The organism is Burkholderia sp. COPS (assembly GCF_019425585.1).
Lineage (GTDB): Bacteria > Pseudomonadota > Gammaproteobacteria > Burkholderiales > Burkholderiaceae > Burkholderia > Burkholderia cepacia.
In genome coordinates this window covers 148,100-329,718 of sequence record NZ_WIXR01000016.1, presented here as the reverse complement: position 1 = coordinate 329,718, position 181,619 = coordinate 148,100, and the positions used below count along the sequence as shown (strand labels likewise).

Below are 181,619 nucleotides of genomic sequence, written 5' to 3'. Positions count from 1 at the left end.
CCGCCACCGCCCCTCTCCCCGCCGGGCTCGCCGCCAGCGCCTGTACGAGGAAGTCGCAGGGGTCGCCCTGCGGCAACACCGGCAGCGCCGGAAGCTTCACGGTCGCGGCGCGCGGCCCCGGGAACGGATGCCCGCCCGACTTCACCGCGAACTGCCCCGGTGTCTCGACGATGATGTCGCCGCCCTTCAGCGTGATCCGGTTCGGCCCCTGCTGCAGCACGATCGCATCCTGCGCGAGCACGTCGACGCGCTCGTCGGTCGACGTCACGCGCACGGTCTGGTGCGCGAGAATCTCCATCGTCGACGCGTGCGCCTCGACGCTCACCGGCCCTTCGCCCGCGATCGCCTTGAGCCCGCCCGCCACGCTGTACAGGCTTGCTGCATCGCCCGTCGCCGCGGCCACGGTCGCACCGGCGCCCACGTGCGCATCACCTTGCGACGTCACATGAACATGCTGTGCCGCATACGACACCGCGCTGTCCGGCGTCGTCACCACGATGTTCTCCGGCGACTCCATCAGCACCGCGGGTGTCGCGAATCGCTCGACGGGATCGCCGCCGTCGCGCTGCGTGCCGCTCGGCTTGGTCGCGCTCTGGCCGCCCACGCTCCCCGCATACTTGCCGTCCTGCGCGGGATCGATCGCCTTCAGGAAATCCGTCAGTGCCGCGTTCGCGCTCAGGCCGACTGCCATCGCGCCGGTGGCCGCCCGGTCGAGTTCCTGCGCGGTTTTCTCGGCGTCCTTCAACTGCTCCACGCGTTCGGCGACGTCCATCTGCGTCGACGCACCGAACCGACGCGCGGTACTCGATACCAGCACGCCCGCGCCGGCCCGCACGACGCCCCAGCCCTGCGTCGCCAGTTCGAAACCCTCGCCGCGATAGGCGCCGCGCATCGTGCCCTGCTGGTCGATCAGATAACCCTGCGCGAGGCGCGTGCCGGCAGTCGAATTGTTCAGCTCGTGGCGCAGTTGCCCGGCCGCATCGTCCATCACCCAGCGGCTGCCCGGTTGCCCGTCGAGCGTTTGCGTCTGCAGGCCCGTCAGCGATCCTGAATGATTCGCGTCGCTGCCTTCGCCGGCCGAGAACGGCGGTCGCACGCGGCCGCCGTACACCTGGCCGAGGACGACGGGCGCGTCGATGTTGCCGGACTCGAAGCCGACCACCACCTCCGCCCCCACGCGCGGCGCGAACGCATGGCCGAAATTCGGCCCGGCGGCCTGTTCGGCGACGCGGACCAGGATGCCCGACCGATGGTCGCCCGGCGCATGGCCGGCCGGATTGGAGCGGCTCGCCGTATCGGTCAGCCCGCCAGGCAGCGGCGCGACACCGCGCATCCACGGAAACTGGATGCGGACCTGGTGATCGCGCGTGCTGCTGACGCGGCCGCCCGGCTCGCCGACCACGATCGCGGTCTGCACGCCATGCACCGTCGGCCGGTCGCGATGCGGCGGCACGATCGGCGTGCCTTCCGGCACCGCGACGAAGCGGTTGCGATACAGGCCCTTCTCGAGCTCGCCGCGTCCGAACAGCTGCCCGATCTGCGCGCCGAGATTGTTGACGGCCTCATGCTCGATCGACAGCGGCACGAACCGCACGGGGCCGCTCAGATAATCGTTCAGCGTATGCACCCTGCCGACCTCGAGCGTGCGCGACGATCCGCCGCCACGGTAAACCCGTTTGGCGAGCTGCAGCGCGTCGAGACGCTGCTCGGCGTAACGCTGCGCGTCGCCGCTCGTGTCGAAGCGGCCGGCACGCTGGCCGTCGTAGACCTCCCGCACCGGCAGCAGCGGCGCGTCGGCATCGGCCGGCTGCTGCGCCTGGCCGGCCAGCGCAACGAGCTCGCTGGCTTTCCAGCTCGTCGTCACCACGCGATCGGGCACGAGCTGACGCCGATCGGAGAATTGCGTCATCACGCCGTCCGGATCGCCGACGTCCTGCGCATTGAATGCGATCGCGCTGCCGTCGGGCAGCCGTGCGTGGCGGTCGAACACGACGACCGTATGATCGCCCGAAGGCGCGTTCCCCGTGTCCTGCCCGTGCTCGATGCGAAACGACAACCCGGCTTCCGACAGCTGCCGCAACACGAAATCGAGATCGGTTTCCCGGTACTGGCCGCGCAGGCGGAACGCACGCAGCGGCTCGACTCGCTCGTAGCGCCGATGCGCTTCCGGGTAATCGCCGAACACCTGCTCGCAGATGCCCTCGACGTCGAGATCGACGAAATACAGGCAATTGCGGCGCAGCTGCAGCAGCGCGAGCCACGATTCCATCGTGAGCCGGTAGCGCGTGAACTCGCCGTCGCTCTCCGCATACGCGGCATGCGTGACGTAGCCGTTCCAGCAGCGCTCGCCCGCCGCCGTCGCAAGGCGCAGCCGCACGGCGCTGCCGATCAGCGGCGCCAGATCGAGAAACGGCTCGCTCGACAGCACGTCGATCTCGAACTGGAACGATTCGCTGATCCCTTCACGACCGTGAAAGCGCTCGACCACGAATGCCCCCGGCATCGCGGTATCGATCTGGATATGGCGGGTCGCTTGCCCGTACCCCGTTAATGCGGCAACAAGATCCATGTCGTTTCTCGGCAATCGCGCGCGAATGCGTTTCGCGTCGTCTGGTTCGTATCGAATCGGTTCTGCGGTGCAACGGCGAGCGGCCGCCGCACGCGGGAGACAGTACGCCGCATCATTGCGGGAAGATCCCGTTCATGTTGACCTTGTACTGCAGCATCTTGCGCTGCGCCTCCATTTCTTCCTGCACGCTCGGTACGTGGGGCGCATCCCAGCGCACGCCGTTCACGTAGACGGTGCGCCAGCGCAGGTAACCCCAGACGAACGAAAACTCGCGCCCCGAATCCTGCAACGCGAGACCGCCCGTGACATTGGGATCGGTCAGCACGGCGCTGTCGGTCGGCGCATTCGCGTCCTTGGCCGCGCGTGCCTTCTGCGCGGCCTGCTGCGCGGCGTCGTAGCGCTTCAGGATATCGGCCTGCCGTGCGCTCAGCGGCGAACGCGGTTCGGGCTCCTGCACCGCGCTGACCCCGGGCCCGAGCCCGAGCGCACTCGCGCCCATCACCTGCATGATCTGCGACGGCCCCGGCTGGCCAAGCTGCCGACGCTTCCGCCACGCCGCGTGCTCGCGCTCGTATTCCGCCTGACGGGTTTTCAGCGCCTTGATCTGGTTGTAGTTCCAGACGTCGTCGTCGTCGCCAAGCGGCTTGAACCACGCGCGCGAGTCGTGCATGAAGTTGTCGTACAGCGCGCTGATCGGCGCCTCCGGCGGCCCCATGTTCCAGTCGCCCCGCACCTCGAGCCACTGTTGCCACTTCTCGTCGAGCTGCAACTGGAAAAAATCCTCGGCGCGCTTCGCACTCGCGCGTACCACCGGACCGACGAGCGGAAGCGCGGACTGCAGGCCCTGGACGATCGGCAGCACGGCCGGGGAAATGACGGCTGCCGCCTTCGGGTTCTGCGTGAGCTTCTTGCTGACCGCGTTGCCCGCGTAGCGTCCCACGGTCGGGCCGCCCTGCTTCTCGCACTCGAGCAGGTCGTGCCATTCGAGCCGCAGTTCCTCGTTCGCGCTGTCGAGATCGACGGCATCCTGCGGATACGCGGCCTTGGCGGCGAGGAACGATGGTTGCGTACGCAAGTTGTCGAGGCGCATCTTGCGCCAGCGCAGGTACAGCCCGTAGTGCGCGCGCATCAGCCCCGGCGTGCCGTGCTCCCTGGCGTAGTAGTAGTCCGCGCTCGTTCTCACGTAGGCGGAAAACGCGCGCTTGAGCGCGGGCGAGATCGCGAACGCCGCAGCCGCTTCGGCGGCGACACCGGGCCCGTTGATGTCGAGCGGAACACCGGCCTTGCGCGCTTCGCGATACATGTCGAGCAGCGGTATCTGCGACAGCTTGTCCGCATCGCTCGTGCCACGCCCTTGCTCGCCCGGTCCATAACCGCCGCCGACGTCCGAATGGACGCCCGGATAGACGATCTCCTCGCGCCCGTCGATCGACGCATCGATCAGGTCGAGCGGGAACGATCCGCGCGGCTCGTGTGCTGCGACCATGTGGACGCAGCGGCGGACGGAATACGGCACCCTCATCAGTTCCTTGCGTCCCCAGCCGCCGTGCCCGTCGAACAACGTCGCGGCCGTGCTTTGCGCGATGCCGACCGACGCGACCGTATCGAACAGGCCGAGAAAGTCGTACGACACCGGCACGCCGCACAGGCTGAAATCGGCGTCGAGTGCATCGTTCAGCCAATTCGAGAACGTGCGCGCTTCAGCCGCGCCGCGCGAAAAGCCGAACACATACAGGCGGATGCGCTGCAGTTTCGGCTTGCCCTTGACCAGCAGATCGCCGACGCGCTCCTTCAACTGCGCGCAACGGGCCCGCAACGCGGCGCGCCGCTTGTCGTCCCATGCGCGCATGGTCGCGGTCCAGTTCGCCGTATCGACTTCGCCCTTGAGCTGTGCCCAGATCGTGTCGCGATCCCAGGTGAGTTCGATCCCGTTCTGCTCGGCCGCCATCAGCTTGAGCGCGCCGGCGCTCGAACTGCCTCGCGCGTTGATGTCGCCGAGACTGCCCGGCTTCGGCGGGGTGCCGCCGAGATCGATGCCCTTGAAATTCAGGTCGACGCTGACGGCCTTCGCGAGCGCCTTGTCGCTCTTGCCGAGCGCCGCGGACAGCGAATTGCCGAACGCGTGCGCATGCACGACGTTGTGGATCTGCAGCAGCGCCCAGTTGATGCGCCCCTCGCCGGCCCACCCCGTCGCGGCGCCCGCCGCGGCCTGCAGCCCGACACCCTGGTCGCCGACCTCGTCGACGAAGGGCGTGCCGACGCCCGCCACGTAGATGGCGCTGTGATACTTGTCGCGGGGAAACACGTCGAACAGGCGTGCGACGTTGCTGTGCTTGCCGCCGGCGCGATCGCGATCGGCGTTGTTGCGCGTGCCGTCGAAGAAGATGCCGACGTGCAGCGTCTTGCAGCAGCTCATCCCGTCGTCGTCGTGCAGGCGGCGCATGATCGCGTCCTGCTCCTCCGGGGTGACGACCGCAACGTCGGGCCGGTCAGCGCTCGCGAAGCGGAAACTCATCGCGTGATCCTCTTGTCGGGATTCGGGCACTGCGGATCGCCGTTGCGCAACGTGAAGTGTCCCGGACACGCTTCGGCGGGCGCCTGAAGATTTTCGGGAAAACCGCGGTAGCCGGGCATCCACTGCGACGCATAGACCTTGATTCGATCGTGCGGAAAGAACAGGACCCACAGGAAGCCGTCCGAGAACGCGTCGTAGCGCTCGACCGGCACGACGCGGCTCGCGAGCGCCTTCGGATCCTTCCTGTACAAGTTGTCGTCCCGCCACTGCAGGTTGACGGTCAACCCCGGATGCCATTGCTTCGGTAACGCGACGCAGCAGATGATCGCGCCGCCGCCGCTGCCGACGCGAGCCGGAACCGCCCCGCCCCAGGTGCCGTCGACGTAGAACGCGCCGATCGGAACGTCGGTGTAGTTGAGGGCATTCAGCTTCAAGCCCATCGTGTCGGGCTCGGCCGGCGCGCTCGCCCCCCCCGCCACATCCGACGCCGCAAACGACACATCGGTGGCACGCGAGCATCCTGCCGTCCCCAGCAGGATGGCCATGAACATCAGCAGCCGAGCGGCAAACGTCGTGGAACCGGCATTCAGACTCATTTCTTGATCCTCTTGTCCGACGCCGTCCGGCGCGGATCGCTATCAACAGTGTGCTCCGTCGCATGCCGCGCAGACACGTCCGTGTCGCCGTTCGCATGCGCGCGAACCCGCATTGTTCTATGCGGACGACGCGGCAGGCGCCCGCTCCGTCGCCAGATACCCGGCCGCCGCGAGCGCATCGAGCGCGACCCGCGACGCTGCCGCAGGCGGCCCGTCGTGCCGCGCCCACGCCGCGCTCACGCACGCATGGGCTTGCGACGGCGTTGCGAGCAGCCGGCCGAAACTCTCCGGACGCTGGCGGACATGAAAAAGCAGCGTGTCGATCTTCGCGGCTTGCCGCAGTCGTTCGACCTGGTCCCCGTCGAGCACGTAGGGCTCGCCGCTGCGCCCGGCACCCGCTTCGCCGGCCACCGCTTCGCGTGCGGTGTCGACATCGAGCGCCACGAGCGCCCCGGTGCGATCGAACACATGCCACGCGTCGATGCCGTCCGTGAAGCGGCGACGCTGCGCGGGCGTGAGCGCCTCGAGCCAGGCCGGCAGGCAACGCGTATCGGCGAAACGCACCAGGAACGCTTCGCCGTCGGCCGCCGCGCTTGCCTCCATCTGCCCGCGCAGATGCGCGGCAAGCGCGCCCGTATCGCGCGTACCGCGCAACAGGCTCACCATCGGACGTCCGGACGTCTCGCGCAGCACGGTCCCGAGCATCGCCGCGCGCGCTGCCGCGTCGACAGGCAACGGCGCGAGGCACGGCGAAATCGCCGCCAGGTCGTCGCCGTCGTACACGCCTTCGTACAGCACGACGACGGCATCGTTGCGGTCGACCGCGGGCATCCGGTCACGCAGCGCCGGTGCGAAACCCATGTCGAGCAGCAGATGCCAGCGGCCGCCGGCCGGCGCGTGCTCGAACAGCGCGTTCAGCCGATCCGGCGTGTCGTCGGGATAGCGGTCGATCCAGTCGGTCGGTTCGGTCTTCATGCTCAGATTGCCTTGCCCGCAAGCGCGCTGCCCGACTGCATCGCGTGCAGCAGGCATTCGACGCACACCTTCTCGGGAAACTGCGGCAACGGCGTACTCATTTGATCAGGGCCCACGAAAGCATGCTGCGCGGCATACACGACGAATTTGCCCGGGCAGCCGAACGTGACGTCGCCGCCTTCGATCGTCACATGCGCGCCGCCGCTCACCGCGAGATGCACCGTCTTCTTCGCGGCGATCTCGACATCCGCGCTCGCGGACGCGACCTTCAGGCCGTCGCGCGCACGCAGGCCCAGCACGTCGCGCTGCGCCTGCAGCGTCAGCCCGTCCCTGCCGGAGATCAGGCTCATGCCGACGCCGTCCGCATGGCTCGCGCCGCCCAGCCAGCCGATGCCCTGCCCGCTGTGAATGCGCAGCTGCTGCGCGGCGGCGAGATTGAAGTCGGCACCGCTACCGAGCGACAACGTTTCGCCGGCCGCCCATTGCAGCGCCTGCCCGGCGATCAACCCCTGTCCGCCCCGTGCCTCGATCCCGAGCACCGCGTCGCCCGTATGCGGCAATGCGTTGCCCGTCGATCGCTGCGCGGCATCGGCCGATGCCTGTGCATAGCCGTTCGCGCCGACCGTCGTTGCGAAGCTCTGCGCGAGCGCGTCGAGCGGCGCGGCCTTGCCGTTCAGCGACGACTGGCCCGCCTGCTCCACGCCGCGCTGCGCGGCGAACGGCAGCGTCCCGTGCGTATCGGCAGTCTTGTCGAACCGGCCGACCAGCGCGGCGTGCCGCGCGAGCAGCGCCTGCAGCGCCGAGGCGTCGCCCGCCGGCTGTGCGGCGCCGGAGGGCGCATAACTCGACACCAGCAAGCCGCGCGTCGCACGCATCGCACCGTACGCGTCCGAGCGCAATTCGACGCCCTGGCCGCGAAAACTGCCGAGATAGTTGTCGGACTGATGACGCAGATGGCCGAGGTTCAGTTGTGTCGCCGCATGCGTGGTCGCCATCTGCAGGCGCCCCATGCCGTCGGAATCGTCCGCGACCAGTTGGTTGTGGCCTTGCCCGTCGAACCCCTGGCTCTTGAAGCCCGACAGCGCGCCGGCGTGATTGTGGCGATCCGCGCCGCCGCCGGCGCCGTGCCACGCGGGGCTCAGCCCGTTCGCGAGATTGCCCTGCGCGCTCGGCGCATGGTCGCCCGCCTGCGTGTAGATCGATGCGTCGAGCGGTTTCCCGGCCGCGCCGCCCGGCGAAGGCGACTCACCGCCTTCGCCGCGGCCGTTGAACAGGCCGCCGAGCACGATCGGCCGGTGAATCAGCCCGTGGTGAAACTGCACGAGAACTTCATGGCCGATGCGCGGCACCTGCTGAAGCCCGTGCCCGTCGCTCGCGAGCCGTTGAATCGCGCGCGTCGGATAGGTACCCGTATCGTCTTCCGCCTGCCAGTGGAACCGGATGCGCAAGCGCCCCTGCGCGTCGGCATGCACCGGCCCCGTCGAACCGGGCTGCGCGCTGCCGGTCGGACCGACGACGATCGCCGTCTGCGCGCCCAGCGCCGTCGCAACCGGATTGAGCCGCTGCCCGGTCCCGTCCGCCAGCGTGGGCCGCCAGACTTGCGTACGCGGCACCGCCTCGAACCGGTTCGCGTAACCGCCGGCCTGCGCTTGCCGGAGCACGCGCGGATCGACCTTAGCCGCCGGCAGCGGCCCGAGTTGCCGCTCGATGGCTTCCATGACGGTCGGCGGGAGATTGTTGATCCCGACGTGCTCGACGTGCGTCAGCAGAAAATCCTCGGGCGCCGCGGCACCGCGCACGGCTTGCCAGCCGGCATCGCCGAGCTTCAGCGCACGCCCGGCGCGCGCCGTGCGCAGCGTGCCGTAGCCGGTCCAGAAACATGCGCGCGACACGATCGCGTCGGCCTGGCGCCGGGCCGTGTCTTCCGCGTCGCGCAGGGTATCGAACGCTTCCGGCCCGACGTCGTCGTAGAGCTCGCGCGGGCCGTTCGGCCGGCCGAGATCCGTGCTCGCGGTGGTCGCGCGGTTCGCGCGGTAGTCGCTGCTGATCAGCGTGACACGATCGGCCGTCAGCGACAGCGACTGCCCGATCCCGAGGATCACGTCGTCGGCGTCGCTCGCTGTCCCGCTCGAGCGGCGCGGCACCCCGCCGCGTCGCGCCGACGTCTCGTCCTCGGCCAGTTGCGCGCTGTCGTCGAAGACCAGCATCGCATGCCCGGCGGGCGCGTCCTCGTCCTCGACGAAGCAGAACCCGAGGCCGGCCTCGGCCAGCAGATGCTGCACGAATTCATAGTGCGTATGAGTGCGGTACTGCACGCGATACGCAACCGGCGCCAGCGCGTCGAGACGCCGGCCCGCATCCGGCGTGAGGCGCCACCGCGCGATCCCGGCGTACGGCGCGAACACCGTGTCGAGCACGTCGGCGAGCGTCTGATTCACGAAGGTTCGTTCGTCACGCGCATGCGTGAGCGCCGCGAGCCACGGCACGATCTGGAGATGGTAGCGAGCGAGGCCGGCGTCGTAACCGATGCACTCGGCCTCGGCGACGAGTCCGCTTCGCAGCGTCGTCGTACCGTTCGCGAGCGTAGTGCGGATCGCGACACGCTGCCCGAGCATCGCGTCGAGATCCAGCGCGGGATCCGTCGACAGCGCATCGACGTTCCATTGAAAGAGATCGGAGAGCGATTCACGACCGGTCCAGCGCTCGATTTGAAATGCAGCAAGCGCGCCGGATCCGTCCAGCGAATACAGGCGATTGAATGCGCCGAATAGAGACGCAAATTCCTTGATGACGCTCATGCGATTCCCGCTCTCTCAGGATTTCGACGTTTTTAAGTGCATAGGCTGCGACGAACTCGGGACGATGCACGATTGCCGGCACCGCAATCGCCACGCCGAACCGGCAGGAAACACACGGAATTCCCCTGCAGCACTGCCCGCTACGGGCGCCTGCCCCGCCATCAGGCGGAGCGCAGCCAACTGGCCGGCTGAATGGATGCACCCTTTTTTTGAAGCTTGCTATTTTAAATTACACAGTCAGACTCCGCTACAGGAAAACACCTGACAAAAAAACGCGAAACCTTGACGCGCGGGCTTCACACGCGATAATGGCTGCTTTCAGTTCGACAGCTACCTGACTATCCAGCCGAATCAGGCAATTATTTCCGAAAGGTAATAAATACCTGATTCAGTCGAAATGGATTCGAAAAGCATCGCCGATGACATCCGGGATCGGGAAATCCGGATGCATCGACGACGATCCAGCAAGGAGGCCTATCCGGATGACCCAACCCTTCATCGTCCTTGGTGACAAGCACAGCCATGGCGGCACCGTGACCAGTGCATCGACGCTGTCGTCGGTCGGCGGTCGCGGCATCGCTCGCCGCAACGACACGGTGACGTGTCCGGTACACGGCCCGAATCACATCGTCGACGGCGACGACACGATGATCGTGCAAGGCGAAGGCGTCGCACGCGACGGCTACAAGACGGCCTGCGGCGCCGTGCTGGTCGCAAGCAGAACGGCAGGCAGTGACGGCGGCTGACACACGCGTCGGCAAGTCACGGGGGAATGGAAGGAAATGATCACGGGGTTGCGCAAAACGGCATTCGTCGCCGCGCTATTCGTTGCGGTGTGGGTCGCCGTGTTCGTCTGGTGGAAGACGACCCGACATGCACCGACCACCGGAGACCTCCTGCTGTGCGGGCTCGTGCTGCCGGCGGCGCTCGCCGTTTGCGTGGCATGGTTGCGCCGGGGGCTCGGCCAGCGCCCGGCACCCGCGGCGGCCGCACCGGCGACGTCGTCCGCGTCGAAGGACGCGACGGCCACGCAGGATGCCGAGTCGCACACGTGGTCGGCCCTTGTGCTCGACAGCAGCGTCCGGCTGCCGACGGGTGCGACGACCGCGGAAATCGATGCGGCGGCACGGGAAGAGCACCCCGTCGCGCTTCATCCCGAACTGCAACGCCCGGACGGAACCGGTGTATTCGCCAGCACGGTCGATTCGGTGTCGCCCGACCGGTTCGATGCGAGCCTCCTCGCGCCGGGCGCGCAGGAAACACTTCAGGACGAGCACTGGCGCGGGCTGCTGCTGGCCGCCGATGCACTCGACGAATTGCGCGAGCGGCATGCCGTGCTGTCCGGCGCGAACGCGCCGCCGCTCAGGCTCCATCTGCTGATGCCGGACCGCTGGCAACCGGTCGCCGCCACGCTCGCCGCATGGCTCGATGCGCACACGGCACGCGAAGCCGTCGCGCCGGGCATCGTTCGCGCGCAACTGCGCACGGTCGCCGATCCCGTACAAGCGTGGGCGGTCATCGACGAACTGATCCAGGCGTTGCACCTGCAACCGTCCGCCGATCTGCACGTCGTGCTCGCATTCGACTCCACCGCAAGCCAGGACGCCGTCGACGCGCTGGATCGCGCGGGCCGGCTCTACGGCCGGGATCGGCCGGACGGCGTAACGCCCGGCGAAGGCGCATGCGCGCTGTTGCTCGCTCATCCCGACGCCCCGCATGCGACGCCCGTGCCGTCGCTCCATCGCATCGCTTCCGCGCGCCGCGCGGGTTCCGCCGATCACGGCAAGGCTGATTCGACGACGCTCGGGCAACTGCTCACTGCGGCGAGTACACGCTTGTCGATGCTGCACCCCGACCTGACGGCACCCGGATTCGTCACCGACGCCGATCAGCGCGGCAGTCGTCGCACCGAAGTCGTGACGGTCGGCGAACAGACCTGGGGCGCCGAGGCCGCCGAACGCAGCCGCCACCTCGGGCTCGCCAACGGCGCAAGCGGCGCGGCGCTCGCGCTGGCGGCGCTTGCGGTCGCCGCCGATCGCGCGACGGAGGAGCGCCAAGCGGTATTCGCGGCATCGGTCAGCGATCCGCTCGCACGCGGCGTGATGCTCGTCACCCCCGCGACGACGGCCGACACTGCCGCTTTCGCGCGGCAATCCGGGACGGCCACCGCATAACCGGACACAGCGGCCGAATCCCTCACCCGCGCCGCACCCAGATCACCTTGCCGTCGCGAATGCCGAGGTCGCGTCGCTCCTGGCGATAGTCCATCGTGCCCGGCAGCGATTTGCCGTCGCGCTCGAGCACGCGCCACAGGCAGCCGTCGAGCAGCGCGGCCGCATCGGCCTCGGTTTTTCCGACCAGCGCGTCGTCCGGCGCGGCGTCCGCCTTGCACGCGCTCGCGGCACCCGACGGCGCGGGGTTCATCACCGCGCCGCCGGCGGTGGCGTTGGGGTGCTTCGTGTTCATGTCCGCACATCCTGCAAAGGTTGCGCTCGCAACGAGTGCAACGAGTATCGCGATCGTGTTCTTCATCGGTTTCTCCCTGTCGCGCCCCGGTGTGACGTGTACGGCCTTCGTGCACGGCCCGGCGCCGCATGAATGATCGGTGCCGCGCGCCGCCGACCGTTCCCCGACGAAGGCCGGCCGGCGAATGCCGGCGGTGACGCGATACGGTTCGGCCGTATCGGCGAACCGGGTCGCAAGTCCGGCACGGCGCCGGACCCGCCTGCATGTTACCGCACGCGATTCGCCGCGACGGCTGCAACACCGGCGCCGGCACCGACGCCCGCGCGTGCGGCATGCGCGCGCCCGCAACTCACTCAGAACTTGTAGGTCACGCCCGCGATGCCGTAATAGTTGCTGCGCGACTGGACGATCGGACTGTCACCGTAGCGACCGAGCAAGCGCGTCACGCCACCCGTCGCGAGCACCGACCAGTGCCGCGACAGCGTCCAGTTCCACGCGATCGCCATCGACGCACTGTCGATCCCGCCGCTCGTCGAATACGGCCGGAACCGGCTCGTCATCGACTGTGCGTCGGTCACGCCGTAGAACGTCTGCGTGTAGCGCCCCGAGCCCGCGTGCACGGTTCCCGTCACGATGATCTCGTGCTGCGAGGTCTTGAACACGGGCACCGCGAGATCCATGTGCCCCGACACGCCGCGCGACGTGTGCGTCACCGGTGTGTCGATCGTGACGCTCAGCTCCGCCGCGTTGAAGAGCGTCACGCCCGCGCGTACGCCCACGAGCACCGAGCCCGGAATCCGGCCCATGCCCTTCAGGTAGTCGGAGCCCGGCAGGTCGAAGCGGTTCTCGTCCGCACGACCCGCGTCGTAACTCACGGCCGCCGACACGAACACGCCGTGCGGCAGGTCGAGCCGGTAGCCGGCACCCTCGGTGCTGTCGATGAAGAAGCCGTTACCGAACTTCGCGGAAAGCCCCGGCGCAACGACACCGCGATACTGGTTGCTGCCCGGATAGCGCGGTGCGAAACCACCGCCGAGCGACAGCGAATACTGGTTTTCCGCGTGGGCGGCGGCGGCGAGGGTCAGGCCGGCGAGCGGCATGCAATAGCGGTAGCGGCGAAGTATTGGGCGCACAATATTGAGATAGAAGTGACGGAGCCCGCAGTCTAGGTGCCGCCCCGCGCCGAGACTGTCCTGAATCTTCGGAAAATCTGTGCTCAATTGTGTTCGATTGTTCGAGATTGTCGCCCCGCTCCCCCGGCCTTCGGCGCGCCGGATAGAATTCGCGTGCCGCGCCACGCACCGGCTTGCCGGGGCGTGAGTTGACGCGTGCGTCAAGAGGAGACCATGAACGAAGATCCACTCAAATACCGCGTACTGCTGATCGAAGACGACGACCGCCTGGCGCAGCTCGTCCGCGAATACCTCGACGGCTATGAATTCGCGGTGACGGTCGTGCGGCGCGGCGACCTCGCCGTCGCGGCGGTGCGCGAGCACCAGCCGGCCCTCGTGATACTCGACCTGATGCTGCCGAACCTCGACGGCATGGAAGTCTGCCGGCGCATCCGCGCGTTCACCAACGTCCCCGTGCTGATCCTGACCGCGCGCCTGGACGTCTACGACCAGGTCGCGGGCCTCGAGACGGGCGCCGACGACTACGTGACGAAGCCGATCGAGCCGCGCGTGCTGGTCGCGCGCGCCCGCGCGCTGCTGCGCCGTGCGCAGCCGGCCGCTGCCGACACGCCCGTGGCCGCCCCCGAAGCGCTCGTGTTCGGCGAGCTGGCGATCTCGCCGCCGAACCGCACCGTGACCTGGCGCGGCGAGCCGGTCGACCTCAAGACTGCCGAATTCAACCTGCTGCTGATCCTCGCGCGCGCGGCCGGCACCGTGCTGAGCCGCGACGACATCCTGAAGCAGCTGCGCGGGATCGAGTTCGACGGACTCGACCGCTCGGTCGATTCCGGCATCTCGAAGCTGCGCCGCCGCTTCGAGGATGCGTCGTCGGAGCCGCACAAGATCAAGACGATCTGGGGCCGCGGCTACCTGTTCAGCCCTTCCGCGTGGGACGAATAAATGCTGCGTCCGTTGATCAGGCTGTACCTCGTCGTGATCCTGTTCGTCGCCGCGTCGATCATCTTCGTCCAGCTGTCGTTCGACCGGATCTTCTACGATCGCACCGCGCAGGCGGAGCGGGAGTCGTTGACGACCTACGCGTTCGTGCTCAACGATTACCTCGAACGCCACCCGGGCGAGCAGCGCAAGTTCGCGCTGCGCGAGCTCGCGAAACACGGCAACGAAAGGTTCGACTTCATGCCGATGGCCACCGCCCGCGCGCAATTGAGCGGCGAGCCGCTGCGCGATCTCGATGCCGGCCGAATCTCGATCAGCTACGACCGCAAGGATTACTACATGCCGCTCGCGGATGGTTCGGTACTGCATGCGCGGCCGATCGAAGCATTCAGCCTCGACATCAAGATCTATGCATACATGCTGCTCGCGCTCAGCGCACTGCTCGCGGTGGTGCTGTGGGTTCACTATCACTGGCGCGACCTGCGCAAGCTGCAGGACGCCGCACGCGCATTCGGCTCCGGCACGCTGTCGACGCGCGTGAAGCTGTCGGGCAAGTCGAACATCGACGAACTGTCGCAACAGTTCAACGACATGGCCGAGCGCATCGAGGCGTCGATCAAGCAGCAGCGCGAAATGATGCACGGCATCTCGCACGAACTGAAGACGCCGCTCGCGCGGCTCGAGTTCGGCCTCGCGCTGCTCGCCGAGCCGGATGAAACGGGCCGGATGCGCGAACGCCGCGACGCGCTGCGCCGCGACGTGCGCGAACTCGACGAGCTCGTCACCGAGCTGCTGACGATCGGCCGGCTCGAACAGGGCGCGAGCCAGCTCGCGCCGATGGAAGTCGTCGTCGACGCGTTGATCGACAGCGTCGCCGGCAACGTCTCGAACGATGTCGCCGATCGCGGCATCTCGCTCGACGTATCGACGCTCGGTGCCCCCGCGACCCACGTGTGCGACCCGAAGCTGGTTGCCCGCGCGTTGCTGAACCTGATCCGCAACGGCGCACGCTATGCCTCGCGCACCGTGCTGCTCGCCGCTGCACGCGACGCGTCCGGCGCGCTCGTGCTGAGCGTCGACGACGACGGCCCCGGCATTCCGGCCGCCGAACGCGCCCGCGTATTCGAACCGTTCCAGCGGCTCGACTCCAGCCGCGACCGGCAGACCGGCGGCTTCGGGCTCGGGCTCGCGATCGTGAGACGCGTTGCGCTGGTGCACGGCGGCGACGTGCGGCTCGAGGATTCACCGCTCGGCGGCGCACGCTTCGTGATCACACTGCCCGTGCGGACGCTGCCGGACAACCTGTTCGACGTGCCGGATACCGTCGCGCAGGGCGACGCATCCGGCCGCGGCACGAGCATGGCCGTCCCGCGGCAATGACGCGCGCCGCAGGCGCCCTCGCCTGAGCGCCCGCCGCCGGTGCACACGCGTCGCTCAGCGGCGCCGCAACAGCGCGACGAAGAACAGGCTGCCGAACATCGCGGTCACGATCCCGATCGGCAGATCCTCCGGCGCCGCGAGCGTGCGGGCCGCCACATCGGCCCACACGAGCAGGATCGCGCCGGTCAGCGCGGCAACCGGCAGCAGCCTGCCGTGTTCGGCACCGACGACACGGCGGCACAGATGCGGCGTCACGAGCCCGACGAAGCCGATCGCCCCGCTCACCGCCACCATCGCACCGGTCGCGAACGACGCGACGACGAACACCTCGCGCCGCATCCGCGCGCTCGGCACCCCGAGCGCGGCCGCGGCCACGTCGCCCGACATCAGCGCATTCAGTTCGCGCCGGCGCGCGTACAGCGCGCCGCCGGCAAGCGTCGCGCACACGGCCGGCACCGGCAGCAGATCCCAGCGCGCGAGCCCGACGCCGCCGAGCATCCAGAACAGCACCGACGACGCGGCGCGCTGATCGCCGAGATACAGCAGCAGGTTGCCGAACGCGGCCATCATGAACGACACCGATACGCCCGCGAGCAGCAGCCGGTCGGATTCGAGCCGGCCGCGCCGGTAAGCGAGCGCGATGACGCAGGCCGTCGCCGCGAGCGCGCCGGCGAAGGCGGCAGCCGACAGCGTGAACGGGCCGAATGCCGCACCAGCCAGCACGGTGACCGCGACGGCGCCGAGCATCGCGCCCGCGCTCACGCCGAGCAGGTGCGGATCGGCCAGGCGGTTCGCGGTCGCCGCCTGCAACGCGACGCCCACCGCTGCCAGCGTCGCGCCGACGATCGCGGCGAGCAGCGCGCGCGGCATCCGGATCAGCCAGACGATGCTGTCGTCGCCCGCCGCCGCCGCGAACGCGCCGGCCTCGCCGAACGCCGGCACGATGTGCGCGGCGACGATCCGCACCGCGGCCGGCATCGCGATCGGCGCCGGGCCGAACGCGGCCGATACGACGATCGACACGACCAGCAGCAGCGCGAGCGCCGGCAGCACCGTGCGCATGCCGGGCCGCGACGCACGCACGTGCCCGCTCATCGCGCCGGCCCCGCGAACGCGGCCGGATACAGCGCGCGCGCCAGCGTCTCGACGGCCGCGACGTTCTCGGGGCCCGGTGTCGCCGCATCGTAGGGAATCACGATGAAGCGCCGGTCGCGAATGGCGGCCACGCGCGCGAGCGACGGCTGGCTCAGCAGGAACTGCTGCTTCTGCGCGGCCGTCACGGCCGAATAATCGACGATCACGATCACCTGCGGATCGCGCGCCACCACGCTTTCCCAGCTCACCTGCGTCCAACTGCGCGGCAGGTCGGCCATCACGTTGCGCGCCCCGGCCGCCGTCAGCAGCGCGGTCGGCATCGCGAGCGCGCCGGCCGTCATCGGCTTGTCGGTGCCGCTGTCGTAGACGAACACGCGCAGCGGCGCCGGACGCCCGATCGCGCGCGACACCGCCGCGAGACGCGCGCGCATCGCGGCCACGACCTGCGCGGCGCGCGCGTCGACACCGAAGATCCGGCCGAGATTGCTCAGGTCGCGGAACACGTCGTCGAACGACGCGGCCGTCTGCTTCATCACGTGCGAGCACGATTCGGTCAGCTCGTACGTCCGGATGCCGAACGGCGCGAGGGTCGCCGGCGTCACCGCACCGCCGACATGCATCCCGTAGTTCCAGCCCGCCAGATAGAAGTCGGCACGCGCGGCCGCCAGCACCTCGAGCGACGGATACTGGCTCGCGAGTTCGGGCACACCGCGCAGCGCGTCGCGCACGCGCGCCGTGCCCGTCTTCCAGCCGCCGATGCCGGTGTAGCCGACGAGCCGGTCCTTCAGGCCGAGCACGAGCATCATCTCGGTCAGGTTCACGTCGTTGCTCACCGCGCGCGTCGGCGCGCGGTCGAACGTCACGTCGCGATCGCAACTGCGCACGGTGACGGGATAGGCACCCGCATGCGCGGCCGCGCAGCCGAGCAGGGTCGCGGCAACCAGCCGGCGGAATGCGGACGACGACACAGAATGCAACGCGGAGTGCAGGACGGGAAACGGCATGGCGGTCATTCCGGATGAAGCGGCGTGATGCGCGGCCGGCTCGTGACCGGATGGCGATCGACGAGCGCGACGACGCCGAACACGTCGCGCAGCAGCGCTTCGGTCAGCACGTCGGCCGGCGCGCCCGATGCGACGACCCTGCCGTGCGCGAGCACGTGGAGCCGGTCGCAATACGCGGCCGCGAGATTGAGATCGTGAATCGTGGCGAGCGTCGCGATGCCGAGGCGCCGCACGCGCGCGAGCAGTTCGAGCTGATGGCGCAGGTCGAGATGGTTGGTCGGTTCGTCGAGCAGCAGCAGTTCGGGCTGCTGCGCGAGCGCACGAGCCAGCAGCGCGCGCTGCTTCTCGCCGCCCGACAGCGACGCGAAGCGTTGCGCGCGGCGCTCGACGAGGCCGACGTCGTGCAGTGCGGATTCGACGATCCGGCGATCGTCCGCCGTCTCCGCGTCGAACGGCCGCTTGTGCGGCGTGCGCCCCATGCCGACCAGTTCATCGACCGTCAGCCCGAAATCGTCGGGCGTCTCCTGCTGCAGCACCGCGATGCGCTGCGCGACCGCACGCGGCCGCATGCGCCACACGTCCTGCGCGTCGAGCGCGACACGGCCCGCATCGGGCCGTGCGTAACGGAACACGCAGCGCAGCAGGCTCGTCTTGCCGCTGCCGTTCGGGCCGACCAGCCCGACGAACTCGCCGTCGGCCACGCTCAGCGTCACCGAATCGAGCACGGCGATCGCGCCGCCGGGAGACCAGCTCACGCGTTCGATGTCGAGCATGTGCGCCACGGGAGGCTTGCCGCGCCGCACTAGAAGCGCATCGTCGCGACGAGCTCCGCCGAGCGCGACGGGCCGAGCAGCCATTGCTCGCCGCCGTTCGACGTCGTCACCGCGTACGTGCGGTTCGCGAGATTGCGCAGGTACAGCGCAAGCCCGGTGCGCGCCGTCGGCTGCCAGCGCAGCGACGCATCGAACACCGTGTACGACGGCACCTGTATGCGGTTCGCGTCGTCGCCGTACGTCGCGCCGACGTAACGCATGCCCGCATTCGCCTGCCAGCGCTCGGCAAACGCCCAGCCGAGCCACAGGTTCGCCGTCTGCTGCGGCACGTTGGCCGGCGCATTGCCGGCGCGCGACACCGTCGCGCTGCCGACCTTCTGGCTGAACTCGTCATAACGCGCGCGCAGCAGCGCGACGTTCGCGTCGACCGTCCAGCCGTGAGGCAGCCGCGCGCCGCCCGTCAGCTCGATGCCGCGCGACGATTGCCGGCCGACCTGCTGGCGCAGCGCGGGATTGAACGGATCGGTGCTGAGCAGGTTGCGCTTCGTGATGTCGTACACGGCGAAGGTCCAGTAGGCGCGGCCGTCGAGCAGCGTCTGCTTGACGCCGGCCTCCCACTGTTCGCCGGTGGCGAGCCGGTAGTTCGCCTGCGACGCGGACAGCGTCAACAGCGAGCCGAGCCCTTCCGCGCCCGTCGTGTACTGCGCATACGCGCTGAGCGTCGGCGCGACTTCGAACACGAAGCCCGTGCGCCAGCCGACGTTCGCGAAGCGCTTGTCGAAGCCGGCGCCGGTCGCCGCCTGCTCGCGGCTGAACGCGATGTGGTCGTAGCGCAGGCCGCTCACCCACGCGAGCCGCGGCAGCACGTCGAGCCGGTTCTCGGCGAACACCACCGCCTGCCGTGCCCGCGTGCTGAACTGCGGCACCGTCGGGTCGGGGCTCGTGAACACGCCGGGATCGAAGCCGTGCGCGGGCACCGTCGATTCGCCGCCGTACGGTGAATTGTTGGTACCACTGAACGTGACCTGGCTGAATTCCGTGCCGACGACGAATCGGTTCGCGCGGCCGAACAGCGTGCCGTCGAAGCGTGCGCTCAGCCGATCGCCGATCTGCCGCTGGTGATGGCCGATGTCGAGATAGTCACTGCGCGTGACGAGACCCGTCGCGGTGTCGAGCGCATACGATTCGGCATTGCGCCAGTGACGGTTCGACGTCAGGTAGTAGAGCTGGTTGTCGATCGTCACGCCGGCCGTCGGCCGGTAGCGGGCCGACAGGCGCGTCCACTGGTCGTAGTAGGCAATCGTCGCATCGCCGACGTTGTAGTTGAGCTTGCGCAGCGACGGATCGAGCACGCCGCTCGGTGCCGGCACGCCATGGTAGGTCGCCGGCATCTGGCGGCCGTAGTCGAAGTCGAGCGTCAACGTGAGCTTCGGGCTCACGTCGAATTTCAGCGCGCCGCCGACGGCCGTCGTATGCGTATCGGCCCGCTCGGCGAGGCCGTTCGCGCGTGCATCGCTCGCGTAGAAGCGATATGACAGCCGCGGGCCGACCGCGCCCGTCGTATCGAACGCAAAGCGCTTCGCGCCGTCGGCACCGACGCCGGCCTGAAGCGTCGTCTCGCGCGTGCGCTGCGGCCGCTTCGGCACCACGTTGACGACGCCTCCGATCGCTCCTTCGCCATACAGCACCGACGCCGGGCCGCGCAGCACCTCGATGCGCTCGACCGACCACGTGTCGAACGGAAAGGTGATCGTGCCGGCCGCCGGCATCAGCCGCACGCCGTCGAGCAGCGTCATCACGGATTCCTGCCCGCTGAAACCGCGCACGCTCAAGGCGGTGCCGCCGGTACCGGGCGCCATCGCGCTCGCGAACCCCGCGGTGCGCGTCACCGCGTCGAGCACCGTGCGATCGCCGCGCGCCTCGATCGTGCCGGCCGTGACCGACTCGACGCTTGCCGGCGTATCGAGACTTGCCAGCCCGAGCCGCGAGCCCGTTTCGAGAGGTTGCGTCAGCGGGTCTGCCGGTGCGGATCGCGCGCTGACGTTGATCGCCGGCAGCGCATGGCGGTCGTCGCGTGCCGGTGCGGCCGCTTCCGCGGCAAGCGCGGCGGACGTCGCCATCGCACACCCCACCCAGGTTGCGCAACCATACGCGGCACGCGAGCGCCATCCCCCGTCGTACCGGCGCGAGCCGGCGTGCAGCCGCGCGTCGCGCGCCCGCCTGTGTTTCGTCTTCGTCACTTCGTATCGGTCTTCGTGTGGTTTCGTCGCACGTGGCTTGCCCGACAGCCTCGGACGGCCGTCGATCCAAACGTCGGATGATACGTTATATCAATTTATTCCGTCAGGGTTTTGTCAGGATTCGTGGGTCAGTACGCCCGGCTCGCGGCTGGGACCCGCGACGGGTCGCAGCGGCAGCATCCCTGGATAATTCGGCCGGTACTCCGGCTCACGTGTCGACGACACGACCGCGTCGGCCGCCGGGAAGGCAGTTGCCCGAGGCATGCCGGTTTCGACGCCGCGATGCAAACGCAATCGCAACAGCGCGCCGGCCCTCGTCGACCGGCCACTCGTGCCCATGACGCGCGCCGCGACCGGCCGGCGCAACGTCGCCGCCTAGATCGGAAAACTGAACTGCACCCACAGCTTGTCGCCCTGCGGCCGGTTGCGCACCGCGAACTCGTGCTGGTATTTCACGACCACGCCCGACGCCGGCCCCCACATGTAACGCAGCTGCGGGCCGAGCGCGACCGACTGCCCGCGAAAACCGTTCGACGCGACCTTGATGCCGTCCTGCGTATCGTCGGTGAACTGCTTCAGGAACGTGCCCTGCACGCCGACCTGCACGCGCCGGTCGATCGAATAGCCGACCAGGTAATCGAGCACGGCCACCGCACCCGAGTGGTACCGCGTCGCATGGTTCGGCGAATTCAGCTCCAGCAGCGTGGTCGTCGAGATCTCCCAGTCGCGGCCCGGAAACCAGGTCGTGCTGACGTACGGCAGGAACGCATACGTGTTCAACCCCGTGTTCGCGATCCGGTTCGCCGCATACGCGCCGCTCGGCACCGCGAACGACGGCGAGAAGAACGCGAAGAAGGTCTTCGATGCGTTTGCGTAGTTGATCATGAACGGCTCGAGGATCACGTCACCGAGCGACGTGCGGTTTCCCGTACCACCCGGCGTCGACAGGTGCAGGTGCACGATCGGCACGATTGCGCTGCTCGACAGCGAGAACGGCCCGAACGTCGCGCCCCAGGTGTGGACCACGCGCGGCGTTTCCGCGACGACGCTCAGGTGGAACCCCGGCACCGCGCCGCCGTCCGGCCCGGCAAACCGGTTCGATACCGAGTACAGCGCGTAGTTGAAGTACTGCGTGTTGCCGGGCGGCGGAAGCAGCCCGTTCAGCACGGTGTTGACGCCGAACGGATAGCTGATCTGCCCGTTCTCCGTGGCCGACGCCGGAACCTGCATGGCGCCGGCGATCAGGAATGCCAAGGGTACCCGTCGCAAGGTGAATTTCATGTCGTCTCCAGACCGGATTGTTATCGTGTCATCGCGGGCCGGGCATCGCAGGCCCGGGGAGACGCAATGTAAAGCGCACGACAGCGGCGAAAAAGACGACGTTCAGGAGAACAGTTCTTCGTTACACGGAGAAATGCGCGGCGGCGCGGCGACGACCCGCGATCAGCGGCCGACTTCCTTCCATTTGCGCGCGAGCCCGAGGCGTTCGAAACGCTCGATCAGGAATTCGGTGAAGACACGGATCTTCGCCGGCTGGTGACGGCGGCTCTGGTACGCGATGTTGACGGTGAGCGCCGGCAGTTGCCAGTCGGTGAGCACCGGCACCAGCTTTCCCGCGACGATATCCTCGTGGATGATGTAGAGCGGCTGGATCAGGATGCCGAGCCCGGCAAGCGCCGCCGCGCGGATCACCTGCCCTTCGTTCGCATCGAGCACGCTCTTGATCGTGACCGACTGCTTCTTCGCGCCGCGGCGGAAATGCAGCGCGTACGGATCGTTCGCGAGGTTGTAGACCAGCAACCGGTGGTCGCACAGCGCATCGGGTGTCGCCGGCGCGCCGTGCTTCGCCAGATACCCGGGCGACGCGGCCAGCACGCGCCGTGTCTCGGCGAGCTTGCGCACGGTGATGCCCGAATCCGCTTCATGCTCGCGCGTGCGGATCGCCACGTCGATGCCCGCCTCGATGAAATCCGGGTAGCGGTTCGCCGCGATGATCTGCACGTTCAGGTTCGGGTAGCGCCGGTGAAACTCCGGCAACGCCGGCGCGATATAGATCGACGCGAACGATACGGAAGCGGTCACGCGCAGCGTGCCGGCCGGATTGACGCTCGTTTCGTTGACGGCCGCATCGGCCTCCGACAGCTCCGTCAGGATTGCGACACAGCGCCGGTGGTATTCGTGCCCCGCGTCGGTCAGCCACAGGCGGCGCGTGGTCCGCTCGACGAGCCGCGCCCCCAGCCGCTCCTCCAGCGCATTCAGGCAGCGGCTCGCCGCCGCGCTCGACATGCCGAGCCGCTCGGCGGCCTTCGACAGGCTCCCCAGCTCGGCGACCTGCACGAAAAATTCGATCTGCGTCCACTTGTCCATGCGTTGGATTCTTCCACTTGGCGGAGAACAAAACTCCTCCAAACCATCTTTTTTACGATCCGGGGAGGAATTAATGTTACGTCAACGCGCCATCCAACGACATCAGGAGACAACCCCATGCGCAATCTCAACGAAGACACCATCACGCAGGCCGTGATCGCATCGCTCTCCGGCTGTCGCGACGAGCGGTTGCGCACGGTCATGACCAGTCTCGTCCAGCACCTGCATTCGTTTGCGCGGGAGACCCGGCTCACCGAGGCCGAATGGCAGGCCGCGATCGGCTTCCTGACCGCGGTCGGGCACATCACCGACGACAAGCGCCAGGAATTCATCCTGCTTTCCGACGTGCTCGGGCTGTCGACCCTCGTCACCGCGCAGAACCATGCGAAGCCGGCCGGCTGCACGGAGGCGACCGTATTCGGCCCGTTCTATGTCGACGGCAGCCCCGAGTTCGCGATGTTCGACGACATCGCGAACGGCGCATGCGGCGAGCCCTGTTTCGTCTCCGGCCACGTGCGCAGCATCGACGGCATGCCGGTCGCGCACGCGTCGCTGGAAGTCTGGCAAGCCGACGAGGACGGGCACTACGACGTCCAACTGCCGGCCGACGACGGTTCGGTCACGCATCGCGCGCGCGGCCGGCTGCGCACCGGCGCCGACGGCCGTTACGCGTTCCGCTCGATCCTCGCCGAACCGTATCCGATTCCGCACGACGGCCCCGTCGGCGCCATGCTCGACGCGCTCGGCCGTCATCCGTGGCGCCCCGCGCACCTGCACTTCATGATCGCGGCGCGCGGTTACGAAACGCTGATCACGCACGTGTTTCGCGACGGCGATCGTTATCTCGACTCCGACGCGGTATTCGGCGTACGGTCGACGCTCGTCGCCGACTGGGTGCGGCACGCGCCCGGCATCGCGCCGGACGGTTCGCGGATGGACACGCCGTTCTACACGCTCGATTACGACTTCGTGCTCAATCCCGCCGGGCGCGGAGCATGATCCGGCACGTCGTGATGTGGAACGTCGCAGGCGAAACCGACAGCGAACGCGCGGCGGCACGCGTCAGCGTGAAGCGTGCATTCGAAAGCCTGCGCGGCCGGATTCCAGGCATGACGCACCTCGAGGTCGGCGCGGATTTCAGCGCGGTCGATTACGCGTGCGACCTGATACTCGTCGCCGAATTCGAGTCGCGCGAAGCGCTCGACGGATACACGACGCATCCTGAACACGCACGCGTACGCGACACACTGGCCGGCCTGCGCATCGCGCGCCACCAGGTCGACTACGCAATGGAGTGACGACGACATGAATTTCATTTACCACGCACGCCCCGCACGCGTGATCTTCGGCGCAGGCAGCCTCGACCATCTCGAACGCGAAGTGCTGGAACTGGGCGCGCAGCGTGCGCTCGTGCTCTGCACGCCGGAGCAGCGCGACCTCGCGCAATCCATCGTCGAGCGGCTCGGCGCGCGCGCGGCCGGGTTGTACGATCGCGCGACGATGCATGTGCCGATCGAAATCGCCCGCGATGCGCAGGCGTTCGCCCGGTCGTGCGGTGCGGATTGCGCGATCGCGATCGGCGGCGGCTCGACGATCGGCCTCGGCAAGGCGATCGCGCTCGAAAGCAGCCTGCCTATCCTCGCCATCCCGACGACGTATGCGGGCAGCGAGATGACCCCGATCTACGGCCTGACGGAAGGCGGCATCAAGCGCACGGGCTCCGACGCGCGCGTCCTGCCGAAAACGGTGATCTACGATCCCGCGCTCACCGTCACGCTGCCCGTCGAGCTGTCCGTGACGAGCGGGCTCAATGCGATCGCGCACGCAGCGGAAGGCCTCTACGCTAACAACGCGAACCCGGTGATGAGCCTCGTCGCCGAAGAAGGGATTCGCGCGCTGGCGCGCGGCCTGCCCGGCGTGCGCCGCAACACCGCCGATCTCGGCGCACGCGGCGACGCGCTTTACGGCGCATGGCTGTGCGGGATGGTGCTCGGCAACGTCGGCATGGCGCTGCACCACAAGCTCTGTCATACGCTCGGCGGCAGCTTCAACCTGCCGCACGCACCGACCCATACGGTCGTGCTGCCGCATGCGCTCACGTACAACGCGGCGCACGCGCCGGACGCGATGCAGCGCATCGCCCGCGCGATCGGCACGAACGACGCGGCGCGCGGCCTCTATGCACTGGCGCTCGACAACGGCGCGCCCGTCTCGTTGAAGGCGATCGGCATGCAGGAAGCCGATCTCGATCGCGCGGCCGATCTCGCGGCCGCCAATCCGTACTGGAACCCTCGCCCGATCGAACGCGACGGCCTGCGCGCGCTGCTGCAGGACGCGTTCGACGGCAACCTGCCCGGCACGACCGCGCGCTGAATCGAACACACGACAAACCAACAAACGCCACCATCATGGAGACACCCCACATGAATACCGAATCGAGCGCGCACGGCGACAGCACCGCCGAACACTGCGACGTCGCGATCGTCGGCTACGGCCCGACCGGCCTCGTCGCCGCATCGATGCTGGGCCGCGCCGGCCATCGCGTGATCGTCCTCGAACGCTGGCCGACGCCCTACGGCCTGCCGCGCCTCACGCACATCGACGGCGAAACCGCGCGCATCGTGCAGGCCAGTGCCGACGTCGATCACGCGCTGCGCAACGCGAAGGCAGTCGACACCTATCACTACTGCGACGCGAACGGCGACCTGCTGCTCGAACTGAACTGGACGGGCCGCGCATGCGGCTATCCCGCGCACATCTCGATCTACCAGCCCGACATCGAGGACGCGATCGATGCACGCGCCAGCGCCTTCAGGAACGTGACGATCCTGCGCGGCTGGGAAGTCGATACGCTGCAGCAGGACGACGACGGCGTGACGCTGACCGCGCATCCGTCCCGCTGCGCCCAGGACGCGCAATGGACCGACAGGCCGCGCGTTTTTCGTGCGCGCTACGTGATCGGCGCCGACGGCGCGAACAGCCTCGTGCGCCGCACGCTCGGCATCGAACGCTCCGATTTCGGCTACAACGAACGCTGGCTCAATCTCGATTCGGAAAACAAGCGCGATCTCGGCGACGGCTGCGCGCGCACGACGATCTACTGCGATCCGGCGCGCGCGTACATGCACATGCCGATCGGCACGAAGCGCACGCGTTTCGAGCTGCGCGTGCTGCCGAACGAATCGACGGCCGAATGGGAAACGGAAGAAGCCGGCTGGAAGTGGCTCAACGACCACTACGGCTACGGCCCGGACGACCTGAAGCTGCTGCGGCACGTCGTCTACACGTTCGAGACGCGCATGGCCGAACGCTGGCGCGCGGGCCGCGTGCTGCTCGCGGGCGATGCGGCGCACACGATGATGCCGTACATGGGACAAGGCGCGTGCTCCGGCATGCGCGACGGCATCAACCTCGCTTGGAAACTCGACCTGGTGCTGACCGGGCGCGCGTCCGCCGACCTGCTCGACACCTACGAAGCCGAGCGCCGCCCGCACGTGACGGCGATCACGCAGATGTCGCTGTTTCTCGGGCAGGTCGTCAACGAGGACGATCCGCGCAAGGTCGCCGAACGGGACGCGGCGTTCCGCTCCGGCAACATGCCGCCGATGCCGCCGTTCCCGAAGCTCGGCCACGGCATCGTGCACGCGCAAGCCGACGGCACGCTGCTGCCGACGACGGGCGCACCGGCCCCGCAAGGCCGCGCGAGGCGCGGCGCGGCCGAGGGCCGTTTCGACGACGTGGTCGGCCAGGGTTTCCAGCTCGTCACGCGCGCGCACCCTGCCCGCCATCTCGACGACGCGCAGCGCGCATTCCTCGCGCAGCTCGGCTGTCACGTGGCCGTGCTGGCCGACGACGTGTGCGCGCCGGATGCCGTGGTCGATCTCGACGGCGAGCAGCACGCGTTCATGCACGCGCACGGCATCGCCGCGTATATCAAGCGCCCCGATTTCATCGTGTTCGGTTCGGTAAGCGACCTGCGCGATCTCGGCGCGCTCGTCGACGCGCTGCGCGACACACTGCACTGGTCCGCCGTTTCGAGCGAGCCTGCCGCGGCTTCGGCGGCTTCGGCAGCCGTCACCCACGCATCGTGAAGGAGACCGACGCATGACGACCGAACTGTCACCGTTCGCGCTGTCGCTGCAGCGCGCGATGCCCGTCACGCGCCTGCTCGATTGCGGGATGGACTACGCGGACGCAACCGCGCTGCACGCCCGCACGTCCACCGGCGAACCCTGGGACGTCGCGGCCGAAGCGCTGGCCGACGCGCAGCTCGCGCGCGCCGCGCAGGCGGCGGATGCCGGCCACCGGGTCACGGCCGCCGACGCGCAGGCGATGGCCATCGCGAACCTGCTGTTCGCGCAGATGGCGTTCAACCACGACGTGCCGCGCAAGCGCGCGCTCTATGCGCGGCTCGTCGACGCGTCGCACGGCCTCGCGCGCTGGTCCGACAAGCGCATCGAACGCGTCGAAGCGCCGTTCGGCGATGCGCGCCTGATCGGCTGGCTGGTGCGGCCGCCGGCGGAGCACGTACGCGGCACCGTGATCGTGTTCGGCGGCCAGAGCGGCTGGGGCTTCGCGTACTGGCCGATCGCGCGCGCACTCGCGGCACGCGGCCTCGCCACGCTGCTCGCCGAGGGGCCGGGCCAGGGCGAGACGCGGCTCGAACAGCGGACCTTCGTCGACGTCGACATGAGCGCCGCCTATCGGCGCTTCGTCGATCACGTCGCCGATCATGTGCCCGGGCCGATCGGTATCTGGGGGAACAGCATCGGCGGGTTGTGGGCGGCGTCGACTGCCGCGAGTGACCGACGGATCGCGGCCTGCTGCGTGAACGGCGCGCTCGCGGCGCCGACGCTGCTGCCGTTCCGCACGTTCGTCGAGCAGGCCGCGGCGATGCTCGGCAACGACGATCCCGATGCCGTGGCGGCGAACTTCGCGCGGATGAGTTTCTCGTCCGAACGCGACCGTATCGTGTGTCCGCTGCTGGTGCTGCACGGCGGTGAAGATCCGCTGATCCGGATCGACGATCAACAGCCGTTTCTCGATGCCGCGACGTCCGGCGATGCGACGCTCAAGGTCTGGCCGGACGGCGAGCACACGATCTACAACCACGCATCCGAGCGCACCGCGCTCGTCTGCGACTGGTTCGCCGAGCGGCTGGCGCGGGCGGCAGTGGTGTGAACACGCATGCGGTGCCGGCCGTGCCGACGGTCGACACCGCGCGGGGCATCAGGCATGACGACGTCGCGTCGCCGCTTGCCGCGACGCCGTCGATTTCCACGTGCGTGAAGGCGTACTTCGCCATCCGCTCACGACGGCCGGCCGAACCGGGATACGCGCGCAGTTGCGCAATCATGACCCGCTTCAACTGCCAACCTTGAACGCCGGCAACTGCTGCCCGAGCCGCGCGCCCATTTCCGCACCGAGCGCCTGCAGCGCATTGAACGGCCGGATCATCACTTCGAATTCCACGATCCGCCCTTCTTCGTCGAAGCGGATCATGTCGATCCCCTTCAGCGCCTTGTCGCCGACGCTCGCGGTGAATTCCAGCACCACGCTCAGGCCGTCGTCGGTGACGAACTGGCGGTAATAGACGAAATTCTCGAGGATCGTGATCACCGTGCGTAGCGCCATCAACAGCGCGGGTGCCGGCCCGTACGGCTTGAACGCCATCGGCGAACGGAACACCGCATCCGGGTGAACGATCGATTCGAGTGCACTGAAATCCTTGTTGTCGATCATCGCATGCCACGCGTCGAGCGATTTCGCGACGGCGGGATGAACTTGCAGCGGTGCGTGTGTCATCGAAGTCTCCTGACTCATCGGACGGAAAAGAAACGAATCGGCGTCAAAGCGTCGCGGCCAGCGTCGTGCCCTGGTGAATCGCGCGCTTCGCATCGAGTTCGACGGCCTCGTGTGCGCCGCCGATCAGATGCACGCGGCATCCGGCGGCCTGCAGTTGATCCGCCAGTTCGCGCGACGGCTCCTGCCCCGCGCAGATCACCACGTTGTCCACCGGCAGCGTCTGTTCGACGCCGTCGATCGTCACGTGCAATCCTTCGTCGTCGATGCGACGGTACGTCACCGCCGACGACATGCCGACGCCGCGCGCCTTCAGCGCCGTGCGGTGGATCCACCCGGTGGTCTTGCCGAGCCCGTCGCCGATCTTCGATGCCTTGCGCTGCAGCAGATGCACCTGCCGCGCGGCCGGCTCGGGTTGCGCACGGCCCAGCCCGCCGGCACTCGCATACGATCGATCGACGCCCCATTCGTTGAAGAACCGGTCGGCGTCCACCTGTTCGCCGCCATCGCGATGAACCAGATATTCCGCGACGTCGAAACCGATGCCGCCGGCGCCGACGATCGCGACGCTGCGGCCCACGGCCTTGTCGTCGCGCAGCACGTCGAGATAACCGAGCGTCTTCGGATGCCCGACGCCGTCGATCGGCGGCGTGCGCGGCACGATGCCCGTCGCGATCACCACCTCGTCGAATTCGCCCTGCAGCAGCATCTCGGCGCTCGCGCGCGTATTGACATGCAGCGTGATCCCGCGCAACTCGATCTGCCGGCGGAAGTATCGAAGCGTTTCGTTGAACTCTTCCTTGCCGGGCACCTTCTTCGCGATGTTGAACTGGCCGCCGATCTCGGCACCCGCTTCGTACAGCGTCACCGCGTGGCCGCGCTCGGCCGCCGTGACCGCGAAACCGAGGCCCGCCGGGCCGGCACCGACCACCGCGATGCGCTTGCGCTGCCGTGCGGGGCGGATCACGAGCTCGGTTTCGTGGCAGGCGCGCGGATTCACGAGGCAGGACGTGATCCTGCCGCTGAACGTATGGTCGAGGCACGCCTGGTTGCAGCCGATGCACGTGTTGATTTCGTCCGGGCGCCCTTCCCGCGCCTTGCGCACGAATTCGGCGTCGGCGAGGAATGGCCGCGCCATCGACACCATGTCGCAATAGCCGTCGGCGAGCAGCTGTTCGGCGACGTCCGGCGTGTTGATCCGGTTGGTCGCCACGAGCGGGATGCCGACCTTGCCCATCAATTGCCGCGTGACCCATGCGTACGCGGCGCGCGGCACCTTGGTCGCGATGGTCGGTATGCGCGCCTCGTGCCAGCCGATGCCGGTATTGATGATCGTCGCGCCGGCCGCCTCGATCGCCTGCGCGAGCCGGATCACCTCGTCGAGCGTCGAGCCGCCTTCGACGAGATCGAGCATCGACAGCCGGTAGATGACGATGAAGTTCTTGCCCACCCGCTCGCGCACGCGCCGCACGATCTCGACCGCGAAACGGATGCGATTCTCGTAGGCACCGCCCCACGCGTCGTCGCGATGGTTCGTGCGCGCGGCAATGAACTCGTTGATCAGGTAACCCTCGGACCCCATGATCTCGACACCGTCGTAGCCCGCATGCTGCGCAAGCGCCGCGCATCGGACGAAATCGGCGATCGTCTCGTCGACTTCGTCGCCGCTCAGCGCATGCGGCGTGAACCGGTTGATCGGCGCTTTCAGCGCACTGGGCGCGGCGAGCGCCGGGTGATATGCGTAGCGCCCGAAGTGGAGGATCTGCAGCGCGATCCTGCCGCCCTCCGCATGCACCGCACGCGTCACGACGCGATGGCGTTCGGCTTCCGCTTCGGTCGTCAGCATCGCGCCGCCCGGCGCCGGACGGCCGCGCTCGTTCGGCGCGAAACCACCCGTGACGATCAGGCCGGCTTCGCCTCGCGCGCGCTCCGCATAGAACGCCGCCATTCGCTCGAATCCTTGCGGCGCCTCCTCGAGGCCGACATGCATCGACCCCATCAGTACTCGGTTCCTGAGCGACGTGAAGCCCAGTTCGAGCGGGGTCGTCAAATGCGGATAGCGGGATGCCATCGGGTGTCTCCATTTTTATGCAACAAGTTGCACAGATGGTAGTTCACCGCGTTCGTTTACGCAACAAGTTGCATAAACGCGATCCGCGACTTGTACTGTGGCCCCGATATGGCAAGATGCGGTTCATTCCGCTGCCTCCGCCGATCCGACATGTCCCTGCCTCACGCACTCCTCACCGCGCTCGCCGAACGTCCCGGTTCGGGGTCCGAGCTCGCCGACCGCTTCGATCGCTCGATCGGCTATTTCTGGCAGGCCACGCACCAGCAGATCTACCGCGAACTGGGGCGCCTCGAGGAAACAGGCTGGATCGAATCGCTGCCCGCCGAATCGGGGCGCGGCCGCAAGCGCGCGTACCGGATCCTGCCGGCCGGCAAAAAGGAGCTGCGGCGCTGGATCGCCGAACCGGAAGATCCGACGCCGCTGCGCGAAGCGTTGATGGTGCGCCTGCGCGCGGAAGCGGTGCTCGGGCCGGCCGGCCTCGAGGACGAAATCAGGCGGCGCATCGCGCTTCACCAGGAAAAGCTCGATCTCTATCTGCAAATCGAGGCGCGCGACTTTTCGACGCCCGACGATTCACGCACGAAGCGCCTGCAGCAGCTGGTGCTGCAGGCCGGCATTGCGAACGAGCGGTTCTGGGTCGAATTTTCGCAGCATGCGCTCGACACGCTGCGCCTGCCGAAGGACTGAGCCGGGTTCGCGCGGCGGCCGGCGGCTCGGCTGCACCGGGGTCGCGCCGGCGCACGCTGCCGTCGTGGCGCGCATTGCGCCGCGACGCGCCATACCGTTCACGCGTCCGGCAGAATCACCACCTTGCCCTTCACCTGCCGGTTCGCCATCCGCGCGATCGCGTCGGTCGCGCCGGCCAGCGACACGCGCTCGGTGATCGCGGGCCGCACCTTGCCGGCCGCGAACCATTCGGCCAGCAAGCGCATGTTCGCGACATGCTGCGCCGGGCCGCGGCGCACCGCATCGCCCCAGAACACGCCGAGGATGTCGCGCTCCTTGAGCAGCGCGAGGTTCAGCGCGATCTTCGGAATCTCGCCGGCCGCGAACCCGACGACGAGGAACCGGCCGCGCCACGCGGTCGCGCGCAGCGCCGCCTCGGTGTATGCGCCGCCCACCGGATCGTAGACGACGTCGGCGCCGCGCCCGCCGGTCAGTTCGTCCACGCGGCGGCGCAGGTCTTCGGTCGCATAGTCGATCGTCTCGTCCGCGCCGGCTTCACGGCACAGCGCGAGCTTGTCCGCGCTCGACGCCGCCGCGATCACGCGCGCGCCGAGCGCCTTCGCGATCTCGATCGCGGCGAGCCCGACGCCGCCCGCCGCGCCCAGGACGAGCAGCGTCTCGCCCGCCTGCAATCGCGCACGCTGCTGCAACGCGTGCAGCGACGTGCCGTATGCGAGCACGAGCGCCGCGCCCTGCTCGAACGTCATCCCCGGCGGCAACGGGGCGATCTGGTGCGCATCGGCCACGCACTGCTGCGCGAACCCGCCGTGCCCCGTGAACGCCACCACCGAATCGCCGGGCCCCCATGCGGTAACGCCCTCGCCGACCGCGTCGATCACGCCGGCAAACTCGGCGCCCGGCGAAAACGGCAACGCCGGCTTCACCTGATACAACCCCTGGACGATCAGCGCGTCGGGGAAATTGAGCGACGCGGCCTTCACCTTGACCCGGACCTGGCCGGCCGCCGGTTCGGGAATCGCGACGTCTTCGATGCGCAGGCGGTCGATCGGGCCAAATGCGGTACACAACAGGGCTTTCATGCGCTTCTCTCTCCTTGCGCGGCGTGGCCGCGCATCGATGCGGTTCGCGGGATGGTCCCGCGCGCCCGGTTCACGACGCGTGTGCGACGGCCATACGAACCGGCCTTCGCGATATCGTCAGCATTCCGGAATGTCGGTGCGGCTACGTTCAGAACCACGCGTCGCGCATGTCGAGCGTCGTCGTGTCGACGCTCGACAGCAGATTGAGCTGTGCGTCCACTTTCGGCAACTCCCAGCGGAAGAAGTAGCGGGCGGCCGCACGCTTGCCGTCGTGGAAATCGCCGGCTTGCCCGTGCGCGGCGAGCGTCACGTCGAGCCACAGCCACGCAACGACGAGATGGCCGAACGCTTCCAGATAGACACTCGCGTTCGCGAGCCGCGCCTGCTGATCGCCGATCGCGCCGAGCTGTCGCGTGACGTCGACCAGCCGCGACCAGCGCCGCGCCAGCGCATCGGCCTGCTCCCGCAGGCCGGCATCGAGCGCCAGCGCACGTTCGACGCTCGCGCCGATTCTCCCGTCGAGTGCGCGCAGCAGCGCGCCATCGTCCTGCGCGACCTTGCGGCCCAGCAGGTCGAGCGCCTGGATTCCGTGCGTGCCTTCGTGTATCGGGTTGAGCCGATTGTCGCGATAGAGCCGCTCGACCGCGTAATCGCGCGTGTAGCCGTAGCCGCCGTGCACCTGGATCGCGAGGTCGTTCGCCGCGAGACACCACTGCGACGGCCAGCTTTTCGCGATCGGCGTCAGGATGTCGAGCAGCCGCCCGGCCTGGGCACGCACGGTCGCGTCGTCGTGCGCGCGTGCTTCGTCGACCAGCTTCGCGCAGTACAGGATCAGCGCGAGACCGCCTTCGACATAGGCCTTCTGCGCGAGCAGCATGCGCCGCACGTCCGGATGCTCGACGATCGGCGCCTGCGGCGCGGCTGCATCCTTGCCCGCCGGCCCCAGCGGACGCCCTTGAGGCCGGTTCCGCGCGTAGTCGAGCGCATGCAGATAACCCGTGTAGCCGAGCGCCACCGCGCCCGCGCCGACGCCGATGCGCGCCTCGTTCATCATGTGGAACATGTACGCGAGGCCGTGGTTCGGCTGGCCGACCAGATAACCGATCGCACCCGCCCGCCCTTCCGGCCGGTAGCGCGTGCCTTCGCCGAAGTTCAGCAGGCAGTTGGTGGTGCCGCGGTAGCCCATCTTGTGGTTCAGCCCGGCGAGCGCCACGTCGTTGTGCTCGCCCTGCGCGGCGCCGTCGGTACCGGGCAGGTACTTGGGCACGATGAACAGCGAGATGCCGCGCGTGCCGGGCAGCAGGCGGCCGTGTTCGTCGGGGATCTTCGCAAGCACGAGGTGGACGATGTTCTCCGTCAACTCGTGTTCGCCGCCCGAGATCCACATCTTGTTGCCGGTCAGCCGGTAGCGCGGGCCGAGCGGCGAGTCGCACTCGAAATCCGCGCGCGTCGCGATGTCGGACAGCGACGACCCGGCTTGCGGCTCGGACAGGCACATGGTGCCGAAGTAGCGCCCTTCCAGCTCCGGGCGCGCGAACGCGTCGATCTGCGCGGGAGTGCCATGCGCGACGAGCAGGTTCGCGTTGGCGACGGTCAGGAACGGATAGGCGGCGGTCGCGATGTTCGCGGCCTGGAAGAACAGGAACGACGCGGCTTCGACCAGCTTCGGCAAGCGCATGCCGCCGAGCGCTTCGTCGTGGCCCGCGGCGATCAGGCCGGCGTCCGCGAAGGCGCGCACGGCCGGTTCGACGTCCGGGATCAGCGTCACGCGCTCGCCGTCGAAGTGCGGTTCCTCGCGATCGCCTCGTGCCGCATGCGGCGCGAACAGGTCTTCGGCAATCCGCTCGCTGGTATCGAGCACCGCATCGAAGGTCTCGCGACTGTGCTCCGCGTAGCGCGGCAGCGCGACAAGCGCCTCCGCATCGAGCCAGTCGTACAACAGGAACGCGAGATCGCGTCGCGACATCAACAAGCTCATCGTGCTGCCTCCCGGGGGCCGGCTTCGTCAGCCGAATGAAGGGTTCCGTGATTGCGAATGCTGGCAGGAATTTAGCACGGTCGTTCGCAAACAACAACGACGGATGCGCTAGTCCGCGTACCCCGGATTGCGCCGATCGAGCCGACGCAGCAGCCCGGGCCAGACGAGCGCGCCGGCCCCCATGCCGCGCGTCACCGCGGCGATCTGCTGCTTGATGCCGTCGAGAATCGGCTGTGCGATCGGCAGCAGCGCGGTGCCGCCGGCCTGCGCGCGCACCTGGATCATGCAGGCCGCTTCGAAGAAGTACATCGCGACGAACGCGTCTGCCGGCGTCGCCCCGACGGTCAGCAGGCCGTGGTTGCGCAGCATCAGGTTCGTGTGGGCGCCGAGGTCGCGCACGAGGCGCGCCTTTTCGCCTTCGTTGAGCGCAATGCCCTCGTAGTCGTGATAGCCGAGCGACGCCAGCACGCCGAGCGACTGCTGCGACAGCGGCAGCAACCCGCCCTCCTGTGCCGACACGGCGACGCCGTTGATCGAATGCGTATGCATCACGCACAGCGCGTCGTCGCGGGCCGCGTGCACCGCGCTGTGGATGGTGAAGCCGGCCGGGTTGATCTCGTACGGCGATTCGGACACCTTGCGTCCTTCGAGATCCACCTTCACCAGCGACGATGCCGTGATCTCGTCGAACATCATGCCGTACGGGTTGATCAGGAAATGATGCTCCGGGCCCGGGATGCGCGCGGAAATATGGGTGAACACGAGATCGTCCCAGCCGAACAGCGCGGTGAGGCGGTAAGCCGCCGCCAGGTTGACTCGCGCGTCCCATTCGGTCGGGGAAACTGCCTGCTTCACGCTGATATCGGATGAGGCCACGTCGACACTCCTTGTTCAAGGATGGATGCGTACCGGGCCGCACGATACGGCCCGGCCCGGGGATTGCGTCACCCCGCGCGGGGCTTCGCGAGCTGATCGGCAACCGGCAGGCTGCGGATGCGCGTGCCGGTCGCCGCGAAGATCGCATTGGTCAGCGCGGGCGCGACGGGCGGCAGGCCCGGCTCGCCCACGCCGCCGAGCGGTGTCGCGAAATCGTCGGGCGCGACGAGATGCACGCGGATTTCACCCGGCGCCTCGTTCATTCTCAGCACCTGGAAACCGTTGAAGTTGCTCTGCTCCGGATGGCCGTCCTTGAACGTGATCTCGCCGTGCAGCGCGATGCCGAGCCCCATCACCACTGCCCCCTCGAGCTGCGAGCGTACGCGCTCCGGATTGACCTGCGGCCCGCAGTCGATCGCGATGTCGACCCGCGGCACCGTGATCTTGCCGTCGGCATCGACCTGCACCTCGCACACCGCCGCCGTGTACGACACGAAGCTGCGGTGCGCGGCGATCCCGAGCCCGTGCCCCTTCGGCAGCCCGCGCCCCCAGCCCGCCTCGCGCGCGACCGTCTCGACCACGCGCCGCAGCCGCCCTGTGTCGACCGGATACAGCGCCGGATCCTCGCCGTAGTTCACGTTCTTCACCGTGATGTGCGGCTCGAAACGCCGCGCGGGCCCGATCAGTTCGAGCAGGAAATCCTTCGGGTCGCGACCGGCCGCGTGCGCCAGCTCCGACACGAAACTCTGGATTCCGAACGCATGCGGAATGTTGTAGACCGAGCGGAACCAGCCGATCCGCGTGTGCGCCTGCGCGGCCGGATTCTCGATCCGCACGTTCGGGATCGCGAACGGCAGGTCCGCGATCCCCTGCGCGAGCTCGCCCGGCTGCTCGTGCACGACGCCGGCCCTGAAGGTCGACTGGATCGACGGCGCAACCGTGCGATGCTGCCACGCGACCACTTTCCCCGACGCATCGATCCCGCCGTCGAACGCTTCGAGCGACACGGCATGGAAGTAGTCGTGCGCAAGGTCGTCCTCGCGCGTGAACGTCAGCTTGACGGGCGCACCAACCGCCTTCGACAGCAGCGCCGCCTCCACCACGTAGTCGGGCTTCGACTTGCGGCCGAAACCGCCGCCGAGCAGCGTCACGTTGACCGTCACGCGCTCGCCCGGCAACCCGAGCGCCTTCGCGACCTCGTCGCGCGTGGTCTGCGGCGCCTGCGTACAGGTCCACACTTCGCATCGGCCGTCCGCCACGCGCGCGACGGCCGCGGGCGGCTCCATCGTCGCGTGTGCGAGATGCGGGATGTAGTAGGTCGCACGCACGCGTTTCGCGGCGCCGGCCAGCGCCGCCGCCGCGTCGCCGTCGTTGCGGATCACGTCGCCCGGTTGCGCGGCCGCCGCTTCCAGCGTCTTCCGATACGCGGCCGAGTCGTAGTTCGCATTGGGCCCGTGCTTCCAGTCGATCTTCAGTTGCGCGCGTGCCTGGATCGCCGTCCACGTGTCGCGCGCGACGACGGCCACGCCGCCGAGCGGCTGGAAGCCGGACGGCAGCGGCGTCGACGCGAGCGGCACGACCTTGACGACACCCGGCAGCTTCTCCGCCGCCGACGCGTCGAACGACGCCATCGTGTCCCCGTAGGCCGGCGGGCGCGCGACGACCGCGTACAGCATGCCGTCGAGCCGCGTGTCGATCCCGTAGTGCGCGCGGCCGGCGACGATGTCGCGTCCGTCGATCAACGCCGTTTCGCCCTTGCCGATATAGCGGAATTCGGCTGGCGCTTTCAGCGGCACCGTCGCCGGATCGGGTGCCGGCAACGCGGCCGCTTTCGCCGCCAGTTCGCCGAAGCCGAGCTTGCGTCCGCTCTTCGTGTCGACGACCTCATGCACGGTTGCCTTGACCTGCCGCGCATCGACGCCCCACGCCGCGGCGGCAGCCTGTTCGAGCATCGTGCGCGCCGCCGCGCCCGCGCGGCGCAACGCGGCGAAGCTCTGGCGCAGGCTGCGCGAGCCGTCGGTGTTCTGGTTGCCGTAGCGCGGCTCGTCGCCGACGGCCTGTGCGACCTTCACGCGCGCCCAGTCCGCGCCCAGTTCGTCCGCCACCACGAGCGCGACGCTCGTGCGCACGCCCTGCCCCATCTCGGAGCGGATGCAGGTCACGGTGACCGTGCCGTCGGGTGCGATCGCGACGAACAGGTGCGGATCGTCGCGCAAGCCGTGCGGCATTCCCGCGCCGCCGTATCGCGGATCTGCACTGACGGGCGGCTGGTTCGGCACGGCCGCGCGCACGAGCGACGGCACGCCGAACGCGAGCAGCAACCCGCCGGACGCAAAGCCGAGCAGCAGCGCGCGACGGCTTTCGTTATGGACGGAGAGTTCGGGCGCGCTCACGCGGCACCCCCGCGGCGCACGGCCAGGCGGATCGCCGCGCGTATGCGCGCGTAGGTGCCGCAGCGACAGATGTTGCCGGACATCGCATCGTCGATGTCGGCTTCGGTCGGATGGGGATTCGTCTTCAGCAACGACGCGGCCTGCATGATCTGCCCGGACTGGCAGTAGCCGCACTGCGCGACGTTCAGTTCCTGCCACGCCTGCTGCAGCGGATGGGTCAGATCGGTCGACAGGCCCTCGATCGTCGTCACGCGCTTGCCGGAAGCGGCCGCGACCGGGGTGATGCACGACCGGATCGCGACGCCGTCGACGTGCACGGTGCACGCGCCGCACAGTGCCATCCCGCAACCGAACTTGGTGCCGGTGTGGCCGAGAACATCGCGCAGATACCAGAGCAACGGCATGTCGGGATTGCCGTCGAAGTGCTGCTCGCTACCGTTGACGGTCAGCGTGATCATCGTTCACCTCCTGGTTGCGATGCCCGCTTCGGGCAGGCATCGGGTGGGGATTCGAACGGCGCGGCGCACATTCCGAACAACCAGGCAGGGCGCCGTGTCGTGGGCCGTGTTGCCTGCAGGCACGGCCCGGCGGATGCTGCAAACGATGCGGCGGCCCGGTTGCCTGCGCAACGTGGCAACGAATTCCCGGCCGCTCGCTCGTCCGCATGGATCGCCGATCCGCATTATCGAACCATTTCGGATTTGCCGTCGGATCGGGGGGATTCGGGCGTTTCAGGTAATCGGAGCGGGAAATTTGCCCGGAGATGGCGGGCCGCGACCGGTCACGCTTGCCGGAAAGGCGGGCGGGTGATTCAGGTTTCGATGTTTCGATGCGCGGCCGCAGGCGGTTCGCTCACGTTCTCGCGCGGCGACTGCCCATGTTTCGCCGGGCGCTTCGGTACGGCGGTAGCAAAAACCGGACGACCAGACCCGCCCTGTGCAATCAGCGAACCGAGAAACCGGAAATGATCGAGCGCGCAAACGCAAACGTCCGGCCGGCCTCCCGGCCGGACCGGATCGTCCCGCGATTGCAACGCGTGGTTCGAACGCTAGCGCGCCGCGATGCTCACCGCGACCTCAACGCCTGCAACCCCAGCGTGAGCGCGTTGAACGGCATTTCCGCCGCCCCCAACGAAAAGCTCGTCGCCTTCGTGGGTACGCCCGAATTTCGCATCAGCGCGTGAACGATCCGCTCGCTCGCATGGCCGTCGCCGTACGGATTGCTCGCGCGCGCCATCTCCCCGTAAGCGCTCTCGCTGTCGAACAGACGCGACGCTTCGTACACGATCCGCTCCTGATCGGTACCGACGAGCCGCGCGGTACCGGCCTGGATCGCTTCGGGCCGCTCCGTCGTCTCTCGCGTGACGAGCACCGGCTTGCCCAACGCGGGCCCTTCTTCCTGAATGCCACCCGAATCGGTGATGATGAAATGCGCGCGCGACATCAGGAATACGAACGAAAGATATTCCTGCGGCTCGATCAGGTAGATGTTCGGCATGTGACCGAGCCGGGCGCGCGCCGGCTCCCGCACGTTCGGATTCATGTGCAGCGGATAGACGAACTGCGCGTCGGGATAGCGCTTCGCGAGCGTGCACAGCGCCTCGCAGAAATTCTGGAACGGCTCGCCGAAACTTTCGCGTCGATGGCCCGTGATCAGCACCACGCGCCGCGACGGCTCGAGAAACGGAAACTGTCCGGCGACCTTCTCCGTCAGCGCCGTCGTGCAGTCCAGCATGCGCTTGACCTCGTGCAGCGCGTCGATCACGGTATTGCCGGTCAGCACGACCGCCCCGCCCGGCACGCCCTCGCTGAGCAGGTTGTCGCGTGCCTGCCCGGTCGGCGCGAAATGCCACGACGATACGGCGTCGGTCACGCGGCGGTTCAACTCCTCCGGCCACGGCGACCAGATGTCGCCGCTGCGCAGGCCGGCCTCCACATGGCCGACGGGCAAATAACGGTAGAACGCCGCCAGACTGACCGCGAGCGTGGTCGTCGTATCGCCGTGCACCAGCACGACGTCCGGGCGCAACTCGTCGAAGACGACGCCGATTGCCTGCAGAATGCCGGTCGTCACGTCGGTCAGCGTCTGGCTTTGCCGCATCACGTTGAGATCGTAGTCGGGCTTGATGTCGAACAGCGTCAGCACCTGATCGAGCATTTCGCGGTGCTGCGCGGTCACGCATACCCTGGCGTCGACACCCGCCTGTGCTTTTAATGCACGCACCAGCGGTGCCATCTTGATGGCCTCCGGCCGAGTCCCGAACACAAGCAAAATCTTTTTCATCGTTATCCTCGTTGACCCATATCGCGCTGAATGACCCTGCTCGTGGCGCGAAGCATGTATTCAGACGGCACCTTCCGTACTCGCACGCGATCGACACGCTGCAGTGTCGCGGAGCGAGCGCGCCGCCCTGTCCACGTGGTCTGCGCCACGCGAATCGTCGTACTACCGGCGTCTCGTTGCACTTGATCAGTCACGTCATGAGTCGTTCCTCGCTTGGCCAGGCGTCACGTCCGTTCGTCACGTCCCCTCCACTACAGCAATATTCAAACCAGTCGTACTGCGGCCGTGTCCGGTTCGCACTGCATGCACCGCGCACACGCGACGCACGATGAAATGTTTCACAACTGCTACGTGTGTCGCACCACCGGTCGAGCGCGATACACGCAAAAATCCGGGCAGTTTCATCGCCCCTTCAGCGGCGTCGTCCGACGAATCGCGGACGCGTGTCGCACGTTCGTTTCGCATCGGATCTCGCGGACCTGTCGAAGCGCGTTGCGTTTACTCGATCCGCCACTTTTGTCTGTGCAGCGGGCGGCGCAATCGGCCGCTCGGCCGCGCTCCCGCATGAGGGATTTAACCGACATGCAACGTCCTTCACGTCGCACGAATCGATGCATGCGAAATGTTGCGAATGTGTAACGCTGATCCGAAACGGGGCGGATACATCGGTGCGCGGTCCATGCAGCGCATGCGCCTGCATGAATCGCATCGGCACCCCGGCCGATGCGCACACAACGAACGACACGGCGCGCATCGCCGCGCACAGTCACGCTGCCAGCGCGGCATACGTTCGACAGACAATTCGCTGGACGCATCGCATGTGCGCGCTGCAATCCCGGTCGCACGCGGGCTGATTCTTCAATGAATCAAAATCCGCCGCCGCCGTCCGCGCCGCGCCCCCTGCCTTCGCGCCTGCCCCTTGCTGCGCGCGGCATCGCGGCCGATGGCTCACGCCTTGCTTAATGACAGTCAGGTGTACCTCGAAGCACGCGCCGGACAGCGGACGAACAGGGACGCCCAAGCAACGAAGCCGGGAGGAAACGCGGCGCGTCCGCCGGGAGCGAAAGACCAGCGCTCCCGCGCACCGCACGTGCCGACGTGTCCCGTTGCAATTCGCGATCCGCGAGCCAGGTTCAGGCTCCGATGCAGGGAACTGCCTCGTGGACGCACATCCCGGTACGAGCCTCGGGTTCACCCGCATCACCGTGAACCGAGCCGCAACTTCGACACGCTTGCCGGGCGCGACGCGGCCAACGCCGCGCCCGGCGACGATTGCACAGGACCCCGCGCAGGAGCCCAGCACATGAAACGGCCCGCGCTTTCCCCGACCGCACGCTCGCACGTCGCGGCCACCATCGCGCTGTGCCGCCTGTGGCACGTCGCCTGCTGTCTCGCCGCGTGCGGCTTCGCACTGCACGCGAGCGCCGCCGAACTCCGGCTCGAAGGGCTGTACCAGCGCACCGACGGTGCGATCACCGTGCGCCTGAACGGCGTCGGCATCGATCCGTATTTCGCGGCAAAAGCGCTGCTCGCCGCGTCCGACGCGCAACTCGACGCCCGTCAGGCCGCACTCGCATGGATTGCATGGTTGCTGCCGCGCCAGCGCCCGGATGGCGGCTTCGATCGCTACTGCGTGAAGGACGGCCGCTACCGCTCATGCGCCGAAGCGGAAACCGACGACGCGATGATGGCGACCTGGATCGAATTGCTCGCCCGCTTCGCGCCGCCCGGCGGCTTGCCCACCGCGTGGGAACTCAGCCTGAACCGCGCCGCCATGCATCTGGAGACGCTGCTAGACAAGGCCTCCGGCGTGTATCAGATCTCGTCTTCGCTGCACGTCGCGCTGCTGATGGACAACGTCGAGGTACACAGCGCGTTCCAGGCACTCGAGGCGTACTACGTCCGGCGCGCCGACTACACGCATGCGGGCCCGTGGAGCCTGCGCGCCGACCAGCTTGCCTCCGCGATCCTGAAGGTGTTCTGGCGCGGCACGGCATCCGGTTTTCGCGCCAGCACGCAGCAGGTCAGCGACGCGAGTTTTTATCCGGCGAAGATCGCGCAGATCCTCCCGCTCCTGTCCGGTATTCAGGTTCCCGAACAATCCGGCGAGGCGATCTATGCACGGTGGATTCGGAAGTACGGCAAGAGCTGGCAGCAACTTGCCAACACCGACTACCCGTGGAGCCTGATCGCGCTGGTCGCGGTCAAGATGAACGATTGGAGCACGGTTGCCTGCTGGCAAGCGCGATCGGGGCCATACCGGCACGGCGCGCACTGGAACGTACTGGAGGAGTCGCTTTATCTGGCATTCGAAAGCCGGATGGCCGACCCCGTCATACCCGCTCGATGCGGGCTCACGACGGCGGCGGCAACGGCAACGGCAACCGCATCGCGCTGACGCAACGGCGCGTGCGGTCCATGATGACTAAACGGGAAGGAGACGTGTCATGTGTGGCATCGTCGGCGCAGTCGCGCAACGGGACATCGTCCCGATTCTGATTGAAGGTTTGCGTCGCCTCGAATATCGCGGCTACGATTCATGCGGCGTGGCGACGGTCGTCGACGGCCATGCGCGCCGCGAGCGCAGCGTGTCGCGCGTCGCCGATCTCGACGCGCACGTGCGTACCGCCGGCCTGACCGGCAGCACCGGCATCGCGCACACGCGCTGGGCGACGCACGGCGCGCCGGCCACCTGCAACGCGCATCCGATCTTCTCGCGCGACGAAATCGCGCTCGTGCACAACGGCATCATCGAGAACCACGAAACGTTGCGCAAGCAACTTTCTGACGAACACTACGAATTCGACGGCCAGACCGACACCGAGGTCGTCGCGCACCTGATCCACAGCAAGTATCGCGGCGACCTGCTCGCCGCCGTGCGCGCGGCAACGTCGCAACTTCACGGTGCGTACGCGATTGCGGTGTTCAGCAAGCACGAGCCGCAGCGGCTGATCGGCGCACGGGTCGGCTCGCCGCTCGTCGTCGGCGTGACGGATAACGAATGCTTTCTTGCGTCCGACGCGCTCGCACTCGCCGGCATCACCGACCGCTTCATCTTTCTCGAGGAAGGCGACATCGTCGAGTTGACGCCGGGCGGCGTGCGCATACTCGATCGCGGCGGCGCACCGGTCGAGCGTGCGGTACAGACCATTTCGTCCGCGCAGGCCGCGGTCGAACTCGGGCCGTACCGGCATTTCATGCAGAAGGAGATATTCGAGCAACCGCAGGCCGTGGCCGCGACCATTCCGGATGCGGGGCTGTTCGATCCGGCCATATTCGGCCCCGACGCCGCGCACGCGTTCGAGCAGATCGACAACGTGCTGATTCTCGCGTGCGGCACGAGCCACTATTCCGGCCTGACCGCGCGCCGCTGGCTCGAAACGATCGCGCGCTTGCCGGCCCAGGTCGAGATCGCGAGTGAATACCGTTACAGCGACGCGCTCGCGATGCCGAATACGCTGGTGGTGAGCGTGTCGCAATCGGGCGAGACCGCCGACACGCTCGCCGCGCTGAAGTATGCGCAGGCGCTCGGCCATATCGATACGCTGGCGATCTGCAACGTGCCGACCAGCGCGATGATGCGGCAGGCAGGACTGCGCTTCCTGACGCGGGCCGGCCCGGAAATCGGCGTCGCGTCGACCAAGGCATTCACGACGCAGCTCGTCGCGCTGTTCATTCTCGCCGTCACGCTCGGGCGGCTGCGCGGCTACGTCGACGATGCGCAGCTCGCGCGCTACACGATGCAATTGCGGCGGCTGCCCGGCGCGCTCGAGGAGGTGCTTGGGCTCGAGCCGCAGATCGAGCGCTGGGCGGCGGAATTCTCGCAGCACGAGAATGCGCTGTTCCTCGGGCGCGGGCTGCACTACCCGATCGCGCTCGAAGGTGCGTTGAAGCTAAAGGAGATTTCGTACATCCACGCGGAGGCGTATCCCGCGGGTGAGCTCAAGCACGGGCCGCTCGCGCTCGTGACGCACACGATGCCTGTCGCGACGATCGCGCCGAACGATGCGCTGCTCGAGAAGCTGAAGTCGAACATGCAGGAAGTGCGGGCACGCGGCGGACAGCTTTACGTGTTCGCCGACGCCGATACGCGGATCGACAACAGCGAAGGCGTGTCGGTACTGCGGATGCCGGATTATTACGGGTTGTTGTCGCCGATCCTGCACGTCGTGCCGCTGCAGTTGCTCGCGTATCACGCGGCGTGTTTGCGCGGCGCGGATATCGACAAGCCGAGGAATCTGGCGAAATCGGTTACGGTGGAGTGACGGGAGGTGGGTACCGCGGGCGGACTGGTGAAGGTCTGCAAGTGCCGAGACTGGGCCGCCCTACACGACTCGAACGTGTGACTGTGTTTGGCGACTTCCAGTCTCCCGGACTCAGTCCGGATGAACCATCGATACAACCTGTTGAACCTTCACAGTTGACCGGCGGTATCGTGCGACTGCCGAGAATACGAAGCCGGCGTTGCCATGCAAAAACTCAACTGCGCACCTGCTCGCCCTTTATAAAGGCAATCAGGGCGCGCAGAGCCTGCGAAACATGGCGATGACCCGGATAGTAAAGACACAGCCCCGGAAAAGGCGGACACCAGTCGTCAAGAACGCGTTCGAGCCGCCGGTCACGCAAGGCTTCGATGACGAGGTGGTCGGGAACGAAGGCGATGCCGATGCCATCCACGGCAGCGTCGACCATCAGCGGTTGGTCCGTCAGAGTAAGCGGACCCGAAACATCGATGGTCTCGCTGACGCCGCGTCGCTCGAATTCCCACTGGTAGATCGCCCCGCTCTCGAAGCGAAAGCGAATACAGTCGTGTCGATAAAGATCCTGCGGCGTAATGGGGCGTCCATGTTCAGCGAAATACGCGGGCGACGCGACTGCTGCGAAACGAACGTTGCCCATGAGCGGAACGGCCACCATGTCCTGCGGCACGGCCTCGGCCAGTCGGATGCCCGCGTCGAATCCCGCTGCAACGATATCACCGAGGCGGCCGTCGCTCACGACGTCGAGATGCACGTCCGGATACGACTTCAGGAAGCTTGCCAGGATGGGACGCAGGATGAGGCGGATTGCGCCTTCGCTTGCATTGATGCGCACGGTTCCGCTGGGAGCCACCCGTAGATCGTCGACTTCGCGCATCGCTTCGTCAATGATCGAAACCGCCGGCCGGAGTTTGGCTGCCAGACGCTCGCCGGCCTCGGTAAGCGAGGTGCTGCGAGTCGTTCGATTCAGGAGCCGCACGCCCAGACGGCGCTCGAGCGCTTTTACCGAATGACTGACCGCTGACGGCGTGATCTCGAGTTCGGTCGCTGCTGCGCGAAAGCTTCGTCGTGTTGCAACGGCCAGGAACACGGTGAAAGAGAAAAAATCGACGTTCCTTGATTGGTGAGCAACTCTCATCGTGTCATCAAGCATTGGTGATCTTGTTTTGATACTAGGGGCTCCCTACACTGGGTGCAACCATTTCAGTCAAGGAGCGCAAGATGTCTCGAAAGATATTGATCACGGGTGCCAGTTCAGGTTTTGGTCGTGGTGCGGCAATTGAACTTGCGCGCCTTGGCCACCATGTCGTGGCGACGGCCGAGACGTGGCCGCAGGTTCGCAGCCTGCGTGCGGACGCAGCCGAAGCCGGTGTGGTGCTCGAGGTGATCAAGCTGAATCTGCTCGACGCGATCGACATCGCTCACGCAGGCTCGTTCGATCCCGATGTCCTGGTGCTGAACGCCGGCGTCATGGAAGGCGGATCGATCGTCGACATCCCGATGCAGCGCGTTCGGGAGTCCTTCGAAATCAACGTCTTCGGCCATCTTCAATTGGTACAGGCGATCGTGCCGAAGATGGTGGCACGCAGGTCCGGAAAAGTCGTATGGACCTCGTCGATGGGGGGCATTCTGGTTGTCCCGTTTGTCGGCGCCTACTGCGCGACCAAGCATGCGATCGAGGCCATCGCCGGGTCGATGAAAGCGGAACTCGAACCCTTTGGCGTCAAAGTCGCGACCGTGAATCCAGGCGTTTTCGGTACCGGATTCAACGACACTGGCGCCGAGAGCTACGTGCAGTGGTACGACGCCGATTCCGCCGTTGTGCCGATGCCGGATTTCGGCGACAGCCTGATGAACCAGGCGGACCCCAAGGAGATGATCGACGCCATGGTCGAGATCATTCCGGCCGATACGCATTTGTATCGAACCATGCGCCCGTTAGCGACGATTGACGCTGCGAAGCAGTGGCAAGCGACGGAGTGGACGCAAAATGCCTGAGCTCACGTTGGAGCGGGCGGATCGGATCGTGGCCCAGGGGCGTGCCGCAGCCCAGGACGCGGGCCTCAATGCCGTGTTCGCAATTCTGGATGCGGGTGCGCACCTGGTCACTTTCTCGCGGATGGACGGGGCATGGCTTGCGTCGAATGAACTGTCGATAGCGAAGGCCCGGGCGTCGGTGATGTTCCGGGCGCCGAGCGAAGCGCTCAATGTTCCGTGGCAGGCGGGCCAGCCAGTTCCACACTTCGATCACATCCATGCAGGCGGGCTGTTGCTGATGGCAGGAGGAGTGCCTCTCCTGGATGGCGATGGCCAGCTGATCGGCGCACTCGGCGTGTCCGGCGGTACGCCCGAGCAAGATGCGGCACTCGCTCGGGCTGCGATTGCCCGTGTGCTGGAATAGGCGCGATTCCGATACCCCGGCTACCGCGTCGAATCCGTGGTGACACATCTCGGTTTCGTCGGCAGTGACCTGAGACGTTTCTTGTAGCGATTCGGCAAGTGAGTTCTCTTTTATCCTAGAGGCAAGGAGAACTCGATGAAGAAGCGATTTACCGACGAGCAAATCATCCGCATCTTGCGCGAGGCCGAGAGCCCGGATGAGCCGGTGAAGAATCTATGCAAGCGCTACAACATTTCGGAACAGACGTTCTATCGTTGGCGCAACAAGTTCGGCGGGATGGACGTGGCTGACGCGCGTCGGCTCAAGGAGTTGGAATCGGAGAACGATCGGCTCAAGCGCCTGATCGCCGAGCAGATGCTTGTCATCGACGGCCTGAAGGAGTTCAGCCGAAAAAAATGACCACCCCGACGGGCCGGCGCGAAGCGCTGGAAGTCCTGACTCGGCGGGGGCTCTCGCAACGCAAGGCATGTCGCTACCTGGGACTGAGCCGCCGAGTGGCGACCTATACGCTCAAGCAACCGGAGAAGGATCGGAGTTTGGGCGAGAGGCTGATGGCGGCCGCGCAAGAGGTGCCGCGCTTCGGCTATCGCCGGATGTCGGCTTGGCTGGCGTTGAGCGAATCGCGCGTGCGGCGAATGTGGCGAGCCCTGCAGCTCAACATTCCACGGCGGCGTCCTCGCCGACGTCGTTGCGGCAACGACATACGCCTGCCAGGCGCCACGCAGCCCAATTCGGTTTGGAGCTGTGACTTTGTGCACGATCAACTGGTGGATGGCCGGGCGTTGAAGATGCTATGCGTGATCGATGAATACACCCGCGAGTGCCTGGCGATCGAGGTCGGCGCCAGCCTGCGGTCGCAGGATGTGATTCTGACGCTGTCGCGACTGATGCGGCAGTACGGCAAACCCGCGTTCGTTCGGTCTGACAACGGCGCCGAATTTACCGCTGCCAGGGTCATGCAGCTGGCTGCGGGATGCGGCCATCGGTCCGGCCTTCATCGCGCCCGGCAGTCCGTGGCAAAACGGCTTCGTCGAGAGCTTCAACGGCAAGCTGCGTGACGAATTGCTGAACCGGGAGTGGTTCCGCAGCCGCGCCGAGGCAAGGTGCTCATCGAACGCTGGCGGCAGTTCTACAACGAGCGCCGGCCCCATAGCGCACATCGCTATCAACCTCCTGCAACGGTCCGTCGAGCCTGGCTGGATTCCGAGAATATCGACCCGAGACTCACTGCCTGATTGGCTACAAAATTCCACCGCAGGTCAAGTCGTCGCGATGCCAACACACGCTTCCGCTCGATGGTAGGCGCCATCCGGGCCGCTGGTTTTCTGCCGGATACCCGGCGCCGCTAATGCCATCCAAGAGGCCTTCGAAGGGCTGCCCCGAGATTCACCAGCGCTTCCGACGAGGCTTGCTGCGCGCCTCACCTTCAAAAATACGCCTCCACGGTTACCATGGCGTTGCCGCAACTTCCTGCGGCATAACAAGGAGGCCAAATGCATATCGATGGGTTTTATAAGGTAGATTTCAGTGCGGTACTGAAAGGCGCGACGGGAGTCGTCGTTGTCGAAAACGGGAATGTCCGCGGCGCCGACGATCAGTATCTGTATTCGGGACAGTTGCACGTAGATGGCGATGCAATACAAGTCAAGCTGGCGGTGAAAGCGTATGTTCCGGGCGCAGTCAGCGTATTCAATACGCCCGGTGGCAAGTTCGACCTACTTTTGACCGGAAAGGCGGTCGGTCGCAATCTGCATTTCGAGGGTCCCGCGCCAGCGACGCTGCCCCAAGGGCCGAGAATCGACATCGTCGCTGAACGCTTAGACGACATCTCGCTCGCCTAAAGCTCCCAAATTGCGACGCTGGGATTGATGCATGGCGCCGACTCTGCCATGCTTCTCATAGTCGGCGAGTTGGCGCCGGGTCGCTACGTTTGACGCGCTTCTGCGATGCAAGTACACTTCGCGCCGCGGGGTGGAGCAGTCTGGCAGCTCGTCGGGCTCATAACCCGAAGGTCATAGGTTCAAATCCTATCCCCGCAACCAACATCGAAGCCCGCTATGCGAAAGCAAGCAGGCTTTTGTCTTTTTCGATTCCGATACTTGTTCTTCGTGAAGTTTACTCAGACGTGCGGCGAGTGAAACGCGCCAGCAATTCCTGCGTCTCCTTTTCCGCTATTGCTTCCGCTTTAGCGAAGTGATCATTCATCTCTTTGCTGTACATGGCAGGCTTCTTACCCTTGTCCAGCTGCAGTACTGACAATCTATCAGTAGGCAATACGTGATTGATCAGATACGCATGTATTTGAGATGCTGAATCGTCGGGAGCCTTTACGAGACTAGCTGAGCCCATGAAGCGGATTCCATCGAGCTTTTCAATTGCTTTGCCAAGCTCGCGGTAATCCCCTTGCGGGCTTAGATCGTAGCAGACTATGTACAGCGCCATGAAAGGTCTCCAGTGGTAATGGCGAAGAATCGATTCTAGCGTTAGATCGAGATCGCAATGCACAGCACAGCTACCGCACCTCAGGTGTGACTACTTGCCCCGTATGCCGACACAGACATGACGCACGGACCATTCGTGCTCCAAAGTCAGCACAAGCGGCTGATTCAAAAGCCATTTTCGTGCACCGCATCGAAACAAACCAAACAACGAAAAATTCGTACTGCATTCGTTGGAATGCTTGCTCGGCAAGCCATTGCAGCACGGCGCACAATGCACCGCCTATCCAGAGTCGCAACAACAGCGACGCTCTATCTGATCTAGTGCTGCGAGAACACCGACCTCACTTCATCGGGGGCTTACCGGCAGCTTCTAGCTTTGCATTGAGCGCGGCTCGCCGGGCTTCCACCCGTGCCGGCTGTACGTAATAGAAATCGAACAAATCGGACAAGACCTCGAGATTCCATTCCGCCTCTTCGGCCACGACAGGGAGGATGGTGCCGGTATTGGTATCTTTCATCGGATGCGCTGCGAAGTTGCCGATGTTTCTGATTGCATCGAGACTTTCAGCAACCAGGGCCGGTAAGGTTCCCGAATCGAGCGCCGCTTGAATGGCTGGGGCGAGATCTCGTTGCGCGTAACCGTGCTCCCGTAGCACTGTCTGCAAGCATCGCCGGCTCAATGCTGCCGAGGCTTTCGGACTATCGCTCAAGACGAGGCAGGCTTCGACATAGTCTTCTGCGATATGTGCCGGCACCTGCTGTGGTGGTTTCGGTCTGTTGACCACTCGTGGATAGGCCAAAAACGCAGGTGTTTTTTCATGATGCTGCTGTGAATCTGCGCTGCCAAGGTAAATGACAGGGGCCTCACACGATGGGCACTGCATCGCATAAGCTAGCCAGACTGTATCACCGTTCAGGACGTGAGAATCCTCGTCGTCAAATGCAATGAGGGTTTCCGTTCGCGTATCGTGGACCTCAACGCTGCAGTGCGGACATTTCATGTTCAACGTTCCCCGCGGGCTTCATTGGGCGTTTACCGTGCCCTAAATGGGGTGGCAAGACAAGAACGGCGGCAACCGCCTCTTTTGATGGGTTGAATCGATGAAATTCGATAAAACCCTTGTCAGAAAAGGATGCTTAGCGGACACCACTGAATCCACCTCAGGTTTGCCGACCGTCGGCCGCGGTCGGAGTGACCAAACCGGGTTACATGATGGTTACATGGATTGAATTCGGAAAATGATACTCCGGCATAAATCACTGTAAGTCATTGATTTTGTTGGCCCGCCCTACACGACTCGAACGTGTGACCTACGGCTTAGAAGGCCGTTGCTCTATCCAGCTGAGCTAAGGGCGGTCGGGGAGAAAAGACACGGCCTGCACGAGCCGCATCTGACGCAAGACTTCGAGCACCGGCAAACCCGGCAAACCCACAAACCAGACTCGAAGCCCCGAAACAAAACGGGCCCGGCATGAAGCCGAGCCCGAAATTATACCCGATCATCGCGTCACATCATGCGAGACCGGCCAACGCAGCCTCAAACCGGCTGCGGGTGCAGCATGAACCAGCCGAGGCAGAACACACCGGCGATCACGCAATACACGCCGAACGAAGCCAGCCGGCCACGCCCCTCGAAATAGCGCATCAGGAACCGCACGCTCAGGTACGCGGCGATCGCCGTCAGCACGCCGCCGAGCAGCGCATCGGCGAGCTGGTCGCGCGCATGGAACAGCTTCGGCAGTTCGAGCACGCCCGCCGCGAAGATGATCGGCGTACCGAGCAGGAACGAGAATTCCGCGGCCTTCTCCGCCGTCAGGCCCGCCGCATTGCCGGCGATCATCGTCAGCCCGCTGCGCGAGAAGCCCGGAATCAGCGCGCCGATCTGCGCGAGACCCACGAAGAACGCCTGCTTGAACGTCATCTTTTCGGGCGCCTGATGCGCGCGGCTACGCTGGATGCGATCGCCGAGCCACAGCAGCACGCCGTTCACGATCAGTGCGACTGCGACGATCCGCAGGTCGTGGAACACGCGTTCGATGCGCTTCTCGAGAAGCAGCCCGACGATGCCGGTCGGGATCGTACCGATGATGAGCGCCCACATCAGGTGCCCGTCGTCGTTCTTGCGGCCGCCGAGCTGCGCGAAGAAGCCGCCGATCAGCGCGATCCAGCGCGCGCGGAAATACCACAGCAGCGCCAGCGCGGTGCCGAGGTGCAGCGCAACGAGGAACGGCAGCAGTTGCGGCGCGTGCTTGTCGATGTGCATGCCGAACAGCGCCGGCACGAGCAGCGTATGGCCAAGGCTGCTGACGGGAAAGAGTTCGGTGACGCCCTGCAGGACGCTCAGGAATACCAGAAACCAGAGACTCACGCGTCGGTCCTTTTAATGAAGATTGAGCGGGAAGAGAAGCGGACGACGCCGATGCGCGTCCGAAAAAACGCGCCCCGATTATGCCGAGCCCGGATTACTGCGCCAAGGCATTTGGCGGGATATTGCGGCAATGCACACAAACGCTTGCAACCTGTAAGCGCCCAGAAAGCAAAAAGCCCGCCATTTGCATGGCGGGCCTTTCGATTTCGGCAGGAATTGCCGTCAGCGGCCGAGCTGATAGAAAAATAATACCGTGCTGCCCGTGAACATGCCGAACAGTGCGAGTCCCATTGCCATTGCCAGATCCATGGCCCCCTCCACGAAGTGTCATGACCCGGCAACCTCACCGGTTTAGAGGCATTATCCCGACCGTTGACGGTCTTAAAAACTCGCGATTTCCCGAGAAGGGTTTTCCCCAAGCCGCCACGGCCCGATAATGGAGCGCGCCGTTCCCGTTCACCCGCCCAACCCGATTCGCCATGCCGACCTTCCAGCAACACGACATTCACGAACTTCACGCCGGCCCGTCGCTCGTCCGGGTCGCTCCGCAATTCGGCGGCCGCCTGCTGTCATGGGATGTCGATGGCGAACCGGTCATCTTCTGGCCGGAAACGGCCGACTGGAGCAACCTCGCGCGCGTGCGCGGCGGCAACCCGCTGCTGTTCCCGTTCCTCGGCCGTCACCGCGTCGACGGCGAGCTCGGCCGCTGGCGCGACGCCGCCGGCGTGGTGCGCGACCTGCCGATGCACGGCTTCGCGCGCGACCTGCCGTTCGCCGCGCACCCGTCGGCCGACGGCGCCGCGTTGTCGATGACGCTCGACGCGACCGACGCACTGCGCGCGAGCTACCCGTTCGACTTCCGGTTCGAAACGACCTACCGGCTGGCCGACTCGCACACGCTCGAAGTCGCGCTGACGACGACCAATCGCGGCGACACACCGCTGCCCTACTACGCCGGTCACCATTTCTATTTCGCGCTGCCGCACGGCGAACGCGCGGAAACCACGCTCGAACTGCCGCCCACGCATCGCCGCGCGCAGCAGCCGGACGGTTCGATCAGCCCGCCCGAGCCGGGCGAAGCGCGCTATCGCCTCGACAACCCGGAGATCCTCGACCGCTTCCACTGCCTCGATGGCGTGCCGGCCACGCCGGTGCGCATCGTGATGCCGGGCCGGCGCCGCACGATCGAGATCGCGCTCGACGTGCCGGGCTCGATCCCGTGGTACGCGGTCACGACCTGGACCGAAAAGCCGGATTCCGATTTCTATTGCGTCGAACCGTGGCTCGGCCTGCCGGATGCGATCCACAACGGCCTCGGGCTACGCATGCTCGCGCCGGGCGCGACCGAAACGGCCACGCTGCGGATTCGCGTCCTCCCGCTCGCCGGCTGAGACGTGGGACGAGACGCCTGCCGAACCGGCGCCCGACGGCCCCGGCAACGGCACAAACTGCGGTGCGCGGGTCGAACCCGTTAAAATCGGACGTTTTGTGTTGCCTGCCGCGTCACGAGCGGCAGGGTCTTGCGAGGTTCAATGTTCGGAACAACAACGAAGCGACTCTTCGCAGCCGCCTGCGCCGCCCTGCTCGTCGCGTGCGGCTCCGCGCCCGTCGGCCCCGGGTTCTATCGCGTCGAACGCGGCGATACGCTCTACAAGATCGCGCGCGACAACCGCACGTCGGTATCGAACATCGTGCGCTGGAACCAGATGACGAACCCCGACGCGATCGAAGTCGGCCAGGTGCTGCGTGTCGCGCCGCCGCCCGGCACGACCACCGCATCGACGCCGTCGACCACCGGCACCGGCAGTGCCGGCCGGGCCCGCCCCGCGCCTTCCGCACCGGTTGAATCGGCCGTCAAGCCGGCCACGAGCATCGCGCTGATCTGGCCGGCGGCCGGCAACGTGGTCCGCACGTTCGACGGCTCGAAATCGAAGGGGATCGACATCGCGAACTCGCCGGGCACGCCGGTAGTCGCGGCTGCGCCGGGTGTGGTGGTCTACGCGGGTAACGGGCTGCGCGGCTACGGCAACCTGATCATCCTCAAGCACAACGCCGACTACCTGACCGCCTACGCACACAACCGTGCGCTGCTGGTGAAGGAAGGCCAGTCGGTCACGCAGGGGCAATCGATCGCCGAGATGGGCAACAGCGACAGCGATCGCGTCGCGCTGCATTTCGAATTGCGCTACGGCGGCCGGTCGATCGACCCGTCGCGCTACCTGCCGGCGCGCTGAGCGCCCGACGGACGACACGCGATGCCGGCACGCATCGCGTGTCGTCGCGGTGAAAATCGGGAAAGGTGATGTCAGCGCTTGCGCAGACGTCCGGTGAAACGGCCGGACAACGGATCGACGCGACAGGCGAACGCTACCAGCACGCCGACTCCGATCAGGCTGAACCCCGCAGCTATCAGAAGCAAATCCATGGTCACACACTGATTTTTAGGTGATCTTATGCGTCATTGCGGAATCGTGCACTGAGCCGCAGCAATTGGACGAGTGCGAGGATTCCCTACCCTCAGGCGTCATTGTGGATTCCCCTGCGTGAAACCCTGATGTAATCCGTTCGCCCGACACCACGCCGCCACCCAGGAGACACTGCGATGCTGCCCGCCGCCGACCGCTACGACGACCTGCTCTCCCGCTTCGCGTGGGACGTTCCGGCCCGCTACAACATCGGCGTGGACGTCTGCGACAAATGGGCGGACGGCAGCGGACGCCTCGCGCTGATCCACGAAACGGCGCAAGGCGACGTGTCCCGCATCACGTTCGACGACCTGAGGAATGCCTCTAACCGGCTCGCGAACAGCTTCGTGCGCGCCGGCCTGCGGCGCGGCGACCGCATCGGCATCTTTCTCGCGCAGGGCCCGGAAACGGCCATCGCGCACCTCGCCGCGTACAAGCTCGGCGCCATCGCGGTGCCGCTCTTCACGTTGTTCGGCGTCGACGCGCTCGAATACCGGCTCGCGAACAGCGAGGCGGCCGCGCTCGTTACCGACGCGGCCGGCTACGCGAAAATCGCATCGCTGCGCGCGCAGCTGCCGGCACTGCACACCATCTACTGCATCGGCGACGATGCGCCCGACTCTCCCGGCGTGCTGCGCTACGACGCGGCGCTCGCCGCCGAGACGCCCGACTTCGTGCCGGCCGATACGGCCGCCGACGATCCGGCGCTCATCATCTATACGTCCGGCACGACGGGCAAGCCGAAAGGCGCGCTGCATGCGCATCGCGTGTTGCCGGGCCACCTGCCGGGCGTCGAGATGTCGCAGCAGTGCTTCCCGCGCGACGCGCGCCTGTTCTGGACACCCGCCGACTGGGCATGGATCGGCGGCCTGCTCGACGTGCTGCTGCCGTCGTGGCATCACGGCGTGCCCGTGCTCGCCCGCCGCTTCGAGAAATTCGACGGCGACGCCGCGTTCGCGCTGATGGCCCGGCACGGCGTCACCCACGCGTTCCTGCCGCCCACTGCGCTGAAGCTGATGCGCACCGTCCAGGCACCACGCGAACGCTACGCGCTGTCGCTGAAATCGGTCGCGAGCGGCGGTGAGACGCTCGGCACGGAACTGACGGCCTGGGGACGCGACGCGCTCGGCGTGACGATCAACGAGTTCTACGGGCAAACCGAGTGCAACATGGTGCTGTCGTCTTGCGCGGCGCTGTTCGATGCGCAGCCCGGCGCAATCGGCAAGGCGGTGCCCGGCCATGCGGTCGCGATCGTCGACGCGGACGGCACGCCGCTGCCGCCCGGCGTCGAAGGGCGCATCGCGGTGCGACGCCCCGATCCGGTGATGTTCCTCGAATACTGGCGCAACGCCGACGCGACCCGCGACAAGTTCGCGGGCGACTACCTGCTCACCGGCGATACAGGCATGATCGACGCCGACGGTTTCGTCCGCTTCGTCGGCCGCGACGACGACGTGATCACGAGCGCCGGCTACCGGATCGGCCCGGGCCCGATCGAGGACTGCCTGCTCACGCATCCGGCGGTGCGGATGGCGGCCGTCGTCGGCGTGCCCGACGCGACGCGCACCGAGATCGTCAAGGCGTTCGTCGTGCTGAATCCCGGTCACGCCGGCGACGAAGCGCTCGTTCAGGCACTGCAGGCGCACGTGCGTACGCGCCTCGCCGCCCACGAGTATCCGCGCGCGATCGCATTCGTCGACAGCCTGCCGATGACCGCGACCGGCAAGATCGTGCGCCGCGCGCTGCGCGACGCGTAAGCGGGCCGCCACCCGCGCCGCCCGCCCGGCCGGATGGTTTATAGTGGCGCCACCACGCAGTCTTTCCAAGAAAACGATGTCCTCTGATCACCACGCCGCCGCGGGCGCGTCGCACAGCCCGCTCTACGCCAAACTCCTCGGCGAAACCGCCAAGATCGACTGGTGCGATCTCGAACGCTTCTTCGCGCAGGGCAAGCTGCTGTCCGTTGCGCGCGACCTCGATCTCGTCAGCGTCGCGGAAGCGGTTGCCGACGATGACGCCGAACAGGTCACGCGCTGGCTGTCCGCGGGCCTCGTCGCGCGCATGCCGGCCGAAACCGCCGCCGATTACGCGGCGCGCAACCCGGAGCTGTGGGCAGTCGTCGTCTCGCCGTGGGTCTGCGTGCAGGAACGCGCCTGACGCGTCCCATGTCCGAATCCGCGTTACCGCACGGGGCCGGCACGGGCTCGGCCACCGTCACGCACCGGCGCGTCCTCGCGCTCGCGTTTCCGATCGTCCTGGCGAACCTGACCCAGCCGATCCTCGGCGCCGTCGACACGGCCGTCGCCGGCCACCTCGACGGCACGCAGTATCTCGGCGGCGTCGCGCTCGGCGGGCTGTTCTTCAATTTCGTGTTCTGGGGATTCGGCTTCCTGCGAATGGGGACGACCGGTCTCGTCGCGCAGGCGCACGGTGCCGGTGACGCCGCCGGGATTCGCCTGAACGTGCTGCGCGCGTTGATCGTCGCGTTCGCGCTCGGCGCCGCGGTGCTGGCGCTGCAGGTGCCGCTGCTGTCGTTTGCGCTGTCGGCGCTCGGCGGCAGCGATGCCGTCCGCGCGACGGCACTGTCCTACAGCCACGCACGGATCTGGAGCGCACCGTTCGCGCTCGCGAACTACGTCGTGCTCGGCTACCTGCTCGGTGTGCAGCGCGTGCGGCTCGCGCTCGTCGCGCAGGTGTTCATCAATGCGGTCAACATCGGCGCCGTGCTGCTCTACGTGTATGGCTTCGGCTGGGGCATTGCCGGCATCGGCGCCGCGACGGCCACGGCAGACGCATGCGGCTTCGCGCTCGGCGCATGGATGCTGTGGCGGCTGCGGCCGCGCGGCCTTGCGCCGATCGCGGTACGTGCACTCGCCGACCGCGTCGCACTCAAAAGGCTGATCGCGCTCAATCGCGACATCTTCCTGCGCACGCTGTGCCTGCTCGGCGCATTCGGCTGGTTCGCGCACCTCGGTGCGAAACAGGGCGATGCGACGCTCGCGGCAAACGCGCTGCTGCTGAATTTCCAGACGTTCATGGCGTACGGCCTCGACGGCTTCGCGCATGCGGCCGAGGCACTCGTCGGCGCGGCGGCCGGCGCACGCGACCGCAGTGCCTTCCGGCAGGCCGTGCGCGTCACCCTGCTCTGGTCGGCGCTCGGCGCGCTGCTGTTCGCGCTGGTGTACTGGGCCGCCGGCAGCTGGATCGTCGCGCGCCTGACCGACCAGGCCGAGATCCGCGAGGTTGCGCTGCGCTACCTGCCGTGGGCCGCGATTTCGCCGATCGTGTCGGTCTGGGGCTTCCTGCTCGACGGCGTCTTCATCGGTGCCACGCAAACACAATCGCTGATGCGCGCAATGGTCGCGTCGCTGTCGATCTTCGTTGTCGCCACGCTCGCCGCCGTCGGCACCTTCGGCAATCACGGCCTCTGGTTCGCGCTGCTGCTGTTCATGGCCGCGCGCGGCGCGACGCTGGCGCGCTACCTGCCGGGGCTGTTGCGGCGCATCGGCACCGATACACCCGCGGCCCGCGCCTGACGGGACGCCGAACCGGCCCTGGGCGCCCCAAGCGCCCCTGGGCCGCCTTGAACAGCCGTTACTGCACGGGTTTGGGCGGCGGCGCATCGAGCATCGTCGGCGGCGTCATGTCGGTCGGCACGCCGTGATAGTCGGCCGGATCTTCCGGCGGGTGGCCGCGACGGGCCTGATGAGGATCGCTGGTACAGGCGGCGAGAAAAGCTGCGGCCAGCACGGCCAGCATGAAACGGGTCATCGGGTAGGGCTCCGGAAATCGGCGCGCCCATCGCACGCCGGGACCGCGCCGAGTCTAGCGGAAATCCTGCTTCGGAGTCGCGCCGCGCATGTCCTACTATGTACGCATGGCGCTGTGCCGTGGAAAGGAGGCTGCCATGTCGTCTGAGGAAATTGCCGGCCTGATCGGCCTGTTCATCGGCCTGATGGTGTTCGTCGCCCTGTCGTTCTTCGAGTCGCGCGAATACAAGCGCAGCCATGGCGGCGAAGGGTTCGTCCATCACTGGATGGCCGAACACCACCTGCTCGACTGGCGGCGCAAGCACTAAGCGCGCCGCTGCCGTCCGGCCCGCCCCCGGGCCGTTCGCGAACGTGCCGTCCCTCGGCACGCCGGTGGTCGCGTATCGCCGAAATTAACGGGGCCCGATTCACACACGTTGATCAGATGGGCGAACGCCATCGCGCGGCTCATGCCGCGCGACGGCGTTCGCATGCACGCGCCCGAACCAGCAGGCGGGCGCGACGCGATTCAGACGGCTCAGCCCAGGAAGTGGCGGGCGTAGCGCGCGTTGATGTCGGACAGACGGAACAGCGTCAGGAAATCCGCGCAGTTGAAGTCGGGATCCCAGGCCGGCGCACCGCAGATCTTCGCGCCGAGACGCAGGTAACCCTTGATCAGCGGCGGCGGTGCCACGACGGTGCCCGTCTGCAATTCGTCGACCGGCAGGGCCGTATGCGGGAACGCACGATACTCGGGCGCCGTCAGCGAACCTGCCGACAGCGACTGGTACAGGTTCGCCGCGTAGTGACCGCCGTCGGCCATCGACACGCTCGCGCAGCCGAGCATCGTCTCGTAGCCGTTCTGCATCATGTACGTGCCGAGACCGCCCCACAGCGCCATGATGACGGCGCCGCTGCGGTAGTCGCTGTGCACGCACGAGCGGCCGACCTCGACCATCTTGCCGCGCAGATGCGTGAGGCGCGACAGGTCGAATTCGCCTTCGGCGTACAGGCGGCCGACACGCGCCGCCTGGTGCGGCGGCAGCACGCGATACGTGCCGACGACCTTCAGGGTGTCGAGATCGCGAACCAGCAGGTGGTCGCAGTACGCATCGAACGGATCGACGTCGAGACCGGAGGGGCCGCTGACCTGCGCGCCCATCTCTTCGGCGAACACGCTGTAACGCAGGCGCTGGGCTTCGCGCAATTCGTCTTCCGTACGCGCCCACGCGGCGCGCAGGCGATACTCCGATGTGACGGTTTCAGCAGCGCGCGGCAGGAGGCGCCGCGACGTGTCGAGGGGCAGCGAGGCAAAAGGGAGCGTAGGCGTCGGCAGTTCTCGCATTAGGCTTTCCTGATCGTAAGGAATAGGACGACATGCCCGCCAATGTAGTAATCGGCCGTGACCGTTATGTGGCACGACCGTGTCCTTTCAATGACGTGTCGCCGAATTGACTTTAGCAGAAAGCTTGCGAAACCGTATGACGAAACCCTTCAAAGCGCTTCAGGCGGGCCTCACACCAGGTCGGGCGTCAATACCGCCCGCAGCACGGCCTGCCGGCTGCCGTCGCGCGTGCGGCTCGCGAGCCACACGATTCCGCCCTTCTTGACGCTCCAGCTGTCGTCGCCGCCGGCGATCAGTCGCGCGGCGACACTGCCGAGCGTCGGCTGGTGGCCGACGATCACGACCGTCGGCGCGATGCCGTCCGGCCAGCCGGCCGCCGCCAGCACGTCGTCGACGCTGCCGCCCGGCGCGAGTGCATCGACCGTCCGGTACTGGTCGGTCAGCGCCTCGACGGTCTGCACGGTGCGGGCCGCCGGGCTCGCGAGGATCACGGTGTTCGTCTCGAGCCGGCCACGCAGCCACTTGGCCATCGCCTGTGCGTCCTTGCGGCCGCGGACGGTCAACTGCCGCGCGAGATCGCTCGTCGCGTAGTCTTCGGCTTCGGCGTGGCGCCACAGGATCAGGTTCATCATGATGTTCTCCTTGCTTCGGCGAGCGGCCCCGCGCCCATGCGTGCGGGCCGGCCGATTACCGTGCGAATTGTCGCAAATTGCGGCTCGTTCGCTGCCGCGGCATTTACCCGCATATAGGGATTGACCGGATCAGCCATTCAAAGATAGAATCTTTGGCTCGTCGGAGCGTAGCGCAGCCTGGTAGCGCATCTGATTTGGGATCAGAGGGTCGAAGGTTCGAATCCTTTCGCTCCGACCACCGGAATCAAGGGGTTACAACACCTAGTGTTGTAACCCCTTTTCCATTTATGGCCCGTGAAAGATCCCGGGCAACCGCCGCATATCGCGCCACGTAGTCACTCGATCCGCACGAGATCACGCGTCGCGACCGGCAGTCGATCGACCGGTGCGCTTTCGGTCAGCCGCCCTTCGGAATATCGATAAACCAGATACTTCCCGTCCGTCTCGCCGCCTTCGTTGGGGATGATCACCCACATCGCCCGACGCCCCGAATACAGCCACCGCGGAAGCGCCTTCTCCGCGAAATTGATCCGCTCTTCGACATGCGTGACCGGATTCAGCCGGATCGCGACGCCCTTCAGGTAAGGCGATCCGTAGTTCAGTACGAAGACGAGGGTCCTGCCGACGCACCTCGACAACGCAATCCTGCCCACGAAATCGGTCTCCGGCATGTCAAGGAACGCACGCCCGGTCTCGTGCCCCCGCCGCACGAACAGTGCATCGCCGTCCAACCCATGCGAGCGGGCCTCGAGCGCAATGCGACTCCCGTCCGCCAGCGGACAGGAAAGCACCTGACGCAGGACACCGGCCTCGTCGATTCCCGGCGTCGCGCCGAACGTCGCTGTCGCCACCGATAAAAGACCGACGGCAAGCGCTCTCAATCGACCATTACCGGTCAGTTGCGTCGCCAATCGACTCATTGAGGTGCCGCATCGCGGGTTATCCACTTCGGTACGCTCGCACGAATCACCTTTTCCAGGAACAAACCGGCACAACAACAGGGTCAACTCGAACCCGTAGCGGTACCATTATCAGCGCCCCATTGCCAGACCGGAGTTTCGTCAACCATGCCGACATCCCTGTCGTCCCTGCAGCTGCCCGAAGGCCTCGGCACCATCGGGAATCTGGCTGTCGAGTTCGTCGAGGATGAACGGAAAACGTACGAGATGTGGATGCTCGAAACGGACCTCCCTTTCGACGAAGCTGTGTCGCGGTTGTCGGCCTTCGTGAAGCGCCATTTCGGCGGCGACGAGCAGGCTTCGTCCGCCGACCGCTTCGGCTTCCGCAGTTGGGCGGCTTCCTGGTCCCGCGAGAGACAGGAGATCTCGGCCCAGCTCACCGGCACCGACGGCGGCAGCTCGGGTTACCTGCGCAATGCGTACCACGCGTGAATGAACCCACTTGCCGCCCCCCGACACCATCCGAACCTCGCATGACAGCCTCCTCGACTGATCGCCCGGCAAAACCGGCGATGAATATCGCGACCGTCATCGCCATGATCATCGGCGCCGCCGTACTCGCTTTCTGCGTCGTGCAGGCCTACCGGACGACGGTCTTCCTTTCGCATGCCTCTCGAGCGCCCGGTGTAGTCGTCAAGTCGAGCGGACACCCGACCATACGCTTCGAAACAGCCCTGGGCCAGCGCATCGAGTTCGTGCAGAACGGCGGCATGGACGGTCCGCCCGGAACCGTCGTGCAGGTCGCGTACGACCCTGCCGCGCCCGCGGAAACGGCCCGGGCCGCCACGTTCCTCGCGATATGGGGCGGTGTGCTGTGGGGATTGCCGGCAGGCCTCGGCTTTCTGGTCCTGCCGCTGTTCGGCGCACGGTTCGTGCTCACCGGACGGTACGGGAACGCGATAAGCCATTGAGCGGCGACGCACGGATTCATGCGATGCCCGGGCATTCGCGGCAAGTCCGGACGCTTTCATCGTCGGTCACGCTTGCAAAGGTCACGAATCGAACGAGGTGGGCCGGCCTCGCTGCCGCAACGCGGATACGACACTTCCGGGAACACGCGATAATGCGCGTGAACAACCTGCATCCGCGCATGACAAACAACATTCTCAAGACCGCCCTGTGCGCATCGCTGCTCGCGCTTGCGACCGCCGGCACCGCATCGGCCAAGGCACTCGACGACGCGCTCGACTGCCACTCGACCGGGCACAAGTTCGTCGCGCCGCTGCTCGCCGCCGGCGATATCCAGTCGGAGCCGATGCACGTCGAATCGAACTCGGTCAACGCATTCCGCACGAGCCACTCGCTGACCGCATACGGCTTCGGCGTCTACGTCGTGCTCGGCTACCAGGCGAACGACCCGATCTTCCGCACCGGCGACGGCACGCCGATCGGCGACTGGGCCTATGGCGTCGTGGTGCGCGGCACGAAAAGCGCGGTGGAGGAAGCCGTGCGCAAGGCCGGCAGCGACGCGACCGTCAGGCAGGCGTTTCCGTTCCTGACCGCGATCGTCTGCTCGTCGGACTGAGCGACCGTCAGGACGCTCATGCGGCAATCCTGAGGGCGGGCAACCTGCCGCCCGGCCCTGCCCCGCTGTCGGCCTTTTACGCGCCCGTATACACCACGCGATACGGGATTCCGACCTTCTCCCATTCCGCCGCCTCCTGACTGAGGCTGTAGTCGGTCAACGGGTTCTGCTCGACCCACGCGCTCGGCAGGCGCACTTCATACCCGCCCTTCTTCATCTGCGAGACGGAAATGTCGGGCAACCCCGCGTCGGTTCGGCGCCGGCACAGCAGCGCCGCGAGCCGCAGGCAGAACAGCAGCGGCCACTCGACTTCGCGTGCCTGCGACAGCTTGCCGAGCTTGCCCGCGTGACCGAGCACGAGCGCGGCGAGCCGCGCCTGGTCGGTGCGCGAAAAACCCGGCATGTCCGCGTTGCTCGCGATATAGGCCGAATGCTTGTGATACGCGCTATGCGAGATCGACAGGCCGATCTCGTGCAACGCGGCCGCCCAGCCGAGGAACATCCGTCCTTCCTCGCGCGCTTCGTCGTCGGCTTCCTCGAGTTCGTCGTAGAAACGCCCCGCCAGCGCGCCGATCCGCTCGGCCTGCGCACGATCGACACCGTAGCGGCGCGTAAAGCCCTCGACGGTCACCGCGCGCATGTCCTCGTGCTGCGTCCGGCCGAGCAGGTCGTACAGCACCCCGAGGCGCAGCGCGCCGTCGGTCGTATCGACGTAGTCGACGCCAAGCTCCTCGAACACCGCGAGCATGATCGCGAGGCCGCCCGCGAGCACCGGTACGCGGTCGGGCTTCAGCGCGATCAGCTTCAGCCGGTTGACGTTCTCCGACTTGATCAGCGCACGCTTCAGGCGCTCGAGGCCGCCGCGCGAAATGCCGTGCGTGATGCCCGGATCGTTGAAGCCGTTCGCCTCGACGAGTTCCGCGAGCGCGCGCGCGGTGCCGGACGAGCCGATCGCCTGGTCCCAGCCGGCCTTCTTGTACTCGCTCGAAATGATCTGGATCTCGCGCTTGGCCGCGAGTTCGGCCTGCCGCATCGTGTATTCGTCGACGTTGCCGGCGGGGAAGAAGGCGCGGCTGTGGCTCACGCAGCCGATATAGAGGCTCTCCATCACGATCGGCGTGTAGTGCGAGCCGATGATGAATTCGGTGGAGCCGCCGCCGATGTCGACGACGAGCCGCTTGCCGGCGCTCGCCGGCACCGAGTGCGCGGCGCCCGCGTAGATCAGGCGCGCTTCTTCACGGCCTGCAATCACTTCGATCGGGAAACCGAGCGCCGCTTCCGCCTCGCCGAGAAACTCGCCCGCGTTCTTCGCGACGCGCAGCGTGTTGGTGGCCACCGCGCGCACATGATCGGGATGGAAATCGCGCAGGCGCTCGCCGAACCGCTTGAGCGCCTCCCAGCCGCGCTCCTGCGACGCGCGATCGAGCATCTTGTCGCTCGACAGGCCTGCGGCCAGCCGGACGGGCTCGCGCAGCGCATCGACGGGATAGATCTGGCTGCCCGCCGGCGTTTCCTCGACACGTCCGACGATCAGCCGGAAGCTGTTCGAGCCGAGATCCACGGCAGCCAGCAAGTGGGGGGTTGTAACCATCAGAAGGGGCTCCGTGCGCGTTCGCCCGCGGCGGCCGGTGCGACAGCCCTGGGCGATCAATCAAAGGCGACATTTTAAGCGTGGAACGCTTGCCGTTGCCACGCTTCACGGGCATGCATACCGCTCGTTTGCATATCGTCGAAACATTTATGGGACGAAACGATTAAAGCGTAGAATTTCCCGATATAAATACATCACTGTCATCAGCACGTCATCGTACCGTGAGAGTTTCCGAGCGTCCTTTCGAATCATCGCCTGAATCACCCCCAACTCTGCCGATGTCCGTCCGTTATCCGCTTCTCAATCGTGAACTCGGCATCCTCGGTTTCAACGAGCGCGTGCTGGCCCAGGCAGCCGATCCGCAAGTCCCGTTGCTCGAGCGGCTCCGCTTCATCTGCATCACCAGCAGCAACCTCGACGAATTCTTCGAAGTCCGCATGGCCGGCCTTCAGGAGCAGATCCGCGACAACCCCGGCGCCCTGACGCCCGACGGGATGTCGTTACAACATGCTTACGATCTCGTGGTCGAACGCGCGCAGCGGCTCGTCCATCGACAGTACACGATGTTGCACGAAACCGTGCTGCCCGCGCTCGAGCAGGAAGGCATCTACTTCCATGCGAGCGACACCTGGAACGACGAGCAGCTCGAATGGGCGCGGCACTACTTCCTCGACGAGCTGCTGCCCGTGCTGACGCCGATCGGCCTCGATCCCGCCCACCCGTTCCCGCGCGTGCTGAACAAGAGCCTGAACTTCGTCGTCGAGCTCGAAGGCCGCGACGCATTCGGCCGCCAGGCCGTGATGGGCATCGTGCAGGCGCCGCGCGCGCTGCCGCGCGTCGTACGCATGCCGCACGCGCTGTCGGGCTTCGAGCACGGCTTCGTGCTGCTGAGCTCGTTCATGCAGCGCTTCGTCGGCGAACTCTTCCCGCAACTCGTCGTGAAGAGCTGCAACCAGTTCCGTATCACGCGCAACAGCGAACTGTTCGTCGACGAAGACGAGATCACGAACCTGCGCGTCGCGCTGCAGGGCGAACTGCCCGCGCGCCACCTCGGCAACGCGGTGCGCCTCGAGGTGTCGGCCGACACGCCGCCGCACATCGTGCGACGCCTGCTCGACGAAAGCGAGCTCGGCGACAAGGATTGCTATCGCGTGGCCGGATCGGTGAACCTCGTGCGGCTGATGCAGATTCCCGATCTCGTCGACCGCCCCGACCTGAAGTTCACGCCGTTCACCGCGTCGACGCCCGCCGCGATCACGAACGCGCCGACGATGTTTGACGCGATCGACAACGGCGACATCCTGCTGCACCACCCGTACGAGAGCTTCCAGCCGGTGCTCGAACTGCTGCAGCAGGCCGCGAAGGACCCGAGCGTCGTCGCGATCAAGCAGACGATCTACCGCACCGGCACCGATTCGCCGCTGATGGACGCGCTGATGGAAGCCGCGCGCAACGGCAAGGAAGTGACCGTCGTCGTCGAACTGCTCGCGCGCTTCGACGAGGAAACCAACATCAACTGGGCGTCGCAGCTCGAGGCCGTCGGCGCGCATGTCGTGTACGGCGTGGTCGGCCACAAGTGCCACGCGAAGATGATGCTGATCGTGCGGCGCGTCGTGCAGGGCGGCAAGGCGTCGCTGCGCCGCTACGTGCACCTCGGCACCGGCAACTACCACCCGCGCACGGCACGCCTCTACACCGACTTCGGGCTGATGACGGCCGACCAGAAGATCTGCGAGGACGTCCATCACGTGTTCCAGCAACTGACCGGCATCGGCGGCGAACTCACGCTGCACGAGCTGTGGCAGTCTCCGTTCACGCTGCATCCGCGCATCATCGACTCGATCCGCGCGGAGATCGACAATGCGCGTGCCGGCAAGCGCGCGCGCGTCGTCGCGAAGATGAACGCGTTGCTGGAACCGACGGTGATCGCGGCGCTGTACGAAGCGTCGCAGGCCGGCGTCAAGGTCGACCTGATCGTGCGCGGTGTCTGCGCGCTGAAGCCCGGCGTGCCGGGGCTGTCGGAAAACATCACCGTGCGCTCGATCGTCGGCCGCTTCCTCGAGCACCACCGGATCTACTATTTCCACGCGAACGGTGCCGAGGACGTCTATCTGTCGAGCGCCGACTGGATGGACCGCAACCTGTTCCGCCGCGTCGAAGTCGCGTTCCCGATCCGCGATCGCAAGCTCAAGCGGCGCGTGATCGCCGAAGGCCTGTCCGTGTGCCTTGGCGACAACCAGTCGGCATGGCAGATGCACAGCGACGGCCACTACCGCCGGCGCCGCGCCGGCAAGACGATCCGCAACGCGCAACTCGGGCTGCTCGCGAAGTTCTGCTCGTGAACCGGCAACGCGGCGCGAGTTGCACGCCGCGTCGCCAACGAATAAGCGCAGCCCGCGGGCTGCGCTTTTTCGTTGCGGATCCGGCATGCCGCCGCTCGCCGGACGAGCGACGGATACCGTTACGCGATCATGCCTCGTACGTGGCCGGCCGGATCGCGATGACGCGCGAACCCGGGAACCGCGCAGTGAACGTGCTGCCGCGCCCTTCCTCGCTCTGCACGTACAGGTGTGCGTCGTGCCGCTGCAGCACGTGCTTGACGATCGCGAGCCCGAGCCCCGTGCCGCCCGTGTCGCGCGAACGGCTACGGTCGACGCGATAGAAGCGTTCGGTGAGCCGCGGCAGGTCGGCGGCCGGAATGCCGAAGCCGCTGTCCGTGACGGAAAACACGCCTTGCGCGCCTTCGCGCCGCCACGTCACGACGATCTTCCCGCCTTCCGGCGTATAGCGGATTGCGTTCGTGACGAGGTTCGCGAATGCGCTGAACAGCTCCGTCTGCGCGCCGGTGACGCCGAGCGTCTCGTCGATCGAGAACGCGATGTCGTGATGCCCGTTCGACAGCGTCTGCGCATCCTCCTTCAGGTGATCGAACACGGCGCGCATGTCGATCGCGCGATCGACCGGCGGCTTGCTCTCGCCCTCCAGCTTCGCGAGCACCAGCAGGTCGGTCACGATGTGCCGCATCCGCGATGCCTGCTGCTCCATCATCTCGAGATAGCGCGCGCGGTCTTCCTCGTTCAGCGGCAGCTCGCGCATCGTCTCGAGAAAGCCCGACAGCACGGTGAGCGGCGTCTTCAGTTCGTGCGACACGTTCGCGACGAAGTCGCGCCGCATCGCGTCGGTCCGCTCAAGCTCGGTGATGTCCTGCGTGAGCAGCAGCTTGCGGTTCTCGCCGTACGGAAACACCTGCACTTCCAGCACGTTCTGCCGCGAGTCGCCCATGCCGCGCATCACGAGCGTCTCATCGTAATGCTGCGCGTTCAGGTAGCGGACGAAATCGGGATGGCGTACCAGGTTGGTGATGTGCTGGCGCAGGTCGCGCTTCGCATCCAGGCCGAAATGGACCTCGGCGATCGCATTGCACCACTCGATCTGGTCGTGATCGTCGAGCATCGCGACGCCGTTCGGCGACGCCTGGATCGCCTGGATGAAGCGCGAATGCTGCTGCTCGACCTGCCGCACCTGCGCATGCCACTGCTTCGCGAGCTTGTGCAGACGATAGTAGATCTCGCCCCAGATGCCCGGCGCGCTCGGCACTTCACCGTAGACCGGCGCATCGAGCAGCCGCCACAGACGCTGCGTGTGAAAGGTACTGAAAAAGCCCTGCGCAACCAGCATCACGACCACGAACACGAGGCCCGCGGTCGGGCCGGCGAACACGCCGACCAATACGCCGATCAGCACGAGCAGCACGAGCGACACCAGAAAGCGCGCCCAGATGATGTTCATGATTCAGCGTCCGAAAGAATGAACGGCTTGCCGTGGCACACGGCAGGCCCGGATACGTTACGCGTGCTTGGCGAGCCGGTAGCCGCTGCCGCGCACGGTCTCGATCATCGCATCGCAACCGGCCGGTTTCAAGGCCGCGCGCAATCGTTTGATGTGCACGTCGACGGTGCGCTCCTCGACGAACACGTGGTCGCCCCACACCTGGTCGAGCAGTTGCGTGCGACTGTGCACGCGCTCCGGATGCGTCATGAAGAAATGCAGCAGGCGGAACTCGGTCGGGCCGAGATCGAGCTTGATCTCGCTACCTTCCGCATGCGCGGCGACGCGGTGCGTGGCCGGGTCGAGGCGCAGCCCGTTGATCGACACGACGTCCTCGGTCAGCTGCGGCGCACGGCGGCGCAGCACGGCCTTGATCCGCGCCATCAGTTCCTTCGGCGAGAACGGCTTCGTCACGTAGTCGTCCGCGCCGATTTCGAGGCCGAGCACCTTGTCCTGCTCGTCGCCGCGGGCGGTGAGCATGATGATCGGGATGTGTTTGGTCCGTTCGTTGTTGCGCAGGTCGCGCGCGAACGCGATGCCGGATTTGCCCGGCAGCATCCAGTCGAGCAGCACGAGATCGGGCAGCACGTCGCTGATCAGGTTCTGCGCCTGTTCGGCGTTGTACGCACGAATCGGGCAGTGACCGGCGTGCTGGAGATTCACCGAGATCAGTTCGGAAATCGCGGGCTCATCTTCAACGACGAGAATGTTGCTGGGCATCGGCACCTCTTTTTTCCCTGTACGGAGTCGATTAACTGTTGGCTTCGCGATCGAGCGTGTCGCGCGGCTGATGCCGCACGTCCGTGCCCTTCACGATGTAGATGATGAATTCGGCGATGTTCTTCGCGTGGTCGCCGATCCGCTCGATCGCCTTCGCAATGAACAGGTATTCGAGGCCGACCGAGATCGTGCGCGGATCTTCCTGCATGTACGACACGAGCTTGCGCACGAACGCACGGAATTCCTGGTCGATCTCCTTGTCGTCCTTGACGATCTGCGCGGCGGCCACCGTATCGAGACGCGCGAACGCGTCGAGCGCGCGGCGCAGGATCGTCACGGCCATCTCGCCCGACACCTTGATCTCGGCGATGTTGACCGTGCGCGCAGCCGGCTCGTCGACCAGGCGGCGTACGCGCTTCGCGATCTTCTCGGCCTCGTCGCCGGCGCGCTCGAGGTTCGTAATCGTTTTCGAAATCGACATCAAAAGGCGCAGGTCCCGCGCGGCAGGCTGTCTCCGCGCGATGATGTTGCCGCACTCCTGGTCGATGTCGACTTCCATCGCGTTCAGCGTTTCCTCGGCCGCGATCACCTTCTCGGCCGTATCGCGATCGAACTCGTTCAGTGCGTGCATCGCGCCGACGATCTGCGACTCGACGAGCCCGCCCATTTCCAGCACTTTCGACGACACGGCATTGAGGTCCGCGTCGAACTGGCTCGACAGATGTTTATCCGACATGGCTGTTGTTCTCCGTCATCAGCCGAAACGGCCGGTGATGTAGTCTTCCGTTTCCTTGCGCACCGGCTTGATGAAGATCTTTTCGGTCTCGCCGAATTCGATCAGCTCGCCCAGGTACATGTAGGCCGTGTAATCCGAGCAGCGCGCTGCCTGCTGCATGTTGTGCGTGACGATCACGACCGTGTAGTCGCTCTTCAGCTCCGCGATCAGCTCCTCGATGCGGCCCGTCGAGATCGGGTCGAGCGCCGAGCACGGTTCGTCGAGCAGCAGCACTTCCGGACGGATCGCGATGCCGCGCGCGATGCACAGACGCTGCTGCTGGCCGCCCGAGAGGCCGTAGCCGCTCTGGCTCAGCTTGTCCTTCACTTCGTTCCACAGCGCGGCCTTCGTGAGCGCCCACTCGACGCGGTCGTCCATTTCCGAGCGCGTGAGCTTTTCGAACATCTTCACGCCGAACGCGATATTGTCGTAGATCGACATCGGGAACGGGGTCGGCTTCTGGAACACCATGCCGATACGTGCGCGCAGCAGCGAGATGTCGCGCTTCGTCGTCAGCAGGTTCTCGCCGTCCATCAGGATTTCGCCTTCGGCGCGCTGCTCCGGATAGAGCGCGAACATCTTGTTGAACGTGCGCAGCAGCGTCGACTTGCCGCAGCCCGACGGGCCGATGAACGCCGTCACCTTCCCTTCGGGAATGCGCAGGTTGATGTTCTTCAGCGCGTGGAACTTGTTGTAGAAGAAGTTGAGGTTGTTGACCTCGATCTTCGCGTTCAGCGGCGCGAGCGGGCGATCGTTCGCCGCGTCATGCGTGCCGGCCGGCGCAGCGGTGCGCTCGACGGGATTCAGGTGGCTCTCTGCCATATTCATCGGATTGCTCCGCCGTTACTTTTTCGAGAAGATCGAGCGCGCCAGGACGTTGAGTCCGAGCACCCCGAGCGTAATCAGGAACACGCCCGCCCATGCGAGCGACTGCCACTCCGCGAACGGGCTCATCGCGAACTTGTAGATCGTGACGGGCAGGTTCGCCATCGGCTGGCTCATGTCCCACGAGAAGAACTGGTTCGACAGTGCGGTGAACAGCAACGGCGCCGTTTCGCCGGCAATCCGCGCGACCGCGAGCAGCACGCCCGTCACGATCCCGCCGACCGATGCGCGCAGCGTGATCTTCAGCACCATGCGCCACTTCGGCGTACCGAGCGCGAAGGCCGCTTCGCGCAGCGCGTTCGGCACGAGCTTCAGCATGTTCTCCGTCGTGCGGATCACGATCGGAATCTGCAGCAGCGCAAGCGCGATCACGCCGGCCCAGCCCGAGAAGCGCCCCGACTTCGCGACGACGATCGCATACACGAACAGGCCGATGACGATCGACGGCGCCGACAGCAGGATGTCGTTGATGAAGCGGATCGTGCTCGCCAGCAGGTTCTTCTGGCCGTACTCGGCGAGATAGACGCCTGCGAGGATGCCGATCGGCGTGCCGACCAGCGTGCCGAAACCGCACAGCAGCAGGCTGCCGACGATCGCGTTCGCGAGACCGCCGCCTTCCGTGTTCGGCGCCGGCGTCGATTCGGTGAACAGTTGCAGCGACAGGCCGCCGACGCCGAGATGCACCGTCGTGTAGAGAATCCACACGAGCCACAGCAGCCCGAAGGCCATCGCGCCGAGCGACGCGGTGAGCGCGATCGCGTTGACGGCCTTGCGCTTGCGCTGCAGGCGGTTGCGCATCGCGTCGAGCGCGGCGCCGTCCGGCCCCGGGAAATTCATGATGGGCTCGCTCATTTCTTGCCCTCTCCCTTCTCGAGACGAAGCAGCAGCAGTTTGGAGATGGACAGCACGATGAACGTGATCACGAACAGGATCAGGCCGAGTTCCATCAGCGCGGATGTGTGCAGGCCCGGCTGCGCTTCCGCGAATTCGTTCGCGAGCGCCGACGTGATGCTGTTGCCCGGCGCGAACAGCGACACGCTGTCGAGCAGGTTCGTGTTGCCGATCACGAAGGTCACGGCCATCGTTTCGCCGAGCGCGCGGCCGAGGCCGAGCATCACGCCGCCGATCACGCCGGTCTTCGTGTAGGGCAGCACCACCTTCCACATCACTTCCCAGGTCGTGCAGCCGATCCCGTAGGCCGACTCCTTCAGCAGCACCGGCGTGACTTCGAACACGTCACGCATCACCGATGCGATGTACGGGATGATCATGATCGCGAGGATCACGCCGGCTGCAAGGATGCCGATACCGATCGGCGGGCCGGCAGTCAGCGGGCCGAGCACCCAGACGTCCTTGAACAGGCGGCCGATCGGCTTCTGGAAGTATTCGGCGAAGATCGGCGCGAACACGAGCAGGCCCCACATGCCGTACACGATCGACGGAATCGCGGCGAGCAGCTCGATGGCGATACCGAGCGGGCGGCGCAGCCACACGGGCGACAGCTCGGTGAGGAACAGCGCGATGCCGAAGCTGACGGGCACCGCGATGACGAGCGCGATGACCGACGTCACGATCGTGCCGTAGATCGGCACGAGCGCGCCGTAGATGTCCGAGTTGGGATCCCACTCGGATTGCCACAGGAAGCCGAGGCCGAACTTCTGGATGGTCGGCATCGACGCAATGATCAGGGAAACGATGATCCCGCCCAGCAGCAGCAGGGTCACGATCGCGGCGAGCCGAGCAAGGCCGCCGAACAGGACATCCCCGAGACGGCTCGGCGCGCGCTGCTGCGCACTATCGGGCGACCGGGAGGACGTGTAAGAAATATCAGACATGGGTGCCTGCTTTTGATTGCCGGGCGCCGTAACGCCCGGCTTTACCGCACACACTGCCCGACCGGCACGGCCGGGCAGCGAACCGCTGCAATGCTTACTCGGCGGCGACCGGCTTGCCCGAAGCGTCCGTCACCTTGACCTTCCACTGCTTGCGGATTTCCGCTTCGACTGCCGGCGGCAGCGAGATGTAGTCGAGGCTGTCAGCAGCCTTCTCGCCGTTCTTGAACGCCCAGCTGAAGAACTTCAGCGTTTCCGCGCCCTGCTCCGGCTTTTCCTGCTTCGCGTGCAGCAGCACGAACGTCGCGCCGACGACCGGCCATGCTTCCTTGCCCGGCTGGTTCGTCAGGATCTGGTAGAACGACTTCGACCAGTTCGCGCCTGCGGCAGCGGCCTTGAACGTTTCGGTCTTCGGTTCGACCACCGTGCCCGTCGAGTTCTTCAGGGCCGTGTAGACCATGTTGTTCTTCTTCGCGTACGCCCACTCGACGTAGCCGATCGCGCCCGGCAGGCGCTGCACGAAGGCCGCGACGCCGTCGTTGCCCTTGCCGCCCGTGCCCGTCGGCCAGTTGACCGTCGTGCCTTCGCCGATCTTCGACTTCCACTCGTCGTTGACCTTCGACAGGTAGTTCGTCCAGATGAAGCTCGTGCCCGAGCCGTCAGCGCGGCGGACCACGGCGATGTCCGTGTCCGGCAGCTTGACCTTCGGGTTCAGCGCGGCGATCGCCGGGTCGTTCCACTTCTTGATCTTGCCGAGGTAGATGTCGCCGAGCACCGGGCCCGACAGCGTCAGTTCGCCGGCCTTCACGCCCGGCACGTTGACGACCGGCACCACGCCGCCGACCACCGTCGGGAACTGGAACAGGCCTTCCTTCGCGAGCTCGTCATCCTTCAGCGGAGCGTCCGAGCCGGCAAAATCGACCGTCTTCGCGATAATCTGCTTCAGGCCGCCCGACGAACCGATACCTTGGTAGTTGACCTTCGCGCCGCCGGTCTGCTGGTAGTCAGCAGCCCATTTCGTATAGATCGGCATCGCGAACGTGCTGCCTGCGCCCGTGATGTCGGCAGCGTGGGCGGCGACGGCGAAAAGCGCGCCAGCCAGGCCGGCAATCGCGGTTTGCATCAATTTCATGAGACCTCCAGTGTGTGAGCGGATGACTACGGCACCGCGAAGGTTAGGGGCTCCTCATGACGGTAATGTGACAATCGATGAAACTGGCGTGACAGTAACATGACTGGTTGAAAGGGAGTAACAGGGTCGGCGCGCGTGGCGCTCAGACGGCGCCGGAGGGGCGATGGGGGCAGGAATTGCCGGCCCGGAAGGGACGGGATGACACCCCGTTTCTCACTGTGCGGCGGGATCGCGGCACCGCGTCGGTGGTACGAAAAGCCTCCGCCGGCAGCTGCCCCGATCTCGGGGTCGGACGTTTTTTCGTCCGGGGCATGCGGCAGGCAATATGCGTTACTTATAGGTATCGCAAACCTTTGCGTCTGACGAAATCGCGGCGCCCCGAAGGCGCCGCATGCCGGTTCAACGGAACGCCGGCGCGCGGGCGTCCGACCGCCCTCGCGCCTGGCCTGCGCGTCAGGCCGTCGCCGCGCGCACCGCGTCGGCGATCGTCTCCGCATGGCGAACCGCGTCGGCCGCTTGCTGCGCTTCGACCATCACGCGCAATACGGGCTCGGTGCCCGATGCGCGGATCAGCACACGGCCGCTGCCGGCGAGCGCGGCTTCGGCTGCGTCGATCGCCGCACGAATCGACGTGCTGCCCTTCCAGTCGGCACCCGGCTTCATCCGCACGTTGATCAGCTTCTGCGGGAACAGCGTGACGCCGTCGAGCATCTGCGCGAGGGTCTGGCCGCTGCGCTTCAGCGCAGCCAGCACGAGCAGCGCCGACACGATGCCGTCGCCGGTCGAGTGGCGATCGAGCGACAGGATGTGGCCCGAGCCTTCCGCGCCGAGTTGCCAGCCGTGCTCGCGCAACTGCTCGAGCACGTAGCGATCCCCGACCGCCGCCCGCACGAACTTCACGCCCGCGCGTTGCAGCGCGACTTCGACGGCGAGATTCGTCATCAGCGTGCCGACCGCACCCTCCACCTTGCCGTCCGTCGCGATCCGGTCCTTCACGAGCACGTAGAGCAGCTCGTCGCCGTTGTACAGGCGACCGGTCGCGTCGACGACCTGCAGGCGATCCGCATCGCCGTCGAGCGCAATGCCGAGATCGGCGTGGTTCGCGCGCACCGCGCGCACCAGCGCGTCCGGCGCGGTCGCGCCGACGCCGTCGTTGATGTTGAAGCCGTTCGGCGCGACGCCGATCGGGATCACGTCCGCGCCGAGTTCGTGAAACACGTGCGGCGCGATCTGGTACGCGGCACCGTGCGCGCAGTCGATCACGAGCTTCAGCCCGCGCAGGTCGAACGCGGCCGGGAACGTGCTCTTGCAGAATTCGATGTAGCGGCCGGCCGCATCGTCGAGGCGGCGCGCCTTGCCGAGACCGTCGGACGATGCGCATTCGAGCGGCTTGTCGAGCCACGCTTCGATCGCGGCTTCGGTGTCGTCCGGCAGCTTGTTGCCGTCAGCGGAGAAGAACTTGATCCCGTTGTCGCGATACGGATTGTGCGATGCGCTGATCACGACGCCCGCCGACAGGCGCAAAGCGCGCGTCAGGTAGGCAACCCCTGGCGTCGGCATCGGGCCGGCCAGCATCACGTCGACACCCGCCGCCGAGAACCCTGCCTCGAGCGCGGCTTCGAGCATGTAACCCGACACGCGCGTGTCCTTGCCGATCAGCACGGTCGGCCGCGAGCCTGCCGCGCCATCGGCCGAGCTGGCCAGTACCTTGCCGGCCGCGTAGCCGAGACGCAACACGAAATCCGGCGTGATGGGTGCCTCGCCCACCGTGCCGCGAATGCCGTCCGTGCCGAAATATCGACGTCCCATAGCGAATCTTCCTCCTTCGTCTTCTGACTTATCGTTGCCGCGCGGCTTCGCGCACGGCATTCCAGATTTTCAACGCATCGACCGTCGCCGCGACATCGTGCACGCGCACGATCGCCGCCCCACGCTCGACCGCGCACAATGCGGCCGCCACGCTCGCCACGACGCGCTCCATCGGCGGCTTGCCGCCGATCACCGCGCCGAGCATCGACTTGCGCGACATGCCCGCGAGTATCGGATACGCGCGCCCGTCGGGCCGCGCGGGCGCCGTTTCCGGCAGTGCGGCCAGGAGTGCATAGTTGTCGTCGACGACCGCCTTGCCGAACCCGAAACCGGGATCGACGCAGATCCGCTCCGGCGCAATCCCCGCGTCGCGCAATGCCTGCGCGCGTGCGGCGAGAAAATCGCGCACGTCGGTCACGATGTCGCCGTAATCGGGTTCGCCGACCTGCATCGTTTGCGGCTCGCCGAGCATGTGCATCGCACACAGCCCGCAATTGCCCTCGCGCACCGCGTCGATCGCGCCCGGCTGCCGGAACCCCCAGATGTCGTTGATCAGGTCGGCGCCTGCGGCCAGTGCCGCGCGCATCACGGCCGGCTTGTAGGTATCGATCGACAGCGGCACGTTCAATGGGCGCAGCGCTTCGACAAGCGGGATCACGCGCGCGAGTTCCTCGTCGAGCGGCACCGGCGGTGCGCCGGGGCGCGTCGATTCGCCGCCGATATCGAGGAGATCGACGCCTTCGGCAATCATCCGCTCGGCCTGGCGCAGCGCATCGTCGCGCGCGAGGAAGCGGCCGCCGTCGGAGAACGAATCGGGCGTGGCGTTGAGAATGCCCATCACGAGCGGGCGCTCGAACGTCAGTTCGAAGCGGCCGCACCGGAGCGGCGCGGGAATTTGGGGGGAAACAGCGGAATCGGACACGGGCAACTGGCGTGAATGAATGCAAAACGGGCCGGTGTGAAGACACACCAGCCCGTGAACGGTGCTAAAGAGCGGAGATTATGCCGCCGGCGACGCAGGCGCCGGCGCGTTGCCGGCCTTCACCTCGGCGCTGCTGCCGCCACCCGACGAATCGCCGCCGACAGCCGGCGAGCTCTTCGGGGAACGCGGCGGACGGCCTTCCATGATGTCGTTGATCTGATCGGCATCGATCGTCTCCCACTCCATCAGCGCGGCGGTCATCGCTTCGACCTTGTCGCGGTTTTCTTCGAGCAGGCGGCGCGCAAGGCCGTACTGTTCGTCGAGCACGCGGCGGATTTCCGAATCGACCTTCTGCTGCGTCGCTTCCGAAATCGTGCGCGTGAAGCCACGGCCGAACGGCGATGCATCGTTTTCGTCGTCGACGTAGACCATCGGCCCGAGCGCATCGGTCATGCCGAAACGGGCGACCATCGCGCGCGCCGTCTGCGTTGCCTTGTTGAAGTCGTCCGACGCACCGGTGCTGACGAGGTTCATGAACAACTCTTCCGCCACCCGGCCACCGAACAGGATCGCGAGGCGGTCCATCAGGTAGTCCTTCGAGTACGTTTCGTTGTCATGCTCCGGCAACTGCCACGTGACACCCAGCGCGCGACCGCGCGGAATGATCGTGACCTTGTGCACGGGGTCGGCCTTCGGCAGCAGCTTCGCGATCACCGCGTGGCCCGACTCGTGATAAGCGGTCGCACGCTTCGCTTCCTCGCGGATCACCGCCGACTTGCGCTCCGGACCCATGAAGATCTTGTCCTTCGCGTCTTCGAAATCCTGCATCTCGACGATGCGCTTGCCACGGCGTGCGGCGAACAGCGCGGCCTCGTTCACGAGGTTCGCGAGATCGGCGCCCGAGAAGCCCGGCGTGCCGCGCGCGATGACTGCCGCATCGACGTCGTTCGCGATCGGTACCTTGCGCAGGTGCACGCGCATGATCTGTTCGCGGCCGCGGATGTCCGGCAGACCGACGTAGACCTGGCGGTCGAAACGGCCCGGACGCAGCAGCGCCTTGTCGAGCACGTCGGAACGGTTGGTTGCGGCGATCACGATCACGCCCGAGTTCGCCTCGAAGCCGTCCATCTCGACGAGCATCTGGTTCAGCGTCTGTTCGCGCTCGTCGTTGCCGCCGCCCATGCCGGCGCCGCGATGACGGCCGACCGCGTCGATTTCGTCGATGAACACAATGCACGGTGCATGCTTCTTCGCCTGCTCGAACATGTCGCGCACACGGGCCGCGCCGACGCCGACGAACATTTCGACGAAGTCCGAACCCGAGATGCTGAAGAACGGCACTTTCGCTTCACCCGCGATTGCGCGGGCCAGCAGCGTCTTGCCGGTACCCGGAGGGCCGACGAGCAGCACGCCGCGCGGAATGCGGCCGCCGAGCTTCTGGAATTTCTGCGGATCGCGCAGGAAGTCGACGAGCTCGGACACTTCTTCCTTCGCTTCGTCGCAGCCCGCGACGTCGGAGAAGTTCACCGCGTTGTTGTTCTCGTCGATCAGCCGCGCGCGGGATTTGCCGAACGAGAACGCGCCGCCTTTGCCGCCTCCCTGCATCTGCCGCATCATGTAGAACCAGAACACGATGATCAGGATCGTCGGCCCGAGGTAGTACAGCGCGGACATCAGCGCATTCGGCTCGTCGTCGGCCTTGCCGCTGACCTGCACGCCGTACTTCATCAGATCGCCAACCATCCAGATGTCGCCGGGCGACACGATCTGGTATTTCTGGCCATCAGCCGGAGTGACGGTGAGGTTGCGCCCCTGAACGATGACGTTCTTGACCTTGCCGTTCTTGGCGTCGTCCATGAACTGCGAATAGGACACGCCTTCCTGGACGCGGGGCTTGTCGAACTGCTTGAACACCGTAAACAGCACCAGTGCGATCACCAGCCACACCGCTGCCTTCGAAAACATATTGTTGTTCAAAGCACCACTCCTTCACTCGTAGACGAGCGCCTACATTTTCCTTGCGGCGCCCCTCGGTCATTCTAATCCAGTCCGACCACCCTCGCCATAAGCATTGACAACCGCCGCGATAGCGCTTCGCTTGTCTGGCAAGGGCCGGAGCCCGTTTGCGGCACCCCGCCGCGCATCAGCGCGGACGTTTCAGATGCCGACCCAAAATGAACGTTTCGGACGATTTGTCGCGGGACGCCTTCGGCTTGCGCGGCGCGACGGTCTTAAACTGCTGTTTGAATTTCTCGACGATCTGGCTGTAGCCGCTGCCGTGGAAACATTTCACGAGCAACGCACCATCCGGCTTCAGATGGTTCTGCGCGAATTCGAGCGCCAGATCGCAGAGATGCTCGATGCGCGCCGCGTCCGCCGAGGCCACGCCGGAGAGGTTGGGGGCCATGTCGGAAATAACAAGGTCCACCGCGCGGCCTTCGAGCAATTCCTCGAGCTGGTGAAGCACGTCATCCTCGCGGAAGTCGCCCTGGAGGAAGTGGACGTCGGCGATCGGCTCCATCGGCAGGATGTCGAGCGCGACGATCGTGCCGTCGATGCCGCCTTCGCGCTCCGCATCGCGCTTCTTGCCCTGCGCGAGCTTGTTGCGGGCATACTGGCTCCAGCTGCCCGGCGTCGCGCCGAGATCGACGATCACCTGGCCCGGACGGATCAGCTTGTCCTGCTCGTCGATTTCCTTCAGCTTGTACGCGGCACGCGCGCGATAGCCCTCCCGCTGCGCCATTTTGACGTACGGGTCGTTGATGTGGTCGTGCAGCCAGTGCTGGTTGAAGCGGTTTTTTGCCATTCGAAAGAGAGATTGCTGCCAATTGCTTCGTGAAGCCGCGCTTTTAGCGGATAATACGCGTCTTCTTCGCGCGGCTGCGGCCCCTTTTCGGGCCCAAGCCGCGATTTTACGTGGTTTCGGCGCACGGCTGACGCGGTAACTACCCGCGATCGCTTTTCAGTCAGCGCGCCCTTATTTAGATTTCGACATTTCCATGCCCGCCCTTTCGCTTTCTCCCGCCGAGCGCTCCGCGCTGCGCTCCCAGGCCCATGCGCTCAAGCCCGTCGTGCTGATCGGCGCCGAAGGGCTGACCGACGCCGTGCTGAAGGAAATCAAGGTGCACCTCGACGCGCACCAACTGATCAAGATCCGTGTGTTCGGCGACGAGCGCGACGAGCGCATCGCGATCTACGACGAGATCTGCGATCGCCTGAGCGCGGCGCCGATCCAGCACATCGGCAAGCTGCTGGTGATCTGGAAACCCGAAGCCGCCGTTGCGGCCCCGGCCCGCGGCCGTCGTGCCGGCACGCTGCCGAGCGCGGCCGAAGCCGTGGACGACAAGAAAGGCCGTGCGCCGCGCACCGTCAAGGTCGTCAAGGTGTCGCCGAACGCGAGCCCCGTGCGCCGTCCGCGGCCGGTCAAGGTCACGGTGCGCGGCAACGAGCGCGTGACGGCGGGCGGTACCGTGAAGCGTGCGAAAAAGCGCCAGGCCAGCACCAAGCGGCCGTTCCAGGACAAGTAAGCATCGGGGCGGCACGGCTGCGCCGTCCCGCCACCCTGCCCGCGGGCCCGGCATCGACCGGGCCTGCGCGGCACACGCGTCAGGCGTCGCGCGCCGGCAGACGCCAGATCAGCATCAGCCCCAGTACGCTCTCGACGAGGTAGAACACGCTCGAGACGCCGTGCAGCATCCCGAAGCGGCTCGCATACGGCGAATTCGCGATATCGGTGCCCGCGTCCATCGCGGCGACCCGCAGCGCGTTCATGAACGGCTGCAGCGCAAAATACCCGACCAGCACACATACGACCATCGCGGCGACGACCCAGCGCACGCGGCGATATTCGCTGCTGCCGCGTCGAACCTGCTGGTTCGACAGCGCGAGCAGCAGCACGCCACATACGACACCGAGGATCGCCTCGATACGGAACAGCTGGGCGGCGACCGAACCGGCGGTCATCCGCTCCAGCGTCTTGAACAGCACGGGCGCGACCGCATACCCGATCGTCAGCAGGCTGCCGACCCACACGGCCGACAGCAGACGGAACACGCGATGCGGCATCGTGTCGCCCCGCTTCAGATGTAGCTGACCGAGATGATTTCGTATTCGCGCACGCCGCTCGGCGCCTGCACGGCCGCGACGTCGCCTTCGGACTTGCCGATCAGCGCACGCGCGATCGGCGAGCTGACCGAGATCAGGCCGTGATCGATATCGGCTTCGTCGTCGCCGACGATCTGGTACTTGACGGTGTCGCCCGACTCGAGATCCTCGAGTTCGACGGTCGATGCGAAAACCACGCGGCCTTCGGCGTCGAGCACGGTCGGGTCGATGACCTGCGCGGCCGACAGCTTCGATTCGATTTCCGCGATACGACCCTCGATGAAGCCCTGCTTTTCCTTCGCGGCATCGTATTCGGCGTTTTCGGACAGGTCGCCCTGTGCGCGGGCCTCCGCGATCGCGTTGATCACGGCCGGCCGCTCGACGGACTTGAGGCGCTGCAATTCATCGCGCAGTTGCTCTGCGCCACGCTTTGTCAACGGAATGGTGCTCATAAACGGCTCAATCGCTAAAAACGGCTATAAAAAAAATCACCGCGATTAAGCGCGTTTCCGATGCACTGGAAACACCGCCTAATCGCGGCACGTGTTGCTTCGACAGGTAACTGACTGCTTAGTTTAGGCGAGCGTGAAGACCTTGTAAATCATAGACTTCCAGATCCTTCAGGTAGCGCAAGCCTTCGACTGCCGCGCGCGCGCCCGACATCGTCGTGTAGTACGTGACCTTGTGCGCCTGCGCGCTCATGCGGATCGAACGCGAATCAGCGATCGCCTGGCGCGTTTCGTCGACCGTCGTGAACACGAGTGCGATCTCGCCGTTCTTGATCATGTCGACGATGTGCGGACGGCCGTCCTTCACCTTGTTCACGACCTTCACCGGCACGCCGGCCGCTTCGATCGCGGCAGCCGTGCCCTTCGTCGCGACGATCGGGTAGCCGAGGTCGTGCAGCATGCGCGCGACTTCGACCGCCTTCGGTTTATCCGCATCCATCACGGTCAGCAGCACCGTGCCCGACTCCGGCAGGCGCGAACCGGCCGCGAGCTGCGACTTGAACAGCGCTTCGCCGAACGTCTGGCCGACGCCCATCACTTCGCCGGTCGAACGCATTTCAGGCCCGAGGACCGGATCGACGGTCGGGAACTTGACGAACGGGAACACCGCTTCCTTCACGCTGAAGTACGGCGGCTCGACTTCCTTCGTCACGCCCTGCTGCGCGAGCTTCTGGCCGACCATCGCGCGCGCCGCGATCTTCGCGAGCGGCAGGCTGGTCGCCTTCGACACGTACGGCACCGTGCGCGATGCGCGCGGGTTCACTTCCAGCACGTAGATGATGTCCTGCTTCGAACCGTCAGCCTGCGGCACCTGCTGGATCGCGAACTGCACGTTCATCAGGCCGACCACGTTCAGCGCCTTCGCCATCGCGCCCGTCTGGCGCTTCAGTTCGGCCACGGTCTCCTTCGACAGCGAGTACGGCGGCAGCGAGCATGCCGAGTCGCCCGAGTGGACGCCCGCCTGCTCGATGTGCTCCATCACGCCGCCGATGAACACGGCTTCGCCGTCGCAGATGCAGTCGACGTCGCACTCGATCGCATCGTTCAGGAAGCGGTCGAGCAGCACCGGCGAATCGTTCGACACCTTCACGGCCTCGCGCATGTAGCGCTCGAGGTCGCGCGGCTCGTGGACGATTTCCATCGCGCGGCCGCCCAGCACGTACGACGGACGCACGACCAGCGGATAGCCGATTTCGTCGGCCAGCGCGAGCGCTTCGTCTTCGGCGCGCGCGGTGCGGTTCGGCGGCTGGCGCAGGCCGAGGTCCTGCAGCAGCTTCTGGAAGCGTTCGCGGTCTTCGGCAGCGTCGATCATGTCCGGCGACGTGCCGACGATCGGCACGCCGTGCGCCTCGAGGTCGAGCGCGAGCTTCAGCGGCGTCTGGCCGCCGTACTGGACGATCACGCCGACCGGCTTTTCCTTGTCGACGATCTCGAGCACGTCTTCGAGCGTCAGCGGCTCGAAGTACAGGCGGTCGGACGTGTCATAGTCGGTCGACACCGTTTCCGGGTTGCAGTTGACCATGATCGTTTCGTAGCCGTCCTCGCGCATCGCGAGCGCCGCGTGCACGCAGCAGTAGTCGAACTCGATGCCCTGGCCGATCCGGTTCGGGCCGCCGCCCAGCACCATGATCTTCTTGTTGGTGGTCGGCTGCGCCTCGCACTCTTCCTCGTAGGTCGAGTACATGTACGCGGTTTTCGTCGCGAACTCGGCCGCGCACGTGTCGACGCGCTTGTAGACCGGACGCACGTTGAGTTCGATGCGGCGCTTGCGGACGTCTTCCGGCGTCGCGCCGAGCAGCTTCGCGAGGCGGCGGTCGGAGAAACCGCTCTGCTTCAGGTAGCGCAGCTCGTCGAACGTCAGCGACGCGAGCGTGCGGCCCGCGAGTGCCTTTTCCTTCAGGATGATCTGCTCGATCTGCTCGAGGAACCACGGGTCGATCGCGGTTTCCGCGAAGATTTCCTCGGCCGTCATGCCGATGCGGAACGCATCACCGACGTACCAGATGCGGTCCGGGCCCGGCTCGTGGATCTCGATCGCGATCTCGTCACGGTTGGTCGACTTCTCGTCGAGGCCGTCGACACCGACTTCGAGGCCGCGCAGCGCCTTCTGGAACGATTCCTGGAACGTACGGCCGATCGCCATCACCTCGCCGACCGACTTCATCTGCGTGGTCAGGCGCGAGTCGGCTTCACGGAACTTCTCGAACGCGAAACGCGGGATCTTCGTGACGACGTAGTCGATGGTCGGCTCGAACGACGCCGGCGTCTGGCCGCCGGTGATTTCGTTCTTCAGCTCGTCGAGCGTGTAGCCGACCGCCAGCTTCGCCGCGACCTTCGCGATCGGGAAGCCCGTTGCCTTCGACGCGAGCGCCGACGAACGCGACACGCGCGGGTTCATTTCGATGACGACCATGCGGCCGTCCTTCGGGTTGATCGAGAACTGCACGTTCGAGCCGCCCGTGTCGACGCCGATCTCGCGCAGCACCGCGAGCGATGCGTTACGCAGGATCTGGTATTCCTTGTCGGTGAGCGTCTGCGCCGGCGCGACCGTGATCGAGTCGCCGGTGTGCACGCCCATCGGGTCGAGGTTCTCGATCGAGCAGACGATGATGCAGTTGTCGGCGCGGTCGCGCACGACTTCCATCTCGTATTCCTTCCAGCCGAGCAGCGACTCTTCGATCAGCAGCTCGCGCGTGGGCGACAGGTCGAGACCGCGCTTGCAGATCTCCTCGAACTCTTCGCGGTTGTATGCGATGCCGCCGCCCGAGCCGCCGAGCGTGAACGACGGACGGATCACGACCGGGTAGCCGCTGCCGCCGGTGCCGGCCATGATCTCGGCGTGCACCTGGGTCGCTTCTTCCATCGAGTGCGCGATGCCCGACTTCGCGGAACCGAGACCGATCTTGGTCATCGCTTCCTTGAACTTCTGGCGGTCTTCCGCCTTGTCGATCGCTTCCGGCGACGCGCCGATCAGCTCGACGCCGAACTTCTCGAGCACGCCGTGGTGGTGCAGGTCGAGCGCGCAGTTCAGCGCGGTCTGGCCGCCCATCGTCGGCAGGATCGCGTCCGGGCGCTCCTTCTCGATGATGCGTGCGACGACTTCCCACGTGATCGGCTCGATGTAGGTCACGTCGGCCGTGTTCGGGTCGGTCATGATCGTCGCCGGGTTGCTGTTGACGAGAACGACCTTGTAGCCCTCCTCACGCAACGCCTTGCAAGCCTGCGCGCCCGAATAGTCGAACTCGCACGCCTGGCCGATGATGATCGGGCCGGCGCCGATGATGAGGATGCTCTTGATGTCTGTGCGTTTTGGCATGGCTTGTGAATTCAATAAGTAATCGTTGTCGTGGGTCGGCCGGCTGCGCTCAGCTCATCGTGGCGAGCGCGAGCTTCACCGAGAAACCGATGAACAGGCCGCCCACGCTGCTCGCCGCGCCTGCTGCAAGCTTGCGGCGGCGGCGGAAGTGCTCGGCGAGCCGCGCACCCGCGAAGATCAGCGTGCTCAGGTACAGGAAGCTCGCGCATTGCGCGATCGCCCCGAGCACGACGAACGACAGCGCGGGATGCGGGAATGCCGGGTCGACGAACTGGATGAAGAACGAGATGAAGAACAGGATCGCCTTCGGATTCAGCAGGCTCACGATCAGCGCCTTGCGGAACGGGCGCTCGCCGTCGACCGCGAGCGGTGCATCGGCCGGCGCATCGGCGCGCGCGCGCAGCTTCTGCCACGCGCTGCGCAGCATGCCGGTGCCGATGTAGAGCAGATACGCGGCGCCGCCGTACTTGACGACGGAGAACAGCAGCGGGTTCGCCTTCAGCAGCGACGCGACGCCGGCGGCGGACAGCACCATCAGCACCGTGTCGCCGACGAACACGCCGCACGCCGCGCGATAGCCGGCCTTCACGCCGCGCTGCGCCGCGAGCGACAGCACGTACATCGAGTTCGGCCCCGGCAGCAGGATGATGAAGATCACGCCGAACACGTAGGTCCAGATATCCGTGATGCCGAGTGCGTGGCCGAACATGATGCGAATCTCCCGTCCTTCGGTTGCGTCGGTTGCGTTAAGCGTTGCGCTGCTTCGCCGCGTCCATCAGCGCGGTGAAGCGGTCGAACAGATAGCCGATGTCGTGCGGGCCGGGCGACGCTTCCGGGTGGCCCTGGAAGCAGAATGCCGGCTTGTCGGTCAGCTCGAAGCCCTGCAGCGTGCCGTCGAACAGCGACACGTGCGTCACGCGCGCGTTGGCCGGCAGCGAATCCGCATCGACCGCGAAGCCGTGGTTCTGCGACGTGATCACCACGCGGCCGTCGCCGAGATCCTTCACCGGGTGGTTCGCGCCGTGGTGGCCCGTCTTCATCTTCAGCGTCTTCGCGCCGACCGCAAGGCCCATGATCTGGTGACCGAGGCAGATGCCGAAGGTCGGCACGCCGCGCTCGATGAACTGCTTCGTGGCCGCGATCGCGTAGTCGCACGGTTCCGGATCGCCGGGGCCGTTCGACAGGAAGATGCCGTCCGGATTCAGCGCGAGCGCATCTTCCGCGCTCGCCTCGGCCGGCAGCACCGTCACGTGGCAGCCGCGTTCCGCGAGCATGCGCAGGATGTTGTACTTGACGCCGAAATCGTACGCGACGACACGGTACTTCGGCGCTTCCTGCATGCCGTAGCCGCCTTCGAGGCGCCATTCGGTCTGCTTCCACTCGAACGGCTTCGTGGTCGACACGACCTTCGCGAGATCCATGCCCGCGAGACCCGGGAACGAGCGCGCGAGTTCGATCGCCTTCGCTTCGTCGTCCGAGCCCGTCAGGATGCAGCCGTTCTGCGCGCCCTTGTCGCGCAGGATGCGGGTCAGCTTGCGGGTGTCGATGCCGGCGATCGCGACGACGCCTTCGTCGCGCAGGTAGTCGCCGAGCGTGCGGTCCATGCGGAAGTTCGATGCGAGCGTGGGCAGATCACGGATGATCAGGCCGGCGGCATGGACTTTCGTGGCTTCGACATCTTCGGCGTTGACGCCGACGTTGCCGATATGCGGATAGGTGAGCGTGACGATCTGGCGCGAGTAGCTCGGGTCAGTCAGGATTTCCTGATAGCCGGTGATCGCGGTATTGAACACGACTTCGCCGATCGTGTGGCCTTCGGCCCCGATCGAATAACCACGAAAGACCGTGCCGTCGGCGAGTGCAAGCAAGGCGGGAGTAAAAGACGGCAACACGGGAGGCTCCTTGGGGAACACCCTGCTGCCGACCTGTTTACCCTGCCGCGCGAGCGCCGCGCTGCGTGGGCGCGCGTGGTCGCTTGCTGGACGCGGCCTGCGTTGTCGTGACGCGAACCCGGCGCGTGGCGCACGAGGCTTCGCGGCATCGCCCGGCAGGCGGCGTGCGGCGGATGAACGGGATGTATGAGGTAGGCGCTAGGGTGCGAGGTTGATCAGCACAAACTTTCAAATTATAGCCTGAAAATGGCCTTATCTTCAATTGATATGGCCGTCCGATCGTGCGTGCGCGACGCGCGACGCGCGACGCGCGGCGACGCGAAGCAGCGCGCTGCGGCCCCGTTTTACGCGGCCGCCCTGCCCCGAGCGTACCGCCGGATCAGTGCACTTGGCCAGCGCCGCGCGCGGGCCATACGTACCAGACCGCGCTCGCGAGCTGCAGTGCGAGCAACACGCCCCATGCGGTGAAGTGCGCGGCGGCCGGATAGCGGCCGTCGACCGCGGGCCAGTGCGACAGCACCGCGCCGACACCGATCTGGAACGCAAAGATCAGCAGGAAGATCACGAGCGTGAGCGTCGTGTTCGCGCGGCCGATCAGATGCGCGGGAAAATGCCCGGCCATCACCGCGTAGGTCAGGATGCCGACGCCGCCGAACATTCCGTATGCGGCCCACAGAACGGCCGGCGGCAACGGCACGCGCGCCACGATCGCAGCCTGCGTCGCGACGAACAACGCCATGCCGATGCCGCAGAACGCGTACACGGACACGCCGCGCCGCTCGAGCACGCGCGCCGCGGCGCCGAAGCCGACGCAGCCGGCCATCATCGCGAAGCCGAGCACCGACACGAGGCGCGCCGCATGCGGCGCATCGAACCCCGCGACATCGCGCAGGTACGGCCCGACCCACAGCGACTGCATCGCGTAGAACACCCCCTGCGTGACGACGGAGAACGACGAGATCTTCCAGAACGCGCGGCTGCCCAGGATATGCCACGTGCCCTTGAACTGGCTGACGAGCCCGCCCTGGTGACGCACCTGCTTCGCCTCCGGCGCGCCCAGGCCGATCGACGCCGCAACGGCCACCGTCAGCACCGCGAGGCCGAAACAGATCGCGCGCCAGCTCGTCCAGCCGAGCAGCCAGGTCAGCGGCGAGCCGACCATCACGCCGCCGAGGCCGCCCACGGCCATCACGAGACCGTTCACGAGCGGCAGCCGGCCGACCGGGAAATGCTGCGCGAGCGCCTTGAACGCCGCGCCGAGACACACCGACACGCCGACGCCGATCAGCAGCCGGCCGACCATCATCGTGCCGAGGCTGTGCGCGGCACCGAACACGGCTGCGCCGGCGGCCGCGAACAGCAGCATGCCGGCCGTCACGCGGCGCGGGCCGAAGTGATCGAGCATCACGCCGGCCGGGATCTGCGCGCCCGCGAAGCCGAGGAAATAAAGGCTCGTGAGCAGGCCGAGATCGGCGGCCGACAACCCGAGCTCGTGCGTGACGAACGGCGCGAAGCCCAGATTGACGCCGCGAAACACATACGACACGAAATACCCGACCGAAAACAGCGCGAGCACCCTCACCTGCACCGACGACATCGTCTCTCCTTGTTATATGAAGGCATTCAAGGCGGCACCCCCGCGCCGCGCACAAACAAAAACGCCGTCACCTCGGTGACGGCGTTTCATCGCATTTCGTCGGATGATAACGCAATCGCACGAACCGGGCCGGCCGCGCGATGCGCTCGCGACTGCGCTACTTCTTCTTGCCCTTTTGCGTTGCGGCCTTGGCCGGCGCCGCTTTCGTCGCTTTCGTCGATTTGGCCGCCGGCTTCGCCGCGCCGCGCTTCGCGCCATGCGACTTGCCGCCCACCGCCAGGCTCGCGCGCTCGATGTGCGCACCGGCGGCCGACGTCGCGATCCGTTCCGGACCGGGCTCCGCCGGCACCGAACGGCCGACCGGCACATGCAGCACGAGCGCCTGGCCCGGCATCACGAGATCGCGGTGCGTGCGGTTCCACGCCTTGAGCTGGCCGACCGACACGCCATAGCGGCCGGCGATCGCCGCCATCGACTGCTTGCGGCGCACGCGGATCAGCATCTTGCGCGTGTCGGGCACATCGGGTTCCATCGCGAGCGCGCCGTTTTCGGCGACGTCGGCGCTGATGTCCTCGTCGTCGTCATCGCCGCGCGGCACGACGATCGTCGAGCCCGGCTTCAGGCGCATGCCGGCCGGAATCTTGTTGATCGACATCAGCGTATCGGCGTCCACGCCGATCTTCTCGGCGATCGCGGCCGGTCGTGCACGTTCGCTGACCGTATAGGTGGTCCACGACGAAAGCTGGCCGTTGTAGGCTTTCAGGTTCTTCTCGAACGCCGACGCATTGTCGAACGGCAGCAGGATCTGCGGCTCGGTCGCGCCGAGGATCACCGGCTTCGAGAACGACGGGTTCAGCGAGCGGAATTCGTCGAGCGACAGGTTCGCGAGCTTCGCGGCGACCGCCACGTCGATGTCGCGCGACGTCGTGACCGTCACGAAATACGGGTGGTTCGGGATGTCCGGCAGCGTCAGGCCATACTGCTGCGGGCTCGCGATGATGTTCTTCACCGCCTGCAGCTTCGGCACGTAGTTGCGCGTCTCGTTCGGCATCCGCAGGTTCTGGTAGTCGGTCGGCAGGCCGGCCGCCTGGTTGCGCGCGATCGCACGCTGCACGTTGCCCTCGCCCCAGTTGTACGCGGCCAGCGCGAGATACCAGTCGCCGAACATGTCATGCAGGCGCGACAGGTAGTCGAGCGCGGCGCTCGTCGACGCGAGCACGTCGCGGCGCTCGTCCTGCCACATGTTGCGCTTCAGGTTGTAGGTACGGCCCGTGCCGGGCATGAACTGCCACATGCCGGCCGCCTTCGCGACCGACAGCGCCTGCGGGTTGTACGCGGACTCGATGAACGGCAGCAGCGCGAGCTCGGTCGGCATGTGACGCGCCTCGAGCTCCTCGACGATGTGATACAGGTACTTCTGCGAGCGCTCGGTCATGCGCTGCACGTAATCGGGCCGCTGCGTGTACCAGGTCGTCTGCATGTCGACGAGGTCGCTCTGCAGGTCGGGCATCTGGAAACCGCGGCGGATGCGCCCCCAGAGATCGGAGTCTGCACTGGTCAGGTCGCCGACGGATTGCTTGTCGACGTCGACAGTTTCTTTGGCGGTGGCTGATTTACGGAGGTAGTTGGACGTCGCCTGCGAATCGGCGGCGTTGTTGGCGACAGGGGCCTGGCTCGCACAAGCGGCGAGCAGCAGAACCACCATCGCACTCAATATAAGTCGCATGAAAATCTCGGCTTCCGACGGCTGGAAATTGCAGGCGATACTACGGAAGTGCGTGCTTCACGTCAATAAAAACACCGAAAACTCAGCGAAATCCTACATTTGGAGCAATTTTTACAGACACCGCTTGAGCTTTGGAGTCCTCCGGAAATCGTCATCGGAACCGGTTTTTCCACTCGCGCATCAGCGTGAATGCCGTCAGACGATCCGGCACCGTTTCATGCAACTCGGCCTCGAGCGTGGCATGAATCGCCGCGCTGTCCGACCGCATGAACGGGTTAACGGCACGCTCGTGGGCAATCGTAGTAGGCAGCGTCGGCACGCCGCGCGCGCGCAGCGCCTGCGCTTCGTCGCGCCACGCAGCGAGCGCCGCATTGCCGGGCTCGCATGCGAGCGCGAAGCGAATATTGGACAGCGTGTATTCGTGGGCACAATGCACGCGCGTGTCGCCCGGCAGTGCGGCGAGCGCGTCGAGCGACGCGAGCATCTGCGCGGGCGTGCCCTCGAACAGGCGCCCGCAGCCGCACGAGAACAGCGTGTCGCCGCAGAACACGTGCGGCGCCGCGTTGCGCGGCCCGGCCGCCTGGAAATAGGCGATGTGGCCGCGCGTGTGACCGGGCACATCGAGCACGTCGAAGGCGACGGACGGTGCGTCGAGCGTCACGCGATCGCCGCCTGCCAGCGGCCGCGTGACCACGCCGATCGCCTCGGCCGCGGGGCCGTAAACCGCGAGCGGAGCATCGTCCGGTTGGCTATCGCGCAGTGCCGCGACACCGCCGACGTGGTCGGCATGATGGTGCGTGAGTAAAATAGCGGTCAACCGCCAGCCTCGTTCGGCAAGAACCCGGCGCACCGGCGCGGCTTCACCCGGATCGACGGCGATCGCATCGCGGCCGTCCGAGACGAGCCAGATATAGTTGTCATCGAATGCCGGAACCGGCACGTATTCCAGCTCGTTCATGGGCGCGCAATCATCGTTATGTCTGACCGTCAAATTATAGACTGGCCCGCCTGGACCGACTCGCCTCCCGGCCGCTACGTGCTGGGCTGGGAGCAGGCGCAGCTCGACCGGATCGTGTCCGACGTCTTCGGGTTCCACGCGCTGCAGCTCGGCCTGCCGCAACTCGACGCGCTGCGCGAGAACCGCATGCCGTATCGCGGCCTCGTGCTCGACCCGGCGAGCGGCGCGAGCGCGCCCTATCAATATCCGTGGGCCCGCGAAGCCCATTCGCCCGAGCATGCGCCCGCCGATCGCAGCACGACCTGGTGCGACCTGCTCGACCTGCCGTTCGAGTCGCAGAGCGTCGACCTGATCGTGATGCCGCACACGCTCGAATTCACGTCCGATCCGCACCGCCTGCTGCGCGAGGCCGAGCGCGTGCTGATGCCGGAAGGCCAGCTCGTGATCACCGGGTTCAATTCGCTCAGCCTGTGGGGGATGCGGCAATCGTTCGGGCGCATGGCGAACCGTCCGTTCGTGCCGGCCACGCGCGACCAGATCGCGTTCATCCGGCTCAAGGACTGGATCAAGCTGCTAGGCTTCGACCTCGAACGCGGCCGCTTCGGCTGCTACCGGCCGCCGCTCGTCACCGACAAGTGGCTGGCCCGCTACGGCTTCATGGAAGCCGCCGGCGACCGCTGGTGGCCGATCTTCGGCGCCGTCTACATGGTGACGGCCGTCAAGCGCGTGCGCGGCATGCGCCTCGTCGGCCAGATCCGGATGAAGAAACCCGTGCTCGCACCGGGCCTGACGCCGGCGGCCTCCCCGACCACCCATCAAGAACATTCATGACAATCGATACGATCGACATCTATACCGACGGCGCCTGCAAGGGCAACCCCGGCCCCGGCGGCTGGGGCGCATTGATGCGCTACGGCGACAAGGAAAAGGAGCTGTTCGGCGGCGAACCGAACACGACCAACAACCGCATGGAGCTGATGGGCGTGATCGCCGCGCTCGAAGCGCTGAAGCGGCCGTGCCAGGTGATCGTGCACACCGACTCGCAATACGTGCAGAAAGGCATCAGCGAGTGGATCCACGGCTGGAAGAAGAAAGGCTGGGTCACCGCGGCGAAGACGCCCGTGAAGAACGCCGACCTGTGGAAGCGGCTCGACGCGCTCGTCGCGCAGCACGAGGTCGAGTGGCGCTGGGTCAAGGGCCACGCGGGCCATCCCGAAAACGAGCGCGCGGATGCGCTCGCGAATCGCGGCGTCGAATCGCTCACGGCCTGAACGCGGGCCGCCCCCTGTTTCCTACGTTTTCCCCGACATGCGCCAGATCATTCTCGATACCGAAACCACCGGCCTGAACGCCCGCACGGGCGACCGCCTCATCGAAATCGGCTGCGTCGAGCTGCTGAACCGGCGGCTCACCGGCAACAACCTGCACTTCTACGTGAACCCCGAGCGTGACAGCGATCCGGGCGCGCTGGCGGTGCACGGCCTCACGACCGAATTCCTCAGCGACAAGCCGAAATTCGCGGAAGTCGCCGACCAGATCCGCGACTTCGTGAAGGACGCCGAGCTGATCATCCACAATGCGCCGTTCGACCTTGGCTTTCTCGACGCGGAATTCGCGCGGCTCGGCCTGCCGCCGTTCACCGAACATTGCGGCGGCGTGATCGACACGCTCGTGCAGGCCAAGCAGATGTTCCCCGGCAAGCGCAACTCGCTCGACGCGCTGTGCGACCGCTTCGGCATCAGCAACGCGCACCGTACGCTGCACGGCGCACTGCTCGACTCGGAACTGCTCGCCGAGGTCTATCTCGCGATGACGCGCGGCCAGGACAGCCTCGTGATCGACATGCTCGACGACGCGGGTGCCGATGGCGGCGCGGCAAACGGCCAGCGCGTGTCGCTCGCCGCGCTCGACCTGGCCGTGGTGGCCGCGAGCGACGACGAGCTCGCCGCGCACCAGGCGCAGCTCGACGAGCTCGACAAGTCGGTCAAGGGCACCTGCGTATGGCGCCTGTCCGCCGACGCGGGCGCCGCCGAAGCGGCCTGAAACACACGGCACGCGCCGCGGCCGCGCTCACGCGCGCGGCTGCAGCGCGATGACCGCCATTCCGCCGAGCGCGAGCGCCGCGCCGGCCACGTCCCAGCGGGTCAGCGCGACGCCGTCGACCACCCGCAGCCAGACCAGCGCCACCGCGATGTACACGCCGCCGTACGCCGCATAGGTGCGCCCCGCCGCACTCGGGTGCAGCGTCAGCAGCCACGCGAACAACGCGAGCGACAGCGCGGCCGGCAGCAGCAGCCACACCGGCCGCCCCTCCTTCAGCACGAGCCACGGCAGGTAACAGCCGACGATTTCGGCCAGCGCGGTGGCGGCGAACAACGCCGCGATCCTCATCAGTTCGGTCATCCGGTTCCTCGTGAATTCGCCCCCGTCACCGCGAGGCGGCACGGCCCCGCCGCGCGCCGCCGATCATACCCGAGCCGCCTCCGCCGAACGCCCCGCCAGACGGGCGTTTCCCGGCAATTTGCACGATCATCCGTCATCGTGCTATCATGTCGCCTGTTTCAACATTCAATCTCTGTCTATTCGATTTCGAGAGAAGTCCGTCCGCGCGTTGCGGGCCGGCCCTTCGACCGAAATTGCACCCACAGGAAAGCCCGCCCGACAGGCCCGCTTTTCTCGTTTCGTTGCCCCTCCGGGGCGCTTGCCGGAACGCCGGACATCGTCCGCACCGGCATCTGCCGCTTGCATCACGCGGCCCATTCTTCATGAGCGCACTGTCGTGACGGCCCATCGGGCCCGCGTCGAAGCAGCCCCTTACGGCCCTTTACCGCCGCTTGTGCAGTAAGTGCTTAATGGCCTGCCCCGACGCGCCGCACGCGATACCGCGCTCGCCGGCAAACCGTGTCGGACGGCCCGCCCGTTCGGCGCAGTCAAAGGAGTGCATGACCTTGACCGCAACACACGTCAGCCCGACCGCTGCTTCTTCCTCCGCTTCGTCGTCCGGCGAAGCCCCGCTCGTCGCGGACGACATCACCGTCGTCGACCAGAGCCTGCTCAAGCGCGCCGTCAGCGCGATGGCCATCGGCAATGCGATGGAATGGTTCGACTTCGGCGTCTACAGCTACATCGCCGTCACGCTCGGCAAGGTGTTCTTTCCGTCCAGCAGCCCGTCCGCGCAGCTGCTCGCCACCTTCGGCACGTTCGCGGCCGCCTTCCTCGTGCGCCCGCTCGGCGGCATGGTGTTCGGCCCGCTCGGCGACCGCATCGGCCGCCAGCGCGTGCTCGCCGCCACGATGATCATGATGGCCGTCGGCACCTTCGCGATCGGCCTGATCCCCAGCTACGCGTCGATCGGCATCATGGCCCCCGTGCTGCTGCTCGTCGCCCGTCTCGTGCAGGGTTTCTCGACCGGCGGCGAATACGGCGGCGCGGCCACCTTCATCGCCGAGTTCTCGACCGACAAGCGCCGCGGCTTCATGGGCAGCTTCCTCGAATTCGGCACGCTGATCGGCTATGTGATGGGTGCCGGTGTCGTCGCGCTGCTCACCGCGTCGCTGTCGCAGGAGGCGCTGCTGTCGTGGGGCTGGCGTGTGCCGTTCCTGATCGCCGGCCCGCTCGGCCTGATCGGCCTGTACATCCGGATGAAGCTCGAGGAAACGCCGGCGTTCAAGCGCCAGGCGGAGGAGCGCGAAGCGCAGGACAAGGCCGTGCCGAAGGCGCGCTTCCGCGAAACGCTGATGCGCAACTGGCGTGCACTGCTGCTGTGCGTCGGCCTCGTGCTGATCTTCAACGTGACCGACTACATGGTGCTGTCGTACCTGCCGAGCTTCATGTCGTCGACGCTGCATTTCGACGAATCGCACAGCCTCGTGCTCGTGCTGATCGTGATGGTACTGATGATGCCGCTGACGCTCGCCGCCGGCCGCCTGTCCGACCGGATCGGCCGCAAGCCCGTGATGCTCGCCGGCTGCGTCGGCCTGCTCGCGCTGTCGATCCCGTCGATGATGCTGATCCATGCCGGCACCACGGCATCGGTGTTCGGCGGCCTGCTGATCCTCGGCGTGCTGCTGTCGTGCTTTACCGGCGTGATGCCGTCGGCGCTGCCGGCACTGTTCCCGACCGAGATCCGCTACGGCGCGCTCGCAATCGGCTTCAACGTGTCGGTGTCGCTGTTCGGCGGCACGACGCCGCTGGTCACCGCGTGGCTCGTCGACGTCACGCACAACCTGATGATGCCCGCGTACTACATGATGGGCGCCGCCGTGATCGGCATCGTGTCGGTCGTCGCGCTCGCCGAAACCGCACGCCAGCCGCTCAAGGGCTCGCCGCCGGCCGTCGCGACGCGCCGCGAAGCGCACCAGCTCGTGCGCCAGATGCGCGAGGACGACGATTCGGGCATGTACCCTGCCGTGTCGACCGCACGCGCCTGAGCGTCGCCCATGAAAAACCCCGGCCGAAGCCGGGGCTCGATCGAATCCGATCCGCCCGACCGGCTCGCGCCGGCCGGGCTTTTTTTCATCTCCTCGCCGCGTACGCGTTCATGCTTGCGCTTCGCAATGGCGGCAGAACAGCAGTGCGCGCGATCGCGACACGGCCGCCTGTGCACCACGCGTCGCGACGATCAGCCCGACCTGACCGAGATTGAAATCGCGCTCGACCATCAACTGCGTCAGCGCGGCAAGCGGCAACACGACGGACGGGTGGTACAGGCTCGATTCGATCAGGGTTCGCATCATCAGCTCCATCAGGCAAGGCGTCATTCGATGGAGTGGATTCTAGGGATCGGCGCCCGCCGGATAAACCGCGCGAATGCGAAGTCACTTGTCAGCCGCGGAGAACAATCGGCCGACGCTTGCCTGGCAAGGCCCGGCGGGCAGCCGGCAGCGGCCCGCAGCAGCCGGATGGCCCGCCGCCGGGCCTACGCGAGCGGCGTTTCGACGAAGGCCGGCAGCGCTTCCGCCCGCGCGGAATGCGCGGCGAGCGCCGGATAACGGGCCGGATCGATCCGCGCGAGCATCGGGTAGTCGGCCGCCATGAACTGCGTGAATCGCCATGCGACCGCCACCGTCACGTCGGACTGCAGCAGGCGCGCGCCGCCGAACCAGCCGTTCGCGGCGGCGACGAGCGGCTCCAGTGCACCGTATGCGCCCTCGATCTGGCTCAGCACGCGCTCGAGCCACGGCGCGTGCTGCTTGTCGGCCGGACGCAGTGCCTGCTCGCAGACCACCTGCACGCTCTTCTCGGCGGCCGCCAGCGCAAAACCGACCGGCACGAGCGTGTTCAGGCGCGCGGCCGCATCCTCGGGCAGCAGCCGCCGCTCGGGCGCGACCCGATGATCCAGATAATCGACGATCAGCGACGAATCCATCAGCGTCGCACCGTCGTCGGTCACGAGCGTCGGCGCCTTGACGACCGGATTGATCGCCCTGAACTGCTCGATATGACGGAACACCGAGATCGACTCGTGTTCGAACGGGAGGTCGAGCAGCTTCGCCGAAATGGCGACACGGCGCACGAACGGGGAATCCAGCATGCCGATCAGCTTCATCGCAAACGCTCCGCTTGAGGGTATGGGATCGACGACTGTAGCAGCGCCGCAGGGCTTCGCCTAGCGCCCCCGTGCGTTTGATGCGCATCAGCCAGCCGCACGCGGGGCTCACGTTGTCCGGCCACAGTGACCATAATGCAAGTTCACCCCCCTTCCGCCCCAAGGTTCGCCATGTGGTACGCCCTCGTCGAGCAGCAGCGGGAATGGATGCGCGCCTGGCGCGCGGCCACGCGGCATGCGTTCGACGCGTGGCCCGCGGCGACGCTGCCGCACGCCGCATCGTCGTGCTACGACGACCTGTTCGAGCCGCTGCTCGGGCCGCCGGGCGAGCCCCCGCACTTCGACATCGGGTGGCCGGCCGTCGGCGAGCACATCGTCGCGCGCACGCCGTTCTGCGACCTGCGGCGCTTCACGCGCGTCGATGCGCGGCGCACGGTACTGCTCTGTGCGCCGCTCGCCGGGCATGCGGCCGTGATGATGCGGGAAACCGTCGAGACGCTGCTCGCGGACGGCGACGTCTGCGTGACCGACTGGCGCAATGCGCGCGACGTGCCGCTCGCGGCGGGCCGCTTCGGGCTCGACGAATATGTCGCGACGCTCGACGGCTTCGTCGACGGGCTCGCGCACGACGACCGGCCGCTGCATGTCGTCGCCGTGTGCCAGGCAACCGTGCCGGTGCTCGGCGCGCTCGCGCTGCGCGCCGCTCGCGGCCTCGTGCCGCCCGCGAGCGTCACGCTGATCGGCGGCCCGCTCGACGCGCGCCGGAATCCGAGTGCGCTCGGCACCGCCGCCGCGGCCCATTCGCTGGGCTGGTGCCGCCGCCACCTGATCGATGTCGTACCGCCGGGTTTCGCGGGGCATGGCCGCCACGTGTTTCCCACCTATCTGCAGCAGGGCGAGATCGCGCTCGTGTACCCGCAGCGCTTCCTGTCGCTGATCGAAGCGTACGCGCTGGCCGCGTCGCGCTTCGACATGACCGGGCTCGCCGGCGCACGGCGTGCGCTGCTCGAATACACGGCGCTGCTCGACATGCCCGCCGAGTATTTCCTCGACACGATCGACATCGTGTTCCAGCGCATGAGCCTCGCGGTCGGTACGTGGGACGTGGGCGGGCAGCGCGTCGAGCCGGCCGCGCTGCGCGGCGTCGCACTGCTGACCGTCGAAGGCGCATGCGACGCGGTCACGGGCGCCGGCCAGACGCATGCAGCGCTCGACATGTGCAGCGGCCTCGCCGACGACGAGCGCTACCGCATCGACATCGGCGACTGCGATCACTACGGGTTGTTTACCGGGGTACGCTGGCGCGGGGAAGTCCATCCGATGCTGCAGCGCCTGTTCGCGTGGGCCGAAACACGCCGCCCTCGCCCCCGCCCCCGCCCGCGCCGCATCAGGCGCACGTGATGCCGTGTCTCAGGGCCGCGCCGCGTCGAGCAATGCGCGCACCTCGTCGTCGCTCGTCTGCTCGAAGCGCGCGTAGAACTGGCTGATCCCGAAGAACGGCAGCGGCTGCCAGAGCGTGACGAACGCATCGGCCAGGTCGTCGAACGCGTGCCGCGCGCCCGCCGGCGCGACCGGCGCAGCCGCGACGATGCGCGCCGGGTGACGCTCGCGCAACGTCTGCAGCGCGACGCGCATCGACGCGCCGGTCGCGACGCCGTCGTCCACGACGATCGCAATGCGCCCCTCGACCGGCAGCGGCGGCGCGGCACCGCGATACAACGCCTCGCGGCGATGCAGTTCGACCGTCTCGCGCGCGATCACATCGGCGAGCTGCGCGTCGGACACGCTCATCGAGCGGAGCACCGAACGCTGCAGATGAATCGCACCGCCCGTCGCGATCGCGCCCATCGCGAGCTCGGGATCGGACGGCACGCCGAGCTTGCGTACGACCAGCACGTCGAGCGGCGCGTGCAGCGCACAGGCGACCGGATACGCGACGGGCACGCCGCCGCGCGGCAACGCGAGCACGACGACATTGCCGCGGCCCGCATAATCGCGCAACGCGTCGGCCAGCCGGCAGCCGGCATCGGTGCGATCGGCAAAACACTCGAACACGTTCGGCCCCCTGCCGTTGCGCCGGATGCGCGAAACCCGCGCCGGCGCCTGTCAACGAGCATGGTTCATCGTCGGCGCCGATGCAAGCAGGGTCATACCGGCGCGCGGGGCACCGAAGGAAAGGGTCAGAGGCCGCCGGCCTGCCGGTACAGCCGCCAGAACGACTGCGCATAGGATTGCGCGAGCTCGGGCGCGCGCCGGAACACGTTCACCGTTTCCGCATGCGCAGCCGCCCCTTCGGACAGCGTCGTCAGCGCGACGCTGTCGTCGACGATCACGAAGCGCGGCGCAGGATCGCCGTGCCGCGACTCGATCGCCACGTCGATACCCGACGATTTCAGATAGCCCGCGCCGCTGTACCGGCCCGCGTGCGGCGACCGCACGAGCACGACACGCACCTCGATCCCGCGCGAGCGGGCCGCGCGCAGCGCGCTCGCGACCGCCGGCGGCACGTGCGTATAGCCGGCCAGCAACACGCGACGCTGCGCCTGCTCGATCAAGTCGACGGTCGCGTCGGCCGCCGCATTGTCATACGAAAAGTATGTGCCGACCGATGCGGCGTCGGACGGAATCTGGCTGGCGTGGGCGCTCGCCGCGCAGCAGAGCGCGGCGAGAAGGAAGGCGGCTGGTCTCATGGCGGGCGCCATTTTAGCGACGCCAATTCGTGTGGCAAGCGCCGGCTGCAAGGCTGCTGCGCCGGCGCAACACACAGTGCGAAAGGCGACTCCGGCGAGGGTCTTCCGGGCCGTCGGTCAGCCCGCCGCGACACGCGCGAGCCAGCTCGCGACGCCGTCGACGGAACGGAAATCCGCGAGGCTGCGCGCCGGCAGCGCGGGATATGCGCTACCGGCCATCTCGGCCAGCGCGCGGCCGGGGCCGAGCTCGAGGAACGCGGTCGCACCGGCCTCCACGCACGCGGCAAGACAGGCCGCCCACTCGACCGGCTCCGCGATCTGCCGGGCCAGCTTGTCGAGTCCCGCGTCGACGTCGAGCACCGACGCGCCGTCGATACCCGAAAAGAGCCGCGTGCCGGGCAACGGCCGCCGCACGTGGGCGGCGGCGAGCGACGCGCGAAACACCGGCACGGCCGCGGCGAGCCGGCGCGTGTGCGACGCGATCCGCACGCAGACGGGCGCGACGCGCAGCGCTCCGTCGCGCGACGCGTCGTCGGCCACCGCATCGACATCGGGCTGGCGCCCCGCGACCACGAACGCGTCGCCCGGGTTCGCGATCGCGATCGCCGCGTCGCGGCCGTCGCACAATCGCGCAAGCCGAGCGCGCGTCAGGCCGCGCACGAACACCATCCGCTCGTCGCCGCCGCTCGCGGCATCCATTGCACGCGCGCGCGCATCGGCCAGGTCGAGCGCGGCGTCCGGCTCGATCATCCCCGCGACGCTCCACGACGCGACTTCGCCGACGCTGTAGCCGGCGACGCAGCGCCGGCGCGGCCACACCGCATCGAGCAGCGCGGAAGCCGCGAGCGCCTGGACCGTGCAGAGGATCTGCGCGGCACGGTTTTCACGCAGCGCGTCCGGCCCGGCCTGCCGCACCCACGCGCGCGGATCGTCGCCGAGCAGGCGGCCGGCGTGTGCGAACAGCGCATCGGCCTGCGGCGCGGTGCCGGTCAGGTCGAACATGTCGGCGCGCTGCGCGCCCTGTCCCGAACAGAGGATGGCCAGCGTCATCGCGCGCCTCCGTCGGCTTCGAGCGCATCGACGAAGACGCTCATCGCGAGCAGGTCGGCCGCGCCGCCCGGGCTCAGCCGGCGCGCGACGAACGCACGATGCGCGGCGGCCGCGCGTAGCCGCCAGTCGCGCGCCCGCACGCCGCCGCGTGCAACGAACGCGCGTGCGGTTGCTTGCGCGAATTCGAGGCCGTCCTGCCCGCCCCGGTGCAGCAGGTTCGTATCGTCGAGCGCGGCGATCAGCGCGAAGCACGCGTCGACGCGCGCCGCTTCCGGGTCGCCGGGCAGGTCGCGCCGCGCGCGGCGCAGCGCGGGCAACCCGACCGCATAGACGGTCGTGAAACCGTCGGCCGCCTCGCGGCGCGCGCCGCCGACGCCATAGCGGCGGCTCGCGCGTTCGCCGTGGCTGTCGGGCAGGCGCGGGCCGCCGAGGATGTCGGCGCCCCAGCGGCGGGAGACGAACGCGCCGAGCGTCGTCCCGCCCGGCACGGCGCCCGGCGTCGCACGCCGGCCCGCCGCCGCACACAGCAGCCCGAGCCCGAAGATCGCGCCGCGATGCGTGTTGACGCCGCCCGTTGCGGCGAGCATCGCGTGCTCGGCGCGCAGGCCGATCTTGCGCAGCACGGCCATGTCCGCATCGCGCGCGCCTGCGTCGGCCAGTTCCGCAAAGTAAGGCCGCAGCACGGCGGCGCTGCGTGCGAAGGTCGCGGCATCCATGTCGGTATGACTGCCGGTGTCAACGTGACTGACGAGCCCCGGCTTCGGATAGGTCTCGATCTCGAGCACGAGGCTGCGCTCGGCCAGTTCGGCGATGCGCTCGGCTTCGGACGGCGCCGGTATGCGGCAGGCGGCCCATGCACTCATCGCGCGCCCCCGGTGAAGGCGTCGACCGGCATCAGTTCGACGGCGATCGCCGTCTTGACCGCGACTTCAGGCTGCCGCGCGTGCAGTTCGCGCCAGTTGACGCCCGCGCCGTCGTTGCGCAGCAGTTCGCCGTCGATGCGCATGGGCGCGCGCCCGTCGATCGCCGCAAGGCCGTCGAGCAGCGTCGCGACCGATGCCGCTTCCGGTAGCGGGAACACGATGTCGAGGTCGGACGACTCGCCCAGGTACGGCTCGCCCGTCAGCGCCTGCCATGCGAGGCTGCCGAACACGCGGCCCTGCACGCCGCACCGCGCGCCGAGCGCATCGAGCTCGCGCAACGGTGCGCGCCACGCGCCGGGCGCGGCCGCGAGCACGTCGGACAACGTGGGCAGCGGGCTGACCGACGCGAGCGCATCGGCCGCTGCGTTCAGCGCGATGCGCCGCTTGCCCGCGGACGGCGGCAGCGGCAGGCCGAGCGGCACGCGGCCGGCATCGGCCTCGTCGGGCGACGCGCGGCGCACGATCAGCGGCCGGCCGCGCGCGGCCCACGCCTGCACGAGCGGATCGGCGGCGAGCGCGGGATCGCGTGCGAATGCCGCGCCCCACCCCGCCGCCGTCAACGTGACGAGCGTGTGGCGGCGCAGCGGCATCTCAGCGCGCGGCACGCGCGAGCGCCTCGACGCGCCGCGCGACATCGGCAGCCACCGGCCGGCCGCGCGCAGCGCGCCGGTCGACGCGCTCGGCCGGCTTGCCGAGCCATTCGCCGACCTGCGCGTCGAGCGCGCGGGCCGGATCGAGCACGGCGTCGACGGCGCCCATCTTCACGAGATTGTCGAGCCCCGGCGCGAACACCGGCGTCGAGCGTGCCATCTCCTTCAGCACGTCGATCGGCAGCTTGGTCACGCGCGACATCGACGGCAGGTCCATCACTTCCGGTTCGGCGCCCGGCACCGCAAGCAGCGTGCGCGTCGCGAGCGCGGTCGCGATGAACGCGCCGGCGGCCGTGTGGCCGTACAGCACGCCGATCGTCCGGTGCCCAGCGAGATCCGCGTGCATCAAGCACTTCGCGAGATGCGACAGCCCCTCGTTCAGGCCGAGCAGTTCGTCGCGCTTGCTCATCCGCTGGCTGTCGCTGTCGACGAGCACGAAGATCGGCGTGTCGCCGCCGCGCGCGATCGTGTCGAGCACGCGCGCCGCGAGCGTCAGCGCCTCGTCGATGCCGAACGGCAAGCGTTCGGCGACGCCGATCACGTCGACGCGCGTACCGGCCAGTTCCGCATGCCCCGTCAACAGGCCGCCGGTGCGGGCGATCGAATGGCCCTGGGGAAACAAGGCATTCAGCACTTCATCGAGCGTCATGCGTGCTCTCCTGCAATTGATCCGCGAGCGACACGAACGTGTCGTCCGGCATGCCCGGAATCGCTTCCGGCTTGTCGGCCCCGAGTGCGCGCCAGACGTCGAGCGCATCGTTGCATGCGCCGAACCGTTCGACACGCGCCTCGAGACGCGCCTGCTCGGCACGCAGCATCGCCGCATCGAATGCCGGCGCACGCCCGATCAGCTCGAGCGCGGCCGCGCGGAACGCGTCCGGCGTATCGGCCACGTAGCGATCCGCGCCGCCGATCAGCCGCCGGTGTTTGCCGCCCATCGTGCGCCAGATCAGCGCGCGGTCCTTCGAATCGAACTCCTCGACGCCGCGATTGGTTTCGATCACCTCGGGGCCCGACACGCTGATACGGCCCTGCTCCGACACCGCGAGCGCCGAGCAGCATGCGGCGAGCAATCCGCCGCCGCCGTAGCAGCCCGCGCGCCCGCCGATCAGCCCGATCACCGGCACGCCGGCCGCACGCGCTTCGACGAGCGCGCGCATGATCTCGGCGATCGCGAGTTCGCCCGCGTTCGCCTCCTGCAGCCGCACGCCCCCCGTATCGAACAGGATCAGCACCGGCTTGCCGACTTCGCGCGCGGCGCGCAGCAGCCCGGTGAGCTTCGCGCCGTGCACTTCTCCGAACGCCCCGCCCATGAAGCGACCTTCCTGTGCGGCGACGTACACCGGCTGCCCGTCGAGCCGGCCGTGGCCGACCACCATTCCGTCGTCGAACTGCTGCGGCAGGTCGAACAGCGGCAAGTGCGGGCTCGTCACGCGTTCGGCCGGCCCGAGGAATTCGTCGAAGCTGCCCGCGTCGAGCAGCCCGTCGACGCGCTGCCGCGCGGATGCTTCGTACCAGCTCGCCGCGTTCGCGACGAACGCGGGGGCGTCATGGGTGTGATGAATGTCGTTCATCATGCGTCCCCCTCGATCGCGCGCACGGCCTGCGCGAGCCGCAGCGACACCATGTCGGGCCGCGCGCCGCCGTCGTTGATCGACAGCTTCAGGCCGCCCGGCGTGCGCCGCTCGACGAAATCCGTGACGACGGCCTGCCACACCGCGCCGAAACCGACCGCCGCGGTGCGGATGTCGATCTCGCATTCGTTGCCCGGCAGCACGCGCTCGACGAGCACCTCGAGATTGCCGGATGCCACCACGCCGACGAGCGCCGCGGCCAGCTCGCCCTTCGCGCGCTCGCGCGCGGTGAAGCGATAGTTCAACTGTTCCATGCCCTCTTCCTCACCAGTTGCGGAACCGGGCCGGCGGCGCATAAAGCCCGCCCGACCAGTGCACGAGATCCTTGATCGAACGCGCGGCGAGCCAGCGGCGATCGGCGTCCAGCGGATCGATGCCGAGATCCTCCGGACGGCGGATCACGCCGCGCTCGCGCAGCCGCTCGACCATCTTCCGGTCGCGGCCGCGGCCGATCTCCGTATAACCGGCGACGCCGCGGATCGCGTGCTCGCGTTCGTCCTTGTCGCGGCACATCAGCAGGTTCGCGATCCCTTCCTCGGTGACGATGTGCGTGACGTCGTCGCCGTAGACCATGATCGGCGCGAGGTCGAGCTGCAGCTTGTCGGCGAGCTTCAGCGCGTCGAGTTTCTCGACGAACATCGGCACGTTCTTGTCGCCGAACGTCTCGCCGATCTGCACGACGAGCTTGCGGCCGCGCCTGAGTGCCGCCGGCGTATCGGGGTCGGCTTCCGCGCCGGCCTTCAGCCACGGCTCGCTCGGGTGACGCCGGCCGCGCGCGTCGCTGCCCATGTTCGGCGCGCCGCCGAAACCGGCGATGCGCTCGGCGGTGACCGTCGACGAATGGCCGGACAGGTCGATCTGCAGCGTCGAGCCGATGAACATGTCGCACGCGTAGAGGCCGGCCGTCTGGCAGAACGCGCGGTTCGAGCGCAGCGACCCGTCGGAGCCCGTGAACCATACGTCGGAACGCGCGCGGATGTAGTCGTCCATCCCGACTTCCGAGCCGAAGCAGTGGATCTGCTCGACCCAGCCCGATTCGATCGCGGGAATCAGCGTCGGGTGCGGATTGAGCGCCCAGTGCGAGCAGACCTTGCCCTTCAGCCCGAGCTTCTCGCCGTAGGTCGGCAGCAGCAGTTCGATCGCGGCCGTGTTGAAGCCGATCCCGTGGTTCAGGCGCTTGATGCCGTAAGGTTCGTAGATGCCCTTGATCGCGAGCATCGCGGTGAGGATCTGCGTCTCGGTGATCGCGGCCGGGTCGCGCGTGAACAGCGGCTCGACGTAGAACGGCCGGCCCGCTTCGACGACGAAGTGCACGCGGTCGCCGGGAATGTCGACGCGCGGCACCTTGTCGACGATGCGGTCGACCTGCGCGATCACGATGCCGTCCTTGAACGCGGTGGCCTCGACGACGGTCGGCGTGTCCTCGGTGTTCGGGCCGGTGTACAGGTTGCCGTCGGCGTCGGCGCTGACCGCGGCGATCAGCGCGACCTGCGGCGTGAGATCGATGAAGTAGCGCGCGAACAGCTCGAGATAGGTGTGCACCGCGCCGAGCGCGATCTTGCCGCCGAACAGCAGCTTCGCGATGCGCTGCGACTGCGGGCCCGAATACGCGAAGTCGAGCCGCTTCGCGATGCCGCGCTCGAACACGTCGAGATGCTCGGGCAGCACGACGCCCGACTGCACCATGTGCAGGTCGTGAATCTTCGCGCTGTCGACATCGGCGAGCGCCGTCGCGAGCAGGTCGGCCTGCTTCTGGTTGTCGCCTTCGAGGCACACGCGGTCGCCGGGCCGCAGCACCGCTTCGAGCAACGCGACGGCGTCGCGCGCATCGACCCGCTTGCCCTGCGCGAAACGCGCACCGGCCGCGAGGCGTGCATCGCGCACCTGCCGCGCGTGATTCCATCCCGTCATGAACAGTTCTCCCGCTTCGATGGTTCAGCGGCATTCTAAGCCGGGCGCCGCCGCCGATTGATGATGTTGACGAATGCGACTCAGAGGACGCCGCGATGGATGCGGCCCGCACGCTTGGGCCGCATCGCAGCGCGCTACGCGCCGACCAGCGCGCGCGTCGTGAAGAACAGCACCGACGGCCCGAGCAGGCAGCCGACGCCCGTATGGAACGTCGCGACCAGCGCGCCGTACGGCACGAGCCGGCGGTCGGTCGCGGCGAGCCCCGCGCTCACGCCGCTGACGGTGCCGGCCAGGCCACCGAAGATCATCGCGGAACGCGGCGTCTTCAGGCCCATGAAGTTGGCCGCGACCGGCGTGCCGACCATCACGATGATCGCCTTCACGAGCCCCGTCGCGATGCTGAGCGCGATCACGTCGGAGCTCGCGCCGATCGCCGCGCCCGTCACGGGGCCGACGATGTAGGTGACGGCGCCCGCGCCGATGGTCGTCATGCTGACTGCGTCGGTGTAGCCGAACGCGCGCGCGATGCACGCACCGACGATGAACGGCAGCACGGTGCCGAGCAGCAGCGACACGACGCCGACGAGCCCGGCCTTGCGCGCCTCGGTCGGCTGCACTTCGAACGCGGTCGCGACGATCGCGAAATCGCGCAGCATCGCGCCGCCCATCAGGCCGATGCCGGCGAACAGCTTGACGTCGGCCAGCCCCTTCTCGCCACCGGTGAATGCGCCGCCGACATAGGCGAGCACGAGGCCGATGACGATCGCGATCGCGGAGCCGTGCACACGGCCGAACGTGAGCTTGCGCGACGCGATCGACGACAACCACATGATCAGGCCGACCAGTGCGAACGACGCGACGAGCCCGTTGTGGGCGACGACTTTTTCGAGCATCTGCAGCATGGCGGCCTCCGTCACTGTTCTTCGAATTGCGGCACGGCCGCGAAGGCCGTGTCGTCGCGCCCGGTGCGCACGAGTACCGCGATGCAGCATGCGCAGATCGCGACCGCGCCGACGGCGGCCAGCAGCGCGACGGGGCCGCCCTTCAGCGCGGCGACGACGTTCTGGTTCGCGGCCATCGCGACGACGACGGGGATGTACATCGCGCCCCAGAACCCGACGCCGGCCTCGGTTTCCTTCGGCAGCCAGCCGCGCCGGTGCAGCCACAGGCGCAGGCAGATCAGCAGCAGCATCGCGATGCCGACGCCGCCGACGTTGGTCTTCACGCCGATCGCGCTGCCGAGCAGGTCGCCGAGGAACAGGCCGGCCAGGTGGCAGAACGCCAGCAGCGCGGTTCCGTAGATGATCATGAGTCGTCTCCAGTCTCTTCGTGACGGGCGCCGGACGCATGCAGGAACCGGCCCCGCACGCCGATCCCGTGCGCGGACTTGTCTCCTGCGGCGGTGCGCCGCGGCCCGGCGGCCCGTCGTGCGGGCGCGTTCTCGGGCGGTCGATGGGATGATGCGGTTTCGGGCCGGACGCCGGATGCCTTAGACTGACCGATGCAGCCGCCGGCACGACGCGGGCCACGCATCCGGTGCGCGCCGTGACGGGCACGCACCGAGGCGTGATCCGATACTAGCGCCGCAATATCCGGCCATTTATGAAGTTGTCGAAACCGATTCAGTGGATTTAGCAATGCGCCCGTTACCGCCCGAGCTGCTGCGCAGCTTCGTCGCCGTCGCCCAGTCCGGCAGCTTCACCGCCGCGTCCGAACGCGTGAGCCTGTCGCAATCGACCGTCAGCCAGCATATCCGCCGCCTCGAGGAGCTGCTCGACCGGCCGCTGTTCGAACGCGACACGCGCAACGTGCACCTGTCGCAGCACGGCGACGCGCTGTTCCGCTACGCGGTGCGCATCCTCGAACTGATGGACGAGGCCGTCACGTCGGTGTGCGGGCCGCCGCTGTCGGGCAAGGTGCGGCTCGCGATGTCGGAGGATTTCGCGTCGGCGCACCTGACGGCCGCGCTTGCAAGCTTCGTGCAGCGCAATCCGGAGGTCGAGCTCGCGATCTCGACCGGGCTGTCGGGCGACCTGTTCGACGCGCTCGACGAAGGGCGGCACGATCTCGTGTTCGCGAAGCGCATCGCGGGCAGCCGGCGCGGCCGCGTGATCCGCAGCGAGCCGCTGTACTGGTGCACGGGCCCCGATTCGCGGATCACCGGCCACGAGACCGTGCTGCCGCTCGCGATGCATCCGGAGCCGAGCGTGTCGCGCCGCCGCGTGCTCGAATCGCTCGAAGCCGTCGGGCGGCCGTACCGGATCGCCGTAGTCAGCAGCAGCGTCGCGGTGTTGCGCGCCGCCGCGAGCGCGGGGCTCGGCGTCAGCGCGTTCGCGGGCTACGTGATCCCGGCCGGGCTCGCGCGGCTCGACGCGGGGCTGCCCGAGCTCGGCGAACTCGAGTACGTGATCGACCGGCCGGCGGCCGCGTCGCGATCGACGCTCGCGCTCGAAGCCACGCTGATCACGGCCGCGTCGGAGTTGTAAGCTCACCGGGCGCGACGCACGCATGCGCGGCCGGCCGCGTCTGCAACTGACCGTTCTGCCCGGAACGCGTCATCGTCCGCGCAGCACCCGCTCACGACAATGGGCCCCATCGGAACGCACGGCAGCCGCCGCGCGCATCCGGTGTCCCGTCCCCTTGATCGGAGCACGCCATGAATGTCTTGCGATTCGCCGTCGCGACCGCCGCCGCCGCCCTGCTGTCCCCCGCCTTTGCCCAGACCGATGCCGCTGCGCCCGAACCGGGCCTGACACGCGCGGAAGTCATCGCCCAGCTCAAGCAGGCCTATCTCGACGGCGAACTGCCGACGAACGACGGCAACTACCCGCCGAGCGCCGAGACGCGCGCACGCAACCGCGAACTCGTGCAGGCCGCGAGCCCGTCGTGGCTTGCCCAGACGCCGCGGGCACCGCAAACGGCCGCGCAGCAGTAGCGGAGCGCGGGCCGACCGATCGCGGTCCGACCGATCGCGGCCCGACCGAAACGCTCCGCCCAGGCGCGATCACGGCAGGAAACTGCGGCGCCGCGCGTCGATCAGCTCGACGAGCAGGCGGTCGCGTTCGGCCGCCAGTTCCTGCATCGAACGCTCGCCCTGGATCGCGCGCAATTCGTCGTTCAGCTTGCGATCGACGTCCGGGTTGAACGAGGGCGTGCCGAGGTCGTCCCACCAGCTCGTGATCGGCGCCGACAGGTGTTCCAGGAAGTGCGCGATTCCGCCCGCGCCGCCACCGAGGTGATAGGTCAGGCACTGCCCCATCAGCCCCCAGCGCAGGCCGGGCCCCCAGGCGACGGCCTTGTCCGCATCGGCAACGCTCACGACGCCTTCGCCGACGAGGTGATACACCTCGCGGAACAGCGCCGCGGCGAGCCGATTCGCGACGTGGCCGGTCATCTCCTTGTTGAGGACGATCGTCTGCTTGCCGAGCGCATCGTAGAACGCCTTCACGCGCGCGATCACGTCCTGGCCGGTAGCCTCGCCGCCGACCAGCTCGACGAGCGGAATCAGGTGCGGCGGATTGAACGGATGCGCAATCAGGCAACGTTCCGGATGCTTGTCGCACGCGGTCTGGATGTCCGACATTTTCAGGCCCGACGAACTCGACGCGATCGGCACGTGCGCGGGCAGCACGTCGTCCATCTGCCGGTACAGCGCGCGCTTCAGGTCGAGCCGCTCCGGGCCGTTCTCCTGCACGAAGTCGACGCCGTCGAGCGCACGCACGAGATCGGCATCGAACGACAGCCGCGCGGAAAGCTCGGCGGCCCGCTCGCCGAGGAACGCGGCCAGTGCGTCGCGCAGCCGCGCGTCGGCTTGCGGCGCCGGATCGGTCGCGACGACGTCGAAGCCCTGCGTCAGGTAGAAAGCGGCCCAGCTGGCGCCGATCACGCCGGCGCCGACGATCGCGATGCGTCGAATGTCCATGGTTGTCCCGTGTCGTTGGTCTGCAGATAGATCGCGGCGATTGTCGCATCGAACCGCACGGGCCTGCATTGATGCAGATTGTGGATCCCCTCTTGAAATGCGCTGCGGCGGCCACTAATTACGCGTCGTCGGGCAGCGCACCGCACCACGCACTGCCCCCGTTTCGACCCAGTGGAGCCCCCGCGTCGCGCCCGCCGCCGGCGTCGCGCCGTCACGTCTCCCGCGTTCCCTGTTCAGGAGGACTCACATGAGCGGTATCCATTTCGGCAGCGACCTGTTCGACGAATTCGCCCGCGTGCAGCGGCAGGTGGCGAACCTGCTCGGCGATCGCCCGTCCGGCATTCGCGCGGTGCGGCCCGGCGCCTTTCCCGCGCTCAACGTCGGCGCCACCGACAGCGCGATCGAGATCGTCGCGTTCGCGCCCGGCATGGCCGCGGCCGACTTCGACGTGTCGATCGACAAGGACCTGCTGACGATCAGCGGCGAGCGCAAGCCGGCGCCAGGCGGAGAAGGCGACGACCTGCGCACCTATGCGCAGGAGCGCTTTCACGGTGCGTTCCGCCGCGTCGTCGAGCTGCCGCGTGACGCGGATCCCGACCAGGTCAGCGCCCGCTACGAAAACGGCTGCCTGCTGATTCGCGTCGGCCGGCGCGAGGCATCGAAGCCGCGCGCGATCACCGTTCAATAATACTCAGGATACCGACATGAATGCGAACCCGACCCTCGCCGAACGCCAATCGAGCACCGTCCACCCCGCTGCCGCCGAAGCGGCGCGCCGGCCCGCGATCACGCCGGCCGTCGACATCGTCGAGAATCACCTCGGCGTCACGCTGCGGGCCGACCTGCCCGGCGTGCCGCGCGAGAACCTCGACGTGAAGGTGCACGACAACACGCTGACGATCGAGGCCGACACGCACCTCGATACGCCGGCCGACCTCCGCGTGCGGCATGCCGAAATCCGCGCGACGCGCTATGCGCGCAGCTTCATGCTGAGCCCCGACCTCGACACGTCGAGGATCGACGCGAACCTGCGCGACGGCGTGCTGACGCTGACGATTCCGCGCCGCGAGGAAACGCGTCCGCGCCGCATCGACGTGACGGCCGGCAACGCGTAAGCATCGGTGCGTGCCGTCGTCCCGCACGCGTGAAAAAGCCCCGCCGGGTACGCGCCCGGCGGGGCTTTTCAACGACATGACGACATCGGCGGAGTCAGTCGAAGTCGAACAGGTCGAACACCGATTTCCGGCGACGCTGGCCGTCATGCTTGTAACGATCGCCGTGCGAGCGGCCATCGTGCCGGTCCCGGTCGTCGTGAGCGCGGCCGTCGCGCCCCCACCCGCCATCATGGCCGCGCGGCGCTTGCGCATCGTGCCGCACGGGCGTCTCGTCGCGACGCACCGGCGTGTCGCCGGCCTCGCGCGCGATCAGCTTGTCGAGTTCGCCGCGATCGAGCCATACGCCGCGGCAGGTCGGACAGTAGTCGATTTCGATCGACTGGCGCTCGGCCATCAGCAGGTCGGGCGTCTTGCAGACAGGGCATTTCATCGCGCTTCTCCTTTCCGTGCGAATTTCGTCTGGATGCCGTATGAAACGCGCGAGCCGGGTGCCGCCTCAGCGGCAGCCGGTGTCGCGCGCGGCCGCTCAGCGGCCTTCCGTCCGTGCCGCGCGCTTCGCCTTCGCGCGCCGCGCCAGCATGTTCATGCCCTCGACGAACGCCGAGAACGCCATCGCCGCGTAGATGTAACCCTTCGGCACATGCGAGCCGAAACCTTCGGCGATCAGCGTCATGCCGATCACCACCAGGAACGACAGCGCGAGCATCACGATGGTCGGGTTGCGTTCGATGAAGCGTGCGAGCGGCTGCGCGGCGAACAGCATCACGGAGACGGCGACGATCACCGCGACGAACATGATCGGCACGTGTTCGGTCATGCCGATCGCGGTCACGATGCTGTCGATCGAGAACACGATGTCGAGCATCACGATCTGGCCGATCGCGGCCCACATCGTCAGGCCTGCCGCGCCGCCGGCACCGCCCGCGCCGTCACCGTCGTGCGACACGTGGTGATGGATCTCGGTGGTCGCCTTCCACACGAGGAACAGGCCGCCCGACAGCAGGATCATGTCGCGCCACGAGAACGCATGGTCGAACAGCGTGAACACCGGTTCGGTGAGGCTTGCGATCCACGCGACGCTGCCGAGCAGCGCGAGGCGCATCACCAGCGCGAGCGCGATGCCGATGCGCTGCGTGCGGGCGCGCTGCGCTTCGGGCAGCTTGTTGCTGAGGATCGAGATGAAGATCAGGTTGTCGATGCCGAGCACGACTTCCATCACGACGAGCGTCAGAAGCGCCGCCCAGACGGCGGGGTCGGCGGCAAGCGTCAGCAGGTAGTCCATGAAATGGGCCGATTCGAAAGTGGAAAGCCCGATGATATGCCGCCCAGAACTTCGTAAAAATCAGAGAGAATCTGATTTTTGGTTCGGTTTTTCCGAAATTACGATCCGATGCTCAATTTCCGACATCTGTACTATTTCTGGGTCGTCGTGAAGGAAGGCGGCTTTGCGCGCGCGGCCGGGCGGCTCGACATGGCCGTGCAGACCATCAGCGCGCAGGTGCGCGAGCTCGAGAAGGCGCTCGGGCACCAGTTGCTGCGCCCGGCCGGACGCAGCGTCGCGATGACAGACGCCGGCCAGGCCGCGTTTGCGCGCGCGGAGGCGATCTTCGAGATGGGACGGCTGATCCCCGACGAAGTGCGCGCGGCGGCCAGCCAGCCGACCGTGCGGCTCGCGGTCGGCCTCGCGGACGGCATCTCGAAGCTTGCCGCGCACGCGATCCTGGCACCCGTGCTGGATACCCCCACGCTGCGGCTGCTGTGCCACGAGGGCGAACACGACGCGCTGCTCGCGGAGCTCGCGCTGCATCATCTCGATCTCGTGCTGGCCGGCGAGGGCGCGCCGTCCGGTTCGAACCTGCGCGTGACGAGCGAGCGGCTCGTCGCGTCGCCGGTCGACTGGTACGGCCCCGCGGCACTCGTCACGCCGGCCGCGCGGGAGCACTTTCCGCAGTGCCTCGCCGAGCTGCCCGTGCTGCTGCCGACCGCGCATTCGGCGCTGCGCGCGCGCCTCGACCGGTGGCTGGAAGGTGAGCGGATCGTGCCCCGCGTGGCCGGGGAATTCGAGGACAGCGCGCTGATGGCCGTGTTCGCGGCGCGCGGCCTCGGCGTGTTTCCGCTGAGCGAACTCGGCGCGAACGATGCGTCGCTGCTGCGCGGGTTGCGGCGGCTCGGGCGCGCGGGCGACGTGACCGAGGAGATCCACGCGATCCGCTCGCGGCGCGGCGAACACCATCCGCTGACGTCGCAATTGCTGGACGCGGCGCGCGGCGCGCCGGCCGACTGAAGCGAGTGCGACATCAAACGAAACTATAATGGCGCCCCGGCCTTACGAGATTGCCGCGCGCTTCATCCAGGCACCGCCGTTGCGCGGCCTCTCGCCAAGCCTTCTGAAAGACGCCATGCACAACCGATTTCGCCTGTTTTCCGTTTCGTGCGCGCTCGCGGCCGCGACCGTGCTGGCGGCGTGCTCGTCGCCGCCCAAGCCGATCTACCAGCAGGAACAGTTCGACGCGACGAGCAGCCCGTATGCGCATACGTTCCATTCGAAATCCGACGCGGCCTGCGAGGCCGCGCGGCGCGCGCTGCTGAGCCAGGGTTATGTGGTGTCGTCGTCGCGCAACGATGCAGTCGACGGCAGCAAGAATTTCCAGCCGAACAACGACATGCACGTCGTGATCGAGTTTCACGTCGTGTGCGCGGACGCGAACGCGGACGGCTCGTCGAGCATCGCGTACGTCAACGCGGTGCAGGATCGTTATACGCTGAAGAAGTCGAATACGTCGGCCAGCGTCGGGCTCAGCGTGTTCGGCTCGCTGTCGCTGCCGATCGGGTCGAGCGACGACGCGCTCGTCAAGACCGCCAGCGAGACGATTCCCGCCGGCGTGTTCTATGAGCGCTTCTTCAATCTCGTCGAGCATTTCCTGAAGATCGACCCGGCCCGCCGCGACCGCGCGACCGTCAAGGCCGCCGAGAAGGAACCCGTCACGCCGCTGCCCGAACCCGCGCCGACGCCGCAGGGCGAGCCGATGAAGATGACGACCCCGGCCGTGCCGACGCCGCCCGCGGCGCCGGTGCCGCTTTCGCTGCCGGCCGTCGCCCCCGAATCGGGCGCGCATGCCGTGCCGGCCGCGGCGTCGGCCGTAGTCGCGCCGGCGGCGATGCGTGCTGCCGCGCCGGTGGCCGCGTCGGGTTCGGGTGCGGTACCGGCTTCGGTGCCGGCTTCGGCTCCGGTACCAGCTTCGGCTCCGGTACCAGCTTCGGCTCCGGTACCAGCTTCGGCTTCGGTACCAGCTTCGGTACCAGCTTCGGCTCCGGCTTCGGTTCCGGCTTCGGGCGCTGCACCGGCTCCAACCACCGCGTCGACGCCCGCACCGGCGATGGCACCTGCAACAGCGTCCGGGGCGGCATCCACACCTGCATCGGCGCCCGCGCACGCTTCCACGCCTGTTTCCGCTTCCAGTCCGGCATCGACACCCGCCACAGCGGCCTCGGCGCCCGCCGCTTCCCCACCCGCCGCTGCGACGCCGACACCGGCACCGGCCGCGCCTGCGCCCGTGTCCGCCGCATCGGCCGCCGTACCGGCATCGGCGCCCTCGAGCTCGGCACCCGCGCCTGCCGCGGCCAATCCTGTCGCCTCGTCCGCCCCGTCCGGCGCAAGCGCACCGGCCGCAAACTGACCGGCCCCCGTATCGCCGCGCCCGGCCATAACCGGCGCCGCGCGACGATACGCACCCTTCCCCGTCGTTCCTCGCATGAATTTCCACGCTGGCGGCTGCCTGTCCGTTGCGTAGCCGGCATGGCGACGACGCTTCGCGGCGGGACTACGCGCCAATGCGCGCGTTCGCCGCGATCGACGGCCGCGTTACCTACCGCAACGTCGCGCGCAGCGTCTGCAACTGCTCGACGGTCGCCGTCACGCCGCCGCAGACGATCACGGCGATATCCTTCGCCGACGCGAGCACGGGCACCGGCCGCTCGAGCGCAGCCAGTGCGGCACCGCAGGCGGGCTCGACGACGATCCGGTGTTCGTCGACGAAGCGCAGCGACGCGGCCACCGCGTCGGCGTCGGACACGACGACCGGATGAATCTCATGCCGCGTCGCCCATTCGACCGCCGCGTCGCACGGCCGCTTCGCGCCAAGCGACGTCGCGATGCTCGTGATCGCCGGCAATTCGACCGGGCGCCCCTGCGCGAGCGAGCGCGCATAGCAGTCGGCGCCTTCCGTTTCGGCCGCGACCACCGGCACGTCGTGCCAGCCGTTGCGCGCCAGCCCTTCGAGCACACCGCACAGCAGCCCGCCGCCACCGACCGCGAGCACGACCGCGTCGGGCTTCGGGCCGGCCGCCGCCATCTCGTCGATCATCGTCGCGTGGCCCTGCCACAGCACGCGGTCGTCGAACGGGTGCACGAACGCATCGTGCTCGCCGAGCGTCGACTGCGCGAACGCGTTCGCCTCGGCCCAGCTCGGGCCGTGCACGATCAGCTCCGCGCCCTCGACACGGATCAGCTCGCGGGCGCGGGCCGATGCGCTTTCCGGCACGACGACGCGTACCGGCACGCCGAGTGCGCGGCCGCAATAGGCGACCGCGATGCCCGCGTTGCCGCCCGACGACGACACGAACCGCCGCGCGCCGGCCGCGTGCCGCGCTTCGCAGACGGCACCGATGCCGCGCAGCTTGAACGAGCCCGACGGCTGCAGCGCATCGAGCTTCAGCCGGATGGTCCTGCCGAGCCGGCGGGACGCGATTTGCGAGCGAATATAGGGGGTCGGGATATGAAGCGGCATGGGGACGGAACCAATGGGAACGGAGCGAACGGAAGAAACTCGCGGAAGAAGCGCACGCGACGCGCGAGGGCGAGCGGCGATGACGACCATCGTACGGCAGGCTCTTCATGCTTTCCAATACCATTGCATGGCACTTGCTATGCTTCACGGGTATATCAACGAACCGGAACGGATACCGCATGCGCCAGATCGAATTGCGTCACCTGCGCTACTTCGTCGCCGTCGCACAAGCCGGCAGCGTGATGGCGGGCGCCCGTGCGGCCGGCATCGTCCAGCCCGCGCTGTCGCGGCAGATCCGCGAACTCGAGGACGCGATCGGCACGCCGCTGCTGATCCGCCGCACAACGGGCGTCACGCTCACGGCGGCCGGCACGAGCTTCCTGCAGGACGCGACCGGCCTGCTCGCGACCTTGCAGGACAGCCGTGAGCGTGCGCTGCGCAGCGCGGCCGGCCAGCTGGGCGAACTACGGCTCGGCGCGTTGCCGAACTGCCTGCCGTTGCCCGTCGTCGCGAACGTCCTCAGGGCGTTTCGCGATGCCTGCCCGGACGTCAAGCTGTCGATCGCGCCGATGCTGTCGGCCGAACAGGCGAACGCGCTGGTGCGCGGCCAGCTCGACGGCGGCATCATGGCGTGGCGCCGCGACGAGGCGCCGCACCTGTCCGGCGTACGATTGCTGAGCGACCGCTTCGTGCTGGCGATGCCCGCGCCGCCGGGCGGACACTTCACCGCGCCGCGCACGCTGGCCGACGTCGCGAACGAGCCGTTCGTGTGGTTCGACGCGCAGCGCTCCGCCGCGCATCACTGGTTCCTGATGGCGCAGTGCCGGCAGGCCGGCTTCACGCCGCGCATCGCGCAGGTCGGCAGCGACATCCCGACGCTGATCGGCCTCGTCGCGGCCGGAATGGGCTGTGCATTCGTGCCGGAAAGCGCGTCGCCGACCTGCCCGCACACGGTCAGGCTCGTCGCGCTAGACGAACTCGCGAGCCGCTTCGACATCGAGTTCGTGTTCGACGGCGCCGCCGTACCGCCGTCGCCCGTCGTCGCGCGGTTTCTGGCGGCCGTGCGCGATGCGGCCGGCGAAGCGAACTGACCGGGCGCGGTTCGACCGAAGACGCGTCCGCCCTACGATCCGCGCAGCCGAATTCGCCCCGTCGATCCACGACCGGACGCCCCTCCGTCAAAACGCCGGTTCGACCGGCCTGACGTACTAATCATCCGTATCCCTTGCGCTAAACATCTTTCAAAACGCCGACGGGAGACGCCGCAGCGCCGGTGTTTTTAAATTGACACCCAAAACGGCCGTTTAACGCCGGTTCGAATTGTCACGCGTCGAAATATACTTCGCGCGCATCCAACCCTCGTGCCAAAGAGAGGATGCGTTTCTGCCCCGGTCACGGTCCCCCTGTGGCCGGGGCTTTTTTTGCCTGCACGCCTTGTCTGCTAGGGGTTTCCGGTGGTGACGCGACGCTCGCGCCGTGCGATGGCCGTCACCTCGCCGGCCCGCCGGATCCGCGCCGCCGGACGGGCGGCGGACGGCTTCCGGGCCACCGGGCGAAAAAGGGCAAAACGGGTATCTGTCCGCGTCGAACCGCTCATGGATCGCGCTATCCCGGTCGAGAGTCACCCGCCAATCTTTACGAAAAGCCTTCGAAAAAAAGGCCCCCCACTCGTTCGCCCGCGCCGCCTGCCGGTTTCGCTGCATGCTGCATTGTTGAAATGAAATCAAGATAATTTCGTCCGGATACGGCTTTTTCCGCAAAAGTGAAGCAGGCACACTTCGCACTGTCCTCAATGGCCCCGTGCCGTTGTTTCCCGATTACAGGAGCACATCGCGTGAACCCCACGACTTCCTCTCCTTCCCGCCCGGGCGGCGGCGCCGCGCTGCCGCTGCTGGCACTCGCCGCCGGTGCGTTCGGCATCGGTACGACCGAGTTCTCGCCGATGGGCCTGCTGCCGGTGATCGCCGACGGCGTGCACGTGTCGATTCCGCAAGCCGGCATGCTGATCAGTGCTTACGCGATCGGCGTGATGGTCGGCGCGCCGCTGATGACGCTGCTGCTCGCGCGCTGGTCGCGCCGCTCGGCGCTGATCGCGCTGATGTCGATCTTCACGATCGGCAACCTGCTGTCGGCACTCGCGCCCGGCTACACGACGCTGCTGCTCGCCCGCCTCGTGACGAGCCTCAACCACGGCGCCTTCTTCGGGCTCGGCTCGGTGGTCGCGGCCAGCCTCGTGCCGCGCGAAAAGCAGGCCAGCGCGGTCGCGACGATGTTCATGGGTCTCACGATCGCGAACGTCGGCGGCGTGCCGGCCGCGACCTGGCTCGGCCAGATCATCGGCTGGCGCATGTCGTTCGCGGCGACCGCGGGCCTCGGCCTGGTGGCGATCGCGGGGCTGTTCGCCGCGCTGCCGAAGGGCGAAGCCGGCAAGATGCCCGACCTGCGCGCCGAACTTTCGGTGCTGACGCGCCCCGTCGTGCTCGGCGCGCTCGGGACGACCGTGCTCGGCGCCGGCGCGATGTTCACGCTCTACACGTATGTCGCGCCGACGCTCGAGCACCTGACCGGCGCCACGCCCGGCTTCGTGACCGCGATGCTGGTGCTGATCGGCGTCGGCTTCTCGATCGGCAACATCGCGGGCGGGCGTCTGGCCGACCGCTCGCTCGACGGTACGCTGATCGGTTTCCTGCTGCTGCTGATCGCAACGATGGTCGCGTTCCCGGTGCTCGCCAGCACGCATGCCGGCGCCGCCGTCACGCTGCTCGTGTGGGGCATCGCGACGTTCGCGGTCGTGCCGCCGCTGCAGATGCGCGTGATGCGGGCGGCCCACGAGGCGCCGGGCCTTGCGTCGGCCGTCAACATCGGCGCGTTCAACCTCGGCAACGCACTCGGCGCGGCCGCCGGCGGCGCGGCGATCTCGGCGGGCTTCGGGTATGCGGCCGTGCCGCTCGTCGGCGGGCTGATCGCCGCGGCCGGCCTCGCGCTCGTCTTCCTGCAGATCGCGCAACAGCGCCGCGCACCGGCCGCCGCGAATTCGTAATCGCGACACGCCGTCCACCGGCGACGAATGCCGGATTACCCCCCGCACCGGAACACGTTCGCGGCCGCTCGATGCGGCCGCGTTCGTTTTCAACCGTCAATTCCACTTCATTCGATCTTCAAGCCCGAATATCCGGAATATCCGCGAATCCCGTTTCGACAAGAATAAAATTCTCTTGCGAATTGCCGAAATCAACCCAATCCCCTTGAATGATTCATTCTTCATTCTCTCAATTCCGCCAGATTCATCAATCAACCATTCCGTACAGGCTGATTCACCCCGCCCGCTCAGGCAAAAATCACGGCCGAATCCGGCATGATTCATGAAGTACTTGCTACATCGCGGAAAAATATTTCATTCAATTCGCGCATTGAAATCACAAATCGCAATGCTTCCCGACTTTATTTACTCAACGCCCAATCCAGATGTAACAAAATGAAACAGAGCCAATTTTAATATTGAAAGAATTGCCGGTTCGTATCAGCATCTGCGATACCGTGGCCTGCGAAACGCGGCATAAATCCAACGAAAATTCGATCGATGAGGGATCTGCGTGAAAGTCGCCATCGTATCCACCACATTGTCGCTCGCGCTGTCAGTCGGCCTTTCAACGCCCGCCGCAGACGCCGCCATCTATTCGAACGGCACGTCGACCGCCACCTTCAACGTCACGCTCACGCTGCAACCGAACTGCACGATCACGGCGAACCCGCTGGCCTTCGGCACGAACGGCGTGCTGTCCGCCGCGATCAACCAGCAGACGACCTTGAGCGTCACCTGCACCAACACGACGCCGTACAACGTCGGTCTCGACGCGGGCCTGGTCACGGGGTCGACCGTCGCGAGCCGGCTGATGGCCGGCACGGCGACCGGCAACACGACGACAACGGTCGGCTTCCAGCTCTACCAGGACGCCGGACGGACGACGATCTGGGGCAACACGCAAGGCACGGACACCGTGGCCGGCACCGGCACGGGGTCCGCACAGTCCTTCACCGTCTACGGCCAGGTGCCCACGCAAGCCACGCCGAAGCCGGACACTTATCAGACGACCATCACCGCAACCGCCTACTTCTGACCGGCGCTGCTTCCCATGTCCGCATTACGTCGAACGCTCGCCGCGCTGCTGTGCGCGGCCGGCGCCGCGCACGCCGCGTCGCTGCAGATTTCCCCCGTCACGATCGAATTCGGCGCCGACGACACGGCCACCGGCATCACGCTCCGCAATCCGGGCGAGCGCCCGGTGTACGGGCAGGTGCGCGTGTTCCGCTGGGATCAGGCCAATGGCGAGGATGCGTTGACGCCCACCCAGGATCTGCTCGCCAGCCCGCCGCTGATCGAGGTCGGCAAGCAGGCCGAGCAGCTGATCCGCGTCGTGCGCGCTTCGCGTACGCCGGCCGGTACCGAGCAGACCTACCGGCTGCTGATCGACGAGTTGCCGCAGCCCGGCGAGGCACCGGCCAACGGCGTGTCGATCCGGCTGCGCTATTCGATTCCGGTGTTCGTCGAGCCGGCCGCCAGCGGCGCGCCGCAGCTCGACTGGGCGCTCCTGCGCAGCAACGGCGGCTGGGTGCTGCGCGTGCACAACGGCGGCACGCGGCGCGCGCAACTCGCGTCGGTCGAACTCGTGACCGGCGACGGGCGCGCGTACCCGCTCACGCGCGGGCTGCTCGGCTACGCGCTCGCGGGCCGAACCGGCCAGTGGAGCGTGCCGCTGCCGGCCGGCGTCGCGCTCGGCGGCAAGGTCACGGTGCGGGCGGCCGTCAATTCGCAGCCGGCCAGTGCGGTCGTCGCGGTGGAGCCGCCGGGCTAGACCGCCGGTGCGCCGCCCGGCCTCTCCCCCTTCGCCACGCGCCGGCATGGCCCCGGCCAATGGACGCGGAGCGCCGCGCCGCTTGCCGCGCGCCGTGCTCGCGGCCGTCGTGGCCGGCGGCCTGCTCGCATTCGGCCCGGTGCGCGCTGACGAACTCCCGGTGCTCGTGATGACCGACGGCACGCACGACGTGATCCTCGAAGTCAGCGTCAACGGCGAAAACACGACGCTGCTCGCGCACTTCCGCGAACGCGACGGCCACCTGTCGGCGAGCGGCGCCGACCTGCGCACGATCGGCGTTGCCACCGACCGGCTCGGCCTCGCCGACGCGGCGACGGTCGACCTCGACGCGATCCCCGGCCTGCGCTACCGCTACGACGCGGCACGCCAGAGCGTCGACCTGCAGATGCCCGACTCGCTGCGCCGGCCGTACGCGGTCGACAGCCGTGCGTTGCCGCCCACGCAGGCGGCCAGCGCGTCGCGCGGCGTCGCGATCAACTACGAGGCGTACGCGCAGACGATCGGCGACCGGCAGTACTCGCTCTACACCGACGTGCGCTACTTCGATCCGGGCGGCGTGTTCGACACGACGGGCGCCGCGACCTTCTACAACGGCCAGCGGCGCTACACGCGCTTCGATACGTCATGGAGCCGCTCGGACCCGGCGCGGCCAAGCACGACACAGATCGGCGACACGATCTCGGGGTCGCTCGCGTGGACGCGCTCGGTGCGCATCGGCGGCTTCCAGTGGCGCAGCAACTTCGCGCTGCGCCCCGATCTCGTCACGTTCCCGATCCCGTCGCTCGCGGGCTCCGCCGCCGTCCCGTCGGCCGTCGACCTGTACATCAACAACGTGCGCCAGTACACCGGCAACGTGCCGAGCGGCCCGTTCCTCATCCATGACGTGCCGGGCATCAGGGGGGCCGGCCAGGCGACCGTCATCACGCGCGACGCGCTCGGCCGCACCGTCGCGACCTCCGTGCCGCTCTACGTCGATACACGCATGCTGTCCGCCGGGCTGTCGAGCTATTCGTTCGAAGCCGGCTTCCTGCGCCGCCACTACGGGCTGCAGTCGTTCGACTACGACGCACGGCCGGCCGCCAGCGGCTCGATGCGGCGCGGCGTCACCGACGTGCTGACCGTCGAGGGGCATGCGGAAGCGACCGGCGGCGTGCTCAACGCCGGCGTCGGCGCGCTGCTGCGGCTCGGCTACGCGGGCGTCGTGAGCGGCGCGGTCGCGGGCAGCGCCGGCCGCTTTCCGGGCACGCAGGTGAGCGTGGGCTACCAGCTGATCGAGCCGCGCTTCTCGATCAACGCGCAGACGATCCGCGCGTTCGGCCGCTACGGCGACCTGGCATCGCGCGACGGCGCGACGGCGCCGGCGGCGACCGACCAGGCGACGCTCGCGCTGCCGTTCATGCACCGCCAGACCCTGTCGCTGAGCTATATCGGCTTCCGGATGCCGCAAGGCCCGGGCACGCGGATCGGCACGGTGTCGTATACGCTGGGTTTCGGCGATCTCGCGTCGCTGAGCGTGAGCGCGTACCGCGACTTCGCGCAGCAGGGTGCGAACGGCGCGTTCGTCTCGCTGAACATCGGGCTCGGCCGCAACACGTCGATCAACACGACCGTCGGCCGCCAGCGCGGCCAGTCGAACTACACCGTCGACGCGAGCCGCCCGCCCGACTACGGCGGCGGCTGGGGCTGGGGCATGCAGACGGGCGGCACGGGCGCGGTGCCCTACCGGCAGGCGCAACTGCGGTATCTCGGCCACGCGGGCGAAGTCATCGCGGCCGCGCAGCAGATCGACCGGCAGACCGGCGCGTCGCTCGACGTGAGCGGCGCGCTCGTGTTCATGGACAGCAGCCTGCAGGTGTCGCGCCGCATCGACGACGGCTTCGCGCTCGTGTCGACCGACGGCGTCGCGGGCATTCCGGTGCTGCACGAGAACCGCGTGATCGGCACGACCGACCGCGCGGGGCACCTGCTCGTGCCCGACCTGAACGCGTACCAGAACAACCAGATCGCGATCGACTCGATGAAGCTGCCTGCCGATGCGCGGATCGCCCGCACGTCGATGACGGTCGTGCCGCAGGCGCAATCGGGTGTCGTCGCGCATTTCGGCGTGTCGCGCTATCGCGCGGCGTCGGTGATCCTGCGCGACGCCGAGGGCCGGCCGCTGCCGGCCGGCGCGCGCGTGCACCACGCCGAAAGCGGCGCGGATACGATCGTCGGCTACGACGGGCTCACGTTCATCGACGGGCTGAAGGAGGACAACCACCTCGTGATCGACTCCGGCACGCAGCGCTGCATCACGGAATTCGCGTTCACCGCGCCCGGCGACGGCACGCTGCCGACCCTCGGGCCCCTCACCTGCCGGGCGGCGCCATGAGGCTCGCGCTGCTGCTCGTCATCGCGTTCGCCGCGTGGTGCGGCGTGCCGCATCACGCGCGGGCCGAGTCCTGCACGGCCACGGCGTCGACGGTCAGTTTCGGATCGGTCAGCCCGATCTCCAACGCGCCGGTCACCGCGACCGGCACCGTCAGCGTCACCTGCACGTGGTCGGCCGTCTCGCTGGTGCCGAACGTGCTCGTGTGCCTGAACCTCGGCGGCACGAGCCCGCGCAGCCTCGTCAACGGCACGAACGCGATGCAGTACGACCTCTATCTCGACGGCGGACATTCGGTCGCGTGGGGCTCCGTGTATTCCGGCACGACACCGGCGTCCGTCACGCTCGCCAAACCCGCGCTCGGGACGAGCGCGTCCGCGACGGTCACCGTGTACGGACAGATCACCGGAAACCAGCCGACCGTGCCGACGACCGGCAACAGCACCACGACCTATTCGCAGCAGTTCGGCGGCAACACGACATCGATCAACACCGGGTTCTACCTGCTCGTCGCGCCGACCTGCGCATCGCTGACGACGTCGAGCGGCACCTTCCCGTTCGGCGCGACGGCGGACGTCATCAACAACTGCAACATCAACGCGACCAACGTGAGCTTCGGCACCGCGAGCATCCTGTCGGGCACGCTCGCGGCAACGGGGACGATCACCGCGCAATGCACCAACGGCGACGCGTGGAAAATCGCGCTGAGCAGCGGCAGCAGCGGCGACGTGACGGCGCGCCAGATGAAGCGCAGCGGTGGTGGCGGGACGATCGCTTACGGGCTGTATACGGACGCCGCGCACTCGATCGGATGGGGCGACGGCACGGGCGGCAGCGCGACGGTCACGGGCGTCGGCACGGGCACGGCGCAGGTCGTGACCGTGTACGGCGCGGTGCCGGCGCAGACCACGCCCGCGCCCGGCAGCTACAGCGACACGATCACCGCGACGATCAGTTTCTAGTGTTCAACGGCATGAACGGGCGGGCGCGCCGTTCAGAACGTGACGGTCCATGCGGACGGCGCGCCCGTGCCGATGCCGCGCGGCGCCGGGCGCGCATCGGGCAGCGCCGCGTGGCTGAGCACGAACGGCGTGCCGTGCATGCAGCTGACGCTCGGCATGCCGGCATCGGCAGCCGCCTGCGGCGCGCCGGTGTCGATCGTGCAGGTTTCCGGAATGACGAGACTGACTCGCAGCGGAATCGACGGTTCCGCCGCGCGCGCGAGCGACCCTGCGCCCAGTGCGGCGAGCGCGGCGAGCGCGATCGCACCGCGTGTGATCTGGCCGGCTGTCATCGTGCGGCCCTCCTTCATGCATCCATCCAGGCAGATGCGCGAATTATCGGCATGCGCGCGGAAAACCTCAATCCGCACGCATGCGGTCGAGCCTCGCCGCGCCGGTCAGCGCGCGGCGGCGAACCCGCCGAAGAACGCACGCGCGTTGGCGTCGAGGCTTTCGAGGTGATAACCGCCTTCCTGCACGATCACCGTCGGCAACCCGAGTGCGCCGATGGCCCCGCCGAGCCGGCCGAAACCGTTGGTCGTGACGGCAACCTGCGATTGCGGATCGTCCTTGTAGATATCGAAGCCGAGCGCGAGCACGAGCGCATCGGGCTGGAACCGCGCGAGCGCGCGCAGCGCGTCGTCAAGCCGCTCGAAGAACGCCGACTCGGGCGCGCCGTGCGGCATCGGCAGGTTGAGGTTGAAACCGTCGCCGGCGCCCGCGCCCGTCTCTTCCTCGTAACCCGCGACGACCGGGTAGAAGTTGGTCGGGTCGCCGTGGATCGACACGTACAGCACGTCGTCGCGGCCGTAGAAGATCTCCTGCACGCCCTGCCCGTGATGCATGTCGGTGTCGAGGATCGCGACCCGGCGATGGCGGCCGAGCAGCGACTGCGCGGCGATCGCCGCATTGTTCAGGTAGCAGAAGCCGCCGGCCGCGTCGCGGCGCGCGTGATGGCCGGGCGGCCGGCACAGTGCGTACGCGTCGCGTGCGCCGTCGTTGACGTCGGCCGCAGCCGCCAGCGCACTCTGCGCGGACCAGTACGCGGCGCGCCACGTGTTCGCACCGACCGGGCAACTGCCGTCGGCGAGATAGCGCGCGGCCTTCGCGAGCACGCCGCGCAGCGGGTTCGGGTCCCGCACGAACACGTTCGACATCACTTCGTCGCCCCAGTCGTCGGGCATCCGCTTCCAGTCGCGGTGCGCTTCTTCCAGAAAGCGCAGGTAGTTCACGTCGTGCACGGCCGCGATCGGCGCGGTGCCGCGGTCAGCCGGCTCGCGTACGTCGAAGTCGAGCGACCGGACGGCCGCGACGAGCCGCGCCGCGCGCTCGGGCACTTCCTGCGGCTCGCGCATCCGGCCGCGCGACAGGTAGCTGCGCGGATGGTGCAGCAGCTGCTCGGGATGGAAATAGGTGTTCATCGTTTGCCCTCGTCGGTTGTTCTGTCTGTCGATCGATTGGTTCGCGGTGTCACGCATCCTGCGTGGCGGCCGCCGCGGCAACGCTCGCCGCGACACCGGCGCGTGCGAGCACCGCATGAAGGAGCACGTTCGTGCCGCGCGTCACGTCGGCAGGCAGGGCGTCCTCGGCTTCGTTGTGCGACAGGCCGTCGACGCACGGGATGAACACCATCGCGGTCGGAACGCGGCGCGCGAGCAGGATCGCGTCGTGCCCGGCGCCGCTGACGATCCGCTCGTTCGTATAGCCGAACGCCGCAGCCGCCTGCGCGGCCAACTCGACGCAGTCGCGATCGAACGGCGTCGCTGGGCTGCGCCAGCAGGTGTCGATCGCGACCTGCACGCCGCGCGCCGCGGCGACACGTGCGCACGCATCGCGCAGTTCGCGCTCCATCGCGTCGACTTGCGCATCGTCGTGATGACGGAGGTCGACCGTGAACGTCACGTCGCCGGCAATGGTGTTGCGCGACGCGTTGCGGATGCCGACCTGCCCGATCGTCGCGAGCCCGCACGGCGCATGACCGGCGACGATCCGTTCGAGTTCGAGCGCCATCTGCGCGCTCGCGAAATACGCGTCCTTGCGATACGGCATCGGTGTCGTGCCCGCATGCGCGGCCACGCCCGTCACCGTCACGTCGAGCCAGCGGATCGCCTGCCCGCCCGTGACGATGCCGATCGTCGTACCGTTGGCCTCCAGCACCGGGCCCTGTTCGATATGCGCTTCGAAGTACGCGTCGACCGCGCCGCCCGTCGCGCGTGCGCCGCGATAACCGCAGGCGTCCAGTGCCGCGCCGAGCGTGATGCCGTCGGCGTCCTGCTTCGCGAGCGCATCGTCGAGCGGCAACGCGCCCGTGAACACAGCCGAGCCGAGCATCGCCGGCGCGAAGCGCGCGCCCTCCTCGTTGGTCCACGACACGATTTCCAGCGGCTTGCCGGTCGCGATGCCTGCGTCGTTCAGCGTGCGCACGAGCTCGAGCGCGGCGAGCACGCCGTACACGCCGTCGAACCGGCCGCCTTCGGGCTGCGTATCGAGATGACTGCCGATCAGCACCGGCGCGGCCTGCGGATCGACGCCGTCGCGCCGCGCGAACAGGTTGCCGACCGCGTCGACGCTCACCGTCATCCCCGCGTCGCGGCACCACTGCGCGAACAGGTCGCGCCCGCGACGATCGTCGTCGGTGAGCGCCAGGCGCCGCACGCCGCCGCGAGGCGTCGCGCCGACGCGCGCCATGTCCGCCAGGCTCTGCCACAAGCGGGCGCCGTCGATTTCCAGCAGGTCTTTCATGTGCACTCCGGATGAATTCGTTCGTTGAGGGTCACTGCGAGCCGAGCGCTTCGGCGGCGGCCGGCCGCGCGGCGCGGCGTGCGTCGATCGCGACGATGGAGAGCAGCGAGACGCCGGCCAGGCACGTGTAGAACACCGCGAGCGGCCACCACTGGCCCGCGAAGCGATGCGCGAGCCATGTGCCGACGAGCGGCGTCAGCCCGCCCGCGATCGCGCCGCAGATCTGGTAAGCCAGCGAGATCGCCGAATAGCGCACGTGCGCAGGAAACACGTCGCTCACGAAACCCGCGATCACCGAATAGAAGCCGGCCATGCAGACCACCGCGAGCGCGATGCCGGCAATCAGCGACGCGGACGTGCCGCCCTGCACGAGCATGAACATCGGATACGGCGACAGCATCGCGAGCAGCGCCGCGAGTTTCAGGAAGCGCGCGCCGCCGATGCGCTCGGCGATCCACGCGGCGACCGGCTGCGCGAAGAACTGGATGATCGCGACCGCGAACAGGCTGTCGAGGATCAGCGATCGCGAGACGCCGACGTACTGCGTCGTGTACGCGATCATGAACGTATTCGTGAAATAGACGCCCGCGATGCCGATCGTGTTCGCGCCGATGCAAAGGAACACGAGCCCCGACGCCGAGCGGAACACTTCCGCAACCGGCAGCTTCACCGTGCGGTTGGTTTCCTTCACGCGCGCGAATTCCGGCGACTCGTTCACGCCGAGCCGGATCAGGATGCCGACCACGAGCAGCACCGAACTCGCGAGAAACGGCAGGCGCCAGCCCCACGCGAGGAAGTCCGCCTTGTCCATCGACGTGACCGCGCGGAACGCGATCAGCGACAGGATCAGCCCGGCCGGGCTGCCGAGCTGCGCGAACGACGCGAAGAACGTGCGGCGCCCCTGCGGCGCATGCTCGCCCGCCATCAGCACCGCGCCGCCCCATTCGCCGCCGACCGCGATCCCCTGCACCACGCGCAGCGCGACGAGCAGCACCGGCGCGAGCAGGCCGACCGTCGAATAATCGGGCAGCAGCCCGACGCAGACGGTCGCGACGCCCATCATCATCAGCGTCGTCATCAGCGCCTTCTTGCGGCCGATGCGATCGCCGAGGTGCCCGAAGATCACGCCGCCGAGCGGCCGCGCGAAGAAGCCGACCGCGAACGTCGCGAACGACGCCATCGTGCTGACGAAGCGGTCATGCGACGGGAAGTAGAGTTCGCCGAACACGAGCGCGGCGGCGGTCGCGTAGATGTAGAAGTCGTACCACTCGATCATCGTGCCGATGAACGCGGCCGTCGCGGCGCGTCCCGGCTGGCGGGCGGAAGGAAGGGACTGGGTCATGCGGGCTCCTGACGCGCGCCGCTGCGGCGCGACACGCAATATCGTGGACGGCCGTCTGTCGCGGCCTTGCGCCGCACGCTGCGGCGCCCCTCCTTTATCGGCGACCGCAAATCATTAGTCAAATTTCAAGTTATTATTCGCCGTATAAATTCAACTAATGCCCGCCCGACGCCTCGCCCGGAGACCCGATGCGCCCCGACCTCGCCCCGTTCCTGAACGACCGTCTCGACTGGAACCTGTTGCGCACCTACCTCGTCATCGTGCAGGAGCGCAGCGTGAGCCGCGCGGCCGCGCGCCTGCACGTGACGCAGCCGGCCGTGAGCCAGGCATTGCGGCGGCTCGAGGACACGCTCGAACGCAAGCTGATCGAGCGGCGCGGCACGCACTTCGCGACGACGCCGGCGGGCGAAGCCGTGTACCGGATCGCGAGCGACATCTACGGCGGCATCTCGCGCCTCGAGACCGAAATCGACGACAGCACGGCCGACCTGACCGGCTCGATCCGGCTGCTAACGGTGAGCCGCATCGAGTCGCCCGTCTACGACGAATTCCTCGCGGAATTCCATCGCGCGTATCCGCGCATCGACCTGCAGATCGAGGTGATGCGCTCGTCGGACATCCTTTCTTCGCTGCTGCAGAAAACCGCCACGGCCGGGCTCGGCCTGTGCCGCACGCCGCACGACAAGCTGGAGATGCGCTGCTTCCTGCGCCAGCGTTATGCGATCTACTGCGGCCGCCATCACCGGCTATTCGGGCAGACACAACTGCGCATGGACGATCTGCTCGCCGAGAATTTCGTGTCGTTCACGAGCGACCAGATCGGCGACAGCCTGTCGCCGCTCACCGTGTTTCGCGACCAGAAGGGTTTCACGGGGCGTATCGTCGCATCGTCGCCGAGCCTCGAGGAAGTGCGGCGGCTGATCTTCGCGGGTTACGGGATCGGCTGCCTGCCCGAACACATCGTGCGCGACGACATCGCCCAGCAGCGACTGTGGCGGCTGCCGCCCGACGAAGGGCTCGTCGACGTCGACGTGTTCCTGCTGTGGCATCGCGATCGCAAGATGAACGCGGCCGAGCACGCGTTTCTCGACGCGATGGAGCGCTGCATGCAGCGCCATTCGCTTGCGGAGCGGCTGGGGAAGTAACGGCGCGAGCGCGCCGGAGGAAAGCGCCGGGCGCACCCGGCCCGGCGCGTCGGCAACGTCAGAAGCGATGCACGATGCCGAGCTGCACGCCGCGCGCATTCGCGCCCGGATACGCGAGCGGCAGGCCGGGGTTCGCCGCACCGGCGAGCGTGTAGCCGGCCTGGTTGCGGTTGCGCAGGTACGACAGCGCGCCGTAGAAGCTCGTGCGCTTCGACAGGTCGTACTCGTACATCAGCCCGAGCTGGTCCGCATTGTTGCCTTGCGACGACTGGTCGTGCAGATACGCGTAGCCGAGCGCCACGTAGTTCGCCGGATTGAACTGGTATTTGACCGACAGCCCGTACACGCGCGAATCGATGCCGAGATCGGCCCACTTCACCGCGGAAAAACCGCCGTACACGGTCGCCCTGCCGATCTCGTACGATGCACCGGCCATGATCGTACGATCGGTCGTGGTCGCCGTCGCGTTCTTCAGCCACTGGCCCGCGACGAACGCACCGAACGGCCCGTGTTCGTAAGTCAGGTCGAACTGCCGGCTGGCGCCCGCCGAGCGCACGCCGCCCGCGTCGCCGAACCCGAAGTACAGACCGCCCTGGAAACCGGCGATCTCCGGGCTCTGGTACGACAGCGTATTGCTGGTGCGGAACGCGAACACGGTCAGGTTGTCCATGCCGGACGCCTGCGTGACACCGCCGAACGCATCCTGCCCGCCCTGGTCGTTGAACAGCGGCGAATTCTGGCGGCCCGCGCGCACCTTGCCCCACTGCCCCGCGATGCCGACCCACGCCTGCCGGTTGAACAGGCTGCCCGAACTCGCCAGCGAGCCGTCGTTCGGGTTGAAGCCGTTCTCCAGCGCGAACTCGATCTTCTGCCCGCCGCCGATATCCTCGCCGCCCTTCAGCCCGAACCGGCTGCCCCACTGGCCGCCCGAACCGATCGCCGCCGTATAGCCGTTGCCCGTGTTCACGTACTGCGCGAACTCGTCGATCACGCCGTACAGCGTGACGCCGTCCTGCGCGAGCGCCGCGCCCGATCCGGCGGCGCACGCCGCCGCCACCGTCACGCGAAGACCGGCGTGCACCATCCGCGCCCGGGCATCGCTGCCGCGGGCTGTCATTTTCTTAGTCATACTATTCAATGGCCTGAGAATGAAACGACACCGCGCGCGGCAGCCGCGCCGCGCCGGCATCGTCGAAAGGGAAACGTGTGGAAGAACCCGGCGCAGGCAGCGCCCGGCTCGCGCAGCAATCAGGCCGGCAGCCGGCCGGCCCGATGCGCGTGACGTGTCGTCAGTGGTGAACTTCGCCGCGTTCGAGCGGCAGGATCAGGCGCTCGGGAATGCTGCGGCGCGACGCGCGCGCGCCGATGTAATACAGCACGGCCGGCACGATCAGGCCGAGGATCCACGAGATGTCGGTGCCGCCGAGCGCATCGACAAGCGGGCCCGTGTAGATGTGCGTCGACATGAACGGCAACTGCACGAGGATGCCGACCACGTAGATCGTGATCGCCATCACGTTCCAGCGGCCATAGCGGCCGTCCGGATCGGACAGCGCCGGCACGTCGTAGCGCGAGCGCGTGAAGCAGTAGTAATCGACCAGGTTGATCGCGCTCCACGGCGTGAAGAACGCGAGCAGGAACAGGATGAACGCGGTGAATTCCTTCAGGAACGAATGGCGGCCCGCGAGCGCGATGAGCGTGGATACGCAGATCATCCCGAAGATGTACACGAGGCGACTCTTCGACGACACGGCGCCCTTGCCGCGGAAGCCGCTGACGATCGTCGCCATCGACATGAAGCTGCCGTATGCGTTGAGCGCGGTCACCGTCACCTTGCCGAACGCGATGCTGAAGTACAGCAGTGCGGCCACGGCGCCGGTCGAGCCGAGGCCGACGATATACGCCACCTCATGGTGCGCGAACTGGCTGCCGGCCAGTGCGGCCGCGAACACGCCGAACACCATCGCCGCCTGCGCGCCGATCACCGAGCCCAGGCCGACCGCGAGAAACGTCGCGACCGACGACGTCGAGCGCGGCAGGTAACGCGAATAGTCGGCGACGTACGGACCGAACGCGATCTGCCACGACGCGGACAGCGACATCGACAGCAGGAAGCTCGCGAGCGAGAAATGCCGGTTCGCGAGCAGCGCGCCGATGTCGTGGTTCGCGAACAGCTGCGTGAACATGTAGACGAACGCGGCGATGCCGATCACGCTCGCGACCCGGCCGACGGCATGGATCGCGCGATAACCGAACACGGTCAGCACGACGATCACGGCGGCGAACAGCAGGATGCCGGCCGCGTCGTCGACGTGCAGCAGCTGCGCGACGGCCTGCCCGGCCAGGACCGAGCCGCTCGCGGAAAAGCCGATGTACATCAGGCACACGAGCACGATCGGGATCATCGCGCCATAGACGCCGAACTGCACGCGGCTCGAGATCATCTGCGGCAACCCGAGCTGCGGCCCCTGCGCGCCGTGCAGCGCCATCACCGCGCCGCCGACGAACTGGCCGAGCAGCAGCGCGACCAGCGACCAGAACACGTCGCCGCCGAGCACGACGGCGAGCGCGCCCGTGACGATGGCCGTGATCTGCAGGTTGGCCGACAGCCACAGGGTGAACTGGCTCAGCAGGCCGCCGTGGCGCTCGGCGTCGGGAATGAAGTCGATCGAACGGACTTCGATCAGGCCGCCGGCTTTTCCACTGGGATTCGTTGACACGGGCAAATCTCCAAAATACTCAGGATCACAAATGGTTCGAACAAGACGGGAAGCTGCGAGCCGCCCTTTCGGCTCTGCGGGTGCGGGGCGCCGTGGATCGCCGGCATGCGCCACGCACGCACGGTTTGCGCGCTGGCGCGCAAGCGGCACGACGTGTGCCGACATTGCCAGCGGATGATCTTGTATATACAACTTGCGAGATATCGGTGATTACCCGGTATCGGCCGATTTTCGAAATCGTCCGAATAATCGGCACACGTTCGGCCGGTTTGGTCGAAAGCAGGACGTCGGAATAATGAAAGCTCAGGTGCGCGCGGGTGATGCCTGATCGGGTTCGGCCGTCATGTCGTCGGCGGGGAGCAGGTTCAGCATGCGCCGGGCTGCCTCGATATCGCGCACGTGCAGCCACTCGTCGTAATCGTCGCGGCGCAGGATCACGACGCCCCGCTTCTCTTCGCCGGGCCGATGCATCCGCGCGAACAGCGGGTGCGCGTCGGCGTTGACCGTGAGCATCGCCATGCCCACGCGTTCGCGGCCGTCGGCGCCTTCGTAGCGCCGCCAGATGCCGGCGACGCAGCACGGTTGCCAGCCGGCGACGCCGATCCGGTGCCACACGTTTCGACCGGTTTCGTAACAGGGCTCGACGATCCAGCGCACCGGAATCAGGCAGCGCTGGCCGTTGCGCCACGCGGTGCCGTAGAGCCGCGACGCGCCGACCGTTTCCGCCCGCGCGTTCACCGTATCGAGTTTCTTTCTCTTTCGACCGTGCTCGTCGATCCGCTCGGGCTGCATGAATTTCGGCCAGAAACCGAACACGGCCGCGACGACCTCGAGGCCGTCGCCGTCGGCGCGCGCGACCGGCGCCGCGTAGTCGGGATACACGTCGGGTGCCCAGGGGTCGCGGCGGAACAGGTCGCCGATTCCGATCTTCAGTTCGCTGATGCCCGGGTCTTCATCGGGAGCGCGGTAGTGGGTGCACACGGCTCGGTGGACGGTGGATGCAATGTCTCCATCGTAGGTCAGCGCAGGCGCCGCGGTCACGTTATCGCTTGGTATGACGAAACAGTTTTACGAATCGAAGAATCGACGCAGCGCCTCGCGCCTCCGACGCGTGCCGTCATGCGTGCCGCGCGATCCGCAGCGTCAGGATTTCGTCGCCGGCTTCGTCGAGCGTGCCCGTCGGCGTCCAGCCCAGATGCCGGTAGAAGCCGTACGAGCGCGACGCCGGATCGGTCGAGCAGCCGAGAAACAGCGACGTGAAGCCGTTCGCGGCGAACGCGTCGATCACCTGCCGCAGCAGCCGCTTGCCGATCCCCGCCCCCTCGTACTCGGGCAGGATCGCGAGCACGACGATCTCGCCCGATCCGGTGTCGCCGAAGCAGTAGCCGACCATGCGCCCGTTCGCGCAGCAGACCCGGCCCGAGACCAGGCCGTCCCGGATGCCGTCGCCCCAGCTTTCGACGGTGATGCCGAGGTCGCGCAACTGCGCGTCGGTGAATGCGTTCTCGCGCGTCTTGCCGCGCAGTTCGATGCACGCGGCCGCATCGTCGGGAACGGCGTTGCGCCAGGTGAGTTCAGTCATCGTTCGATTTTTCCGTGGCGCGCCGGCGCGACGCATACAGGCAGATCAGCTCCAGCGCGATCGTCGCGCCGGCCAGCGACGTGATTTCCGCATGATCATACGGCGGCGACACTTCAACCACGTCCATGCCGACCAGGTTGATGCCCTCCAGGTGACGCAGGATCTCGAAAGCCTGATGGCTCGACAGCCCGCCCGAGACCGGCGTACCCGTACCCGGCGCGAACGCCGGATCGAGGCAGTCGATGTCGAACGTCAGGTACACGGGATGATCGCCGACCCGGTCGCGAATGCGCGCGGCGATCGCGGCGGGCGTCGACGCATGCACGTGGCGCGCATCCTGGATGTCGAAACCCATCGGCGCGTCGTTGGTCGTCCGGATGCCGACCTGGGCCGACCGTTCGGGCACGACCCATCCTTCCCGCGCCGCGTGATAGAACATCGTCCCGTGATCGATACGCTTGACGTCGTGATCCGGCCACGTGTCGGTGTGTGCATCGAAATGGACGAGCGACAGCGGCCCGTGCACTTTCGCGTGCGCCTTCAGCAGCGGATACGTGATGAAGTGATCGCCGCCGAGCGTCAGCATCGCGCAGCCGCGCGCGAGGATTTGGTCGGCATGCCGCTCGATCGCGCCCGGCACCGATTCGGGCTGCCCGAGATCGAACGCGCAATCGCCGTAGTCGACCGCGGCCAGCACGTCGAACGGATCGAACGACCACGGCCACGGGCGCTCCCACGCGATGCCCGTCGACGCGATCCGCAACCCGCGCGGGCCGAAGCGCGTGCCGGGCCGGTGCGATGCGGCGGAATCGAACGGCACGCCCGTGATCGCGAGGTCGACGCCGTCGAGATCGCGGCTGAAACGCCGGCGCATGAAGCTCGTCGCGCCCGCGAAGGTCGGCTCGGCCTGCGTGCCGTAGAGGCTGTCGCGCGTGAAGGCGAAATCGTTCTGGCTCATCGTCGGATTCCTGTCTGAAGGGGGACGGCCGCGCGGCTGGCGACCTCGTGCCCGATTCTGCCGCCCCGGCATCCGACGAAAAATATGAACTAACATAAGCCAACTTCACGAAATGCGACGTATTGCCATGCTGACCCGCTTGAGAGACATGGATGTGCAGCTGCTGCGGCTCTTTCTGACGATCGTCGAAAGCGGCGGCTTCAGCGCCGCTCAGGGCACGCTCGGCATGGCGCCCTCGACCATCAGCACGCAGATGGCCAAGCTCGAGACGCGTCTCGGGTTCCGGCTGTGCGACCGTGGCAAGAGCGGCTTCCGGCTGACGCCGAAGGGCGAACGCGTGTTGCAGTCGACGCGGCGGCTCCTGCATGCGATGGACGTGTTCACGCGCGATACGCAGCACGTGTCGGGCACGTTGCTCGGCGAGCTGCGTATCGGGCTGTCCGAGCGGCTCGCGCCGGACGTCGTCGAATCGATCGCGGCGGCTGTCGGCAGCTTCCGCGAACGGGCGCCTGATGTACTGCTCGAGATGGTCGCGGTTCCGCCCGACGAACTGGAGCGCAGGCTGCTGAAGGGCGAATTGCAGCTCGCGATCGGCTACTTTTCCGGCCACCAGGCCGGCCTGCACTACGCACCGCTGTTCGTCGAGCACCAGTCGCTGCACTGCGGCGCCCGGCATCCGCTGTTTGCGAAAAAGACCGTGTCGGTCAACGACATCGCGCGCGCAAGCAACGTCGCGCGGCTCTACAAGACGAACACGTCGGGTGCGGCGCTGCGCAACGCGCAGCCGACCGCGTTCTCCGAAAACGTCGACGCCGACGTGATCTTCATCCTGTCCGGCGCGCATGTCGGCTTCCTGCCCGACCATGTCGCGGCGCCGTGGGTCGCCGCCGGGAAGATGCGCCGGCTGCTCGCGAGCAAGCTGAGCCATACGGTGGAATTCCAGCTCGCGACGCCGCGCAACTGCGACGGCGGCGAAGCGCTGGAAGCGTTCACGGCGGCGCTCGCCGAACAGTTCGGCGAGCTCGATGGATGGTCAGGCGAATAATCGGGTACGCGCGCCGCCCGTTGCGCGTCAGGCGAGCCGGTCGGACGCGATGACCTGCACGCCCGGCCGCGCGTCGATCGCCGCGTCGAGCATCGCGCGGGCAATCCGGGACGCGGGATTCACGCGCCACTTCGCCGGCAACACGGGGCGAGCCGCGTTCAACGCGAACACCATCAGCCGCTCGCCGAACCTGAATTCGTCGCGGCTGCCGCCGATCAGCCCGGGCCGCACATACGTGAGCGACGCGAACCCGACGCCGGCGAGCGCCTGCTCGACCTCGCCCTTCACGCGGTTGTAGAAGATGCTCGATGCCGGGTCCGCACCGAGTGCGGAATTCAGGACGTAGGCCGGGGTGCCGTGGCGGTACGCGAGCCGCGCGACCGCGAGCGGATAGTCGTGGTCGACGCGCCGGAACGCCGCCTTCGAGCCGGCGGCCCGCATCGTGGTGCCGAGCGTGCAGATCACGGCATCGGCATGCCACCAGTCGGCCGCGTCGGGCAGATGATCGAAATCGACCTCGAGCGCGCGCATCTTCGGGTGCGGCGACAACGGGCGGCGCGCGAGGACGATCACCTGATCGACCCGCGCATCGGCGAGCGCGACTTCGAGGACGTGACGCCCGACGAGTCCGGTCGCGCCGACGAGCAGCAATTTCATGTCCGGTTCTTCCGTGTGGAGCCTGCGTTGGCGGAGCGGGAACGCCCCGGTTTCCGGCTTCCCACATGATCGTCGGCCGACTCGGCGCCGACAAGCGCCCAACATCTCGAAAAGTTACAGGCCGTGCTCATTTCCTGTCTCTGACTTGACGCGGCACGACTCCCGCCATGCTTCGTCGACGCTTCATTTCCGCGCACATTCGAAATTTTTATCGCATCAAAGCGCTCGAAATTGATATTTATTCGACTCGAGCCGGAAGATTTCGCCGTCTGCCCCGCGTCCTGCTCACGCAACCGGCCGCGGACCGCTGGACGCCGCTGCACCTGAGCGAGCCGTTCCTCGCGTGCATTCGCCGCGTGCCGGTCAAGGTGACGAAGCTGGAGAACACGGGTCGCTATCCGATCGAGCAGCCCGGGCTGCCGCAGATGGTCGCTGCGATCGATGCGTTCTGTCGCGACGTGACGGCGCAATGACATCCGCCAGCCGGCAGGATGACGAGCGCCACCCGCCTAGAACACCGTTCGAACGCCGACGCGCAACACGGTCTGCCGCGCGCCCGACGACGCCGTGAACGTGCCGCATACCGACGCGATCACGTCCTCGCCGCCGCTCGCCTGCTGATACACGGCACTCATGTAGACGTCGGTTTTCTTCGACAGCAGGTAATCGAGCGTGATGCCGACCTGGTTCGAATGATTGCCGGCCAGTTGCCGGTTGCCTTTCGCGTAAAGATAGTTCGCGTACGTGAACAGGTCCGGCGCGAACCGGTACAAGCCGCCGATCTCGTAGGTATCGACGTGCGCGCCGGTCGACGTGTTGCGCGTATTCACGTACAGCGCGTCGAGCGCGAAGTCGCCGAATGCGTAGCGGCCGCCCGCGCCGGCGTTGCGGATACCGAGGTGCCCGTTGTCGATCCCTTCCTGCTTCGAATACGTGTAGGCCGCATCCAGCCGCAACGACCCGTTGTCGTAGGACCCGCCGAAGCTCGACAGGTTGTTGGTGCCGGTCTGCCCGGCGATGTTGCTGAAGCCGTACATCGCGCCGAACCGGAGCCCGCCATAGTACGCCGACGTGAACTTGATCGCATTCGGCGTCGCGCTCCCGCCGGCGATGCGTGTGTAGTCGAAGGTGCCGAGCGCGGCGCCCAGCTTCGAGAACGGGCCGCCCGGCAACTGGTACAGGCTGACATAGGAAATCTCGTGCCCCCAGCGATGCAGCGACAGTTCGTCGAACATGTAGTCGAACTGCCTGCCGAGCGTCACGGTTCCGTACGGCGTGACGATGCCGACATAGGATTCACGCCCGGACAGCGCCCCGCCGCGCACCGTGCCGCTGTTGAGATCAGGCTGCGACGCCATGAAGACGAGCGCCTGGACTCCGCCGCCGAGATCCTCGACCGTGCGAATCCCGAGCAGGTTCGGCGCCTGGATGCCGGACATCGCCCGCACGAGCGACTTGCCGCCCGCATTGCTCACGTACGAGATGCCGTTGTCGACGATGCCGAACAGCGTCACCGAACTCTGCGCGTGCGCGTGGCACGACACCGTCGCCAGCGCGACGGCCATTGCCTTCATTCTCACGGATACTGTCTCCAATCCATCGATGATCGACGCGCCGGTCGCATGCGTATCTTCCATGTGCCGGTCGTCATTTTTATTAGGAAAACTATTTGATCGACGCGCGCGGGCTTCGTGTGTCCCGCCCGGTGCCTCGCTCCTGCCCGCGTTATCCGGCTTCCATGAGTGGAGAGTGCCCGTCGCCGCCGGCCGCCGCCGTCGATGACGGGCACGGCACGCGGTGAATCGCGCCGTTCACAGCATCACGTTGATGACCTTCTTCTCGACGTAGCTGTACATCTCCTCGATCCCCTCCTCCCGGTCGACGCCGCTGTTCTTGAAACCGCCCCAGGGCACGCCGAGAAAGTGCGTGTTGCTGCCGTTGACGAACACACTGCCCGCGCGGATGCGGCGCGCGGTGTTGAGCGCCTGCCGGATATCGTTGGTCCAGATCGCGGCCGACAGCCCGTATTCCGTGTCGTTGGCCATCGCGACGACTTCGTCGACATCGCGCCATCGCGCGACCGACAGGATCGGGCCGAAGACTTCCTCGCGCCACAGCCGCATCGCCGGCGTGACATCGGCATAGACGGTCGGTTCGACCCAGAAGCCTTTCTCGAATGCGCGCCCGGGCGGGCGACGGCCGCCCGTCATCAGCCGCGCACCGTGCGTCTGCGCCGGATCGAGAAAGCTCATCACGTGTTCGTAGCTCTTGCGCGAGTTGATCGGGCCCATGTCCGTGTCGGGCGACATCGGATCGCCGACGCGGATCGCGGCCACGCGCTCGACGACCCGCGCGAGCACGTCGTCGTAGAGGTCGTCATGAACGAGCAGCCGCGAATTGGATCCGCACGACTGTCCCTGCCACGAGAAATTCATCCCGCGCACCGCGCTTTCGGCGGCCGCGTCCGGATCCGCGTCGGGAAACACGATCATCGGATTCTTGCCGCCCAGCTCGAGCGTCACGTGCTTGACGCCCACCTCCGCCGCACTGCGCTGAATCGCGCGCCCGGTCGGCACGGACCCGATCAGCGCAAGACGTTTCACGTCCGGATGGCGCACCAGCGCATCGCCGACCTCCGCCCCCGTTCCGTTGATGATGTTGAACACGCCGGTCGGCAACGTGTCGCGCGCGACCTCGCCGAGCACGAGCACGGACAACGGCGACGTTTCGGGCGGCTTCACCACGACCGTGTTGCCGGTCACGAGCGCCGACGCGGTACGCGCCGCCGAGAACATCGCCGGGTGATTGAACGCGGCGATCCGGCCGACGACGCCGTACGGCTCGTACACGGTCAAGTGCAGGTGCCGGCCGGTGGCCGGGATCGTCTCGCCGTGCAGCCCGTGCACGAGCCCGGCGTAATAGCGCAGGCTGCGCACCGTCTCGTGCATGCTGGCGAGCGTCGGCGCATAGGTGTTACCGGAATCGAGCACCTCGATGCGCGACAGTTCCTCCGCGCGCTCGAGCAGGCGCTCGCCAAACCCGCGCAGCAACTCGCCGCGCTCCTCGCCGGTGCGCTCGGCCCACGCCGGCCACGCGCGCTGCGCTGCATCGACGGCCCGCGCGACGTCCTTGCGCGAACCGGCCGGCGCCCGGCCGATCGCTTCCTCGGTGGCCGGATTGATCGACTCGACCCACTCGCCGGTCTCGCTTTCGACCAGTTCGCCGTCGATCAGCAAGCGGCCTGTCATCAACTGCTCGTTCATGCTCGTCTCCTCTTTCAGTCGATCGCGGTCAGCGCGCGCCGACGTGTTGCTCGCGCTGTACGCGCTGCTTCCACAGCGCCCACGGGCGCTCGACCTGCGTTTCGATGTTCGCGCACGCGGTCGCGGCTTCCTGCTCGCTGAGATAGACCACGTCGCCCAGTTGCAGCGCCTCGATCTGCATGCGCGCATTCACTTCCGCGTAGACCGCGCGATATACGGCCTGCTTGAGCGTCGGCGCGACCACCGTCGAACCGTGACCGCGCATCAGCACGAACGCCGCACTGCCGAGCCGCCGCGCCAGCGCCGCGCCGAGCGCGTTGTCGCGCACCAGCAGGTCCGTCGCATCGCCTGCCGTCTCGCGGATCTCGAACACGGGCGTTCCCGCGCCGAGAAATCCGCTCATGTGGCACACCGGCCGCAGCGGCGTGCGTTTCGTCACACTGAACGGCAGCACGGTCGGCGAATGGCTGTGCACGATCGCCTGCACGTCCGGACGCGCCTTGTAGATCTCGCCGTGGATGAAGCGCTCGAGATAGACAGCGCGCCCGCCGGCATTGACCGGCACGCCGTCCAGCGTGAATTCGACGATGTCCTGGACGTCGACGGTACCGGGCGCCATGTTGCGCGCGAGCAGGAATCGCTGCGGATCCTTGTCGTGACGGACGCTGACGTGGCCGAAGGCATCTACGATGCCCTGGTCGAACAGGATGCGGTTCGCGCAGACGAGGTCCTCGACGAGCGCGGGATCCGGCGCATCGGCGGGACGCCCGGCGTCGTCCGCATACGCGACGGCGGCGCCGCCGGCTTGAAGATGAAGAGTACACATGGGTCGGCCTGTTTTCGGGTTGACTGGCAGTGCGCAAGTCCGCATCGCGTCTCGATGCGAACCGTCAAGCACCCGGCCAGCTTAGAACCGGGCCGACCATAGGTCTATTAGCTATTGATCGCCGAACAAATAGTCGACCGACTATGAATTCGACAGGTGCGCTACCGTGCCGGGCGACGCGGCATCGAGAATGAATTGCACGAGTTCGGCCTGGAACGCCGAAAAGCGCTTGTCGTCGCGATGCACAAGATAGATCGGTACCTTCATCGACAGATCGGGATGATCGAGCACCACCAGCTCGCGACGCTCGACCTCCGCGCGCACCGCCGACGCGAACATGAAGCTCACCCCGAGGTTCTCGCGCACCACGTGCTTCATCGCTTCCGGATGCCCGAGCTCCATCACGACCTTGCGCTGCTCGAGGCCGCGCTCGCGCAGCAATGCCTCTTCGAGCTCGCGGCGCGGCTGGTTGCGCGGTGTGCTCACGAACGGCACGCGGCGCAGGTCGAGATCGCGGGCCGCCTGCGCGGCCCACGGGCTCGACGCGCCGCACACGAGCAGCAGTTCGTCTTCCCACAGCGGGAGGATCGTGAGCCCGTCGAGATCCTGGTTGGCCGCGATCAGGATGACGGAGAAATCGCAGCCGCCCACGCGCGTCGCATCGACGGCCGCCTGCGGCGTCAGGATCTGCACGGTCACGAGCCCGTCCGGCTGCCGCCGGTGGAAATCGGCGAACAGCGGCGGCAACGCGTACGAGCCGATCGACATCGACGTCGCGACGACCGCGTTGCCCATTTCGCCCTGCTCGAGGCCCGCAAGCTCGCGCTCGACTTCGCGCGTGCGCGTGATGACCTCGGTCGCCCATCGATAGATCCGCTCGCCGGCCTCCGTGAGCGCGATGTTTCGCCCCGCGCGCTTCACGAGCGCATAACCGAGCCGCTTCTCCATGCTGCGCACGTGCGCGGTCACGACCGGCTGCGCGATGCACAGCCGGTCGGCCGCGCGCGTGACGCTGCCGAGCTCGACCACCGTGCAGAACACCTCGAGCTTCTGAAAAGTGAGATACGAATCGAATCCGCGCACAGTCCCCTCGCCCATAGCCAGCCGGGTATCGGATGGCCATGCAATACGTATTGGAAGATATGTTTCAGGTTACGCACAATCGAATGAACCCACAACCGAGAGGCCTGCGTTCAGGCCCACCTGGAGACATCATGGTTCGTTCGACGCCTGTTCCGGCCGGTCGCCACGCCCCGCGTTCGCGGGTTGCGCCGGCCCGCCCGGCCATCACGCATCGCGAGGTGCGGCAATGAAAACCGATACGTTCGACTACGTGATCGTCGGCGCCGGCTCGGCAGGCTGTACACTCGCCTACCGGCTCGGCGAGGATCCGAACGTCCGCATCCTCGTGCTCGAAGCCGGCGAGCAGGATCGTTCGCCGTACATCAAGGTGCCGCTGACGTGGGGCCAGATTCTGAAGAACCGGCTCTTCGACTGGGGCTATTTCACCGAGCCGGAACCCGGCATGGACGGCCGCCGAATCGAGTGCGCGCGCGGCAAGGTGGTGGGCGGTTCGTCGTCGATCAACGGCATGGCTTACGCACGCGGCGCTCGTGAGGATTACGAAGGCTGGGTCGACGAGTTCGGCCTGACGGACTGGTCGTACGACGCCGTGCTCCCGTACTTCAAGCGTTCCGAATCCTGGGAGTGCGGCGAATCGTCGTTGCGCGGCGGGCGCGGCCCGCTGACCGTGATCCGGCTCGACTATCGCGATCCGTTGATCGGCGGCTTCCTCGACGCGACGCGTGCATGCGGATATCCGGAAAACGACGACTACAACGGTGCATCCGTCGAAGGCTTCGGGCCGATGCAGGCCACCATCCGCAACGGCCTGCGCTGCAGCGCCGCGGTCGCCTATCTGCGCCCGGCGCTCGCGCGCGGCAACGTCACGCTCGTGGCCGGGGCGCTCGCCCGGCGAATCGTGCTCGATACCGACCGGGGCACACCCCGCGCCACCGCGATCGAATACCGTCGCGGCGATACCGATTACCGTGCCGACGCGCGCCGCGAGGTCATCCTCTGCGGCGGCGTGATCAACTCGCCGCAACTGCTGATGCTCTCCGGCATCGGCGCGACCGACCACCTGCGCGCTCATGGCATCGGGACGAGGGTCGAACTGCCCGGCGTGGGCGCCAACCTCCACGACCACATCGTGTTCGACCTGCGCTGGAGCCGCAAGGAACCGGGGCCGCTGCACCGGATGATGCGTGCCGACCGCATCGCGTTCGACGTCATGCGCACGCTGGCGGGCGGCAACGGCTTCTCGGGCAAGATCCCCGCCGCCGCGCTCGGGCTGGTTCGAAGCCAGCCGCATCTGCCGCTGCCGGACATTCAGTTGATCCTCGCTGCCGGCGCCATGAACGCCGCGCCGTACTTCGAGCCGTTCAGGCACGCGTATTCCGACTCGTTCGCGATCAAGGGCATTTTCCTCACGCCCGAAAGCCGCGGTCGCGTGTCGCTGAAGTCGGCCGATCCGGCTCAACACGCGCGGATCGAGCAAAACTTCCTCGCCACCGAGAACGATCGCATCGCGGCCCGGGAGATGTTCCGGCGCATGCGCGAAATCGGCGCACAGGCCGGGCTGCGTCCCTTCATCGACGAAGAGGTCGCGCCGGGTGCGCACGTGCAGAGCGATGCCGACGTCGACGCATTCATCCGCCGTATCGCGATCACGCTTCATCACCCGGTCGGCACGTGCCGCATGGGCGCCGACGACGATGCGGCGGCCGTGGTCGATACGCAGATGCGTGTGCGCGGCGTGACCTGCCTGCGTGTAGTCGACGGATCGGCGATCCCGCGCATCATCCGCGGGCCGACCAACGCACTGATCATGATGATGGCCGAACGCGCAGCTGACTTCATGACCGGCAAAGCCGTGCCCGTGCCGCAAGCCCCGGTCCGCGCCACGGCGCCGATGTAGACGATCGTGTCCGGGGCGTCGCGCCACGCCCCGATCCGATTCATTCCAACCATTCAGGAGACACCGATGACCCATTCCTGCGGGCATGCGCATTGTCATGCGCACATCACGAATGCCGAGCCGCATGCTTTCTCCCTCGCGCTCGGCAACGTCGAGATCATCCGGCTGTACGACACGATGCTGCTCGGCGAAACCGCGCAGAGCTGGCTGCCGGATTTCGACCGCGCGCGCGTGGCCGAGCACGAACACTGGCTCGCGCCGACGCACTACGATCCGGAAAGCGGCCGCATCCCGATGCCCGTGCACAGCTGGATCGTGCGTACCGGCCGGCACACGGTGCTGATCGACAGCTGTATTGGCAACCACAAGGATCGGCCCGGCCTGCCGGAAATGCACCGCTTGTCGACGCGCTATCTCGACCGGATGCGCGCACTCGGCATCCAACCCGAGGAAATCGACTACGTGATGTGCAGCCACCTCCACGCCGATCACGTCGGCTGGAACACGCAACTCGTCAACGGCGTCTGGGTACCGACGTTTCCGAACGCGCGCTACGTGATTTCGCAGGTCGAGCACGATCACCTGGTCCGCGCGATCCGTGGCGAAGGCCCGGCAGGGCCGGCGTGGTTCAAGCCGATGTACAACGACAGCGTGCTGCCCGTCATCGAGGCCGGCCAGGCCACGATGTTCGACGACACCTACGAACTCGACGACACGTTCCTGATCCGCCACGCTCCGGGCCACTCGCCGGGCCACGTGCGGATCGAACTGACGTCCCAGGGCTCGCGCGGCGTGTTCAGCGGCGACATGCTGCACTCGCCAATCCAGATCCCGTTCTGGCAATGGAGCAGCAAGGTCTGCGACGACCGCCAGCTCGCCGCGAAAAGCCGCTTCGAACTGCTCGCGCATTGCGTCGAACACGGCGCATTGCTGCTGCCCGGTCACTTCGAGGCGCCGCATGCGGGGCATATCGTCGATACGGGCGGCACGTTCGGCATCGAGTTCCTGCGCTGATGCGCGCATGGCCGCCGCGGCGGCCATGCCTCGAGCGCGGGCGTGCTCATCCGGCGAATCCCCCTTCCGCGAGAAAACGCGCCTCGTCGCGCGTCGTCTCGCGGCCCAGCAGCGGGTTGCGATGGGGAAAGCGGCCGAAGCGCATCACGATGTCCTTGTGCCGCATCGCATGCGCCAGCCACGGCTGGCCGAGCCTCCCGTTCAGTTCGATGGAGATCCGCTGGTCCGCGGGGTCTTCCGAATGTGCGAACGGCAGGCAGAAGAACAGGCGCAGCGGCTGCTCGACGCACGACATCTGGCCATGTTCGTACGCATGCATTGCAAACTGCCGTGCGAGTGCGTCGGTCGCATACATGTGCGCAGTGCCGCGAAACGCATTGCGCGGAAACTGATCGGTCAGCAACAGCAGCGCGAGCGTTCCGTAGGGCGTCGACAGCCAGTCGTCGAACTCGCGTCTCGCCGCGGCCAGATGCGTGTCGAGGAAGCGCTCGCGAAAGCGGCGATCGAAATCGGCGTGCTTCGCGAACCATTGCGCGGGCCCCGCGTCGATCCAGAACGTGACGACGTCCTGCGCGAGCGGCGCGGCAAACAGAGGCATGTCGATCTTCATGGGAGGAGACGAGCGGCGGGTGGACGGGAGCAGTGCCGCAACGACGGACGCAAGCGCGCGCATGGTCCGTCGTCGCGCGTCGATTCAGGTGCGCTGGAACAGCAGCGCGGCGGCAAGCGCAACGACGGCCGGCACGCCGAACACGATCGCGAGGATCGGCAGCTCCTCGCTCACGCCGTATCCGGCCCGATGCACGCCCACCCAAAGATTGAACAGCGATAAACCGAGCCATACCGGCACGAACGCTTTTGCGGCGAACGCCAGCGATGCCGCGTGCGTGCCCCATAGCTGCCCGAACAACAGGAACACGGCCAGCAACAGCACGCCGGCCACGATCGTCCAGAGCGTATGCATCGTGCCCTCCCGTTATGCGAAGACGCCGAGCATCGTGCCGATGTCCTTGCCCGCGTAAGGTGGAAACACGTCGAGCACCGCATCGGGATTGCCGATCAGCATCGACTTGGTATTGCTCAGCGCATCGAAGCCGGCCTTGCCGTAGTACTTCCCCATCCCGCTGTTGCCGACGCCGCCGAACGGCAAACTGTCGATCCAGCAATGGAGGTTGGTCTGGTTCACGCAGCCGCCACCGAACGACAGGCCATTGAGCACCTGGTCGACGTTCGCCTGCCGCTTGCTGAACACATAGCACGCGAGCGGCTTCGGCTTGCGCTTCATGATGCCGACGATCTCGCGCAGGTCTCGGTACGGCAGCACCGGCAGCACCGGGCCGAACACCTCCTGCTTCATCGCCGGGTCGTCCCACGTCGACGGATACAGCACGGTCGGCTCGACATAACGTGCCGCCACGTCGTGGCGGCCGCCGTGCACGACCTTGTCGGCGACGATGTACGACGCGACGCGCGCGGCATCGTGTTCGCTGATCATCCGCGCGAAATCGGGGCTGCGTTGCGGATCGTCGCCATACATCTTCGTGATCGACGCCTTGAGCTTCGCGAGAAACGCATCGGCCACCGATTCATGCACGTACACGTAGCCGGGCGCGATGCACCACTGCCCCGAGATCGCGTTGTGCCCCCACGCGATCCGGTCGGCCGCGATGTCGAGATTCGCGGTTTCGTCGACGATGCACGGGTTCTGCCCGCCGAGTTCCAGCAGGACCGGCGTCAGGTGCTCGGCAGCCGCACGCATCACGACCTTGCCGACCGCCGAACTGCCGGTGAAGAAGATGAAATCGAACGGCAGTTCCAGCAACGCGCCGATTTCCTGGCGGCCGCCCGTGACGACGGCGACGTCCTCCGGCGCGAAATACTGCGGCACGAGCCGGCTCAGCAGCGCGGCCGTCGCAGGCGTGGTATTCGCCGGCTTCAGCACCACCGTGTTGCCGGCAGCCAATGCCGCGATCGCCGGGTCCAGCAGCAACAGGATCGGCGCATTGAACGGGCCGATCACAAGCGTCACGCCGTACGGCTCCTTGTAGATCATGCCCGCGTTGCCGGCTGCCTCCAGCGCGGACGGAATCGCGACTTTCTGCGGCGCCATCAGCTCGTGCAGGTGTTCGCGGTAATACCGGATGACGCCGGTCGGCACCGAAATCTCGAACAGCTGCTCGAACGGCGGCTTGCCGAAGTCCTCGTACAGCGCGGCGCACAGCGCATCCTGGTGATCGTGCAGCATGCGCTCCATCCGGTCGAGCTGCGCGATGCGCCATGCCAGTGTTTTCGTGACATCCGAGTCGAAACGCGCGCGCTGTGCGTCGAGCACGGACTGATAAGGGTTCGACATGGTCGCGATCTCCTTGGGAAGGCCGCCGGCCGGAACGGCCCGGGGCGGTATGCAAACGGTTCAGGCCTGCCCGATGTCGAGCCGCGAAATCCGGCCGTCGCCGTCGACCTGAAACTTGAAGTACGTGCGGAACGTGCCCCAGCGGTCCGAATGGAACTGGCCGTAGACATCGAGCCCGTCGTTCTCGACACGATCGATCGTCGAGAAGCGCTCGGACCCGATCGCATCGCGGTTGAACGCGTGCAGGTCGCGCGGGCGGCCGTCGTCGTAAAGAGTCGCATCGGGCGCGAACAGCGCGGCCCATGCTGCGCCGTCGCCTTGCTGGAGCGCGTCGATCGCGCGCCGGACAACCGGATGGCGGAGTGTGTCGATTTTCATGATGCCGTTCCTCGATGAGGGCATGCCGGCGTCGCCCGGGCCCGACCCGCGGCATGCGAATGCAGACGCCGGGCGACGCACCGGCGGCCCGCGTGCGTTACTTGGTCGTATAGCCGCCGTTGATCAGGATCGTCTGGCCCGTGATCCACCAGCCGTCGCTGACCAGGTGACGGATGAACGGCACGACGTCCTCGATGTCGGTCAACCCCGTCTTCGAATACTTCGACAGTGCGGCGGCCGTCTTGTGGTACGCCACCGCCTCCGCCCCTTCCTCCGGATAGAAGAACGGCGTGTCCATCGGGCCAGGCCCCACCGCCGTCACCGAAATGCCGCGCTCGCCGAACTCCTTCGCCGCCGCACGCGTGTAGTGCTCGACCGGCGCCTTCGTGCCCGCGTAGGCCGCGTAGTACGGCGTGAACGCACCGAGCAGCGCCGTCACCAGCGACACGATCTTGCCGTTGTCGTTCACGTGGCGGCCTGCCTCGCGCAGGAAGAAAAACGCCGACTTCGCGTTCACCGCGCTCATCTGGTCGTACTCGGCTTCGCTGATGTCGGTGAACGGCTTCTTCAGCACCTTGCCGACCGTGTTGATTGCGATGTCGGGACGACCGACCGCCGCAACCGCATCGGCGAACAGCTTCTCGACGGCCGCTGCATGCGTCAGGTCCGCCTGGAATGCGACGGCCTGCGCGCCGGCCGCCTCGATCGCAGCGACCGCCTTCTCCGCGTCCGCCTTCGAACTCGCGCTGTTGTAGTGAATCGCAACGGCCTTCGCGCCGTGCTCGGCCAGATCGCGCGCGATCAGCCCGCCCAGGTTCTTCGCGCCGCCCGCGATCAATACGGTCTTACCCTTGATGTCATGGTTTGCCATTTCGTTTTCCTGATTCAGACCATGTGCGCATGCACATGCGTCGTGTCGATTCGTATCGGTTGCCGCGCGCCGGCCTGCGCCGGTTGCCCGGTGCGTCACGCGTTCGCTTTCGGACGCAGCAGGTCCGAGAGGCCGACGCGATGCAGCATCTCCGCCCGCACGCGGTCAAGCACCGCGAAGCCGACGGCCGCACCGTCCTGCGTCGGATCGATATGGACGCGGAACGGCCGCTTGCCGAACGGCATGCCCACGATATCGACGATCGCGCGGGCCACTTCGCCGGCGTCCGCGTCGGCGGGCACGATGTCCGCGAACGCCTTCAACACCTGGTCTCCGAACCCGGCATACGGTCCCGCGTCGTATTCGGCCGCACGCGTTTCATCGGCCGGCGTACCGGCATGCGCGAAATGGTTGGTGCCGCCCGTGAATGCACCCGGCACGACGATCGAAGTCTCGATGCCCCAGCGCGACAGCTCGCGCGCGTATTGCACCGCGATCGCATCCATCGCCGCCTTCGCCGCGAAATACGGCGCCAGATACGGCGGCGTGCCGCCCGCGGAACTGCTGCTGGATACCCACAGCAGCAGGCCGTTCCCGCGCTTGCGCATGTGCGGCAGCACCGCACGATTCACGCGCTGTGTGCTCAGCACGTTCACGTCGTACAGGTGCGCGTATTGCTCCGGCGTAAATGCTTCGGCGGGACCGAACACCATGTGCCCCGCGTTGTGTATCAGCACGTCGATGCGGCCGGCCTCGGCAATGACGCTGGCGACGCCGGCATCGACGGAATCCTGCGATTGCACGTCGATCTCGACGGTGCGCAGATCGACGCCTTGCGCTTTCGAATGCGCGACCATCTCCGCAACGACCGGCGCATTGCGTCCGGCCGTATCGCGCATCGACGCGAACACGGTGTGGCCGGCCGCCGCCAGCGCCTCGGCGGTCATGCGCCCGAAGCCGCTCGACGCGCCGGTGATGAGAATAGTCTTGCTCATGGTGATGCTCCTTGAATGACGACTGCAATCGATCGACACGCACGGATCGGCGTCAGACCATGCCGCCGTTGCTGCGCAGCACCTGGCCGTTGATCCAGCCGCCGTCCGGCCCGACGAGGAAGGAGATCGCATTCGCGATGTCGGACGGCGTGCCGAGACGCTCGAGCGGATTCATCTTCGACATGCGCTCAATCAGCTCGGCCGACTTGCCGTTCAGGAACAGGTCAGTCGCGGTGGGCCCCGGCGCGACCGCGTTGACGGTGATCGATCGGCCGCGCAGTTCTTTCGACAGGATGCCCGTCATCGCCTCGACCGCCGCCTTGGTGGCCGTATAGACGCCGTACGTCTCGGGTTTCAGCCCGACCACGCTGCTCGACAGGTTGACGATGCGCCCGCCGTTGCGCAGCCGGCGCGCGGCTTCACGCAGCGTATTGAAGGCCCCCTTCAGGTTGACGGCGACTTGGGTGTCGAACAGCGCGTCGTCGCTGTCGGCCAGTGGCGCCAGTTTCATGATCCCGGCGTTGTTGACCAGCACGTCGACACCGCCGAACGCGGCTTCGGCCGCGTCGAACAGCCTCGCCACGGCAGCGGGATCGCCGACGTCGGCCTGCACCGCGATCGCCTGCCCCCCCGCATCCGCGAGATCGCGCGCCAGGTCCTCGGCTTCGGCCGCCTTGCCCGCGTAATTGACGACCACGGCGAGCCCGTCGTCCACCAGCCGCCGCGAAATCGCCGCGCCGATCCCGCGCGACGCACCGGTCACGATCGCCACGCTTGTTCGAGTACTCATGTCCGTTTCTCCATGGATCCGCGCCCGGCGCATCCGGGCGCATGCGTCACCCGCGCGATACCCGATCGCGGCGGGGTTCGATTCCCGATGACGCATTCGTTAATACTTAGTACACCGATACCATTCATCCGGATTCGTTCCGGATGAACCGGGTACCTGCTCAGCCGCGCTGCGTCGATCGCGACATGGTTTCCCACGCCCGGATATCGCGCTCGATCGATTCGGCGCGGCCGAGCATCGTGCCCACCGCATCGGCGCCGAGTGCGAAGTGGACCGGCGGCTTCGCGGCCTTGAGGATGTCGACGATCGCCTGCGCGCCCTTCTCCGGCACGTTGGGCTGCTTGCCCTGCAGCTGGCCGATAAAGCCGCGGAACTGGTCGGCCGGCGTGTCGGCATAGTCGTCGATCCGGTTCGACGAGTACGCCAGCGACCGTCCGGCGAACTGCGTTTCGAAAATGCCGATCGTCAGCACCGTCACATGAATGCCGAGCGGCGCGAGTTCGCCGGCCAATGCCTCGCCAAGCACGCCGGTCGCGGCCTTGGCCGCCGCGTACACGCCCAACCCCGGATAGCCGGCGAACCCTGCAATCGACGAGAACTGCACGATGTGGCCCGAGCGCTGGCGGCGCATCGTCGGCAGGACCGCGTGAATCACGCGCAACCCGCCGAAGAAATTCACGTCGAATATCTGCCGTGCGTCGGCTTCGGTCGTTTCCTCGACCGCCCCGACCGTGCCGACGCCAGCATTGTTGGCGAGCACGTCGATGCGGCCGAACCGCTCGAGCACGCGTTGCACGCCGGCCGTCACCGCGTCGGGCTGCGTGATGTCCATCAGCACGCCGAGCGCGCGCCCGGGTGCGAGCCGTTCGAATTCCGCGACCTGTTCGGCGCCGCGCACGGTGCCCGCGACCCGCGCGCCTTCCGCGAGCAGGCGTTGCGCCAGTTCGCGGCCGAGACCGGACGAAACGCCAGTGATCAGTACGACCTTGTCTGCCATCGTTGCGGTGTTCATTCGAAAACTCCGGATTCCTATGTGAAGGTGTTGAGATGGATCGAGTGTAGTCGAGCCGATCGTACGAATGAACGGGGGCCACCGAGATGAACTATCCACGATTGACTAACAATCGGTTCATCCATGGTAGCGCTCAGCCGGCGCCGGTTCTTTCAACCATGCGCACCGGAAAGTTGAAAATCCCGCGACCGAAAGCGATGCCGCGTCGCGACCGCCGCAATCGGTCTTTCGTCAGACAAGGCGACGGCGTCGCGACCGGTACCGGTTTTGACAATTCTTGAAGCATCGCGCGCCGGCAAGGTGCAATAGTGGGCGCGCGCGTGCCCCGCAGAAGCATGCGGCACGTCACGCAGCCAACGGCATGGAGCCGTGCCGGCATCCGTTCGGAGTGGAAAACAGCATGAGCGACCCGCTTCCCAGGACGCATCGCTTTCACAGCGACGATCCCGACGAAGTGTCCGATTTCATCGGCACGATCTACGCCGACAATCAGTTCACGGCGCAGCACGCGGTTCGCCGGGACGTCAGCATGACGGGACACGAATGGAACGGCGTCGGCATCTATGACGTCGACTACCTGATGCCCTTTCACTTCCGCTCGAACGACGCGCGTCCGAACTACCTGTTCCTGTCGTGCCGTCGCGGCCACGCGCAATACGAAAGCGACGGTGCGGATGCGGGCTGCGCGGTGGGCGACGTGATGCCCGTTTCATCGACGGGTCGCTCGCTCTGCACGACGGGGCCCGACGGATTCGGCCATTTGTCGGTCATCATCGATGCGGAACGGATCAACGGCTTTCTCGCGCGATGGGTCGGCCGGCCCGGGCTCGCCCCGGTCGAGTTCGCGCTGACGCCGGCTGCGCCCGAGCTGCGCGCGCAATGGAACGCGGCGGCCGGATGCCTGCGCCGGATGATCCGGATGTCGCCGATCCCCGACGCCGCCGTCGACGCGCTGCTCGAACACATGCTGAAGCTCATGGTCACCGGTCACGCGAACAATCACGGTGCGTTGTTCGACCGCGATCGTTGCGCGCCCGAACATCAGGCGCGTGTCGCCATCCGCATGCTCGAGGAGGCGCCGCTGCGCTGGAAAACCCTCGGCGCAGTCGCACACGTCCTCGGATGCGCGACCGAAGCCCTGGAGCACGGTATTCGTCGCGTCGCCGGCAAGTCGTCGGCCGACCTGCGCAATGAAGCACGCTTTCGTCATGTCAACCGCGCACTCGCGCGCGGCGACAAGCCGGATTTCGATGCGACGCTGCATGCGTACGGGTTCGCGATCACCGCGCGCTTCGTGCGCGAGTACCACCGTCGCTTCGGCGAACCGCCCGGCGCCACCTATCGGCGCAACCCGAATGCCGCCGATCAGCCGCTGACGGCCGACACCGCGGCTGCGCCGCTGTGCGCGCAGACGATCAACCGGTTCATCGACGCGTCGCTGGAAAGCCGCATCGACACCGCCGATCTCTGCCGACTGGTCGGCATGAGCGAGCGCGCCACCATTGACGCGTTCAGGACGCAGTTTTCCCGCACGCCCGCGCAATACGTCATCGAGCGGCGGCTGGAACGCGCACGCTGGCTGCTCGAACACACGACGGACAGCATCCTGTCGATTGCGCTGGATTGCGGATTCGGCACGCAGAGCTACCTGTCGACCGCGATCAGGCGGCACTTCGGCGTGACGCCGAGAGCACTCAGGATGCGGACCGGGTCGGCCGGTCGAATCGAAACGGATCACGGGCAACGCGATCCGGATGAATAGGCGGGGTCACCGAATGCCGGCCTTGCGACATTTCTTCCGGAAACCGAATGGAGGTATCGGCCATTCACCCGAAAACGGAGGGAAGCACCGCCGGTGCACGCATCGCGCACCGGCGGTGCTTCCCTGTCACGCCCGCCCGTCAGACATGCAATGCATGCCCGAGCGCGCGCAGCGCGGCCTCCTGCAGTGCTTCACCCAGCGTCGGATGCGCATGGATCGTGCCGCCGATGTCCTCCAGCCGCGCGCCCATTTCCAGCGACTGCGAGAACGCCGCGGCCAGCTCCGACACGCCGCGCCCGACCGCTTGCCAGCCGACGATCAGGTGGTTGTCGCGCCGCGCGACGACGCGCACGAAACCGTCGGTCGCCTGCAGCGTCATCGCGCGCCCGTTCGCCGCGAACGGGAACGACGCGCTCACGCAATCGACACCGGCCGCCCGTGCGTCGTCCGGCGACCAGCCGGCCGTGACGATCTCCGGATCGGTGAAGCACACGGCCGGGATCGACGCGGGCATGAACTTGCGGCGCTTACCGGCGATCAGCTCGGCCACCATCTCGCCCTGCGCCATCGCGCGATGCGCGAGCATCGGCTCGCCGGCGACGTCGCCGATCGCCCAGACGTTGCGCATCGACGTCCGGCATTCGTCGTCGATCCACAGCGCGCGACCGTTGCGATCGAGCGGCAACGACTCGAGCCCGAAACCGTCGACACGCGGCCGGCGGCCGACCGCAACCAGCACGCGATCGGCCGGCAGCGTCTGCTCCGCGCCGTCGGCCGCCTGGACGCGCACCGCGCCCTGCTCCGCGAGGCCGAGCACCTTGTGGCCGAGCAGCAGCCGCACGCCGAGCCGCGCGAGCGAATCGGCAACCGGCCGCGCGAGTTCGGCATCGTACGCGGGCAACACGCGCTCCGCCGCTTCGACGACGCTCACGTCGACGCCGAGCTTGCGATAGACGATCCCGAGTTCGAGCCCGATGTATCCGGCCCCGACCACGACCAGCCGCTTCGGCAAGGTCGTGGGCGACAGCGCCTCGGTGGACGACACGACATGCCCGCCAAACGGCATCGACGGCAGCGCGACCGGTTCGGAACCGGTCGCGAGCAGCAGGTGCTCGCAGCTGATCCGCGTCGTGTGGCCGCCGGCGACGACGTCGACGGTCTTGCCGTCGACCACCTGTGCGTCGCCGTGCAACACGCGCACGCCGTTCTTCTTGAGCAGCGCGCCGACACCGCGCGTCAACCGGTCGACGATACCGTCCTTCCATGCGACGCTTTTCGCGATGTCGATCTCGGGCTTGCTCACACGAATCCCGAGTGCGCCCTCGCCCGCGTGGCCGCGCGCCTGTTCGAATGCGTCGGCCACGTGGATCAGCGCCTTCGACGGGATGCAGCCAATGTTCAGGCACGTGCCGCCGAGGCGGTCGCGCTCGACGAGCACGGTCGGAATGCCGAGCTGGCCGGCGCGAATCGCGGCGACGTAGCCGCCCGGGCCGCCGCCGATCACCAGTAGCGTGGTGTGTTCGTTCTTCATTGCGCTCACTCCACGAACAGCAGTGCCGGGCGCTCGAGCACCGCGCGCACCGCCTGGATGAATTCGGCCGCGTCCGCGCCGTCGACGACACGATGGTCGAACGACGACGACAGGTTCATCATCTTGCGAGCGACGACCGCGCCGTCGCGGAACATCGGCCGCTCGACGATCCGGTTCACGCCGACGATGCCGACCTCGGGATGATTGATGACCGGCGTCGACACGATGCCGCCGAGCGCGCCGAGGCTCGAAATCGTGATCGTCGAGCCGCTCAGTTCGTCGCGGTGCGCGCGGTTCGTGCGCACCGCGTCGGCGAGCCGCGCGATCTCGGCGGAAATCGACCACACGTCCTTCGCTTCCGCGTGACGCAGCACCGGCACCGTGAGGCCGCTGTCCGTCTGCGTCGCGACGCCCATGTGCACCGCGCCGTAGCGCGTGACGACCCCCGCTTCGTCGTCGAAACGCGCGTTGATCTGCGGAAAGTCGCGCAACGCGATCACCATCGCGCGGATCAGCAGCGGCAGCGGCGTGAGCTTGCCGCGCGTGTCGCCGTAGCGGCGGTTCAGATCCGTACGCAACGATTCGAGCTCGGTGACGTCGATCTCCTCGACGTAGCTGAAGTGCGGAATGCGGCGCTTCGCTTCCTGCATCTTGCGCGCGATCGCGCGCCGCAAGCCGATGACCGGCACCTCGGTTTCGTCGTTGCGCTCGTCGTAGCCGTGCGCCCGCGATCCGCGTGCGCCGCGCGCCGCACCGCCACCGCTGCCCGCATACGCATCGAGATCCGCGTGCAGGATCCGGCCGGCTTCCCCCGTGCCGCGCACATAACGCAGCTCGATGCCCATGTCCCATGCGCGCTGGCGCACGGCCGGCGACGCGAGCGGCCGTTCACCCGGCGCGAGTGCCGCGCGCGGCGGCTCCACGTGTTCCTTGCGTTCGGCGTGCTTCGCTTGACGCGGCTCCGCAGGCGCGTGCTTCGTCGCCGGCCTGGCGGGCGACTCTGCCGGCGCGTCGGCCACCGCCGTCGACGGCGCGGCCGCGACCGGTGCGGTTTCTACCTTTGATTCCCGCACCGGTGCGCCGGCCTTCAGGTTGCCGGCGCCTTCGACCTCGAGGCGGATCAGCTCGCTGCCGACCGCCATCATCTCGCCGATCCGGCCGCCGAGTTCGATCACCTTGCCCGTCACCGGCGACGGAATCTCGACCGCCGCCTTGTCGGTCATCACATCGGCGAGCGGCTGGTCTTCCTTGATCGTCTGCCCGACTTCCACGTGCCAGGCCACCAGTTCGACCTCGGCAATCCCTTCGCCGATATCCGGCATCTTGATGACATGAATCCCCATCTCACGCCTCCATTACGCGTCGCAACGCTTCACCGACCCGGGCCGGGCCCGGAAAGTACGCCCACTCCTGCGCATGCGGGTATGGCGTGTCCCAGCCCGTCGTGCGCTCGACCGGCGCCTCGAGGTGGTAGAAGCAATGTTCCTGGACCAGCGACACCAGTTCCGCCCCGTAACCGCAGGTGCGCGTCGCCTCGTGCACCACGACGCAGCGCCCGGTCTTGCGCACCGACGCGACGACCGTGTCGAGGTCGAGCGGCCACAGCGTGCGCAGGTCGATCACCTCCGCATCGATGCCCGTCTCCTCGGCCGCGGCGAGCGACACGTGCACCGTCGTGCCGTAGGTCAGCACCGTCACGTCGTTGCCGGGACGCACCACGGCGGCCGTATCGAGCGGCACCGTGTAGTAGCCCTCGGGCACCGCGCTCGACGGATGCTTGAGCCACGACGTGACGGGCCGGTCGTGATGGCCGTCGAACGGCCCGTTGTACAGCCGTTTCGGCTCGAGGAAGATCACCGGATCGTCGTTCTCGATCGACGCGATCAGCAGCCCTTTCGCGTCGTACGGATTCGACGGCATCACCGTGCGCAGCCCGCACACCTGCGTGAACATCGCCTCCGGGCTCTGGCTGTGCGTCTGGCCGCCGTAGATGCCGCCGCCGCAGGGCATGCGGATCGTCATCGGTGCGGTGAACTGGCCGGCGGAGCGATAGCGCAGCCGCGCGCCTTCCGACACGATCTGGTCGGATGCCGGGTAGAAATAATCGGCGAACTGGATCTCGCACACCGGGCGCAGCCCGTATGCGCCCATCCCCACCGCCGCGCCGACGATCCCGCTTTCGGAGATCGGCGCATCGAACACGCGCGACTTGCCGTATTTGTTCTGCAGTCCTTCTGTACAGCGGAACACGCCGCCGAAATAACCGACGTCCTGCCCGAACACGACCACGTCGCTGTCGCGCCCGAGCATCACGTCCATCGCCGAGCGCAGCGCCTGGATCATCGTCATCGGCTGCGTTGCCGTGCCTGTCTCGTGTTGCGCCATGATCATGCTCCCAGTTCCTGGCGCTGACGGCGCAGGTGCGCGGGCAGCTCCTTGTAGACGTCGTCGAACATCGAGGCCGGCGACGGAATCCGGTCGTCGGCCAGCGTGCCGAATTTTTCCGCTTCCTTCTGCGCGGCGATCACCTCGGCCTCGAGCTCGGCCGTCAACGCTTCGTGTGCGCTGTCCGACCAGATGCCCTTGACGATCAGGTGACGCTTGAAGCGTTCGACAGGGTCGCCGAGCGGGAAATGGGACCAGTCGTCGCTCGGCCGGTACTTGGTCGGATCGTCCGACGTCGAATGCGCGCCCGCACGGTAGGTCACCCACTCGATCAGCGTCGGGCCGAGGTTGCGGCGCGCACGTTCGGCCGCCCAGCTCGACGCCGCGTAGATCGCGAGGAAGTCGTTGCCGTCGACGCGCAGCGACGCGATCCCGCAGCCGACGCCGCGCCCCGCGAACGTCGTGCCCTCGCCGCCCGCGATCGCCTGGAACGTCGAGATCGCCCACTGGTTGTTGACGACGTTCAGCACGACCGGCGCGCGGTACACGTGCGCGAACGTGAGCGCGGTGTGGAAGTCGGATTCGGCCGTCGCGCCGTCGCCGATCCACGCGGACGCGATCTTCGTGTCGCCCTTGATCGCCGACGCCATCGCCCAGCCGACCGCCTGGATGAACTGCGTCGCGAGGTTGCCGGAAATCGAGAAGAAGCCCGCGTCGCGATCCGAGTACATCACGGGGAGCTGGCGGCCCTTGAGCGGGTCGCCTTCGTTCGACATCAGCTGGCAGATCATGCGCTCGAGCGGCACGTCGCGTGCAATCAGGATGCTCTGCTGGCGGTAGGTCGGGAAGCACATGTCGCCGTCGCGCAGCGCCATCGCATGCGCGGTGCCGATCGCCTCTTCGCCGAGGCTCAGCATGTAGAAGGAGATCTTCTTCTGGCGCTGCGCGATCATCATGCGCGCGTCGAAAATGCGGGTCTTGAGCATCGCGCGCAGGCCGGCGATCAGCCGCGCATCGTCGAGATCCGGTGCCCACGGGCCGACGGCCTTGCCGTTGTCGTCGAGCACGCGCACGAGGCTGCGGGCGAGATCGGCGGTGTCCGCCGCGGCTACGTCGATCGGCGGGCGGCGGACTGCGCCGGCCGGCGATAGATGCAGGTAGGAAAAATCCGTCTTGCAGCCCGGGCGCCCGGTGGGCTCCGGCACATGCAGACGCAATGGCTCTGACAGGCTCATCGTGTCGTCTCCACGCTCGATTGTGTCTCACGCTGTTTGGGAACGCGCGACCGGTTGCCGGCCTGCGCGTGGGCTGACGGGCGGATAAGCACGTCAACCTTCAAAATTTATGCCCTGCGGCGACGGACGTCGATGCCCAAGCCGCTCGATCGCGGTGAGCAGATTTGCCATGACAGGCGTCGGCAGGCCATCTGCATTGCCGGCGGGGTAAACCCATGACGCATTTGCGGCGGTGCGGTACCCGGTACGCAGTGCCGGGGCATCGACGCCGGACGGATCGGCGCACCCGGGCTGCATGACGACACGAAGCAAAAGACCCCGCGGAATCCTGGATATCCGCGGGGTCTTTTGTCGTCTGTTCGGGCGCGTCAGCGCGCCCTGGACGATCGTTGCGGCGTGCGACGGATCATGCGTCGGGGCGAAACAGGTCGAACCGGCTGTCGGGCTTGACGTGCACGTAGGCCGACGGGCCGCCCGCGCGCAGAATGATGCCGGCGCCGAACGTGTCGAAGATGCCGTCCTTCAGCAGATCCTGCCGGATATGAACGGCGACGACTTCACCGAGTACCAGCGACGCCGGCGTTTCCACGCCCTGGTGATCGCGCAGGCGAATCACGTCGGTCACCTTGCATTCGAAGTTGACGCCGCTTTCCGCCACGCGCGGCACGTCGACCAGGCGCGACGGCACGGCGGTCAGGCCGCCAAGTTCGAACTCGTCTACCTCATACGGCACCGCGGCACACGTCTGGTTCATCCGCTCGGCAAGCTCGCGCGTGGCGAGGTTCCACACGAACTCGCCGGTCTCCTGCACGTTGCGCAGGCTGTCCTTGGCGGCGACGCTCGAAAAGCCGATGATCGGCGGATGGTAGTTGAATGCGTTGAAGAAGCTGTAGGGCGCGAGGTTGACCGTACCGTCGCTGCCGCGCGACGAGATCCAGCCGATCGGGCGCGGGCCCACGATCGCGTTCAAGGGATCATGTGCAAGGCCGTGGCCTTGCGACGGTTCGTAATAGTGGTGGGTCGAATCGGTCATGACGGGCGGTCTTGCGGCATGCAAACTGCGTTGGATTCCATCGGCGAATCACACGGGCCGATGACGGTAACGGCGTTCGGTACGGCGTGCGCGGCCAGTATCACATGGCGTCGCGTTCGCTGCTTCGAAGGGCCGGTGGACGCAGATGAACCGCAAGGCGCCGTCGCGCGGATCGAACGACCGGACGAAGGCAGCGCGACAGCGGCAACGTTCCGCGCTCACGCGCGTCCGGACGCACCAAAAACAAAAAACCCGCGAGCATATGGCTTCTCGCGGGCTTTCTTACCGTCATCGAATCGCGCTGAAAGCGATCGTGGTGCCGGGGACCGGACTCGAACCGGCAAGCCAGTTAAGGCGGCGGATTTTCGTCACACTGCTTCTTTCAAAGCCGGCGTCGCGGACGCGATGCCGTTCGTGCGCTGGACTATGCCTTCACCGTCGCGCGCGGGCGTGCCTGCTGCCCGTGCGCCTTAGGCGCCCCCCGTCTAGTCTCTACACCTTCCTCGCGGATGCCGCGAGGCTTGGCTCGGCGTTGCCTCGATGCGCGCATCAGGGGTTTCGCCGAATTTGAAGGGTTCTGCACCGACCGTTTCCGGCCGGGCACTCAATCTTTTAAGTCCGCTATGTTTACCAATTTCATCACCCCGGCAAGAGGGCGGACGCGATTCTACCATTGCTTGCGCATGCGTTCCCTTATTCTGCGCCGCCGCATGGCGACATCTCCCGGCGCCGCACGGATTCATCCTGTGCAATCGACGCCGGAACAGCGCCGCCCACGATTTTCTCCCGCGCCGCAACATCCCCGATACAATCGGATCCGCGTCGTCCGGCGGCCCCATCCGTCAGATGTTTGTATCGCGCTTTTTGCGAAACAGGCATCGCTCGCGTCATCGCGAAGTCACAAACGTTTTCGATAATTTCCCGGCCGAAAACGTTTACATCGCGTTATTTCATGACCTCGACCATCAAGGACGTCGCTGCCCTCGCGGGCTTCTCGATCGCCACCGTCTCGCGCGCGATCAACGCACCGCATACCGTCAGCCCCGCCACGCTGCAGACCATCCGCACCGCGATCGACACGCTGCAATTCCGCCCGAGCCCGCTCGGCCGGCAACTGCGCGGCGAGCGCACGCGGCTCGTCGGCGTCGTCGTGCCGACGCTGTCGAACCCCGTGTTCGCCGACTGCCTGCAAGGCATCGACGAGCTCGCGACCGCGGCCGGCTTCAAGCTGATCCTGATGACGACCGAATACGATGCGGCGCGCGAGCGTCACGCGATCGAGACGCTGCGCGAGCAGCGCGTCGAAGGGCTGATCCTCACCGTCGCCGACGCGGACACGCACCCGTTGCTCGACATGCTCGACCACGAAGGCCCGCACTACGTGCTGATGCACAACGACACGCAGCGCCGCCCGTCGGTGTCGGTCGACAACCGCAGCGCCGCGTATGACGGCGTGCGCCTGCTGACCGCGCGCGGTCACCGCCGCGTGCTGATGCTGGCCGGCTCGCTCGCCGCGTCGGATCGCGCACGCCAGCGCCATCTCGGTTATGCGCAGGCACTCGAGGAAAGCGGCGTTGCCACGCTGCCTCCGGTCGAAGTCGACTTCAACGCGCCCGAGCTGCCCGATGCGGTGCTCGCCCATCTCACCGCACACGCGACGCGCCCGACCGCCCTCTTCTGCAGCAACGACCTGCTCGCGATGGTCGTGATGCGCGGCCTGCGCCGCGCGGGCTTCTCGATCCCGGACGACCTGTCGGTGCTCGGCTTCGACGGCATCGCGATCGGCGAATTGCTCGCGCCGCCGCTCGCGAGCGTCGCGACGCCGAACCGCGACATCGGTCGCCATGCATGGCAACGTCTCGTCGAATGCATCGGCGGCGCGGCGATCGAACGCTCGTCGCTGATCCTGCCGCACGTGGTGCGCGACGGCGCAACCGTCGCCCCGCCGGCCACCGACCTGCAACTGCGCAAGGCCTGAACGCGCACACCGCCCCTGATCGCCTCACCCCAGCGCCTCACCCTCGCCCGGAGACCTACCGTGTCCTTTCGCCTGACCTCGCTGCTGCGCGCGCTTGCAGCTCCCGTAGCCTGCGCCGCGCTTATCGCCGGCGCGCCCGCCGCCCACGCCGACGAAACGGCGATCTGCTACAACTGCCCGCCCGAATGGGCCGACTGGGCCGCGCAGATCGCCGCGATCAAGCAGAAGACCGGCATCCGCGTGCCGTTCGACAACAAGAACTCGGGCCAGTCGATCGCGCAGCTGATCGCCGAGCAGAAGAGCCCGGTGGCCGACGTCGTCTACCTCGGCGTGTCGTCGGCGTTCCAGGCGAAGGACAAGGGCGTGATCGCGCCGTACAAGCCCGCGCACTGGAACGACATCCCCGCGAACCTGAAGGACCCGCAAGGCTACTGGTTCGCGATCCACTCGGGCACGCTCGGCTTCTTCGTGAACAAGGACGCGCTCGACGGCAAGCCGGTGCCGCGCTCGTGGGCCGACCTGCTGAAGCCGGAATACAAGGGCATGGTCGGTTATCTCGACCCGTCGAGCGCGTTCGTCGGCTACGCGGGCGCGGTCGCCGTGAACCAGGCGCTCGGCGGCAGCCTCGACAACTTCAAGCCGGCGCTCGACTGGTTCCGCAAGCTGAAGGCGAACGCACCGATCGTGCCGAAGCAGACCGCGTATGCGCGCGTGCTGTCGGGCGAGATTCCGATCCTGCTCGACTACGACTTCGATGCGTATCGCGCGAAGTACAAGGACAGTGCGAACGTCGAGTTCGTGATTCCGAAGGAAGGCACGATCGCGGTGCCGTACGTGATGAGTCTCGTGAAGGGCGCACCGCACGACGCGAACGGCAGGAAGGTGCTCGATTTCGTGCTGTCCGACGAAGGCCAGAAGCTGTGGGCCAACGCGTACCTGCGCCCGGTGCGCGCACAGGCGCTCGGCGCCGACGTCGCGTCGAAGTTCCTGCCGGCGAGCGAATACGCCCGCGCGAAATCGGTCGACTTCGGCAAGATGGCGGCCGGCCAGCAGGCATTCGGCCAGCAGTACCTGCAAGTGATGCAGTAAGCGCCAGGACGCAACCGATGCTCGACCTGACTTTCCCGCTGCGCTGGCGCGTCGCGCTCGTCGCGCCGGCGCTCGCGGTGTTCGCCGCCTTCTGGCTGCTGCCGATGGCGGCGCTCGTCCGGGTGTCCGCCGACGGCGCATTCCTCCCGCACTACGCGGCCCTGCTCGGCAATGCACGCTACATGAAAAGCCTCGGCGAGACCGTCGCGCTCTCCGCGGGCGTCACGCTCGCGACGCTCGCGCTGTCGACGATCTCGGGCCTCCTGCTCGCGCGCCGCGAATTCGCGGGCAAGCGCGTGCTGCTCGCGTTGCTCACGTTCCCGCTCGCGTTCCCGGGCGTCGTGGTCGGCTTCATGGTGATCATGCTCGCCGGCCGGCAGGGGCTGATCGGCATGCTGTCCGCGAAGCTCACCGGCGACAAGTGGGTGTTCGCGTACTCGGTCGCCGGGCTGTTCGTCGGCTACCTGTATTTCTCGATTCCACGCGTGATCGTCACCGTGATCGCGGCCGCGTCGAAGCTCGACGCGTCGCTCGAGGAAGCCGCGCGCTCGCTCGGCGCGTCGCCGTGGCGCATCTTCGTCGACATCGTGCTGCCGGCGCTCGCACCGGGCCTGATCGCCGCGGGCGCGATCTGCTTCGCGACCGCGATGGGCGCGTTCGGTACCGCGTTCACGCTCGCCACCGACCTGAACGTGCTGCCGATGACGATCTACACCGAGTTCACGCTGAACGCGAACATCGCGACGGCGGCCGGCCTGTCGATCGTGCTCGGCATCGTCACCTGGGCCGTGCTCGCGCTCGCGCGCCGCTTCACCGGCCACACCGCCGCCGCCGCGGCCTGAGGATTTCCGCATGCAATCGCTTTCCGGCTCTTCCGCGCCGTCGCCTTCGCCTTCGCCGGCACCTGCTCCCGCGCAAGCGAACGGTGTCGCCCGCCGCGCGCCGCGCGTCACCGGCGCGCGCATGATCGCCGCGCTGCAATGGGGCGTCACGCTGCTGCTGTGCGCGTTCCTGATCGTGCCCGTCGTGATGTCGGTGCTCGCAGGCCTCACCGTCAACTACTTTCGCGGCCTGTCGAGCGGCCTCACGCTGCGCTGGCTGGAACAAGTGTGGCAGCAGTATCACGGCTCGGTCGCGCTGTCGCTCTACGTCGCGTTCGCGACGCTCGCGATCGTGCTCGTCGTCGGCGTGCCGGCCGGTTATGCGCTCGCGCGCAGCAAGCACCGCGTCGCACGCGCGATCGAGGAGGCACTGGTGCTGCCCGTCGCGCTGCCCGGCCTCGCGTCGGCGCTCGCGCTGCTGGTCGTCTACGGCGGCTTCACCGCGTTCCGGATGAGCCTGTGGTTCATCGTCGCCGGCCACGTCGTGTTCACGCTGCCGTTCATGGTGCGCGCGGTGGCAGCCGTCGCGGCCGGTGCCGACCTGCGCACGCTCGAGGAAGGTGCGGCCAGCCTCGGCGCATCCTTCGTCACGCGCTTCGTCACGATCGTGCTGCCGAACCTGCGCCCCGGCATCGTCGCGGGCGCGCTCGCAGTGCTCACGCTGTCGATCGGCGAATTCAACCTCACGTGGATGCTGCACACGCCCGACACCAAGACGCTGCCGGTCGGACTCGCCGATACCTATGCGTCGCTGCGCCTCGAAGTCGGCAGCGCGTACACGATCCTGTTCCTGCTGATGACGCTGCCGCTGCTCGTCGCGATGCAGTGGCTCGGCGTCGATCCATCCGGCACGCGTGCGCTCAAGAAGCGCCCGCGCTGAATTTCTCGCAGACATGAAACTCGATTCCACTCCCATCACCCTGACCCGCTGTGCGAAGACGTTCCGCGGCACGCGCGTGCTCGAACCGCTCGACCTGTCGATCGGTGCCGGCGAAACGCTCGTGCTGCTCGGGCCGTCGGGCTGCGGCAAGACGACCACGCTGCGCCTGATCGCAGGCCTCGACACGCCGGATGCCGGCGGCACGATCGCCTTCGGCCACGACGACGTCACCGCGTTGCCGATCGAGCGCCGGCAGGTCGGCATGGTGTTCCAGAACTACGCGCTGTTTCCGAACCTGACGGTGCGCGGCAACGTCGGCTACGGGCTGAAGATCCGCAAGACCGAGCCGCGCGCGCTGCGCGAGCGCGTCGACGAGCTGCTCGCGATGATGCGGCTCGACGCGCATGCGGACAAGCCGGTCGACCAGCTGTCGGGCGGCCAGCGCCAGCGCGTCGCGCTGGCCCGCGCGCTGGCGGTGCGGCCGCGCGTGCTGCTGCTCGACGAGCCGCTGACCGCGCTCGACGCGAAGCTGCGCGACGTGCTGCGTCGCGAGATGAATGCGCTGCTGCGCGAGCTCGGCGTGACGACGGTCTACGTGACGCACGACCAGGCCGAAGCGATGGAGCTCGGCGACCGGATCGTCGTGATGGGCGCGGGCCGCATCGAGCAGATCGGCACGCCGCGCGACATCTACTACCACCCGGCGAACCGCACGGTCGCGCAGTTCATCGGCACGCTGAACCGGCTCGCCGGGCAGTGGCGCGACGGCACGCTGTTGACCACGGGCGGCGCGATCACCACGCCGCACGCGGCCGACGAGTGGTTCTTCCGCCCCGAGGATGCGCAACTTGCCGATCCCGCGCATGCGCCGCTGCGCGGCGCGGTCAGCGCGTGCGCGTTCCTCGGCGAACGCACGCGGCTCACGATCGAGCATGCGGCCCCCGATGCGCTCGTGATCGACGTGCCGGGCCGCATCGCGCTCGCACGCGGTACGGCGGTCGGCCTTGCGATCGCACCGGAAGGCCTGATCGCGCTCGGCGCGTAATCGGTCGTTCGGGCATCATTCATGCAGCCCCCTACCGCGGCGCGCGACGCCGCCGCGACAACAACCAGACGATTCCGAGGAACGACGATGCTGCTTGCTCAAATCAGCGATCTCCACATCAAGCGTCCGGACCAGCTCGCGTACCGGCGCGTCGACACGGCGGCCGCGCTCGCGCGCTGCATCGACAGACTGAACGCGCTCGTGCCGCGCCCCGACGCCGTGCTCGTCACCGGCGACCTCACCGACTTCGGCCACGATGAAGAGTACGGCAACCTGCGCGGGCTGCTCGCGGCGCTCGAGATTCCGTACTACCTGATGATCGGCAATCACGACGACCGCGCCGGGCTGCGCCGCGCGTTCGCCGATCGCGCCGAGCTGCAGGATGGCGAATTCGTGCAGTACGCGCTCGACGTCGGCGCGGTGCGCGTGCTCGCGCTCGATTCGCAGGTGCCCGGTGCAAGCCACGGCGACCTGTGCGACGCACGGCTCGCGTGGCTCGCCGCGCAGCTCGACGCCGCGCGCGACCGGCCCGTGATCGTCGCGCTGCATCATCCACCGTTCGCGGCGGGAATCGGCCACATGGACAAGCTGCGCCTCGCGCCCGCAGCCGCCGCGAAACTCGACGCGTTGCTGCGCGCTCATCCGAACGTCGAGCGCGTGCTGTGCGGCCACGTGCATCGCACGATGTTCACGCGCTTCGGCGGCACGCTCGCGTCCGCGGTGCCGTCGCCCGCGCATCAGGTCGCCTTCGACCTGCGAACCGATGCGCCGTCCGCATTCCGGCTCGAGCCGCCTGCGTTCGCGGTTCACCGTCATGCGCCCGATACGGGGATGACGTCGCATCACGTGTATGTCGATGAAGGCGCCGGGCCTTATCCGTTCTACGAGCCGACGGGCGAGCTGGTCGATTGACGGAGTGAAGCGCGCGCGGTGACGAGGCGGCGGACGGCCGGTTTGCCGATTTGCCGATTTGCCGATTTGCCGATTTGCCGATTTGCCGATTTGCCGATTTGCCGATTTGCCGATCTGCCGACTCTGCCGACTCTGCCGACTCTGCCGACTCTGCCGACTCTGCCGACTCTGCCGACTCTGCCGACTCTGCCGACTCTGCCGACTCTGCCGGCTTCGCCGGTCCGCCACCCCGCCGCGTGCCCGGCAGGATTCACGCCGCTCCGGTATGATCGGCAGCCTTGACCGGCGCCCCGCGCGCCTGCGCACCCGATGCGTGCGCCGCGCGCCGCGCCGCCCCACTCCGTCTGCGCAGCCATGTCCACCGCCTCCACCGACCATCCGACCGACGCCGCCTCGCCCCACTATTCGCGCAGCCTGCTGTTGCTGCTCGCGACGATCGCGGGCGTATCCGTCGCGAACATCTATTACAACCAGCCGCTGCTCGACAGCTTCCGCTCCGCGTTTCCCGATGGCGCTTCGTGGATCGGCGCAGTGCCGACCGCGACACAGCTCGGCTATGCGGCCGGCATGTTCCTGCTCGCGCCGCTCGGCGACCGCTTCGACCGCCGCCGGCTGATCCTGATGCAGATCGCCGGCCTGTCGGTCGCGCTGATCGTCGCGGCCGCCGCGCCGTCGCTGGCCGTGCTCGCCGTCGCGAGCCTCGCGATCGGCGTACTCGCGACAATCGCGCAGCAGGCCGTGCCGTTCGCCGCCGAGATCGCGCCGCCGGCCGAACGCGGGCACGCGGTCGGCACCGTGATGAGCGGCCTGCTGCTCGGCATCCTGCTCGCGCGCACCGCCGCCGGTTTCGTCGCCGAGTATTTCGGCTGGCGCGCGGTGTTCGCCGCGTCGGTCGCGGCGCTCGTCGCGCTCGCCGCCGTGATCGTGCTGCGGCTGCCGCGCAGCTCGCCGACTTCAACGCTGTCGTACGGCAAGCTGCTCGGCTCGATGTGGCATCTGGCGGTTGAACTGCGCGGGCTGCGCGAGGCGTCTTTGACGGGCGCCGCGCTGTTCGCGGCATTCAGCGCGTTCTGGCCCGTGCTCACGCTGCTGCTCGCCGGCGCGCCGTTCCATCTCGGCCCGCAGGCGGCCGGCCTGTTCGGGATCGTCGGGGCGGCGGGCGCCCTCGCGGCGCCCTACGCGGGCCGCTTCGCGGACAAGCGCGGCCCGCGCGCGATCATCTCGCTCGCGATCGCGCTGCTCGCGCTGTCGTTCGTGATCTTCGCGCTGTCGGGCGCGAGCCTCGTCGGGCTCGTGATCGGCGTGATCGTGCTGGACGTCGGCGTACAGGCCGCGCAGATCTCGAACCAGTCGCGCATCTATGCGCTGAAGCCCGAGGCGCGCAGCCGCGTGAACACGGTGTACATGGTGTGCTATTTCATCGGCGGCGCGCTCGGCTCGTCGGCCGGTGTGGCCGCGTGGCACGCGTTCGGCTGGATCGGCTTGTGCGCGACCGGGCTGGCGTTCACCGCGCTGGCGGGCTGGTTCCACCATCGCGGCGGCCGGCGCGACTAAGCGCGACCGGCCACGGCAGCGTCACGCGTCGGTGCGGGGCGCTGCCGGCTCGGCGGCGGGCGGCGGCGCGAACGCCGGCGCCGGATCCACGACCCCGGCGGGATCCATCACGGCAGCCGGAGTCGGCACGGCCAGCGGAACGGCGGAAGGCGCCAGGATCGGTGCCGGATCCGGCACCGCGATCTGCTCGGGCGCGGACGAAGCCTCCGCCGCCGACATGGCTGCCGCGGCCGCCGAACTGGCGGTTGCCGCGCGCGCCGCGGGCCGGCGCGCCGGATCGAACACGAACGACAGCCCGACGCTGCCGAGGATCGCGACGGTCGCGACCACGGTCGCCATCGTCACCGGCTCGCCCAGCAGCAGCGCACCGAGCGCGACCGCGACGATCGGGTTCACGTACATGCAGCTGCTCGCGATGATCGGGCTCGTGTGGCGGATCAGGTAGCCGTACGCAACGTACGCGGCCATCGTGCAGAACACCATCAGGTACAGGAACGCGAACACCGGCCCCACCATCACGTGCTCGATGCGCTCGCCGATCAGCCAGGCGACGAGCGTCGAGATCATGCCGCCCAGACCGATCTGCAGCGACGTCGACAGGAACAGGTCGGACGGAAGCTTGAGCCGCGTCGCGAGATGCGCGCCGCCGGCCCAGAACAGTGCGCCGGCCAGCACGCAGATCGTGCCGAGCGCCGAATTCTGCGCGGCCGCGCCGCCCGAATTCAGCACGACGATGCCGACCATCCCGAGCGCGATGGCCGCCCACTCGCCTTTCGTGACCGGCCGCCCGGCGACCGCCGCGATCACGGTCGCGAACAGCGGCACCGTGGCCACCATCACCGCGGCCGAACCGCTGCTGACCGAACTGATCCCGAGCGCGATCGTGCCGGACGACAGCGCGACGAGCATCGTGCCGACGATCCCCGCATTGCGGATTTCGAGCAGCGTCGGCCATTCGGGCTTGCGCCGCAGCGCGAAGATGAACAGGCCGATCCCGCCGAGCAGGTTGCGCAGCCCCGACAGCAGCAGCGGCGGGAACGACTGCAGCGCGAAATGCAGGCCGCTGTAGGTCGAACCCCAGACGAAATAGATGAACACGAGCGCCAGCGCGACGCGGCCGCCGCGGCTTTGCGGCAGGCGGATCCGGAACGAGAAGCGGGCGAGGAAATCGAGGAGACGGTCGAGCGGCGTCATCGCGCAGCCTGCCCGCACGTCGCGCCGCGTGCTCCGCTGAAAGACGCCGGCGATGCCGGCAAACGGCCCTGGCGGGACCGGGAAGGCAGAGCGAACGTGCGGAACGACATGGCAGTGCGAACGGCGACGAAAGAGAACCGGCAGGCGGCGGCAGAGGGACAAAAAAAATGCGCGCAACCGCTTCGGCTGCGCACGCTCGGCATTATGGCATCAAGGATTCGAAAGCATCATCGGACCTGTCTGAAAGGATCGCGAATGATGTTTCCGCGCGACATTTTACGGCCGGCGGGCGGGTGAAATCGGGGGCCGGATACACCGCGCGCATGCGCTGCCGGTGCCGGCTCGCCCCACTGCCAACGGCAATCCGCCGCGCGCGAGCCAGGCATCGGCCGAACGGCCAGTCCTGCACACCGGCCATGGCTTCCCCCTTATCGTGACGGTCGACTCACGCGCCGCGTGCCCTGCGCGACCTTCGTTCAAAACCCGCCACACCCATACAAAATTTTGTATAATTCGACCATTCTTCCGCCGAAGCCGGTTGTTTTCGTCGGCAGCGCCCTCGCCGATCTTCGCGGTTTTCCGCTGCCCGCGCGACGCGAAGCCGGCCACCAGATCGACCAGGTGCAACGCGGCCTGGCGCCGGACGACTGGAAGCCGATGCGCACCGTCGGCGTCGGCGTGCGGGAAATTCGCCTGCGCGAAACGAGCGGCGCATTCCGGATCATTTACGTCGCGACCTTCGCCGACGCCGTCTACGTGCTTCACTGCTTCAGGAAGCAATCGGCGCGCACGACCAGGGCCGATATCGATCTGGCCGCCCGGCGCTATCGCGCGCTGATGATGGAGAGGAAACGATGACCAACGAACGTTACGAGAGCGTCTGGGACGCAATCGAGGGCCAGCCGGCCGAAGCCGAGAACATGAAGCTGCGCTCCGAACTGATGATCGCACTCAAGCAGCGCATCGCGCAGCTCGAGCTCAGCCAGGCCCAGGCCGCGAAACAGCTGGGTGTCACGCAGCCGCGCGTCTCCGACCTGCTGCGCGGCAAGATCAACCTGTTCGGGCTCGACGCGCTCGTCAACATGGCGGCGGCTGTCGGCCTGCGCGTCGACCTCCAGGTGCGTGAATCCGCGTGATGCGTCGCGGCACGCGCCGCCACCGCATGCCACGCATCGCTCACGATCCGCCGAACCAGTTGTACCCCTGATCCACCCAATAGCCGCCCGGATACGTATCGGTCACGAAGATTTCCATGATGTGCTTCGGGTTCTTGTAGCCCAGCTTGGTCGGCATCCGCAGCTTCATCGGGAAGCCGAATTCCGGCGGCAGCCGGCGGCCGTCGTAGTCGAACGCGAGCAGCGTCTGCGGATGCAGCGCGGTCGGCATGTCGATGCTCTCGTAGTAATCGTCCGCGCACTTGAAGCCCACGTACTTCGCCCGTGTATCGGCGCCGGCCCGTGCGAGAAACGCGCCGAACGGCGTGCCGCCCCAGCGGCCGATCGCGCTCCACCCTTCCACGCAGATATGTCGCGTGATCTGCTCCGCGTGCGGCAGCGCATACAGTTCGTCGAGCGTCCACACGCGCTTGCCCGTCACGCGGCCGGACAGCACGAGCCGGTACGTCGACGCATCGACGTGCGGCACGTCGTCGATCCCGTAGTACGCGTTGAACGGGAACGGTCGCGTGATGTCGGCTTCGGTGTAGGTCGGTGCGAGCCGTTCGCCGCTGAACAGCCACGCCTGCACGCGGTCGTTCATGCGCGACACCGTCTCGAGGAACGTGTTGACCGACGCGTCGTCCTTCAACGTGCAGCCGGTCAGCATCGTCAGGCCGCCGAGCGTCAGGATGCGCCGGTTGAAGAGGCGCCGCGACGGCATCTCGAGCTCGCGGCGCACGTCGAGCTCGAGCGACTTCCGGTCGAGCGTCCAGCGCGAACCGTCGCGCTTGTATTCGGATTCCGACATGATGATTTCCTTCGCCCGCGGCTCGCGGGTCAGCGACCGCGCAGCATCGCGAGCAGCGAGCGCGGCACCAGCAGCGCCATCGCGACGTGAACGACAACGAATGCGACGAGCAGCGACATCGCCCAGAAGTGCACGACACGCGCGTTGTCGTAGCCGCCGAACAATTCGCGCAGCAGCGGGAATTGCACGGATTTCCAGATCGTGAGCCCCGACAGCACCAGCACGACGAGATCGACGATCGCGGTCAGGTAAGCGGCACGCTGCACCGCGTTGTAGACGCTCAGGTCGTCGTGCGACAGCCGTCCGCCCAGCGCGGCACGCACGTCGCGCCATATCGACGCCGGCGTGACCGGCAGCATCTTGCGTGCGAGGCGCCCCGTCGCGATCGACATCGCGAGGTAGAACAGCCCGTTGCCGACCAGCAGCCACATTGCCGCGAAATGCCATTGCAGCGCGCCGCCGAGCCAGCCGCCCAGCGTGATGCCGTGCGGAAACACGAACGGCGGATAGATCGGCGACGCATCGTAGATGCGCCAGCCGGACAGCACCATCAGGATCGCCGCGAGCGCATTGAGCCAGTGGCTCGCGCGCACCCACAGCGGATGAATCGGGCGCGCGGGCGGCGTGGCGGTCGCGCGGCCGGTAGCGGGAACGGTTTGCATGATGAAGACTCCGGGAATGAGTCGACGAGACAGGATGCGGTGCGGGCGGCCGCCGTGCGACGCACGCGCCGGCCGCGCCGCGTCCGCTTCCGTCAGTTCGACGGCGCCATCTTGTCGCCCGACGGCTTGCCCATCTCGTCGTGCGACATCGCGTCCTTCTTCATCGCGTCCTTCTTCATCGCATGCTTTTTCATGCCGTCCTTCTTCATCGCGTCATGGCCCATTGCATCCTTGGCCATCGCGTCGTGGCCCATCGCGTCCTTCGACATCGACGAACCCGGCTGCGACATCGCGTCGTTCTGCGCATACGCGCCCGTGGCGATCGTGGCGATAGCGGCGACGCAAGCGGCGATCAGTACTTTTTTCATGACATCTCTCCAAAACATGGGTTTAAGGAGCCGAATAGACGGACGACGTCGCGGGAAATGACAGCCGCTGCGAAAAAATTTTTTGAGGTTGCGCGAAAGCGCGCCATGTTGCACCGCTTCACCCCGGCCGGCCAAGCCGTGGGGCCATGCAGCGGCGACGCGCGCTGCCATCTCGACGGGCCATCGCACCGCCCGCCATGCTGCGGCCGCACCGGGGCAGCCGATCCTCTCCCGGTTGAAACCGCCGCGAAGCCAGTGTATCGTGTGCGCTGCTAACGCGGGGGTCCTGCAATGCGCGCGGTCAAACAACCGGCATTGCGGGTGAGAAATACCCTTTGAACCTGATCTGGATAATGCCAGCGCAGGGAAGCGTACGGATTTCGCCGCCATCCTTCTGACGAAATCCGCCGCCTCACCAAGCCTCGTCTCCTGCTTAGCTCGAGCCCCACATTCGTCAAGGGCTCCGGGCAAGCGCCGAAGCGCCTGTCCGGCGCTCATACAGGAGATTGCATGAACGCCAATCCGAAGTTTCTGTCCGCCGACGCACACGTCGACGCCGCCGCTGTCGCCCCGCTGCCCAATTCGCGCAAGGTTTATGTAACCGGCTCGCAGCCCGACATCCGCGTGCCGATGCGTGAAATCACGCAGGCCGATACGCCGACCGGCTTCGGCGGCGAAAAGAACCCGCCGATCTACGTGTACGACACGTCGGGCCCCTATACCGATCCGGACGCGAAGATCGACATCCGCGCGGGCCTGGCCGCGCTGCGCCAGGGCTGGATCGAGGCACGCGGCGACACCGAAGTGCTCGGCGGCCTGTCGAGCCAGTACGGCCTCGAGCGCGCGGCCGACCCGGCCACCGCCGACCTGCGGTTCCCGGGCCTGCACCGCAACCCGCGCCGCGCACAGGCCGGCAAGAACGTCACGCAGATGCACTACGCGCGCCAGGGCATCATCACGCCGGAAATGGAATACATCGCGATCCGCGAGAACCAGCGCCGCGCCGAGTACCTCGAAAGCCTGAAGGCGAGCGGCCCGAACGGCGCGAAGCTCGCCGCGATGATGGGCCGCCAGCACCCGGGCCAGGCGTTCGGCGCAGCGGCCTTCGGCGCGAACGCGCCGGCCGAGATCACGCCGGAATTCGTGCGCTCGGAAGTGGCATGCGGCCGCGCGATCATCCCCGCGAACATCAACCACCCGGAATCCGAGCCGATGATCATCGGCCGCAACTTCCTCGTGAAGATCAACGCGAACATCGGCAACTCGGCCGTCACGTCGTCGATCGGCGAGGAAGTCGACAAGATGACGTGGGCGATCCGCTGGGGCGGCGACACGGTGATGGACCTGTCGACCGGCAAGCACATCCATGAAACGCGCGAGTGGATCATCCGCAACAGCCCGGTGCCGATCGGCACGGTGCCGATCTACCAGGCGCTGGAAAAGGTCAACGGCAAGGCCGAGGACCTGACCTGGGAAATCTTCCGCGACACGCTGATCGAGCAGGCCGAACAAGGCGTCGACTACTTCACGATCCACGCGGGCGTGCGCCTGCAGTACGTGCCGCTCACCGCGAACCGGATGACGGGCATCGTGTCGCGCGGCGGCTCGATCATGGCGAAGTGGTGCCTCGCGCATCACAAGGAAAGCTTCCTGTACGAACACTTCGAAGAGATCTGCGAGATCATGAAGGCGTACGACGTGAGCTTCTCGCTCGGCGACGGCCTGCGCCCGGGCTCGATCTACGACGCGAACGACGAAGCGCAGCTCGGCGAGCTGAAGACGCTCGGCGAACTCACGCAGATCGCGTGGAAGCACGACGTGCAGGTGATGATCGAAGGCCCCGGCCACGTGCCGATGCAGCTGATCAAGGAGAACATGGATCTCCAGCTCGACTGGTGCAAGGAAGCGCCGTTCTACACGCTCGGGCCGCTGACCACCGACATCGCGCCGGGCTACGACCACATCACGTCCGGCATCGGCGCCGCGATGATCGGCTGGTTCGGCACCGCGATGCTGTGCTACGTGACGCCGAAGGAACACCTCGGCCTGCCGAACAAGGACGACGTGAAGGAAGGCATCATCACGTACAAGCTCGCCGCTCACGCCGCCGACCTGGCGAAGGGCCACCCGGGTGCGCAGGTGCGCGACAACGCGCTGTCGAAGGCGCGCTTCGAGTTCCGTTGGGAAGACCAGTTCAACATCGGTCTCGATCCGGACAAGGCGCGCGAATTCCACGACGAAACGCTGCCGAAGGATTCGGCGAAGGTCGCGCACTTCTGCTCGATGTGCGGCCCGCACTTCTGCTCGATGAAGATCACGCAGGACGTGCGCGAGTTCGCGGCGCAGCAGGGTGTGTCGGAAACCGAAGCGCTGAAGAAGGGGATGGAAGTCAAGGCGGTCGAGTTCGTCAAGACCGGCGCCGAGATCTATCACCGTCAATAAGCACGCGCGGCGGTCCGCCCGGACCGCTGCGTCTCGCGCTTCGGCGCTGCGCAAGCCCGCTTTCGAGCGGGCTTTTTTGCGCGTGTGCACACCGCGTGCCTGCCGGCGCGAGGGAAACAAATGATTACGAAACCGCCCGAGCCTTAACAAGTCCTTACAGCTGCGCCACGGGACGGCGCGTAGATTGGGGTCATGCGCGGTCGCCAGCCGGTCGCGCGACCTCCGTTCACTACCACAAGGACAACGATCATGAATTCGATTCGGCGTTTTGGGGTATGCGCTCTGCTCGTCGCGACGGTGGCCAGCCTGTCGGCCTGCGATTCGATGTCACGACGCCAGCGCGATACGGCAATCGGTGCGGGTGTCGGCGGCGTCGCCGGCGCGGCGATCGGCGGCAGCGCGCTGTCGACGCTCGGCGGCGCAGCGGCCGGCGGCATCATCGGCAACCAGGTCGGCAAGTAAAAGAGGCGGCGCAGCGCGCCGCGACAGTCGGCCAGACGGCGTTTTCGCGGTGCGGAAGCGCCGTTTTCGCATGCGGCGCCGCAACGTGGCGGGCAGCTCGTGCGGAAATGATCCGTTACCGTTTTGCACACCGTGTCATCGGCGCGCGGCCTAAGCTTAAGCATCTGCCGATTGCCGGCTCCGCCGGAGAGACATCATGAACAGGACCCTCGTCGCCGCGGCGCTCGCCTGCGTGACGCTCGCCGGCTGCTACTACCCGTACGGCTATTATCCCGGCGGTTATTACACGGCTGCACCGGCCCCGGTCTATGTCGATCCGGGCCCCGCCTATTACTATCCGGCACCTGCCTATGCGCCCGCATGGGGCGGCTATTGGGGACCGGCGGTATCACTCAATTTCGGCTTCGGCGGACGCGGCGGCTGGCGCCATCACTGACCGGGCTCGACCGCTGGCACGCGGCTATCCCGTGCCGGCAACGGGCGACATTCCCGTTTCTTGTCATTTCATCGAAACGTGAAACGACGGGCTGGTAACGGGGTGTAAGATTCTCCGCATCCTTTCCCCGCCCCTCACACTCGATGTCGCCCAAGAACGCCCTTCTGCTGACCGTGCTCGCCGCCCTGTGGGGCGCGTCGTTCCTGTTTATCCGGATCGGCGTCGTCGATCTCGGCGTGGCGCCGCTGATGGCGTTGCGGGTCGGTATCGGCGCGCTGTTTCTCGCGGGCTTCGCGCTGACGCGCTTCAAACCCGCCGACCTCGGCACCCGGCTGCGCCGTCACGCGTGGCCGTTGTTCGTCGTCGGCGCACTGAACTCGGGCATCCCGTTCTGCCTGTTCGCGTTCGCCGAGCTGACGCTGTCGGCCGGCGTGACGTCGGTGATCAACGCGACGACGCCGCTCTGGGGCGCGCTCGTGGCCTACCTGTGGCTGAAGGACAAGCTGTCGCTGCCGCGTGCGCTCGGCCTCGTGATCGGGTTCGCCGGCGTGCTCACGCTCGTGTGGAACCAGATCGCGAATGCGCATGGCGAAACGGGCGCCGCGGCGACCGCGCTCGCCGCCGTCGCGGCGCTCGGCGCGACGCTGCTGTACGGTATCGCGGCCAATTACACGAAGCGCAAGCTGACCGGCGTCGATCCGCTCGTCAACGCGACCGGCAGCATGATCGGCTCGACCGTCCTGCTGCTGCCGTTCGCGATCGCCACCTGGCCGGCCGCGCCGGTCAGCGCGCACGCGTGGGGCTCGGTGCTCGCGCTCGGCGTCGCCTGCACGGGCATCGCGTATTTCATCTTCTTCTACCTGATCGCGCATGTCGGCCCCGCCCGCGCCATCACCGTGACGTTCGTGATTCCGGTGTTCGGCCTGCTGTGGGGCGCGCTGTTCCTCGGCGAACACGTGTCGGCCGTGATGATCGAAGGCTGCGCGATCGTGCTCGTCGGCACCGCGCTCGCGACCGGCGTGATCAAGCGGATTCCCGGGATCCGGCCGCGCAGCGGCGAAGCGACCTGACGATTCATTCGGGTGCACGTATCGCCATCGGTCGGGCCGTGATGCGCTCCGACCGGGTGCCGGCCGTTCTCCGCGTCGCCGCGGAAGGTGCCGCAGCACCGCCGGCATTCGTCTGACGGCGCCATGCGCGCGCGGCCCTGCCGGCCGCCGGGATTTCCCGCGTCGCCTCATCGCGCTCACCATGCTCGCCAAACCGCCGGGTCGTCATGTGCGGCGGCGGCGCCCTTCGCGTCGCGGCGATGATGCGCGGCACGCATGCGGGCCGCGCCGGCCGCAGCCGCATACCCGCGTCCGTCTGGAGTTTCCCTGATACGCGAGCGGCCCCGTTCCCGTTACACTCCGAACACTTACCCGCAGAAGGCGGCCTCGATGTCTCACGTCCTTTCGCGTCCGCCGGCGCGTGCGACCGCTTCAGCGCGGCGGCGCGCTACCGCCCCGCCGCTCGCCCCCGGGCTCCGTTGACATGAAGCCCGCCCGCGACCTCTCGCTCGACTCCCTGCTCGACCGTCTCACGCCGACGCCTGGCGGCTGGGTCGCCACCTATCGCACCACGACGCTGCGCAGCGTGTTCCAGCCCGTGCTGTCGATCACGCACAAGCGGGTCGTCGGTTACGAGGCGCTGCTACGTGTCGTCGACGCGAACGGCGCACTGATCTCGCCCGCCGCGCTGTTCGACAAGACGCGCGCCGACGCCGACGCGCTGCTGCTCGACCGGCTCGCGCGCTGCCTGCATACGGCCAACTTCGTCGCGCAGGGCATCGGCGACGGCTGGCTGTTCCTGAACGTCACGCCGCGCGTGCTCGATTCGGGCCTCGTGCAGCGCGAATTCGTCGAGGCGCTGTGCCGGCATTTCGCGCTGCCGCCGAACCGCATCGTGCTGGAGGTGGTCGAACAGCCGTCGCGCGACGAAGCCGCGCTCGCCCGCACGATCGACATGATCCAGCATCGCGACTTCCTGATCGCGATCGACGATTTCGGCACCGGATTCTCGAACTTCGACCGCGTGTGGCGCGCGCGCCCGGACATCGTCAAGCTCGATCGCTCGCTCGTCGAACGCGCGACCGGTTCGGCCGACGATCGCCGCATCATGCATCACCTCGTGTCGATGCTGCACCAGGCCGGCGCGATGGTGCTCGCCGAGGGCGTCGAAAACGACGATTCGCTGCAGGCACTGATGGAAGCCGACATCGATTTCGTGCAGGGTTTCCAGTTCGGCCAGCCCGACGCATCGATCGCCCACGCCAGCGCGGCAGCACCCGCGATGCTCGACGCCGCGTGGCAGCGCTTCATCGCCCGCCGGCACACGCCGGTCGTCGCCGAGCAGCCGGGCTTCGACGCGATCGAGCGGCTGGTGCTGACCGGCGCGGCCGCGTTTTCCGCGAGCGGCAACCTGCAGGACGCCGCGCAACGCGTGTTCACGGTGCCGGCCGCCCGCCGCGTGTTCGTCACCGACGAAACCGGCGAGCAGTTCCTGCCGTCGATCGGCGCGCCCGCCGACGATGGCCAGGCCGGCGTCACCCGCCTCGCACCGCTCTTTCCGGAGACCCACAGCAACTGGTCGCGGCGCCCGTATTTCCAGCGCGCGATCGCCGCGCCCGGACGCGTCGCGCTGATGGGCCCGCACTTCTCGCTGACGGAAGGCCGCGACTGCTATACGGCCGCCGTCGCGATCCGCGCGCAGAGCCGGCTCGTCGTGTTCTGCGTCGACTTCGTACTCGACAGCGCCGGCACCGTGATGCGGTAACCGGCGCGGGTGCGAGCGCCCGGGTGCCGCACCCGCGGTTCGTCCGCCCGGCCATTCGTCAGTCGATCACCTTCCCTCTTCCCGACTTCACCGCGCTGCGGCGCGACTTGTGCTCGAGCCGCCGCTCCTTCGACGCGCGCGTCGGCCGCGTGGCGACCCGTGCGCGCGGCGTGAACGCAACGCCGGCGATCAATGCATCGAGGCGCGCCAGCGCGGCCTCGCGGTTTTTCTCCTGGGTGCGGTATTCCTGCGACTTGATCACGACGATGCCGTCGCGCGTAATGCGCTGGTCGGACAGCGCGAGAAGCCGCTCCTTGATGACAGGCGGCAACGACGACGCGCGGATGTCGAAGCGCAGGTGAATCGCGCTCGACACCTTGTTCACGTTCTGCCCGCCGGCGCCTTGTGCGCGCACGGCCGTCCATTCGACCTCGGCCGGATCGAGCGTATAGCGGATCATCATCGCGACGCCTCCATGCGGCGCCGTGCAAGCGCCTCGTCGACGCGTGCCGCGAGCCCCGAATCGCGCTGCGTGCGCGTCGCGACCGCCTGCGCCAGCACGCGCCGCGGCCCGATCACCTGCACGCGCGTACGGGCACGCGTGACGGCCGTATAGACGAGTTCGCGCGTGAGCACGCGGCCGAACGATGCCGGCAGCACGAGCGCGGCTTCGTCGAATTCCGAGCCCTGCGATTTGTGGACCGTCAGCGCGAACGCGGTTTCGTGCGGCGGCAGCGCAGCCGGCGACACCGCGCGCGCGGTGCCGTCCGCACGCCGGAACCACACGCGCAGCACGCCGTGCGCGTCGGGCAGCGCAATGCCGATATCGCCGTTGAACAGCCCGAGCGCGTAGTCGTTGCGCGTCACCATGATCGGCCGCCCCGTGAACCAGTGCGCGCCGACCGCCAGCGGCACGCGCGCCGCGTGGCGCACGTGCGCGGCCACGAGCGCATTGACGTGCTCCGCGCCGCGCAAGCCGCTGCGGGTCGCGCACAGGATCCGGAACCGGTTGAGCGCGTCGAACAGCGGCAGCGGATCGGGCACCGGCGCGGCCAGCGCGTCGCGCAACGCGTCGAGGTAAGCACCGAACCGCCGAGCGAGCCGCTCGAGCGTCGACGTCGCGAGCGACTCGCCCGCATCGTCATGGAATGACGCGGCCGCCAAATCGTCGGCGGGCAACGCGTCGAGCGCGGCCTGCACGTCGCCGCTGCGGATCGCGAGCGACAGCCGCCCGATCGGCGAATCGAGGCCGAAGCGGTAGTTGCGTTCGAGCCAGACAACGCAGTCGGCGAGCGGTGCGGGTGCGGGCGTGGGCGCGGCGGACGCGGCGGCGGGTTCCGCCGGCGGGTTCGATTTGACCGACGCAAGCGGCACGTCGCCTGCGTCGAACGGCGGCAGCTCGACGGCGTCGAGCCACGCCAGTTCGTCGACCTCGATCCATGCGGAAGGCTCGCCTGCATCGTCAGCTTCACCGGTTTCGGCCGGCGGCGGCGCGACGTTGGACGACGAAACTTCGTCATCCTGCGGTTCGTCGTCGAAGAGCGATGCCTGTCTCGCATCGGCCTTCCGTCGCGACGCCGGCTTGCGTGTGGCGACAAGCGCCGATGGCGGCGCCGGGGCGCGGGCCGCGGCGGAAACCGGATGCCCGGCGGGAACGGCCGCGGCCACGGTCGCGGCCTCGTCCTGCACCGGCAGCGCCGCGACGAATGCCGCCTCGTCGATGCCGAGCGCCTGCGCGATGCGCGTGCGCGCCGCGGCGGTAAACGCCGGCCGCGCGCTCAGCTCCGCGAATACGGCACCCGCCTCGACCGCGGCCAGTTGATCCTTGTCGCCGAGCAGCACGAGCCGCGCCCCCGGCGCGAGCGCATCGAGCAGATGCGCGGCGAGCGCGACGTCGATCATCGATGCCTCGTCGACGACGATCAGGTCGTAGGGCAGCGGATTGTCGCGATGATGCCGGAAACCGGCCGCCCCGCCGCCGCCCAGCAGCCGGTGCAGCGTGTACGACGTATCGGGCAGGCGCGCCGCGAGTTCGGGCGGCAGGTCGCCCGCCCGCGCATGCAGTGCTTCCTGCATCCGCTGCGCGGCCTTGCCGGTCGGCGCGGCCAGCGCGACGCGCAGCCCCGGATGCGCATCGAGCAGACAGGCCAGCACGCCGACGACGGTCGTCGTCTTGCCCGTACCCGGGCCACCGCTGACGATCGTCACGCGGCCGGTCAGCGCGACGATCGCCGCGACGCGCTGCCAGTCGACTTCGCCGTTCGCCGGCCCGAAGTAACGCGCGAGACTGTCGCGCAGCCGGTCGGGCGCCAGACCTTCGTCCGGCATGGTCGCACCGGCCTGCGCGACGAGCGCATCGGCGAGCCGCCGTTCGTAGTCGAAATAGCGCGACAGGTACAGGTGGTCGTGGCGGTCGACGATCAGCGGCCGCTCGTCGCCACGCGCGAGCGTGCCGAACGCGACCACGCCGCTCGCGGCGAGCGCCGCGCGAACCTCGTCGAGCGGTGTTTCGTAGCGCTGCGCGAGCGCGCCGAGCGCGACGCACACGTGGCCGCCCGCGGTCGCACGACTCGTCCCGAACGCGGCGCGCGCCGCCCAGCGCGCGGCCGCGGCCGGCGCGCCGGCGCGGCGAGCGAGATCGCCGATCCGCCGCGCGAAACCTTCCGCGAGCGCGATGCCGAAATCGGCGGGCTCGGGCAGCCGCGCGACGAGGCCGCCGGTGAATTCGAGCGTATCGTCCTGCGCGTTCATGCGCGGCCCCCTTCCATCATCCGGTCGAGTGCGTCGACAAGCGCACGCGCGGGCCGCCGCGCATGCACGCCGGCCGGCTCGCCGCCGCTGCGCCAGCCGGGCCGTACACCCCGCACGAACAGGTACAGGTAGCCCGCGACATGCGTGTCGTAGTCGTAATCGGGCAGCCGCCCGCGCAGGTAGCGATGCAGCGCGACCGTATAGAGCAGCGCCTGCAGGTGATACGCGTGGTCGGCCATCGCGACGTCGAGCGCGCGCGGGCCGTAGGCGTCCGGCGTCGTGCCGAGATGGTTCGACTTCCAGTCGACGATCCAGAAGCGGCCGTCGTGTTCGACGATCATGTCGATGAAACCCTTGATGAAACCGGCGAGCATGCCCGCCTCCAGTGCAACGTCCGGGTAGCCGTGCGCGACCAGCAGGCGGCGCAGCGCCATCAGGTCGAGCGACGGCGCCGGGAACAGGAACCCCATTTCGTCGAGCCGCTTCGCGGGATCGAGATCGACGAGCCGCATGCCCGGCACGAGCTCGGTGTGCACGACGTCATCGACCAGTTGCGCCATCATCGCCGGCAGACGTGTCGCGAGTTCGGGCCCGGCCTCGACCGGCCGATCGTGCAGCGCACCGAGCGCGGCCTTCGGCCACGACTCGGGCTCCGTGAACCGGCTGAGCTCGAACAGGCGGTGCAGGCACTCGCCGGCCGCCGCGCCGCGCGGGAACACGAGGATGTCGTCGTCCGGCGGTTCGGGCGCAACCGTATCGGCCAACAGCCATTCGGCATCCGGCGCGACCGCGGCAAGCGCATCGTGGTCGGGCCGCAGTTCGTCATCCGGCACGGCCGCGACGCCCGCCTCCTCGCGCGCCATCGACGCGGTCAGCGAACTGAAGCTGGCCATCCGCCAGGCATCGCGCAGCACGCGCGTCGCATGGCGCGCCGCGAGCGTTTGCGACGCGTCGTGCCCGGCCGCCAGACGCTCGGGGCGCGCAGGCGCCGGCAGCGGCGCGACGCTCACGGGGCCGCCCGCGAGCGCATGCCACGCCGAATCGAGCGCGGCTTCATCGGGCGGCTCGTCGAGCCACGCATCGAACGCCTGGCCGGCGCCGGCGACGAGCCAGTTCAGCACGCTGCGTCGCGCCTCGCGCGTCGAGCGCGACGACAGGTACGGCCCGGCGACGACGTAGCAGCGATAGACCGCACGCGTGAGCGCCACGTAGACGAGCCGTGCGCGTTCCGCGGCCTGCTCGCGCAGCGCTTGCCGCGCCGCGTGCGCGGCCGCCTCGTCGTCGCACCCGTAATGCAGCACCGCGTCGCCCGCATCGTCGTGGTATTCGCGCGCATCGGGCAACGCAGACGCGGGCGGCTCGCGCAACCCGCCATCGTTCAGGAACGGACAGAACACGATCGCGTATTCGAGGCCTTTCGACTTGTGCACGGTGACGATCTGCACGAGGTTGCGATCGGATTCGAGCCGCAACTGCGCTTCCTCGCCGCCGCCGTCGAGCCGTTGCGCGGCAAGCCAGCGCAGCGTCGGCGCGATGCCCGGCTGCGCGGACGCGCGTGCCTGCGTCAATTCGGCCAGATGGTTGATGTCGGTCACGCGACGCTCGCCGTCCGCGCCGGCCATCAGCCGCTCGGCGATCCGCAATTCGCGCGTGAACGTGCGCCACATCACCGCGAAACCGCGTTCGCGCCACAGCAGCCGGTACCGCGAGAAGCGCTCGACCCAGCTCATCGCGTCGGCACTGTCGGCCGCGGACGCTTCGTGTGACGCATCACCGTCGCCCTGCTCCATCCGCCACAGTGCGCCGGCATCGAGGCCGAACCAGTCGGCTGCGAGCGCCGCGCGCAGCCGCCGCAGGTCGCCCGGCGCATCGATCGCGGCCAGCACGCGTTCAAGCTGCTCCGCGTCGCCGGTCGAGAACACCGAGGCCTGCGCCAGTTCCACGCTGCCGATGCCCCACGTGGCCAGCACGCGCTTCACGAGACTGCCCTGCCGGTGCGTCTGCACGAGCACCGCGATATCGCCCGGCGACAGCGGCGACTCGCCGAGCCGCACGCGCCCTTCGCGCGCGCCCCGCATCAGGCGGGCTATCTCGGCGGCGCAGGCCTGCGCGGCCTGTGCCTGCGCATCACGCTTGAGCAACGTGCCTTCACCGCCAGGCAACGCCCACACCCGGAAGTCGCCGGACGGGCCCGGATCGGTTTCGTCGACGAACGGCGCGCGCACGCGCGTGCCGGCACGCACCGCGTAATAGTCGAGCCCGTCGAGCACGAACGCGCGCGGATTCGACATGAAGAAGCGGTTGCACGCATCGACGATCGCGGGCGTCGAACGCTGGTTGACCGCGAGCGTGTAGCACGCGCTCGCCCGCGCGCGCGCCGCCAGATAGGTATGCAGATCGGCCGCGCGGAAGCTGTAGATCGCCTGCTTCGGATCGCCGACGAGGAATAGCGGGCCGCCCGGCGCGAAGATCCGGTCGAAGATCGCGAACTGCAGCGGGTCGGTATCCTGGAACTCGTCGATCAGCGCGGCCGGATAGCGCGCGCGCAGCGTCTCGGCGAGCCACGGATGCGCATGCAGCGCGTGGTACAGGTTCGCCAGCAGATCGTCGAACGACACGATGCGCCGCGTGCGCTTGCGCTCGGCCAGCTCGCCCGGCGCCATGTCGAGCCATTCGGCGATCAGCGCGAGCCAGCGCGCGCGCTGCGCGGCTTCAGCCGCCGCCACGGCCGCCTCGAGCGCGTCCGCCACGTCGAAGAACGCGTGTTCGGGCGTCGCGCCGCCTTTTTTCGTCGCCTTCACGAGCGCGGTGCGCGTGAGCTTCAGCGCGGCCTTCGGCAGCGCAGCCGTCGCGTCGCCCTGCGCGAAATGCGCGGCCCATGCGGCGAGCGCATCGGCAACCGCTTCGGGTTTGTGCGAACGCTGGTTGAGCGCGGGCTGCGCGGCGCGCAGCAACGCATCGATCGCTTCGCGCTCGGCCGCCCACATCCGCCCGGCCTCCGCGAAGCATTCGGCCGCGGCGGCCTCGGCCGATTCGTCGGGCTCGGTCACGCCGTCCCAGCGCAACGCGGCGAGCGGCTTCTTCAGCCGGCGCGCGAGCTGCGCGTCGAGCGCGGCCGGCCCGGCGCCCGATTCGACGAGCCAGGTCGCGAAACCCGGCCAGCGCGCGGCCGCCGGTTCGACGCGCGTGCGCCAGAAATCCGCCGCGAGTTCGAAGCGCAGCGACGCATCGTCGGCCTCCATGTCGAACGCGAACGGCATCGCGGCCGCGAACGGCGCTTCCTGCAGCGCGCGCTGGCAGAACGCGTGGATCGTATGGATGGCCGCCTGATCGAACG

At 67.5% G+C, this 181,619-nt stretch carries 165 protein-coding genes, 3 tRNA genes, 1 pseudogene and 1 riboswitch (1 of these 170 cut by a window edge); of the genes and pseudogenes, 66 read left to right on the top strand and 103 right to left on the bottom strand.

All coding sequences use genetic code 11. The features are described 5' to 3' along the window. From FOZ70_RS16510 to FOZ70_RS16490, 5 genes are all read right to left on the bottom strand, one after another. Positions 1-2,569 (bottom strand): type VI secretion system Vgr family protein (locus tag FOZ70_RS16510; RefSeq protein WP_258025637.1); only part of this gene is annotated, 2,569 nt, incomplete at its 3' end. Positions 2,570-2,681: 112 nt separating this feature from the next. Then, positions 2,682-5,084 (bottom strand): DUF2235 domain-containing protein, encoded by a 2,403-nt coding sequence (locus FOZ70_RS16505; protein WP_124842399.1) that lies wholly within the window; start codon positions 5,082-5,084, stop codon positions 2,682-2,684. Next, on the bottom strand, positions 5,081-5,680 hold the full coding sequence (locus FOZ70_RS16500) for a DUF3304 domain-containing protein (protein ID WP_059554829.1): 600 nt from the start codon (positions 5,678-5,680) through the stop codon (positions 5,081-5,083). Before FOZ70_RS16500 ends, FOZ70_RS16505 begins: the two co-directional genes overlap by 4 nt. A gap of 117 nt (positions 5,681-5,797) precedes the next feature. After that, positions 5,798-6,655 (bottom strand): DUF4123 domain-containing protein, encoded by an 858-nt coding sequence (locus FOZ70_RS16495; protein WP_219706260.1) that lies wholly within the window; start codon positions 6,653-6,655, stop codon positions 5,798-5,800. A gap of 2 nt (positions 6,656-6,657) precedes the next feature. Then, positions 6,658-9,453, bottom strand: coding sequence for a type VI secretion system Vgr family protein (locus tag FOZ70_RS16490; RefSeq protein ID WP_219706259.1), 2,796 nt, complete (start codon positions 9,451-9,453; stop codon positions 6,658-6,660). A gap of 482 nt (positions 9,454-9,935) precedes the next feature. Between FOZ70_RS16490 and FOZ70_RS16485 the strand changes: the two genes are divergently transcribed. Both FOZ70_RS16485 and FOZ70_RS16480 read left to right on the top strand, forming a co-directional pair. After that, the gene (locus tag FOZ70_RS16485) at positions 9,936-10,199 is read left to right on the top strand and encodes a PAAR domain-containing protein (protein WP_219706258.1); all 264 of its coding nucleotides are present in this window, start codon (positions 9,936-9,938) and stop codon (positions 10,197-10,199) included. A gap of 36 nt (positions 10,200-10,235) precedes the next feature. Next, positions 10,236-11,627, top strand: a complete 1,392-nt coding sequence (locus tag FOZ70_RS16480) for a hypothetical protein (RefSeq protein WP_219706257.1) — start codon at positions 10,236-10,238, stop codon at positions 11,625-11,627. A 22-nt stretch (positions 11,628-11,649) separates the two neighbouring features. Here the strand turns inward: FOZ70_RS16480 and FOZ70_RS16475 are convergent, their stop codons facing one another. Both FOZ70_RS16475 and FOZ70_RS16470 read right to left on the bottom strand, forming a co-directional pair. Next, positions 11,650-11,985: a hypothetical protein gene (locus FOZ70_RS16475; RefSeq protein ID WP_027787822.1), complete on the bottom strand. Its 336-nt coding sequence runs from the start codon at positions 11,983-11,985 to the stop codon at positions 11,650-11,652. A gap of 287 nt (positions 11,986-12,272) precedes the next feature. Next, the gene (locus tag FOZ70_RS16470; protein WP_219706256.1) at positions 12,273-13,019 is read right to left on the bottom strand and encodes a MipA/OmpV family protein; all 747 of its coding nucleotides are present in this window, start codon (positions 13,017-13,019) and stop codon (positions 12,273-12,275) included. Positions 13,020-13,265: 246 nt separating this feature from the next. On the opposite strand from FOZ70_RS16470, the gene FOZ70_RS16465 reads away from it, so the two are divergent. Both FOZ70_RS16465 and FOZ70_RS16460 read left to right on the top strand, forming a co-directional pair. Then, positions 13,266-13,991 (top strand): response regulator, encoded by a 726-nt coding sequence (locus FOZ70_RS16465; protein ID WP_021157221.1) that lies wholly within the window; start codon positions 13,266-13,268, stop codon positions 13,989-13,991. Next, positions 13,992-15,368: an ATP-binding protein gene (locus FOZ70_RS16460; protein ID WP_048025887.1), complete on the top strand. Its 1,377-nt coding sequence runs from the start codon at positions 13,992-13,994 to the stop codon at positions 15,366-15,368. It begins immediately after the preceding gene. Positions 15,369-15,422: 54 nt separating this feature from the next. Here the strand turns inward: FOZ70_RS16460 and FOZ70_RS16455 are convergent, their stop codons facing one another. The 6 genes from FOZ70_RS16455 to FOZ70_RS16430 all read right to left on the bottom strand — a co-directional run bounded on the left by FOZ70_RS16455 (position 15,423) and on the right by FOZ70_RS16430 (position 22,847). Next, the gene (locus FOZ70_RS16455) at positions 15,423-16,463 is read right to left on the bottom strand and encodes an iron ABC transporter permease (protein WP_219706255.1); all 1,041 of its coding nucleotides are present in this window, start codon (positions 16,461-16,463) and stop codon (positions 15,423-15,425) included. Further along, positions 16,460-17,476: an ABC transporter substrate-binding protein gene (locus tag FOZ70_RS16450; protein WP_060051776.1), complete on the bottom strand. Its 1,017-nt coding sequence runs from the start codon at positions 17,474-17,476 to the stop codon at positions 16,460-16,462. Before FOZ70_RS16450 ends, FOZ70_RS16455 begins: the two co-directional genes overlap by 4 nt. Further along, positions 17,473-18,240, bottom strand: coding sequence for an ABC transporter ATP-binding protein (locus tag FOZ70_RS16445; protein WP_060173874.1), 768 nt, complete (start codon positions 18,238-18,240; stop codon positions 17,473-17,475). Before FOZ70_RS16445 ends, FOZ70_RS16450 begins: the two co-directional genes overlap by 4 nt. A 29-nt stretch (positions 18,241-18,269) precedes the next feature. Continuing rightward, positions 18,270-20,360, bottom strand: coding sequence for a TonB-dependent receptor (locus tag FOZ70_RS16440; RefSeq protein ID WP_219706254.1), 2,091 nt, complete (start codon positions 20,358-20,360; stop codon positions 18,270-18,272). 495 nt (positions 20,361-20,855) lie between these two features. Further along, positions 20,856-21,761 carry a transporter gene (locus FOZ70_RS16435; protein WP_219706253.1) on the bottom strand — a complete coding sequence of 302 codons (906 nt, stop codon included), beginning with the start codon at positions 21,759-21,761 and terminating at the stop codon, positions 20,856-20,858. A gap of 162 nt (positions 21,762-21,923) precedes the next feature. Next, complete coding sequence (locus FOZ70_RS16430) at positions 21,924-22,847, bottom strand: LysR family transcriptional regulator (RefSeq protein ID WP_048025879.1); 924 nt, start codon at positions 22,845-22,847, stop codon at positions 21,924-21,926. 117 nt (positions 22,848-22,964) lie between these two features. Here FOZ70_RS16430 and FOZ70_RS16425 point away from each other — a divergent pair, with 117 nt between their 5' ends. The 5 genes from FOZ70_RS16425 to FOZ70_RS16405 are packed head-to-tail and all read left to right on the top strand — an operon-like array spanning position 22,965 to position 28,028. Then, on the top strand, positions 22,965-23,846 hold the full coding sequence (locus tag FOZ70_RS16425) for an intradiol ring-cleavage dioxygenase (RefSeq protein WP_060218237.1): 882 nt from the start codon (positions 22,965-22,967) through the stop codon (positions 23,844-23,846). Then, on the top strand, positions 23,843-24,145 hold the full coding sequence (locus FOZ70_RS16420) for a Dabb family protein (RefSeq protein WP_219706252.1): 303 nt from the start codon (positions 23,843-23,845) through the stop codon (positions 24,143-24,145). Before FOZ70_RS16425 ends, FOZ70_RS16420 begins: the two co-directional genes overlap by 4 nt. 7 nt (positions 24,146-24,152) lie before the next feature. Next, on the top strand, positions 24,153-25,220 hold the full coding sequence (locus FOZ70_RS16415) for a maleylacetate reductase (protein WP_219706251.1): 1,068 nt from the start codon (positions 24,153-24,155) through the stop codon (positions 25,218-25,220). A gap of 50 nt (positions 25,221-25,270) precedes the next feature. After that, positions 25,271-26,938: a bifunctional 3-(3-hydroxy-phenyl)propionate/3-hydroxycinnamic acid hydroxylase gene (locus FOZ70_RS16410; protein ID WP_219706250.1), complete on the top strand. Its 1,668-nt coding sequence runs from the start codon at positions 25,271-25,273 to the stop codon at positions 26,936-26,938. 13 nt (positions 26,939-26,951) lie between these two features. Further along, on the top strand, positions 26,952-28,028 hold the full coding sequence (locus FOZ70_RS16405) for an alpha/beta hydrolase (protein ID WP_219706249.1): 1,077 nt from the start codon (positions 26,952-26,954) through the stop codon (positions 28,026-28,028). A 183-nt stretch (positions 28,029-28,211) separates the two neighbouring features. Here the strand turns inward: FOZ70_RS16405 and FOZ70_RS16400 are convergent, their stop codons facing one another. Together FOZ70_RS16400 and FOZ70_RS16395 are read right to left on the bottom strand one after the other, a co-directional pair. Then, on the bottom strand, positions 28,212-28,652 hold the full coding sequence (locus tag FOZ70_RS16400) for a nuclear transport factor 2 family protein (protein WP_219706248.1): 441 nt from the start codon (positions 28,650-28,652) through the stop codon (positions 28,212-28,214). A 43-nt stretch (positions 28,653-28,695) separates the two neighbouring features. Further along, the gene (locus FOZ70_RS16395; protein ID WP_219706247.1) at positions 28,696-30,720 is read right to left on the bottom strand and encodes an NADPH-dependent 2,4-dienoyl-CoA reductase; all 2,025 of its coding nucleotides are present in this window, start codon (positions 30,718-30,720) and stop codon (positions 28,696-28,698) included. A gap of 150 nt (positions 30,721-30,870) precedes the next feature. On the opposite strand from FOZ70_RS16395, the gene FOZ70_RS16390 reads away from it, so the two are divergent. After that, a complete protein-coding gene (locus tag FOZ70_RS16390; RefSeq protein WP_175926125.1) occupies positions 30,871-31,407 on the top strand; it encodes a PadR family transcriptional regulator in 537 nt (178 codons plus the stop codon). Between the two features lie 98 nt (positions 31,408-31,505). On the opposite strand, the gene FOZ70_RS16385 is transcribed toward FOZ70_RS16390, so the two are convergent. From FOZ70_RS16385 to wecB, 6 genes are all read right to left on the bottom strand, one after another. Beyond that, positions 31,506-32,486 (bottom strand): NADPH:quinone oxidoreductase family protein, encoded by a 981-nt coding sequence (locus tag FOZ70_RS16385; protein WP_219706246.1) that lies wholly within the window; start codon positions 32,484-32,486, stop codon positions 31,506-31,508. A gap of 148 nt (positions 32,487-32,634) precedes the next feature. Further along, complete coding sequence (locus tag FOZ70_RS16380; RefSeq protein ID WP_219706245.1) at positions 32,635-34,464, bottom strand: acyl-CoA dehydrogenase; 1,830 nt, start codon at positions 34,462-34,464, stop codon at positions 32,635-32,637. A 108-nt stretch (positions 34,465-34,572) separates the two neighbouring features. After that, positions 34,573-35,340 (bottom strand): class II aldolase/adducin family protein, encoded by a 768-nt coding sequence (locus FOZ70_RS16375; protein ID WP_059682123.1) that lies wholly within the window; start codon positions 35,338-35,340, stop codon positions 34,573-34,575. Positions 35,341-35,408: 68 nt separating this feature from the next. Beyond that, a complete protein-coding gene (locus tag FOZ70_RS16370) occupies positions 35,409-37,733 on the bottom strand; it encodes a molybdopterin cofactor-binding domain-containing protein (RefSeq protein ID WP_219706244.1) in 2,325 nt (774 codons plus the stop codon). Continuing rightward, positions 37,730-38,191, bottom strand: a complete 462-nt coding sequence (locus FOZ70_RS16365) for a (2Fe-2S)-binding protein (RefSeq protein WP_059620694.1) — start codon at positions 38,189-38,191, stop codon at positions 37,730-37,732. The genes FOZ70_RS16370 and FOZ70_RS16365 overlap by 4 nt, the downstream gene beginning before the upstream one ends. A gap of 607 nt (positions 38,192-38,798) precedes the next feature. Then, entirely contained in the window at positions 38,799-40,016 is a 1,218-nt protein-coding gene (gene wecB, locus FOZ70_RS16360; RefSeq protein ID WP_219706243.1) for a UDP-N-acetylglucosamine 2-epimerase (non-hydrolyzing), read from the bottom strand. 1,303 nt (positions 40,017-41,319) lie between these two features. Here wecB and FOZ70_RS16355 point away from each other — a divergent pair. Both FOZ70_RS16355 and glmS read left to right on the top strand, forming a co-directional pair. Beyond that, on the top strand, positions 41,320-42,414 hold the full coding sequence (locus tag FOZ70_RS16355; protein ID WP_219706242.1) for a hypothetical protein: 1,095 nt from the start codon (positions 41,320-41,322) through the stop codon (positions 42,412-42,414). 49 nt (positions 42,415-42,463) lie between these two features. After that, positions 42,464-44,281, top strand: coding sequence for a glutamine--fructose-6-phosphate transaminase (isomerizing) (glmS, locus tag FOZ70_RS16350; RefSeq protein WP_219706241.1), 1,818 nt, complete (start codon positions 42,464-42,466; stop codon positions 44,279-44,281). A gap of 214 nt (positions 44,282-44,495) precedes the next feature. On the opposite strand, the gene FOZ70_RS16345 is transcribed toward glmS, so the two are convergent. Further along, the gene (locus FOZ70_RS16345; protein WP_219706240.1) at positions 44,496-45,428 is read right to left on the bottom strand and encodes a LysR family transcriptional regulator; all 933 of its coding nucleotides are present in this window, start codon (positions 45,426-45,428) and stop codon (positions 44,496-44,498) included. A gap of 68 nt (positions 45,429-45,496) precedes the next feature. On the opposite strand from FOZ70_RS16345, the gene FOZ70_RS16340 reads away from it, so the two are divergent. The 5 genes and pseudogenes from FOZ70_RS16340 (at position 45,497) to FOZ70_RS16320 (ending at position 48,718) form a co-directional block, all read left to right on the top strand. After that, the gene (locus FOZ70_RS16340) at positions 45,497-46,273 is read left to right on the top strand and encodes an SDR family oxidoreductase (RefSeq protein WP_021157247.1); all 777 of its coding nucleotides are present in this window, start codon (positions 45,497-45,499) and stop codon (positions 46,271-46,273) included. Beyond that, complete coding sequence (locus FOZ70_RS16335) at positions 46,266-46,676, top strand: heme-binding protein (protein ID WP_048025858.1); 411 nt, start codon at positions 46,266-46,268, stop codon at positions 46,674-46,676. The genes FOZ70_RS16340 and FOZ70_RS16335 overlap by 8 nt, the downstream gene beginning before the upstream one ends. A gap of 135 nt (positions 46,677-46,811) precedes the next feature. Then, a pseudogene (locus FOZ70_RS16330) lies at positions 46,812-47,911 on the top strand (IS3 family transposase). 258 nt (positions 47,912-48,169) lie between these two features. After that, positions 48,170-48,517 carry a GrlR family regulatory protein gene (locus tag FOZ70_RS16325; protein WP_219706239.1) on the top strand — a complete coding sequence of 116 codons (348 nt, stop codon included), beginning with the start codon at positions 48,170-48,172 and terminating at the stop codon, positions 48,515-48,517. A gap of 124 nt (positions 48,518-48,641) precedes the next feature. Further along, a tRNA-Met gene (locus FOZ70_RS16320) sits at positions 48,642-48,718 on the top strand. Positions 48,719-48,791: 73 nt separating this feature from the next. Here the strand turns inward: FOZ70_RS16320 and FOZ70_RS16315 are convergent. The 4 genes from FOZ70_RS16315 to FOZ70_RS16300 all read right to left on the bottom strand — a co-directional run bounded on the left by FOZ70_RS16315 (position 48,792) and on the right by FOZ70_RS16300 (position 51,486). Further along, positions 48,792-49,118: a hypothetical protein gene (locus FOZ70_RS16315; protein ID WP_219706238.1), complete on the bottom strand. Its 327-nt coding sequence runs from the start codon at positions 49,116-49,118 to the stop codon at positions 48,792-48,794. Positions 49,119-49,458: 340 nt separating this feature from the next. Further along, positions 49,459-50,118, bottom strand: a complete 660-nt coding sequence (locus tag FOZ70_RS16310) for a DUF4145 domain-containing protein (RefSeq protein WP_258025636.1) — start codon at positions 50,116-50,118, stop codon at positions 49,459-49,461. 279 nt (positions 50,119-50,397) lie between these two features. Then, positions 50,398-50,474: transfer RNA gene (locus FOZ70_RS16305), tRNA-Arg, on the bottom strand. Between the two features lie 181 nt (positions 50,475-50,655). Next, positions 50,656-51,486, bottom strand: a complete 831-nt coding sequence (locus tag FOZ70_RS16300) for an undecaprenyl-diphosphate phosphatase (RefSeq protein ID WP_060072937.1) — start codon at positions 51,484-51,486, stop codon at positions 50,656-50,658. A gap of 479 nt (positions 51,487-51,965) precedes the next feature. Here FOZ70_RS16300 and FOZ70_RS16295 point away from each other — a divergent pair, with 479 nt between their 5' ends. The 5 genes from FOZ70_RS16295 to FOZ70_RS16275 all read left to right on the top strand — a co-directional run bounded on the left by FOZ70_RS16295 (position 51,966) and on the right by FOZ70_RS16275 (position 57,487). Next, positions 51,966-52,877: an aldose epimerase gene (locus FOZ70_RS16295; RefSeq protein WP_059497949.1), complete on the top strand. Its 912-nt coding sequence runs from the start codon at positions 51,966-51,968 to the stop codon at positions 52,875-52,877. Positions 52,878-53,018: 141 nt separating this feature from the next. Beyond that, the gene (locus FOZ70_RS16290) at positions 53,019-53,720 is read left to right on the top strand and encodes a peptidoglycan DD-metalloendopeptidase family protein (protein WP_027787858.1); all 702 of its coding nucleotides are present in this window, start codon (positions 53,019-53,021) and stop codon (positions 53,718-53,720) included. A gap of 368 nt (positions 53,721-54,088) precedes the next feature. Next, on the top strand, positions 54,089-55,708 hold the full coding sequence (locus FOZ70_RS16285; RefSeq protein ID WP_219706237.1) for an acyl-CoA synthetase: 1,620 nt from the start codon (positions 54,089-54,091) through the stop codon (positions 55,706-55,708). Positions 55,709-55,784: 76 nt separating this feature from the next. Beyond that, positions 55,785-56,108, top strand: a complete 324-nt coding sequence (locus FOZ70_RS16280) for a DUF2288 domain-containing protein (protein WP_027787860.1) — start codon at positions 55,785-55,787, stop codon at positions 56,106-56,108. 8 nt (positions 56,109-56,116) lie between these two features. After that, positions 56,117-57,487, top strand: coding sequence for an MATE family efflux transporter (locus FOZ70_RS16275; RefSeq protein ID WP_059620698.1), 1,371 nt, complete (start codon positions 56,117-56,119; stop codon positions 57,485-57,487). A gap of 58 nt (positions 57,488-57,545) precedes the next feature. On the opposite strand, the gene FOZ70_RS16270 is transcribed toward FOZ70_RS16275, so the two are convergent. Continuing rightward, complete coding sequence (locus tag FOZ70_RS16270; RefSeq protein ID WP_021157264.1) at positions 57,546-57,722, bottom strand: hypothetical protein; 177 nt, start codon at positions 57,720-57,722, stop codon at positions 57,546-57,548. Positions 57,723-57,858: 136 nt separating this feature from the next. Here FOZ70_RS16270 and FOZ70_RS16265 point away from each other — a divergent pair, with 136 nt between their 5' ends. Continuing rightward, complete coding sequence (locus FOZ70_RS16265) at positions 57,859-58,029, top strand: hypothetical protein (RefSeq protein ID WP_165580743.1); 171 nt, start codon at positions 57,859-57,861, stop codon at positions 58,027-58,029. Between the two features lie 209 nt (positions 58,030-58,238). Here the strand turns inward: FOZ70_RS16265 and FOZ70_RS16260 are convergent, their stop codons facing one another. Further along, entirely contained in the window at positions 58,239-59,045 is an 807-nt protein-coding gene (locus tag FOZ70_RS16260; protein WP_021157266.1) for a GNAT family N-acyltransferase, read from the bottom strand. 170 nt (positions 59,046-59,215) lie between these two features. Continuing rightward, positions 59,216-59,677: a phosphohistidine phosphatase SixA gene (sixA, locus tag FOZ70_RS16255; RefSeq protein ID WP_219706236.1), complete on the bottom strand. Its 462-nt coding sequence runs from the start codon at positions 59,675-59,677 to the stop codon at positions 59,216-59,218. Positions 59,678-59,838: 161 nt separating this feature from the next. Here sixA and FOZ70_RS16250 point away from each other — a divergent pair. Then, positions 59,839-59,915 (top strand) — tRNA-Pro (locus tag FOZ70_RS16250). A gap of 97 nt (positions 59,916-60,012) precedes the next feature. Here FOZ70_RS16250 and FOZ70_RS16245 read toward each other — a convergent pair. Further along, on the bottom strand, positions 60,013-60,588 hold the full coding sequence (locus FOZ70_RS16245; protein ID WP_258025635.1) for a hypothetical protein: 576 nt from the start codon (positions 60,586-60,588) through the stop codon (positions 60,013-60,015). A 156-nt stretch (positions 60,589-60,744) separates the two neighbouring features. Between FOZ70_RS16245 and FOZ70_RS16240 the strand changes: the two genes are divergently transcribed. The 3 genes from FOZ70_RS16240 (at position 60,745) to FOZ70_RS16230 (ending at position 62,161) form a co-directional block, all read left to right on the top strand. Continuing rightward, complete coding sequence (locus FOZ70_RS16240; RefSeq protein ID WP_124842337.1) at positions 60,745-61,068, top strand: hypothetical protein; 324 nt, start codon at positions 60,745-60,747, stop codon at positions 61,066-61,068. Positions 61,069-61,109: 41 nt separating this feature from the next. Next, positions 61,110-61,547 carry a DUF3592 domain-containing protein gene (locus FOZ70_RS16235; RefSeq protein ID WP_219706235.1) on the top strand — a complete coding sequence of 146 codons (438 nt, stop codon included), beginning with the start codon at positions 61,110-61,112 and terminating at the stop codon, positions 61,545-61,547. Between the two features lie 179 nt (positions 61,548-61,726). Beyond that, entirely contained in the window at positions 61,727-62,161 is a 435-nt protein-coding gene (locus FOZ70_RS16230; protein ID WP_027787865.1) for a hypothetical protein, read from the top strand. 76 nt (positions 62,162-62,237) lie between these two features. Here FOZ70_RS16230 and ppx read toward each other — a convergent pair whose 3' ends face one another. Continuing rightward, positions 62,238-63,752, bottom strand: a complete 1,515-nt coding sequence (gene ppx / locus FOZ70_RS16225) for an exopolyphosphatase (protein WP_027787866.1) — start codon at positions 63,750-63,752, stop codon at positions 62,238-62,240. 278 nt (positions 63,753-64,030) lie between these two features. Between ppx and ppk1 the strand changes: the two genes are divergently transcribed. After that, positions 64,031-66,094, top strand: coding sequence for a polyphosphate kinase 1 (gene ppk1, locus FOZ70_RS16220; RefSeq protein WP_021157273.1), 2,064 nt, complete (start codon positions 64,031-64,033; stop codon positions 66,092-66,094). 127 nt (positions 66,095-66,221) lie between these two features. On the opposite strand, the gene phoR is transcribed toward ppk1, so the two are convergent. From phoR to FOZ70_RS16165, 11 genes are all read right to left on the bottom strand, one after another. Continuing rightward, entirely contained in the window at positions 66,222-67,541 is a 1,320-nt protein-coding gene (gene phoR, locus FOZ70_RS16215; RefSeq protein ID WP_021157274.1) for a phosphate regulon sensor histidine kinase PhoR, read from the bottom strand. Positions 67,542-67,598: 57 nt separating this feature from the next. After that, a complete protein-coding gene (gene phoB / locus FOZ70_RS16210) occupies positions 67,599-68,300 on the bottom strand; it encodes a phosphate regulon transcriptional regulator PhoB (protein ID WP_027787869.1) in 702 nt (233 codons plus the stop codon). Between the two features lie 31 nt (positions 68,301-68,331). Beyond that, complete coding sequence (gene phoU, locus FOZ70_RS16205) at positions 68,332-69,036, bottom strand: phosphate signaling complex protein PhoU (protein WP_046545372.1); 705 nt, start codon at positions 69,034-69,036, stop codon at positions 68,332-68,334. 18 nt (positions 69,037-69,054) lie between these two features. Continuing rightward, on the bottom strand, positions 69,055-69,903 hold the full coding sequence (pstB, locus tag FOZ70_RS16200; protein WP_021157277.1) for a phosphate ABC transporter ATP-binding protein PstB: 849 nt from the start codon (positions 69,901-69,903) through the stop codon (positions 69,055-69,057). 15 nt (positions 69,904-69,918) lie between these two features. Next, the gene (gene pstA / locus FOZ70_RS16195; protein ID WP_021157278.1) at positions 69,919-70,812 is read right to left on the bottom strand and encodes a phosphate ABC transporter permease PstA; all 894 of its coding nucleotides are present in this window, start codon (positions 70,810-70,812) and stop codon (positions 69,919-69,921) included. Next, positions 70,809-71,795 carry a phosphate ABC transporter permease PstC gene (gene pstC, locus FOZ70_RS16190; protein WP_021157279.1) on the bottom strand — a complete coding sequence of 329 codons (987 nt, stop codon included), beginning with the start codon at positions 71,793-71,795 and terminating at the stop codon, positions 70,809-70,811. Before pstC ends, pstA begins: the two co-directional genes overlap by 4 nt. A 94-nt stretch (positions 71,796-71,889) precedes the next feature. Continuing rightward, on the bottom strand, positions 71,890-72,924 hold the full coding sequence (gene pstS, locus FOZ70_RS16185) for a phosphate ABC transporter substrate-binding protein PstS (RefSeq protein WP_048025401.1): 1,035 nt from the start codon (positions 72,922-72,924) through the stop codon (positions 71,890-71,892). Between the two features lie 453 nt (positions 72,925-73,377). Continuing rightward, positions 73,378-74,733 carry a phosphoglucosamine mutase gene (gene glmM / locus FOZ70_RS16180; RefSeq protein WP_021163356.1) on the bottom strand — a complete coding sequence of 452 codons (1,356 nt, stop codon included), beginning with the start codon at positions 74,731-74,733 and terminating at the stop codon, positions 73,378-73,380. A 28-nt stretch (positions 74,734-74,761) separates the two neighbouring features. Continuing rightward, the gene (gene folP / locus FOZ70_RS16175; protein ID WP_155632232.1) at positions 74,762-75,661 is read right to left on the bottom strand and encodes a dihydropteroate synthase; all 900 of its coding nucleotides are present in this window, start codon (positions 75,659-75,661) and stop codon (positions 74,762-74,764) included. Between the two features lie 72 nt (positions 75,662-75,733). Further along, positions 75,734-77,632 (bottom strand): ATP-dependent zinc metalloprotease FtsH, encoded by a 1,899-nt coding sequence (gene ftsH / locus FOZ70_RS16170; RefSeq protein ID WP_021163358.1) that lies wholly within the window; start codon positions 77,630-77,632, stop codon positions 75,734-75,736. A gap of 166 nt (positions 77,633-77,798) precedes the next feature. After that, positions 77,799-78,461, bottom strand: coding sequence for an RlmE family RNA methyltransferase (locus FOZ70_RS16165; protein WP_021163359.1), 663 nt, complete (start codon positions 78,459-78,461; stop codon positions 77,799-77,801). A 193-nt stretch (positions 78,462-78,654) separates the two neighbouring features. Between FOZ70_RS16165 and FOZ70_RS16160 the strand changes: the two genes are divergently transcribed. Continuing rightward, positions 78,655-79,182: a YhbY family RNA-binding protein gene (locus FOZ70_RS16160; RefSeq protein ID WP_059486740.1), complete on the top strand. Its 528-nt coding sequence runs from the start codon at positions 78,655-78,657 to the stop codon at positions 79,180-79,182. A gap of 79 nt (positions 79,183-79,261) precedes the next feature. Here FOZ70_RS16160 and FOZ70_RS16155 read toward each other — a convergent pair whose 3' ends face one another. The 8 genes from FOZ70_RS16155 to gloB all read right to left on the bottom strand — a co-directional run bounded on the left by FOZ70_RS16155 (position 79,262) and on the right by gloB (position 89,757). Beyond that, positions 79,262-79,720: a DUF4149 domain-containing protein gene (locus tag FOZ70_RS16155; RefSeq protein ID WP_021163361.1), complete on the bottom strand. Its 459-nt coding sequence runs from the start codon at positions 79,718-79,720 to the stop codon at positions 79,262-79,264. Between the two features lie 14 nt (positions 79,721-79,734). Beyond that, on the bottom strand, positions 79,735-80,211 hold the full coding sequence (gene greA / locus FOZ70_RS16150; protein ID WP_021163362.1) for a transcription elongation factor GreA: 477 nt from the start codon (positions 80,209-80,211) through the stop codon (positions 79,735-79,737). Between the two features lie 118 nt (positions 80,212-80,329). Beyond that, positions 80,330-83,584 carry a carbamoyl-phosphate synthase large subunit gene (gene carB / locus FOZ70_RS16145; protein WP_021163363.1) on the bottom strand — a complete coding sequence of 1,085 codons (3,255 nt, stop codon included), beginning with the start codon at positions 83,582-83,584 and terminating at the stop codon, positions 80,330-80,332. Between the two features lie 49 nt (positions 83,585-83,633). After that, a complete protein-coding gene (gene leuE, locus FOZ70_RS16140; RefSeq protein ID WP_059620705.1) occupies positions 83,634-84,293 on the bottom strand; it encodes a leucine efflux protein LeuE in 660 nt (219 codons plus the stop codon). Between the two features lie 37 nt (positions 84,294-84,330). After that, positions 84,331-85,476, bottom strand: coding sequence for a glutamine-hydrolyzing carbamoyl-phosphate synthase small subunit (gene carA, locus FOZ70_RS16135; protein ID WP_027787879.1), 1,146 nt, complete (start codon positions 85,474-85,476; stop codon positions 84,331-84,333). Between the two features lie 379 nt (positions 85,477-85,855). Beyond that, a complete protein-coding gene (locus tag FOZ70_RS16130) occupies positions 85,856-87,073 on the bottom strand; it encodes an MFS transporter (protein WP_021163366.1) in 1,218 nt (405 codons plus the stop codon). A 157-nt stretch (positions 87,074-87,230) separates the two neighbouring features. Further along, positions 87,231-88,799, bottom strand: a complete 1,569-nt coding sequence (locus FOZ70_RS16125) for a transglycosylase SLT domain-containing protein (protein ID WP_042977861.1) — start codon at positions 88,797-88,799, stop codon at positions 87,231-87,233. Positions 88,800-88,950: 151 nt separating this feature from the next. Beyond that, complete coding sequence (gene gloB, locus FOZ70_RS16120; protein WP_021163368.1) at positions 88,951-89,757, bottom strand: hydroxyacylglutathione hydrolase; 807 nt, start codon at positions 89,755-89,757, stop codon at positions 88,951-88,953. Positions 89,758-89,775: 18 nt separating this feature from the next. Between gloB and FOZ70_RS16115 the strand changes: the two genes are divergently transcribed. Genes FOZ70_RS16115 through dnaQ form a run of 3 tightly spaced genes read left to right on the top strand, consistent with a single transcriptional unit; the run spans position 89,776 to position 91,800 of the window. Continuing rightward, positions 89,776-90,588, top strand: a complete 813-nt coding sequence (locus FOZ70_RS16115) for a class I SAM-dependent methyltransferase (protein ID WP_027787882.1) — start codon at positions 89,776-89,778, stop codon at positions 90,586-90,588. Beyond that, on the top strand, positions 90,585-91,028 hold the full coding sequence (gene rnhA, locus FOZ70_RS16110; protein WP_021163370.1) for a ribonuclease HI: 444 nt from the start codon (positions 90,585-90,587) through the stop codon (positions 91,026-91,028). Before FOZ70_RS16115 ends, rnhA begins: the two co-directional genes overlap by 4 nt. Positions 91,029-91,065: 37 nt before the next feature. Beyond that, entirely contained in the window at positions 91,066-91,800 is a 735-nt protein-coding gene (dnaQ, locus tag FOZ70_RS16105; RefSeq protein WP_059497976.1) for a DNA polymerase III subunit epsilon, read from the top strand. Between the two features lie 27 nt (positions 91,801-91,827). Here dnaQ and FOZ70_RS16100 read toward each other — a convergent pair whose 3' ends face one another. Beyond that, a complete protein-coding gene (locus tag FOZ70_RS16100; protein ID WP_059527239.1) occupies positions 91,828-92,160 on the bottom strand; it encodes a YnfA family protein in 333 nt (110 codons plus the stop codon). Positions 92,161-92,699: 539 nt separating this feature from the next. Here FOZ70_RS16100 and proP point away from each other — a divergent pair. Then, positions 92,700-94,187: a glycine betaine/L-proline transporter ProP gene (proP, locus tag FOZ70_RS16095; protein WP_027787885.1), complete on the top strand. Its 1,488-nt coding sequence runs from the start codon at positions 92,700-92,702 to the stop codon at positions 94,185-94,187. 108 nt (positions 94,188-94,295) lie between these two features. Here the strand turns inward: proP and FOZ70_RS16090 are convergent, their stop codons facing one another. Then, complete coding sequence (locus FOZ70_RS16090) at positions 94,296-94,502, bottom strand: hypothetical protein (protein WP_042977865.1); 207 nt, start codon at positions 94,500-94,502, stop codon at positions 94,296-94,298. A 173-nt stretch (positions 94,503-94,675) separates the two neighbouring features. Next, positions 94,676-95,305 carry a glutathione S-transferase gene (locus FOZ70_RS16085; protein ID WP_059620708.1) on the bottom strand — a complete coding sequence of 210 codons (630 nt, stop codon included), beginning with the start codon at positions 95,303-95,305 and terminating at the stop codon, positions 94,676-94,678. Between the two features lie 171 nt (positions 95,306-95,476). Here FOZ70_RS16085 and FOZ70_RS16080 point away from each other — a divergent pair, with 171 nt between their 5' ends. Continuing rightward, positions 95,477-96,706 (top strand): polyhydroxyalkanoate depolymerase, encoded by a 1,230-nt coding sequence (locus FOZ70_RS16080; protein WP_059620709.1) that lies wholly within the window; start codon positions 95,477-95,479, stop codon positions 96,704-96,706. A gap of 9 nt (positions 96,707-96,715) precedes the next feature. Here the strand turns inward: FOZ70_RS16080 and FOZ70_RS16075 are convergent, their stop codons facing one another. From FOZ70_RS16075 to madL, 11 genes are all read right to left on the bottom strand, one after another. Then, entirely contained in the window at positions 96,716-97,360 is a 645-nt protein-coding gene (locus FOZ70_RS16075; protein WP_059620710.1) for a phosphoribosyltransferase family protein, read from the bottom strand. A 125-nt stretch (positions 97,361-97,485) separates the two neighbouring features. Then, positions 97,486-98,007, bottom strand: coding sequence for a phospholipase D-like domain-containing protein (locus FOZ70_RS16070; RefSeq protein WP_042977871.1), 522 nt, complete (start codon positions 98,005-98,007; stop codon positions 97,486-97,488). Positions 98,008-98,112: 105 nt separating this feature from the next. Further along, positions 98,113-99,045 carry a malonate decarboxylase subunit epsilon gene (gene mdcH, locus FOZ70_RS16065; protein ID WP_021163378.1) on the bottom strand — a complete coding sequence of 311 codons (933 nt, stop codon included), beginning with the start codon at positions 99,043-99,045 and terminating at the stop codon, positions 98,113-98,115. After that, positions 99,042-99,908, bottom strand: coding sequence for a triphosphoribosyl-dephospho-CoA synthase MdcB (gene mdcB / locus FOZ70_RS16060; protein ID WP_059554883.1), 867 nt, complete (start codon positions 99,906-99,908; stop codon positions 99,042-99,044). The genes mdcH and mdcB overlap by 4 nt, the downstream gene beginning before the upstream one ends. Beyond that, complete coding sequence (gene mdcG, locus FOZ70_RS16055; RefSeq protein ID WP_219706234.1) at positions 99,905-100,573, bottom strand: malonate decarboxylase holo-[acyl-carrier-protein] synthase; 669 nt, start codon at positions 100,571-100,573, stop codon at positions 99,905-99,907. Before mdcG ends, mdcB begins: the two co-directional genes overlap by 4 nt. Further along, positions 100,560-101,267 (bottom strand): biotin-independent malonate decarboxylase subunit gamma, encoded by a 708-nt coding sequence (gene mdcE, locus FOZ70_RS16050; RefSeq protein ID WP_219706233.1) that lies wholly within the window; start codon positions 101,265-101,267, stop codon positions 100,560-100,562. The genes mdcG and mdcE overlap by 14 nt, the downstream gene beginning before the upstream one ends. Beyond that, entirely contained in the window at positions 101,254-102,195 is a 942-nt protein-coding gene (locus FOZ70_RS16045; RefSeq protein ID WP_193094998.1) for a biotin-independent malonate decarboxylase subunit beta, read from the bottom strand. The genes mdcE and FOZ70_RS16045 overlap by 14 nt, the downstream gene beginning before the upstream one ends. Further along, the gene (mdcC, locus tag FOZ70_RS16040) at positions 102,192-102,506 is read right to left on the bottom strand and encodes a malonate decarboxylase acyl carrier protein (RefSeq protein WP_021162697.1); all 315 of its coding nucleotides are present in this window, start codon (positions 102,504-102,506) and stop codon (positions 102,192-102,194) included. Before mdcC ends, FOZ70_RS16045 begins: the two co-directional genes overlap by 4 nt. 10 nt (positions 102,507-102,516) lie before the next feature. After that, positions 102,517-104,163: a malonate decarboxylase subunit alpha gene (gene mdcA, locus FOZ70_RS16035; RefSeq protein WP_219706232.1), complete on the bottom strand. Its 1,647-nt coding sequence runs from the start codon at positions 104,161-104,163 to the stop codon at positions 102,517-102,519. Positions 104,164-104,297: 134 nt separating this feature from the next. Beyond that, entirely contained in the window at positions 104,298-105,065 is a 768-nt protein-coding gene (gene madM / locus FOZ70_RS16030) for a malonate transporter subunit MadM (protein WP_021162695.1), read from the bottom strand. Positions 105,066-105,076: 11 nt separating this feature from the next. Then, on the bottom strand, positions 105,077-105,472 hold the full coding sequence (madL, locus tag FOZ70_RS16025) for a malonate transporter subunit MadL (RefSeq protein WP_021162694.1): 396 nt from the start codon (positions 105,470-105,472) through the stop codon (positions 105,077-105,079). Positions 105,473-105,800: 328 nt separating this feature from the next. Between madL and FOZ70_RS16020 the strand changes: the two genes are divergently transcribed. Both FOZ70_RS16020 and FOZ70_RS16015 read left to right on the top strand, forming a co-directional pair. Then, positions 105,801-106,649 (top strand): LysR substrate-binding domain-containing protein, encoded by an 849-nt coding sequence (locus FOZ70_RS16020; protein ID WP_021162693.1) that lies wholly within the window; start codon positions 105,801-105,803, stop codon positions 106,647-106,649. 170 nt (positions 106,650-106,819) lie between these two features. Beyond that, positions 106,820-107,098: a DUF4148 domain-containing protein gene (locus tag FOZ70_RS16015; RefSeq protein WP_048025418.1), complete on the top strand. Its 279-nt coding sequence runs from the start codon at positions 106,820-106,822 to the stop codon at positions 107,096-107,098. A gap of 69 nt (positions 107,099-107,167) precedes the next feature. Here the strand turns inward: FOZ70_RS16015 and FOZ70_RS16010 are convergent, their stop codons facing one another. Then, complete coding sequence (locus FOZ70_RS16010; protein ID WP_219706231.1) at positions 107,168-108,085, bottom strand: 3-hydroxyacyl-CoA dehydrogenase NAD-binding domain-containing protein; 918 nt, start codon at positions 108,083-108,085, stop codon at positions 107,168-107,170. A gap of 247 nt (positions 108,086-108,332) precedes the next feature. On the opposite strand from FOZ70_RS16010, the gene FOZ70_RS16005 reads away from it, so the two are divergent. Both FOZ70_RS16005 and FOZ70_RS16000 read left to right on the top strand, forming a co-directional pair. Further along, a complete protein-coding gene (locus FOZ70_RS16005; protein WP_021162690.1) occupies positions 108,333-108,773 on the top strand; it encodes an Hsp20/alpha crystallin family protein in 441 nt (146 codons plus the stop codon). A 16-nt stretch (positions 108,774-108,789) separates the two neighbouring features. Then, on the top strand, positions 108,790-109,200 hold the full coding sequence (locus tag FOZ70_RS16000) for an Hsp20/alpha crystallin family protein (RefSeq protein ID WP_193094997.1): 411 nt from the start codon (positions 108,790-108,792) through the stop codon (positions 109,198-109,200). Positions 109,201-109,294: 94 nt separating this feature from the next. Here FOZ70_RS16000 and FOZ70_RS15995 read toward each other — a convergent pair whose 3' ends face one another. Beyond that, positions 109,295-109,630 (bottom strand): zf-TFIIB domain-containing protein, encoded by a 336-nt coding sequence (locus FOZ70_RS15995; protein WP_219706230.1) that lies wholly within the window; start codon positions 109,628-109,630, stop codon positions 109,295-109,297. 96 nt (positions 109,631-109,726) lie between these two features. Beyond that, positions 109,727-110,482 (bottom strand): TerC family protein, encoded by a 756-nt coding sequence (locus FOZ70_RS15990; RefSeq protein ID WP_193094995.1) that lies wholly within the window; start codon positions 110,480-110,482, stop codon positions 109,727-109,729. Between the two features lie 108 nt (positions 110,483-110,590). Here FOZ70_RS15990 and FOZ70_RS15985 point away from each other — a divergent pair, with 108 nt between their 5' ends. Together FOZ70_RS15985 and FOZ70_RS15980 are read left to right on the top strand one after the other, a co-directional pair. After that, positions 110,591-111,484, top strand: coding sequence for a LysR family transcriptional regulator (locus FOZ70_RS15985; protein ID WP_059554891.1), 894 nt, complete (start codon positions 110,591-110,593; stop codon positions 111,482-111,484). A 115-nt stretch (positions 111,485-111,599) separates the two neighbouring features. Next, entirely contained in the window at positions 111,600-112,877 is a 1,278-nt protein-coding gene (locus FOZ70_RS15980) for a DUF2242 domain-containing protein (RefSeq protein ID WP_219706229.1), read from the top strand. A gap of 189 nt (positions 112,878-113,066) precedes the next feature. On the opposite strand, the gene FOZ70_RS15975 is transcribed toward FOZ70_RS15980, so the two are convergent. After that, the gene (locus FOZ70_RS15975) at positions 113,067-113,987 is read right to left on the bottom strand and encodes a pyridoxal-phosphate dependent enzyme (protein WP_021164262.1); all 921 of its coding nucleotides are present in this window, start codon (positions 113,985-113,987) and stop codon (positions 113,067-113,069) included. A 179-nt stretch (positions 113,988-114,166) separates the two neighbouring features. Between FOZ70_RS15975 and FOZ70_RS15970 the strand changes: the two genes are divergently transcribed. Both FOZ70_RS15970 and FOZ70_RS15965 read left to right on the top strand, forming a co-directional pair. After that, a complete protein-coding gene (locus tag FOZ70_RS15970) occupies positions 114,167-115,078 on the top strand; it encodes a LysR family transcriptional regulator (RefSeq protein ID WP_219706228.1) in 912 nt (303 codons plus the stop codon). Between the two features lie 743 nt (positions 115,079-115,821). Next, positions 115,822-117,027: an MFS transporter gene (locus tag FOZ70_RS15965; protein WP_091922273.1), complete on the top strand. Its 1,206-nt coding sequence runs from the start codon at positions 115,822-115,824 to the stop codon at positions 117,025-117,027. A gap of 96 nt (positions 117,028-117,123) precedes the next feature. On the opposite strand, the gene FOZ70_RS15960 is transcribed toward FOZ70_RS15965, so the two are convergent. Further along, positions 117,124-117,351 (bottom strand): hypothetical protein, encoded by a 228-nt coding sequence (locus FOZ70_RS15960; protein ID WP_219706227.1) that lies wholly within the window; start codon positions 117,349-117,351, stop codon positions 117,124-117,126. 256 nt (positions 117,352-117,607) lie between these two features. Between FOZ70_RS15960 and FOZ70_RS15955 the strand changes: the two genes are divergently transcribed. The 4 genes from FOZ70_RS15955 to FOZ70_RS15940 are packed head-to-tail and all read left to right on the top strand — an operon-like array spanning position 117,608 to position 122,191. Then, positions 117,608-118,105, top strand: coding sequence for a spore coat U domain-containing protein (locus tag FOZ70_RS15955; protein ID WP_059486695.1), 498 nt, complete (start codon positions 117,608-117,610; stop codon positions 118,103-118,105). Positions 118,106-118,120: 15 nt separating this feature from the next. Beyond that, positions 118,121-118,840: a molecular chaperone gene (locus tag FOZ70_RS15950; protein ID WP_048023676.1), complete on the top strand. Its 720-nt coding sequence runs from the start codon at positions 118,121-118,123 to the stop codon at positions 118,838-118,840. 46 nt (positions 118,841-118,886) lie between these two features. Then, positions 118,887-121,232, top strand: a complete 2,346-nt coding sequence (locus tag FOZ70_RS15945; protein ID WP_258025633.1) for a fimbria/pilus outer membrane usher protein — start codon at positions 118,887-118,889, stop codon at positions 121,230-121,232. Then, a complete protein-coding gene (locus FOZ70_RS15940; protein WP_219706225.1) occupies positions 121,229-122,191 on the top strand; it encodes a spore coat U domain-containing protein in 963 nt (320 codons plus the stop codon). Before FOZ70_RS15945 ends, FOZ70_RS15940 begins: the two co-directional genes overlap by 4 nt. 32 nt (positions 122,192-122,223) lie before the next feature. On the opposite strand, the gene FOZ70_RS15935 is transcribed toward FOZ70_RS15940, so the two are convergent. From FOZ70_RS15935 to FOZ70_RS15920, 4 genes are all read right to left on the bottom strand, one after another. After that, a complete protein-coding gene (locus FOZ70_RS15935; RefSeq protein WP_155642114.1) occupies positions 122,224-122,523 on the bottom strand; it encodes a hypothetical protein in 300 nt (99 codons plus the stop codon). A 105-nt stretch (positions 122,524-122,628) separates the two neighbouring features. Beyond that, entirely contained in the window at positions 122,629-123,651 is a 1,023-nt protein-coding gene (locus FOZ70_RS15930; protein ID WP_219706224.1) for a histone deacetylase family protein, read from the bottom strand. 49 nt (positions 123,652-123,700) lie between these two features. After that, entirely contained in the window at positions 123,701-124,972 is a 1,272-nt protein-coding gene (locus FOZ70_RS15925; RefSeq protein ID WP_060221633.1) for a Zn-dependent hydrolase, read from the bottom strand. Between the two features lie 31 nt (positions 124,973-125,003). Then, the gene (locus tag FOZ70_RS15920) at positions 125,004-126,314 is read right to left on the bottom strand and encodes an MFS transporter (RefSeq protein WP_021159544.1); all 1,311 of its coding nucleotides are present in this window, start codon (positions 126,312-126,314) and stop codon (positions 125,004-125,006) included. 188 nt (positions 126,315-126,502) lie between these two features. Between FOZ70_RS15920 and FOZ70_RS15915 the strand changes: the two genes are divergently transcribed. Further along, positions 126,503-127,459 (top strand): LysR family transcriptional regulator, encoded by a 957-nt coding sequence (locus tag FOZ70_RS15915; protein WP_027787919.1) that lies wholly within the window; start codon positions 126,503-126,505, stop codon positions 127,457-127,459. Between the two features lie 58 nt (positions 127,460-127,517). Here the strand turns inward: FOZ70_RS15915 and FOZ70_RS15910 are convergent, their stop codons facing one another. The 5 genes from FOZ70_RS15910 to speB form a co-directional block, all read right to left on the bottom strand. Then, the gene (locus FOZ70_RS15910) at positions 127,518-128,588 is read right to left on the bottom strand and encodes a porin (RefSeq protein ID WP_219706223.1); all 1,071 of its coding nucleotides are present in this window, start codon (positions 128,586-128,588) and stop codon (positions 127,518-127,520) included. Between the two features lie 160 nt (positions 128,589-128,748). Next, positions 128,749-130,179 (bottom strand): cytosine permease, encoded by a 1,431-nt coding sequence (locus FOZ70_RS15905; RefSeq protein ID WP_059590143.1) that lies wholly within the window; start codon positions 130,177-130,179, stop codon positions 128,749-128,751. A 303-nt stretch (positions 130,180-130,482) separates the two neighbouring features. Then, complete coding sequence (locus FOZ70_RS15900) at positions 130,483-131,160, bottom strand: SOS response-associated peptidase family protein (protein WP_021159549.1); 678 nt, start codon at positions 131,158-131,160, stop codon at positions 130,483-130,485. Between the two features lie 136 nt (positions 131,161-131,296). Further along, positions 131,297-131,761, bottom strand: a complete 465-nt coding sequence (locus FOZ70_RS15895; RefSeq protein ID WP_219706222.1) for a GNAT family N-acetyltransferase — start codon at positions 131,759-131,761, stop codon at positions 131,297-131,299. Further along, the gene (gene speB / locus FOZ70_RS15890) at positions 131,754-132,719 is read right to left on the bottom strand and encodes an agmatinase (RefSeq protein ID WP_219706221.1); all 966 of its coding nucleotides are present in this window, start codon (positions 132,717-132,719) and stop codon (positions 131,754-131,756) included. The genes FOZ70_RS15895 and speB overlap by 8 nt, the downstream gene beginning before the upstream one ends. 127 nt (positions 132,720-132,846) lie before the next feature. Between speB and FOZ70_RS15885 the strand changes: the two genes are divergently transcribed. Continuing rightward, positions 132,847-133,764, top strand: coding sequence for a LysR family transcriptional regulator (locus tag FOZ70_RS15885; RefSeq protein ID WP_219706220.1), 918 nt, complete (start codon positions 132,847-132,849; stop codon positions 133,762-133,764). A 27-nt stretch (positions 133,765-133,791) separates the two neighbouring features. Here the strand turns inward: FOZ70_RS15885 and FOZ70_RS15880 are convergent, their stop codons facing one another. After that, positions 133,792-134,421, bottom strand: a complete 630-nt coding sequence (locus FOZ70_RS15880) for an NAD(P)H-binding protein (RefSeq protein ID WP_219706219.1) — start codon at positions 134,419-134,421, stop codon at positions 133,792-133,794. Between the two features lie 167 nt (positions 134,422-134,588). On the opposite strand from FOZ70_RS15880, the gene FOZ70_RS15875 reads away from it, so the two are divergent. Beyond that, positions 134,589-134,894, top strand: coding sequence for a hypothetical protein (locus FOZ70_RS15875; protein WP_021159554.1), 306 nt, complete (start codon positions 134,589-134,591; stop codon positions 134,892-134,894). 36 nt (positions 134,895-134,930) lie between these two features. On the opposite strand, the gene FOZ70_RS15870 is transcribed toward FOZ70_RS15875, so the two are convergent. The 4 genes from FOZ70_RS15870 to FOZ70_RS15855 form a co-directional block, all read right to left on the bottom strand. Next, positions 134,931-135,995: a porin gene (locus FOZ70_RS15870; protein ID WP_042975093.1), complete on the bottom strand. Its 1,065-nt coding sequence runs from the start codon at positions 135,993-135,995 to the stop codon at positions 134,931-134,933. 237 nt (positions 135,996-136,232) lie between these two features. Next, positions 136,233-137,684 carry an aldehyde dehydrogenase family protein gene (locus FOZ70_RS15865; RefSeq protein ID WP_219706218.1) on the bottom strand — a complete coding sequence of 484 codons (1,452 nt, stop codon included), beginning with the start codon at positions 137,682-137,684 and terminating at the stop codon, positions 136,233-136,235. 28 nt (positions 137,685-137,712) lie between these two features. After that, positions 137,713-138,510: a class II aldolase/adducin family protein gene (locus tag FOZ70_RS15860; protein WP_021159557.1), complete on the bottom strand. Its 798-nt coding sequence runs from the start codon at positions 138,508-138,510 to the stop codon at positions 137,713-137,715. Between the two features lie 141 nt (positions 138,511-138,651). After that, positions 138,652-139,593, bottom strand: coding sequence for a LysR family transcriptional regulator (locus FOZ70_RS15855; protein WP_021159558.1), 942 nt, complete (start codon positions 139,591-139,593; stop codon positions 138,652-138,654). 226 nt (positions 139,594-139,819) lie between these two features. Here FOZ70_RS15855 and FOZ70_RS15850 point away from each other — a divergent pair, with 226 nt between their 5' ends. Next, positions 139,820-141,490: a GMC family oxidoreductase N-terminal domain-containing protein gene (locus tag FOZ70_RS15850; protein WP_021159560.1), complete on the top strand. Its 1,671-nt coding sequence runs from the start codon at positions 139,820-139,822 to the stop codon at positions 141,488-141,490. Positions 141,491-141,556: 66 nt separating this feature from the next. Then, on the top strand, positions 141,557-142,504 hold the full coding sequence (locus tag FOZ70_RS15845) for an MBL fold metallo-hydrolase (RefSeq protein WP_021159561.1): 948 nt from the start codon (positions 141,557-141,559) through the stop codon (positions 142,502-142,504). A gap of 46 nt (positions 142,505-142,550) precedes the next feature. Here FOZ70_RS15845 and FOZ70_RS15840 read toward each other — a convergent pair whose 3' ends face one another. The 8 genes from FOZ70_RS15840 to FOZ70_RS15805 all read right to left on the bottom strand — a co-directional run bounded on the left by FOZ70_RS15840 (position 142,551) and on the right by FOZ70_RS15805 (position 148,903). Beyond that, positions 142,551-143,114: a DUF924 family protein gene (locus tag FOZ70_RS15840; RefSeq protein WP_021159562.1), complete on the bottom strand. Its 564-nt coding sequence runs from the start codon at positions 143,112-143,114 to the stop codon at positions 142,551-142,553. Between the two features lie 84 nt (positions 143,115-143,198). Next, entirely contained in the window at positions 143,199-143,468 is a 270-nt protein-coding gene (locus FOZ70_RS15835) for a hypothetical protein (RefSeq protein ID WP_021159563.1), read from the bottom strand. Positions 143,469-143,480: 12 nt separating this feature from the next. Beyond that, on the bottom strand, positions 143,481-144,857 hold the full coding sequence (locus FOZ70_RS15830) for an aldehyde dehydrogenase family protein (RefSeq protein WP_021159564.1): 1,377 nt from the start codon (positions 144,855-144,857) through the stop codon (positions 143,481-143,483). Between the two features lie 60 nt (positions 144,858-144,917). After that, positions 144,918-145,235 (bottom strand): nuclear transport factor 2 family protein, encoded by a 318-nt coding sequence (locus FOZ70_RS15825; RefSeq protein ID WP_021159565.1) that lies wholly within the window; start codon positions 145,233-145,235, stop codon positions 144,918-144,920. A gap of 97 nt (positions 145,236-145,332) precedes the next feature. Beyond that, positions 145,333-146,106, bottom strand: a complete 774-nt coding sequence (locus FOZ70_RS15820; RefSeq protein WP_104768407.1) for an SDR family oxidoreductase — start codon at positions 146,104-146,106, stop codon at positions 145,333-145,335. Between the two features lie 95 nt (positions 146,107-146,201). Beyond that, positions 146,202-147,101 (bottom strand): SDR family oxidoreductase, encoded by a 900-nt coding sequence (locus FOZ70_RS15815; protein WP_021159567.1) that lies wholly within the window; start codon positions 147,099-147,101, stop codon positions 146,202-146,204. A 52-nt stretch (positions 147,102-147,153) separates the two neighbouring features. Further along, positions 147,154-147,891, bottom strand: a complete 738-nt coding sequence (locus tag FOZ70_RS15810) for an SDR family oxidoreductase (RefSeq protein WP_104768405.1) — start codon at positions 147,889-147,891, stop codon at positions 147,154-147,156. A gap of 160 nt (positions 147,892-148,051) precedes the next feature. Next, a complete protein-coding gene (locus tag FOZ70_RS15805) occupies positions 148,052-148,903 on the bottom strand; it encodes an oxidoreductase (RefSeq protein ID WP_225723163.1) in 852 nt (283 codons plus the stop codon). Positions 148,904-149,303: 400 nt separating this feature from the next. On the opposite strand from FOZ70_RS15805, the gene FOZ70_RS15800 reads away from it, so the two are divergent. Then, positions 149,304-150,665 (top strand): helix-turn-helix domain-containing protein, encoded by a 1,362-nt coding sequence (locus FOZ70_RS15800; RefSeq protein WP_042975106.1) that lies wholly within the window; start codon positions 149,304-149,306, stop codon positions 150,663-150,665. Between the two features lie 139 nt (positions 150,666-150,804). Here FOZ70_RS15800 and lpdA read toward each other — a convergent pair whose 3' ends face one another. The 5 genes from lpdA to FOZ70_RS15775 all read right to left on the bottom strand — a co-directional run bounded on the left by lpdA (position 150,805) and on the right by FOZ70_RS15775 (position 156,849). Next, a complete protein-coding gene (lpdA, locus tag FOZ70_RS15795) occupies positions 150,805-152,196 on the bottom strand; it encodes a dihydrolipoyl dehydrogenase (protein ID WP_059498027.1) in 1,392 nt (463 codons plus the stop codon). A gap of 5 nt (positions 152,197-152,201) precedes the next feature. Then, on the bottom strand, positions 152,202-153,539 hold the full coding sequence (locus tag FOZ70_RS15790) for a dihydrolipoamide acetyltransferase family protein (RefSeq protein WP_219706217.1): 1,338 nt from the start codon (positions 153,537-153,539) through the stop codon (positions 152,202-152,204). Position 153,540: 1 nt separating this feature from the next. Then, positions 153,541-154,581, bottom strand: coding sequence for an alpha-ketoacid dehydrogenase subunit beta (locus tag FOZ70_RS15785; RefSeq protein ID WP_034195800.1), 1,041 nt, complete (start codon positions 154,579-154,581; stop codon positions 153,541-153,543). Between the two features lie 2 nt (positions 154,582-154,583). Beyond that, positions 154,584-155,816, bottom strand: coding sequence for a 3-methyl-2-oxobutanoate dehydrogenase (2-methylpropanoyl-transferring) subunit alpha (locus FOZ70_RS15780; RefSeq protein ID WP_042975095.1), 1,233 nt, complete (start codon positions 155,814-155,816; stop codon positions 154,584-154,586). 406 nt (positions 155,817-156,222) lie between these two features. Further along, positions 156,223-156,849: a flavin reductase family protein gene (locus FOZ70_RS15775; protein WP_219706216.1), complete on the bottom strand. Its 627-nt coding sequence runs from the start codon at positions 156,847-156,849 to the stop codon at positions 156,223-156,225. Positions 156,850-157,801: 952 nt separating this feature from the next. Here FOZ70_RS15775 and FOZ70_RS15770 point away from each other — a divergent pair. The 7 genes from FOZ70_RS15770 (at position 157,802) to FOZ70_RS15740 (ending at position 165,188) form a co-directional block, all read left to right on the top strand. Continuing rightward, entirely contained in the window at positions 157,802-158,827 is a 1,026-nt protein-coding gene (locus tag FOZ70_RS15770) for a substrate-binding domain-containing protein (RefSeq protein ID WP_021159575.1), read from the top strand. Positions 158,828-158,887: 60 nt separating this feature from the next. Beyond that, positions 158,888-159,916: an ABC transporter substrate-binding protein gene (locus FOZ70_RS15765; protein WP_021159576.1), complete on the top strand. Its 1,029-nt coding sequence runs from the start codon at positions 158,888-158,890 to the stop codon at positions 159,914-159,916. 17 nt (positions 159,917-159,933) lie between these two features. Beyond that, the gene (locus FOZ70_RS15760; RefSeq protein WP_048024450.1) at positions 159,934-160,758 is read left to right on the top strand and encodes an ABC transporter permease; all 825 of its coding nucleotides are present in this window, start codon (positions 159,934-159,936) and stop codon (positions 160,756-160,758) included. Between the two features lie 10 nt (positions 160,759-160,768). Next, on the top strand, positions 160,769-161,677 hold the full coding sequence (locus FOZ70_RS15755; protein WP_124475716.1) for an ABC transporter permease subunit: 909 nt from the start codon (positions 160,769-160,771) through the stop codon (positions 161,675-161,677). A 13-nt stretch (positions 161,678-161,690) separates the two neighbouring features. Beyond that, on the top strand, positions 161,691-162,722 hold the full coding sequence (locus FOZ70_RS15750; RefSeq protein ID WP_219706215.1) for an ABC transporter ATP-binding protein: 1,032 nt from the start codon (positions 161,691-161,693) through the stop codon (positions 162,720-162,722). An 87-nt stretch (positions 162,723-162,809) separates the two neighbouring features. Next, positions 162,810-163,634, top strand: coding sequence for a phosphodiesterase (locus FOZ70_RS15745; protein ID WP_219706214.1), 825 nt, complete (start codon positions 162,810-162,812; stop codon positions 163,632-163,634). A gap of 354 nt (positions 163,635-163,988) precedes the next feature. Then, positions 163,989-165,188 (top strand): MFS transporter, encoded by a 1,200-nt coding sequence (locus tag FOZ70_RS15740; protein ID WP_059649298.1) that lies wholly within the window; start codon positions 163,989-163,991, stop codon positions 165,186-165,188. 21 nt (positions 165,189-165,209) lie between these two features. Here the strand turns inward: FOZ70_RS15740 and FOZ70_RS15735 are convergent, their stop codons facing one another. Continuing rightward, positions 165,210-166,382, bottom strand: a complete 1,173-nt coding sequence (locus FOZ70_RS15735; RefSeq protein ID WP_219706213.1) for an EamA family transporter — start codon at positions 166,380-166,382, stop codon at positions 165,210-165,212. A 504-nt stretch (positions 166,383-166,886) separates the two neighbouring features. On the opposite strand from FOZ70_RS15735, the gene FOZ70_RS15730 reads away from it, so the two are divergent. Together FOZ70_RS15730 and FOZ70_RS15725 are read left to right on the top strand one after the other, a co-directional pair. Continuing rightward, complete coding sequence (locus FOZ70_RS15730; RefSeq protein WP_042976757.1) at positions 166,887-167,240, top strand: type II toxin-antitoxin system RelE/ParE family toxin; 354 nt, start codon at positions 166,887-166,889, stop codon at positions 167,238-167,240. Next, positions 167,237-167,518, top strand: a complete 282-nt coding sequence (locus tag FOZ70_RS15725) for an XRE family transcriptional regulator (RefSeq protein WP_021162059.1) — start codon at positions 167,237-167,239, stop codon at positions 167,516-167,518. The genes FOZ70_RS15730 and FOZ70_RS15725 overlap by 4 nt, the downstream gene beginning before the upstream one ends. 40 nt (positions 167,519-167,558) lie before the next feature. Here FOZ70_RS15725 and FOZ70_RS15720 read toward each other — a convergent pair whose 3' ends face one another. From FOZ70_RS15720 to FOZ70_RS15710, 3 genes are all read right to left on the bottom strand, one after another. Beyond that, on the bottom strand, positions 167,559-168,347 hold the full coding sequence (locus tag FOZ70_RS15720) for a molybdopterin-dependent oxidoreductase (protein ID WP_021162060.1): 789 nt from the start codon (positions 168,345-168,347) through the stop codon (positions 167,559-167,561). Positions 168,348-168,376: 29 nt separating this feature from the next. Beyond that, positions 168,377-169,009 (bottom strand): cytochrome b/b6 domain-containing protein, encoded by a 633-nt coding sequence (locus FOZ70_RS15715; RefSeq protein ID WP_027787939.1) that lies wholly within the window; start codon positions 169,007-169,009, stop codon positions 168,377-168,379. Positions 169,010-169,101: 92 nt separating this feature from the next. Next, on the bottom strand, positions 169,102-169,377 hold the full coding sequence (locus FOZ70_RS15710) for a pentapeptide MXKDX repeat protein (protein WP_027787940.1): 276 nt from the start codon (positions 169,375-169,377) through the stop codon (positions 169,102-169,104). 269 nt (positions 169,378-169,646) lie between these two features. Next, positions 169,647-169,763, top strand: a riboswitch (TPP riboswitch). Between the two features lie 124 nt (positions 169,764-169,887). Here FOZ70_RS15710 and thiC point away from each other — a divergent pair. From thiC to FOZ70_RS15685, 5 genes are all read left to right on the top strand, one after another. Beyond that, a complete protein-coding gene (gene thiC / locus FOZ70_RS15705; protein WP_048024440.1) occupies positions 169,888-171,819 on the top strand; it encodes a phosphomethylpyrimidine synthase ThiC in 1,932 nt (643 codons plus the stop codon). A gap of 249 nt (positions 171,820-172,068) precedes the next feature. Continuing rightward, a complete protein-coding gene (locus FOZ70_RS15700) occupies positions 172,069-172,281 on the top strand; it encodes a glycine zipper 2TM domain-containing protein (RefSeq protein ID WP_021162063.1) in 213 nt (70 codons plus the stop codon). Positions 172,282-172,477: 196 nt separating this feature from the next. Continuing rightward, positions 172,478-172,717, top strand: coding sequence for a hypothetical protein (locus FOZ70_RS15695; RefSeq protein WP_021162064.1), 240 nt, complete (start codon positions 172,478-172,480; stop codon positions 172,715-172,717). Positions 172,718-172,860: 143 nt separating this feature from the next. After that, positions 172,861-173,787 carry a DMT family transporter gene (locus FOZ70_RS15690; protein ID WP_021162065.1) on the top strand — a complete coding sequence of 309 codons (927 nt, stop codon included), beginning with the start codon at positions 172,861-172,863 and terminating at the stop codon, positions 173,785-173,787. A 463-nt stretch (positions 173,788-174,250) separates the two neighbouring features. Next, positions 174,251-175,531 carry an EAL domain-containing protein gene (locus tag FOZ70_RS15685; RefSeq protein ID WP_021162066.1) on the top strand — a complete coding sequence of 427 codons (1,281 nt, stop codon included), beginning with the start codon at positions 174,251-174,253 and terminating at the stop codon, positions 175,529-175,531. A gap of 58 nt (positions 175,532-175,589) precedes the next feature. Here FOZ70_RS15685 and arfB read toward each other — a convergent pair whose 3' ends face one another. The 3 genes in view from arfB to recB are tightly spaced (each overlapping or abutting the next) and all read right to left on the bottom strand, a layout consistent with a single transcriptional unit that may run on beyond the window. Next, positions 175,590-175,994: an alternative ribosome rescue aminoacyl-tRNA hydrolase ArfB gene (gene arfB, locus FOZ70_RS15680; RefSeq protein ID WP_021162067.1), complete on the bottom strand. Its 405-nt coding sequence runs from the start codon at positions 175,992-175,994 to the stop codon at positions 175,590-175,592. After that, the gene (locus tag FOZ70_RS15675) at positions 175,991-178,282 is read right to left on the bottom strand and encodes an AAA family ATPase (RefSeq protein ID WP_219706212.1); all 2,292 of its coding nucleotides are present in this window, start codon (positions 178,280-178,282) and stop codon (positions 175,991-175,993) included. The genes arfB and FOZ70_RS15675 overlap by 4 nt, the downstream gene beginning before the upstream one ends. Next, positions 178,279-181,619: the 3' portion of an exodeoxyribonuclease V subunit beta gene (recB, locus tag FOZ70_RS15670; RefSeq protein ID WP_219706211.1), read on the bottom strand. Its footprint extends 370 nt past the window's final position; 3,341 of the gene's 3,711 nt are visible here — the last part of the coding sequence; its start codon lies off the right edge, out of view; it ends in the stop codon at positions 178,279-178,281. Before recB ends, FOZ70_RS15675 begins: the two co-directional genes overlap by 4 nt.

Bases quoted from the DNA above. Each gene is read 5' to 3' on its own strand.
- pstA (WP_021157278.1), bottom strand. From the start codon at position 70,812: ATGAGCGAGCCCATCATGAATTTCCCGGGGCCGGACGGCGCCGCGCTC.
- FOZ70_RS16355 (WP_219706242.1), top strand. From the start codon at position 41,320: ATGAAACGGCCCGCGCTTTCCCCGACCGCACGCTCGCACGTCGCGGCC.
- thiC (WP_048024440.1), top strand. From the start codon at position 169,888: ATGAACGCCAATCCGAAGTTTCTGTCCGCCGACGCACACGTCGACGCC.
- FOZ70_RS15850 (WP_021159560.1), top strand. From the start codon at position 139,820: ATGAAAACCGATACGTTCGACTACGTGATCGTCGGCGCCGGCTCGGCA.
- FOZ70_RS16425 (WP_060218237.1), top strand. From the start codon at position 22,965: ATGCGCAATCTCAACGAAGACACCATCACGCAGGCCGTGATCGCATCG.
- glmM (WP_021163356.1), bottom strand. From the start codon at position 74,733: ATGGGACGTCGATATTTCGGCACGGACGGCATTCGCGGCACGGTGGGC.
- FOZ70_RS16345 (WP_219706240.1), bottom strand. From the start codon at position 45,428: ATGCTTGATGACACGATGAGAGTTGCTCACCAATCAAGGAACGTCGAT.
- FOZ70_RS16100 (WP_059527239.1), bottom strand. From the start codon at position 92,160: ATGACCGAACTGATGAGGATCGCGGCGTTGTTCGCCGCCACCGCGCTG.
- FOZ70_RS16015 (WP_048025418.1), top strand. From the start codon at position 106,820: ATGAATGTCTTGCGATTCGCCGTCGCGACCGCCGCCGCCGCCCTGCTG.
- ppk1 (WP_021157273.1), top strand. From the start codon at position 64,031: ATGTCCGTCCGTTATCCGCTTCTCAATCGTGAACTCGGCATCCTCGGT.
- FOZ70_RS16310 (WP_258025636.1), bottom strand. From the start codon at position 50,118: ATGAAATGTCCGCACTGCAGCGTTGAGGTCCACGATACGCGAACGGAA.
- FOZ70_RS16295 (WP_059497949.1), top strand. From the start codon at position 51,966: ATGCCGACCTTCCAGCAACACGACATTCACGAACTTCACGCCGGCCCG.
- FOZ70_RS15750 (WP_219706215.1), top strand. From the start codon at position 161,691: ATGAAACTCGATTCCACTCCCATCACCCTGACCCGCTGTGCGAAGACG.
- FOZ70_RS16125 (WP_042977861.1), bottom strand. From the start codon at position 88,799: ATGCGACTTATATTGAGTGCGATGGTGGTTCTGCTGCTCGCCGCTTGT.
- FOZ70_RS15885 (WP_219706220.1), top strand. From the start codon at position 132,847: ATGCTGACCCGCTTGAGAGACATGGATGTGCAGCTGCTGCGGCTCTTT.
- FOZ70_RS16380 (WP_219706245.1), bottom strand. From the start codon at position 34,464: ATGAGCTTGTTGATGTCGCGACGCGATCTCGCGTTCCTGTTGTACGAC.
- FOZ70_RS15975 (WP_021164262.1), bottom strand. From the start codon at position 113,987: ATGCCGCTTCATATCCCGACCCCCTATATTCGCTCGCAAATCGCGTCC.
- pstB (WP_021157277.1), bottom strand. From the start codon at position 69,903: ATGAATATGGCAGAGAGCCACCTGAATCCCGTCGAGCGCACCGCTGCG.
- FOZ70_RS15920 (WP_021159544.1), bottom strand. From the start codon at position 126,314: ATGACCCAGTCCCTTCCTTCCGCCCGCCAGCCGGGACGCGCCGCGACG.
- FOZ70_RS16405 (WP_219706249.1), top strand. From the start codon at position 26,952: ATGACGACCGAACTGTCACCGTTCGCGCTGTCGCTGCAGCGCGCGATG.
- FOZ70_RS16450 (WP_060051776.1), bottom strand. From the start codon at position 17,476: ATGACCGCCATGCCGTTTCCCGTCCTGCACTCCGCGTTGCATTCTGTG.
- FOZ70_RS16400 (WP_219706248.1), bottom strand. From the start codon at position 28,652: ATGACACACGCACCGCTGCAAGTTCATCCCGCCGTCGCGAAATCGCTC.
- FOZ70_RS16335 (WP_048025858.1), top strand. From the start codon at position 46,266: ATGCCTGAGCTCACGTTGGAGCGGGCGGATCGGATCGTGGCCCAGGGG.
- FOZ70_RS16160 (WP_059486740.1), top strand. From the start codon at position 78,655: ATGCCCGCCCTTTCGCTTTCTCCCGCCGAGCGCTCCGCGCTGCGCTCC.
- FOZ70_RS16470 (WP_219706256.1), bottom strand. From the start codon at position 13,019: ATGCCGCTCGCCGGCCTGACCCTCGCCGCCGCCGCCCACGCGGAAAAC.
- FOZ70_RS16395 (WP_219706247.1), bottom strand. From the start codon at position 30,720: ATGGCATCCCGCTATCCGCATTTGACGACCCCGCTCGAACTGGGCTTC.
- speB (WP_219706221.1), bottom strand. From the start codon at position 132,719: ATGAGCCAGAACGATTTCGCCTTCACGCGCGACAGCCTCTACGGCACG.
- FOZ70_RS15990 (WP_193094995.1), bottom strand. From the start codon at position 110,482: ATGGACTACCTGCTGACGCTTGCCGCCGACCCCGCCGTCTGGGCGGCG.
- FOZ70_RS16435 (WP_219706253.1), bottom strand. From the start codon at position 21,761: ATGAAATTCACCTTGCGACGGGTACCCTTGGCATTCCTGATCGCCGGC.
- FOZ70_RS16430 (WP_048025879.1), bottom strand. From the start codon at position 22,847: ATGGACAAGTGGACGCAGATCGAATTTTTCGTGCAGGTCGCCGAGCTG.
- FOZ70_RS15930 (WP_219706224.1), bottom strand. From the start codon at position 123,651: ATGAACACCTATTTCCATCCCGAGCAGCTGCTGCACCATCCGCGCAGC.
- FOZ70_RS16475 (WP_027787822.1), bottom strand. From the start codon at position 11,985: ATGAAGAACACGATCGCGATACTCGTTGCACTCGTTGCGAGCGCAACC.
- FOZ70_RS15815 (WP_021159567.1), bottom strand. From the start codon at position 147,101: ATGAGCAAGACTATTCTCATCACCGGCGCGTCGAGCGGCTTCGGGCGC.
- FOZ70_RS16315 (WP_219706238.1), bottom strand. From the start codon at position 49,118: ATGGCGCTGTACATAGTCTGCTACGATCTAAGCCCGCAAGGGGATTAC.
- FOZ70_RS16505 (WP_124842399.1), bottom strand. From the start codon at position 5,084: ATGAGTTTCCGCTTCGCGAGCGCTGACCGGCCCGACGTTGCGGTCGTC.
- FOZ70_RS16165 (WP_021163359.1), bottom strand. From the start codon at position 78,461: ATGGCAAAAAACCGCTTCAACCAGCACTGGCTGCACGACCACATCAAC.
- FOZ70_RS16500 (WP_059554829.1), bottom strand. From the start codon at position 5,680: ATGAGTCTGAATGCCGGTTCCACGACGTTTGCCGCTCGGCTGCTGATG.
- FOZ70_RS16115 (WP_027787882.1), top strand. From the start codon at position 89,776: ATGTCTGACCGTCAAATTATAGACTGGCCCGCCTGGACCGACTCGCCT.
- FOZ70_RS15995 (WP_219706230.1), bottom strand. From the start codon at position 109,630: ATGAAATGCCCTGTCTGCAAGACGCCCGACCTGCTGATGGCCGAGCGC.
- FOZ70_RS15870 (WP_042975093.1), bottom strand. From the start codon at position 135,995: ATGAAGGCAATGGCCGTCGCGCTGGCGACGGTGTCGTGCCACGCGCAC.
- phoU (WP_046545372.1), bottom strand. From the start codon at position 69,036: ATGTCGGATAAACATCTGTCGAGCCAGTTCGACGCGGACCTCAATGCC.
- FOZ70_RS15970 (WP_219706228.1), top strand. From the start codon at position 114,167: ATGCGCCAGATCGAATTGCGTCACCTGCGCTACTTCGTCGCCGTCGCA.
- FOZ70_RS16465 (WP_021157221.1), top strand. From the start codon at position 13,266: ATGAACGAAGATCCACTCAAATACCGCGTACTGCTGATCGAAGACGAC.
- FOZ70_RS15895 (WP_219706222.1), bottom strand. From the start codon at position 131,761: ATGACTGAACTCACCTGGCGCAACGCCGTTCCCGACGATGCGGCCGCG.
- FOZ70_RS15800 (WP_042975106.1), top strand. From the start codon at position 149,304: ATGAGCGACCCGCTTCCCAGGACGCATCGCTTTCACAGCGACGATCCC.
- FOZ70_RS16070 (WP_042977871.1), bottom strand. From the start codon at position 98,007: ATGGCGCCCGCCATGAGACCAGCCGCCTTCCTTCTCGCCGCGCTCTGC.
- FOZ70_RS16410 (WP_219706250.1), top strand. From the start codon at position 25,271: ATGAATACCGAATCGAGCGCGCACGGCGACAGCACCGCCGAACACTGC.
- FOZ70_RS15940 (WP_219706225.1), top strand. From the start codon at position 121,229: ATGAGGCTCGCGCTGCTGCTCGTCATCGCGTTCGCCGCGTGGTGCGGC.
- FOZ70_RS15810 (WP_104768405.1), bottom strand. From the start codon at position 147,891: ATGAGTACTCGAACAAGCGTGGCGATCGTGACCGGTGCGTCGCGCGGG.
- FOZ70_RS15935 (WP_155642114.1), bottom strand. From the start codon at position 122,523: ATGACAGCCGGCCAGATCACACGCGGTGCGATCGCGCTCGCCGCGCTC.
- FOZ70_RS15710 (WP_027787940.1), bottom strand. From the start codon at position 169,377: ATGAAAAAAGTACTGATCGCCGCTTGCGTCGCCGCTATCGCCACGATC.
- FOZ70_RS15740 (WP_059649298.1), top strand. From the start codon at position 163,989: ATGTCCACCGCCTCCACCGACCATCCGACCGACGCCGCCTCGCCCCAC.
- FOZ70_RS15760 (WP_048024450.1), top strand. From the start codon at position 159,934: ATGCTCGACCTGACTTTCCCGCTGCGCTGGCGCGTCGCGCTCGTCGCG.
- FOZ70_RS16155 (WP_021163361.1), bottom strand. From the start codon at position 79,720: ATGCCGCATCGCGTGTTCCGTCTGCTGTCGGCCGTGTGGGTCGGCAGC.
- lpdA (WP_059498027.1), bottom strand. From the start codon at position 152,196: ATGAAGAACGAACACACCACGCTACTGGTGATCGGCGGCGGCCCGGGC.
- FOZ70_RS15720 (WP_021162060.1), bottom strand. From the start codon at position 168,347: ATGTCGGAATCCGAATACAAGCGCGACGGTTCGCGCTGGACGCTCGAC.
- FOZ70_RS16485 (WP_219706258.1), top strand. From the start codon at position 9,936: ATGACCCAACCCTTCATCGTCCTTGGTGACAAGCACAGCCATGGCGGC.
- FOZ70_RS15915 (WP_027787919.1), top strand. From the start codon at position 126,503: ATGCGCCCCGACCTCGCCCCGTTCCTGAACGACCGTCTCGACTGGAAC.
- FOZ70_RS15685 (WP_021162066.1), top strand. From the start codon at position 174,251: ATGAAGCCCGCCCGCGACCTCTCGCTCGACTCCCTGCTCGACCGTCTC.
- FOZ70_RS15715 (WP_027787939.1), bottom strand. From the start codon at position 169,009: ATGCAAACCGTTCCCGCTACCGGCCGCGCGACCGCCACGCCGCCCGCG.
- mdcC (WP_021162697.1), bottom strand. From the start codon at position 102,506: ATGGAACAGTTGAACTATCGCTTCACCGCGCGCGAGCGCGCGAAGGGC.
- FOZ70_RS16235 (WP_219706235.1), top strand. From the start codon at position 61,110: ATGACAGCCTCCTCGACTGATCGCCCGGCAAAACCGGCGATGAATATC.
- FOZ70_RS15725 (WP_021162059.1), top strand. From the start codon at position 167,237: ATGACCAACGAACGTTACGAGAGCGTCTGGGACGCAATCGAGGGCCAG.
- FOZ70_RS15825 (WP_021159565.1), bottom strand. From the start codon at position 145,235: ATGAAAATCGACACACTCCGCCATCCGGTTGTCCGGCGCGCGATCGAC.
- FOZ70_RS16340 (WP_021157247.1), top strand. From the start codon at position 45,497: ATGTCTCGAAAGATATTGATCACGGGTGCCAGTTCAGGTTTTGGTCGT.
- FOZ70_RS15980 (WP_219706229.1), top strand. From the start codon at position 111,600: ATGCACAACCGATTTCGCCTGTTTTCCGTTTCGTGCGCGCTCGCGGCC.
- proP (WP_027787885.1), top strand. From the start codon at position 92,700: ATGACCTTGACCGCAACACACGTCAGCCCGACCGCTGCTTCTTCCTCC.
- FOZ70_RS15840 (WP_021159562.1), bottom strand. From the start codon at position 143,114: ATGAAGATCGACATGCCTCTGTTTGCCGCGCCGCTCGCGCAGGACGTC.
- FOZ70_RS15985 (WP_059554891.1), top strand. From the start codon at position 110,591: ATGCTCAATTTCCGACATCTGTACTATTTCTGGGTCGTCGTGAAGGAA.
- phoB (WP_027787869.1), bottom strand. From the start codon at position 68,300: ATGCCCAGCAACATTCTCGTCGTTGAAGATGAGCCCGCGATTTCCGAA.
- FOZ70_RS15775 (WP_219706216.1), bottom strand. From the start codon at position 156,849: ATGACCGATTCGACCCACCACTATTACGAACCGTCGCAAGGCCACGGC.
- FOZ70_RS16265 (WP_165580743.1), top strand. From the start codon at position 57,859: ATGTCGTCTGAGGAAATTGCCGGCCTGATCGGCCTGTTCATCGGCCTG.
- mdcB (WP_059554883.1), bottom strand. From the start codon at position 99,908: ATGAGTGCATGGGCCGCCTGCCGCATACCGGCGCCGTCCGAAGCCGAG.
- FOZ70_RS16085 (WP_059620708.1), bottom strand. From the start codon at position 95,305: ATGAAGCTGATCGGCATGCTGGATTCCCCGTTCGTGCGCCGTGTCGCC.
- FOZ70_RS15745 (WP_219706214.1), top strand. From the start codon at position 162,810: ATGCTGCTTGCTCAAATCAGCGATCTCCACATCAAGCGTCCGGACCAG.
- FOZ70_RS16010 (WP_219706231.1), bottom strand. From the start codon at position 108,085: ATGGACATTCGACGCATCGCGATCGTCGGCGCCGGCGTGATCGGCGCC.
- sixA (WP_219706236.1), bottom strand. From the start codon at position 59,677: ATGATGAACCTGATCCTGTGGCGCCACGCCGAAGCCGAAGACTACGCG.
- FOZ70_RS15785 (WP_034195800.1), bottom strand. From the start codon at position 154,581: ATGGCGCAACACGAGACAGGCACGGCAACGCAGCCGATGACGATGATC.
- phoR (WP_021157274.1), bottom strand. From the start codon at position 67,541: ATGAACATCATCTGGGCGCGCTTTCTGGTGTCGCTCGTGCTGCTCGTG.
- FOZ70_RS16240 (WP_124842337.1), top strand. From the start codon at position 60,745: ATGCCGACATCCCTGTCGTCCCTGCAGCTGCCCGAAGGCCTCGGCACC.
- FOZ70_RS15735 (WP_219706213.1), bottom strand. From the start codon at position 166,382: ATGACGCCGCTCGACCGTCTCCTCGATTTCCTCGCCCGCTTCTCGTTC.
- FOZ70_RS16280 (WP_027787860.1), top strand. From the start codon at position 55,785: ATGTCCTCTGATCACCACGCCGCCGCGGGCGCGTCGCACAGCCCGCTC.
- FOZ70_RS15880 (WP_219706219.1), bottom strand. From the start codon at position 134,421: ATGAAATTGCTGCTCGTCGGCGCGACCGGACTCGTCGGGCGTCACGTC.
- FOZ70_RS16390 (WP_175926125.1), top strand. From the start codon at position 30,871: ATGTCCCTGCCTCACGCACTCCTCACCGCGCTCGCCGAACGTCCCGGT.
- FOZ70_RS16290 (WP_027787858.1), top strand. From the start codon at position 53,019: ATGTTCGGAACAACAACGAAGCGACTCTTCGCAGCCGCCTGCGCCGCC.
- FOZ70_RS16445 (WP_060173874.1), bottom strand. From the start codon at position 18,240: ATGCTCGACATCGAACGCGTGAGCTGGTCTCCCGGCGGCGCGATCGCC.
- FOZ70_RS15910 (WP_219706223.1), bottom strand. From the start codon at position 128,588: ATGACTAAGAAAATGACAGCCCGCGGCAGCGATGCCCGGGCGCGGATG.
- FOZ70_RS15860 (WP_021159557.1), bottom strand. From the start codon at position 138,510: ATGTGTACTCTTCATCTTCAAGCCGGCGGCGCCGCCGTCGCGTATGCG.
- FOZ70_RS16090 (WP_042977865.1), bottom strand. From the start codon at position 94,502: ATGGAGCTGATGATGCGAACCCTGATCGAATCGAGCCTGTACCACCCG.
- FOZ70_RS15875 (WP_021159554.1), top strand. From the start codon at position 134,589: ATGCTTCGTCGACGCTTCATTTCCGCGCACATTCGAAATTTTTATCGC.
- FOZ70_RS15830 (WP_021159564.1), bottom strand. From the start codon at position 144,857: ATGTCGAACCCTTATCAGTCCGTGCTCGACGCACAGCGCGCGCGTTTC.
- wecB (WP_219706243.1), bottom strand. From the start codon at position 40,016: ATGAAAAAGATTTTGCTTGTGTTCGGGACTCGGCCGGAGGCCATCAAG.
- FOZ70_RS16020 (WP_021162693.1), top strand. From the start codon at position 105,801: ATGCGCCCGTTACCGCCCGAGCTGCTGCGCAGCTTCGTCGCCGTCGCC.
- FOZ70_RS15770 (WP_021159575.1), top strand. From the start codon at position 157,802: ATGACCTCGACCATCAAGGACGTCGCTGCCCTCGCGGGCTTCTCGATC.
- FOZ70_RS16230 (WP_027787865.1), top strand. From the start codon at position 61,727: ATGACAAACAACATTCTCAAGACCGCCCTGTGCGCATCGCTGCTCGCG.
- FOZ70_RS16415 (WP_219706251.1), top strand. From the start codon at position 24,153: ATGAATTTCATTTACCACGCACGCCCCGCACGCGTGATCTTCGGCGCA.
- glmS (WP_219706241.1), top strand. From the start codon at position 42,464: ATGTGTGGCATCGTCGGCGCAGTCGCGCAACGGGACATCGTCCCGATT.
- madM (WP_021162695.1), bottom strand. From the start codon at position 105,065: ATGCTGCAGATGCTCGAAAAAGTCGTCGCCCACAACGGGCTCGTCGCG.
- FOZ70_RS16275 (WP_059620698.1), top strand. From the start codon at position 56,117: ATGTCCGAATCCGCGTTACCGCACGGGGCCGGCACGGGCTCGGCCACC.
- greA (WP_021163362.1), bottom strand. From the start codon at position 80,211: ATGAGCACCATTCCGTTGACAAAGCGTGGCGCAGAGCAACTGCGCGAT.
- FOZ70_RS15780 (WP_042975095.1), bottom strand. From the start codon at position 155,816: ATGAGCCTGTCAGAGCCATTGCGTCTGCATGTGCCGGAGCCCACCGGG.
- FOZ70_RS16455 (WP_219706255.1), bottom strand. From the start codon at position 16,463: ATGAGCGGGCACGTGCGTGCGTCGCGGCCCGGCATGCGCACGGTGCTG.
- FOZ70_RS16325 (WP_219706239.1), top strand. From the start codon at position 48,170: ATGCATATCGATGGGTTTTATAAGGTAGATTTCAGTGCGGTACTGAAA.
- FOZ70_RS16260 (WP_021157266.1), bottom strand. From the start codon at position 59,045: ATGCGAGAACTGCCGACGCCTACGCTCCCTTTTGCCTCGCTGCCCCTC.
- FOZ70_RS16365 (WP_059620694.1), bottom strand. From the start codon at position 38,191: ATGATCACGCTGACCGTCAACGGTAGCGAGCAGCACTTCGACGGCAAT.
- FOZ70_RS16285 (WP_219706237.1), top strand. From the start codon at position 54,089: ATGCTGCCCGCCGCCGACCGCTACGACGACCTGCTCTCCCGCTTCGCG.
- ppx (WP_027787866.1), bottom strand. From the start codon at position 63,752: ATGGTTACAACCCCCCACTTGCTGGCTGCCGTGGATCTCGGCTCGAAC.
- FOZ70_RS15675 (WP_219706212.1), bottom strand. From the start codon at position 178,282: ATGAACGCGCAGGACGATACGCTCGAATTCACCGGCGGCCTCGTCGCG.
- FOZ70_RS15700 (WP_021162063.1), top strand. From the start codon at position 172,069: ATGAATTCGATTCGGCGTTTTGGGGTATGCGCTCTGCTCGTCGCGACG.
- arfB (WP_021162067.1), bottom strand. From the start codon at position 175,994: ATGATGATCCGCTATACGCTCGATCCGGCCGAGGTCGAATGGACGGCC.
- rnhA (WP_021163370.1), top strand. From the start codon at position 90,585: ATGACAATCGATACGATCGACATCTATACCGACGGCGCCTGCAAGGGC.
- FOZ70_RS16490 (WP_219706259.1), bottom strand. From the start codon at position 9,453: ATGAGCGTCATCAAGGAATTTGCGTCTCTATTCGGCGCATTCAATCGC.
- mdcE (WP_219706233.1), bottom strand. From the start codon at position 101,267: ATGACGCTCGATGAAGTGCTGAATGCCTTGTTTCCCCAGGGCCATTCG.
- FOZ70_RS15945 (WP_258025633.1), top strand. From the start codon at position 118,887: ATGGCCCCGGCCAATGGACGCGGAGCGCCGCGCCGCTTGCCGCGCGCC.
- FOZ70_RS16045 (WP_193094998.1), bottom strand. From the start codon at position 102,195: ATGATGAACGACATTCATCACACCCATGACGCCCCCGCGTTCGTCGCG.
- mdcA (WP_219706232.1), bottom strand. From the start codon at position 104,163: ATGACGGGATGGAATCACGCGCGGCAGGTGCGCGATGCACGCCTCGCG.
- carB (WP_021163363.1), bottom strand. From the start codon at position 83,584: ATGCCAAAACGCACAGACATCAAGAGCATCCTCATCATCGGCGCCGGC.
- dnaQ (WP_059497976.1), top strand. From the start codon at position 91,066: ATGCGCCAGATCATTCTCGATACCGAAACCACCGGCCTGAACGCCCGC.
- FOZ70_RS16420 (WP_219706252.1), top strand. From the start codon at position 23,843: ATGATCCGGCACGTCGTGATGTGGAACGTCGCAGGCGAAACCGACAGC.
- FOZ70_RS15865 (WP_219706218.1), bottom strand. From the start codon at position 137,684: ATGAACGAGCAGTTGATGACAGGCCGCTTGCTGATCGACGGCGAACTG.
- FOZ70_RS16005 (WP_021162690.1), top strand. From the start codon at position 108,333: ATGAGCGGTATCCATTTCGGCAGCGACCTGTTCGACGAATTCGCCCGC.
- gloB (WP_021163368.1), bottom strand. From the start codon at position 89,757: ATGAACGAGCTGGAATACGTGCCGGTTCCGGCATTCGATGACAACTAT.
- FOZ70_RS15790 (WP_219706217.1), bottom strand. From the start codon at position 153,539: ATGGGGATTCATGTCATCAAGATGCCGGATATCGGCGAAGGGATTGCC.
- FOZ70_RS15755 (WP_124475716.1), top strand. From the start codon at position 160,769: ATGCAATCGCTTTCCGGCTCTTCCGCGCCGTCGCCTTCGCCTTCGCCG.
- pstC (WP_021157279.1), bottom strand. From the start codon at position 71,795: ATGTCTGATATTTCTTACACGTCCTCCCGGTCGCCCGATAGTGCGCAG.
- FOZ70_RS16000 (WP_193094997.1), top strand. From the start codon at position 108,790: ATGAATGCGAACCCGACCCTCGCCGAACGCCAATCGAGCACCGTCCAC.
- FOZ70_RS15695 (WP_021162064.1), top strand. From the start codon at position 172,478: ATGAACAGGACCCTCGTCGCCGCGGCGCTCGCCTGCGTGACGCTCGCC.
- FOZ70_RS15950 (WP_048023676.1), top strand. From the start codon at position 118,121: ATGTCCGCATTACGTCGAACGCTCGCCGCGCTGCTGTGCGCGGCCGGC.
- FOZ70_RS16080 (WP_059620709.1), top strand. From the start codon at position 95,477: ATGTGGTACGCCCTCGTCGAGCAGCAGCGGGAATGGATGCGCGCCTGG.
- leuE (WP_059620705.1), bottom strand. From the start codon at position 84,293: ATGTTCGGCCACGCACTCGGCATCACGGATATCTGGACCTACGTGTTC.
- FOZ70_RS16460 (WP_048025887.1), top strand. From the start codon at position 13,992: ATGCTGCGTCCGTTGATCAGGCTGTACCTCGTCGTGATCCTGTTCGTC.
- mdcH (WP_021163378.1), bottom strand. From the start codon at position 99,045: ATGACGCTGGCCATCCTCTGTTCGGGACAGGGCGCGCAGCGCGCCGAC.
- FOZ70_RS15835 (WP_021159563.1), bottom strand. From the start codon at position 143,468: ATGCATACGCTCTGGACGATCGTGGCCGGCGTGCTGTTGCTGGCCGTG.
- FOZ70_RS16495 (WP_219706260.1), bottom strand. From the start codon at position 6,655: ATGAAGACCGAACCGACCGACTGGATCGACCGCTATCCCGACGACACG.
- FOZ70_RS15960 (WP_219706227.1), bottom strand. From the start codon at position 117,351: ATGAATCATGCCGGATTCGGCCGTGATTTTTGCCTGAGCGGGCGGGGT.
- madL (WP_021162694.1), bottom strand. From the start codon at position 105,472: ATGATCATCTACGGAACCGCGCTGCTGGCGTTCTGCCACCTGGCCGGC.
- FOZ70_RS15820 (WP_104768407.1), bottom strand. From the start codon at position 146,106: ATGGCAAACCATGACATCAAGGGTAAGACCGTATTGATCGCGGGCGGC.
- FOZ70_RS15845 (WP_021159561.1), top strand. From the start codon at position 141,557: ATGACCCATTCCTGCGGGCATGCGCATTGTCATGCGCACATCACGAAT.
- FOZ70_RS16440 (WP_219706254.1), bottom strand. From the start codon at position 20,360: ATGGCGACGTCCGCCGCGCTTGCCGCGGAAGCGGCCGCACCGGCACGC.
- FOZ70_RS15805 (WP_225723163.1), bottom strand. From the start codon at position 148,903: ATGAACACCGCAACGATGGCAGACAAGGTCGTACTGATCACTGGCGTT.
- pstS (WP_048025401.1), bottom strand. From the start codon at position 72,924: ATGAAATTGATGCAAACCGCGATTGCCGGCCTGGCTGGCGCGCTTTTC.
- FOZ70_RS15925 (WP_060221633.1), bottom strand. From the start codon at position 124,972: ATGAAAGACCTGCTGGAAATCGACGGCGCCCGCTTGTGGCAGAGCCTG.
- FOZ70_RS15690 (WP_021162065.1), top strand. From the start codon at position 172,861: ATGTCGCCCAAGAACGCCCTTCTGCTGACCGTGCTCGCCGCCCTGTGG.
- FOZ70_RS16385 (WP_219706246.1), bottom strand. From the start codon at position 32,486: ATGAAAGCCCTGTTGTGTACCGCATTTGGCCCGATCGACCGCCTGCGC.
- FOZ70_RS16130 (WP_021163366.1), bottom strand. From the start codon at position 87,073: ATGTCGTCGGTGCAGGTGAGGGTGCTCGCGCTGTTTTCGGTCGGGTAT.
- FOZ70_RS16270 (WP_021157264.1), bottom strand. From the start codon at position 57,722: ATGACCCGTTTCATGCTGGCCGTGCTGGCCGCAGCTTTTCTCGCCGCC.
- FOZ70_RS16480 (WP_219706257.1), top strand. From the start codon at position 10,236: ATGATCACGGGGTTGCGCAAAACGGCATTCGTCGCCGCGCTATTCGTT.